This window comes from Agathobaculum sp. Marseille-P7918 (assembly GCF_964248325.1).
Classification (GTDB): Bacteria; Bacillota; Clostridia; order Oscillospirales; family Butyricicoccaceae; genus Agathobaculum.
Map to the genome: position 1 here is coordinate 1 of NZ_CAXTXI010000002.1, position 230,686 is coordinate 230,686.

Consider the following 230,686-nt stretch of genomic DNA (forward strand, 5'->3'; position numbering starts at 1 on the left):
AACAACTTTCCCATGAGGCCTCTGGGTTGGCTTTCTCCTTTTGAGTTCTCTGTCCAATATGTTTGACAAACCTACATCTCCTCGGTCTTTTTCTTTTTGGGCCGTTTCTTATATCGGTCCTCCTCAGAAAAAATGCAGCCACAATATTTTTGCATATATAATCCTAACTCACGAGCCTTATCCTGTCCCTCGCGGAACCGAGGCGAAAAATCACGGTGCAGATATGAAACGCCGTACTTCTCCGCCGCCCGCTCGGCCACTTCACGCATTAACTCATGGTTCTGATACGGACTGACAAACAGCGTCGAAGTAAACTGATCATAGCCGTGCTCCGCCGCATACCGCGCGGTTTCCTCAAAGCGCAGCGTATAGCAGAACGCGCAGCGGTTGTCGAAATTGGGATACACACCTTCAATAAACCGGCGCAAGCCATATTCGTTTTCAATCTCCAGCTTTAGGTCAATGCTTTTTGCGTATTCAACCAGCGTATTCTTGCGCATCTTATATTCGGTAAACGGGTGGATGTTTGGATTGTACCAGAATCCCACCGGCTCAATGCCCTCCTGCCGCAATGTATCAATGCAGACAATGGAGCACGGCGCGCAGCAAATATGCAGCAGCGTTTTCATCAAAAATCACTCTCCTGTTTTGTCTATTCTATCACATTTTCCCACTCTTGCAAAGCACCTGTAAAGCCGCTATACTGAAAGCAGACTATATGACAGGGAGGTATCCGCCTGATGAGGGATATTGCATATTATAACGGTACGATTGGCCCGATCGACGAGGTCAAAGCCCCGATCACCGACCGCGGTTTCTACTTCGGCGACGGTGTATACGACGCGGCCATGGTGCGCAACAAGAAAATCTTTGCACTGGACGACCATCTTGATCGATTTTATAACAGCTTGCGGCTTCTGCGCATTACCCCGCCGATGCCGCGCGACGAACTGGCTGCGGTACTGAACGATTTGATCTGCCGTCTGGATTCGGATGAGCCGCATATGCTCTACTGGCAGTCAACGCGCGCAGTTGCGCATCGCATGCATGCTTTCCCGCCGAATGCCAAGGCCAGCCTGATGGCGTTTTCGGAGCCGTGTGCACTCGACCGCCACGATAAACCGTACAAGCTCATCACCGTTGAGGACACACGCTTTTTCCACTGCAATATCAAAACGCTTAACCTCATCCCCAACTGCATGGCTATGCAGCGTGCGGTCGAAGCAGGTTGCGACGAAGTCGTATTCCACCGTGGCGACCGAGTGACCGAAGGCGCGCACTCCGGACTTGCAATTCTCAAGGATGGTGTGTTCTGCACGCCCCCGGCAGACGAACTCATTCTGCCCAGCATCACGCGCATGCACTTTTTGCAGCTGTGTGAAAAGCTGGGTATCCCTTCGCGCATTGCACCGTTCACGGTGGATGAGCTAATGAACGCAGACGAAATCATGATTCTTTCCACCGGCTCACACTGTATCTCGGTCAGTCATGTGGATGAAAAGCCGGTCGGGGGCAAGGATACCGCTTTGCTGGATAAACTGCAAAAAGCATATCAAGACTGGTTTATGCAGGAAACCGATAAGTGACGAAAGGAAGTACACTATGCCATCTGTTCTCATCATCGGCGGCGGCCCCGCCGGACTGAGCGCTGCCATTTATACGGCGCGTGCAGGAATTCAAGCCACTGTCACCTATAAAGACGGCGGCGCGCTGGAGAAAACCGATAAAATTGAAAACTACTTCGGCTTTGCCGATGTGATTTCCGGCCCTGAGCTGCTTGCGCGCGGACGCGCACAGGCAGAACGCTTGGGCGCACAACTGGTACAGACCGAGGTTACCGGCGTAGAGTACGCCGAAAAAGGATTTACGGTTAAAACAACCGCAGGTACATTCTCTGCGGACGCAGTCATCCTCGCCACCGGCGCTCCACGTGCCACGCCGCCAATTCCGGGTGTGCGTGAACTGGAAGGGCGCGGCGTCAGCTACTGCGCAATATGTGACGCCTTTTTCTATCGCGGCAAAGCGGTCGCTGTATTGGGCGAGGGCGAATATGCGCTGGAAGAAGCGCGCACTCTGCTGCCGGTTGCGGCTTCTGTGACACTGTTGACAAGTGGCGCACCCGCACCAACCGACCTGCCCGAAGGGCTGCATGTGGATGAACGTCCGGTCGCAGCAGTTGAAGACGAAGACAAGGTTGCGCGCGTAACGTTTCAGACCGGCGACCCGCTCGCAGTCGATGGCGTGTTCATCGCTTACGGCACGGCGGGCAGCGGCGATTTTGCCCGCAAGCTGGGGGCGCAACTGGATGGAAACAAAGTTCAGGTCAGCCAAGATGGGGCAACTGCGGTTCCCGGTCTGTTTGCTGCGGGCGACTGCACCGGCGGACTGCTGCAGGTCGCCAAAGCAGTATCCGATGGTGCGCAGGCAGCCATGAGCGCCATCAAATTTGTGCGCAAAGCGTAAAAAAACGGAAGCGGTTTTCCGCTTCCGTTTTTTTATTTTCCTTACAGCAACGCGAGAATATTCTCCTTAGGCATCGCACCGACTGCCTTGTTTGCAATCTGCCCGTTTTTCATCACAACCAGTGTCGGAATACTCATAACACCGAACTGCTGCGCCAACTCACCCTGCTCATCGACGTTAATCTTACCAACCTTGATGTCGGTACGCTCTTCCGCTATCTCGTCCACAATAGGTGATACCATACGGCAGGGGCCGCACCAGCTTGCCCAAAAGTCAAGCAGCACCGGCTTTTCAGACGCCATAACTTCACTCGCAAAATTTTCCTTGGTAATCGTTAAAACTGCCATATTTCAACACTCCTTTTCTCTATTTCATCCGTGCATTCCCGTTAACAGACATCTGTCAGGAATGCACACACTAGCATCCGGTCCCGGCACTGGCCAAACATACACCGGATAACTCCTATTATAACAGCTTTCTGCAAAAAGAAAACATTTATTTTCCGCCTTGCATCGCTTTATGCTCCTCGGAAAGCTCATCATACAGCTGATGGAACAGCCATCCCAGATTGGTTTCGGTCACAATCGCCTTATATGGTACGGAAATACCGCTTTTCTTCATCTCCCGCAGCAGGATTTCCAACCGCTTATCGGTAAATCCATCCATGACCAGCACCGGCTCGTCCAGCGCAGGTGCTTCCGGATTTTCGCGTGCATCGAAGCCCTTGCGGCCCAACAGATAGCCAATCGTCTGCCCCACTGCTTCCGACGAGACGTTTTTAATGCGCACACCCATGCGCACCAGAATGGATTTGAGCAGCGCGCCCTGCGCCCCGCCCTCCGGTTCATAAAACAGCACGGTTTCACGGGATACTGCCATAATATGTGTCTCCTTTTCTCGTTTGTTGATATTTTAAGCTCATATTCTCTCATTAAAACCCATCGGTATGACCCCAAGCATACTCTCACTGATAGTGCCGCAGTGTCTCACGGTAGGATTTGACGATGTCGTGCAGCACATCCATCTGCGTAAAGTCGCTTTGATAAGCGATGTTGATTTCGCGCACCATGCTGAGGTTTTCGACAGGCAATACAACTATCTTCTTCTTTTTCAGTTCGTCCAGACACACGCTCTTGGGCAAAATGGACACGCCCAAATCACGCCGAATCAGATCCTTAATCGTAGCGATGTTATCCAGTTCGAGGATGACATTGAACTCGCTCAAGCTCATGTTGTTGCTCTCCAGATGCGCGGTAAACAGATTGCGCGTGCCGGAATTGGGCAGGCGCAGAATCATGCGCTCTTTTTTCAGTTCGGAAAGCGTAATCATGCCCCGCTTTGCATAGGGGTGGTTAACTGAGACTGCAAGCACCAGATAATCCGTATCCATCAGCAGATAGCGGATACCCGGATCGGCAATTCGCCCCTCCACAATGGCCAGATCAATTTCGTATGTCTTGAGTTTGCTATAAAGATTTTTTATAGTACCTGTAATCATTTTAATAATTATATGATCATTTTGCGCGCAGTAGCTTGCCAAAGCCTCTGCAATTGGATTGCTCTCCGCGGTATGCGTTACACCAATTGTCAGGTGGGAAACTAGTTTTTTGCTGTCTTTCAGATCCTGCCGCAGATTTTGATACAATCCTTGCATTTTCTTCGCACATTTGATGACTTCTTCCCCTTCACGTGTCAAAATCACCTTCCCATTGCGTCGTTCGAAGATAGTAACATGCAATTCCTGCTCTAACGCCTTAATATGATGGCTGACTGCCGGCTGAGTAATCGACAGCTTTTTAGCCGCTGCCATGAAACTTCCACACTCATAAACTTGCAAAAGAGAGTAAATCTTGGGATCAAGCATAGCGGCCTCCTATAACAAAATTTTATATATATGCAAGAGAATTCTAATTTTACTTTATATCCCTTCTTGCGTATAATTAACTATACAAAATCCGGCACAAAAAATCAAGGGGAGATGAGGCTATGTATTGGAAACACGATACACACGATATTTACGGCACGTTGCCGATGCAGGCGGCACTGCATCTATACCTGCCCCATGTCGTGCAAGCCTGCGAACTGCCGCATCGGGAGTTTTCCTTCCATCGTCCGGATGAATCCCATCCGCTTCCCGCTATACGCAAGCGCAAGCACACACAAAATCTTTGGTAAGGAGCTATATACATATGACACTGACCGCGTATCTCAACAGTCAATTTTCCGCCCTGCAGGAGCTGGACTTTTTCATCCGCATTCTGGTTGCCTGCCTGTGTGGCGCCTGCATCGGCTTCGAGCGAAGCCGCCGTCTCAAAGAAGCGGGCATCCGCACACACGTAATTGTCTGCTGCGCTGCCGCACTGCTGATGATCGTCTCCAAATACGGCTTTGCTGATCTGACCAGCGCCGCCGGCGAAGTATTCAACGGCACACGCGGCGCCGACCCTGCACGTGTTGCGGCACAGGTTGTCAGTGGTATCAGCTTTCTGGGCGCGGGTGTCATCTTCAAGCATGGCAACACCATCAAGGGCTTGACGACCGCTGCCGGCATTTGGGCCACCGCAGGTATCGGTCTGGCGATTGGGTCCGGTATGTTTGTCGTCGGTATCTTTACCACTATTGTTGTGGCGGTACTGCAAGTCTGCATGCATCATATCGTAGTGAACGCCGAGCCCAGCCAAACCAGTCATCTGCAATTTACTGTCAAAGGCAGCGGCGAATTCCCGTCACGCTTTTCTGATTTCATCACAGAACACAAAATTCAACTTGTTCAGAGCACGGTCACACGCGGACAAGACGGCATTGCCAGCTATGATGTTGTCCTGCGTGCATCGCACGATACCATTATGCGCAGCATGAAATATCTGCTTGAAGACCAGGAGGTATGCAGCGTCAGCTGTCTGCCGACAACCTGATTAGTTGTCTCTTTATGTATCCGCAACCGGCCGACAGCCTTTACTGTCGACCGGTTGTTGTTTTGTATTCATCTTTAATTCACACAAAACGGATTTTATCCAACACAAATCTGTTCATTCGCAGCGAACCCTGCACATGGCGCGATTTCCGTCAGCCTTCCCTTTGCAGAAGCGCTACCGTCTCAACATGTCCGGTCCGCGGGAACAAATCAAACGCCTGCGCGCAGTCCAGCCGATAGCCTGCACCGGTCAGTTCACGCACATCACGCCCAAGTGTTGCCGGGTCACACGACACGTAGACAACGCGCGGCGGCATCATTTTCAAAATCGCGTCGCGCGTCTGCTCGTCCAGCCCCTTACGCGGCGGATCGACCACCAGCACATCCGGCCGCACGCCGCGTACAGCAAGCTGCCGCGCAGCCTGTCCGGCATCCGCACACAGAAATTCTACATTGTCCATTTCATTGCGAACCGCGTTCTGCCGCGCATTTTCCACTGCCTCCGGCACAATTTCCACGCCGATAACCGTCTTTGCTCGCTCTGCGAGTGTCAGCGTGATTGTTCCCGCACCGCAGTACAGATCAATAACGGTTTCTTCCCCCGTAAGTCCTGCAAAATCCACTGCACAAGCATATAACCGTTCGGCCTGCGCGTGATTAACCTGATAAAATGCCTCCGGTGAAAGCAGGAACGAGTGTCCGCACAGCCGATCCTCGAGCATCGGTTCACCCCACAGCACATCCGTGCGGTCGCCCAAAATAACATTATCACCGCGCTGATTATGATTGAGCAAAATACCAGTCAACGACGGCTCAGCCTCCCGCAAGCGGTGTACCAACTCATCCAGGGCGGGCATTTTGCGCGTTGCTGCAATCAGCGTCAGCTGACTTTCGCCGCTTTTTTCGCCCACACGAACATAAATGTGTCGTACAGTGCCGCGTTTAGCAACATAATCATATGGCAGCACATCAAACTCCTGCATCCATTTCCGCACAATTGCCGCAATGTGGTCGGCCGTTTCAGACTGAATCAAGCACCGCTCCACCGGTACGATATCATGGCTGCGCGGCCGGTAAAAGCCGGTCACAATGTTTCCGTCCGCATCCCGCCCGACCGGATATTGCGCCTTGTTGCGATAATGCTCGGTCGTGGGCGCACCCGTGATGCCCTGGAGGGCTGCACCGTCCTGCCCACCGATACGGGTGAGCGCGTCGCGCACCTTTTTCTCTTTGGCTCGCAGCTCCTCCTCATATGTGATATGCTGATAACAGCAGCCGCCGCACTTGTCCGCAACCGGGCACGCCGGACGAATGCGCGCGCCCGACGGCACAATCAGCTTTTCCAGCCGCGCATATGCCACATTTTTTGTGAGTTTTACAATGCGCACATCGCACTGATCTCCTACTGCCGTACGCGGCACGAACACCGCGCGGCCGTCAATTTTACCGATTCCGATTCCGTCCGCAGTATAATCAACAATCTGGCAGCGATAAATTTTATTTTTGACAAGCTCCATTTTGTGGCGCTCCTTTTCCCATGTTACCCGTATTATATCACGCTCGCGGCACATACTGCAATCGGAAAGGAGCGAACACCCATGAAACACGATAAACGAAAATATGTATCAGCCGACGTACCCTTTTCCTTTCTCAGCGCCATGGGACATGATACACGCGCGATGGAGCGGTTCTTTGAGCTGCCTCACACGTCACGCGAAACGCTGACCGATGCCGTCTGCGTATCCGACGATCCGGATACACGCGCTGAACAAGCGCTCAAGTCGCTGGCCAATGGCGGCGAGGGCTACTGCGAGCGGTACTGAGAAAGCATAAAAGCGTCCAAGCGGACGCTTTTCTGCTTTTTGTTTTATTTTCATTTCATATTCGGCTTTTTTCACACTTTAAGACTCGATTATATCCTGTGCCATCTGGAACAATTCGTCGGCTGTCATGTCGAGATCAAAGCCGCTGAGTGTGTAATATACGCCGTTTTGCTCCCAGCGAAGGAACTGGTACTGCTGCACGGTTACTTCACTTGCGCCGTAACCAATCTGCAAATCCCCTGCTTCAACCGCTGCCTGCTCCTCGGCAGTCGGCTCGTAGTCCGCAGGTACTGCCTTGTAGTCGTCTGCACTGTACTGTACGGTTACGTCGCCGATTACGCGCGTATCATCAAAGCGGCTGGTGTCCACGGTCGTATCATCATACGCTTCGCCTGTACCCAAATGCAACGTAGCACCATCACGCTCATATTCGACGTCGATCTTCGTCCACTCACGCAGCACATTGCCGTCCTCGTCCTTTTCGCCGCCATACTCATGCACAGCATTTTCAAACACAAAACCGTTTGCAAACGACTCCGGCAACTTGGCACCGTCGGTCAGTTCAGCCTGTGCCTCCTCATAGTTCATATGCTCATTCGACCATGAACTGCCGAACGTATAGGCAACAATACCGTTGCCTGCCACCGCACCGGTAACAGCCACCACCGCCACGAGCGCAACCGCTGCCAACCGCTTGCCGAACGGGCGGCGCACCTTGCGCGGCATTTCTCCGCTCTTGATTGCAAAATCAATGCGGGTTTTGAGTTTTTCCGGGGCTTTCATCCCCTCTGCACACCGGTACAGCATATCCTGCATCTCACGTTCCATCTTCATCTCATCCATGTGTCACAGCCTCCTCTGGCTTTCCCTCTTTTTCGGTCAGCGCCTGCCGCAGATGACGGCGGGCGGAAAACAGGCGGGATTTGACCGTGCCCTCAGTCACACCGAGCGTGCGCGCAATCTCCTTGACTGGCCGGTTGTCGAAATAATACAGCACCAGCACGGTGCGGCGCTTTTCGTCGAGCGCGTACATTGCTTCATACAGCCGCCGCTGTTCATCGGTCCGCAGCACGGCAGACAGCGCGCTTTCACCCTCACCGGTTTCGAAAAACTCCGATACCGGCGTTTCACGTTTGGCTTTCCGGCAGTATTTCCATGCCGCGCGTGACAGCGTTCTGAGCAGCCAAGGACGGAATTTCGTCCCATCCTTGAGTGACCCAATCGACCGCACGCAGGTTACAAACGCCTCTTGTGTCAAATCCTCACCGTCCGCACGGTTGCCGGTAATCAGGCAGGCAATCCGATAGGCATCGTTTTTATAACGCTCATACAATTCATCGAACGCCTGCATGTCACCCTGCTGCATCCGCCGGACAAGTTGTTCATCGGTCATAACTTTGCTCCTTTGCGTTTTGGTGCACCTGTCAATAAGAGCCTCGCGGCAGCGGTTTGGTTCAAAAATTTTTTACCGCCTGTTTGGAAGGCTTCCGTTTATAAGAGCCTGTTCCGGGTCATTTGGTTCAAAAAAATATTGAACAAATCTCCCCTGCTTTGGCGGTTGTGTTTTGCAGACTCGTCCCCTATACTGTTACTATACTCCAAACGGTACTGGGAGGGAAGCCTTCATGGACAAGCAGGAATTTTTTGACGGAAAAGTATTTGATGCATGGCACTGGTTTGGCGCTCACATTAAAGACCAATCAGTCATTTTTAGAGTTTTTGCACCAAATGCCGCCAAAATCACCCTTACAGGCGCATTTAACGACTGGAAAGAGGACGAGCTGATGCAAGACGGTCGCAGCGGCTTCTGGGAGGTTTCCATGCCGAACGCGCATGCCGGACAGTTCTACAAATACCGCGTTTACACCCGCGGAGGGGCAATCGTCGAGCATTGTGACCCCTACGGTTTCGCTATGGAGCTGCGCCCAGGCTGCTGCTCGGTCATCACCGACCCCGACGAATATCAATTTACCGACGCGGACTGGATTTCTGCGCGCACAGCCGCACTCGATGCGCCACTGAACATCTACGAACTGCACCTCGGCTCTTGGAGACGCAATCCCGCCAACGAAAACGGCTGGTATCGCTACGACGAAATCGCGGACCTGCTCATCCCTTATCTGCATGAAAATGGCTTCACACATGTTGAGTTCCTCCCTCTGTCTGAGCATCCGTTTGACGGCTCATGGGGCTATCAAAATACCGGTTTTTTCGCACCGACCTCACGCTATGGCACACCCACACAGCTCAAAATGCTGATTGACCGGCTGCATCACGCAGGCATCGGTGCCATCATGGATTTTGTCCCTGTTCACTTTGCGGTGGACAGCTACGGCCTAGCATTGTTTGACGGCACACCGCTATATGAATACCCTCACCCTGATGTAGGCGAAAGCGAGTGGGGCAGTTGCAATTTCATTCACTCGCGCCGAGAAGTGCGCTGCTTTTTGCAGTCTGCGGCCAACTTTTGGCTGGAAGAGTTTCATTTTGACGGCTTACGCATGGATGCCGTCAGCCGCCTTATCTATTGGCATGGTGACCCGGCCCGTGGTGTGAATGGCGACACGCTGGATTTCCTGAAAAATATGAATGCAGGTCTGAAAGCACGGCATCCCTCCGCCTTGCTGATTGCCGAGGACTCGACCGCGTTTCCGGACGTGACCCGTCCGGTCTCTGAAGGAGGACTTGGCTTCGACTATAAGTGGGACCTTGGCTGGATGCACGACACGCTGACATATATGCAAACCCCACCGGACGAGCGCGCGGATCGGCGCGGCCAGCTGCTGTTTTCCATGGCGTATTTCCCGAATGAACACTATCTTCTGCCGCTCTCGCACGACGAAGTCGTGCACGGCAAGGCTGCGATTGTGCAGAAGATGTGGGGTGCCGACCTAACCGACAAGTACGCGCAGGCGCGTGCGTTCTATCTTTACATGTTTGCGCACCCGGGCAAAAAGCTGAACTTCATGGGCAACGAGCTTGGTCTGCGCGTTGAGTGGAGCGAAAACGCTGAGCCGGACTGGACTTATGCAGACGGTCCGTTCCATGCATTTTTCTGCGCGCTGGGCAAAGTCTACTGCGCGCATTCCGCGCTGCATGCGGACTATGCATCAAATTCCTTCCGCTGGCTGCCCACTGATGAGGATGCTCCCTGCGTGTTTGCCTGGGAGCGTTGCAGCGCGAATGAGCATCTGGTCGCGGTCTGCAACTTCTCGGACAAGCCATATGTGTTTTCCTCCCCCAACGCCAACGCAGACATCCTGCTGCATACTGACTGGGAGCGTTTCGGCGGGCAATCAAAAGAGAACCAAAAGTCATTTATTGAGAATGGCGACAATTTTTCTTTAATTCTTGCAAAATTCAACGCTGTATTACTTGATTTTGGCGAAAATGAAGTCGCACAATAAATCTCCCTTAAAACAAAAACAGGCCGCAAAAGCGGCCTGTTTTTCTCTCTCGATTGCAAGGCATGCCTTACAATCCAATTTTTAACCTATCTTCGGGAACAGTTCCTGATCGATGACTGCGTCGAGAGTCATGCCTGCATAAGCGATCTGCGCCAGACCGTCGATAAACCGGCCGACTGCTGCCAGCAACACAGAAATATTGTCTGCCACAAAGGGAATGATCTTTTCCAGCTCCAGCGATCCGTCAAGCAAGGTATTATGCTTGAGATAAATCTGGCCTGCCTGCTCATAAAAGCCAAACGCACCCAGCGCACAAAAATCATTGCAGTATGCGCATGCACGACGCAGTTGGCTTGCATTGGTATCCGGCGCGCCTTGAAACAGGGTAACGAAAAATTGCAGCAAGCCGCTGTCTTCGCTCGGCAGCTGGAGCGGGATAAAGCATACCTCTATCACTACATCCTTGGCAACCTTTCCCTGCCGCATCGCTTCGCAGCGCAGCAGCGTGGGCGCACCCTCCTTACGCATCACCTCAGCGCGAAAGCCATTCTGATTCAAAACCTCAGCCATACAGGCGAGAATCTGATCCTGCTGTTCTGTCTTCATCCCTTTTTCACTCCAATATCCGTACGGTAATGTGCTTTTTCAAAATGAATCTTTTTAACGTCCGCATATGCTTTGACGATTGCCTCATCCAGCGTGGGCGCCGTCGCAGTCACGCCGAGCACACGGCCGCCGCTTGTGACGAACGCACCGTCCTTGACCGCTGTGCCCGCATGAAACACAAACGAGTCGGTCACATCATCCAAACCGGTGATGACCTTCCCCTTCTCGTAAGCCTTTGGATAGCCGCCCGATGCCATACACACGCAGCAAGCGGCATTGTCCGCCCACTGAATATTGATTTCGTCCAGCTTTTCGTCGATGACAGCGTTGAAGATATCAAACAAATCGGTTTCCAGGCGAGAAAGCACGGCCTGCGTCTCAGGATCGCCAAAGCGCGCGTTGTACTCAATCACCTTGGATCCCTTGGGCGTCAGCATCAGGCCGAAGTACAGCACGCCTTTGAAGGGGCGGCCTTCCTTAGCCATCGCTGCGACCGTGGGCTTGAAAATCGTCTCCATACAGGTGTCAGCCACGTCCTCGGTATAGAACCGTGAGGGCGAAAATGCACCCATGCCGCCCGTATTCGGTCCCTCATCGTTATCGTAAGCACGCTTATGATCCTGCGCCGACGGCATGGTCTTGAGATGCTTACCGTCCACAAATGCCAGCACGGAAACCTCCGGGCCGGTCAGGAACTCTTCAATCACGACGCGCGCACCCGCACCGCCGAAGGCGTGTCCGTCAATCGCATCCTTGACCGCTGCAACAGCCTCGTCCTCGGTCATAGCGACCGTGACGCCCTTGCCGAGTGCAAGGCCGTCCGCCTTAACAACAATGGGCGCACCCTGCTCCTTAATATACGCAATCGCCGCCGCTGAATCCTCAAACACCGCATAGCCTGCGGTTGGGATGCCATACTTTTTCATCAGTTCCTTGGCAAAAGACTTGGAGCCCTCAATCACGGCAGCATTCTTGCGCGGGCCAAAGGCACGGATACCCGCTTCCTCCAGCGCGTCCACCATACCGAGTGCCAGCGGATCGTCCGGCGCGACCATTACGAGGTCCGGCTTATGCTCCTTTGCAAAGGCCACTACACCATCAATATCCGTCGCCTTGATATCAACGCACTCGGCTTCCTGTGCGATGCCGCCATTGCCCGGCGCGCACCAGATATGGTCGACCTTGGGACTTTTCTTTAATGTATGAACGATGGCGTGCTCTCGCCCGCCGCCGCCAATAACCAGTACTTTCATGGTTTTTCTCCCTCCGTACGGATGAATTCTTTCTGCGCGCGGAACGTATCCGCCAACAGCGCGATGTATCCGAGCACCGTCAGGGTGTTGACCGCGGTCACGGCCCAAGACAGCGCCATATCGTTCAGCCAACCGGGCGCCATGAGCAGCGTCAGGATAAAGCCCGCGCTCCATACAACAAAAATCGCCCATTCGACAAGCGTTCCGCGCCCCGCGTTCCGCATCTGCGTAATATATGCCATTAGCAGCATACAGCCGGTCAGCAGCAGCGGCACAAGTGAAGCGTACTCCAATACCATGCGCAGCAGTCCCGGCGGCAGCACAGCCGGCCCGCAGACCACTTCAAAGACGATGCATACGTCAGCCGCGATACTCGCACGCAAAAACCAACGCGACACCTGCTGTAAAGACAGTGCGCCCGCAGAAATAAGCGCATAGGCCACGATTTGCAGCATCCAGTTGCTTTGCAAAACCAAACCGAGCAGCAGCCCGCCCGCGATCGCCATATAGGCATAATAGCCGCGAATCAGCTTCATTTTTCCACCTGCTCTTTCAGCAGTGTTCTGGCGCGCCACAAATAGCGCACCATCCAGATATAGGACACGATTGCCGCAAGAAGCGCAATCATTTCAAACACAACCTGCAAGGTAAACAGTGTAGTATATGTTCCCTGCGCGGCCGACAGCTCAGCCTGTCCGACAAACAGCGGCAAAAAGCCCATCATGGACGCGCCACGCTGGATGAGCGTGGTCAGCGACCATGTCCGCCCCAGACGGAGCGTTTGCTCGGATGCATCCAAAGCACGAAATTTTCGGTCAAAACTACGCTGCAAAGGCAGATACATCAGCAAAAACAGCAGGTTGACCAGCATGTTGCCAATCCAGTCGGGATTGGTGCCGTTGGGCAGCAGCAGCGTCAGCACGCAGCCGATGAGCGCTGCGCTCAGCGCCACAGGGCAGCGCAGCCGCCAAGCGGCCCAGGCATTCATCAGATAGCACACCGCCATGAGTGCCGCCCCGGCGAGTGTGCCCACCATGCCGATGCAGACCGCAGCTGCTACCTGCACAACAAGCGCTGCCAGTGTCCAATTTGCCGCCGATGCGGCATTTTCTCGACTCAATGGTGGAACAGACGCATGCCGGTGAACGCCATGACAATGCCATACTTGTTTGCAGTCTCAATGACGTTGTCATCACGAATCGAACCGCCCGGCTGCACGATATAGGCAACCCCCGACTTGCGCGCGCGCTCGACATTATCGCCGAACGGGAAAAACGCATCCGAACCGACGGTCACGCCCGTGTTCTTCGCAATCCACGCCTTCTTTTCCTCAGCCGTCAGCACCTCGGGCTTGACCTTGAAGGTGTTCTGCCAGACACCGTCCGCCAACACATCCTCGTACTCATCCGAAATATATACATCGATCGCATTGTCACGGTCAGGACGGCGGATGCCATCTACAAACTGCAGGCCAAGCACCTTGGGATGCTGCCGCAGGAACCAGTTGTCCGCCTTGCTGCCTGCCAGTCGCGTGCAGTGAATGCGGCTTTGCTGACCGGCGCCAACACCGATGGTCATGCCGTCCTTGACATAGCAAACCGAGTTGGATTGCGTGTACTTGAGCGTAATGAGCGCCAAAATCATATCGTGCTTTGCGCTCTCGGGCAGTTCCTTATTGTCGGTGACGATGTTGTTCAGCAACGCTTCACTGATCTCATAATCGTTGTAGCCTTGCTCGAAGCGGATACCGAAAATATCGCGCTGCTCGATCGGCTTCGGCACATAGTCCGGGTCAATTTTGACAACATTATAGCTACCCTTGCGCTTGGTTTTGAGGATGGCAAGCGCCTCATCCGTATAACCGGGCGCAATGATGCCGTCGGACACCTCATGCGCGAGGTAGGATGCGGTATCCGCATCGCACACGTCAGAGAGCGCCGCCCAGTCGCCGTAGGAGCACAGGCGGTCCGCGCCGCGCGCGCGGATATAGGCGCACGCAATGGGCGACAGCTCATGGTCGGACTCGACGAAGTACATCTGCTTCTCTACCTCGGTCAGCGGCTTACCAAGTGCTGCGCCTGCAGGCGACACATGCTTGAAGGATGCCGCCGCCGGTATACCGGTCGCTTTTTTAAGTGCTTTCACCAGCTGCCACGAGTTGAACGCGTCACAGAAGTTGATATAGCCCGGCTTGCCGTTTAATACTTCGATGGGCAGCTCACCTTCGGTCATGAAAATACGCGCAGGCTTCTGATTGGGGTTGCAGCCGTATTTAAGTGCCAGCTCCTTCATGCGTCCTTGCCCTCCTCATGCTTGTTGCGAATCTCCTGCCAATATGCGCCGGTTTCCAGATCAATATAGCGCACAAACAGGGCGACCTTGTTCTGCTCATTCATACTCGACCAGAGCAATTCAGTGAACTGCTTGATTGGCTTTTCAATGCGGATGCACTTGGGCTCACCGCGGAACGGCGGCAGCGGGTCGCCGTCACACTGATAGGTGTGGATGAAGTGACCCAGCCCCGGCACCGGCTTATCATATTCATAGAAAAAGCGCTTGTTGGAGGTACGGTCAGACGTGAAATTCTTAAGAATGGACAGACTGTAGGAACCGTCCTCGTTGATGACGCCCGAGATACGCGAGGTATAGTTGGGGGCGTCCGGCTCAAACTGGCGGGTACGCAGCGCGTCGATATAGCTCTTGCCTTCCTTGAGGTACTCGCAAATTGTATCGGTCTGATCGCCGTTGGTGACAACCAGCTTGCCGCCGCACTGACGCACCGGATGATAAATGATGAGCGAGGGATCGGTCATCTTGGACGGGTCATAAGCCTCGGTCTGGATGCCGTCGTCGGTCTCCACAAATACACGGTTGCGGCTGTTCTCCGAACGGCCCATGATGAAATACGCCACCACGTTCTGCTTGTTATCCGGCGTGCGGCCGAAGATGATGCCGCGTCCCGGATACGCATTGCTCATCAGCTCATTGCTGATATCGAACACATTCTTGCTCATAACGCTTTCCTTCCTTCTTACTTTCTGGCGACCCATGCGCCGTGAACGACGAGTCTTCCCGCGCAGAAGTCGCTGACAGCCTGCGGCAGAAGAATCCACTCAGCCTGCTGCATCACACGCTTCTGCAGCGTCTCAGGTGTGTCGCCTTCCTCCACCTCAACCGCTTTTTGCGCAATGATTGCGCCGCCGTCCACCACTTCCGAGACAAAATGAACGGTTGCGCCGGTCACCTTCACCCCTTTGGCAAGGGCGGCCTCATGCACGCGCAGGCCGTAGAAGCCCGCTCCGCAAAAAGACGGAATAAGCGACGGATGCACGTTGATGATGCGGTTTTCGTAGCGGCTGCAGAAGCTGTCCGGCAGCACGGTCATAAAGCCTGCGAGCACAATCAGCCCAATCTCGTATTCCTCCAGCAGCGCAGTCAGCGCCGCACCGTAATCCTCTGCGCTGTCAAAGTCGCGGCGGCGCAGCACGGCGGACGGAATGAACGCCTTCGCCGCACGCTCCAGCGCAAACGCACCCGGATTGGAGGAAATCACCAGCCGGATGCAGCCGTTTTCTATCTTGTCCGCGGCCTGTGCGTCAATCAGTGCCTGGAGATTCGTTCCGCCGCCCGAAACCAAAACTGCGATGTTTATCATAACTGATTCTCCACTCTTTTACTCGAGCACGACGCCCTTTTCGCCAGCCACACACTCGCCGATGACATATGCCTCTTCGCCTGCGGCCGAAATCGCAGCCACCGCACGGGAGGCATCCTCTGCCGCGACAGCAAGCACCAGACCCGCGCCCATATTGAAGGTGTTATACATGTCGCGCTCCGGAATCTTGCCGGTCTTTGCAATCAGGTTGAACACCGGCGGCACCGGCATCGCGCTCTTTTCAATCTTGGCGCAGATGCCGTCCGGCAGCATGCGCGGCACATTCTCATAGAAACCGCCGCCGGTGATGTGGCTGATACCCTTGACCTCGACCTTACCCATCAGGCCCTGAATGGCCTTGACGTAAATTTTGGTCGGGGTCAGCAGCTCTTCACCGAGCGTCTTGCCAAACTCGTCAATATAACGGCGTACGGACTTTTCGTTGATGCCCAGCGTCTTGCGTACCAGAGAATAGCCGTTGGAATGCACGCCCGAGGAAGCAACGCCGATCAGCGCGTCGCCCGGGCGAATACCCGTGCCGTCGATCATCTTCTCCTTATCGACCATACCGACCGAGAAGCCCGCCATATCATACTCATCTTCGAGATAGAAACCAGGCATTTCGGCGGTCTCGCCGCCGATCAATGCACAGCCTGCCTGACGGCAGCCTTCCGCGATACCGGAAACCATCTGCGCAATTTTGGCTGGGTGGTTCTTGCCGACCGCAATGTAGTCGAGGAAAAACAGCGGCTGTGCACCGCAGCAGGCAATGTCGTTAACGCACATCGCCACGCAGTCGATGCCGACCGTGTCGTGCTTATCCATCAAAAAGGCCAGCTTGAGCTTTGTGCCCACGCCGTCCGTACCGGAAACCAGAATGGGATCAGCCATGCCCTTAAAGTCCGGACGGAACAGACCGCCGAAGCCGCCCAGCGTGCCCATCACGCCTTTCGTAAAGGTCGATTCGACCATCGGCTTCATCAGCTTGACCGCCTCGTAGCCGGCGGTAACGTCCACACCGGCTGCCTTGTAGCTTTCAGAACGGCTCTCACTCATAGTAATACTCCTTCGTCTTTTTTTCAGCGGAACGGCTTATTCCTTGCCGTTCCAGCAATAGGTACAAACCTTGTCGCGGTCCAGCCCGATGGCCTCCAAAAGGCCGTCAAGTGACTGATAGCCCAGCGAACTGAAACCAAACTTCTCACAAATGGTTTTCAGCATGCACTGGCCACGCTCGGTGTTGGCGTCCGCGTATTCCTCCAGATGCTTCTGGCCCTCGTCGCCCTCCAGCTCCTGCACGATACGGCGGGCAAGCAGCTCCATCTCGGAATTGGAGGAGGAGAAGTTCAGGTACTTGCAGCCGTACATAATCGGCGGACAGGCGGAACGCATATGCACTTCCTTCGCGCCCGACTCATACAGGAATTCGACCGTCTCGCGCAGCTGCGTGCCGCGCACGATGGAATCGTCCACAAACAGCAGCTTTTTGCCCTCTATCAGCTCGGGTACCGGAATCTGCTTCATCTTGGCGACCTGATTACGGACCTTCTGGTTGGCCGGCATGAACGAGCGCGGCCACGTGGGGGTATACTTCACAAACGGGCGGGCAAACGGCTTGCCGCATTCGTTGGCATACCCGATTGCATGCGGCACACCGGAATCCGGCACACCTGCGATATAATCCACATCTCCGGCAAGACCGCGTTTTTTATCGTCCTGCGCCATAATAGCGCCGTTACGGTAACGCATTACCTCAACATTGACGCCCTCATAGTTGGAATTGGGATAGCCATAATACGTCCACAGGAAAGAACAGATTTTCATCTCCTTGCCCGCAGGTGAGAGCGTTTCAAAGCCCTCCTCGGTAACCTTGACAATTTCACGCGGACCAAGCTCATAAGCGTCCTCATAACCCAGCTTATGATAGGCAAAAGACTCGAACGAAACGCAGCAGCCATCTTCATTCTGACCAATCAATACCGGCAGTCGGCCCAGGCGGTCGCGCGCGGCAATGATACCGTCCGGTGTGAGCACCAGAACGGTCAGCGAGCCGTCAATTAACTCCTGCGCATGCAGAATACCCGAAACAAGGTCGTCCTTCTGGTTGATGAGCGCCGCCGCCAGCTCGGTGGAATTGACCTTGCCAGAGCTCATTGCCATAAACTGATGGCCGTGGTCGGAAAAATAGCGGGAAACCAGTTCCTCCGCGTTGTTGATGATGCCGACCGTCGTCAACGCATACAGACCGAGGTGCGAGCGCACGAGCAGCGGCTGCGGGTCGGTATCACTGATGCAGCCAATGCCGCTGCAGCCGGAAAAATCCGGCAGATCTTTTTCAAATTTCGTACGGAACGGGGTGTTTTCGATGCTGTGAATCTGGCGCTGAAAACCGCGCTCTTTATCATACAGGATCATGCCGCCGCGGCGCGTACCCAGATGCGAATGATAGTCCACGCCGAAGAAAATATCCAGCACGCAGTCCTGCTTGGAGACTACGCCGAAAAATCCTCCCATTTGTTACTCCTTGTCTTTGCTCCCGTCGAGCGGGATTTCATTTTCAAACATATTCTTTTCCGCCTGCTCCGGCACCGGAATCGGATACTCGCCCGAGAAGCAGGCGTCACAAAATCCGAGTTTGCAGCCGACTGCAATCTTGCGCGCCGCCTCCAGCGACAGGAACCCTAAGCTGTCCACACCGATGATCTCACGCATTTCCTCAACCGTGCGGCCGTGCGCCAAAAGCTGGCTGCGCTCCGGAATGTCCGTGCCGAAAAAGCAGGGGTGACGGAACGGCGGCGCGGAGATGCGCATATGCACCTCGGCCGCGCCCGCGTCACGCAGCAGCTTTACCAGCCGCGCGCAGGTCGTGCCGCGCACAATGGAATCGTCGACCATGATGACGCGCTTGCCTTCCACTGCCGTGCGCAGGGCGTTGAGCTTGAGACGCACCGAGCGCTCACGCTTATCCTGCCCAGGCTGAATGAACGTGCGGGCAATATAACGGTTTTTGATGAGGCCGACGCCGTAGGGAATGCCGGAAAACTTAGCGTAGCCAATGGCAGCAGGAATACCGGAATCCGGCACGCCGATGACCACATCCGCGCCGACCGGATGCTCGATGGACAGGTATTTACCGGCCTCCTGCCGTGCAAGCTCAACGCTTGCGCCGTCGATAATCGAGTCCGGACGGGCAAAGTAGATATACTCAAACACACAAGCGGTGCTTTTGCACTGCACACCGCAGTGCATCGAGCGCAGCTCGCCGTTTTCCACCACACAGACTTCGCCCGGCTCTACGTCACGGACAAACTGTGCCCCCAGCGCGTCGAGTGCGCAGGTTTCGGAGGCGAAAATATACGCCCCATCCAACAGACCGATGCACAGCGGCCGGAACCCATGCGGGTCGCGCGCGGCAATCAGCTTGCGCGGGCTCATCACAACCAGCGAATACGCGCCCTCGATGATGCCCATGGTGTTTTTGACCGCCTCTTCGATGCTGCCGCATTTGAGGCGCTCATTTACGATGGTATACACCAGTACTTCCGTGTCGTTCGAGGAGCGGAAGATGCCGCCGTTTAACTCAATGCGACGGCGCAGCTCACCTGCGTTAACCAGATTTCCATTGTGCGCCACGGCAAGATTGCCCTTGACATGCGTAATCGCAATCGGCTGCGCGTTTTCGCGCGATTGCTTGCCGGTCGTCGAGTAACGGACGTGACCGACGGCCATCGAACCGGGCATACCGTCCAGAATATCCTGACCAAACACCTGGCTGACCAGACCGACATCCTTATGGCAGTGAATGACGCCGCGGTTATTGACCGCGATGCCCGCTGCCTCCTGTCCGCGGTGCTGCAGGGCGAACAGCGCGACATACGCCTCATGCGCGGCCGCAATTTCTTTGCCCGGAGGGGCGGCGATGCCGAACACGCCGCACTCCTCGTGTACTTTATCAAATGGGGTTTTGCTCTGCTTTAAAATACGATATTTCATGGATTTGCCTTTTTCAATCGGGGGTTACTTGCTCATTACGCGCTTCATGATTTCCTGATAGGCCTCTTCTACGCCGCCCATATCACGGCGGAAGCGATCCTTATCCAGCTTTTCGCCAGTGGTCTTGTCCCACAGGCGGCAGGTGTCCGGGCTGATTTCGTCAGCCAGCACGATGGTGCCGTCCGCGGTCTTGCCGAATTCGAGTTTGAAGTCGACAAGGGTTACGTTCAGCGTATCAAAATACTGCTTCATGACTTCGTTGACCTTGAATGCCATGGTCTTGATGCGCTCAATCTCCTCACGGGTCGCGAGTTTCAGCGCGATTGCATGATATGCGTTCATGAGCGGGTCGCCCAGATCGTCGTTTTTGTAGGAGAATTCGATGGTCGGTTCGTCAAACACGATACCTTCGTTTACGCCATAACGCTTGGCAAACGAACCGGCCGAGATATTGCGGATGATAACTTCAAGCGGTACGATGGACACCTTCTTCACCACGGTCTCGCGGTCGGAAAGCTGCTCGACGAAATGCGTCGGCACGCCCTGCTGCTCGAGCAGCTGGAACATATGGTTGCTCATCACATTGTTGATGGCACCCTTGCCAGCAATCGTGCCCTTCTTTTCGCCGTTGAAGGCAGTCGCATCATCCTTATAGTCCACAATGACCAGATTCGCATCGTCGGTTGCGAAAACCTTCTTAGCCTTGCCTTCGTAGAGCTGTTCTTTCTTTTCCATGTCCATATTCCTCCATTTATGTGTGTAATTTAAAACAAACCTTTTGTTTTGGGTTTTACCCGGCCGACGCAATGGTCACGCCTGCCGCGCCTTTACCCTTTTATGCAAACTGCGCCTTGATTTTTTCATCCTTGGCCATGACCTCGCTTGCCATGTCCGCCTTGAACTGTGCGAGCTTGTCTGCGAGCGTGTCATCCGACAGCGCAATCATCTGCGCGGCAAGGATGGCGGCGTTGTCCGCGCCGTCGATGGCAACCGTCGCCACCGGAATGCCCTTGGGCATCTGTACGATAGACAGCAGGCTGTCCATACCACCCATCACGCTCGTACCCATCGGCACGCCGATGACCGGCAGAGTCGTGTTGGCCGCCAGCACGCCGCCCAGATGGGCCGCCTTGCCCGCTGCCGCAATGATAACGCCGAAGCCGTCGTCCTTAGCGTTTTTGGCCAGCTGCTCGGCCACCGCCGGCGTGCGGTGCGCAGAGCAAATGCGCACTTCGGTCGGGATGTCAAACGACTTTAAGCGGTCGATGCACTTTTCCATCACCTTCAGGTCGCTATCCGAGCCCATGATGACCAGAACTTTTTTCATCTGCAATTCCTCCTCAAAAACAAATGAGGACACGGATATACCCGTGTCCTGTATGTGCTCAATGTGCTGCACCAATGCCCGAAATTATGCACGAATGCCCGGACGTTTCCGCTGTTTGCATCAAGAAAACACTGCCGGTCATATGCGCACCTCTTTCTCTCAGGCGGTCGGTGAAGATACACTATTATTTTATCGAATATGCTTGTGCATTGCAAGCATTTTACATGGTTTTTTCGTCTTTCGTGCAAATGCCCAAAGATATTCGTCCCGCGCGTCAGCTTTCGTGCAGAACGCCCCCTGCGTACAGCACAGCCTCCATCTGATGCACGCGCTCGGTCCACGAACACTGCGCGCCGTATTCCAAACGCTTGCGCACCTTTTCCGGGTCGTTTTCCGCTGCCGCCGCGTCACACAGCGCGAGGAATTCATCCGCGCTATGCGTGATATAGACCACGTCCTTGAAATCCTCGACCTGCAGCGGCTCTCGCGTCGAAACGACCGGCTTGCCGGTGGCGAGGTACTCATAAAACTTCAGGGGCGACACATCCTTGCTCAAAGCACCTGCGCGGAACACGTTCAGGCATACATCCATCTGCGCAAGGTATGCGGGCAGCTCAGGCTGCGGAACAAGGCCGTGAAACACGATATTGGGATATTTCTGCAAATGCGTCAGATCTACACCCGGCAGCGTGCGGCCGATGAGGAAAATCGTCGCGTCCGGCCGCTCCTTTGCCAGCTTCTCAATCAGTGCATAGTCGATGCATTCCTGCAGCATACCGACAAAGCCGAACACCGGATGCTTCAAATCTTTCATATCCGCCGGACACGGCAGACTATCCTTTTCCTTCTGCACACGCGAGAAAATCTCATATGCCGCGCCGTTTGGAATCATCTTAGTAGTCGGATTGATTTTTTCGAGCGTTTCGGCAAGGCCGACCGCCGTCGCAAACACCTGATCGGCGGGTTTTGCCAAATCGCGCTCCATCTGATCGACCACCGCCGGGTTGATGTGGCCCTTGTAGGCCGAATGGCGGTCGACGCAGTCGTACACCAGCGCGCGGTGCGGCACATGCTCGACAATGTCGCATGAGGACGGCGAATAACACCATAACACGGTTTCGTCCCCGAAGCCATGCTCACGCATTTTTTTGCGTACAAAAGCTGCCTGCCTCTTCTGGTTGATTTTGTTTACCCAGCGGAACTTATTGAAGAACGGCAGCACGGGCGGCAGTGCATACACCGTGATATTTTCATGCCCTTCGACTTTTTCACCCGGCTGCTTATACTTATTGATATAAGCTGACGCTTTTTTGTCCTTGAGGGGTGCAATCAGCGACACCGGTGGATCGAAATACAACACCTCGCTGTTTCGCAGACGGCTCATCACGTTCTGCTTGCGCGTAGGCAACGGGTGATAGTTGGTGGTTGAAAGGCAAACGACATGATTTTTCATTCTGCTGCCTCCTCCTTTTCATTTTCAATGCCAAGCAGAACCGCCGCGCCGCGGACATTTTCATGCTCACGCTCACGCAGCAGCTTGGCGTTGCGGCGCACTTCCTCATCCAGCGCACCGGACAGGCATTTGTCAATCAGGCCGCACAGCTCGTCCGCGTGCACCTCGCGCAGCTGCAAACAGGTGCTGCTGCCGATGTATTTGAGAAAGCTGTCCACCTTGATATCATAGCTCATGCCGACAACCGGCACCCCCTGCCCCGCCGAGAACATCAGTGAGTGCAGTCGGATACCCACCACGGTTTTCATGCGTGCAAGAATACCGATGGTCACCTCAATCGGCTGACGAGTGCGCACGGCATACCACGGACAGTGCAGCAGCGCGCCCACCCGCTCGGCGGGCGTCAAATCGCTGGGGAACTCAATCGGCACAAATACCGGCGTCAGGCCGTGCTTTTCATAAGCGTAATCTGCCGCTGCCGCAATCGCGGGCAGCGCAGCGTCCAGCCCCTTCCAGTTACGCAGACCGAAGCCAATATAGCGCCCGTTCGGATCGATGCCGCTCTGCTCCATAGCCAGCGACACTACCTCATATGGTGCTGCGTCCAGAATGATGGTCGGGTCTGCGGATACGCGAATATCCGGCCGGGTAACGCCCATACGCGCCAGTTCCTGACGGGAGTTCTCGTCGCGCAGTGTGATGCGGTCAACCGACCCTTGTATCGTCTTGGCTGCCATCTTGCGATTGCCCGCGCGGTTGATTGGGCCGATGCCGCAGCCATACATCATCACCTTGCAGCCGCGCTTTTTCGCCGCGCGCAGCGTGTAGCAGTAATACCAGATGGATCGAGTCGATGTCACATCCTGCATGAGCGTACCGCCGCCATTGATATAAAGCGCCGCGCGACGAAATCGCCGCAGGATCGAAAAGATATTAAAGGTATATACCGCACCCGTGCGATACGTCAGGCGGGTCTCCTGCGGACGGCGGGACATAACGCAGATGGTGCGCTCCGGGTCGAGCGCGCGCATCTCCTGCACGATCGCCTCCAGAATCGCATCGTCACCTGCATTGCCGCGTCCGTATGCACCACAGATAACAATGCTCTCGCGCTCATCCTTCGGGCGATGGAAACGCGCCAGCACATGGTGGTAGTTAGCTTCCTGCCGCTCGCACATCTTGTCTTTGGAGAAATCGCGCGATGCCTTTTCGTACAGCGCCTGTACAAAGGTTTGGCGCAGCTCGGCGTCGTTCGCCAGCCGCACCATGTATTCGCTGAGCTTTTTGTAATCCCCAATCGGGAAGATATAGCCGTTTTCGCCTGTATCGATCAGCTCCGGCATGCCGCCCACATCCGAACAGATGGTCGCGCAGCCCGCGCAGACACCTTCCAGAATGGAATACGGAAAGGTCTCGGATACCGAGGACAGCAGATTGATATCCATCGCGCGGAAGAACGGCTCAACCGGCGATACCCAGCCGCAAAACGTTACGCGGTCGGTAACATTCAGCTGTGCGCACAGCTTTTTGAGCATGTCCTCATCCTCACCCTCGCCTGCAATGAACAGGCGCAGCTGCGGCGCATCCTGCAGCGCCGCGGCAAAAGCACGCACGGTGGTCGCAATGTCCTTGACGGCCGTCAAACGCGCGGCGATACCGCACAGCACGTCGCCGTCCGCAATCTCTGCGCCATAGTTCTCTTTCAGATACTGTGCACGGTCAAACTCGCCCTCCGGACGGTGAAAATCCATGCCATTATAAATCTTGACAATGCGCTCAGGATCGAAGCCGCGCTCAATGAGCGTGCGCGCCATACGATCGGCCACAGGCTGGTAGAAATCCAGAAAACGCAGCGCCACTGCATTGGCTGCGCCAAAGGTATGCTGCTTAAACGGATTTCCCAGATAATCCAGCTTATAATCCGAATGCACGGTCGTCAGCACCGGCACGCGGCGCGTGCGGCGTACCATCGCCCCCATCAGGTTGGCGCGACCACCATGGCAGTGAATGATATCCGGCTGGAACTGATCCACCAGATCGCGCATCGCCCGTGCCGCGCGGAACGGGTTGTGCCGCTCAATCACGCGCACATCGATACCGCGCTCGCGTGCCTCATCCGCGAACGGGCCTGCGCGGAAGGAAATCAGCATCACTTCATTGCGCCTGGCAAGCCCGGTGACGGTATTCATAATTTGGGTTTTGGCGCCGCCGACATCGCCGCCGCCCATCACATGCATCACTCGCAAAACAGATTCCTCCAAAGGACGTTTTCTCACAGATATAAACAGTATACCATGGATAGCGTGCAATTGCAAAACGCAAGTACCACTGTTTACAAACCGTTATTTGTTTTTCCCGAAAAACCATGCTATACTATATCCATCTGACCGAAAGCGAGGGTTTTTCCTTTGTCCTCCAAAAATACCATGACGCGCGACGCGATGCTGTTCCTACCAGCCAAGGTCATCGAAGGCCTGCTGGTCATTGCATGCACCTCTCTGTATACCCATCTGTTTTATGAATCCACCGTCGGCACGTTCAACTTTATCAATTTCAACGTGCAGATTGCCTACCTGATTCTGGCCGGCTGGATGGCAAACGCCGCTACCCGCTATGTAGGGGAAGAATTCGGCAAAGATCAGGGCCGCGGCCTGTTTTCCACGGTCTCGACTGTGTATCTCATCATCTGCGCGGCGGTTGCGGTATTCTGCTGCGGTGCTGCCGCGATTCTGCATGACCCGCTGTATCTGGGCTTCATGACCATGTTTTTCAGCTACACGGTCTTTCAGATTCTCAATTCCGCGCTCATTCAGCTCGGCCGCATGCGGGCCTCCATCACACTCAGTCTCACTTCCGCTGTGCTCAAGCTGCTCATCGCCTACGGACTGGTGTTCGGCATGCGCAACCCTGCCTCCCCCTTCCCTGCCATCTGCGCCAACACGGTGGCGGACGGCGTGGCTGGCATTGGCGCAGTGATTGCGCTCGGTCTGCCGTCGATTGCGCGGCTGCGCTGGTTCTCACGCGAACTGTTCGGCAAATTCCTGCGCTTCGGCGTGCCGCTGATGGGCGTTTCCATCTCGGTGACACTGCTCAACCAGATTGACAAGTATCTTGTCGTCGGCTTTTTCAATATGGATGCGTATGGCATCTATTCATCCAACAACTCTATCGCATCCGGTCTGTTTACCATGATTTCGGTCGGCATCATGCGCGGTGTATACCCCGCTGTGCTGCGCGCGTGGCGCGAAGGCGGTCGGGATGCGGCCAAGCCCCTGCTCGATCAGGGTGTGCGGCTGTATCTGCTGATTGCAGTACCGGCAGTCGCCGGACTGACGGCAGTTGCGCTGCCGATGTCGCGCGTGCTGTTTGCCAAAGGATATGACGCAGGTGCGCCGGTCATTGCGTACACAGCGCTTGCCATGCTGTTCATGGGGCTGACGGAATACGCCAACAAGGCGTATGAGCTGGAGCAGGCTACCGTGCACGTGCTGCAAAACAGCGCGGTGGCCGCAGTCATCAAGGTGGTTTCCAGCGTCATTCTGCTGCGCGCATTCGGATTTACCGGCGGCGCCATGGGCTCCATCGTCGCTTTTGCGTCCTACTTTATCATTACCTGTGTGCGGGTGCGGCGGCGTTTTCTGTTCCATGTACCTGCCAAAAACCTGTCTCGCATCATCATCAGCGCCGCGCTGTGCGGTGCGGCAGCCTTTGGCTGCACCCTTTTGCCGGTCGGCAACCTCTTGCGTCTGGTCTGTGCCGTACCTGCGGGCGCAATTGTCTATGCTGTGTGCATTGTTGCCAGCGGCGAAGGACGCGCGGAAATGCAGGCTGTACTGCGCAAGCTCAAACGGTAAAACCTTTTATCCGTTGGGTTTTTCACCTTTTTCTCGCAAAAAACTTGTCTATCCTGCAAATCAATGGTATAATATGACCCTGTATGAAAATGCTGAAATAGAGAGGCGTTAATAATTATGGAAATGATTCACGAAGCGGGCCAGTACGTCGATACCGTAAAGCGCGTGTGCGATGCGGTCGGCGGCGAAGTCACCTTCCGCGGCACGGTACACCGTGTGCGCGACATGTCGGATTTTGCGTTTGTCATCATGCGCGTTGAGCGCGGCCTTATCCAGTGCACCTTCCAGGGGGACGAAATCAGCGGCATCAAGCGCGCCGAAATCAAGGATGCCTTGGTACTCGAGGTCACCGGCATGGTACACGAGGAGCCGCGCGCGGAGCACGGCATTGAGGTTGTGCTGAGCGCTGTCAAGATAATTGGCCGTCCGTACGACCAGCTGCCGGTACCGCTCGGCAAAAAGTATATGGGTCTGTCGCTTGACGTGGACCTGCCGCTGCGTCCTATCACGCTGCGTCATCCCATCAAGCAGGCGGTATTCCGCGTGCAGGGCGCCATCGCGGACGGCTTTGCACAGTATATGCAGTCGCAGGGCTTTACCCACATCCACACGCCCAAGATTGTGGTTGCGGGTGCAGAAGGCGGCGCGAACCTGTTCAAGCTCGACTACTTCGGCCAGCCGGCCTATCTTGCGCAGTCCCCGCAGTTCCACAAGCAGTACCTCGCCGGCGCGTTCGGCCGCGTGTTTGAAATCGGCAGCGTATATCGCGCCGAGCGTCACAACACCTCGCGTCATCTGAACGAATATATCGGTCTGGACTTTGAAATGGCGTACATTGACTCGATGTATGACGTCATGGCAATGGAGACCGGCATGCTCAAATCGGTTATGTCCTATGTCAAGGAGCACTGCCCGGAAGAGCTTGCGCTCCTCAAGGCGGACATCCCGGAAATCACCGAGATTCCGACCATCCGTTTCCATGAGGCCAAGCAGATCATGGAGGAGAAGTACGGCCACAAGTCCAAGAACCGCTACGACCTCAACCCGGACGAAGAAGTGCTGCTCTGCCAGTGGGCCAAGGAAGAGTACGGCAGCGAATTCGTATTCGTCACTCACTTCCCATCTGCCAAGCGCCCGTTCTACGCGATGGATGACCCCGAGGATCCCAAGCTCGCCCTGTCGTTTGACCTGCTGTTCCGCGGTTTGGAAATCACGACCGGCGGCCAGCGTATCCACGACTATCAGGAGCAGATTGCCAAGCTGGAAGCACGTAAGATGAACGCTGAGCTGTTCGAATCGTTCACCATGCTGCACAAGTACGGCATGCCGCCGCACGGCGGTCTTGGTATTGGTCTGGAACGCCTGACCATGCAGCTTTTGAAGCTCGCCAATGTGCGCGATGCATCCATGTTCCCGCGCGACATGAATCGCCTCGAACCGTAAAATACAACCGTATACACCGTCGGAATGCACAATTCCGACGGTGTTTTTTTGTTGGTTTGTTTTCAATTTTTTCTCAAGTCTGCCTATTTCATAGAATTTTGGTAACAAAACGGAAAAATTCCAGAAACACTGTCACAAAATGCGCCTGACGTCCGTTATAAAGGGTGAACATGTTCCTACGAAAGGGGGCGCAGTCATGGACGCCCGCCCACTCGACGAGCGCTTTGCCGAAGGCAATGAGGCAGCGCTCGCAGATGCAATTGCGCTGTACGGCCAGCCGCTTCTGCGATATTGTCATCATATTCTATGCGACTATCACGAAGCGCAGGATGCCGTGCAGACCACCTTTATCAAAGCCTATGACAATCATCATCGATTCCGTCCGGGCACCAGCCTGAGTGCATGGCTGTACCGTCTTGCCTATACGACCTGCGTCGACCTGCTGCGCCACCGCAAGCGCCAGCTGATCACGCCGCCTCCTGTGGCTGCCGACCCGGATTACATCGGTGAGGACCTGCGCCGCGCACTCGAAACCCTGTCGCCTGAGCAACGCGCACTGGTATACAGTCGGGTCATCGAACAGCGCAGCTTTGACGCCCTCGCCGTGATTTACGGCAAGCCCGCCGCGACCCTCCGCAAGCGGTATGAGCGCGCACGCAAAAAGCTGGCCCAGGCGTTGCAGGGTACACCGGCAGAAAGGAGGAGCAAGGAATATGAAACTCACACCGGATGATCTGCGTATCCGACAGGCACTGGAACAGATCGAAACGCCGATGTATGATATTGCCGGCGCGGTGCGTGAGCAGCGCGCCCACCGCAGCCGCCGTATGCCGCTGCGCAGCCCGCAGCGTCTTCTGGCCGCTATCCTTGCCGCAGTTCTGCTGACCGCAACTGCCGCCGCAGCTATGGTGCAGTTTTCCGGCGGCTGGAACGCACTTTTCGGACAGAACGTCATGATACCGGACGGCCTTGCCACTCCCGTACGGCAAACACAGACCATCGACGGCTGCACCATCACGCTGGAAGACGCGATTGTCAGTGAAGATGACGTCGCGGTTCTCTATTCCTTCCGCTACGCGGATAACTCCACTGTCAACACCGATTCGCGCATAACCCTTTTGGGTAATTCCAATTTGCTGATGGATGGTTCGGACGAATACTGCATGTCGTCCAGCGGAATGGGTTCAATGGACAGTCAAGACCCTTCGGTAGAGTATTACTATGAGGCATTCTCGCTGACCGAAGATCCCGGCGACCGACAGTTGACACTGACTATTGATCCGGCCTCCTGCATGGAGCAGAGTGATACTCTATCTGCCCCGATGGATCTTGCCGCAATCTACCAATCGCATCCGGTCACCTATCAGGAGGAGGATAACGGAGCACAGCGGCTCACTGCTCTACAGCAGCAAGACTGTGCGGATGTCATGCTGCCGCAATCCTACCAATTCCCAGAAATTCAATTTGCAGGCGTCGCCTTTCAAGGCGACATTTTGTGCGTTTCGCTCTGTATGCCCGAATACGATTCCTATGACAGCGTAGCGGCACAAATTGAATCTTTACGTGATATCCGTACTGACCGCTTATACTTTGGCTCACTGCATAGCTATGGAGACACGAACTGCGCCACTGAGCTTTGTGAAACCCAGTTTGAAGGGTTGACGGAAGATGATCTGCCCTATCTGGAGCCGCAAATCACTTACCAACGTTATACTCCGCTGACGGAAGAAGGCTGGTCGTTTTCTTTCTGTGCTCCAAGTGCAAAAACACTAACGCGCGAGCTGAATCTGGAAATGGCAGACGGTATTCGGCTCACTCAGCTCAACATTACCCCTCTGGGCGTAGAGCTTTTCGGCACCATGCCGGTTGATCCCATATCCAGTGATCCGTTGTATTTCGATGATCGGCAAAAGCCGGATGTGACGCTTGTTCTGCAGGACGGCACCACCGTGCGCACAGTTTCACATGGCAGCTCACTCAGTTCGGACAGTTCCGATACAACCACAGCGCAGTTCGGCATAGAATACCAATACCAGACCGGTTCGGAAAGCCGCCGTTTTCTGCAAACCGAAACAATTGCAGCCATCCGAATCAATCATATTACCATTTCGATAGAAGAGTAGAAAGCCCTGTGGGGGTAAATGAGGCCGGACGGTGTGGGGCCGTTCCGGCTCGGCATATAACAGCCTGCTGATGCGCAGGCTGTTCTTTTTTGGTTATATCCTTATGAAATTCGCACATTGCACAGTTTTATTGTGTACTATTTGTGCATAAAACACAAGATTTATAAAACGCGCACCTCTTCCGGCTTCAAAATGATGAAAAACACCGAATAACGTAAAAAAACTCTTTCCTTTCTATATTTTTATGCTATAATGATAGCAGAAAAAGAACTCAGCGCTTTTGAAATGGAGGTAATCATTATGACCAGAGGTATCCGCGTAAAGAATACGGATGATATCCAGAAGATTAACAAGATTGTCACCAAGTACGGCTTTGATATCTGGATTCACGGCAAGAGCGGTATGGTAGACGCTAAGAGCCTGCTCGGCATGTTCCTGCTGTCGCTCAACGAGCCGCTGCAGATCGTCTTGGAGGACGATGTCGACCCGACCGCCCTGTTCAAGGATCTGGCTGACTATCTGGAAATCGAGGACGAGGAGTAATCCTTTCCCGCATCCGAAGATACTTAATAGTAAAGCACCGGAAACACTTGGGTTTCCGGTGCTTTTTTCCGTCATGCGGTTTCTTTTTTTACAGAATGCGCAGCGTCTTGAGCGCTTCAGTCAGATTGATGCATCCGTCCTCGATGACATACAGCATATCCTCGGTGCGCACGCCAAATTTCCCGGGTAAATAAATGCCCGGTTCCGCCGTCAAGATGCTGCCCGCAGGCAGCAGTGCTTCTGAACGCGAGGATGCCGTCGGCGCTTCGTGAATTTCCAGACCCACACCATGGCCAAAGCCGTGACCAAAGGCATCACCGTAGCCCGCCGCCTCAATCACGCGACGCGCTGCGCCGTCCACCTCCCGACCGGATACCCCCGCCTTACAGCATGCGATGCCTGCCAGCTGCGCATCCAGCACGATGTCGTATACGCGCTGCATCTCCTCGGTCACATGCCCGACTGCAACTGTGCGCGTCATATCCGAGCAGTAACCGTCCACAATACAGCCAAAGTCCATCGTCACAAAATCCCCCGCCGCAATCGGTTTATCAGTGGGTACTCCGTGGGGCTTGGAGCTGTTCGCGCCCGACACCACAATCGGGTCGAACGACATATTCTCCGCCCCATAGTGCAGCATCAGATAGGTCAGGCGCGCGGCAATCTCCTTTTCGGTCACGCCAACGCGGATGTCGTTCATGACCTCCTCAAACGCCTGCTCAGCGATGCGCTGCGCCGCAACGATCTTTTCAACCTCGTCATCCTCTTTGGTTACGCGCAAACGGGCAATGCTGTCCTCCAGACGCATGGCGGTGGCATGCAGTGCCGTCGCCCACCGGGTATACTCAGCATATGTCAGCGTCTCGTCCTCCAGCGCTACCGTGCGTACGCCGTCCTGCTCAATCAGCTCATTGACAGCTGCGGTATAGCTGCGGCCAGCGCCAATCTCGCGCACCTCAAAATCCGTAACCGCGGCGCGCGCCGCCTCAACATAGCGGAAATCCGTATAGAACACCGCCTGCTTAGCGGACAGATATACCGCGCCTGCCGACGAATGGAAACCGGTCGCATAGCGGCGGTTAACCTCGCTTGTCAATACCAATGCGTCATACGGCGCTTCCAGCAGCAGCTCCTGCAATTGTTTTCGTTTCATTCTTATCGCCTCACCCGATGATCGCCTTGACCGCATCCACGGCCAGCAGATAGCTATGCTTTCCGAATCCCGCAATCACGCCCGCGCACACCGGACCAATGACCGACTTGTGACGGAATTCTTCGCGCGCATGTACATTGGACATGTGCACCTCCACAGCAGGCAGCCGCACCGCGGCGATCGCATCGCGCAGCGCATAGCTATAATGCGTATATGCACCCGCGTTGATGATGATGGCATCGCAGTCCTCACGCGCGGCATGAATGCGGTCGATAAGCGCGCCCTCCGAGTTGGACTGGAACACGGTGCACTCCATCCCCAGACGCTGGCATTTGTTGACCACTTCCGCGTTGATAGCGGCAAGCGTCTCCGAGCCATAAATGCCCGGCTCGCGCTGGCCGGTCAGATTGAGATTGGGTCCATGAATCAGCAGCACTTTTTTCATTTTTCTATCTCCTTGTGAAAAATTTGCATCATCGTCACAGCATCCTCGGCCTGCGTTCCGGCCGATTCACAAATGAAGGTCGGGGTATAGCCGCGCGCCGCAGCCTCCTGCGCCACCGGCGTAAAGTCCGGCCCGTATTCCGTATCGGCAAAGGTCAGATGCCTCACCTCGCCCTTTGCATTGTATTCAATATGCGAAAAATGCGCATGCAGCACGCGCGTGCGTTCCACGCCGATGGTGTTCTCCATCAGGTCAAACAATCGCCGCACATCCTCGCGAGTGGACATGCCGCCGTCCGTGCGGCAGTTGAGATGACCGAAGTCGATGCAAGGCAGCAAACGCTCGTCCGCCGCGACCAGCTCGCAGACCTCCTCCGCCGAGCCGAGCACGCTTTTCTTGCCCATGGTTTCCAGACAAACCGTGCAGCCAGTCAAGTGCTCCTGTTCCAAGGCGCGCAGAATATTTTTGACGTTCTCATGCGTATTGCGCATCGCACGCTCGCGCGTCAGCTTACCCTGCCCGCCGCAATGCACCACCATGCGCGTCGCACCCAGCGGCACCGCCAACCGCGCTGTTTCCAGCACATAGCCAATGTTTTTCTCCATCCGTTCGGTTTCCGCGGAGGACAGATTGATAAAATACGGCGCGTGGATGCTCATGCGGATATCATGCAGCGCCGCCGCCGCGCCGATTTTGCGCGCGGTCTCCTCTCCGCAGCGCACGCCGCGGCCGCACTGGTATTCAAACGCGGTCAGGCCTTTGGCGGCCAGCCACGCTGGTGCGTCTTCGCTTTTTTTGAAGCCCTCGGCGGCAAAGGACTCGGAATTGCCCGCCGGGCCGAATCTTGCCTTACTCATGCCGCCCTCTTGCCTCCATTCTGCGCTTACCGCGTTCAATAAAGCCGCGCTCAATCTGATAGCGCACGTTCACCCAGAAATAATGCCGGTCCAGCGTCTGCACATAACAGGTCAGTGCACCGACGCAATTCCCGCCAAGCACATCGGTGAAAATCTGGTCGCCCACCACGGCAATCTGACTGAGCGGCAGACCAAGCAGCTTTGCCGCGCGGCGAAAGCCAAACGACAGCGGTTTTGTCGCCCGGCAGATATATTCTGCACCCAGCGCCTCACAAAACTTTCCCACACGCCTTTCCCGGTTGTTGGAAAACACCAGCACCTGCACGCCGGCTTCGCGCAGCGTACGCACAAAAGGCGCAAGCGTATCCGGCGGCAGCGCCGCCTTGTGTGAGGCCATTGTGCCGTCCAGATCAATCAGCACGCCGCGAATCCCATGCTGCTCAAGCAGTGCGGGCGTAATATCATAAATAGAATCAAACACATAATCCGGAATCAGTTTGCTCATTCGTTCACTCCTGCGTTCTCACTTTGGCGAATGCCACATATAGTGTAATAGAATTTGTCCAAAAAGTCCAGTGCAGCGCCGCATTCTCCGTCAGGCGCGCTGCCCCGAACACAAAGGGAGTCGATCATGATGGTATATACGAAAAATCTGGTACTGGTATGCACCGGTCGGGATACGGCGCGCGCAGCCGGGCAAGGCATGCCCGTACTGCATCTCTGTCTGGGTATTACGCCTAAAGGCGCTTTGCAGCGTTTACAGCTTCCTACCGCGCAGGCGAACTGTCTGCTCGGCCTATGCGATCCGCCGCTCGATTTGGCCCTCTGCAACCCGGACCGACTGGCGTCCGATCTGGTTTTTGAGGCCAAGCGCACGGGCGCCCCCGGCGTATTCGCGGATTTTGAGCACGACACACCACGTGGCCGCGCACTGCTGGCCGCTTTTGATACTGCGCTGCATGAGGCGGATATCCCGTTTTTCGTCCCGCTTGCCTGCGGCCGCCAGCTGACACACGCGATTTTGACCACACCGACCGCACTCTCGGGCGGCAGTCTGACCGCCTATATCTCATCCTTACAAGGCATCTACGGTGCAGCGCGCATCGCGGCGTTTTTGCAGCCGATCTCACAGGATTTCACCCTGCCCTCTACCACACCGAACGGTAAGACCCTGACCAAAGTTGAGCGCGAAGCGCTGCTCACGCACACCGGCGCGCAGGCATTCTTCTCCCGCGAGCTGTGCGCTAAATACTTCACCTACACCGACACAGATGGCCGCGCGCACTTCGTTTTGTTTGACGACGCCTCCACATTAGAGGCCAAGCTCGCTCAGCTGACCGGCTGCGGCGTGCAGACCGTGTTCGCGCTGTTTCCGGATGCCGAGGAGCTGCTCAATCCGTCGTAATAGGTGCAGTTTTTGCCCGCGTCAGCGCAATCAGTTCAGCAGGAGCGCATTCAATTTGGTATCCGATTTTACCCGCTGATACGATTACGGTCGGAATAGTGTTCACACTTTCATCAAACACGGTTGCAAACGCTTTTTTCATGCCGACCGGCGAACATCCGCCGCGCACATAGCCGGTCAGTCCCAGCAGTTCCTTGACATGAACCATTTCAACCGATTTCTCCCCCGCAGCTTTGGCAGCTTTTTTCAGGTCAAGCTCCTTTGCCACCGGGATGACAAACACATGATAGCTGCCCGATCGACCGCGCGCGACCAGCGTTTTAAACACCTGTTCCACGTTCTGACCAAGTAATTCGGCCACTGTCACGCCGTCTACCGCTTCCTTGCCGTGCGGATATTCATGTGCGGTATACGCGATTTTATGCTGTTCCAGCACGCGCATCACATTGGTTTTGTCCGAAGCCATTTTTCTCGCTCCAATCTGCGTTTTATACAGATATTATAGCTTCCATTTGTGCAAAGCGCAAGAAATATCAAAAGGGTTTCTCCGATGGAGAAACCCTTTTAATGAATATTCGTTATTTGGGACGCGCTATAACAACGCGGATGCGTCCCCCTTCATCCGTATCCTTATCATAATAGCAGTTAATGTAATATGCGTCAAAATTGCTTCGCAGCTCGTTTAGCGACAGCAGGCTGTAATTCGAGTTATCATACAGATATACCGCGCAGTTATCCCAGAACAGCCAGCTTTCATCACCCTTCGTCACGCCAAGCTGAGTGATGCTGTCCGGATCTTTAATCTGGTTAAGCGAACGCACAGACGTAAGCTGACCGTTTTCCATCGTCAGACGCGCCGGTCCAGCTGATGCGCCGAGCGAACTGCCACTGGTGGTCAGCGTTTTTTCCTCACCATTTACCAAATAAGTATATTCCCCAGATGCGTTCATGCCATCTGAATCATTTTTGGCCGAAGTGATAATACCATATTCATACAAGTCACCCGTAAAGTCCCGCAGAATCAAATCCGTAATCTCACCCGCGTCGTTTACCGCATAATAACGCACATCGCCGTTTTCCAGCACCGCGCCGTTTAACCGCGAATAATAAACGCGCACCGCAGTGCTATCGTTGACATCTAAAATCCTGATATCATCCGCCATGGTGCGGCTGCCAATGGTGCGGCCCGATACCGTGCCGGTCAGTGAAGAGGACTTCAGGATAGAAACATCGGTTTCGGACGAGCCGAAACCGATTGCAACAAAATCGCCCTCTTCTATCGTAGTTTTGGAGCAAGGATACACATAGCTGACACCATCGGTCGCCGTGACGGTGATGGTGCGGACAGTGTACGCATTGCCAACCGCGTTATAGTATGTACCGGTGCCAACCGCAGTCACCACACCGGCAACCGATGCGGCATAGTCCTCTGCGGGCAGCGCATAGGCGACCTTGCCGTCTCGGCCGAGCAGCAGCGTAACCACATCACCGATATTGAGTCCGCCGAGTGCCGACAGCGCATAGGCCGCTTCGCTGGTCTCAATCTCATAGGTATTGCCTGCAACCGTCACCGAGGTCGGTGAGGAGGTGGAAGGAGAAGCGGACTGATAGGTACCGCTGACCGCGTTGGCATAAGCCCATATGGTCGAGTCATTATAGTAAATGACATCATATTTCTGCACCGCGTCAGCCGTGGATGCATAGCCATTGCGGTAAACCGTCTTGTTCTCGCTCGCAACCAAATCAGACAGACTGCCCTCTACCACAAACGGCCCTTCCATGGTGTCCGACACCATGCTCAGATAGTCGATTTCCCCATTGCTGTTCAGGGTATAGCCCAACGTCTGCGCATAGACCTGCCCATCCTTGGTGTCAGCGTTGAGCAGATTATAGAACAGGTACATCATGTTGCGGCGGGTCATAGTCGTGCCCTGTGAAGCAGTTACGCCCGCGTCCAGCCCGAGCGATTGATAAAGCGCAAGCTGTCCGTACGGATAAGAGCCGGAAAAATCCTCGGTGGTGTATCCGAGCAGCTTGAGGCAGCCGGTTGCCGCTTCCTCCAGGGTCACTGTCTGATTCGGCTTGTAGCTGCCGTCCAGATAACCGGTCAGCCAGCCCTGCTGCACTGCGGTTTTGATGTAGCCCGCCGCCCAGTGCGTGTATGGCACATCTTTGAACGGCGAAACATTGGATGTGCCCGCCACTTTGTCTTTGTAGCTGGATGCCGCAACCAGCATCTTGGCATATTCCGCACGGGTGACTGTTTTGTCCAGATTCATATTGCCGCTTGTATCGCCCACCATGATGCCGGTCGATCGAATGACCTGTTCCACCACGCTTTCCGATACCGCTGATGCAGCAAACGCCGCCGGCAGACAGCTGAGAAGCATTGCCGCCGTCAGCAGCAGCGAAAGTATCTTTTTCATGCTTTTCCTCCTTTTAATCATAGCGCAGCGCATCAATTGGGTTGAGCTTTGCTGCCTTATTGGCCGGCATAAAGCCGAAAAACACGCCGATGAACACCGAAACGCCAAAGCTTACGCCAACCGCACTGACCGACGGCGCAGCATTGATGCCGATCGCCTGCCCAAGCGCAAGCGCCACCGCCGCACCAAACGCAATGCCAATCACACCGCCCAGCGCCGAGGTCGTTCCGGCCTCGATGACAAACTGGCGCATGATATCGCGTTTTTTCGCGCCAAGTGATTTGCGAATGCCGATTTCGCGCGTGCGCTCCGTAACCGACACCAGCATGATATTCATGATGCCGATGCCGCCTACGAGCAGCGAAATGCCCGCAATCCCGACCAGCACCATGGTCATCATGCCGGTCATCTCCTCCATGGAGTCAATCATTTCCTGCATATCGGAAATGGTGTAAAAATCGTCGTTTTCAAACACCGCATACAAGGCGTTATCCAGAATGGTCGTACCCTGCGCATTGAGCGAAGAATCCCAAGTGGCAAAGGTATACGTAGAAATCTGTCCGAAAGTCAGCTTAGAGGCGGTGGTATACGGCAGATAAATACAGTCATCCTGCGATCCTTCGGTCGAGTCATCCTGCTGCTCGATTACACCCACCACAGTCAGCGCGTTTCCGTTGACCTTAACCGTCTGTCCGACCGCATTGCCGCCCAGCATGTTTGCTACATAGGTGCCGACAACGGCAACCTTGCTGCGCGCTTCCAAATCCGCATAACTAATAAACCGGCCGCTTTGCAGCCCAAGGCCGTTGATTTCCGCATATTGTTCAGAAACACCGCTGACCGAGGTTGACGAAAAGCTGTCCGAATCGGTTGCAGTTTTGACCGAGCCCATAATGGATACTGTCGGACTCATGCCCATAAACACATCCGTGTTTTCTTCATAAAGGTCATACATATCGTCCACATCCACCGTACGGGACGAGCCACGCCCGGTAACGTTCACGGTCAGCATATTGGTGCCCATATCCTCAAACATCGAGGTTACCTCACCCGTCATGCCTTGCATGAGCGAAACGAGAATGATTACCGAACCGACGCCAATGATAATACCCAGCATGGTCAGAAAGGCGCGCAGCTTGCTGCCAGCCAGACTTTTGAGCGCCAGTTTGAACGCCTGTGTAAATCCCATCCGTCAGTCTCCTCTCGGGAAGGCCTCGCGCGCCGGGCCGTCAAAGATGATTTTTCCGTCCGCCACGCGGATGACGCGCTTTGCCTCCTGCGCAATGCCGTTATCATGCGTAATCAGAACGATGGTATTTCCTTCGTCGTTGAGCTTTTGCAGAAAATCCAGCACTTCGCGGCTGGTGCGCGAATCAAGCGCGCCGGTCGGCTCGTCTGCAAGGATAACCGAAGGGTTCCCGGCGAGCGCGCGGGCGATGGAAACGCGCTGCTGCTGACCGCCGGAGAGCTGACTCGGCAGATTTTTCTCCTTGCCTGCAAGGCCGACGCGCGCAATCTGATACCGCGCCCGCTCGGCGCGCTCGTCTGCGGGCATGCCTGCGTACAACAGCGATAGCTCCACGTTTTCCTGCACGTTCAGCTTGGGAATCAGATTATACTGCTGAAAGATAAAACCCAGCGTTTTGCCTCGAATCTCGGCCTGCTCATCGTCTGTCAGTTCGGAAACATCCTCCCCATTTAGAAAATACTGCCCGCTCGTCGGCACGTCCAGACAGCCGATGATATTCATAAGCGTACTTTTTCCCGAACCGGACTGACCGACAATCGCCACAAATTCACCCTTATAAATTTTCATTGAAACACCGTCCGAGGCATGCACATCCGTATCGCCCATATGATAAATCTTATAAACGTCGCGCAGCTCAATCAGCGGTGTTTCGTTTACAGCCTGTTGCGTATTCATCACGGCATACCGCCTCCGCCACCACCGGAGGGCATACTGCCACCACCGCCGGAGGGCATACCGCCGCCTCCGCCACCGGCAGGCATAGCGCCCATATCACCGCCGGCCATGCCGCCCATACCGCCTCCGGGCATCATACCCATCTCGCTCTCCTCACTGGACGACTCATGCATTACCTGCGGCACATAAACGATATCTCCTTCCGCAATGCCGGAGACAATCTCGATATAATTGTCGTCCGACAGGCCGGTTTCCACCTCGACCGCCTTCCAGCCGTCGGGCAGCAGCGTACCGTTCACCATAGTCCCGTCCGTATTCTTTGCGCTGTCATCCTTGACATAAACGATATTTCCGCGCTGCACTGCGGAAATCGGCACAGCAACCGCATCCGGCGCTTCATCTACCACAATGGTCGCGTCCACATTCATTCCAGGCAGCAAATCCTCCGGCGGGTTGTCAATCTGCACGGTCACCGGATAGCTGGTCACACCGTTTTCGGTTGTACCTGCAACCGAAACCTTGGTCACCACGCCTTCGATGGTACCGGCATCCTCGAGCGAGTCACAGGTAATATTGACCGTCTGCCCTACCGTCACCTGATTGATGTCCAGCTCGTCAAGCGAAATATCAAAGGTCAGATAGGACAAATCATAAATGACCGCCAGCGTCGTCTGACCATTGGTCGCGTCGAGCGTGTCGCCCACCTTGGTGTTTTTGGTAATCACCGTGCCGTCGATAGGCGCGGTGATGGTATAATCGTCCAGCTTATCAACCGTATTCTGATAGGAAAGCTGCTGCTGCGCCAGCGACAGCTTGCTGTTTTCCACCTGATTTTCCACCGAAGTGGAGGACAGCGTCGCCACCGTCTGCCCCGCCGACACGGATGATCCCTCCCGGATAGACAGGCTCGCTACTTTCCCGGCGGTGTCCGCCGTGATGGTAAATTCGGACAGATAGGTAAAGTTTGCACCCTGATTACAGGCCACGCCGTTTATCGTTGCGCTTGCCGCCGAGGAGGTGGACAAACCGCCCGGATTGCTCACTCGAATGGTCACATAACGGACAATCTGATAGCCGTCCAGCACGGTATCCGCCGCATCAATCGCTGTAACAGTGCCGGTCAGTGTTTCAAACGAACTGTCCATCGTGACTGTTGCCGCACTGCCCACGCTGAATGTGGCCGCATCCGAAGCATTAAACGGCACGGTCAGCTCCATGGATGAGGAATCACGCACATCTGCAATTGTCGCACCCGCCTGCACCTGATCGCCCTCGTCCACATACAGCTTGGTCACCACGCCGGCTTTTTCCGACTTGATATTAAGGTCATCCAGACTCTCAACCGTCTGGTTGTAGCTGTTCTGGCTCTGCTGCAGAGACAGCTGCGCCTGTTCAATCGAATTCTGCGCATCCGTGCTGTCGATTTCATACAGGGTATCGCCTTTTTTCACCTCGTCGCCCTCTTCGAATGTGCACGAGAGCACCTCACCCTGCACCGAACTGGTGACATCGTACTGATTGGCCGGTTCGATGGTGCCGGTTGCAGACAGGGTCAGCTGGATGTCCTGCCTTGAGGCTTCACTCTCGGTAAACGTCTGCGTCACCTCTCCCTTTCCGGACAGGAAAAAGTGCCGCACGCCGAATATGCCGGCAAGCACAACCAACAGCGCGACCGGAATCACTATCTTCTTTTTCAGCTTCCGGCGTTTTTTCTTTTTACTGTGCACGCCGGGCGGCGCGCTTTCCGTGGAAGGCTCCACTTTGTCCTCGTTGCCCGAAAAAAACATCTTTTTTCCCTTTTGGGGCTTTTTATCGCGCAGTTTATCAAACGGCAGTTTCAATCTTTGCTCCCTCCTGCTCAGGTTTTATTACCGCGTACCATCATAAGCGTAACTGTTTGAAGAAAGATTGAAGAAACCGTAAATTAACAGTTTTTCCATCACTCCTACACAAAAACTCCACATACATCGCGCACAATAAAAGGCACCCTTGAAAGAAAGGAGATTCTTCATGCGCGTTCTTTTGATTGGGGCAACCGAAAATGAAAAGATTCCGCAAGCACTACGACACGACCATATTTTATTCGACCATATCCCATTGCCCGGCACGGATCCGCTTCTCTGCCCGGAGGGACTGTATGACGTCGCAGTCCTGTTGACCGACAGTGCAGGTAAAGCTGCAGCGCAGCAATTGACCGCGCTCCTTCCTGCACTGCGGGAGGACGGTATGTCCGTGCCGCTTCTGATTGTGGCGGCACATCTGTCCGCGCGCGACCGCATTCTGGTGCTGGACGCCGGTGCGGACGATGTGCTGACCCAGCCCTTCCTTATTGGCGAGCTGCTGGCACGCATCCGCGCGCTCAGTCGAAGGAGTCCGGTATTGCAGCCCCGCCTACTTCAGGCAGGCGATTTGTCGCTCGACCGCGGACACTGCATGCTGCAAGGACCGAAGGGCGAGGTGCGCTTATCCTGCAAGGAAATGCAGCTCATCGAACTGTTCCTGCTGCACACCGGTCAGGTTCTGCCGCGTGAAACCTTGCGTCAAAAGGTCTGGGGTATCGACAGTGAATCCGCTTACAACGCCATCGAGGTCTACTTATCCTTGGTGCGACGCAAGCTGCGCACCATCGGATCGGATGCACATATCCACGCCGAGCGCGGCGTAGGCTACTATATCGAGGCATAATAAAGCGTCCCCGCAGCCACATGCATCTGCATGGCCGCAGGGACGTTTTTCTGCATTACCAGCCGCGGTACTTGCCGCGCTCAATCGGGCCGAACAGGACATCTGTCCAGTGCCGGAACCAATTCCACAGTCCATTCGTTTTTTCATTGTCCTGATTCATACCACGATCCTCCTTTATGTTTCTGATTTTATTTTATCCGGTTTTGTGCTGCCTGTCCTTCACAAAACTGTGAAATTTTTCTTAAGAATTTATGAAGGGGCTGTCCCTCCACAGGACAGCCCCTTTGTTTCACTCCTCGTCATCCGGCACATCTGCGCCGTCCGTCAATCCGAGTACCGACTGGCTTTCCGCTTCACTCAGTTCGGTTACGCCCTTGAGTTTGCGGCGAATCGCCCGTGTGCGCGTACCGACCAGCTTGTCCAGCTCGCGGCTGGCCTGATCCAGTCGGGTTTGCGTCTGCGTCAGGCAAGCCTCGAACTTATCAAATTCGGTCTTGACCGCGCCCAGCACACTCCATACCTCACCCGAACGCTTCTGGATTGCAATTGTACGGAACGACATCTGCAAGCTGTTGAGCAGTGCCGCCATCGTGCTGGGTCCGGCGATATTGACATGGTAATCACGCTGCAGCACCTCCACCATGCCGCGGCTGACTGCCTCGGCGTACAGACCCTCAAACGGCAGAAACAGGATGCCGAAATCCGTCGTATACGGCGGCTCCAAATATTTGTCGCGGATATCCTTAGCCTCCGACTTGAGCGTGGCGATCAGCGCTTTTGCGCAGGCGTCAATCTGCTCGCGCGAGCCTTCCTCGTAGGCATCGCGCAGAGCACCATAGGTATCGCCCGGAAATTTGGAGTCAATCGGCAGCCAGACATGGCCGCCGTCCTCGACCGGCAGCTTAACCGCATACTCTACCACATTACGGCTGTTCGGCCGCGTGGCAACGTTGACGGCATACTGCTCAGGCGCAAGAATGTCCTCCAAAATCGCGCCGAGCTGGATTTCACCTACAATACCGCGCGTTTTGACGTTGGTCAGTACCTTTTTCAAATCGCCTACACCCTGCGCGAGCGTCTGCATTTCGCCCAGCCCCTTATAAACCTGCTCCAACCGCTCATTGACCAGCCGAAAAGACTCGTTCATTCGCTCGGACAGCGTTTTTTGCAGCTTCTCGTCCACAATCTGCCGCATATCGTCCAGCTTTTTATTGTTATCCGCCTGCATCGCGCGCAGATTCTGATCCACCGTGACGCGGATATTCTCCAGATTCTGCGTAGTTTCCGCGGTAAAGCCGTGCAGCCGCCGCTCAAACTGACCAAGCTGATCGGTCACCGCGCCCATTTTCCCTGCGAGGCTTTGGTCCATTGCAGAAAGCTGGCTCATCTGTGCCTCGCGCCCCTCGCGCAGATTCTGATTGACCAGCGTGCCCAGCGCCGTAATAGAGCTGTTCGCGTCGCTGCCACCGGACGGCTGCGGCCGCCGGGTTAGCAGCACGATGACAAGCACCAGCAGCACAACGACCAGCGCCAGCGTGATAACGGGTATGTATTGCATAGAGAGTAATTCCTTTCGGTTCAGAGTACATGTAATTCCTTGGCGATGCGCTGCATCTCCTCATCCGTTGCGGCAATGACATCGGCGCAGGCCTTAAGGTCATCCGAGATATGCGCCGGCACCTTGACATCGGACTTGTAACGCAGCTGATGCTCCAGACTGGCCCAGAAATCCATCGCAATTGTGCGCAGCTGCAGTTCGATATGCACGGGCTGTGTGCGGTCAGACAGGAAAATCGGCACCTCCAAAATCAGATGCAGGCTGCGGTAGCCGTTGGGTTTGGGATTTTCGATATAATCCTTGCGATCAACCAGCGTCAAATCGTCCTGCCGCATCAGCATATCGGCCACGGTGTAAATATCTTCAATGAACGGGCAGATCACGCGGATGCCGCCGATATCGTTGAGATTTTCCATCATGGACTGCAGCGAGATGGGATACCCGCGCCGTTTTAGCTTGCCGATGATGCTGCGCGGGGTTTTGATGCGGCTTTTGATCGAGTCGATTGGACTGGGCTTGCCCGAAATACGCGATTCATCGTTTAAAATATCCAGCTTGGTTTTGATTTCACGGATGCCCGCCTCGTAGAGCATCATCATCTGCTGCAACTGCATCGCGGATTCAAGCAGCTGTTCCTCGTCATGCTGCGACAATTTATCCATCGCAAAAAAATCTGCAAGATCCATCCTATTCCCTCCGCTTGCAACGACATAATTTTTCTTATTATACCACAGTTCCGCTGCGCACACAATCGGCAGCGCCCGCAGTGCCGCCTCGTCTGATCTGCCGAAGCACGTTCCGCCGCGAGTTTAACTCCATTTAAAGTTGCATTGGTATAGTATAATAAAATAAAAGACGCCAAGCAGCTGCAGCACGCTCTGATAAGGAGAAGATCATATGAGATTATTACTGGCTGAGGATGAAAAGGCTCTGTCCAAAGCACTGGTCACCATTCTGGAGCGAAACAACTATTCCGTGGACGCCGTGAACGACGGACAGGCCGCGCTCGATTATCTGGAAGCGGACAATTACGACGGCGTCATTCTGGACATCATGATGCCCAAGGTCGACGGCATCACCGTACTCAAAACCATCCGCAGCAAGGGCAGCCGAATTCCGATATTGATGCTGACTGCAAAAGCCGAGGTTGACGACAAGGTGCTCGGGCTGGATGCCGGGGCAAACGATTACCTGACCAAGCCGTTTCACTCGCAGGAGCTGCTGGCACGCATCCGGGCAATGACCCGTACTCAGACTGCCCAAACCGATTCGCGCCTGCAAATGGGAAACGTGACGCTGGATTGCGCCACCTTTGAGCTGTCCACTCCAGCAGGCAGCTTTCGGCTGGCCAACAAGGAGTTTCAGGTACTCGAACTGCTCATGCGCAATCCACATAGCCTCATTGCATCCGAACGCCTGCTGGAAAGGATTTGGGGCTATGACAGCGAGGCGGAAATCAATGTGGTATGGGTCTATATCTCCTATTTACGCAAAAAGCTGTCCGCTCTGCAAGCCAACATTCAAATCAAGGCCACCCGAAACGCGGGCTATTCACTGGAGGAACTGCCATGATCCGAAAACTGCGTATCAAGCTGATTATTGCCTCCATGGTTTCGCTGCTGGCGGTGCTGCTGGTCATCATGAGCGCGGTGAATATTGTTTACTACTCTCAGGTCATGCGGGATGCAGACAGCACGCTCTCGCTTCTGGCTGCCAACAATGGGTTCTTTCCAAAATCCAATCATGAGGCGCCGCCGGACGAACCCTTCCCTAAAAAGGAACCGCATCTATCGCCTGAACTGCCCTATGAAACGCGCTATTTCTTTGTCACGCTCTCGCAGGACGGCAGCGTGCGCTCGGTCAACACCGGAAAAATTGCCGCAGTAGATACTGCGGACGCCATTTCCTATGCGCAAACCGTCTGGGCGCAGGGTAAAACGCAGGGCTTTGCCGACCAATATCGCTTTCTGGTAGATACTTCCTCATCAGAGCCGCTCATCCTGTTCCTCGATTGCAGCCGCGGACTGGCCAACTTTAAAACACTGTTTTTCAGCTGCATCGGGGTGTCTCTGGTCGGATCGCTGCTGGTTTTGCTGCTGCTGATTTTTTTGTCCGAGCGCATCGTGCGGCCATTTCTGGAAAACTATGAAAAACAGAAACAGTTTATCACCGATGCCGGGCACGAACTGAAAACGCCGCTGACTATCCTCAATGCAGACGCAGAAATTCTTGCCATGGACTATGGGGAAAACGAATGGGTGAGCGATATCCAGACGCAGACCAAACGACTGGCCGACCTGACAAACGATCTGATTCTTCTCTCCCGCATGGAGGAAGAGCAAACCCAGCTGCAAATGCTCGAACTGCCGCTGTCCGACATTGCGGAAGAAACTATCGCACCGTTTCAGGCGGTGGCACGAACACAGGACAAGACGTTGGAGCTGCGCATCCAGCCGATGCTCTCGATGTGCGGAGACGAGAAATCCCTTCGAAAGCTGTTCTCCATTCTGCTGGATAATGCGGTCAAATATTCAGCCCCGCAAAGCACCATTTCCTGCACGCTGGAAAAACAGAAGAACCTCATCCGCCTGTCAGTCTGGAATGCAGTTGAGCACATCACCAAAGCCCAGACCGAGCACCTGTTCGACCGGTTTTACCGCACCGACCAGTCCCGCAACTCGCAGACCGGCGGCTACGGTCTCGGCCTTTCCATCGCACTGGCAATCGTCACCGCGCATAGAGGCAAAATCACCGCTTCTACCGCAGATGAAGCCTCTCTGCTTATCACCGTTACTTTTCCTGCATAATAAACCATACCATAACACCCGCCTTTCTCGAGGCGGGTGTTGTTATTTGCACAAGTCGGTAATTTTAAGTTCGGTTAAGGTTTGGGTTAAAGTTTGGTTAAGGCGACAGCGGTATACTGAAACACGATCAATAAACAGGATGGCTTGCGGCGCTGTGCGCGGCAGGTCTGCAGCAAGGAGGACACATTCATGGCGTATCAGACAACCTTTGAACGATACGAGATCAAATACTTACTAACCGCGCAGCAAAAAGAACATCTGCTGCGCGCCATGCGGGGACAGATGCAGCTGGATCAGTTCGGCCGCAGCACTATCCGCAACATTTACTATGATACCGACACCTTCCGGCTGATTCGCCGGTCGCTGGAAAAGCCCGCCTATAAAGAAAAGCTGCGCATCCGCAGTTACCGGCAGGTGCGGCCAGACGAACCGGTATTCGTAGAGCTGAAAAAGAAGTTTCAGTCAGTGGTCTATAAGCGGCGTCTGGTGCTGCCAGAGGAACAGGCCATGACCAGTTTCCGCACCGGCGATGCACTGCCCGTGCAGTCCCAAATTGCCGACGAAATCGAGTATTTCCGGGCATATTACCGAACGCTGCGTCCCACGGTCTTTCTCTCGTATGAGCGCGAGGCCTTCTGTGCGCTGGACGGCAGTGACTTCCGCATCACCTTTGACGAGAATATCCGGTACCGCTGCCGCGACTTTTCGCTCGGCAGTCCGATTTACGGCACGCCTTTGCTGGCAGCCGGTCAGACACTCATGGAAATCAAAACCGGCGGCGGTATGCCGCTCTGGATCACACATGCGCTGACCGCGCACGATATTTTCCCCACCTCGTTTTCCAAATTCGGCGCAGCATACCAAAACATGCTGGACACTGACCTTTCCGGAGGACTGCTTTATGCTTAACAACCTGTTTCGCGGCCTGTTTGACACGGAGATGACCACTGTCATCCCGGTGGCCGACTTTTTACTCTGCGTGGCAAGTGCGCTGTTCGCCGGACTGCTGCTCGCGGCCTGCTACATGTATCGTACGCGCTACACCCGCAGCTTTGTCGCCACGCTGGCGCTGCTGCCCGCCATTGTCTGCGTGGTCATCATGATGGTCAACGGCAATGTCGGCGCGGGTGTCGCCGTAGCCGGTGCGTTCAGTCTGGTCCGTTTTCGCTCCGTACCCGGCACCGCCAAAGAAATAGGCGCCATCTTTCTGGCCATGGGCACCGGCTTAATCATCGGCATGGGCTATATCGCGTATGCCTTCCTGTTTGCCATCGTACTGGGCGCGGCTACCATGCTGTATAACCACATCGACTTCGGCGCAGAAAAAAAGGCTGCGCTGTACCGCACCCTGCACATCACCATTCCAGAGGATTTAGACTACACCGGCGTCTTTGACGAACTGCTGCGGGAATACACCTCGACTTGTGAACTGACACAGGTGAAAACCACCAATATGGGCAGTCTGTTCCGGCTGACCTACAACATCACGCTGCGCAGCACAAATCTGGAAAAAGAGCTGATTGACAAACTCCGCTGCCGCAACGGAAATCTGGAAATTACGGTTTCCAAGCAGGAAACCATCACCGCCGAATTATGAGAAGGAGCCATCTGTTTATGAAAAAGCATTGCCTGCTGCCACTGCTCCTGGCGGCTGCCGTGGCGGTATCCGGCTGTCAAGCCGCCGATGCAGCGGATGCGACCATTCCAACCACACCAGTCACGTTATCCGATATGTTCACCGACCGCGATCTGGAGGTCGGCTATGACGAAACGACCGCCGCCTCAATCACGCTTTCCGGCAGCACCGCCTCCTGCGACAGCGACGCAGTCACCGTGGATGGCGGCACCATCACCATTACCGACGAGGGCACCTATATTCTGTCCGGCACACTGGACGACGGTATGGTGATCGTCGATGCTGACGACACGGACAAAGTCCAGCTTGTGCTGAACGATGCCAGCATTCACTGTGAGGACTGCGCTGCTCTCTATGTCCGACAGGCCGACAAGGTCTTTGTGACTACGGCGGACGACACGCAGAACACGCTGTCAGGAGGCGAGACCTTCACCCAGCTCGACGACAATAACATCGACGGCGTCATCTTCTCCAAGTCCGATTTGACACTCAACGGTCTTGGCACGCTCACCGTGGATTCCCCCGCCGGACACGGCGTAGTTACCAAGGACGACCTTGCGGTCACTGGCGGCACCTATGTGGTCACTGCCGCCGGTCAGGGCCTGTCCGGCAAGGACAGCGTGCGCATCGCGGACGGTGCCTTCACTCTGACGACCGGTAAGGATGCTATACAGAGCGACAATACCGAGGATTCCGACAAAGGCTTTGTCTATCTTGCCGGCGGCACCTTCACCATCACAGCGGAAGGCGACGGGCTGAGCGCGAGCAGCTGGATGCAGGTGGATGACGCCGCCTGCACTATCACCACCGGCGGCGGCAGTGTAAACGGCGAGACGCATACCAGTGACGCTGCGCCCGGCGGTATGGGCGGCGGCAAGGGTGGCCGCATGTCCCTGACGGACGACGGCACGCAGCCGCCGGAACGTCCGACGGGTGAAACACCTCCGGATGGCATGGAGCCTCCTGCCGATATGCCGCAGGATGCAGCTCCGTCCGAAAACACCGCAGCTTCGGACACTGCCGTCACGGATGCTGCTCAAACAACGGACAGCACTGCTTCCTCTGAAGCAGACACAACCGACACGGTCAGCACCAAGGGGCTGAAAGCCGGTACGGCGCTGACCATTCTGGGCGGCAGCTTCACACTGGACTGCGCCGACGACGCGTTCCACTCGAACGGCGACCTGACGGTCCACGGCGGCGCAGTCAGCATCCAGACCGGTGACGACGCATTCCACGCAGACAATGCGCTGACCATCTCGGACGGTGAAATTGATATCTCCACCTGCTACGAAGGGCTGGAGGGTCTGACCGTCACAGTCAGCGGCGGAGAAATCAACGTCGTTGCCAGCGATGACGGAGTCAACGCCGCAGGCGGTGTCGACCAGAGCGGCTTTGGCGGCAACGGTCAGGACCAGTTTGCCGCACAAAGCGGTGTATATATCACCATCTCTGGCGGTAATCTGAGCATCAATGCGGGCGGCGACGGGCTGGACTCCAACGGTGATCTGACGGTCAGCGGCGGCACGGTCTACGTTTCCACCAAGGACGGCAGTGCGGATTCGGCGCTCGACTACAACGGCAATGCATCCATCACCGGCGGCACAGTAATTGGCATCGGCTCGTCCGGTATGGCACAGAATTTCGGTGAAAATTCCACGCAGGGTGCAATTCTGCTGACCGTAGACACGCAAGCGGCGGGCAGCACGGTTTCGGTGAGCGACAGCACCGGCAATATGCTGGCCTCCTGGGAAGCGCCGCAGGCCTTCAGTTCTGTTGTTATCAGCTGCCCCGGTCTGGAGAGCGACGGTACTTACACTGTCACGGCCGGCACCTCCTCCACGGAAGTCACGTTGGACGGCTTGCTGTACGGCAGCGGCGGCGGTATGGGACATGGCGGTATGGGCGGCGGCAATCGCGGCAGCCGCAGTGAAACAGCACAGGATACCGCTGCTGCTTCGACCTGAATTACCGCAATACATCTATTACAACCCATACCGAAGGGCCGGACGGAGCAAATCTCTGTCCGGCCCTTTCCATGTATTCCGAGGAAACACTCTTCCATTTTTGACAGAAAATATATATGCCGCTTATACTGGCTTTTTACAGGCGAATGCGGTATACTATGGATAATGTTTTGTTAAGGTTGTGCCGCATATATTGCGGCATTGCCAAAAAGCTGTCTGCGGAAGGTGAACTGTTATGCCGTCTTTTGCCACCCATCATATTTTTGCCACAACCGTACAGCGTGTCACAGGGGATTCCGTGGCGCACATTGCGGATGCCTGTCCCGCAGCTTACCGCTGGGGCGCACAGGGTCCAGACCCGCTTTCCTTTTATCACGCGCCATTTCCCGGTCCGGTACGCCGTCTGGCTCATCGCATCTGCACCGAACCGCCCGCACCGCTGTTTGAAGCGCTTTGCGCGGCTGCCGTGCAGGAGCATAACACCGCGGCGCTTGCCTATGTGTTCGGTTTTTGCACAAATTATGCGCTCAGCCGCGTCACACACGCTTTCATCGAGGCACAGGCCGACCGCCTAACGCTCTACATGCCCGGCTACTCCACCGAAGCCCGTCGAAAGCTGGTCGAAAGCGATATCGACGGCATCATGATTGCCAGCTACATCGCTGCCGAACCTGCAGGCTATGAAGCGTTCCGTCTGCTCGATCCTAACGCCGCGGAATGCACTGTACTGGCCCGCGTGCTGGCGCACGCAGCGCGTGATGCCTACGGCGTGCGCATTTCTCCCGCTGCGGTGTACCGCTCGCTGCACGACATGCGCCGCATCCTGCATCTGACCCACAGCGGCAGCCATATCCGCAGCCGCCTGCTGCACTTGGAACGCCTGATGGGCAAGACCGGTCTGGCCTCCGCGCTCATCCGTCCGGATGAGCCGCTGCCCGCCGACTGCGCCAATCAGGAGCACCGTGTCTGGACCGCAAACGACGAGGATCGCACGGATTCCTTCTTCGATTTGTTCGATGCTGCCGTGCCGCTGGCCGTTTCGCTGCAGCGAGCCGTACTGGACCGATATTATCAGCAAAAACCGCTCGATCCGCGCTTTTTCCCCACTGATTTCACCGGCAACGTTCCAAAAAAATAAAATATTTAAATCATCCGACAGGTTTCGTATGACTTCGCCCTCCTGTTTGCGTAAGCTATCCATTGTTACCAAAATGTAACCTTTGGATTACGAAAGGAGGGAATATGGGGAGCGCTTTTTCTCCATACTACCATCATGCGAAACCTGTTATCTTTTATTTTCGGCTTGTTTTCCGGCCTGCTGTACGGGCTGGTCCGTGCCGTTCTGCTGCTGGACCGACTGATCTGCCTACTGTATGATCTGCCGTTGTGGTCCGGCATTGGCCGTGTCGTTCGCTCTGTCGGACGGCAACGCGCAGCCTGCGCGCTTGCCGTATTCGTGCCGTTATTTTTTGTACCCGGCACGCTGCTCACGCAAAACGGCACGATGATCTATGCCAACGATCGCCCGCTCGGTCTGGTAGAAAATTCGGACACGCTGACCGCAGCAGTGGCGGAAATCGAGCAAAGCGCCTCCACGCTGTCGGACGGTGCATATACCCTGCCGGTCTCGATTGAAACCTGTACCCTGCGCGCACCCGCATCCCAATTTCTAACCGAAGAGGAGTTGAAAAGCGACCTCATCGATGCCAGCGGAGAACTGGACACGCTGGCCGTCATCTCGGTCGATGGTGAGCGTGCCGGCGTATGCCGCTCCGCTGAGGATGCGCAGGCGTTGCTCGACCGGGTGAAAGCCCAATATACCACCGCAGCGGATGAAAACACGGATTTTCTGCAAACCGTGCGGGTAGATGAAGTGGTTGCGGAGACCGACCGGGTTTCCGACCTGTCCACACTTTATGAGCAGCTGTCCCCGCGGCTGGATGTGACCTCCACCCGCGCAGTGACCTATACCGAGTCCATCCCCTATGAAACCATCACCCGCGAAAATGACGAACTGGACCAAACCTATTGCGCCACCATTCAGGAAGGCAGCGAAGGCGAAGCAGTGGTCACAGCCGAAATCCAGACCGTAGACGGACAGGAACACGGACGCACCATTCTGGAACGCACGGTACTCAGCAATGCAACCGACGAGATTATTGAAGTCGGCACACGCAATATCGGAATTGGCACAGGCGAATTTATGGTACCCATCAGCAACTACACCTTCACCTCGGGCTTTAAATGGCGTTGGGGCAAACTGCACAGCGGCGTCGATCTGGCGGCCGATGAAGGCACACCGGTCTATGCCGCGGACAACGGCAAGGTGATCGTAGCGGAGAATTCCGGCAACGGTTATGGCAACTATATCATTCTGGACCATCAGAACGGGTATAAAACGCTCTACGGACACAACTCCCAGCTGCTGGTTTCAGTCGGCGACATTGTTGCTAAGGGCGATAAAATCGCGCTTTCCGGCAATACGGGTAACTCCACCGGACCACACCTGCATTTTGAAGTTCATGTCGGTGATGAAAAGGTCGATCCCCAGCAATATATCAGCATTGCCTGACATACAAAAAAACGAGCCGTCAAAACGGCTCGTTTTTTCTATCTCCTGCAAGTATTTCATGTGCGGATACGCGCACCCATTTCCGCACTGGCATGGCTCAGCACCGGCAGCAGCACCGCGCATACAATCACGCCCGCAAGCCCCTGCACCGCATTGAACGGCACGCCTGCCAACACAGCAGTCGCCGCTGCCTCAGCCGTGCTGCCCATCAGCAGCTCCATGCCGGTTTCGTAGACATAATATCCCGCAACCATCACGAGTTCCGCCGGGATGCCGCAGAGCGCCACACGCACCAGCGTGGACATGTGTTCCCGCTTCACCATATGATGGTACAGCCAACCGCCAACCAGCGCGGTCAGCGCCTTGATGGCAAACGTTCCCGGCACCCATGCCATATAACCGCCAAACAGATCGGCCATCATAGAACCAATGCCAGCGGCCACCGCTCCTATGCCCGGTCCAAGCAGAATGCCGCAAATCAGCACCATGCCGTCGCCGAGATGAATATAACCTTGTGTGGGAGTCGGAATTTTAATGATCATTGTGGCGACAGTGGTCAACGCCGCGAGTAATGCGGCTATAATAATGGTTTTGGTTTTATGATTTGTCATGTTATCAGCGCCTTCTTTCTGTTTTCGCTTTCGATGGTACCATTATAGTCCGATTGTGGCATGTAAGAAAGCGTCAGTTTTTGCATTTTATACAATGCCAGATAGAGACACGCAAAAAAACAGCCGCCCATAGGACGGCTGCTCATTTGCATATATAATTTTGCTTTAACGCTTGTTGGAACGCTTCCAGATATGCATTTTCTCCGCGTCTGCAATCAGCTGCTCACGGAAATCAGGATGCGCTATCGAAATCAGCGCCTCGGCACGCTGCCATGCAGCCTTGCCCTTGAGGCTAACCATACCATACTCGGTTACAATGTAGTGCGTGGCCGAACGCGGATCGGTTACGATCGATCCGTTCGCCAGTGTCGGGCGGATACGGGATGCCACCGTACCATCCTTCTGCTTGAAGGTCGACGACAGGCAGATAAAGCTCTTGCCGCCCTTAGACAGATATGCGCCCATGACAAAGTCCAGCTGACCGCCCGTACCGGAAATCTGCTTGGTGCCGGCAGACTCCGCATTGACCTGACCGCACAGGTCGATATCGACCGCATTGTTGATGGAAATAAAGTTGTCAATCCCCGCGATGACATGCACATCATTGGTATAATCGACCGGCATGGAAGCGCACTCCGGATTGTTGTCCAGATAGTCATACAGCTTCTTGGTACCGGCAGCGAATGCATAGGCCTGACGGCCGCGGTCGATGTTCTTGTTCCGTCCGGTGATCTTGCCTGCCTTGGCAATATCAACAAACGCATCGACATACATTTCCGTGTGTACGCCCAGATCCTTCAAATCGGATTCCGCAATCATGGCACCGATGGTATTCGGCATGCCGCCGATACCCAGCTGCAGGCAGGCGCCGTTCGGAATCTCAGGCACAATCAGCTCCGCAACCTTTCTGTCCACCTCGGTTGCCGCAGCCGCACCCATCTCCGGCATGGGCGCATTATTTCCCTGAACAATCATGTCCACCTCGGAAACATGGATGCAATCCTCCATGCCGCCCAAGCAGCGCGGCATATTTTCATTCACTTCTACAATGATCTTATCCGCCACATCGCACACGGCACGCAAATGCGATGCCTGCGGACCAAAGCTGAAAAAGCCGTGGCTGTCCATCGGCGCAACCTGCAGCATGGCCACATCGACGTGACCGATACTCTCCCGATAAAAGCGCGGCAGTTCGGAATAGCGCATCGACGAATAGAAGCCTGCGCCGGTAGCGATGAACTTGCGCTCAATACCGGACATGTGCCACGAGTTCCATGTCATATGTGCCGCAGGATCTTCGATCTTATAGATTTCCGGCACACGCATCAAAACACCGCCGCGGAAATTGACATCCGTCAGCTCCGGCAGACGCTTGGCCAGCGCCTGATCCAGCACGTCCGGTGTGCCGACACACCAGCCGTAATCCACCCAGTCACCCGACTTGACTACCTGAACGGCTTCTTCTGCTGTTGTCAGTTTACTTTGATAAAGTGCTGTGTAATCCATTTTGCCACAACCTCCATATTGTCTATTCTTTAACAATCTCTATTCATTATACTATAATCGCATATACAGGTCAAGCAAAGGTTTGTATTATGTCAAAACATTCCCATGATTATCCCAAAACTTTTCCTTGATTTTCTGAAATAAAGTGGTACAATGGTAAATGACTTTCACGGCACAGTACGATAAAGTGAATTTAGGAGGGTCCCTTATGAAAACCAAAAAGCTGCTGGCGCTGATGCTCGCCGGTGCGATGAGTCTTTCCATGCTGGCCGGCTGCGGCGGCGGAAAAAACGAAGATGCGGCCACGGACACCAACGGCGACGCAAATACGGAAACCGCCAGCGATCTGGCTTATGTGCAGGACAAAGGCAAAATGGTAATCGGCTACACCGTATATGAGCCGATGAACTACACCGATGAAAACGGCGAATTTACCGGCTTTGATACCGAATTTGCCAAGGCGGTCTGTGAAAAGCTGGGTGTCGAGCCTGAGTTTGTTGAAATCAACTGGGATACCAAGGTAGTCGAGCTGGACGCCAAGAGCATCGACTGCATCTGGAACGGCATGACCATCACGGATGATCTGAAGGAAAACATTGCGGTTTCCGATCCGTATGTCAAGAACATGCAGGTCATTGTTATCAAGGATTCCAATAAGGACACCTTTACAGATACCGCTTCCCTGTCCGGTGCCAATCTGGTTGCCGAGGCCGGTTCTGCCGGTCAGTCGGCAATCGAAGCGGACGAGAATCTGTCGCAGGCCAATCTGACCACCGTCACCAAGCAGACCGACGCTCTGCTGGAAATCGAGTCCGGCGCCTCCGACGCAGCGGTGCTCGACTGGACACTCGCCAAGAGCATGATCGGAGAAGGCACAGACTTTGCCGATCTGATGATGATCGATGGCGTCGAGCTGTCGGTTGAGGAATACGGCATCGGCTTCCGCAAGGGCAGCGACCTTTGCACTGAAGTCAACAAGATTATGGCGGAGCTGGTCGAGGACGGTACGCTTCCCGCGCTGGCTGAGAAATACGGTCTGAGTCTTGCCGAGTAATCTATTACAATAAGAAAGATATGGCCGACGGGACAGCATTTTTATGCTGCCCCGCCTGCCTTTGTTTGGGGAAAGGGTATTTTTCATGTCTGCGTCTGTTATCTTTTCCAGCCTGACAAAAACCTTCGGCATCAACTGCCAGATCTTTTTTGTCACGCTGCTGTTTGCGCTGCCGCTGGGGCTCATCATCTCCTTTGGCTCGATGAGTAAGTTTAAACCGCTGGCCTATCTGGTCAAATTATTTGTCTGGATCATCCGCGGCACACCACTGATGCTTCAGATCATCATCATTTTCTACGGTCCCGGCCTGCTGTGGGACGGCACATTGTTGCCCCGCATCACCGCCACCTGCGTGGCCTTCGTCATCAACTATGCCTGCTACTTCTCGGAAATCTACCGCGGCGGTATCCAATCTATCCCGCGCGGTCAGTATGAAGCCGGACAGGTGCTCGGCATGACCAAAAGCCAGATTTTCTTCAAGGTGACGCTTTTGCAGGTCATTAAACGCGTGATCCCGCCTATGGGCAATGAGTTCATGACGCTTATCAAGGATACTGCGCTGGCCAACGTCATCGCTACCAAGGAAATCATCATGATGAGCAAGGAATATGCCACCAAGGGCCTGATTTGGCCGCTGTTTTCCACTGCTTTGTTCTTTCTGGTGTTCTGCGGCGTACTTACGCTGCTGTTCAACTGGCTGGAAAAGAAAATGGATTATTTCCGCGTGTAAGGAGGTGCCGAAATGCCTATTCTGGAAGTACAAAACATCAATAAGAGCTTCGGCGCCACCAAGGTGCTCGACGATATCAGCTTTTCGCTCGAACGCGGCAAGGCACTGGCCATTATTGGCTCAAGCGGCTCGGGCAAAACCACCTTGCTGCGCTGCCTGAACTTTCTGGAAACACCGAATGCAGGCCGCATCATTGTCAACGGCGAAACGCTGTTTAATGCTGCGGACCACTCCTCCAAAAGCGATGAAGAAATCCGCAAGCGCCGTCTGCACTTCGGCATGGTGTTCCAGTCGTTCAACCTGTTCCCGCAATACACCGCGCTGGAAAACGTTATGCTGGCCAGCCTGCTGCTTGCCAAGGAACGACCGGACTACAAGCAGAACAAACGCGCTATTCAGGAGGAAATTGAGCACCACGCCATCGAATTGCTCAGCCAGATGAGTCTGGAGGGCCGCATGAACCATTATCCTCATCAGCTTTCCGGCGGTCAGCAGCAGCGCGTGGCGATTGCGCGCGCACTCGCTCTGCATCCTGATATCCTTTGCTTCGACGAGCCGACCTCCGCGCTCGACCCCGAGCTGACCGGAGAAGTGCTCAAGGTTATCCGCTCACTGGCGGACCAGCACACCACCATGATTATTGTCACACACGAGATGGCCTTTGCCCGTGATGTTGCCGACCACATTTTGTTCATGGACGGCGGCGTGATCGTTGAAGAAGGCACCCCGACTGAGTTGTTTGAAAATACCCAAAATGAGCGAACCAAAGCATTTTTGAGCCGTTTTTCACAAAACAACTAAAGAGCAGCAGGCGCAGAAAAAACTTTTCAGCACTTTCCACCAACTTCCCATTTACAAACCCTTTTAAATACGATAAAATAATCCCGTATTGAAAAATGCGGGATTTTTTATTGTCTTTTTGTACAGGAACACTTGGTTATTTTTTGATGATTTTTTTGTTTGTTTGTGTTGAAGTTGTGGCATGAATTTGCTACAATAAAAGCACAGGACATTTCTGTCCTGCCAAAGATGTAAAAGCCCGCACGGCCTTTTATAAAATTTTAGAATGGAGATGTATCAATTATGGCTATGGATGCTTTCAGCGCCTCTCTGATGCAGGACAAGAGAGAGATCATCATCGCCCCGACTATTTACAAGTTTGCTAACTTCGGTGACTTCGCCGCAGAGTTCAATCTTGGTGAGCGCGATGTCGTTCTGACCAACGAATTCATCTACAAGCCCTTCATGGAGGAGCTTGGCCTGAAGAGCAAGTTTGTTTTCCAGGAGAAGTTCGGCGCAGGCGAGCCTTCTGAGGCGATGATCGAAACCATGTATGAGGCCATTCCGTATGATTCCTATGACCGCGTCATCGCTGTCGGCGGCGGCGCCATCATGGACCTGTGCAAGCTGCTCGGCTGCAAGCGCCCGACCTCCGTACATGAGCTGTACTTCAAGCGCGAGCCCGTTGTACATGAGAAGGAAGTTATCGCCATCCCGACCACCTGCGGCACCGGCTCCGAGGTTACCAACATCTCGGTTGCTATCGTCAAGGACGAGAAGGACGGCAAGCTGACCGGCGGCGAAACCAAGCTCGGTCTGGTTTCCGACGACATCATCCCGAACAAGGTTTGCCTGGTTCCGGATCTGCTCAAGACGCTGCCCTACAAGCCGTTTGCTGCTTCCGCAATTGACGCGCTCATTCACGCAACCGAATCCTTCCTGTCCCCGCATCGCAAGACCGTTACCTCCGAGATGTACTCGGTCAAGGCGGCTGAAATGATTCTGGAAGGCTTCCGCCGCATTGCGCTGGAAGGCCCGGACGCTCGCATGGATTATCTGGGCGAGTTCGTTACCGCTTCCCTGTTTGCCGGCATCGCATTCCTGAAGGCTGGCTGCGCAACCGTACACGGCATGTCCTTCCCGCTCGGCGGCACCTACCATGTTCCGCACGGCGAATCCAACTACGCTCTGTTCGGCAAGATCCTTGAGCTGTACGATGAGTACGAGCCGAACGGCGAGCTGGGCAAGTTCAAGGAACTCGTTGCGCGCTGCCTGGGCTGCACCAAGGATGACGCGCTGCGCACCCTGAATGTCACCCTCGAGAAGGTTCTCCCGCTCAAGCCGCTGCATGAGTACGGCTTCAAGGAAGAGGACATCAAGAGCTTCCCCGTATCGGTAGAGGCAAACCAGCAGCGTCTGATTACCAACTCCTACCGTCCGTGGAGCATCGAACTGAGCGAACGCGTATACCGCGAGTGCTTCTGATTTTTGTAAGCGTTTCGCCTGAACAGGGCGGGGAACCCCGCGTTCCCCGCCCTGTTTTTTCTTAGAAGGTATGCTTGCCGCCCGTCGGCAAACCCCTCAGAAAGTTTGAAAAGAGAAAGGATACTTGATCGCTATGATGACCAAAGACCAGTACATTGAGTCCCTGCGAAAGCTGAAGCTCAATCTGTATATGTTCGGTGAAAAGGTGGAGAATCCGGTAGACAACCCGATCATCCGCCCTTCGCTCAACTCCTTTGCCGCTACCTATGAGCTGGCGGAGGATCCCCAGTACGAAGACCTGATGACCGCAACCAGCCACATCTCGGGCAAGAAGATCAACCGCTTTACCCACATGCATCAGTCGACCGACGACCTGATTAAAAAGGTTAAGATGCAGCGTCTGCTCGGCCAGAAAACCGCAGCCTGCTTCCAGCGCTGCGTTGGTATGGACGCTATGAACGCCGTATTCTCCTCCACCTACGAGATCGACGAGGCCTGCGGCACCAAGTATCATGAGAACTTCATCAAGTTCCTCACCCGCGTACAGGACGAGGATCTCGCGGTTGACGGCGCAATGACCGACGTCAAGGGCGACCGTTCTCTGGCTCCCTCCAAGCAGGCCGACCCCGACCTGTTCCTGCATGTTGTCGAACGCACTGCAGACGGCGTATACGTCACCGGTGCAAAGGCTCACCAGACCGGCTTTGTGAACAGCCATGAGGTGCTGGTTATGCCGACCATCTCCATGCGTGAAGGCGACGAGGATTACGCGATCTCCTTCGCTGTTCCGACCGATTCCGAAGGCATCACGCTGATCTACGGCCGTCAGTCCTGCGACACCCGCAAGACCGAGGAGTACAACGACATCGACGTAGGCAACAAGGTTTACGGCGGCCACGAAGTTCTGGTCATCTTCGACCATGTGTTCGTTCCGAATGACCGCATCTTCCTCAACGGTGAAGTCAAGTTTGCCGGCATGATCGTTGAGCGTTTCGCAGGCTATCACCGTCAGTCCTACGGCGGCTGCAAGGTCGGCGTAGGCGATGTGCTGATCGGCGCGACCGCACTGGCGGGCGAAATGGCCGGCTCTGCTAAGGCATCCCATGTCAAGGATAAGCTGATTGAAATGACCCACCTGAACGAGACTCTGTACTGCTGCGGCATCGCCTGCTCCAGCCAGGGCACCAAGACCAAGGCGGGCAACTACCTCATCGACCTGCTGCTGGCTAACGTCTGCAAGCAGAACGTCACCCGTTTCCCGTACGAGATCGCGCGTCTGGCACAGGATCTGGCCGGCGGCCTGATGGTCACTCAGCCCTCCGAGGCCGACTACCGCAATCCGGTTCTCAAGCCCTACATCGAGAAGTACCTCAAGGGTGTCGCTTCTGTTCCGACCGAGGACCGCATGCGCGTACTGCGTTTGATTGAAAATATGACGATGGGCACTGCTGCTGTCGGCTATCTGCCGGAGTCCATGCATGGCGCAGGTTCGCCCCAGGCTCAGCGCATCATGATCGCCCGTCAGTCCAACCTGGAAATGAAGAAGGAACTGGCGAAGAAGATTGCTCGTATCCAGTAATCTCTGAGCATCCCATAGGCACTCATGGAGCACCCGTGAGTGCCTATGTTTGCAATTTCATTCGGCCAAAGGAGGCTCAACGCACCATGCTGCGCTGCACTGTCAAATTCTGCGGCGGCTGCAATCCGCGCTATGACCGCGGAGAAGCCTATCAAACCGTGCGCACCTCCCTTGCGGACGTCGCCGACTTTTCCTATCCGGAGGACGGCGTCCATTACGACGTACTGCTGATTATCCGCGGCTGCACCGGCTGCCCCTATCTGTATGAGGAAATTGATGCCGACCATCGTGTCATCATGGACTCTGCGGACAGCATCCCGGAAGCCATCCGGACGATCCGGCAACTCGCGTAGATTGAACGGCCGCATCAAGCGTCCGTTACTCAAAGGAGGATGATAGAACATGAAGAAAGTAAGTATTATCTCGGCAGAAGAAGCCGCACTCAAAGTTCAGGATGGCGACACCATCGCCACCGGCGGTTTTGTAAGCTGCGCCTGCCCGGAGACCCTGTCCAAGGCGCTGGAAAAGCGTTTTCTTGAGACCGGTCACCCGAATAACCTGACCCTGTTCTTTGCAGCCGGTCAGGGCCACCGCGATGGTACCGGCGGCGACCACTACGGCCATGAAGGCATGGTCAAGCGCGTTATCGGCGGCCACTGGGACCGCGCACCCCGTTTGGGCGAGCTGGCGCTCTCCAATAAAATCGAAGCCTACAACCTGCCGCAGGGCGTTATCTCGCACATGTACCGTGATATCGCCGCGCACAACATCGGCACGATTACCCACGTCGGCCTCAAGACCTTTGTTGACCCGCGCAACGGCGGCGGTAAGCTCAACGAAAAGACCAAGGAAGATCTGGTCACGATCGTTAACATTGAAGGGAAGGAACGCCTGCTGTACAAGGGCTTCCCGATCAATGTCGTATTCCTGCGCGCATCCTACTGCGATGAATACGGCAACTGCACCGTACATAGAGAAATCGGCCCGCTGGACGTTACCGCAATGGCGCAGGCGTGCAAAAACTCGGGCGGTAAGGTCATCGTACAGGTCGAGAAGATTGTACAGGGCGGATCGCTCGATCCGAAGCTGGTTGCCATCCCGGGCATCTATGTTGACTCGGTTGTCATCGGCTCGGAGGAAGAGAACATGCAGTGCCTCGGCATGCCGTATGACGGCGCACTGACCGGCGAATTCCGCATCCCGGTGGACGCTATTCCGCCCATCCCGATGGACGCCAAGAAGATCATCGCCCGCCGCGCAGCGATGGAGCTGCCGCAGGACGCGATTGTCAACCTCGGCACCGGCGCACCGGAGAAAATTGCTAACGTTGCGGCGGAAGAGGGTATCTCGGACAAGATGACCCTGACCGTCGAGGCTGGTTCGATTGCAGGCGTGCCCTACGGCGGCACTCAGTTCGGCGCAGCGGCAAACGCGATGTGCATCATCCCGCACAACGTACAGTTTGACTTCTATCAGGGCGGCGGTCTGGACGTTGCTTTCCTCGGTCTGGCTGAAACTGCACCCAACGGCGACCTGAACGTTTCCAAGTTCGGTACCCGTCTGGCCGGCGCGGGCGGATTCATCGATATCACCCAGAACGCCAAGAAGGTTGTCTACTGCGGCACCTTCACCGCCAAGGGCCTCAAGACCGCCTGCGAGGACGGCAAGCTCGTCATCACGCAGGAAGGCGCCAAGAAGAAGTTTGTCAACCAGGTGGAGCACATCACCTTCTCCGGCGACTACGCCAACGAAGTACACCAGCCGGTTCTGTACATCACCGAGCGCGCTGTGTTCGAGCTGCGTCCGGAAGGCGTCACCCTCATTGAGATCGCACCGGGCATCGACCTGCAAACCCAGATCCTTGATCAGATGGAATTTGAGCCGAAGATCGCTTACCAGCCGGACGGCTCGATCAAGCTGATGGATGCTCGCATCTTCCGTGAAGAGCTGATGGGCCTGGCGAACGATTAAATTTCGATTTTTTCTGTGTGTGTGTTGTACAGATGTTGGGTATATTGTTAATCATTTAACAAACTTTCGTAAAACCCCTTGCAATTCTCCGCACATTTGATAAAATATTAACGAACTCGAAAGAGACATTAAACTGCACCGGTGCATCCGGTGCCAGAGAAGAAAAGGAGTAACAGCCAAATGAACGTTTACATCTGTTCCGCTGCCCGTACCGCTATCGGCACTTATGGCGGCACCCTTCGCGACGTACCTGCCGCTCAGCTCGGCATCGCTGCTGCCAACGCTGCCATTGAACGCGCCGGCGTTGACAAAGCCGCTATCGACGAATGCCTGTTTGGTCAGGTATTGCAGGGCGGCGTTGGCCAGAACGTAGCTCGTCAGGTATCTCTCGGCGTCGGTATGCCGCTTGAGACCCCCGCTATGACCCTCAACAAGGTTTGCGCATCCTCCATGCGCGCCATCTCTCTGGGCTCCCAGATCATCCGCTCCGGCGAGGATCAGATGATGCTGGTCGGCGGCTGTGAGTCCATGTCCGGCGCACCGTATATTTCCCGCAACATGCGCTGGGGCGCTCGCATGAACGACGTAAAGTTTGTTGATATGATGGTTTATGACGGCGTATTCGACGTATTCAATCAGTACCACATGGGCGTCACCGCGGAAAATGTTGCTGAGAAGTACGGCATCACCCGTGAGATGCAGGACCAGATCGGTTATGAGTCCCAGATGAAGGCTGCCAAGGCAATTTCCTCCGGCCGCTTCAAGGACGAAATCGTTCCGATCGAGGTTAAGAAGAAGAAGGAAACCGTTATTTTTGATACCGACGAGCACTGCCGTCCCCAGACTACCATCGAGGGTCTGGCAAAGCTGCGCCCGGCCTTCAAGAAGGACGGCACGGTTACCGCAGGCAACGCTTCCGGCATCAACGATGCAGGCGCAGCCATGATCATTGCATCTGAGGATTTTGTTAAGGCGCACGGCCTCAAGCCGCTGGCCAAGATTCGTTCGTTCGGCTCGGTTGGCTGCGATCCGGCTATCATGGGCATTGGCCCGATCGAATCCACCCGTCAGGCTCTCAAGCGTGCCGGTCTGACTGTTGCAGACCTTGATCTGATCGAGTCCAACGAGGCATTTGCGGCACAGGCTGCTGCTGTTAACCGTGAACTGGGCTTTGATATGGAGAAGGTAAACGTCAACGGCGGCGCTATCGCACTCGGCCATCCGATCGGTGCAGCAGGCTGCCGTATCACCACCACCCTGCTTCACGAAATGATCAAGCGCGACCTGACCATCGGCCTTGCCACTATGTGCATCGGCGGCGGCATGGGCGAAGCCCTGATCGTGGAGCGCGACGAGCTCTGCAAGTAAAAACCGGCAGACAGCTTTTCGCGTCCTCTCCGCATTGATTCCTGTAATTTGAATGGGTATCCGTCAGTTTTTTCACTCTGACGGATACCGGTTCGTCAGAATGTTTGAAAGGAAGTCTTTAGCAATGACTGATGTAGTAGTTGAGAAAAAAGGCCATGTAGCGGTCGTTAAGATCGAGCATATGAAGGCCATGAACGCGCTTTCCACTGATATGTATGCTCAGTTGGAAGAAGCGTTTGACGAAGTCGGCAAGATGGACGACGTATACTGCGTTATCCTGACCGGCTCCTCGACGGTCAACAAGAAGGGCAAGACGGTCAACTCCTTTGTTGCCGGTGCCGACATCGCACAGATGTCCACCATGACGGTTGCGGAAGGCAAATTCTTCGGCAACGACTCCAACCGTGTCTGCTGGAAGATCGAAAACTTCAAGCGCCCGGTTATCGCGGCAATCAACGGCTTCTGCCTCGGCGGCGGCTGCGAGCTGGCCATGAGCTGTGACATTCGTCTGGCATCCGACAATGCAATGTTTGGTCAGCCGGAAGTCGGTCTGGGCATTACTCCGGGCTGCGGCGGCACCCAGCGTTTGGCCCGTATCGTTGGTCTGGGCAAGGCTAAGGAAATGATCTACACGGCCCGCGGCAACTATACCGCACAGCAGGCGCTTGAAATGGGCCTGGTCAACTACGTATATCCGCTGGAAAATCTGATGGACGAAGCCATGAAGCTCGCAGAAGAGATTGCGGCGCAGGCTCCGATCGCGGTTGCTCTGTGCAAGGAAGCCATCAATGTCGGCATGCAGACTGACCTGAATTCCGCCCTGAAGTTTGAGGGCAACGTATTCGGTCAGTGCTTTGCTACCGAGGATCAGAAGTACGGCATGGCTTACTTCCTTGACAAGAACAAGGAAAAGCCTGCTAAGGAATTTAAGAATAAGTAAGCCGTTTTTTGTGGATTGTTAAGAGTGAGAGAGAGGTTATATTATCATGAAAGTTTGTGTATTCGGCGCTGGCAACATGGGTGCACGCATCGCAGAAGTATTTTTGACCAACGGCCATGACGTAACCATGATCGACATCAAGCAGGAGTTCCTCGATCGCGGTGTTAAGACCATCACCAATGATCTGTCCTTCATGGTGAAGAAGGAAAAGATCACTGAGGAGCACAAGAACGAGCTGCTGGCCGGTCTGAAGACCTCCATCGATCGCAATTCTGCTGCAGATGCAGACTTCGTGATGGAAGTTATCCTTGAGCGCATGGATCTGAAGAAAGAGCTGCTCAAGGAGCTGGACGATATCTGCCCGGCACACACGATCTTTGCAACCAATACCTCTGCCCTGTCCCCCACCGAGCTGGCGGCCTCCGTCAAGCGTTCGGATAAGGTCATTGGCTGCCACTTCTTCAACCCGGCTCAGATCATGAAGCTGGTTGAGGTAACCCGTGCGATCCAGACCTCGGATGAAACCTTTAAGACTGCGTTTGACCTGATGGCTTCTCTGGGTAAGACCCCGGTTGCTGTGCATGAGGGTCCGGGCTTTGTGGTAAACCGCATCCTGATTCCGATGATGAATGAAGCGATGGGCATTGTTGCCGATGGTATCGCTTCCCCGGCGGACATCGATATTGCAATGCAGCTGGGCGCCGGCATGAAGTCCGGCCCGCTCCACACCGCTGATCTGGTTGGTCACGATGTCAACCTGGCAATCATGGAAACCCTGTACCGTGAGACCGGCGATCCGAAGTACCGTCCGCATCCGCTGATGCGTAAGATGGTTCGTGCAGGCTGGCTGGGCGTAAAAACCGGCAAGGGCTTCTTTGAGTACGACGAATACGGCAAGGAAATTGTGAAGTAACCTGTCCATACCAAAGGAGGCTACTGTGCAAAACGCACAGCAGCCTCCTTTTTATTTTCCACTTTTTTGTTGCTTTAGTCACATTATTCGTTTTTTTCTAACATTTGTTTGGCAAAATCAACAAATTTTACGCCAATCTATGGCATTTCTCGAACAAACAGGATATAATATTAAATATGTGGGAAATAAAGTCTTACCAGTGCGGCAGAAGCGGCAAATGCAGCCAAATCGGCACATAATGCGGCCGGTATGGCATAGCGCATTTGCTTCAATCCCAAGTGCCCACCATAAATGCTGATGGTATATAGGCTCGTTTCCGAGGCCCCCAGCATCACTGCTGTGACCCGGCCAATATAGCTGTCCGGTCCATATCGTCCAATCAGCTCACTGCCCAATGCAAGGCCCCCGCCTCCGCTAATCGGCTTGAGCAGTGCAAGCGCTACGCAGTCTTTGGGAATGCCAAACAAACCAAACAATGGCGCCAGCCAGTCCGCTGCCAAATCAATTGCACCGGAAGCCCGCAGCATATAGACTACGGTCAGCATCCCCACCAACGTGGGTAAAATGCTCACCGCTGTCTGCAGCCCTTTTTGTGCCCCGCGCAAGAACACCGGAAACACATCCACATGTTTATACAATGCGTATAAGCCGATTGCTGCCAACAGCAGTGGGATTAGTGTTGCCTGCACAACCTTTCTATGCGCTCCTTTCCATTATTTTTGACGTTAATTTCAAATTTTGGAAAATAATTTTGGAAATAACAGGTAATTCGACATCTTTTGTGTCTGCTTTATGTAATAATACAAATTGTAATCCAACCAAACATTTCCTTCTATTTCTCTTCGGGAAATAATGGCCGCATCAGCCTTCCGCTGAGCAGTACCACCGCCACGGAGAAGATGGACGCGCCCCAAACCGGCAGCATGATGTCAAACGGCGATGAAGCACCGCACGCGGCACGAACCGCCGCAACGGTAGAAGGAATCAACTGGATGGATGCTGTGTTTAAGGTAATCAATGTCAAGACGGTATTCGGGGAGCCACGACGCCCTTCCAGCGTATACAATCGGTCTGCTGCACGCAGACCCAGCGGTGTGGCCGCATTGGATAACCCGAGCAGATTTGCCGCGACATTGGCGCTGACTGCCTCCATGGCTTCACGGTCTGCCGCTGCTTTTCCAAACAGCGGACGCAGCAACGGCATCAGTATGCGGGATAGCTTTTCCGCCAGTCCGGACGCCTGTACCAGCTCTATAATGCCGCTCCAAAAGCACATGAGACCGGCGATACTGATAATGAGCGTAACCGCTTCTCCGGCTCCGGTGCCGACCGCTGTCGTCACTGCATCTAGCCGTCCGGTGAATGCGCCGCAAATCAGCGCCAAAACCAGAAATACAACCCAAATGACGGATAGCATCCGCGCAACCCCCTTTCTGTCCAAGCTCCCCCTGCGGGGTTTTGGTGATACAAGATTCGACTGAAAAGAAATGAAGGAGTGTTTCACACATGAAGTCTACCGGTATTGTCCGAAAAGTGGATGAACTTGGCCGTATCGTACTGCCTATTGAATTGCGCCGTACGATGAACATAGACGTCAAGGATGCCCTGGAAATCTACGTAGACGGCGATCAGATTGTTCTGAAAAAATATGAGCCGTCCTGTATCTTCTGCGGTAACGCAAAGGATATCATCCATTACAAGGGCAAAAACATCTGTGCGTCCTGCGCACAAGAGCTCAAGCTGCTCTAATATCAGCTTTTCACAGCCATCCCACCATTCAGGGATGGCTGTTTTTTGACACCACCCGCTTCGCCCGTTCACCTGCAGCCTGTGCCCGGTACTTTTCCCGTGTCGCCATGCCGCCGCGTATATGACGTTCCTCCTTATTGGTCTGTAAAACGGCCTGTACTTGCTCGTACAGCACCGCGTTGAGCTTCTTCAGCCGCGTGGTAATATCCTTATGTACCGTTGACTTGGATACGCCAAATTGCGCTGCAGTCTGTCGCACCGTCGCTCCTTCCTGAATCATATATTGTGCCAGCCGGATTGTGCGCTCCTCTGGTAAGCCTTTCACCGTCGTCCCCCCTGACCTGTTGACGCTTTCGTTACTCCCAATCTATGCGTCATCCACGCCGTATAGAACGCGGCTTATGCTGTTTGTGCCCCCCTCCTATGAGAATACAGACTCTATCATGCAAAAACAATGCGCTGCTCTTACTTGAGCAGCGCATTGATGCCATTGGTATGATATTCCACCAGTCGATTGAGGTTCGTACGCACCTCACGCGGCCGAACACGGTTTTTAAGGATTTGCACCGTACCATCCAGCAAGTTTCGGGCCATGATTTGCGCCAGCAGCATGCTGTTATCCTCATCCGCGAGCAACGGGGCGGTTTTGGCCGCCAGCATATCAATCATGCTCTTGCGCAGGTCCTCATACCGCGTGCCGTGAGACTGCTCCATAATAAGCAGCAAGCCGTACTTTTCCGCCAAAAGCAGCGATATGACCTCCTCGGTCAGCAGCACCTGATATTCACGCTGACCGGTACGCGGATCGAAGCGCTTATCCTTAAAGCGCAAAATCAGTTTTTTCAGTCCTTCCGCCGCACCGTCGGTCAATTCATAAAACAATTCCTCTTTGTTCTTAAAATAATGATACAAGTTGCTCTTGCTGATGTTGACCTTATCCGCAATCATTTGCAGGGACGTGCGGTCGTATCCCCGCTGCAAGAACAAATGCTCCGCTTCCAGCAAAATTTTATGCCGGAGTTCATCCTTTAACACCTGCATAATAAAGACCACCTGTTCATTTCTTATTTTATTATAGCATTTCTGGATTCTTTGTCAACAATCGTTCGATTTCCTTCCCGTTTATCGCCGGACACCCATAAGCGCAAAAACAAAGGACGCCGGAGAATACCGGCGTCCTTTGACGCATAGATTGACTTTTCTTATACACCGAAAACCTTGAGCATGAAGCCCGCAGCCACCGCAGAACCAATAACGCCTGCGACATTCGGCCCCATGGCATGCATCAGCAGGAAGTTGGCCGGATTGGCCCTCTGTCCTTCCACCTGCGATACGCGCGCTGCCATCGGCACCGCGGAAACACCCGCCGAACCGATCAGCGGATTGACCTTGCCCCCGGTCAGCTTGCACATGATCTTGCCGAAAATTAGGCCGCCGATAGTGGAGAACATAAACGCAATCAGACCGAGAATGATGATTTTGATGGTATCCCATGTCAGGAACGTGCTGGCAACTGCCTTGCAGCCAACTGACAGGCCGAGGAAGATAGTCACGATGTTGCACAGCGCATTCTGCGCGGTGTCGGACAAGCGCTCGGTTACGCCGCATTCACGCAGCAGATTGCCCAGCATCAGCATACCGATCAGCGGCGCAGTGTCCGGAATCAGCAGAATGACCACAGTCGCTACCGCGATCGGGAACACAATCTTCTCGGTCTTGGAAACCGGACGAAGCTGTTCCATCTTGATCTCGCGCTCCTCCTTGGTGGTCAGCAACCGCATGAGCGGCGGCTGGATCATCGGAATGAGCGCCATATACGAATATGCCGCGATGGCGATTGCGGGCAGATAATCACGCGCCAAACGCGATGCCACCAGAATCGCAGTCGGGCCATCCGCGCCGCCGATGATACCGATAGCGGCGGCAACCGCACCCGGGAAGCCGAGCGCCAACGCCAGCAGGAACGCAGCGAAAATGCCGAGCTGTGCTGCCGCGCCCAGCAGCAGCGAGGACGGACGCGCAATCAGCGGACCGAAGTCGGTCATTGCGCCGATGCCGAGGAAAATAATCGACGGATAAATTGCATGCTCAACACCCTGATAAAACACCCACAGCATGCCCGGGCTGGAGGTCGCCGCCGGCGCATTGAGCAGGCCCGTAATCGGGAAGTTTGCCAGCAGCATGCCGAACGCAATCGGAATCAGCAGCAGCGGCTCAAATTTTTTGCCAATACCCAAATAAAGCAGCACAAAGGAGATCAGAATCATGATCAGGCTGCGCGGATCATCCGCCAGCGCGGCGAAACCCGAACCTGCCAGAATCTCCCCCAGCGCACCGATAAACGAAAATTGCATATCCTTGCGCCTCCCGTTACATCGTGCAAAGCGCCGCGCCGGTTTCTACCGTCGCGCCCTTCTGTACGTTGACCGAACCTACTGTGCCGTCATGCGGCGCGCAGATTTCGTTTTCCATTTTCATCGCTTCCAAAATAAACAGCACATCGCCCGCCTTGACAGCCTGTCCCGCTGTGCAGCGTACATCCAGAATTGTGCCAGGCATGGGCGCGGATACAACCTCACCGCCTGCCGGTGCGGCAGGCGCCGAAGCGGCGGCCGGAGCCGGAGCCGGAGTCGGGGCTGCGGCCGCAGCCGCAGGTGCAGCAGTCGATGCTTTACCAACGGCTACCGCGCTGACCGAACCTTTTTCTACTTCTACTTCATACTGTTTCCCGTTCAGCGTAACCATATATTTCATCGTTTATTTCCCCCTTAAACCGCCTTGATGGATTTAAACACGAGCTGATCGAGCGGAATGCCCGTCTCATGGCTGACAATCGCCATGACGCAGGCCGCTTGTGTCTCGTCAATACCTTCCAGCACAACCTGCTGCGCCGCTGCCGGTGCAGACGCCCGTGCCGGTGCAGACGCAGGCATGGGTGCGGCCATAGCAGGGAGCGAATGGTGCTCCATGCCGGATACCGCGCGGGAAATCACCAGAATAATTCCCCACAGCAATGCAAGCATGAGGAATACGATGACAAAACCGGATAACGCCACAACCAGCGCATCCAACTGACTTAGCGGATCTCGAACCATAATCAGCCGACCTCCTTAAACGAATAGCTTGCCGTGAAGGTTTTTTCACGACGGTCGAAGTACTGCTCGGCCTGCTGCGGGAACGCGATAAAAGAAAGCACATCTTCGTCACACCGTGCACGACTGCCCAGATATGACTTGGCCACCTCAAACTCCGGCTCCAGTGTCTCTGCGTAGCGGCCGGTCATGGGCTGTTCATCACCCAACACCTTTTGCGCCAGCTCCGGGTTGATTTTGCCGGGGGCTTTTCCGTATTCGCCTCGAATATAGTTCTTTATTTCCTTGCCGATGGACTTATACCGCTCACCCAGCAAAACGTTCACTGTCGCCTGCACGCCAACCATCTGGCTCAGCGGCGTTACCAGCGGCGGATAGCCCAAATCAGCGCGCACACGAGGCGTTTCATCCAGCACTGCATCCAGCTTGTCGATTGCATTCTGTGCCTTGAGCTGCGCCACCAGATTGGACAGCATACCGCCCGGAATCTGATAGATCAGCGCATCGGTCTTGGTGGACAGAACATACGGATCAAACATGCCGTTTGCGGCAAACTTATCCTTAACCGGCAAGAAGAAATTATTGATGCGATTGAGTTCCTGCGCATTGACCCCGCAATTGTAGCCCATCTGCGTAAGTGCATAAACAACCGACTCGGTTGCCGGCTGGCTGGTACCGCCTGAGAAGCAGGAGGTTGCACAATCGATGCCGGCTGCGCCCGCTTCGGCAGCCTTGAGATAGGTCATATAACCCAATCCTGTCGTAGCATGCGTGTGCACATAAATCGGCAGCTTAATGTTCTGCCGCAGCGCTGTGACTAAGTCATAGCACTCCTGCGGCGACATGATGCCCGCCATATCCTTGATACACAGCGAATTGCAGCCCATCCGCTCGATTTGCTTGCCGAGCGAGACAAACATCTCCAGATTGTGAATCGGACTGAGCGTATAGCAGATGCAGCCCTGCGCATGTCCGCCCGCCTTCAAGCACTCGTCCACTGCGGTTTCAATGTTGCGCATGTCGTTGAGCGCGTCGAAAATACGGATGATATCCATTCCGTTTTCCACACTTTTTCTCACAAACCGGCGCACTGTATCATCCGAATAATGATGATATCCCAACAAATTCTGTCCACGCAGCAGCATTTGCAGCTTAGTGTTTTTCATATGCGACTTGATTTTTCGCAAGCGCTCCCAGGGGTCCTCGTTCAGATAACGCAGGCAGCTGTCGAAGGTCGCACCGCCCCAGCATTCGATCGAATGATAGCCGGCCTTATCCATTTCATCCAGCACGGCTTCAAAGTCATCAAACGGCATACGGGTTGCGATCAACGACTGCTGTGCATCACGAAGCACAGTTTCGGTGATATGCATTTGTTTCACAAATATACCCTCCTTATAGCCGAAAAACAGAGGATTCAGTCAAACTATACCTACTCCCCCATTTTACATAACTGTATCATAGCATGTTCTCATTCGACACGCAATGTTTTTCTTTTCACAAAGTTTTTAGCGCCTTTTTTGTTTCTATTTTCTCTCCCCGCTCGATTGACATTTCATTTCAAATGCAGTAAGATAAATAAATAGTCTGCGCTGCGTATCTGGTTGCAGATGCATTGAAATTTTGCACATTCTCGCAACATGGGATAAACATGGGATATTCTTATATGTCCTTGCAGCTCAGTCCGATAAAACGACCGCCTCCTAACATCTGGCAGGTCCTCGCCCGCTGACGCCGCAAAACTTTATATTTTTTCATATGCCCCTGTAGCTCAGTTGTATAGAGCGACCGCCTCCTAAGCGGTAGGCCACCAGTTAGAGTCTGGTCAGGGGTGCCAAAATCAGCCGCTATAAGCTATTTTTGATGGTTTATAGCGGTTTTTTGTTGCATTTTTTTATTTTCGCTTTTGCCACTGTATTGCGTCTATTTTATGCAATCACCGCTGCATATCTGCTAACTGTCTCCGAACTTTTTTCACCACGTTGCTAATCAAATTGAAGGGGGTTGCTAACCCAACTTTTCCGCCCTATTTTCCGGACGGAACTACCGACAACAGCGCGGTCAGCGTATTGACCAGCTCCGGCGATTTTTGCAGCTGCTCGAGCAGCCCCAACAGATCAAGAGAAGCGCTTGCCGGTTGCTCTGGCTCCCGCGGTTTTTCCGGTTCCTTCGGCTTCTCCGGTGGCCGCACCGAGCGCAGGTCGGGATTAGCGCAGGCGTAGAAAGCGTCCTCGAACTTCTGGGCGTTGACCTTGCGATCCTCGTCCAGAATGTGCGCGTAGACCTGTGTGATCATATCGACCTGTGCATGACCCGTGTCGCCCTGCGTGGCCTTCAGATCGCCGTGATTGAGCTTCAGTTTGTAGGTCGTGCTGGAATGGCGCAGAGAGTGAAAAACTACCTTTGGCAGGCCAGCGGTCTGCCGCAGCTTGTCAAACTCCTTCGTGATTACGCGCTCCTCGCACGGCCGCCCGTTAGTCAATGCCACTACCAGATTGTAGTCCTGATAGTCGTCACCCAGCATGTCCCGCAACTCCTCCTGCGACGATTTCCATTCCCGCAGGATATAGGCAACTGTCTTGGGCAGCCACACCTTGCGGATACTGGAATCCGTCTTGGGCTTTTTCAAAATCAGGCGGGTGCTGGTATTGGGCAATAAGGGTGCGAAGATGTGATAAACATCCTTCTTCCCCAGCATCTCGATCGCCCGCTTGGATGCCCGCGCCAGTTCCTTGTCAATATAGACGTAGGCGTTATCTGCCGCGATATCTTCATCCTCAATATGGACATTGTTCCACGTCAATCCCAAAATCTCGCCCATGCGCATCGAGCAGGCAAAGGCCAGATTCATGGCCACATAGAGCTTGCTGTCCTTGCAGTGGTCGAGTGCAGTACGAATCATTTCGGCCGTCCAGATGTCCCGCTTCTTATGCTCCGTTTTCGGCAGGAGCACATTGTCAAATGGATTCTTGACAATCAGCTCCCACCGCACCGCCTGTTTGAAAGCGCAGCGCAGCAGTTTAATGATCTTTTCGATCGTTGCATTGGTCACCAATTCGGTCTTAGCATGACGGGTGCGTGTGCTGACCGCAGGCGTTTTCTGCAAAGTTTGGATATACTTATCCACCACACGCGGCGTGATGTCCTGCACCTTCATATCCCCGATGATCGGGTTGATGTAGTTGCCAATCAACGCGGTCTGGCTGTCGTACATGGACACGCCCCACCGCTTTTCGCCGTAGAGCGAAACGAAGTCGGACAAGAACTCCGCAATATTCTGATTGGTGGGCGGAAGGAAGGAGTTGGAGCTTTTCTGGCTCTCAATCTCCGCCTTGCGCTTCAATGCCTCTTGATAGAAAGTGCGGGTTTCCCACTTCTGCTTGGTTTCGCCGTTCTCATCCACATAGGTATAAACAATAGAATAGTTTTTCTTTCTTTTGATGATGGATGCCATAACGAACCTTCCTTTCTGATGTCACAGATCAAGTGGCTCCAGCCACTTGTCAAACGACCGCTTGGGAATTCGTATGGCGTTACCAATTCGTACGCTTTTGAAAAGGCCCTCCTGCACAAGACGGTATGCCTGTGTCCGGCTGACACCCAATATACAGGCAACCTCGTTGACCGTATAGGTGCGGCACTCCAAAGGCCTTCTCTCCGTACCGTTCTGAATTTCTGACACAGCAGCCTCCTTTCCAGTCAGAAACGGCACGCAAAAGGGTGTTCATTCATAACTTCCATCCTCATTGTAACGCGCTATTTTTAGTTTTTCTGCTGCTAATCAAACGTTTACGAAGTATCCGTAAACGAACAACACAAGATGATATGTCAAAAACAATGGCAATACAACGGACGGCTGCCGGCAAGCAGCTCCACGGGAATCTCACCCCGGCCCATGCTGATGGGTGCGCCGCGCAATGCTTTGAGGGCGTTCAACGCGGGAGTCTCATTATCCTGTCTGTGCATCCTCGCTCACAGGCTGCCACACCTGTTTCGCGGCCTGGTTTTGTCGCTCACCTGTTTGGTAGGGGTCCCGTCCTGCGGACTTGCAACAGGGTCATGGCGCACCGGCCGACCGGCTCCACACAGACAGATCGTATCCGTCTGCCTTATGCTGCCCAAAGGCTTTCTTTGTCAAGGTGGGGTGACAAGCTGTATGGAAAGGGACACACAGCTTTCCAAAATCAGTTCAGGTCAAATTCCAGAATAGCAACGATGAGCTTTGTTTCCAGTCTGCGGCATGGTTCTTCATCCACTTGGAAGCAAGGAAAGCCATTTGCATCATAGCTTGTCCTCATAGACAATGCGGCTATGTAACTGGAATAGTGCCGGACTACCCTTGCTATTGCGTCGGGATTTCCTCCCACCGCAGCGGCAATGACAGAGTAAGGGAGCAGCGCCACCCGCTTATTTGCAGATTTCGTCATCCGCTTCACCCCCCATCAACTCCTTTAACAGCCGATAGGCGCTTTGCCTGCGGGCATTGACCGTCCGGCGAACCATGTGCAGATGTTCGGCGATTTCATGGTCTGCCATTCCCAAGAACCAATACATCAGGAAGATGTCCCGATTATCCGGAGGCAGCGCGTTCAGCGCCTCGGCCAGCCGGTCATCCTTGATTAGAATGACATCGGCTCCCACGGGGAAAGTGGTGTATTCCCAGGGATAGCGGTCATAGACCGCAAGCTGGGCCAATTCTTCCTCCGACAACTCGCTGAACGGCGTTTCACGCTTCTTTATAGCCGCAGCATCCCGACGATAAAGGAAATCTTTTTTTGATCTTGCCCAAATGCTGCTCTCATGGCGGCTCCCTTTCTGGGCCGCCGATTCTGGTATCACTCTCTTTCTAGAAAATAAGAGCGGCGGCCTTGATTGCTCAAAGCCGCCGCTGGGTATATGGGAGTGTCAAAGGGCTGCTGTACGACGGCTTTTTCTTTTGCCGTCGCACGGCAGTAGTTAAGGCTTTTGGGGTTCAGTATAAGTTTAATGACTTATTAAATCCCCAAACTATGGCAGACACTCTTTCTGGTAAAGCGATATACACCATAGAGTAGCAGCGACAATGCTACCACAACAGTAGCACAGGCTCCCATTCCAGCCAACTCACCAGGGGTGAAACGATTGTCGTTAAAGTACATAATCATGGTGTAGAAGGCCGCGATAATCAGTGTGCCGACAATGGCAGGCACCAGAAACACTTTGGACACCTGTCCTTTAACGGAACGGAAGAGATAAGATCTTGGTGCTCCAAGATGACGCAGATCATCGTAAACACGCGCATTGGTAAGGGCAATGGTCATGCACCGGGTGAAGGCAATGACTATCACCGCAGCAAAGCAAATCAGGGCGATGAAGATGAACAGCATCAGAAATACAGCCATAGTCGTAACAAAGTCATTCTGGTCCAGTACACGGAACTGGGGCATATAGAGCCAGTAGTTTCGGAACTCCGTGCTATCCCTATCTTCTCGCTGAATAACCGGGAAGCCATAGTCAGCTACGTTCTCGCGATCAAAGTCATAGGTTTTGCCTGCTTCACCCGACAACATCTTGGCCACCAGATCATAGGCATCCAACTGCATCACTTCGTCCCCGGAACGATCTACAATCTCGTTGAACAAGGCTTTTGCAAAGGGGTAACTGGCGTCCACATCTGCTACATTGAAAAATACCCAGGTTTCCTGCCAGAGATCGGTGAGTCCTGCGGTAATGGCATTGTAGTCGGCGTCATCCAGCACATAGTAGCCCAGCAACATGGTATACCGCAAGGGCTCCGCAGGGGTGACAGCCAGGCTTTCTCCGGTGACCATGTTGGTAACCAGGGTTACATCGCCGCCGGAGAGATAACTGCTGCCACCTTCGTCATCCAGGACATTGGCGCAGGTGCCGGGTACAATATCCACACTCTGGCCGGTAAGAGTGTTCCATGCGGATTCGGAGAAGAAGGTGGCCCCGGAAGCGACCTCCCTGTACTCTGTGGTGTAGGTGGTACCCATGGCTCCGTTGTCTTGCTCTATGGAGACGGTACCGTCGCCACCCAAGGTGGCTGCACCTACTTCCGCCCAAGAGGTAAGATCTACGCCGTATTCCGATGCCAGGGACTCCACCTCGCTTTGCATCGGCAGGTCTTGATCGTTGCGGCAGTGGTACTCAAAATCCACCGGGCGGCTCACAAAGCTATAGGCAGAATTGGTAGAAAGCATAGGGGCATAAAAAGCAGCGAAATAAGCACCGGCGATGAGAAGCGTCATGACCAACATATTCCGCACGGTCTGTCGCCCTTGGAATTTCATCATGGAGGTAGCGATGATGTCCCGGTATTTGTGACGCTTCCGCCAGCCGTTTACCACCGTATGGAGCAACATCATATACATGCCGATAAGAGCGGGCAGATAAAAGACGGCGTCCACCACAGAGGGCGGATACCAACAGAGTATCCGAATGAAGAAGGAGGGCATCAGATACCCCGCCAGAGCGCCAACGGCCACCATGATGATACCGACGGGACCGTACCATCGTTTGACTTCCCGGATGGGCTCAGAGGTGTGGGACTCTTGGACAATATCGATGATGTTAGTGCGGCGGACGGAGCGGCTTCCCAACAGGAACAGCATTACCACCACATACGCAGAGAAGGCGATTGACAGCAGATAGGCTTCCGGGCCAAAGCTCAAAATCATCTCTTGGGAATCCACCAGGAAGCGCCGAAACAGTTGCCATACACACCAGGCAAGCGGCCCACCTAAAATGGCCCCGGCGGCGCAGGAACTCAGGGAAATCAGGGCCAGTTCTTTTCCCAGTTCGCTTTGTAACTGGCGGCGAGTAGCGCCCAAGGCCAGAAACGCACCGGTCTCCCGGGACTTCTGCCGGAAAAACAGCCCGGTGGCATAGGTGGTGAACACGGCGCAACCGATGACTGCCAATATAAAGATCATTGTGACTTGCTTGCGGGAATCGCCCCCTTCGGGCAGAACGGAGAGAATGGTGGGGGCGCGCATCATACAGGCATAGGCGGTGATCATCAGCACAGAGAAGAAACTGCAGCCTGCCAACAGCGCATAACGTCCCCGGTTCTTCCGCCGCAGGGCGGCATAAACCTGAGAAAACGTGGTCATACGGCTCACTCCTTCCCCATATCCCGGATGGCATCCAGCAGTCGGTCCTGAAATGCGGTTCGGTCTGTACTGCCCCGCTCCAAAGTCTGCCACACCACGCCATCCCGGAGAATTATCACACGGTCACAGAAGGAAGCAGCAAAAGAATCATGGGTCACCATGAAGATAGTGGCTTCCAAAGATGTCTTGGCCTGCTCAAAAGAACGGATCACCGCCCAGCTGGACTTGGAATCCAAGTTTCCAGTGGGTTCGTCGGCCAGAATCAGCAAGGGACGGTTGATGAGTGCTCGGGCCACGGCGGTTCGCTGTTTCTCGCCACCAGAAATCTCAGCCGGGTATTTGTCCCGGATATGACCAATGCCGAACACATCGCACAGTTGGTTGGCCCGCTCTTCCACTTGGGAATTGATGCTTCCGCCGATAATGGCTGGCAGCAAAATGTTCTCTCGAACCGTGAGGCCGTCCAGCAATAAGAAATCCTGAAACACGAACCCCAGTTGTTGGTTTCGGATCTGAGCCAGGGCATCTTCCCCCAGTCTGGCCAGTTCCGTATCTCCCAGCAAAATGCTGCCGGAGTCCGATGGAATGTAACAGGAGATACAATTTAGGAGGGTGGTCTTGCCGGAACCGGAGGGGCCCATGACGGCTACAAACTCTCCCTTTTCCACTTGGAGAGATACGCCTTTCAGAACCTCATAAGTGGTCTTTCCCACCTGATAAGATTTGTGAATATCTTTGACACTCAGCATGATGAAACTCCTTTCACTCAAAAAGCTTTGGAACAGGACAATGTCTTGTTGTATTCAGTATCGTGCAAATGGAGTTTTATCGCAAACGGCCATGTCATCTGCGGAGCGTTTCGTGTCAAGTTTGACGGAGATATGGACGGTCATGTAAAGAATGGTCCGTTCTCTGTCAAGTTTGGTTTTACGCAAAGAACGCCTTGTGATACAATAAATAGGAATTCTCTCATAGCAATTTTTGTTTCCGTCAGAGGAAATGGTTATGATAACAAGGGGTGATGACTGTGCTGCGAATCGGGATATGTGACGATTTGGCTAACGCGCGCCTCGTGCTTCGATCTATGCTGGAACGCATCTTGGAAGGCCAAAAGGTGCAGGCACAGTTCTTTGAATTTTCTGCCGGAGAAACTTTGCTTCGCTGGTATGAAAATCATGCTGGCGAGTTGGATGTTCTATTTTTGGACATGGAGCTGCACGAGATGGACGGTATGGAAACGGCCCGGCGACTCCGAGAAGCGGACTCTGGTCTCCAACTTGTGTTCGTCACCGGATATTCTGATTATGTTTTTGATGGTTACAGCGTGGGTGCCTTGGGATACCTGCTGAAGCCGCCCAAGCAGGAACAGTTGGAAGCAGTATTGGATCGGGCTCAGGCGGCATTATATCGGGATTTGGAACGGGCTTATATCTGTCGAAACGGGGAAACTTACTACCGGATTCCTGTGTCTAATATTCTCTATTTTGCATCTGATCGTCGCCAAGTCCAGTGCGTTACACAGGGACGGATTTATACTTTCTATGCCAAATTGGATGCGGTGGCGGCGGAAGTTGGGAAAAAGTTCGTCCGTGTTCATCAGCGGTACTTGGTTCGAACTGGTGCAGTGGACCGCATTGAAAGCGGTGAGGTGGTTCTTCGAAATGGGGAACGGCTCCCTGTGAGTCGCTCGTGTCAGCAGTCGGCGATTCTGGCTCTGGCTCGGGCGGAACTGGAGGGATAATCAGTGGGCGCATTTCTTTGGGAATTCTGCTTTTATGGGCTTTGGTGGATTTGTGTTCTGGCTAATGGATTTTTCTTATATCGATTATGCCGACCTTTTGTGGAATTTCGGAAGGGGCGGCTTTGGCAAGCACTACTGCTTTTGACCTTGGCCGGTAGCAGCGGTATGGTCATCTGGGTGGGAGACCCCAACCTGCTCTACACTCTGCCGGTGTACATTCTCCTGTTTCTTCTATCAACAAAGGGAGATTGGACGGGCCGACTGGCGGTTTGTATCATCTTCTTCTGCCTGGAAATGTCCGTATGTGCTCTGCTGGACACCTATGTAGTGGTGCCGGACTCCTATCGGCTCTATGACTTGCTGGTACGACTGTTGCGGACAGCGATTTTTGGGATTCTCTGGTTGGTGTTGCGACGTCGGTTTCCAGAGGAACAGGTGCACCTCTCCCGGCGGCTATGGCAGGTAGTGCTGGGCCTGGCGGCTATGCCGCTATGCGCACTCGTGGCCGTGGTACTGCTGACTTTCCAAAAATATGAATCTGCCGCCGTCAACACGCTGGCTATAAACCAGGGTTTGGTGGTGCTGCCCTTTGTATTGCTGACATCCATCGTGCTGCTGTCCGCTGTCTTGATTCTGGCAAATCATGAGCGGTTGGAGCGGGCCAGCCAATTAGCAGGGCTGCGGGAGGTCTACTACCAGGGCCTGCAGCAACAGGAGCGTCAGGTGCGGACATTGCGCCACGACCTCCGGAACCACCTGACAGTTATTTTAGGTCTGCTGAAAGGAAGAGATACCCAAGGGGCAATTAGCTACCTGGAGCAGATGGCCGATTCCCCAGCCTTACAAGGGAGCAAGCGATTTTGTGACAATGAGGCTGCCAATGTGGTACTCTCGGCCAAGGCGGAAGTTATGGAACAGGAGGGAATCACAGCAGACTTTGCTGTGTCCCTTCCCAAAGAACTGTCGGTAACAGATACAGATTTAGCTGCTCTGTTGGGAAATGCCTTGGATAACGCCATCGAAGGCGTACAAAACGCAGCGACAAAGAAGATTATCCTCCGTTGCAGGGTGGATAAGGGCCTGCTTATGCTGCGTCTGGAGAACCCCGTGGGTGGAGAAGTCAACCCGGATCTCTCCACCACTAAGAAGGATAGGGCTTCCCACGGTTTCGGCCTCCCTAGTATGCGAGAGATTGCCCGGCGGTATCATGGGACCTTGGAAGCGGGCGTGGAGGATGGCCAATTCATTCTTATTGTGTGTTTGATGGTATAGCCGAGCACAACCGAATAAACAATAAAACAGGGCGAACTGCATGGATTCTTGCAGTTCGCCCTGTTACTATATCTTAAAACCGATCTACTACAGCGGCCTGTCATTCCAAGGTGTTGATCGCAAATAAAGAATTATTTAAGTTAACTATTGTAGTATTAGTAGAGGGAGAAACGGTTGGAGAGAAACGATAGCAAGCACAGTCTGCTCAACACAGAAATCTACGCAATGAATAAAGCATGCGCTTAATCCGTTTGGTTGTTTGTAATTTTTTCACAGTTGCATGCAGCTAACTCGGTATGTTATAATAACCTCACGATGCGCAGTGTTCGGTGCATGGCAAACCCAATCGACACTGCGCATTATTTTGTGCTCGCAAGTTAGCCTAAACTAACTTATTGCAAGAAGGGAGATGCTTATCATCAGACTGTTTCGTTCCACCATCGTTCTGTCTGTCCTGCTGCTTGTGTTGTCCGTTTGTTCCTTGTTTGTAGGGGTCATTGAAATATCCCCGCAGCAGCTTTTATCCGGAGACCTGCATCTATGGGAGATCTTTTTGGTTTCGCGTCTGCCGCGCCTGCTGGCGATTCTGTGTACCGGCATCGGCATGAGTGTGGCGGGACTCATCATGCAGCAGCTATGCAGCAACAAATTCGTGTCGCCCACCACGGGCGCCACCATTTCTTCAGCGCAGTTCGGCATCCTGCTGGCGCTGCTGTTTATGCCGTCCTCCACCCTGTGGAGCCGGGCCATCTTCGCGTTTGCCGCGGCGATTCTGGGCACTTGGATCTTCGTCTGGTTCATTCAGCGCATGTCGTTTCAGGATGTGGTGATGGTTCCGCTGGTCGGCATCATGTTTGGCAATGTCATCGGCGGCATCACCAATTATCTCGCCTTTCAGTACGAGATGACGCAGGCACTCTCCTCCTGGCTGGTGGGTCATTTCTCCCTAGTGCTCAAAGGGCGGTATGAAATCGTCTGGCTGACGGTGCCGCTGGTGATACTGGCGTTTCTCTTCGCCAACCATTTCAACATCGTGGGACTGGGCAAAGACTTCTCCAAAAATCTGGGCGTCCCCTACAATCTGGTCCTGATTGCCGGACTGACCATTGCTGCCATGATCACCGCCAGCATCGTAGTGGTAGTGGGTTCGATTTCCTACATCGGACTGATCGTACCCAACGTGGTGGCCATGTACAAGGGCGACAAGATCCGGGGCACACTGGTGGACACCGCGCTGTTCGGCGCCATCTTTGTGCTGGTGTGCGACATGATCGGCCGAGTGATTATCGTTCCGTATGAGCTGCCCATTGAGCTGATTGTCGGCATTCTTGGCAGTCTGCTCTTTATCGCTCTGCTGTTTTACCGGCTCAAGCATGGCCGGAAAGCGATCCGTCTCGGCAGCACCGGAACCGGCTGCTGCTCCGCCATGCCCAACCTGAAAGGAGGTACAGAGCCTTCATGAACACTGCAGCCATGCGCGTAAACCGGCGCAAACTCCTGATTCTGGCGGCGCTTGTTCTGTTCTGTGCGGCCGGATACATGCTGGTGGAAGTAAACTTTTCCAACCCCAAGCTCTTGGCCTACGCCATGAAGATCCGCGCCCCAAAGCTCATTGTCATGCTGATCACAGCCTTTTCCATCGGCGGCGCCTCGCTGGTGTTTCAGTCCATCATCAACAACACCATTGTAACGCCCTGCCTGCTTGGCATGAACTCGCTCTATACCCTCATCCACACGGCGGTGGTGTTCTTTCTGGGTTCGGCCAGCGTGGTTGCCACCAACGCCAATCTGTCCTTTGCGGTGGATGTGGTGCTCATGGGGATTACCGCCACGATCATTTACAGCTGGATCTTCAAAAAGACCAAGCACAATGTGCTGTATGTGCTTTTGGTGGGCACCGTGCTGACCTCCCTTTTCGGCAGCATCCAGACCACCCTCACCCGGGTAATGGATCCCAATGAGTATGACACGCTGCTCAATACGCTGGTTGCGAGCTTCAGCAACGTCAATTCCGAAATCATTGTGTTTTCCCTGATCATGCTGGCCGGCATCATCATCGCGCTGCGCAAGGAGCTGTCCCTGCTGGATGTTCTGACGCTGGGCAAGGCGCAGGCGATCAATCTGGGCGTGGACTATGACCGCTGCGTCCGCCGCCTGCTGCTGGGCGTGACGCTCTGCATCGCCATTGCCACCGCCATGGTGGGCCCCATCTCCTTTTTGGGACTCATCATCGCCAACCTGTCCCGCCAGCTGCTCAAAACCTTCCGCCATTCCCAGCTGGTGCTGGGCTCTGCCCTGTTCGGCATGATCGTGCTGGTGGGCGGCCAGCTCATCGTGGAGCATGTGTATGCCTACTCCGTGCCGGTGAGCGTATTCATTACCGTGGGCGGTGGCCTTTATTTCCTCTATCTCCTCCTGACCAGAAAGAAGGTATGACCATGCGTGTGCAACAACTGACAAAGCAATATGACGGAAAAACCGTAGTAGACGGGGTAACGTTTACCATTCCCAAGGGAAAGGTGATCTCGCTGATCGGCCCCAACGGCGCGGGCAAATCCACAGTCATGGGGATGATATCCCGGCTCATCGCCCACGACAACGGACTTGTGGATTTCGAAGGCAAAGACATCGGCAAATGGAAAAGCAAAGAACTTTCCAAACGGCTGGCGATCCTTACCCAGAGCAACAACATCCAGATGAAGCTGACCGTGCGGGAACTGGTGAGCTTCGGGCGGTTTCCCTATTCGGGCAACCGGCTCACCCCGGAGGATCAGGAGATCATAAACCGGGCGATCCGCTATATGGAACTGCAAGAATTGCAGGATCGCTTTATTGACGAGCTCTCCGGCGGCCAGCGCCAGCGGGCGATGATCGCCATGGTCATTGCGCAGGACACCGAATATGTATTGCTGGACGAGCCAACCAACAATCTGGACATCTATCACGCCACCAATATGATGAAAATTGTCCGCCGCCTGTGCGACGAGCTGGGGAAAACGGTGATTTTGGTGCTGCATGAAATCAATTATGCGGCATTCTATTCCGACTATATCTGTGCCTTCAAAAATGGAAAAATTGCAAAATTCGGCACGGTGGAAGAGGTAATGACCAAGGAAAACCTGTCGCAGATCTATCAGGTGGACTTCGAGATCCTGACCATTGCGGGAAAACCGCTGTCCATCTACTATTGACCCCCTATTTTCAGTACTTTTTAGAAAAGGAGTAATCAAAAATGAACATGAAAAAAATGCTTTCTCTTGCTCTTGCCAGCGGGATGGCCCTGAGCCTTATGGCCTGCGCTGCGCAGACCGGCAATGAAGCGCAGAACAATGAGGCCGGTGCATCTGTAACCATTACCAGCCTGAACGCTAAGCAGGAGGCCGCCAAGCTGGAAGTCCCCTACAATCCGCAGCGCATCGCCATTCTAGACATGGCTTCTATGGACATTCTGGATGCTCTGGGCGTGGGCGATCGGGTGGTTGGCACCGCGGATACCAGTCTGGAGTACCTTCAGGATTACATCAATGATGACATTGCCAATCTGGGCACCATCAAGGAGGCAGATCTGGAGGCCGTCATGGCCTGCGAACCCGACGTGATCTTCATCGGCGGCCGTCTGGCCTCCAGTTACGACGCCCTCAGTGAGATCGCCCCCGTGGTCTATCTGGCCACCGATACCGAACTGGGCGTGGTGGAGAGTGTCCGTCAGAATGCCACCACCATTGCCTCCATGTTCGGTCGGGAGGACAAGGTGGACGAATTGATGGCGGATTTTGACACCCGCATCACCGCCCTGCAAACTGCCGCGGCGGGCAAAACCGCCATCATCGGCATGTGTACCAGCGGCGGCTTCAATGTGCTTGGCAACGACGGCCGCTGCTCCATGATTGGTCGGGAGATCGGCTTTGAAAACATCGGCGTCAACGCGGACATTGACACCTCCACCCATGGCAACGAAGCATCCTTTGAGTTCATTGTGGAAAAAGCGCCCGACTATATTTTTGTTCTCGACCGTGACGCCGCCATCGGCACGGACGGAGCAAAGCTGGCGCAGGAGATCATGGAAAACGAGTTAGTCATGGGCACCGATGCCTACAAAAACGGTAATGTCGTCTATCTGGCGCATCCCGCTGTGTGGTACACCGCGGAAGGTGGCGTCACCGCGCTGGACATCATGCTGCAAGATCTGGAGAGCAAGCTGCTGGTCTGAAATCATTCCAAAGTAAATTTATAGCTCCTATTCAAACCATTCCTACATCGCTTGATTGTTGACGATCCAGGGATTGGAGTGGAACAGCAAAAAGCATATCCGTATGCCTTTCCCTTTGAAATGATTAAAAAAGAAGCGAGAGCGTCGCCCTCGGCTCAAGCCGAAGGCGGCGCTCCCGTTCTGTTATGGGAAAGCGTTCAAAATGGACGCTCCGCCCTCCTAAAATTAGAGGGACTGTCCAGCACGAGAAATCATAAGGCGAAGCCCAGAAGGGCCGCCGCGGACGGTTTTTCCCACCCATTTTGAACCCTAATCCCTTCACTTTTTGGAACGAAGGGATAGATAGTGTGGGCAGGACACCACCACCGCCCGGAAGCTCTGCTTGCAGGGATGGACGCAGCCCTTGCAGAGCTTGTTGTACTGGTGCCTGCCGTTCTCGCCCAGGAACAACGCCCATTCCAGACGCCATTTCTTGCTCCGGCTCATAATGAACTGCCCCAGATTGTGCAGACAATACAAAAAGGAGCCCTTGGTAGGAAATCTTAAGATTTAAGTGGAGAGACGTCGCGCCAGCGGCGCATTTCCAGTCTTTAGCTGGATACGCTCGTGGTTGTAAAAGTAGATGTAGCGGTCAATCATCTCATTGACTTCGAAAAAGGTAGCGGGCTTGGGCCAGTAAATGCACTCTGTTTTGAGGATGGAAAAGAAATTTTCTGCCATTGCATTGTCATACGGGTTCCCACGTCTTGACATCGAAGGTGTAATGCCGTATTGTTTAGTCAGCTCAAAATATGCTTGCGAGGCGTATTGAGCACCTTGGTCGCTGTGGAGTTGTAACTCCTCAGCGACCCTCTTTTTCTCCCGCTTCATGGATAGACGAATGGTGTCCAAAACCAGATTTACAGTTTGTTGCGTCCCGGTCTTGTAGGCCACAATGCTGTTGTCGTACAGATCTCGGATCATAGACAGGTACAGCACACCTTGCTTGGTCTGGATATAGGAGATGTCTGTCACCCATTTGCGGTTCGGCGCTTCGGCGTGAAAATTCCGGTTCAAAAGATTCTTGTATTTATGTATCTGCTGTTCTATCTGCTTCCACTTCCTCCGGCGACGAATTTCTGCCAATAAACCGTATTTCTTCATAACACGCAAAATGGTTTTGGGATTGTGGTAAATTCCTTCGCTTCTTTTCAGCCATTGCCACATTCGCCGATAGCCATAGGTAGGAAAACATCTGTCCTGCTGCTGCCGGATTTTCTCTGCCAGAGATGCATCTTTCTCTGGTTGGCTCATCCGCTTTATAAAACGGTAGTAGCCACTTCTGGATACCGAAAAGAATCCCAGCATCCATTCTTTTTTGTTTGCTGCGCTCCCGCTTCAGCAGCTGCTTCACTGCGTCTTTGCTTTTGAATCCAAAGTGTTCCTCTATTTCTCGCTATGTTTTTCCCTCTTGGATCATTGTCTCAATTTCGGGCAACAGTTCCTGCACATGTGTGTATCTTTGTGTACTCATTGCAATACCCCCTGATGTAGTTTTATTTTCCTACATCAGGGGGGTATCTTGTTCTATTGTCCGTTTTTACTGGTTCAGTTCAATGTTCTCAAATTCAAGCTGGAAAATTTTTGTTCCTTCTGCTAAGAACAACTGCCGATTTGCCAAAACAACTTTTCAGAAGAATTTTTCGGACGGAACTGCCGACAACAGCACGATCAGCGTACTGACCATCTCGGGCGTTTTTTGCAGATGCTCTACCAGCCCCAAGAATCAATAACGGGACTTGCCGATCGCTCCGGCTCTCGCAGCTTTCCGACGGCTATGCGATGTATACACCCATGTGCGTCAGCTTATGCTGTGACACATTTGGCAATCCAGTTTTGCATTATGGTTGTAAGCCAGAGATTATTCTACATTCCAACCACAGCAGGAATTACCAGATGAGAATACAGAGCGTTAAACTCGCACTATGATTCCACTCAGCAAAGCATGAAGCATACTATTATTGCTTCTATCATGCAATGAGCGCGGCCACCTTCTGAGCGTCGCCGATTCCACCCGTGAAGCCAAAGTAAACACGCATCAAATATGACACAGTTTCTCTATTCTCACTTCACAGCGGCAAAGCCGTTTTCCAAGTCGGCGATGATATCGTCGATATGCTCGGTTCCAATGGAAAGGCGAATGGTATTGGGCTTAATACCCTGATCCGCCAGTTCCTCGGGCGAAAGCTGAGAATGCGTCGTCGTCGCCGGATGGATAACCAGACTCTTCACATCCGCAACATTTGCCAGCAGAGAGAAAATTTGCAGGTTATCGATGAACTTGTGCGCCTCTGCCGTGCCGCCCTTGATTTCAAAGGTGAAGATTGAACCGCCGCCGTTCGGAAAATACTTCTCGTACAGGTCGTGCTGCGGATGTTCGGGCAGAGACGGATGATTAACATGCTCGACCAGCGGATGCTTGGCCAGATACTTGACAACCTTCTTGGTATTCTCCACATGTCGCTCGATGCGGAGCGACAGGGTTTCGACGCCCTGAAGCAGCAGAAACGCATTGAAGGGCGAGATAGCCGCGCCGGTATCACGCAGCAGGATTGCGCGGATATAAGTGACAAACGCCGCTGGGCCAGCTGCCTGAGTGAAGGAAACGCCGTGATAGCTCGGATTAGGCTCGCTGATCGAGGCATACTTGCCGGATGCCGCCCAATCGAATTTGCCAGAGTCCACGATAATGCCGCCCAAGGTGGTGCCATGGCCGCCGATGAATTTGGTGGCCGAATGCACGACGATGTCCGCGCCGTGCTCAATCGGACGAATCAGGTAAGGTGTGCCGAAGGTGTTGTCGATAACGAGCGGCAAGCCGTGCTGATGCGCCAGCTTTGCCAGCGCATCAATGTCCGGGATATCACAGTTGGGATTGCCCAGAGTTTCGAGATAAATCGCCTTGGTATTGGGTCGAATAGCGGCTTCAACCTCGGTCAGGCTGTGCGCATCGACAAAGGTGGTCGTAATGCCGTACTGAGGCAGCGTATTCGCCAGCAGGTTGTAAGTGCCTCCGTAGATAGTCTTTTGCGCGACAATGTGCTCGCCCGCCTGCGCCAGCGCCTGAATGGTATAAGCAATTGCAGCGGCGCCCGACGCGGTTGCCAATGCTGCAACGCCGCCCTCCAGCGCCGCAATGCGCTTCTCAAAAACATCCTGTGTAGAATTGGTCAGACGACCGTAGATGTTGCCGGCATCCGCCAGACTAAAGCGATCGGCTGCGTGCTGACTGTTGCGGAATACATAGGATGTGGTCTGATAAATCGGCACCGCACGTGCATCGGTTGCGGGATCGGGCTGCTCCTGACCAACATGAAGCTGAAGGGTCTCAAATTTATAGTTACTCATGGTATGTACCTCATTTCACTGTTTATTTATTCGGATTTGGGCAAATAAAAAGCCCGGAAGCTTGCAATAGCTCCCGGACTGCAATATGGCAATACCCCTGAGTTAATAACAATAGAGGTCAATTGTGGGCGTAACGAAGCGCCCGGCCATCTTGTCAGTCCGGGAGTACAGCATTCGTCCACAGCGGAAGTTGCTTCGCAGAAGATAAAAGAAAATGCTCTGCATACCGAATCACCCCTTTTACGATTACCTACTTTTTCTATAGGCTTTCCGATATTATAACGTGCTGCATTTCAAATGTCAACCCTTTTCAAAAAATAAATACCAAGTGTTCTTATAGGTTTATGATTTTACAAAAAATTGCATTATGCTATGCGCACTAACAATTTTATTAACGCAAGCTAAAGAACAGGAAAATGTATTGATATTCTAAAATATTTATGATATTCAGACTCTACCTCCAGTTTCAATTTCAGATCATCAGCCATTTTTTTAGTCAGATACAGTCCCATTCCCGTGGCTTTTTTCCCGTTGTCCGCAGAATCACCAGTAAAGCCTTTTTGGAAAATATAAGGCAGATCATAGCTTTTTACACCACTACCGTTGTCGGTGATAGAAAGTATCCTTTCATTCGCCGCGCGATTCATCGATATCATCAGTATTGGATCGTCGTTGCTGTATTTAATAGCATTGCTGATAATTTGCCCTAACATAAATTGGAATCCTCTGCGATCTGTAAAAACGGTTTCTGTCCCGATTTTGTTCTGAATGGTAAATTGTTTTTCTTCCAGAAGCGGCGCATAGTCTGCCAGCACTTCACCCAATGCATTTTGAAGGCTCAATTCTTCCAACTGATAATCTTTGGTGCTGCTCTTTAATCTGGCATAATAGAGTATCTGCGAAATATCTTCTTGAAGCTGACTGCGCACATAGTCTAACTTCGTATGGATATCCGGCGGAATTTCGTCCTCCCGATTATCTAAAATCATAGTCAGCAAAGCCAGTGGCGTTTTGGCCTCATGGGCCCAGCCTTCAACATATTCCTCATAATCCTTGAGGTCTTCTGCAAGATTGCATTGGCTCAGCTGGCTTGTTCTCAGGACGGATGCGAATAGCCGCAACTGTTCTCCTTCCTGTTGGCTGACTGCTCGAAGCAGTTTTTCTTCATTTACTGCGTCCGGATTGGTAATAAAACTTTGAAATAATTTTTGTTTCTTCTCCTCTTTCAGATGGATACGAATCAGCACTGATGCAAATAAGATAATGCTCCATAATAAAATGATACTGACCAGCGCCCTGAATGCCTGCGCATCAGAGAGCCAGAGGAGCAATGAGGCAAATACGTCTGTGAGCAACACCACAATCAGCCATGGAGCGTATCTTTTTACAGTCGCCCAAAATTGCTTCATGATTCTACCGGCCTTTCCAGCCGATAGCCCAATCCCCGGACAGCTACGACTTTCTGTTTCATCCCCAATGCTGCCATGGTTTTTTTCAGTCGTGATAAGTTTACTTGCAGCGCATTTTCGTCAATGAATTCCGTCGTTCCCCAAAGCGTTTTACATAGTTCCTCTGCCGTTAACAGGTCACTAGAGAGAAGCGCCTCCAGTAGCTTTCCTTGATTTTTGGGAAGCACCACCGATGTATTATGAATGTAAAGAGTATAAGTTCCCCGATCCAGCAGAAAATCTTGTCCTTCCAAAAGATTTGATCGGCCTTCATATCTTTTGAGAATATTACTGATTCTTGCAAGAAGCCTTTCTTTTCGGCAAGGCTTTGTGAGATACTCATCTGCTCCCAACCGAAGCGCTTGCAGTTCATCCTGCATCTGGTCTCTGGAGGTCAACACTAGAACCGGAATCGACGTTTTCTGCTTCAAATCCCGACAAATCTGAAAACCGCTGATTCCAGGAAGATTAAGATCCAAAAGCACCAAGTCAGGACCGACGGCTGTCAACTGTTCTACCGCGTTTTCAAACGAAGTAATTTCCAGCGCCCTATATCCGGCCTTTTCCAGCATATCGCAAAGCTCTTGCCGCATATAAATTTCATCCTCCACAACCGCAAGTCTTTTCATGACAGCCCCCTTTTATTCTTCTCTTTGTGGCTGCATCAGCGTCAACAAATACCGATCACTGGAACGCTTGATAGCCGTCATATAAACAAATTCCACTACGCAAAGCAGCAAAATGATAATAGCAGCAGTAACAAGCATTTCCCCTTGTGCATTCTGTACCTCTAAAGAAAGAATACCGGCAAACAATGCTTTCACGCCAAACAAACTGCTCATAGCGGCAATCAAAACAGGAAGTCCCATAAACCAGCTGATTTGCTTTCTTGCAGAATGACACAGTGTTTGATAGGTAGCGCCCAGCCGCACCAGCGTTTGGTATCTACGGCCTGTCCTCTGTTGGTTCATCAAGAATTGCACACCCATTATCGTATTCGATACAACCAAAAAGATAATGGCAAGATAACTGGTGATATAGCTGGCCGCAACCATGTAAAAAAGTTGCCTTCCCATGTTTTGGAGATAGCTTTCATACTCAAAGCCCATTTCTTCCAAATCAATGGCATCTAATTTTTCATTGATTGCAAAGCAAGCATTCATCAATCCAATCCCGTCAGTTGCATCTTCACTCAGAACGCCATTAACAAACACATCATAATTTCCTTGTGTGTAGTAAAAAAATTGTTCATCCGGCAAAATCAGCGCAAAATCAAGCGTAATAGAACGATCTGTCGCCAGAGAGAGGGATTGCACTTCGCCAGTCAGGGACACCGGATTCCCATCCAATTCAGCTTGTGGATGCGCAGCAAGAATTTCGTTTAACATAGCGTTTCTTGTATCATTTGTAAGATCGGAATCACAGTAGATAGCTGCTTGGTCGGAAGCAAGTTCCCAAATCGGCTTACCCGCTAACTGCAACAGCTTATTATAATCTGACAGACAAATCACATGCGGATAATCCGCATCCTCAAGGTTATTCAAAAGAATATCTCTGTCTTCTGATTCCGGTAATTTACGCAGTGAATCCATCACGGTATTCATTACCAAAACGTTCTCGGTTTCCTCCGTTGTATTAATCCGTCCCTCCCTTATTTGGAACAACTCTGAAAACTGATTCTCCAGTCCATTGTCTTTCAGCATTTCTTGTATATTTGAAAAAATTTGAGCAGGTTCCGGCTTCCTATCCAGCGCAATATTACTGCTCAACCCAAAAGTATAGTCCAGCACATGCGTATTCAACCGACTGCCTGTGTTGGCAATTCCAATTCCTGCGCCAAAGCAGCATAAAGCTGCAAAGATTAGCAAAGAACTAATCGCCAAAGAAGTGGACTGGCGGATAACATTTTCCTGAATCTGACGAAAATTGAAAATGTAAAGTTTTCCACCGGCTTTTCCGTTCCGAATCAGCAGAGCAATGAATGACCGCATTCCATAAAACAGAAAAAGGGTTCCCGTCATACCAAGCAGCAAAGTAAGCAGCATCATTGTTGATTTCTGCCATGCAATCCCTTGAATCGCCAGTGTATAGGCAGCTGCCAGCATAACAATGCCGCACAATGCAGAAAGTCCGTAGATCCCGGCAGGCTTCTGCTTTTTATCATTACAGGATGTGTCCGCCAAAAGAGATCCGATTTCTTGGCGGCTGATGTTTCCGCTCAAAATTAAAAATGCAATCAACTTGATAACCAGGAAACCAACGACAGTCAAACCCACAGCCGGAAGGGACAGCGTAAAACGATGCCCGATAATACCCATTCCAACCAGTTTAGCTGTGATAAGGCTTATCATTTCAGAAAGCAGCATCGCCATAGGCAACCCAATCACCAGAGCCAGGATGCTGCTGACAAAATCTTCTGCCATGAGCATAAAAAAGAGCTTCCTTCTGCGCATTCCCATCATTAAGTAAACGCCAAACTCGTGTCTGCGACGCTGCAACTGATATTTACAGGCAAAGTAAATCAGGAAAAACAGGATTCCCAAAGTCATTATATAAAACACTGGGATCATGAGCAACAGTTTCTCTACCGCTTCGCTCTCCATTTTTTGCAAAAAGCGCATTATATCCTGATTGGAAATGGAAAGAATAATATAAAAAGCTATAACAGAAATCACAAGAGAGCTGAAAAACAAGCCATTTTCCTTTCGGCTGCGTTTGCTGTTTCTCAAAATCAGGTTAGAGAACATTGCAGCTGCCACCTCCCAGTTGCGCCATAACCTTCAGGATACGCTCATAAAAATCCCTCCGACTTTCCTCTCCACGGCGGAGTTCATGAAAAAGCACTCCATCCTGAATGAACAGTATTCGTTTACAAAAGCTGGCGGCATTGGAGTCATGGGTCACCATTAGTATCGTTGCCTGTTCCTGCTGATTCAGACCGGAAAGCTTCTCCATAACCTTCTTTGCATTCTTGGAATCCAAAGCTCCTGTGGGTTCGTCCGCAAGAATTATTTTAGGATGGAGAATCATTGCTCTGGCCGCTGCCACACGCTGCCGCTGACCACCGGACATCTGCATTGGAAATCTATCCAGCACATCCGTAATTTCAAGGTATTCAGCAAGTTGTTTCAAACGCAGGCTGCTATCTTTTTCAGGCATATTATGAAGCGAAGTAGGCAGCAAAATATTTTCACGACCCGTGAGGTTGTCCAGCAATTCAAAATTCTGAAACAAATATCCGATATTTTTTCCTCTGTACTCTGCCAAAGCCTTTCCACTGAGAGAAGTGAGGCTTCTCCCCTCCATTACAATACTGCCGCCTGTCGGTTGGATAACGGTTGCAATACAGTTAAGAAGTGTGGATTTTCCTGAGCCGCTGCTCCCCATAATGCCAAGAAACTCTCCCGGCATGACTTGAAAAGTAATACCGTTCAGAGCCTTTGTTTGATTTGGAACATTTCCGTAAGTTTTCGTGACATTCTCTATATTTAGAATGGGATCCATTTCATTCCCTCCCTATACTTTCTATTCAAATAATAGCATAGGTCGTACACGAATCATACTTACAGTTGTTGTAAGGTTTTATCCGTATAGCCGGCAACTTAATGCAAATATGAACCGCCTATTATTCATTTCCATGGTATAATAAATCAAAACCCATCCATTCGTGAGGTGTGATTATGAGTATTCGGAGCCTTGGATATGACAGCGAAGATTTGGATCAAATCGTTTGCTATTTTATGAGGACGATTCTGCAGCTTCAAAAATTCGGGATAGAAAACCTGCCATTGAAAAACACGCTTGTTGAACCTTATAAAACATTTTTGGATACCGCAATGCGAGTATTTTTGGATTCTCCTTGTCCCGAACTTGCCCGTCTGATTTTAGAAGCTGAGTACGACGCGGTTATAAGCTCTGGCCAGCTTTCTACAGAAACGGCACTGGGCTTGCAGCTGATTAAGGAGTTTACCTGGCATATTCATTATGATGCAGATTATTACAGTTATCTTCTCTCAACCGAAAACATTTGGGGCAATACTGCCCTTGAATACGCTAACCTTACTTTTTATCCCAACCTGCCCGAAGAGATACAACGCAAACACCGTATACATGATTTAATTGCAAGCATTCCGGAAAAGATGTTTCGATTAGATGATTACTGATTCTGCATACCATCCCCGCTTGCATCCTGCGGCTGCGCTCTTCTCTGTAGCAGCTGTTCCTCGTCCGGTTTCACGGTCACAGCAGCGATTGCTCTCACATTGCAGCCATAACCTAATTCACTTGATGTTTTTTGAAGCTGCAACCTGCCATATAGAAAAAGAAAACTATCAGCAGCGCGCTAACAGCCCAGATAAACTTGTACGACGCAAATAATTTTCCAAATACATCAACAAAACACATGTCAAAACCAAATGTAACGGAATTAACAGGGAATAACTTCAGCGCATTGTATACCAACCTTGATGCTTTCAGCGGCACCCAAACAAACATCGGTATAATTGTAACCAGTGTTCCTATCACCACGACAGACGTTGTCCTTTTTCTTACCTTTGCTGATAGGAAAGTGATGAATGCACCAAAAAGGACAGATGCTATCATGACAGATATAAAGTGGATTTTGCAAGCCTCCAGTAATGTAATGGGATAAGTACAACCGGGATTGACAACCTGTATATTCACATTCGCGCCTTCAAATCCATATACCGCGAGGAAGGACAACCATCCAATTCCCATAATCAACAGACTGCTCAGCAGAGAAATGATTAAGGACACAAACAGCTTTGCTTTGCATAAGCTGCTTTTTCCGTTTCTTGTGCATAGAATAATTTGTTCTGTTTTTTCCTCATATTCATTCGAAAACAGGGGTGCAAGCAGCATCAGCATCAAAAACAAAGCGGTAAGCGCTAACCCTTTGGAGTTATTGATATATGCCTGATATCCACCAAAATAATCATTGTACAAAGGGGTTTTTATCTGGTCAATCAAATCCATGTTTTTTGCGATTTCTGCTGCCGACAATCCTTCTTTCCGTAAAACCATGGATTTCGCAAATTCTTTTAGATCTGCATCAAAATCCTTTACCGAATCAGGCGTTAAGGTATCAATAACATTGTCGGATTCTACCGATGATAAACTGAATGCATCCATGGAAAGCCAGTCTAAATCCTCTGTATATACGACATTTATTAAATTCACAATAGCCTCGTAGGGTAAAATGTATTGAATATATGCATCTTCTTTTAAATGCTTGCCGAATTCGTTGATGAGATAATTATCATCATTGGCTATCATTTCCCTGTTGGAACGGATGGCTTTGGCAACAAGCTCAGAGGTAATATATCCCCGGTTAGAAAGAATAGTGGATTTATCCTGTTTCATCGCTTCAAATTGTGAGAAATCATTGCCGGCCTTATGCCAGAAAGATCCTCCGCTGACACTTGCAAAAACGGTTATGGCGACAATTCCAAAGCAGATAATAACAGAAGCCCAAAAAACTTTTCTCTGAAATATTTTTTTAAATTCAAAACGCACTAAATTCCAAAAATTATTCATGTTCATTCACATCCGAAAAGTAGTAAAGGTACAAGTCCTCCAGTGTAGCCGTGACATTTACGGCCGTGGCGCATGGCTTTTCATTGCATACAAGTCTTAAAAAGACATTCTTGTCCTCTGCGCGAAGATTGATGACAGGATAGTGCCGCACTAATGTTTCCGCTGTCTTATTGTCTACGGAACATTCAAACACCTTACCGTCAATGGCTTTGATGATCGTCTCCAAACTTCCGCAATGAAGCATTTGACCGTTTTTCATCACTAAAATAGTATTGGCAATATGCTCCACATCGGATACGATGTGAGTCGACAGCAGCACAATTCTGTCCTTACCAAGTTGGGAAATCAGGTTCCGAAAGCGCACACGCTCTTTGGGGTCCAGTCCTGCCGTCGGTTCATCGAGGACTAAGAGTTTCGGATTATTCAGCAGGCTTTGTGCAATACCCAAACGCTGTTTCATGCCGCCGGAAAAGGTTTTTATCTTCTTTTTTGCCACATCGGTCAGCGAAACCATTTCGAGCAGCTCTTTTGTTCTCGCTTTTGCCTGCGCTTTTGTCAGCCCCTTTAAACTTGCCATATAGTACATGAAATCCATTGCAGAAAATTCTGGATAATAACCAAAATCCTGCGGTAAATAACCGAGCGCATCTCGGTAGCTTTCTTCGCCTGCATCAACACCATCAAATGTAATCGTGCCGCTGCTGGGTTTCAGAACACCGCAAATCATCCGCATGAGCGTCGTCTTTCCTGCACCATTGGCGCCAAGCAGACCATAAACCCCTTTTGTGAGCTTTAATGAGATACGGTCAACCGCAATTTTATTGTGATACTGTTTAGACAGTCGATCTATCATAAGTTCCACGCCAATTCCTCCGTTTGTTTTATTGTTTTAAGGCACTGATTCGCTGTTCCGGCCGCCAGCAGCACAAATGCTGCCACCCACCAGACAAAGTTGTGTCTTGCATAAAACGTCCAAAATGAATGATAGAACGTAATATTCCCAAAGCTAACCGCCAGCGCAATACCCGCACACAAATAGGCCGCTCCCCGCCCGCGTACTTTACGGGTTGCCCATAGTCCCAGAAAAACGGTAAGCAGGTAAGGACATAGCATATAGATACTTGTTTGCAAAATCGAGGTACTGCTATTTTGATAAGCAACTGGCACAAGCACACAAATCAGCACGAGATTTGCAAAACCCAGTATTCCCAACCGGGCAAGTACAACATTTTTTAGAGAAAAGCGAGTCGTAAGTTCAAACTCTGCCATACCATAACATTCCGAACGTCCGCTCTCTGTAATAATGGATAGCGCCAGCAACGGCATAAATGCAGAGATACACCAAAGCATATCTTTTTCCAGATATTCTGCTCCAATCAAAGCAATGCCAAAGACCAGAGCAGAAAAAACCCAAATCCATTTGCGGATATATGCGATTTGGACGCACACAAACTCCAAGCAGGAGGCAGGCGGAGTTTGCATACGGTTTAAAAAGTCTTTCTTCTTTTGCGGCGTCGGCGCTTCAAAGCACGTTTGCAGAACCTTTTTTATACGCTTATTCACATAAAATCCTCCCTTCCGAGTCTATTCTTCAGCTCTTTCGTGGCCTGTAAAAGCTTACGATAAACAGCAAAGCGGGAAATGCCGTATAATTTGCTGATAACATTCACAGACACTTCGTTTACATATCGAAGCAGCAGCAGTTCCCGTTCTGTTTCATCCAGCTCTGACAATGTCGCTTTAACAGAAATTTGTGTTACCATATTATCATCAGAATAATTGCCGGCTGTTTCGTCCTCTAACGGCCTTGTTTTATGTTTTCTGTACTCATCTACGCAAAGATGGCGTGCAATGGTATATAAATATTGCAGAGATTGCCCTTTGCTTCTATACCCGCTGCTCTCAAAAAATCGAAGAAAGGTTTCCTGCGTTATGTCTTCTGCTGTTTCACGCTGGTGGACTTTGAAATAGCAGTAGCGATATATTTTGTCATATTGTTCTTCTAAGTCCATGGATACCCACAAAACCTCCTTTCATTATGCATAACGGTTAAGGGATATCGAATGTGCGGCTTTATCCAAAAAATTATAGCATATTTTTTTACTTTATCTGAAGCCGTACAGAATCGCGGCAAAACCGGCGTCTATCCTCTTTGTGACTCAATTACAGAATCAGGCATATCAGATGACTATACTATAATCATCAACAAGATACAAAGGAGCGCTTGAAAATGTCTGTTTTAAACATTACCAATACAAATTTCAACTCTGAGGTTCTGGCTTCGGAGCAGCCGGTTCTCATTGATTTTTGGGCAAGCTGGTGCGGCCCCTGCCGAATGCTCTCTCCTGTCATTGACAAAATTGCAGATGAGGTTTCCGATGTAAAGTTCGGAAAAGTCAATGTGGATGAGCAGCCGGAGCTGGCCCGTCAATTTGGTGTGATGAGCATTCCGATGCTGGTTGTCATGAAAAACGGTAAGATTGTACAGCAGTCTGTCGGAGTTCAACCCAAAGAAGCGATTATGAGCATGATAAGATAAGCACTTGTTTCAACCAACGGAAAGCAGCCCCTTTCCGTTGGTTAAATTCGGCAGCTGAGCATGACGACTGAGAACAGGATAAGGAGAGCATCATATGAAAAAAACTGTAATTATTGGCGGCGTGGCTGGTGGCGCCAGCTGTGCCGCCAGACTGAGAAGATTAGATGAAACCGCTCAAGTCATCATAATCGAGCGGGGCGACTATATCTCCTATGCCAACTGTGGTTTGCCGTATCATGTAGGCGGTGTGATTCCGTCGAGAGATGCCCTTTTGGTGCAAACTCCGGAAGCGATGAAAAAGAAATTCAACATTGATGTCCGCGTCAGAAACGAAGTCGTGTCAATTGATCGGGAGAAAAAGCTCGTTTCGGTCAAGAGACTGGAAAGCGGAGAAATCTATGAGGAGTCTTATGATACATTGGTGATTGCTACCGGTTCTTCTCCCTTGCGTCCTCCTATTCCCGGCATTCAATCCGATCGCATCCAGACACTGTGGACAGTAAACGATACCGATCGGATTCGTTTGGCCGTTATGCAGCAGCATGCAAAAACGGCAGCCGTCATCGGCGGCGGTTTCATCGGTCTGGAGATGGCCGAAAACCTTCGCCACGCCGGTCTTGCAGTCTCTTTGATCGAGGCGGCCGATCAGGTCATGGCGTCGCTTGATCCCGAAATGGCCGCAATGCTCCATGCAAACATCCGTGAGAATGGCGTCGGTCTTTATCTGGGCGACGGCGTAGCTGCTTTTGAAGAAAACGAGCATTCAGTCACCATTGCTTTAAGCAGCGGCAAAAAGGTGGAGGCCGAAATCGTCATTTTGGCAATCGGCGTTCGTCCCAACAGCCAGTTGGCCAAAGAAGCCGGTCTTTCGCTCAATGAACGCGGCGGCATTTGTGTAAACGAGTCTCTCCGCACCTCGGATGCTTCCATCTATGCGGTTGGCGATGTCATTGAGGTGGAGGACTTCACCTTCCAGAATCACACGATGGTTCCTTTGGCGGGACCGGCCAACAAACAAGGCCGTATTGCCGCAGACAACATCGCCGGCGGACGGGAAATCTATGAGGGCACGCAGGGCACAAGCATTGCGAAAGTCTTCGATCTTGCCGCGGCCTCTACCGGCGCGAATGAAAAAACGCTGAAAAAGCTGAATCTGAAGAAAGGAATAGACTACGAAAGCATCATCATAACGCAGAATTCTCATGCCGGCTATTACCCCGGCGCGGTTCCGCTGACGTTAAAAATGCTCTTTTCTTTGGATGGGTCCAAAATTTTCGGCGCACAAATCGTCGGCCGTGACGGAGTGGATAAACGCATTGACACCTTAGCTGTGGCCATGCGTCTGGGCGCAGGAATCCGGGACCTGAAAAATCTGGAGCTTGCTTATGCACCACCGTTCTCCTCTGCGAAGGACCCGGTGAATATGGCGGGATTTGTCGCTGAAAATGTCCTGCGTCATCTGGTCACATTTTCCGATTGGGATCTTTCCAAGGAAGATAACGACGCCATCCTTCTTGATGTGCGTGAAAATGCGGAAGTAGCGGCGTTTTCGCTGCCTAACGCCGTTCATATTCCATTGGGCGAACTGCGTGGACGCTTGCAGGAACTGAATCCCGAAAAGGAAATCATCACCTTCTGCGCCATTGGCGTGCGTTCCTATAACGCTGCTCGAATTTTGATGCAGCATGGTTTCAAGAAGGTTAAGCTATATCCCGGCGGAACACGGTTCTATCAGTCCCTCTATCCGCAACCCGACGCCGCTCCTCTTGCAGCGGCAGAAAAGGTTTCCGACACAGGAGATGTGAAAAGCAGTGACGCACCCTAAACCTTCATAATGCGCTGCAATCTTCGTGTATTCCCTTTAACACCATATCACCACCCTATTATATAATTTGACCGCCCCGATTTGCGCTGTCCGCGCAAATCGGGGCGGTTCATTTTGCTGTATCAGGGCGATATCGCCTGTTTTATGTCTCATAAATCAACTTTTGCAGTTTTTCTTTGTCAACGATTCGGATTTCTCCTCTGGAAAGCGCTACAATTCCTTCCCCGGCAAAGTATTTGAGCATCCGGGAGACTACTTCCCGCGCACTTCCCATATAACGCGCAATTTGTTCGTGGGTCATTTTAATGCTGTCGCTTCCTGTCTTTGCAATTTCATCCCACAGAAAGATAGCAAGCCGTTTATCCGCACCCATAAAGAGAATTTGCTGCATCGCCCACATCACATCAGAAAAGCGCGTAGTCGCCAATTCATAGCCAAAGCATTTCACGTAGATGTTTTCTTCAGCGATTTGATGGAAAACCGAGGAATTTATCAAGAGAACATCCGTATCCTCCTCGGCATCTATGAATACATCAAAAGTGATGGCATCCAGCACACAGGAAGCAGACAAAATGCATGTGTCGCCCGGGAATAACCGATACAGTGTCACATCCCGTCCTTCTTCCGACAGCATGTAGGTGCGCAGCTGCCCCTGTTTCACGAGTAAAACGCCGATGCAGTCTGCATTCCCACCGTGAACTGTGGTCCCCTTGGGATAGTGAGCAGGAAACGTATTCTCACATAACTGCTGCTTTTGCTTTTCATCCAAATGCTCCCAGAACGCACACTGTTTGAGATAAGTCTCGCAGGACTCGTTTTGCAGCATCACTCCATCTCCTTTATGTTCCGTCAAATATTCATATGTCCGATAACGATAAAGTACCACATTTCACGACGCAGGTCAATCAATGCGACACTTCACTACTTGCGTTGTTCTGTGATTGACACACAGAAACGGCGGCTTTTTTCCGATATACTATTTTTCATTGAGGAAACGCAAAAACGGTCAAGAAGGATATCGTGCCGCATACGTTGCAGCGTAGCCCACTCTTGATGCAGACAGTATCGGAAATATATTCATAACTTGGAGGTTCCATCATGGCAAATGCAAAAAGAACGCCCCGTAAAGCTGCCGTTTTGCAGGAACAGTGTGTCGCATGCGGTTGTTGTGTAAAGGTATGCCCACTGCACGCTATCGCCATCTACAAGGGGATACACGCAGCAGTGGATTACACCAAATGCGTTGGCTGCGGAAAATGTGCCAAAGAGTGCCCGGCATCGGTTATTACCATTCAGGAGGTAACGGTATGAAAAAGAAATGGTATGATTATCTCTGGATATTCACCTTGGTGTACTTAGCGCTCGGCTTTTTTAACATCCTGTTCGCATGGCTGGGGCTTTTGTGCTTTTTCATTCCGCTCATGATCTCGGTTGCCACGGGTACAAAGAGCTATTGCAATCGATATTGCGGCAGAGGACAGCTTTTAAGCTTGCTGGGCGGACGCTTTGGTCTGTCCCGCAAGCGGGATATCCCAAAATGGATGAAAAGCAAATGGTTTCGCTATGGCTTTCTCATTTTCTTCTTTGCCATGTTCTTTCAAATGCTGTGGAATACCTATCTGGTGTTTGCAGGAGCGTCCGACCTCAAGCAGGTTGTAACTCTTCTGTGGACATTCAAGGTTCCGTGGCAGTGGGCATATCACGGCGACATGCTGTCCCCCGGTGTTTCGCAATTTGCTTTTGGCTTTTATAGTGTGATGCTGACCTCCACCATCCTTGGCCTTATCACGATGCTTTTGTTCAAACCTCGCAGTTGGTGTGTGTACTGCCCCATGGGCACCACCACACAGCTGATTTGCAAAGCGAAACAGCTCGGAAAGAATCATCCGTCCTGACAAAAAGTAAATCCGTCCTCTTCTATGCATCCTTCGGGACGCGGTCTGCCGCCCTTTGGCGGTAGCAACCGCGTCCCGTTTATGCTACAATAGGGCGAGAGGTGATATCCCCGTGAACCAGATTTTGATTGTCGAGGACGACGCGGCGCTCGGCCGCGGGTTGACGCTCGCGCTGTCGGACGGAACGCGCGTCTGCACACTTGCGAGAAACTGTGCAGAAGCCCGGCAGGCGCTGCAGCATACCTCCTTTTCGCTCGCGCTGTTCGACGTCAACCTGCCGGACGGTTCGGGCCTGACCCTGCTGGAGGAAACGCGCGCTGCGGGCGGACCGCCGGTCATTCTGCTGACCGCGAACGATCTGGAAACCGACATCGTGACCGGCCTGACCTTGGGCGCAGACGACTACATTACCAAACCCTTTTCACTAGCGGTTCTGCGCGCCCGAGTCGAAGCCGCACTGCGCCGCACCACGCCTGCCAAATCCCCTGCTGTGTTCCGGCAAAACGGATTTGTGTTTGATTTTGACGCGCTTTGCTTTTCCGTAAACGGCCGCGCGCTTCAGTTATCCCAAACCGAGCAGCGGCTGCTGCGCCTGCTGGTGGACAACTGCGGGCATACCGTGCCGCGCGATACACTGATCGACCGCATTTGGACAGACGGCGCAGAATATGTGGATGAAAATGCACTGTCGGTCACGGTTGGACGGCTGCGCCGCAAGCTGGGCACGGACGCCCCCATCCAAACCGTGTACGGCGTGGGCTATGGCTGGGCGGTGGACAGATGATACCGTGGGTCGTGGCGCTTTGCGCCGTACTGGCGGCCGCAGCCGTCATTGGGTATGATCGGTATCGTGTCCGCCGCACAATGGACACGCTGGATCACATGCTGGACGAGGCAATCGACGGCGCATTCACCGCCACACACTTTGACGAGAGCCGTTTATCTGCGGTCGAGGCCAAAATGCAGCGCTATCTTGAGGCGAGCGGCACCACAAAGGCGCAGCTGGCAGAGCAAAAAGCGCACATACAGGAGCTGATTGCGGACGTATCCCATCAAACCAAAACGCCCATCGCCAACATTCTGCTGTATGCCGAACTGCTGGACGACAAGCCCCTGCCCGAGGACTGCCGCGACTGCGTGCAGGCACTGTCCGCGCAGGCGGAAAAACTGCGTTTTCTGATTGCGTCTCTGGTCAAGGCCGGACGGCTGGAAACCGGCGTCATAGCCGTCCACCCCAAGCAGGACAGCGTTGCAGCGCTGGTGCAGGATGCGCTGCGCGAAGTCGCCCCCAAGGCGGCGGCAAAAGGCATCACATTATCCGGCATGCCTGCGGATGAAACCGCATGCTTTGACCGAAAGTGGACGCTGGAAGCGCTGGGCAATCTGCTGGACAACGCGGTCAAGTACACACCTGCAGGCGGCAGCGTAACCGTTTCGGTCGTGCCGTACGAGTTGTTCTGCCGCATTGATGTGACCGACACCGGCATCGGCCTGACCGAAGAGGAATCCAGCCGCGTATTTGCCCGCTTTTACCGTGCGCCCACCGCGCAAAACGCGCCCGGCGTGGGACTTGGACTGTATCTCGCGCGCGAAATCGCCGCGGCAAACGGCGGCTACATCAAAGTCTCCTCACATTCGGGCGCGGGCAGTACATTTTCGCTGTTCCTGCCGCGCGGAGAACGGCAAATGTGACAAAACTGTTATATTTCGGAAAGGCTCTGGACAGATTGTTGTGCTATCGTCTGTATTGTACCGGAATACCGGCGCAATACAGACTTTTTTTCAGGAAGGAACATGGTTATGACGGTTTTACAAACGCAGAACCTGCGCAAGACCTACGGCGCCGGCGATACTGCGGTGCACGCACTCGACGGCGTGAATCTAACGGTGGAAAGCGGCGAGTTTGTCGCGGTGGTCGGCACATCCGGCTCGGGCAAATCAACGCTGCTGCATATGCTCGGCGGGCTGGATCGTCCGACAGACGGCAAGGTATTCGTCGACGGCAGCGATATTTTTACCTTAAAAGATGACGAACTGACTATTTTCCGCCGCCGCAAAATCGGCTTTGTATTTCAGGCATACAACCTTGTGCCGGTGCTCAGCGTATATGAGAACATTGTGCTGCCAATCGAGCTGGACGGCAGTGCAGTTGATGGCACCTATGTTGATGACATCATCCGCACGCTGGGACTGGAAAGCAAGCTCAATAACCTGCCCAGCCAGCTTTCCGGCGGACAGCAGCAGCGCGTCGCCATCGCCCGCGCGCTCGCCACCAAACCCGCGATTGTTCTGGCCGACGAACCGACCGGCAACCTCGACAGCCGCACCAGTCAGGACGTACTCGCGCTCCTGAAGGTGACGGGAGAGAAATTCGGCCAGACCATCGTCATGATCACCCACAATGAGGAAATAGCCCAGCTCGCGCACCGCATCGTCCGCATTGAGGACGGCAGGATCGTCCATTCGTAAGGAGGTGCGCAATATGCTGAGTGTACCCAACCGCAAATGTATCCGCCGTCTGTCCGACCGGAGTCTGAAGGCTGCCAGAACCCGCAACATCATCGCAGTCATCGCCATTGCGCTGACGACCATATTATTTACCTCACTGTTTACCATTGGAGCATCCATCAACTACTCTTTTCAGCAGCAGAACTTCCGACAGGCAGGCGGTGATATGCACGCTACCTTCAAGAATCTGACCGAAGCGCAGCTGCTGGAGCTTAAGAACGACCCGCTGATCAAGGAATACGGCACGCGCCTGTTCATCGGCATGACTGACAGTGAGCCGCCGTTCAACAAATCCCATATTGAAATCAGCTACATGGATGCAAACGAAGCCAAACACTATTTCATCGAGCCGGTGGAAGGCAGTCTGCCCCGAGAAGGCACGGATGAGGCGGCAACCGACACCCGTGTGCTTGCCCTGCTCGGCATCGAGCCAAAGGTTGGCGCGAAATTTACGATTCCGGTCGGCATCGACGAAAACACACAGGATGCGCAATATGTCGAGCGTACCTTCACCCTTTCCGGCTGGTGGGAATATGACAGTGCCATGGTCGCATCCAATGTCATTCTCCCCCGCTCGGCGGCGGAAGCGTTGTGTACGCTTTCTGCCGGCGCGCCCCAGAGCCAGACCGGAAAATGGCATCTGGACGTGATGTTTGACAGCGCGTTTCACATTCGTGAAAACGCCGAACAGGTGCTGGCAAACCACGGCTATCAATGCGAGGAGCCGACGGCGGACAATTATATTGCCATTGGCGTTAACTGGGGCTATACCGCCGCACAAATCGACGCGACAATCGATCCCATGTCCGTCCTTGCGATCCTCGCCATGCTGCTGCTCATCATGTTCACCGGCTACCTCATCATCTATAACGTGTTCCAGATTTCGGTCACCAACGACATTCGGTTCTACGGCCTTCTCAAAACCATCGGCACAACCGGCAAACAAATCCGCCGCATGATACGGCGGCAAGCCTATATTCTTTCGCTTTTCGGTATTCCGCTTGGGTGGATCATCGGTTTTCTGGTCGGCATCAAGCTGACACCGATTATCATGGAGCAAACGTCATACACCACAACCTTTGTATCGTTCAACCCGCTGATCTTTGTCGGTGCGGCGGTGTTTTCACTGATTACCGTACGCATTTCCTGCCGCAAACCCGGCAAAATGGCTTCACGCGTTTCGCCCATTGAAGCCGTGCGCTATACCGACGCCAGCGTACGCCTGTCCAAAACGCGCCACGGCAAGCATGCCGCCCGCAAGTCGTCCGGCGCGCGCCTGCCGCGTATGGCGTGGGCAAACCTCGGCCGAAGCCGCGGCAAAACCGTCATTACGGTTGTTTCGCTTTCACTCGCGGTCGTGCTCATGCAGATAACCTACACCTTTGCTATCGGCTTTGATATGGATAAATATTTAGCGGACAAATCCGCCGTAGATTTTGTCGTGGGTGACGCGGCCTATTTCCAGACCGGTTCCGGCTTTTCCTCGACCGACGAAGCCGTGCCTGAAAACGTCATTGCGGACATTGACGCACAGGGCGGTATCACAGAGTCCGGCCGCATCTATGGGCAGGTATCCAACGTGCAGGAATTTGTCACCGAGGACTGGTACCGCCAAAGTCAGGCGCGGTGGAACACGGAAGCCGCGCTCGACCAGATAATCGAGGGCATGGAGCATACGCCAGATGGCCTGCTGGCCGACCGCGCTCAGCTTTATGGCATGGAGGATTTTCCGCTGTCCAAGCTGACTGTGCTGGACGGCGACCTGTCCGCCCTGTCCGACCCGACCCAAAACGCTGTCGCGGCGGTCTATACCTCCGACGATTACGGCGAGCCAGAGGAGCAATCCCACTGGGCGAAGGTGGGCGACACCGTGCACCTGCGATACGTGGAGGAGTTCGAATATTATTACGAAGATACGGGTGAAGTAATCCCAGCAGACGAATTGGACGCGGTCTATATGGGCGACCGTGCCATCGCTTCGCGCGCCAAAACCTACCGCGACAAAGAATACACGGTTGCAGCGGCGGTGATAATTCCAGGCTCGCTCGATTACCGTTTTTATGGCGCCGACCAATTCGTCATGGGCGCGGCACAGTTTACACAGGACACGCAGACAAATTCGGTCATGACCTATGTGTTCGACACCGAGGACGCGGCGACCGACCGCATGGAAGCCTTTCTCGCTGACTATACGGAAAATGTGCAGCCGCTTTTTGATTATGAAAGCAAAGCGACCTATCAGGCTGAATTTGAAGGTTTCCGTTCTATGTTTCTGACGCTCGGCAGCGTACTGAGTCTGATTATCGGGCTGGTGGGCGTGCTCAACTTCTTAAACGCGGTGTTGACTGGCATCATCACGCGACGGCACGAATTTGCGGTGCTGCAAGCCATCGGCATGACGGGCAAACAGCTCAAGCATATGCTGATGCTCGAAGGGCTGTACTACGCCATGCTTGCGCTTATACTCAGTTTTGTGTTGAGCGTGACCCTCGGCCCGGTCATCGGCATGGGCTGCTCATCCATGTTCTGGTTTTTCTCCTATCGCTTTACACTGCTGCCAATCCTCCTGCTTCTGCCGGTGTTCGCACTGCTGGGACTTGCCATCCCGCGTATCACCTGCCGCAGCGCGATGCATCGCACCGTCGTCGAGCGCCTGCGGACAGAGGAATAACCGGTGTCTCCAAATGCCTCTTCCTCTCCCCTCTCTGCTTTACAAAATACGGACCGGTTCACACCGGCCCGTATTTTTACATATGTGACAAAATTTTCTCACAAACCCTCCCTACCTTTTGCCATCGTGCATAGCTTCGGCCGCATTTCTGCTGGATATACGTACAGTGGAGGGCCACAGCACTACATAATGTGCAATCTGTGCTCGAAATGCACTTTTACTTTTGGTTACTTTCTGGTATAATAGATAAAAATAATGCATCGGTATCCACCGTTTTTTGCTCCATGGACAGTATAAAACTGCCATGAAAAAACGCATGGAAGTCTTATATCAAATGGGGAAATACTATGAAAGAGAAGAAACTGGTCATCACAGGCATGGGCGCGGTCACACCCATCGGCATCGGGGTTTCCGCCTACTGGGAGGCGCTGGTTTCCGGCCATTGCGGCATTGGTCGGATTACACGCTTTGACGCATCCGACCTTCCGGTACAAATCGCGGCTGAGCTGAAGGGCTTTGACCCCGTCGATCACATGCCGAAAACTCTCGCGCGCACGATGGACCCGTTTATGCAGTTTGCATTCGTGGCTGCACAGGAAGCGCTGGAGGACAGCGGCCTTACCATCGAACCGGAAGCGGAGCGCATCGGCATTGTTATGGGTACCGCCATGGACGGCGTGACCACCGTCGCGCAGACGCAGGCTGCTTACGACGCCGGCCACCGTGTCGGTCCGCGCTTCGTGCCTATGACCATCGGCAACATCGCCGCCGCGCAGATAGCCATTGCGCGCGGCATCCTGGGTCCCAGCCTGACGCTTAACACCGCATGCTCGGCAGGCGGCGACGCGATCATGACCGCCGCGATGCTGCTGCGTTCGGGCGAAGCGGACGCCGTGCTGGCGGTCGGCGGCGAAAGTATCCTGTGCCCGATTGTTGTGTCCGGCCTGTCACAGGCCAAGGCCCTCTCCCGCCGCAACGACGACCCCGAAACCGCCTGCCGTCCGTTCGACGCAGAGCGGGACGGTTTTGTTATCGGCGAAGGCGGAGGCGCGCTGCTGATCGAAACCGAGGAGCATGCACTGGCACGCGGCGCGAAAATTCATGCCGTACTGGCGGGCTATGCCAACACCTCGGACGCGCACCACATCACCGCGCCCTGTCCGGACGGGGCAGGCGCAGCCCGCTGCATGCGGCTGGCGCTCAAAAAAGCCGATATGCAGCCGTCTGACATCGGCTATATCAACGCACACGGCACTTCGACCATGCTCGGCGATAAAGCCGAGACGCTCGCGGTCAAGTCCGTGTTCGGCGGACGGGAAAGCGCGCCCCCGATGTCCTCGACCAAATCCGCAACCGGTCATCTGATGGGCGCAGGCGGACTGACCGAGGCAATTGCCTGCATCAAGGCAATCCAGACCGGCATACTGCCGCCGACGCTGCATCTGACCACGCCCGACCCGGACTGTGACCTTGACTATGTGCCGAACACGGCCCGTCCGGCCAAAATTTCCGCTGCGATGTCCAATTCGCTGGGCTTCGGCGGACAAAACTCCAGCATTATCGTTTGTAACTACCAGAAATGAGGCGAACCCAATTTTGCAAAACCAGTACACCTATGATGTAACCATGTTCCGCGAGACGTTCGAAACGCGCTTTACCTATCTGAACGGTTTTCTGCGCAACGTCTCCCGCTTCGGCAGCCGCTCCGCGCTGCATGACCCGCTTTCCGGCCGCCGCTGGACCTATGCCCAGCTCAACGCGGAAACCAACCGTCTGGCACATGCGCTGCGCGCGGACGGCGTAGGTAAAAATGATGTGGTCATGTTTACGCTGCTCAACTCGCCCGAATTTGTGTTCTGCTATCTGGCGGCGCACAAGGTCGGCGCCATCGCCTGCCCGGTCAACTACCGGCAAGGCGCAGGCGAAATCGCGCTTGTAATCGATGACAGCCGCCCCAAGGCATTTATCTATGACGCGGAATTCGGAGAGCTTTCCGGTGGCGCGCTCGAGCTGTGCGAGCATAAACCCGCCCGCGTCGTCATGGTCGATTACAAGGGCGGTGCTACAGCGCCCGCAAATCATACCCGCTATACGGATTATGTCGCCGGACAGCCCGAAACCGATCCCCCGATCGACTTTGCGCCTCATATCTATGATGAGACTACACGGCTTTACACCTCGGGCACAACCAATCGTCCCAAGGGCGTTCCTATTAACAATATCAACGAAGTGCTGTCTGCACATGACGTAATGATGCACTTCCCGCTCGGTCCGACCGACCGCACGATGAATATGACCCCGTGGTTTCATCGCGGCGGTATCCATTCGGGCGGTCCGTGCCCCACGCTGTACGCGGGCGGTGAGGTCGTGATTCTGCGCGACTTTGCACCCAAGCGCTGCCTGGAATATGCGGAAAAATATCAGATTTCCTTTCTTATCGGCGTGCCGACCATCATTGCGATGCTCGCCCGCACGCAGGAGCGCACCCCTGCCGACCTGTCCGCACTGCGTGGCATTGTGACAATGGGCGCGCCATTTGAAAAAGCCGCATGTGAAAAATACATGCAGCTTCTGACCCCCAACATCTTCAACGGCTACGGCACAACCGAAACCTTCTGGAATACCTTCCTGCGCCCATTCGACCTGCCGGATATGGCCGGCTCTGCCGGACGTTCGTGCACGGATGATGAGGTGCGGCTGGTCGCCATCCGCGAGGATGGCAGCCACGCAGAACCGGAGGAGCTCGTACCGCACGACGGCAAAACACCGGGCGAGATCATCATTTCCTCGCCCGCCAAAAGCGCGTTCTGCTACTTCAACAACCCGGAGATGACCGCCCAGAAATTCTACAAGGGCTGGCTGTACACGGGCGACGTGGGCGTATGGGACGAAAATGAGTTTGTCACCGTATCCGGCCGCAAGGACGACATGATTGTGTCCGCGGGCGAAAACATTTACCCCACCCAGATTGAAGCGGTACTCAACGAACACCCCAAGGTCGCGGAAAGCGCAGTTATCGGCGTACCGGACAAACTGCGCGGCGAAGTTGTCGCGGCCTATGTTGTTCCGTCGGATGACAGCCTGACCGTGGAAGAGCTTAAGGACTACTGTGTACACAGTCCGATGCTGTCCTCTTATAAGTGGCCCCGTGTTTACCACATTGTTAAGGAACTGCCTCATACGGCAACTGGCAAGCTGATGCACTATAAGCTGCGCCAGCAGATGCAAGAATCATAAAAAAAGACGGCTTGAGAGCACCTCAAGCCGTCTTTTTCTATTCAGGCCGCAGTTTCCTGCGGTTTTTCTGCCTGTCCGAGCAACCGGCGATAGGTCAGGTCAATCGAAAAGGCGCCGAGCGGGGCGGTAATCAGGATGGCGAGCACCGCCACGGTCAGCACAATCTGGCCGCAGCCCAATCCCATGGTCAGCGGCACCGAACCGATTGCCGCCTGTACCGTCGCCTTGGGCGTGTATGCAATCATACAGAACAGACGCTCTTTGGCGGAAAGAGGCGTGCGCAGCAGGCAAACAAATACGCCCACCATGCGGAATACCAGCGCCCCCAATACAACCAACACAGCCGCCGCGCCGGCTGCCGCCGCATATCCAATATCCACTGTTGCGCCGACCAATACGAACAGCAGCACCTCTGCCGCAACCCACAGGCGGTTATACTTGCCCGACAGCCGCGCCGCAAGCTCGGGACGGCGGCGGTTGATTGCAATGCCGCAGCTCATCACTGCGAGCAGACCGGAAAACGGCACAATGCCCTTAACTGCGTTTTCCAGCGCGACGAACAGGAACGACAGGCTAAGCAGCACCACCACCTTGACCGAATCGCGCACATGGATACGACGGTACACTGCACCAAACGCCACACCGACGGCCAGTCCAACCGCGATGCCGGTCACAATCGACACCGGAATCTGGATAAATGTCGCAGGCGAAAACGTGCCGCCCTGCGCAAGACCGGTAAACGCTGTGAACATAACGATGACGAACACATCATCCACCGATGCACCCGCCAGAATCATCTGCGGGATGCTGCGGCGCGTACCGAAGCCCAGTTCCATCAGGCGCAGCATCTTGGGTACGATTACGGCAGGCGACACCGCCGCCACCACCGCGCCCATAATCGCGGCATCCAGCAGCGAAATACCGAGCAGCCGCGGCGCAAGCGTCACCATACCCACGATTTCAAAGCACGCGGGGACAAAGCACAGCAGCACTGCCGGACGGCCCACCTTTTTCAAATCCTCCAGATTGAGCGACAGGCCCGCGCGCGTCAGGATGATGATAAGCGCCAGCTGCCGCAGGTCGGCCGATATCCCCAGAATAGACACATCGAGCAGGTCAAGCACATACGGCCCGAGCAGAATACCGGTCAGGAGCATGCCCAGCAGACTGGGCAGCCGCAGCCGTGTCACAATCCATCCCAAACTCATCCCCACCAGAAAAATCAGCGCAAGACTTGTAAGCATCGTATTTTCCTCCTTATTTCCCCTTTTGCAGGCACAAAAAAAGCTGATAACCCTGCAAAAAAACTTGCAGAAGTCATCAGCTAATCAGCGGTTTTGGCCTTGGCCACGGGAGAACTTCATTCCCTCGGATGGTATTATACCGCGCCGCCCAGCTGCTGTCAAGCTGGATTCTGTTTCATCTGCACAATTTGTGAACAAAAAGAAAATTTGTGTTTTTATACTTGACTTTATCAAGTAATAGGCTTATACTTGACAAAGTCAAGAAAGGAGTACATACAACATGGTCAATACCCTGGCATACTATTCCACAGTGTTATCCCGCAGCTTTTCGGCCTATACCGCGCATGTGCTCGAACAAATCGGGCTGAGTCAAGGGCTGCTGTACCCGCTGCTCTATGTTGGACGGCATCCGGGCTGCACACAGTCCGAACTGACCGGTGCACTCGGTCTGGACTGGGGCTACTGTCAGCGCAGCACACTGCGGCTGGTGGAGGATGGATTTTTCCTACGGGAAAAGCAGGGCCGGGCCTATCGCCTGACCCTCAGTGAAAAAGGCATGCAGGCGTTTGAAATCAGTCATCAGGTTTTTTTCGACTGGGACAATGATATGCTGCAGTCACTCAGTGAAGAAGAACGCGCGCAGCTGCTGACGCTGCTCGCCAAAGTCAAAGAAAAGGAAGCGAATATCAAGCTATGTACGAGACGATAAACAGCCCGGTAAACTACGGCGGGCTGACTCTAAAAAACCGCATTATTTTCGCCCCCACCTCAATGGGACTGCCCGAAGACGAACTAATCGCTCGCTATCGTGCCATCGCCGCGGGCGGCTGCGCAATGATCATTATCGGCGATGTGCCGGTGCTGGGGCACGGCTTCGGCCCGTCGCTCTACACCAAAAAGGGCTTTGCTCTCTATCAGCGCATTGCAGAAACCGTCCACGCCGAGGGCTGCCTGCTGTGCGCCCAGCTGCACCAGTCGGATTCCAACGTCAAAGCGATGCTCAAATACGTCCCGGGCGTGCTGACCAAGCGTATCAGCATGGCCGACCTGCGTCCGCTGCTGAACGAGCAGGTCGGGCCGTATATCACCAATCTGTCAACTCGTAAGATTCACGAAATCACTGAGGGCTTTGGCGAAGCCGCCGTGCTCGCACGCAAGGCGGGCTTCGACATGGTGCAGATTCACGGTGACCGCATGTGCGGTAGCTTCAGCTCGACCGTATACAACCACCGTACAGACGAATATGGCGGCAGTCCGGAAAATCGCGCGCGTTTCGCCATTGAGGCCGTCAAGGCGGTGCGTCGCCGCCTGCCCGATCTGCCGATCGACTACAAGCTGGCCGTGCGGCAGGAAAATCCGCACTATGGCAACGCTGGCGTATTGCAGGAGGAACTGCCTGTATTCGTCCCGCTGCTCGAGCAGGCAGGCGTGACCAGTTTTCATGTCACACTGGCAAACCACGGCGAACTGACCGACACCATTCCGCCCGCAAAGCATCCGTATTTCCACGAGGAAGGCTGCTTTCTGCCGTTCTGCGACGCAGTGCGCAAGCTGACAAAGCTCCCCATCTGCGGCGTCGGCGGATTGACACAGCCCGACTTCGTCGAGCAGCAGCTTGCCTCCGGCCGTATCGACTGTGCCGCAATGAGCCGCCAGCTGATTGCAGACCCGGACTGGCCGCGCAAGGTTTGCTCCGGCCACGCAAACGAAATTCGGCGCTGCGTGCGCTGCAATAAAAAGTGCCTCGGCGGTATGATGGCCCACCAAGGCGTACATTGCATCTATGAAAGGAAGGACAACGCATGACTTACGCAATTGTTTACAGCAGCAAGACCGGCAACACCCGACTGCTGGCCGAAACCCTGCGCGATACCCTGCCCGCCGGCGACTGCCTGTACTTCGGTACGCCGAGCGACGAAGCGCTGCACGCCGAACGCATCTATGTGGGCTTCTGGACGGACAAGGGCACCTGCGACGCGGATACCGCAGCATTTCTCTCGCGTGTGACTACGCAGCAGATTTTCCTGTTTGGTACGGCGGGCTTCGGCGGCGCACCGGCTTATTTTGACAAAATTTTGTCCGCTGCGCGGCAGAACCTGCCGGACAGTGTGACTGTGTGCGGCAGCTACATGTGTCAGGGCAAAATGCCCGCAGCCGTGCGCGCCCGCTATGAGACGATGGAGGACAGTCCCCGCCGTCAGATGATGCTGGATAACTTTGACGCTGCGTTGTCCCATCCGGACGAAGCTGACCTGTCCCATCTGCGGGACGCAGTGCTCGTCTGATACGCCCGGTACATTATCCCCATAAGAAAAAAGCCGATATGCAGATAATCTGCGCATCGGCTTTTCTTTTTATATGCTATTATGCCAGCCATTGCAGGTTTTTGTCCCCTGCCAGACTGCTCAGGCCGTAGACGAACAGAATTTCATCGGCCGGATGCTCCTTCAGCCAGTCCGAAATTGTCTGTCGTTTGAAATACCGCAGATCGATTAGATCGATTGTCCTGTATTCCTCTGCAAGAAAGGGGGCCAGCGCGTGGGCATAGGAATCCTTTACAACCAGCAGCCGCTTATCCGTATCCGCGTTGGTCTCGATGTGGATGCGTGCATGGTTGCCGCTCAGAAACACCGGATACTTGTCCGCCTCACTGAGATACTCCCGGAACAGCATCCCCTCCTGCACAACCGGTTCCTGACTGTTGCCGTCATACACTCTGGTTATTGCCCGCAGATCGGGATTTGTCCACAACTCAATCTCATCCGGCGGGGTCAGCCATAAACCGCTTTTAGAATAGGAGGTGCCGTAAAAATCCGGCACCCGTTCTACGGAAAAGGCATCGCGCATCACGGATGACTCTCTTTTTTCCCGCATCAATAACCGATAGGCACGATAGGCCCCCTCGGTCGTCCAATGATGATCGGTACGGTAATAGAGTGTTTGCGCATCCTCGGCGCCGCAAAAATCCCCCATCACATCCAGCCAGTGCAGGCTGTCGCCCGCAATCCGCCGCGCTTGCTCCAGCATGTCCGCATCTGGGTACGCCAGATGCAATGCGGGCAGTTTATCCTCCACCACCGCGCCCGATGTGGGAACGGCCATCAGGTAAACCGGTACGGACTGCGCTTGTGCAAATGCGGTAATCGCCTGCATATTATCCTGCAATATCTGCCTGTCATCTGGAAGTGGGGCAGGAAACAACCAGCCGTCCGCTCCGCTGACGATGCTGCGCACTGCGCCCCGTCCTTCCGCCTGCTCCAGATAAGCATTTGCACCGACCCATTCATCCCGTCCCGGGAAATGATCGGACAGATATTTTTCTACGTCCTGAAACACGCTGCCGTCCGCAATGCCCTCTGCACTGACAGTGGGCGGCTGCGCCAGCACACGTTTTTCATTTTCCGAAAAAGACTGGTGCGGCAGCAGCCAGAATGCTGCCTGCGTACCAATCAAAACCCCGGCAAACAGCAGCGCCACTGCACGGGGATGCCGAAATTGCATGCGTTTTGTCTCCTTTTAGAATCGAAAATACAAAAACGGATTATAGCTCTGCGCCACTAGGGCCGCACAGCTTGCGGCAAGCAGTAACAAACACCAAACCGGTGCACCCCAGCGGGCCCAACGTTCCTCTTCATGGCGCTGTACCACTCGAGCGGCCAGCGGCAGCGAGGCCAGCACCGCCACTGCAAACAGCGGCAAATAGGACAGCACCCATACCGCCGCCTGCGCGCTGATGAGACCGCCGGACAGGGAGAACATGGCGTGCAGGTAACCCGCCAGCGCCCCGAAATCCTCAATGGCAAACAGCACCCATCCCAGTACAATCAACACCATGGTCAGCACATGCCGCAGCGCGCGCGGAATGCACGCCAGCCGTGCCTCCCCTATCAGACGCTCTGCGGAAAGCAGTGCAAAATAATAAAGCCCCCACAGCACATAATTCCACGCCGCTCCATGCCACAAGCCGGTCAGCGACCAAACAATAAACAGATTGACAAATGTTCGTGCCGTCCCGCGGCGGCTGCCGCCCAGCGGGATATACACATAATCCCGGAACCAACGGCTGAGTGTGATATGCCAGCGCCGCCAAAACTCCTTGATGCTCTGTGCTGCATAGGGATAACGAAAGTTGACCGGAATATCGAACCCGAACATACCGCCAAGTCCGCGCGCCATATCCGAATAACCGGAAAAATCAAAGTAAATCTGCATGGTGAATGCAGCCGCCCCCATCCATGCTCCCAGTATGCCGATGCCGTCCGGCAGCGCACGCAGACCGTCCCATAGCTGTCCCATGGGATTGGCCAGCAGCATCTTTTTGCCAAGGCCGATCATCAGCAGACAGGAGCCGTTGGCAATTTTATTCCAGGTTTCCTCACGCCCTGCGAGCTGTCCGCACAGCTCCTCATAACGCACAATCGGCCCTGCAATCAGCTGCGGAAAGAAGGTCATATAGGTGGCAAAACAAACCGCGCTTTTCTCCGCAGGCGCGGTTTTGCGATATACGTCGATGACATAGGATACCACTTGAAAAGTGTAAAACGAGATGCCCAGCGGCAGCGGGATCGCGCCGGAAAGCAGATATCCCAGTCCGATAGTATTTAGCAGAAAGCCCGCATACTTGAACACGATTAGAAGGCCCAAATCGAGCACCAGCGCCATTATCAACCAAAGCCGCCGGAGACCAGTTTCGGCGCAGGCGGCAATGCGCCGCCCGATCAGCCAATTGACAGCTGCCGTCAACAGAATGACCGGCAGGAACCACGGCTCTCCCCAACCGTAAAACACCAGATTTGCCGCCAGCAAAAAACCATTGCGCCACCGGCGCGGAAAACAATAATATCCCACCAAAACAACGGGCAGGAAAAAAAACAAAAAAACCAAACCGGCGAAGCTCAATTCCGCACCGCCTTTACGGATTCAGCAAATCCTGCACGGCCGTTTTAGCCGCAGCATTGTCCGCTGTCACGCAAAACACAACGTAAACGCCATCCTGTTCGAGCACCGCACTTTCCAACTTGGGCACTTCCTCCGGCTTATAATCCGAGTAGCCCTTGATCCAGCTGTCTGTAAAAGTCTGCAACGCATCGGCAATGTGTTGCGCTGCATCCGTATCCGCCGCCTCGAATACCGCCAGACTCTCTGCGGTCGCACCGCTGCCGACACAGGCTGCGCTGTCCTGCACCAAATCTGTACCGACATCGTAAAACCGACAGGTGCCCGCGCTGTCCATGTCGGTCATCTGGTCGGTAAAGGTCACGCTTTCCTTCAGCTGCTGCACGGCATCTGCCGGTTTAATCTCCACCTGCTGCTTGCCGCATCCTGTCGCTGCCACACAAAGGGCGGCAGCGAGCGCTGCCGCACACCGTTTCATCTGCTGTTTCATTTTTGTTCCGCCTCCGCAATGCTCTCTTTCAAAAGTTCCGCCCATTTTTCCGTATAGTCCTTGGCAGGATGAATGCCGTCCGCCGCTGCGTCCGAGGGCAGGCAGCCGTTTGCATCCTCCAGCGCAGAAAAAGCATCCACATATACCGCGCCATTCTCCTGTGCAATTTGCTTGATCTCCGCATTGCAGGTCTGAATGGAGGCGTTATTGGTGTTGTTCTCATTTTTCTCGGACACCTCCGCCGACACCGGCGGAATTGCCGAGAGATAGATAACAGCATCCGGACAATAAGAGCGTGCCGTGTCAATCACTTTGCCGTATTCCTCAATAAAGGCATCGCGGTTGCTCCAGCCAAGCTCGTTCTCTCCAAAGAAAAAGACGATATTTGCAAAATCCTTGCCCTCAAGCAGATCGATAATCGGGGTCTCAGTATCCTCCCCCTGCAGCATCGGCTGGTCAAAAACACTGTTCACATTGAGGCCCACGCGGTAATAATATGCCGCTTTAGGCATCGCATCGTAAATATAAAAACTATCAATATATGAATTTCCAACCAGCGCGGTATCCTCATAGGCAGCCTGCTGCCCGCCCGGCGCATCGGTCAATTCCGTTCCCTCTGAAGCCTGTATCCGGCCGGAACAACCAGTCAGGCAAAGCACTGCCAAAACACCAGCCAACATGGACTGTGCCCTCATTTTCATCCGTTCCCTTCATTGCTCATTTCTTGTCGAATCTTCTGGCAAAGGATTTTATACCACAAACGTAGAACCAAAACAACAAAGGTAACAACATTGTTGTCATACTGATACCGGAATGAAACTTCCGTTTTTTCTTTCCCCACTTGGACCGCTGCACAGCCATTTTATGCGTATGATTCTTCCATTCCCAACGCATTGCATTTTACGGCTCTGCCCGCTGCTTACACGCAAAAAAGCGGCAGCCGGTTACTCGGCTGCCGCCCTCGATTCACATATCCCTTCCACACTCGCCGGCTGTCATTTCAGGATGCCCAACGCCATGTCCCGAAAGATACCCGGTCTGCCTTCCAATTCGCGGAAGGTGCCTCTTTCTACGATTTCCCCCTTATCCATCACGATAATTTCATCACAGTTTTGCAGAGTGGACAGGCGGTGGGCAATTGACAAAATCGTTGTGCCGCACTCCTCTTTCAGCTTTTCAATCTCCTGCTGAATCCATTTTTCCGATGTATTGTCCAACGCAGAGGTCGCTTCATCCAAAATCAGAATTTTGGGCTTACGTAAGAAAATACGCGCCAAAGCGATTCTCTGCCGCTGTCCGCCTGACAGATTTCGGCCACCCTCAGACAGCATAAACTGATACCCGTCCGGCATCTTCTCGATGTCGGATGCGATATTCGCTCTCCTTGCAGCCTCTTTCACCTCGTCCAGACTGACCTCCCGCTCCATACCATAACAAATATTATGATACACCGTATCCGCAATCAGGAACGGAGTCTGCGGAACGACAGCAACATGCTCCGCGATGTTCCTTCGGGAAAGCTGTGATAACGCGACGCCGCCCAAGCAGACCTCTCCGTCCGCTTGCTCCAACTTATCAATGATTTTGATGAGCGTGGATTTGCCGCAGCCGCTCGGTCCGGCGATGCCGATAAATTTCCCCGCCGGAATAGACAGGCTGATATCGTGCAAAATCGCCTGATCGTTTTTTTCGGGATAGGCAAAGTGCACATGTCGGATTTCAATTTCATTGGATGGCAAAGCAACATCCTGTGCGACCGTTTGCCCTTGATAGGAAAAGTCCAGTGGGATATCGACCATCTGAAAATAGTCCGCCGCCAGCACGGTGCACTCGGAAAATTCGTCCAAAATCCGGTGCAGCTCGCGCAGAGGCCCGGTTAGCTGGGTAAAGCACAGATATGCCGTGAGCACAGTGCCGATGGTGATAATCTGCTGCGACGCCAGCAGAACCGAGGTGCCAATTACAATCACGCTGAACACGGCCTCATTGATAAACTTCAGGCAGTCATAAAAGGCCATCGCCTTATGATGCCGCATTTCCTTTTTCCGGAGCTGCTCGGAGCAGGACTGGATGCGAGCGCTCTCGGCCTGTGCACTGTCCAGTGCACGGATGGTTTCAATGCCGCCCAGCAGCTCCACCATGGTTCCGTCCAAATCCGCCTTAGTTTCCATCAACTCAACACGAATGCCTTTTTGCGTGCTGATTTGCCGCAGCACAATAAACGTACCGATGGGAATGACCAGGACGACCAGACAGGCAACCAGAACGGGAAGCTGTAAAAAAATCGTGACAATAGCGGCTATACCGGTGGTCACAGCGGGCGCAAAGTCCATAAAAAGCAGCTTAATCAGCTTAACTGTCCCCTCCAGACTCCGGTTCAGCCTGCCGTGGATATTGCCCGTCATATGGCTGCGGAAGTAGGAAAGCGGCGCCAGCAACAGCGATGTGGCGGCTTTTTGCCGTGCATTTTTTTCCGCTTGTGTTGCCGTATCCTCCACAATTAGGCGGCGAATCACTTTAATGACCTCATTCACGACATTGACCAGCAAAATCGCAATCAGAATCGGGACAACCGACCAGAACGCAACATGCTCACCCGCCAAAACGCTGTCGGTCAGATAACCGATGGCGAGGGGCGTAAACTGACTTAAAACAGCCGAAACGCCCAATATCAGCAAAATGAAAAAGAATCCCAGTTTCTGCCGCGATGGGAGCAAATCAAAAATCTTTCTCCACATTTTTTCTGATTTCCTGCTCATAATATGCGATTCCTCTCTTATGGTGTGGATAATCGTCATTTACATAATAGCGCAATTGCGAAAGATTGAAAATACTTATTGTGGAAAATTTCGCCTGCAATGAGAGAGGACCTCCCATACTTCCGGATATGCATTCCGGCGACTGGAATGAAACCGTGCAAAAAAGCTGCTCTCGTTGTTCGAAAGCAGCTTTTATATGGGTACTTTTCGCTTACAGCATCAGCAGTGTCCCGACTACCACGCACAGCAGGCCGATACCGGCTCTTTTAGACAGCGTTTCTTTAAATACCACATAAGAAAACGCAATGGTCACCAGAATGCTGAGCTTATCTATCGGCACCACCACGCTGGCAAGACCGTCCTGCAAGGCTTTATAGTAACACAGCCAGGACGCGCCGGTCGCGATTCCCGAAAGGACAATAAAAATCAACTCTTTGCCCGGAACCTGCCTGACGGCCGTTTGTTTTCCCTTCACGAAAACCACCAACCACGCCATCAGCAGCACCACGCCGGTCCGCAGCGCCGTTCCAAGATTGGACTCCACGCCCGTGATACCGATTTTACCAAAAATCGCAGTGAGACTGGCAAAAACCGCAGACAAAACCGCGTAAATCAGCCACGAAACGCCGGTGCTCTCCGTTGTCTTTTCTTTTTTCTGAATCATGAGCAGCGTACCACCGGTAATTGCCAGCAGCCCGATCAGCTTCCATAAGCTGATCGGCTCCCGCAGCAGGATAAATGCGAGCAGCACGGTCAAAACAATGCTGCATTTATCAATGGGCACGACCTTATTGATATCCCCCAGCTGCAGCGCACGAAAATAGCACAGCCAGGATGCACCAGTCGCAAGACCGGACAAAACCAAAAAGGTCCATGTATACGCAGAAATGGCAGCAATCTGTGATGCGGAGCCCACCAAAAGCACCATCAGCCACGAGAACACAAGCACTACGATAGTGCGAATGGCCGTTGCCACATCAGAGTCGGTCTTTTGAATGCCGCATTTTGCCAAGACAGCGGTAATACCGGCAAAAAACGCAGAACCCACCGCAAAGAGAATCCACATATGTCATTCCTCCCCAGACACCATGTATATTATAGTTCTCTCTGTCCTCCAAATACAATAGCAAACCGCCTTTGTTTGCGTTCTCGCCGAAAGCCAAATCAGCCCGATGCCGTCCAGCTGCCTCTTCTACCTTCGCATGCACCGATGTGATACGTCCCATTATCCCGCCGCGCTGTGCCGTATTAAAAAACGAACGCCCGCGCATTACACCAAGGCAATGCGCAGACGCACGAAACAAATATCGCACCTGAGAGCCGGATACACAGCCTATTACGACATACGATCTTCAACGTTTTTCCCGGGAATTTTGCATTCACTCTCGATGCTGCTCCATACGGATAAGCCCCGGAATCGCCGCGACCTGCTGCTGAAAGGCGTTCATCTCCTTTTCGTGGCTGCTTGCAGGCAGCCTGACGTGAAAGCTGATAACATAGGTGTTATGCTTGGTGCGGTCAAACGCCAGATCGGTCATCGAAACAAGATGCACCTCGGATAAGTGGGTCAACTCAACCATCAGATCTCCGATATGCTCGCATTCAATCTGGAAATCCAGCTCAGTGCTGCGATTTTTGCGAATACGGTCCTGAATGCCGTCGAATGCGATCAGCGTAATAAACGACACTACCGTTCCCAGTGCAGTGAGCAGGTAATACCCCATCCCGACTGCTAGGCCCAAGCAGGCCACCACCCATACGCTGGCCGCCGTTGTCAGCCCACGAACCGTGAACCCTTCACGCAAGATTGCGCCCGCACCCAGAAAACCGATGCCGTTGATGACCTGTGCGCCCAATCGCGCCGGATCGGACGGCGAGGTGCCAAACAGCTCTATCGTCTGCACATACATGATACAGCTTGTGATCATCACCACACACGATCCGAGCGCCACCAGAATATGTGTGCGGATGCCTGCCGGATGCGAGGTGCGCGCACGCTGCGCCCCGACAAAAAAGCCCACCGCAACTGCACCCAGCAGGCGCAGCACGATATCCGCAATAGTAATCTGTCCCACAGACTGGAACACCTCCCTGTGCTGCTAGTCTCTCCCGTCCTGCCGAGGAAGTATCTGGCCGCGTCCCGAACAAATCGGAACACGGCCAGAGAAGAAGAGAGAAGATTATCAACGGTTCAAACGCCGGTGTGCGGACGCTGTGCGTTGTGGTTCAGCCCATCCAGATAGTCGACCACATCACCGATATTCTCCACAACATGGTCAGGCTGCCACACATCAGCCACCGCCGCATCCTTCTGCGCAGAGAGGAAGGAATGTATCTGAATCGCTGCACCGAAATGCAGGCGCTTCGCGCCGATTACATCACGTGAAAGCGTATCTCCTACATAGGCGCATTCCTCGGGACGCGCCTGCATCTGCCGCAGCGCGATACGAAAAATAGACGGATGCGGCTTGCGGTAACCGGTTACGCTCGAGAGCGTCACGTCGCTGAAATAATCACGGATGCCGTAACCCTCCAGCACATCAAACACCGAATACAGCGACGCGGTATTCGAAATCACGCCCAGCTTATAGCCGCGCTCCCGCAGTGTTTCCAGCATATGTTTGACGCCCGGGCGCAGCTCACGGTGATAGTACGTGACCTCCCATATACCGGCAAGCTTCTCGGCAATTTCCGCAACCTTGTGCTTGTCTATGTCGAAATCCGCCAAATAGAACTCCGGCCAAATCTCCTCAGGCTTTTTTTCCAGCTCATGGACTTCACTCCACTTTTTGTAGCGCAGAATACCGCTGTTGAGCCGATTCCAAAAGGCTACCTCTGTACAGCCCGCGTTCAAGCCGTGTTCCCGCAGCATATCCAGCAGGGTTCCTGTCACGGTCTGCACGGTCTGATCGTTGTACCAAATATCCTCGAGTGTGCCTCCCATATCAAATAAAACAGTATTGATCAAGGCTGCATCCTCCTTTTTATTGTAATGATACAGACGGGGCGCTGCCGCACCTTGGCACGGCTGTTTCGCTTGCCCCGGTCTGGAATGCGGTCAAAATGAACGCATCCGGCGCTTGCCTCGCCAGAACCTGTAATACAGCGTCCACGAGACCAGATTTCCCACCAGCACCGGCAGCAGCGTGTAAAGCAGCGTGAGATAGATCATCAGACTGCGCTGCTCAGGTGCGAGTTGGGTCGCAGCGGCCACGCACATCAACGTCACCACCGGCAGCCCGGCAAAGCCATAGGGTACGATGCGTTTATCCGGCAACAGGAACAGCAGACAGCACACCGCCGTTCCGGCCAGTGAGATCAGTGTGCCGTGCAGCATATTTTCCAGCATGCTGCTCTCAAAAGGCAGCAGTCGGTGCAGCGGATCAGTCAGCAGCACATAGGCCGCCGTAAAAACCAAACAGTCCAACAGCGCCGCAAAGAAAACCGTCAAAACCATTGGGCTTTTTCTTTTGCCGTCCTTGGTCACAAACAACGCCATAGCAAACTCTCCTTTCCTGTCGCCGGAGCACCATGCAGTAATCAACCCATCATGGTCCAGAAATCACGTACCGGGTTGATGTTTTCATAAATTGCGGTGGGATCAAACGCCGATACATTCAGCTCATCAAACGGGGTCGAGCCTTCCGCCGGCTCGATATCGTCGCGTACCGGCCAGCCGCCCAGCGTATTGAACTCGTCATAACCCGAGGTATCGCCATCTACGCCGCCCATCATAAAGCGGATTAACAGTTTGGCTGCGTTCGGATGTTCACACTCGCCGACAACATACAGCGTATTGATCGCCGGGATACCGGTGGTCGGATACAGATTAATCGGCGCCAGACACCAATCGTTATCCACATTCTTGCGCAGCTTGCCGGACGAGCAGAAGCCTATCGGCGGATTATCCTGTCCCTTTGTGCCAATCGATTCGGCGATTTCATCAGAAGAGGAAGCAAAGATAGGCTCATTGTCGTGCAGACGCTTGAGGAACTCATAGCCCGCGTTCTCGCAGCCCTCGGAAAGCTCCAGCTCCTCGCCGGTCAGCTCCTTGTAGGCTTCGGCAAGCATATCCGGGGTATCTCCCACGCAGAAGCCGGTGATCCACGAGCCCCATGACAGGTTATCCAGCGGATTCTGCATCATCACGCGGCCCTTCCACTCAGGCAGGGTGACTTCCCATATGTTGCTGATCGGCGCGCTGTCCGGATAGGCTTCCGCATTATAGAACAGCTGGATGAGCTCGATGTACATCGGGGTTTGCACCTCGCTGTAAGTCTCGTCGATATGGCTGAGAATGTCGGCAGGCTTATAATTGTAGAACTTGCGCGCCTTGACATATTCGTTGTACAGCGTGCCGTCCTCATCCTTGAGGTGAATGACATCCGCGACATGCTGACCCGCATCATACTCACGGCTGACTTTCTCAAGCAGCTCATTGTTCGAAATATCGAAGGACTCCACCTCTATTTCCGGATACTTTTTCATGAAGGCATCCGCAACCTTGGAGATACGGGAGGAAATCGAGTAAATCGTCACCTTGCCCTCCTGCTTGGCCAGTTCGTAAAGCTCTTCATCGGTATCGTCGGTGTTAAAGATGCCAGAGGACTGTTCCCATTCGGTCAGCTCCATTGTGCCGTCGGCTGCCGCCTGATTGGGGTTGTCGATCAACTCGACCGAGGTATCGCCACCGCCGCAGGCGGTCATGGATGCCATCATTGCCGCGGCCATCAGGCCGGCCAGAACTCGTTTATGCTGCAACATGGTTATTTCCTCCTTTTCTTTTATACCGAATACTTAATCAGGCTCTCCGTCTTTTTGTCAAAGACATTGATTTTTTTGGTGTCAATGGACAGATAAACCTCCTGATCGGGGTTGAAATGCGTGATACCGAGCGCCTTCACAACCATACTCGCGTCACCGCACTTGACCGTGACCAGCGTTTCCGAACCGGCGGGCATCGAGGTGTAGATGCGCGCTTCGATATCCGAGGGAGCGCGGCGCGCAGCCTGGATGGTGACCTGTTCGGGACGGATACCCAGCACCACGTCGAACCGCTCAGCGCCCGGCATCTCAGGCGTCAGATCGGACCTGGGGAACTGCATATCGCCCAGCGCACTATGCACACAGAAGCCGTCCGAAGTACGCTCGGCCGTACCGCTGACAAAGTTGATGCGCGGGTTGCCGATAAAATCGGCCACATACAGGTTAACGGGGTTGTTGTACAAATCCAGCGGCGGTGCGACCTGCACAATCACGCCCTCGCGGAAGATCGCAATCTTAGTGGACATGGTCAGCGCTTCGACCTGATCGTGTGTGACATAGATCATCGTCGTGCCGGTTTCGGTGTGCAGACGCTTGAGCTCACTGCGCATATCGACGCGCAGCTTGGCGTCCAGATTGGACAGCGGCTCATCAAGCAGCAGCAGATGCGGCTCGGAGGCGATAGCACGCGCAATCGCGACACGCTGCTGCTGTCCACCGGACAACTCAGATGGATAACGGTCGATGTACTGATCAATCTGCATACGGCGCAGCGAATCCTGCACCCGATTTTCCACCTCTGCCTTGGGCAGCTTCTGGATGTTCAATCCGAAGGCAATATTCTCACGCACGGTCATGTGCGGCCAAAGCGCATAAGACTGAAACACCAGGTTGAGCCCGCGCTCGCTGGGCGGCGCAAAGTATGCCTCCGCCGCGTTGACGACTTCCTTGTCATCCATGTGAATCGTGCCGCCCTGCGGCTTTTCCAGACCGGATACCACACGCAGCGTTGTGGTCTTGCCGCAGCCGGACGGTCCGAGCAGTGTCATAAAGTCGCCGTCTGCAATTGTCAGATTCACGTCCTTCAATACATGGTTTTTGCCGTAGTATTTATCGATATGCTTGAGTTCAATTTTGCTCATGGCCCATACTCCTTTACAGCTTTCTCTTCACATCCCTTTTCGGGCTTCTCTCTGCGCGGTTCCATCAGCCGCCCATGCTCTTTGCGAGATCTGCATCACCAAAGATATTGGCGATGGCGTATACCAGAAATACGATAGAGAACATCACGATCGCAACACAATCCGAAGCCTGCGCGGCATTGCCATTCTGATACTGGAATGCCAAATACGGCAGCGTCGAGGTCGTCGGCGTCATCAGCAGGATAATCAGGTCGAGTTCCTTCATAATGGAAACAAAAATCAGCATGAAGCCTGAGATAAAGCCGCCCTTGGACAGCGGGAATACGATGCGCACGAAACGCTTAAAGAATCCGGCGCCTGCGATCTCGGCAGCCTCTTCCAGCTCACCGCCGATTTGCAGCATATTGGATGTGCCGGCGCGGGAGGCAAAGGGCAGATGCTTGACAACCGAAACCAGTGTCAGCAATGCAAACGTGCCATACAGCGAGGGAATCAGCGTCACGCCGAACAGCGTCTGCGGCTTGGAGAACATCGAAAGGAAAATGCCGCCGAACGCGATGGACGGAATCAGATACGGGATGAACACCAGTTGTTCAACCACACGGCCATACAACTTGCCGCGGCCCTTGGCGCAGATGTAGCCGATGATCTGGCCGAAGATTGTGCCGAAGATGCCGTTGACAAAGGTCAGTTTCAGCGAGTTGATGAGCGAATTGATAAAGTCGTCATTCTTAAAGATACCGGGCAGACCCTCCATGATGTTCGGCACCGGATCGCCGATCCAGTAATGCAGCGTGAAGTTAGACAGAGAGTAATTGCCTTCCTTGAGCATAAACGACTCGAGCACAAGCAGTGCGATCGGCATGATAATGCCCACGATAAAGAACACAAACAGTATCACTGTAATCAGAGGCTTATGGTGTCCCAGTCGAATCGGGGTGCTGCGTCCACCCTTGCCTCCGATGGTAGCATAAGACTTGCGCGAACCTATCAGCTTCTGGTTAACAAACACTGAAATCGAAGCAATAAAGATGAGCAACAGCGCCATAGCGAATGCGGTTTGTGTATTCTGAGACTTGCTGTTCATATACAGCTGACTGGACAGGGTCACAAAATTGACCTTGGAGCCTAAGTAATTGATGACACCGAAGGTACCGATCGCCTTGGAGAAGGTCAGAATAACGGCGGACAGCATGGCCGGCAGTACCAGCGGAAAGGTGATCTTACGCAGAATGGTCGCTTTCCCTGCGCCCTGAATCTCGCCCATCTCCTCCAGTTCGGAGTTGATAGAGTTGAGCGCTGCGGACACCAGCAGGTAGGCATAAGCGTAATAGTGCAGCGACAGCACCGTGATGATCGCAACCGGACCATAGGCCAGCCAGTCAGGAACATTGATGCCCATACTCATCAGAAAGCCGGGTGCGCCGCCGATACGTTCGGTCTTGAACATGGTCAGCCATGCCTGCGATTTGCACCAGCTGGGAATCATGTATGGAATGATAACGGCAAGCGAAAAGAATTTCTTAAACGGCAGGTCGGTACGGACCATCAGCCACGCCAGCACCGAACCGATCAGGATGGCGAAAAACGAAACGCACACGCCGATCATCAGCGAGTTGAACAGCGGCTCAAGCAGCATCTGCCCGGTCAATTCGCTGGCCACCAAACGCTTCCAATAATACAGCGTAAAATCGCCCGCCGCTCCGCCAGCCAGTCTTGCATCCTTCTGCGCCAGCGTAAACGAGGTGGAAATCATATCCAACAGCGGCAATACAATCAGGTAAGTGAGCAGCACAATTGCAATCAGCACGATCACATTGTAAGGGTTGGTCACCACTGCTTTGATCTGGTTTTTCAGCCGTCTGGATCTGGAATAATTCTGTTCCTTCGGTTTCATCGTTGTTATGCCCCCTCCGTCAGTTTTTTATTGAAACACTCGATCGCATCGATAAGTTCGGGCAGCGACTGAATTCTTGCATCGGCCTCCAGCCCGCATTCTTGATACGCCGCATCTTTATGGTAGGTCAGCGGGTTATCGATTTGAATCATCAGCGGCCACCTTAGCATAAATGCCTGCCAAATCTGGTCGGGCGGCAGTTCAATGAGATTTTTCTCACAAAATCGCTTATATGCCTTTGCTCCGGCATCCACATGGGACAGCAGCAGCGCGGGCGATTCTTCGGTTGGCATGTCGTGCCGATTCAAGAACTCCCACAGTCTCTGCGCGTAATTGCGATCACATGCGGACGATGCATACTGTACATGTACCGTACCGCCGATATCAAAGAAAACCGCCCGGATCATGGCATCACCTCGCTTTCTCTTTTTCATCGCTTTCCGTGTCTATATATTGCAACTTTCGCAAACGTTTCCGTTAACTGATTCAATCCTACCACTGTCCCTGTTTCCTGTCAACATGTTCTCATAATTTTTACTGTTTTCACGAATGTATCCCCTATATTTTTATCCAATTTGCATAGTTGTTTTTCCTTTCATCTTCGCCTATACTGTATTTACGCAAACGTTACCGAAATATTCGGAAAGATGTGATGCAAATGAAATATGATCTCATGATAATTGGCCCAGCTACACGTGATATCAATATCGATTATACCGGAAATACTGTGCATGAAATCGGAGGAGCCGTCTTTTTTTGCTCTTTTTCTGCAAAAATAACTAACGCAAAGGTATGCGCTTCTGTTAAGATTCATCCTTCAGACACAGACATCCTGGATGCATTCTCACTCGACCATTCAGATCTGTTCCTGCTGCCTGCCAAGGACACAACATTGATGCGCAATACCTATTTTACCGCCGACCGAGAACGCCGCAAAGCAGAATGCCTAAAGCAGTCCGATCCAATCACACCCGATCAGATTCCTGCTGTCGATTGCAGCCTGTATCATCTGGCCGGGCTGCTGTACGGCGATTTCCCAAATGATCTGATCGTAGAATTGTCACACCGCGGCAAGGTTTCCGCTGATATTCAGGGTTTTTTGCGTCATAACGAACTCGGCACAATGAACTTTCATGACTGGAAAGACAAGCTGGAATATCTGCGTTACTTCGACTTCCTCAAGACCGACGCAGCCGAGGCCGAAATTCTGACCGGCACGGACGATCGCCGTGCGGCAGCCAAAATGCTGTACGATTGGGGTGCAAAGGAAATTCTCATCTCGCACAACAGCGAGATGCTGGTCTACGACGGAAAGGATTACTACACCTGTCCGGTCAAGGCGCGCAATCTGTCCGGCCGTACAGGCCGCGGCGATACAACCTTCGGCGCATACATTGCCAAACGTATTACCGGCACACCGGTTGATGAGGCACTTTTGTTCGCTACCGCCGCTGTATCACTCAAAATGGAATCCCCCGGCCCGCTGCGCGGCACCGAAGCAGACGTGATGCGTTATATTGAGGACTTTTATCGGTAAAACAATCGTTTCCATCCTTGTTTTTCCGCATAAAATGCGCTATGATAATGCTGTAATGAAACTTTAGAAAACAAGGAAGGAGGCCGCAACTCCATGCGTCATGTAACAATCAAGGATATTGCACGAATTGCCGGCGTATCCTGTTCGACAGTGTCACGCGCACTGAGCGGTTCCTCCGAGCTGAGCGAGAAAACACGCGAGAGGATTTTGGAAATCTGTCGGCAGGAGGGCTATCGCGTCAATGCACTCGCGCGCAGCCTGATTTGCAGCAAGACCAATGTTATCGGTCTGATCGTGCCCGAAGTGACCAATCCCTTTTACGCCGAAATTTCGCTCGGTATCGAGACCCGAGCGCGCAGTCTGGGATATAATGTCATGCTGTGCAACAGCATGCACGACCCCGCCACCACTGAATCGCTGTTCGAGTTTCTCATCAGCCATCAGGTGGACGGCATTATTCTGGCCAGTTCGCACAACGATTCCGCACATTGGGTGCGGCAGTTTGCGCCGTCGGTGCCGACTGTACTGCTCGGTACAGCCTCAACCGAAGGCGGCGAAGAGATAAACTCAGTCAGCGTCGACAATCTGGTCGGCGGGCGGATCGCCGCCGAGTATCTGCTCTCCCAGGGCCATCGGGACATCGTATATCTGGGCTATCGCCCGTCCAGCATCACCCATCAACTGCGCTTCCGTGGCTTTTCCGAAGCGTTGGAAAAGGCCGGACTGCGCCCAACCGTGCTGGAAAACCCGGCCGACTCTTCCTCTATCGCAAGCGGCCACGCACTCAGCCAGCAGTTGTTTGCTCAGCCACTGCACAGCACCGCCATTTTTGCCGCCGCCGATGCAATCGCGCTCGGTGTGCTGCAAGCGGCGGACGAGGCGGGCATTTCCATCCCAGAGGATCTGTCCCTGCTGGGTTTTGACAACATCATTTATTCTTCCCTGCCGAAAATCATGCTTTCTACCGTCGACCAGCGGAAGCAGCTGCTGGCAGAGGCTGCTGTCAATCTGCTGGCTGAAATCATCGACTCGCCTTCGCGTGAGGAATATACCCACCGTCTGATCTTGCCGGCGCTCGTCGTGCGCAGCTCGTGTCGGCAAGCCGGTCCGGTATCCAAAGTGCCGTAATGCATTCCGCCGTTTTTTATCACACATTCTCTCAATACACACTTCATACACGCCGGCGGAATCTTTACTGTGCTTTTCAGCAAATGCCGCCTGTTGGCGGCATTTTTACTTTTACCCCTTCCACTCTATAATAGGAGGTTTTTCCATGTACCGAATCGAAACCCATCTGCACACCGCCTATATCTCGCGCTGTGGCTGGATGAGCGCACAGGCTCTCATCAAATCCTACGCTGCTGCAGGCTATGATGCAATTTGCGTCACTGACCACTACAACCGCGAATGCTTCGACTACGCAGACATCGATCTCACCCAGCCTGGCAGCAAAACAGATGCATTTCTGCTCGGTTTCCGCCGCTTGCAGCGTGAAGCCGCCGGCTACGGCATCCGCATCTATGAAGGTGCCGAACTGCGCTTCGATGGTTCGGAAAACGACTATCTGCTGTACGGTTTTTCGCACGATCTGCTTGCCGATCCGGATGCCGTCATGCGTGATGGGCTGGCATCATTTTACGCGCGTGCGCACGCAGAGGGCGCGCTGATCGTGCAGGCACATCCCTTCCGTCCCAAATGTACGCCTGCTCCGGCGGAATACCTGGACGGGGTTGAGGTACTCAACTGCAACCCGCGGCACGACAGCCACAACGACCTTGTATACGCCTATGCGCAGCAGCATGGACTGCTGATGACCGCGGGATCAGACTGTCACCGTCCGGAAGATGTGGGACAGTCCGGCATCCTGACCGATACCCTGCCGGAAGATGGCTACGGCCTTGCGCAACTGCTCCGTTCAGGTAATTATCAGCTGATCAAGCCAAATTAAACTGACGATGCAGCTATTCACACGCTAAAACTAATCGAGTTTTCATAAGTTCTTAAAAGAGACATCAAATATATGATTCACTGTGCGGCATGATATGGATGGATTGGAATGGCTTTGCATAATATGTAATCCATCCATCGGCACAGGAGGAAGTATTGCAAGCAAAAATGGTACTCCGAGGCATCCTGCAGTGAGGCCACAAACGTAACAGCAGAAAAGCTGCGAAAAAGCATACTGGGCAATATACACGGAGGACTACTGAAGAATTTGTCATAAGATACAAAAAACCATATTCAATATCAAAAATATCAAGGCAAAAGATTGGCTAATATGGAGAAAGTGTTGATTTTGTGAAAAGAAAGTTGACTTTGGAAAAACATAGGGTGTAAGATTAAACCAACAAAACAAGAACACAAAATTTACGGCCGCCTAGAGCAGGCATTTTTTTAACCGAGTTTATGAGAACGTTTACATCGAGGTGAGAGACATGGCAGCGACAATTATTGATGTGGCAAATTTATGCGGATATTCCAAGGCCACCATATCGCGTGCATATGCTTCACCCGAGCGTGTCAGCCCCAAGACAAGGGAAAAAATCTATGCAGCGGCCAAGGCACTGAACTATACGCCCAACGCCATTGCCCGGGCAATGGTCACCAAGCAAACCGAAAATATTGCTTTTATCATTCACGAAAAACAATATCCGGTTATCTTGAACCCGTTCTATTCTCCCATTCTGGAGGCAATTCTGCAGGAGGGCATCAAACGCGGTTACAGCTTGTTTATTTCCACCGATCATGATGTACGATTGCCAAACGGCGAGATTTATCTGAAAAAACACATGGATGGCGTCATTCTGGCGGGACAGACAGACAGCCAGACCATTATGAGCTACCGCAAACAGAATATCCCAATGGTGCTGCTGAATAATCGCATCGACTTGGATGACCTGCTCTGCATCACAGCAGATAACTTTGGCGGCGCGGTGCAGGCGGTTGAGCATTTATACCAGCGCGGACATCGCCGGATCGGTTTACTGGCCGGCCGGTTTTCTCCCCAGATCTATACCGCTCGTTACAATGGCTATATCAGTGTACTGAAAAAACACGGATTGGCAGAAGATCTTCGTTTTGTACAAGATATCGAACCAACGGTGGAAGCCGCAGAACAGTATATCTCCTCCATTCTGCACCTGGAGGATCGTCCGACCGCCGTTTTCTGCACCAATGATACGATAGCAATTGGCGCAATCAAAGCTGTAATCCGCGCAGGGTTGCGGGTGCCGCAGGATCTGGCTGTGGTAGGCTTTGATGACAGTGAAATCAGCCGCGTAATTGAACCGGAACTGACAACCGTGCAAATTGATAAACAGCTGATGGGAAAACTGGCTGCTTGCAAATTATTTGACAGTATTAACGGAAAGAATTTGGAGGAAACATGGATAGAGACACCGACAAGTTTGATTGTACGCGGTTCAGCTTGAGAGGATGCCCCGAAAGACCGCTGCGGTCGCAAAAAGAACAAATAAAAAAATGAGGAGGGATGCTATGCGCATAACATTTATCAACGTCGGATACGGAGATGCCATTCTTTTTCAAGGAGAAAACGGTTATACCGCGCTGCTGGATGGCGGTGGAAACCTAGAGGAGGAATTTGCAGGCGATTGTTTTCGGATTCGTGCAGTAGATTACTTGCAAAAACAGGGAATTACACATCTCAATGATGTAATCATCTCACATATTCACGAAGATCATGTTTGCGGTTTAGAAGAGATTCTCCGTCGTATCCCGACAGATCGTCTCCATGTGTCCTATTTTTTGGAACCGTTTTCATCCGCGCGTCCATTGACGCCAGGACCACAAGCTCCCCGCAGTGTCGTATTGTACACCAAAGCGTTGAATGCATATTGCCGCATATTGCAGCAGCGTATACAAAGTGGTCAAGCAATTCACGTACTCAAGTCCGGAGAGCAGCTCTCCTTGACAGAAGGACTCACCGCAACCATTTTAGGGCCAAAACCGGCCTCAATTCAGAGTTATTTGAGACGAATCGAGCAAGTATTCGAGAGTGAAAGCGAAGAGGAGGTGACAAGACTGTTGGGTGAGCTCGACGCGACATCCAACCACACAAGTCTGCTGATAAAATTCGAAACAGCCGGTCTGTCGCTGCTGGCGGCAGCAGACAATTGTCCACGGGAATGGGGAGACGTTCCTATTGATTTATTCAAAAATGTAAACGTTCTCAAATTGCCGCATCACGGACAAAAGGATGCTGTTTCGGAACAATATATGCAGCTAATGCCACTCGAAATCGTCGTAACAACTTCTGCTTCCGACCGGCGGTACAACAGTGCCAATCCCGAGGTATATGAACGCCTAATAGCCATGCATCAGGGAAGAGCGCCGTTGCGTTTCCTGTTCTCAGACGAACGGGAATATCCGCCCTATTTTTCACAGCCTGATGGGTTTCAGGCAATCACACTTGTTGTAGATTCCGACAAGATAGTACCGGAATTTATAAAGATTTGACACAGAATTTATTTTTTAGAATGGAGGAACAAGGATGAAGAGGAAACGGTTATTAGCAACAATTATGGCAGGATTATTTGCACTGAATCTGGCGGCATGCAGCGGTCCGTTAGGTGGCAGCGCTGGAGGCGGCGACAAGGACGAGAATTTCCCCTCCAAGCAGGTCACGATCATCATGCCGTGGAGCCTTGGCGGTGGCCCTGATACGATTGCACGTCAGGTAGCTGCATACGGCGAAAAGTATTTGGGTGTTCCGGTCATTGTAGAAAACAAGACGGGCGGCGCAGGCACGATCGCGATGAACACAGCCTTGCAGGCAGCCGATGACGGCTACTCAATGGTAGTCGCAAACGGCCCGCTTTTCTCTCTGACCCCCAGTTTCCAGAATGTTTCCTACACGCTCGATGATATTACCCCGCTCATCGGCATGCGCATTACGGAATTTGTTGTACTGACCAATGCAAAGAGCGGCATTACCACGATTGATCAGCTCAAGGAATACGCTGCATCGGGCAAGACCATCAAGTACGCCACCACCGGCGGCCCGGGCAATGACAGCTATACCATGATTTCCGTACTGTTTAAGATGCTCGATATCCCGGCCGAGGCCATTCCCTACGATGGCGGTCAGGACGCCATCAACGCACTGGTCGGCGAGCACGTAGACGTTGCTATCGGTTCTCCCCCGGTATACCGCGATTATGTTGCCAGCGGCGAGCTTAACTGCCTGGGCACTTTCATCCCCGAGGGCATCGACGTTGAGGGCATCGGTCATATCCCGTCCTTTAAGGAGCAGGGCATTGACGTAGAATTTACCGGCATGGATTACTTTGCTGTTCGCTCGTCGGTAGATGACAGCAAAAAGGCTGTTCTGACCAAGTTCATTCAGGATGTCTATGCAGATCCTGATTTCCAGAAGTTTATGAGCGAAATGGGCATGGAAGCCTGGGGCGCGACCGAGGACGAGATCCTCACTATGATCGAGGACCAGACCAATGCCATGAAGGAATATATCCCGCTCATCCAGTAAGCCACAACCGCGCCTGGTGACCGGTCCATCCGGTCATCAGGAACTCCCTGTTGAGGTGACCGACTATGAAAATCAAATACAATACTGAAATCATCTCCGGTCTGGTCTTTGTTATTGTTGCCGCCATACTCTGGCTGCTTATCCCTTCCCAGATTCAGACTCTCGAGAAATCCGCGATCAACGCGCAGACTATCCCCCGCATTGCCATTGGCGGCCTGCTTTTATGCTCGGCTGGTCTGCTTATTCAGGGACTGCTGTCCCATGACAAAAAAGAAATCGTCATCACGCGCGAAACGTTTCACTCTGAAGGCTTCCGCCGGGAAATGCGCTCGGTTATTTTTGCCCTCATGTTAATCGCCTACTGCTTTCTTATCACCCTGCTCGGCTTCATCATTTCGACCATTCTGTTGGTTATTTCCATTTTGCTGTTTTATGGTGCACGCAAGTGGTATTACTATGCGATCCCACTCGTCATGGTAGGCGTCGTCTACTACGTATTTGGCGTCCTGCTGCGCATCTCGCTGCCGTGATTGTGAGAAGGGAGGATTTTTGTGGATTTATTTTTTCAAGGCCTACAAATTCTGCTGCAATGGCAGAACTTTCTGATTATACCGATCGGCTTAGCGCTTGGTATTGTTGTTGGCGCTATTCCCGGTCTGACTTCTGACCTCGGTATTATTCTGTGTATCCCGCTGACCTACGGCATGGACCCGACCATGGCCATCCTGATGCTGCTGGCTATCTACTGCGGCGGTACATACGGCGGATCCATCACCGCTATTCTGATCAACACCCCCGGTACCTCGGCCAATGCTGCGACCCTGTTTGATGGTTACCCGATGGCTAAAAAGGGACATGCGTACAAGGCGCTGTCCATGGCGCTGTTCGCCTCAACCATCGGCGGTCTGCTCAGCGCCTTTGCCCTGCTCTTCCTCGCTCCTCAGATCGCCAAGATCACCCTGCTGTTCGGTCCTGCCGAATATCTCGCACTCGCGGTTTTCGGCCTGTCGGTCATCGCAGGTGTATCCAACAAGAGCGTCTTAAAAGGACTTATCGGTGCATGCATCGGTATCTTCATGTCTACTATCGGCATGGATAATATCAGCGGCACCACCCGCTTTACCTTTGGCAATATCAACCTTATGAGCGGCATTGATCTAATCATCGCCCTGATTGGTCTGTTTGCAATCTCGGAAATCATGATGAAATCGCAGTACAACCCCAGACTCGATCGGCAGAATATCAATGCAGCTTCCCTCACCAAGGACAAGGTAACCCGCGACGAATATCGCCGCTGCCGCAAGCCCATCGCGCTTGGTTCACTCATCGGCATTATCATCGGTGCTACTCCGGGCACGGGCGGCGGTCTGGCTGCGTTCATCTCCTATAATCAGACCAAGCAGTCCTCCAAGCATCCTGAAACCTTTGGTCAGGGCGAGATTGAAGGCATCGCAGCTTCTGAATCAGCTAACAACGGCGCATGCGGCGCTACCATGATCCCCATGCTTACGCTGGGCGTCCCCGGGGACGGCGCGACCGCCATTCTGATGGGTGCGTTCATGATTCACGGTATGGTGCCCGGCCCGATGCTGTTCAAAGATCAGGGCAACATCCTGTACGCAATTATGCTGGGCCTGATTGTAGTCAATGTTTTCATGTATGTGATCGGCAGCGTATTCACCCGATTCTACGCGCATATCACCCGTATTCCGTATGAGATTCTGGCCTGCATCGTTCTCACCTTCTGCATTGCAGGCTCGTACTCTACCAACAACCGTCTGTATGATATCTATATCATCCTGATTTTCGGTATCATCTCTTACTTCCTGCGCCGCATGGATTTCCAACTGGTTCCGATTCTGCTCGGCATCGTGTTGGGGCCGCTGGCAGAGGACAATTTCCGCCGCGCTATCGTCCTGTCGGATGGCAGCCTGAGCATTTTTGTCACTCGGCCGATCAGCTTGTTATTCCTTGTGATTGCAGTCGGCTCGATTGTACTGTTCGCATGCCGTAACCACAAGGCAAAGGTACAGAGCGCGCAGGCAGAGGTGCAGAGCGCACAGGCAAACGGTTAAGCACATTCCCAAATATCACTAAAAAATGTTCAATATAAAAAAACGGCGGAGTTCTGTAATAATACAGCCGCCGCTTTTTTATTAAGAAGGGAGAAAAACCGTATATGAGAAACTCCATCAAAAAAGCAATATCGGTATGCCTGTTTACAGGTATGATGGCAAGCACGGCTCTTGCTGCACAGGATGCACCGCAAGCAGATAATGCGGCATGGTCTGGAGTAACCTATCGGGATAACAGCGTGCTGGTGGAAAGTGCGAAAGATATTGAAATTCTGAACGGCAGTTTTCGTGTCAAGGATCTGAAAATTACGGAAGGACAGGATCCCGAAGGCAAAAATCATGTGGGCCAAGTTCATGAACTGACGGAAAATGCCTTTACCTTTACCTGTGGCCGTCAGGGTTCGCAGGAAGTGGCGCAATGGTTTAACCAAAAATTCTCAGGATATAACGATCCGGCAGTGACCGGCGATCGAACAACCTTTGATCAAACAGCGGATGAACTGAATTTTGCCTTTGTGGGCGATTTGCAGCTCACGGTCAAAGCACCGGCTTTCCCAGAAGGACGTTCTGTCACCTTTGAGGATGTGGCTTTTGCACAGGGAAGCACCGTCTTTCGCAACAACTGGTGGTTTGGGCAGCTGAAAGGACAGCATACAAGAGATGCAGACGGTCCGGAGCGGATGCTGGCAATCGGCGCGGACGAAGCCGGAAATACGATATTCGGCTCCTTCCTGCGCGGCGGAAACGAAGTCAATGCCGTTTCTCTGGAAGCCATCTCTCCGGCCAGTCCGGCAAATGATCGTGCGGTAACGCTGCCGCATGTGCAGCAGGCTTTTCACGCACTGCCGGGCACAGGCATCCGCAGCGAATTGAAAGGATTTGGCGGAAATTATGACCCATCAGTCAATCACATACAGGGTTATGCGCAATATCCGGCCGCGGACGGAAAAAATTACGCACTTCTGACACACAGCGTTTCAACAGCACCGTATGCACACATTCTTGTCGGTCCGAAAAACGGCGAAGAAATGTGGGGATTCAAAACATATTTGCAGAACTGGCAGCATCCGGGCGGCGTACAGAGCATCGGCGATTATCTGCTTGTGCCCAGCGAGCACGACAATCAGGCGCATATCGCACTGTACGATATGCGGACGCTTTCGGTACAGGAATTGCGCAGAGTAGAAACGTTTGACTTGACAGTCAATCATAAAGCAGGCGCACTGGGCATTACTTCTTATAAAGACGCAGCTGGCACAGAATATTATCTGCTGCTTGTAGCCCATCTGGATGGAGATAAGAGCGTGTACCATGCGTACCGCGCACCGGCGGCAAACGGTCTGGAGCAAGCCGCCTTTGAGAAGGTAGGCAGCTTCCCGCTGGACAAAGATTTTCAGGGATTTGGTCTGGTTACCGAAGCAGAAACCGGAAAGGTTTATATGATCGGTCTCTGGTCGCCAAGTGAAGGCGCAACCTTTGCCGACTATGCGTATCTTTATGAATTAAATACACAGAATTGGACCGTCGGCGAAGCACTGGAAGAGAAGCATCTGACTAGTCAGGGTGGTTTTCCTGGGATCATGGGTGTGCATTTCCGCTATGGCGCGGGCGTGCTTGTAACGCCTGATCAGAATCTTATGCTGTATGCTTCCGAACGGAATACCGTCTTGGGCAGTGTGCTGGCAATCAACGATTGGGTGAGCGGACAATGATAACCGCCTCAACCTTTTGGATGTACGCATCCGAACCATTTATATCCTCTTTTTCTCTCACATGACAGACTGCACTTTGCGGTCATCTCCCCTTCTTCATTATTCTCCTAATTCTCCTATATCAATCCATAGAAAAAGCGCTGATTCAAAAGAATCGGCGCTTTTTTACGCTTTTCCCGCTGCGGCTATCTGTGCGAGCAAAGGATATCCTATTCGGCACTCACAACGCTATACGCAGTGTCCGTGCGCATCTGCATTCATCGCTCTCCCCTTCGCTTTGCCGCCGATCACGCCATCCAGTCCAATTTGCGATCGGAAAGGATGGACCTCTGCGCGGCTGCAGCCGGTGCAGATATACACGCGGTGTCCATTTGCGCGCCTTCCGCACCGCGCGAGCGGCAGAATCCGGCAGACGGCCCTCATAATCCACCAACGTGCCGTCCACATCCAAGAAAATAATTCTATGTCCCATTTTTCCTCCTCAGACATCGCAAAGGTCGAAGAAACACTCGCCTCAGCCGCCCTTCCTGCGGATACCGCTGATCTACCTCGTAAATCAGAAGTATCCAAACATAACTATGCTGTTTGGTACGCTGAACACAAAACCATGTGTTTAAAGTTTGCCTTTCCGCCGCAAAACATTGACACTGCACCATCTACATTATAAAATGGAGCAAAAGGGGCCAGCGTACAGGCCAAAGAGAGCAGGGAGTCGCCGGATACGGAATATCCGGCACCCGGCCGAACGCACCAAGGGCAAATCCACGGAACAGATCCTGTGGAAGTCATTATTGCCTGATGAAATTGTAATAACTTTGACAGTAATCAGGTTCTCTCCCCCGCTGAGCAGAGCCTGTTAGGTAACTAAATATGAAAAAGAACATCATATATAAATTCGCCATGATTTCAGCCGTCATTGGCCTCATCATGATTTTCATCGTTATTTTGTCGGGAACAGCGTATCCCCATATGCTTTTCCGTATCGGTACTCCTTTAGGACTTGCTTTTATTTTTGCAAGTGTAATTCTGCTGTTCATCAGTTGGCTGTGGGAAATACGCAATGGAATAAAAAGGAAGCAATATGTTCAGGCCATAGTAATCGCGATTCTTGGGCTAGTCGTTATTATCCAAACGATTATCAAAATCCGATAAATGGTACAGCTGTACATCGAAGCGCCTTCAAAATGTTGCCGCAATATCGAAAGAAACAACAAATCGCGTTTTTATCGGTCGTTTCCTCCCAGCGTCCAACCAAAATCATTGTGATAGATCATCAGACGGGTCATGCCGCCGTCGATGCAGATGTTCTCACCCGTGATAAAACCCGCTTTGTCCGAACAGAGATAAAGCACCATGTTCGCAATATCCATAGGATTGCCCACGCGACCAGCGGGCTGTTGATAGGCGTCCGGACCCTCATAAACAGTATAATCTGTGTCGATCCAACCGGGAGAGATAGAATTTACCCGCACCCTGCCCGCCAGACTTACCGCCAAGGCATGGGTCAACGCCGAGATACCGCCTTTGGCTGCTGTATAGCTTTCGGTCTGAGGCTGGCTCATCCGGTCACGGGAAGAAGAGATATTTACAATAGCCGCGCCAGGCGCAAAATGGGGTGCAAGCAGCTTCGTAAGATAAAAGGGTGCAGTGATGCCCACCCGTAGGGCATAGTTAAATTCCTCATAGGTACATTCATCAATGCCCTTCATCTGAGGCAATGCATTATTGACAAGGTAATCCACATGACCACAGTCCGCAATGACCTTGCGAGCGAAGTCCTCCAGAACCGTTTGGTCAGCCAAATCGCCTACATAGTAGTCATTGGGCAGAATATCAATGACACATACTTTAGCGCCCGCTTTGCGAAACTCCTCTGCGATGGTCTTGCCAATGCCCCTAGCACCTCCGGTAACGACCGCAACTTTATTTTCGAACATGGTTTCTTCCCCCTATGTTTGTGTCTTTGCCAAAGTTCCATATCAGATGATGATGCCCTCACAGTGGTCGATCTCATGCTGGATGATCTGTGCCGTCCAACCGGTAAATGTTTTCACGCGCTCCTGAAACCTTTCGTTCTGCCAACGCACCTTGATGGACCGCCAGCGCTTGGCCGGGCGTGTGCCGGTAAGGGAAAGGCAGCCCTCCTCTGCGTCGTAAGGCTCGGACTTTTTGATAATCTCCGGATTGAACATGAACATATAGCTGCCCTCGTTATCAAAGGCAATGATGCGCTTGCTCACGCCTATCATGTTGGCCGCCATGCCGACACAGCCCGCCTTATGGTGCTCCAGCGTTTCCAAAAGGTCAGCCGCAATTTGCAGATCTGCCGATGTAGCAGCCTCCGCTTTCTGTGCCAAAAAGGTTTCGTCTTTGCAGATTTCTCGAATCATCATTGGTTCTCCTTATGTTGTTGCAGCACTGTCGCTCTTTTCCTGTATTATAGCATATCAGCACAACATCTGTCTGTTATATTTGATATGGTATTTCCGGAAACCCTCGGGGTTTCGGTGGAGGACTGTCTGTGGGTATCCCGGCTGAATGCAAAGTTACTCGGCTGACAGAAAAGCTAAGCAGTACTCTTGCGTATGTATACAGGAGGCGGAAATGCAAAAAGTCTGGCTCTCTGACCAGACCTTTGCAGAAAAATATACCACCAAGCATAGTAATCAAGAGCCGGACCAAGGTCCGGCTCTTATGCGTCACATTTTTACCAATTAGCCACCATTTTTCGCAATGAACGCTGGAAAGAAACCTCTTTTACAGCAGTTCACGCTTGATGCGTTCGAGTGCTTCGGGGGCCTGTGTATCCATCTTTTCGGGGAAGCCGAAGTAGGATACGCAGATGATGTTGTCGCCGCCGACCTTAGGCGCGTCAGGCTTCAGCTGCTTGTTGGCGAAATCCATGTCGCGCAGGGTTTCAAAGATGCCGTCAAAATCGACCTCGCCCTCGCCCATGGCGGTATGCTGATGAATGGTGACGTCTGCGCGGCCGCGGCTGTTGAGCCAAGGCGGATTGAGGATGTAGCGGCAGTCCTTGGTCTGGTTCCAAGTGTCCGCGAGCAGTACGTGAGTTAACTCGTCGCCTGCGTACTTGAGCATGTGGCGCACATCGCCTTTGCCCTGATCATAGAAGAAACCATGGGATGCCGAATAGACATAGCCGAGGTTCTTAGAGCGGAAGGACTTGACAATATCGCAGGTCTCGTCATTCAGCTCGCAAAAGTCGTACGGATGAGACTGGATTTCAACACGCAGGCCTTCACGCTCGATGATGGGCAGCAGTTCCTCCATTGATTTATAGAACATGCCGTTACAGATTTCCTGCTGGTTGGGGTCTCCCGAGAACTCAGTGTTGATGACCGGAACACCCATATTGACGGCAATCTCGATCATGCGCTTCCAGTTGGCAACCGCGTGCTGACGTTGCTCCTCGGTCGGGCCGGACCAACGGTAGACCACAATAAAGGACGAAATCTCGACACCTGTCTCGCGCAGCGCGCGGCGGTATTCCTCCTCGCACTCTCTGGAGAACAGCGGGTGCTTATAAAACGGGTTGATGCGCGGATGCGGCGACTGCTCAATATATTTGTAGCCCCAGTCGGCTACCTTATGTACATAATCATTGATGGACATCTGTTTGGCCAAAACGTCCACGTCAAATGCAATTTTCATATAGGATGCCCTCCTTGCTGGATGATGTTTGTTTTCTGATCGGGCCCTTTTGATGGTCTTATTATACGGCGATACCTTCCGGTTTCCAATGATACAATTTGCCAAAAACCTGCGAAATCCTGCTGTTTTATCTTGCAGGTCTGGTGCGTGTCTGATACGATAATCAAAAGGAGCGTGAGGACTATGCTCATTCCGGAAGCGGGTGTCCACCAAACATCAGAACGGTACTTTTTCACACCATCTGCGCTAGCACGTGAACTTTTTTACTATCCGACGCGCTGCGGGCATTATTTTTGCGATAGCCGGTATTCGTTCAGCCATCGTTCGGAAATTGCGATGGAGGGCGATCACAACCGAAATATCATGCTGTTCCTTATCCAGAGCGGTGCAATGGAGCTGACGCTTTCCGGTGTGCCGGTGCTGGCCGCGGCGGGGCAGGTCGTGCTGTTCGACTGCCGCGAGCCGTACCAGTATGCCGCATCGAACGGACTGGAATTTACCTGGCTGCTGTTCAACGGTCTGAATGTACGCGCATTTTACTGGCGCATTCTGCAAGCGCATGGCGGGCGGCAGTGCTTTACGCCGGATGCGGTCGCACCGGTAGCACAAGCGTTCGGCACGCTGCTCGAGGGCTGCGCCGCGGATGAACGTCCGAGTGAGGCGGCCTGCTCGCAGCTGATTCATCGGCTGTTATGTCTCCTGCTGCTGGGCGAAGGAGAACGCACCTCGGACGGCAGCGACCGCATCGCGCAGGCCATTCGCTTTATGAACCGGCATCTGTTTGAGCCGATCGGTGTGCAGGATGTGGCAGCAGCAGTAAACCTGAGTCCGTCGCATTTTTCACGACAGTTCAAAGCGCGCACTGGGTATTCGCCCTATGAATATATTGTGCTGCGCCGCATCGATAAGGCCAAATATCTGCTGACATCGACCGAGCAGACGGTGGGAGAAATCGCCTATGCCACCGGCTACAACAGCGAGGAGAATTTTATCCACAGCTTTCAGAAGCATGTGGGTATCTCCCCCGGCCTGTTCCGCAAATATCCAGTATAGTTAGTTTGTCATCCGCCGTCCCCTTTTCCCTCATTTTCTGCTTCATTTCCAAACAAGATGATCCTGCGCACGCAACATGCCAAGCAGCTTAAAGATCGTATGGCAGCAGATCCGCTCAATCGCCGCACAGTCTATTGATATCGCCGCCGTGCAGAATAACGTCGACGGTTTTCAGGCGCTCCACCGCCTCCGTCCGCGGCAGGTGCCCCGCTATCCATGCAGTGCAGAAGCGTTGGCCTTGGGTTCACGCTGATTACCAGATTGCGATGTGACAGAATTCAACTGCTTAATATGATTTTTACTAGTGGTCATTGTATACAAATAACTTTTTGAAGAAATATACAAAAGAGAGAAAATACGGCTTACCGATATAAATATACTTGTCAAATATTACTCTGTTTGTTACACTAAAAACAATTAAAAACAGCATTGGGCTTGTTACTGTTGAATCAGGCAATACCAAACAATAATGGACTCTAAAAGGTACTTTGTGTCCAGACATCGTACCTATCGGGGAGAACCATTTATTGTTTGGTATTTTTTTGTCACAAAAAGCGGTTATATGGGGTGGGGAAATGGTTGTCAAAAAGATTCTGAACAATAATGTCATAACATCCAATGATGAAGACGGTCAGGAAATCATTATTGTGGGAAATGGAATAGGATGGAAGCAAAAGGTTGGACAGCCTGTAGAGACAGAGAAGATTGAAAAAATCTTCCGGATGGATACGGCCAGTTCAACTGCACGGCTGAGACAGTTATTTGTCGAAGTACAAATGGATTCCATTCGCGTCAGTACCAAGATTGTGGATTATGCGCGAACGCATCTGGATCATGATCTGAAAAAGAATATTTACATTACACTAACCGACCATATTGATTTTGCAATTGACCGCTTTCGGCGCGGGCTGAAATTTCGCAGCGTATTATATTGGGAATTGCGCACTGTTTACCCAAAAGAGTTTGAAGTGGGCGTATATGCCTTAAAAATTATAGAGGAGTGTATGGGGATTCAACTGCCAGAGCATGAAGCAACCTCTATTGCGCTGCATTTGATTAACGCAGAGTATGACGGAGATATGTCCCATACTGAGGCGACTGTGGATATCGTCCATTTTGCATTGGACGTGGTACGCTTGCTGTTAGGAAAAGAGTTTGATGAGGATTCTCTTGCCTATCAGCGCTTTGTTACGCACCTGTTATTTTTTGCCCAGCGGGTGATGAAACGCAAACCGTTAGACCAGCAGGGCGGATTGTTATATGAAACAATGTGCCAGACTTATCCAAGGGAGGTGAAATGTGCAGAAAAAATTGCAAGATATGTAGAAAGTAACTATCAGCTTGATATTGGTACGGAAGAAGTTACTTTTTTAACTGTGCACATTGTTCGGCTAGCAGGAACCGACGACCACAAGCTGCCGTAAGGCAGTTTGACAAGCTGCGTCATTTCGGTGGAGGAATAAGAGGAGGTTTTTTATGGCACCGGTCAGAGATTATGCAAAACTTGCCCGTGATATCAAGGATATCTTAGGAGAAAAAAATATCATTAGTGCGGCACACTGTGCCACCAGATTGCGTCTGGTATTGCGGCAAAGTCCCAGCAAAGAGGTCACAAAACAGATTTCCGCTATGCCTGCTGTCATTCAGGTTATGGAAAAAGGGGGACAATACCAGATTGTCATTGGCACACATGCCAAAGATGTCTATCAAGAACTGATCCAGATACTAAACATCGACCAAAGCCAGCAGGCAGAAGTAAAGCAGAGCATTGGAAACCGAATTGTTGCAACCATGTCCGCTGTTTTTGCACCGTTTGTATATATTTTGGCTGCCGCAGGTCTGATTCAGGGATGTCTGATCATTATAAACCAATTTGCACCAGAATTTGCGCAAACCGGTACATATTCGGTTTTAAGTTTCTTGTCATGGACACCGTTCACATTCTTACCCATTTTTATCGGAATCACTGCGGCAAAGCATTTTAAATGCAATACCTATATTGCGGTTGCGTGCTGTTGTGCCCTTGTAAACCCAGATTGGACTGCCATTGCAAGCCGCATCTCTGAAGGGGAGACCATTCAGTTTTTAATATTTAATCTGTCCCCCACCACGTATACTTCCACTGTATTGCCGCCTCTGTTTTTGGTGCTGGTTCTGTCGTATCTGGAGCGTTTTCTGGAAAAGCACCTGCCCGACGTGATCAAAGCACTGGCAACGCCGTTTTTGTGCATGTTAATTATGGTGCCGGCTACCATTCTGGTTATCGGACCGATTTCAGACAGCCTTGCCAATGCCATTGCAGTAGGATATAATTTCCTCGTAAACAATGTACCGGTTGTTGCAGCGGCAATTGTCGGCGGTATTTGGCAGATTATCGTTATTTTTGGCGTACACTGGGGTGTTACTCCAATGGTTTTGGCCAATTTTGCAAATAACGGATGCGATTCTTTCCAGGCGTTCCAGACCTGCGCGGTGATTGCACAGGCAGCAGCCTGCTTTGGCGTATTCTTTAAGACCAAAAAGAGCGATATTAAAAATGTGTCTCTATCCGCTGGTCTGACCGGCATCTTTGGTATCACAGAACCCGCTATCTATGGTGTTACCCTGCGCTTGAAAAAACCTTTTATCTGCGGCTGCATTGGCGGTGCCATTGGTGCAATCATCATCAGCTTTTTCCATTCGATGTATTATGTTTATGCAGGCCTTCCCGGTTTGCTCACCACAGTAAATGCCATCAGCAATGAAAACCCTAACTCGTTTATCGGCATGCTGATTGGTGTGGCCGCAACCATCGTGATTACCATTGTTTTAATTCAGGTGGTTGGCTGTGACGAAAAAACCGAGCCGGCAGACGAAGAAGCACAATCTGTAAACAAAATGCCTGCGCTCACCGAAACTGCAACTTGTGAAATCTACGCACCGCTTAACGGAGAGATCAAACCGCTGTCCGAAGTCAGCGACCCGACTTTTTCAGGCGGCATCTTGGGCCAAGGAATCGCGATTGTACCCACGGATGGCAAGCTGTATGCACCGTTTGATGGCAAGATTACTTCTATTTTTGAAACAAAACATGCAATCGGTCTGGAGAATGCAGATGGCGTAGAGTTATTGATTCATATTGGACTGGAAACCGTAAACTTAGGCGGAAAACATTTTACTGCCAAAGTGAAAGCTGGCGATGCAGTAAAAACCGGCGATTTATTAATTGAGTTTGACAATGATGAAATTTCCCAGCAATTTGATATTGTTACGCCGATTTTGATCACAAATGCAGACGATATGTCTGAGATCGAAATACAGCAGCAGTCAGGCACGATTCATGCCGGTGCACCATTGATGAAGGTACACAAGTAAAACCATACAGGATATTGGCAAGGAGGAACATAGAATATGAGCTTACCTGAGAATTTTTTATGGGGTGGTGCCGTTGCTGCACACCAGTTAGAAGGCGGTTGGCAGGAAGGCGGACGCGGCCCCAGTGTCAGTGATGTGATGACGGCAGGGACGCGTGATGTACCGCGCCGGATTACCGATGGTGTTATTGCGGGCGAACGATATCCCAATCATAACGGAATTGATTTTTACCATACCTATAAGCAGGATATCGCGCTTTTTGCCGAACTTGGTTTCAAGTGCTTCCGTACGTCGATTTCCTGGAGCCGCATCTTTCCGAACGGAGATGAAACCGAGCCCAATGAAGCTGGCTTACAGTTCTATGATGATATGTTTGATGAGCTGTTGAAATATGGCATTGAGCCCGTTGTCACACTCAGTCATTTTGAAATGCCGTATTATTTGGCAAAAGAATACGGCGGATGGGTCAATCGTAAGCTGATTGATTTCTTTGTGCGATATGCTGTGGCCGTAATGGAGCGGTATAAACATAAGGTTAAGTATTGGATGACCTTCAACGAAATCAACAATCAACACAATACAACCAATGATATTTTTGGTTGGACAAACTCTGGTATTCGATTTTCTCAATTTGAAAACCCCAAAAAAGCGTTGTATCAGGCAGTGCACCATGAACTGGTTGCCTCAGCGCTGACCGTGCAGAAGGGACATGAGATTAACCCACAATTCCAAATCGGCTGCATGTGTTCGTTTGTACCTTTCTATCCGTATTCCTGCAATCCGGACGATGTGATGATAGCCGTGGAATCCATGCACGAACGTTTCTATTATGCAGATGTGCATTGTCGCGGACATTATTCTGCCTTTGCAAAAAAAGAATGGGAGCGTGAGGGAACCGCTCCGGTGATGGAACCGCAAGATGAAGAAATACTTGCCAAAGGCAAAGTGGACTATTTGGGCTTCAGTTATTATATGTCCAATGCGGTAAAAGCCGATGTCGATCAGAAAAACGCAGGACTGAGCGGCGGCAATGCCCATTCGGTCCCTAACCCCTATGTCAAAGCTTCCGATTGGGGTTGGCAAATTGACCCTGTAGGTCTGCGTTATTCCTTGACAACGCTGTATGAACGCTATGAATTACCACTGTTTATTGTAGAAAATGGATTTGGTGCGATTGACGAGTTGCAGCCCGACCATACCTGTGACGACAGCTACCGCATTGACTATTTGAAAGCACATATTCAAGAGATGAAAAAAGCGGTTGAACTGGATGGCGTAGACCTGATGGGATATACCCCTTGGGGTTGTATTGACGTGGTATCTTTTACAACAGGAGAACTGCGCAAACGATATGGATTTATTTATGTAGATTTGAACGATGATGGCACCGGAACGGGTGCGCGTTATCGCAAAAAATCTTTTGCATGGTACAAGCATGTGATTGAGACAAACGGGGAACAGCTGTAAGTTATTGCAACAGCGGAACCGTCAAACCTAACAGCATATAAACATCCCGGCTCTGAAATGATTTTCGGAGCCGGGATGTTTTGGTTATTTTTACTTTGCACGCATCCGGTGCCTCCCGAGACAGGAGACTCTGGCGTGTTTTAGGATAGGTCAGCTCAATACCGTTGGCTGTTTTCAGCAGTCAGGTTAGATAGCGGTACGGATCCAGTTGGTTTTCCAGCGCTGTCTGGATCATAGAAAAGAGCATTGCGCTGCCGGCAGCTGTTAGCGCCGGGAGTACCCCGCCATATTCCGTCGGGAGTATCGAAGCAATCCATCTTGCATCTTCGGCTGCTAATCCAACGCTTTTTAAAGGGTACGTATTGCCAGATCACTGGTCATATTGCGTTCTGTTATGCTTACGGTTATGCTTCGAACATACGGCGCCAGAGCTGCATCTCCACCCATCAGGCCGCCCTCCCGGCTGGTCACCGTCATTTCCTCCTGCTGCTGTCCGCTCAACTCCCCCTAACGCGTTCTGATAACTGCGCCGCGATAGGTGAACAGGTCGACCGGAAAATTCCAGGATATGTTGGCAGACCAGCTCGTCCTTGCCGTCACCGATCATATCGGCAGTCTGCCACGCCACCTATGCCAACTCTATTATGAGCAAAATAGTCGCGGCAACGTCTCCGGCAGTGTAGGCTGACCGCATGCATCATTCAATCTTCAGACAGTTTTTCTCGATAAATACCTGCCAGTGCAACTGCCGCTTGCGCACGAGTAGCATTCTGCTGTGGCGCAAAAACCGAGTCTCGTATTTCAGGAATGAGATCATATGCGATCGCCCATGAAACGCCTTCTATTGCGTATGTGCTAACCTGATTTGCATCAGACATACGAAGGAGACTGTCGTATCCAATGTCCGCACGGAGATACTCTTTATCAATGCAATATCGCTGCAAAATAGCTGCTAACTGTTCACGAGTAATCGGATCATTTGGACCAAATGCTCCATTCCCATATCCTGATACATACCGATGCTGCTCTGCCCAAACTACGGCATTTGCAAAATATGCTTCCTCTGGCACATCTGAAAAATCAGATGTGGCTATGTTCACCGCCGGTTTCCCTTCTAATCGATAAAGAAGCGTTACAATCATTCCGCGCGTGATAGATTGATTAGGACTAAAAGTTGTTTCGCTTGTACCAGAAATGATATTGTCTTGATATAAGAGTTCAATATCAGAGTAATAGGGTGCGCTTGTCGCCACATCTGTAAAAGGCAACTCAAAGTACCTTGTCAAATCCGAAAATTCAAGATTTCCAGAAACATCATCATAATATTCGTTATATTCAGACTCTGTTATATCAATTTCCTGTTTGGCAATAATTTTGTAGTATTCGCTCCCTGTCCGCCCATCAGACCAACCAACCTGTACCATTTCATCTAATTTATGACTGGCAAGCGTATAAAACGTGCCAAAATTATAAAATTGATTTGGTCTTGGGTATATACATACGAGTGCACGATGCTGTTCTGAATACCGAGGAAAACCATATAGGTATAGTTCTCCTGCAAACGTCGGGTCATTTCGGCTTTCATCATATGAGAACACAAGAATGCGTGAAAACGGACTATCCTCATCGCTTCTTAAGAGCAGTTCAGGAATTCCGTTTTGGTCTATATCAATGAGACAATATGAACTAGGAGCCTCTCGCCATGATCCCAAACCATCACTATTCATATATTGTCGATATGTTTTATTTTGTATCATTCCATCATACCATGATCCTGACGCACCTGCTGCACACGCCATTGGAACCATGGTCAGCACTATATAAAGAGATAACAAAGCAGCTGATATCATTTTTTTCATTATGTTTCCTCCTAATTTTGTGCCTTTCGAACTGCTGTTTCATAACAATCGCTTGCAGCCGTGACCTTTGCGCCCGAACCGCCGACTGATCTTCCAAAGAAATGTCAGCTGAAACAGATGCTGTAAGCGCAGATTCTTCCACCGTTACTTCTGGTTCGGTTTCTGCAGGAGGCGCGTCAGATGAATATTCCTGTTTTTTCGTTACTTCAAAATTAGCAGTTTTGCCGCCGCGATAAAAGCATTGCCGTTTGCATCGTGCAGTTGCAGGTAATACTGTCTCTTTTCAAATCCTGTTCCGAGCGTAACACCATAAATCGGTCCATCACCTAAAAGTTCTTCAATATTTTCACATAATTTTCCTCCTTCTTTATCAAATATACTGCTTTTCAGCAGATTGCAAACCTATTGACGCGCCTACTGCTTGCTGTCGTTTTCCCGCAGCGTACGTCTGAGCCTACTGAGCGTCACCGGCGTCATACCAAGGAACGACGCAATATATCTGTTGTTCACCTGTTCGATCAAGCCCGGATACGCTCGCAGAAACCACTGATAGCGTTCCATCGCCGTATACTGACATACCATGGTTTTAATCTGCCAATGTGTTTGCAGCGCCTGCTGCAAATACGCATTATAAATCCAAACCAGTTCTATATGCTGCTGCAACAGCGTTTGCAATGCCTGTGCCTCTATCATCAGCAACTCACACGGGGTAACCGCTTCCACGCTGATGACAGAAGGTTCATTTAATATCACAGTGGACATAGCCGGTGTGCCGCATTGAAACGCAATACAATCTGTTATCTCTCTCCCGTTGATATCCAAGAAAAAGCCTCGCAGCACCCCCTCTAAAAGAAACACGAAATGTTCTTGCCGCTCCCCTTCGCGAATCAACAACTCCTTCTTTGCAAGGTGTATTTGCTGGGTTAAATCCGCCATCTGCTGTGCTAATGCGGAATCAGTGATCTTCATCACCTCTGTATAAAACGATTCTTTTGTCAATGTTTCCCCCTCCTCCCCATTTTATGGGTATATTATATAATAGTTTTAGAAGCATTACATTTACATTTGTTAATATTGTCCAAGTTTTTATAAAATTCTTTTTTACTTCCTAACTTTCACCCTTCTATTACACCCGATTTGTCAGGTATATTCAATACGCATTCACACCTGCACAGTATTTTTTGTTTTCATGCAATCCTATAGAAGCAAAGGAGGATTTGTCATGTATTCGCCCCCCACAAGATTTCCGATCCCCAGCAGGCCTTTTATGAGAAGAATATTTATCGCAATTATATGTACTCCTTGCCCCCCACAAAAAAGCAGGCTGCGCTTCTCCGCAAACGCATGCGTCAGCAAAATGATTTCTTTGATGAATGCACAAAGGTCGCGATCCGCGAAGCGCTTTTGGGCCGATCGCTGTACGAAATTGAAAAGCAAATCAAAGACCTTCTCTGCAATCATGCTGTTTTGTCCGATTCGTATTTTCACCGCGCTTTAAATGCTGTTCGTACCAATGCGATTGAACTGCTGCACAAACTACAAGCAGGATGAATGCCGCTATCAATATCCTCAAAGAAGGTTTTGATTGCTATCAAAAGCGTACTCTTCAGCACAGCAATTGCGCCAATGAAACTATTTTATTTGGCTTTTTGTTAATCATTCAGAAGCGCTGATCGAAAATGGTGTGGGCGAATATACCCCCACTCTCTGCGCCACTCGTTCGCTACGATCTCGCTGGAAAACGGGCCGGTGCAGGCACATCTGGGACACTACGATCCTGCCTTTACGCTTCGCACCTATGTTCACACGAGTAAAGCCATGCAGAAAGCCAGCGCAGAACGCATGGAAAAAGTGGCTACAAACACGAATTTTCTGCCACAAATCAGCATTTTATTTTTCAAGTTTTTAAGAAGTTGTTTATTTTTCTGCAAATAAAAAAATTCGCACTTTTTCGAATGAAAAAGTACGAATTTCTGGTGGAGAGTCAGGGATTTGAAGAGCCAAATTCGGGAACTTATGTACTTTTTTTATGTTATCTTATCCCATTTCGTTTAAAATGATATGATATCCGAAACATTTAGACACAGCCCGTTTTTATGCTTTCAGGCTGTAAAGGGTACTCTCAAGGGTACAGGACAGCCCTACTCTCCATCGCAGTTTGATCTCAAAACAACCCATCCACTGTTGATTTTCTTTTCATTATTCAGATAGCAAGGCGTCCTGAACTATCGCCTTCAAATGCATCATCTTGTATTCTACCACTGTCCGTATAACTTTTATCCTTGGAACAGGGCTTAGTCCTTCCACCTTTCGGCGCAATCCTCCTTTGCGCTTCATGCCGAATCCATGCAAATAGATTTCGGGCATTCTGACTGGGCAGTTTTTTTCGCTGCATATGTACCATCTAATGATTAGATAATGCTTTGTTGAGTTTTGCCTGCTCGTGCTGAAGTTGGTTCAGCTGTGCATTTAAGGACTGATATTCCTGATCATATTCTTCCTTCATCTGCCTATATTCCTCTGGTGAAGGAATACCATCTGTGAAATCTTCATATAATCGTTCTCGTTTGGACTGACGTCCCCCGATTTTTACCAGAACACTCTGAATCTCATTTTTCAGATCAGACTGCCTATTCGTAATAACATCATCCTGATTTAGCTTTTGAAGCAATTGCTCAAAGTAGCAGAAGTATCTCACCTAATCTTGCAATACATTCCAAGCCACCTCCATCAACTTTGTTTGTGAGATAGTGTGCAAAGACTGACAAATTCCATAGCTTTTACGGAGACAATAATAAGAACCAGATGGCTTTGCGGAGTTTTTGTGTCGTTGGTATCTCATGGGAGAACCGCAGTCACCACAGTAAACAATCCCTCAAATAAGCGGTGGATTAGCTGCCGTTTCCGATTTCTTATACCAACGCGGAATGATGCTTGGTATGTGCTGACCTGCCAGCTGTCTGGTATGCACCGCAGTAAATACTTCTTGGACATATCCTTGGAGTAAAAACTATTGATGAGATTTTTCAGCGGAATCAACAGGCTCTCTGCGGAGCCATCTGTTTCAAAGCTGTCATAGCTATCTGCCACAGAGATAAATCTCACCCCATGGAATGGGAACACATTCTCCAGCAAGTTTCCGGCTTCGATATAGTCACGGGAGAAACGGGAAAAATCCTTGATGACCAGTGCCCGAATCTTGCCAGCATGAATATCAGCCAACATACGCTGAAATTCTTGTCGGTTGGTGTTGGTGCCTGTTCAGCCGTTATCAACGTATGTATCAGCCAAATGTAGATAGGGATGTTCCTCCACATACTCACGGCAAATCTCAATCGTCTATGATTGCTTTCCACTGCCTGCTCCCGTTCTTCCTGGAGCCTGCGTATGGAACACTGGCGAGCTTGAATTTTACGGTCATAGCCGGAATGAAACGCCAGATATTCCTCTTTACTGATAATGCCATCTGATATATCACCGTAAAGGTTGAGCTTCAAATTCTGGAACCGTTTGATTTCCTCCTCCAGCTTGGTCAACTGGGCATCAAAGCTGAAAATCATGCGTTGCTGCTCCGGCAAAGATGCAATATAATCCAGAACCCGCTCCACCTCAAAAATCTGGCGGATATGGTCTTGTACCAGAGCAAATACGATTTTGTTCAGCTTGGCTTCACTGAACGAATGAGAGGAACATCCCTCTCCGACTTTGTGGATAGAACATACACAGTAGTAATATTTCTTTCCGTGGGATGGCATTATCTTACGAACCATAGTGTGCAGGCAGTCACCACAATGGACATACCCTGCAAGCGAAGCCGGAAAATCAGCTCCACAATCTGTGTGCCGGTTCATCCACCACCAGCTTGTTTTTGTTTTCTGAGCTTTTGCGATACCCAAACGCAGCAAATGCTCCCATGCAATCTCCCATTTTCCGCTTGATGTCCAGCTGACTGCAAATCTTCATGGAAATATCCTTGCAGTAAGCATCGTTAGTCAGGTTTTTGAACGGGGCAATCAGAGAATCTGTTTGGGAACGCTCACCATTGCTGTCATAGTTGTCATTGATTGCAATGAAGCGAACTCCCATAAAAGGAAAAATCTTCTCGATATACCGACCAGAGTCGATATAGTCTCTGGCAAATCGGGACAAGTCTTTGCAGATAATGCATTTGACCTTTTTTGCCTTGATGTCCTCCATCATTCACATACTCATGGACGATAACCATATCTGCACGATCTCGCAGATACTCACGAATCATATCCTTCTGACTGCTGATGGAATCACTCTCTGATTTGTCTCCATCATCCCGTGACGGACGGGTATAGGCAGCCACATTCCAAATTTTATCTGTCATGTGATTCACACTCCTTCCATCAGCAGACTACAATATTTTTTATGTAAAGGCGAGGATGTCAGGCGGGTGCCTGACATCCTTGACAGCCTACATACTTCGGATATATGCCTCCAGACAATGTACAGCAATCATACTTGCGCCTGCCCGTTCGCATATCTGCGCAAACGCCACACAGTTGACGCTGAACGCATCCCAGCCCATACGAAACTTGACCGTGACGGGCACAGGGACTGCCCGCCGCACTGCTTCGACAATACGCGCGGCAAGGTCAGGGCTTTTCATCAGTGCTGAACCATCCCTATTGCCGACAATCTTGGGTGCAGGACAACCCATATTGATATCAATGATATCACGACCCAATACTTCCAGCGCGCGCACTGCGCCACACGCCATGCAATCGGAGTCGGAACCGAAAATCTGTGCAGCGGCTGGATGCTCGCCGGAATGCTAAGTCGGTCACGCCCGCCATGGGCGCAAGAATCAAACGATTGGGTATGGCTGCGCTGCCGATTTGCAACACGGCTATCTCTCCTTGTTGTGCATAATTCCGTTCTATTGTGGCAAATCTCGTTTCATATTGCAAACTTCTCCACGGTTACAATCAAAAAATACTGCAACAATACACAATTTCCTACACATTTTCTGCTTTTTACACTTTTTTCCGGAAGTCTCATCAGCAAAAAAGCCGCTTCCAAAGAGCGGCTTTTTATACTCAATTTCTTTCTTCTTGTATCGACAAATCATCCACTGATATCAACCCACACCTCACAAACGCTTTGGCTAATCCATCTTCTACCACCGTATCGGTAACAAAATCGGCAGCTGACCGAAGTGCTTCGACTGCATTCCCCATTGCAATTCCAACTTGGCAAAACGCAATCATGCCGATATCATTCATACCATCCCCAATAGCGATGGTATCTTCACGCCTTACCCCAAGATAATTCAAGATTCGTTTTATAGCATACGTTTTGCTCACACCACGCACTGCTAATTCACCGCTGTCTGCGCCAAAAGAGGGTACCGTACATCGAATTACCTCAAAAGTATCTGCAAATTCTTGGGCAATTCGTTCAAATGATACATCAGACTGCAAAAAGCAAATTTTATTGACATCCTCTCGATATAAGTTCTGTCTTTCCCGCATGGCAGCCGTAAACGGATTTTCACTCTGATTATGTAATCCTAACGCCTGCATTATATGCGAAACGCAATTTGAACTGGCATATAACCCTCCATTGCTCTCTAAATAAAAATCAATCTCGTTTGCGTTACAAAAGTCCACTACATGCTGTACATCTTTCAGACTGACTTTATGGTGAAACAAAACCTGCCCATCTGCAACCGCATAGCCACCTCCTGCACAAATATATCCATCAAATCCAATCTCCACGATATTATCAAACAATTCTGCACGGCTGCGTCCGGTACACAAAAATAGCTTATGCCCATTTTCCCGCGCTTTCCGGCAAGCCTGCACGGTTGCGGGCGAGATTGTCTGGTCATCGCGCACCAATGTGCCATCTACATCAAGAAATACGATTCGCCGCATCTTCTCATCGTTTCCTCTCAACTCATAAATTTATCATAATTTATTCCAAATAAGAAAAAAGGAGATTATTACCGCTGCAACAATCTCCCTTTCGCTTTTTGCTGTACAGAAATTTATTTCTTCCCTGCCAACTTTCGATTTAAATCAATGAACTTTTCGGCTAAAATTCTGAAATTCTCTGCGCTCATCAGTTGATCTTCCGCATGAACGAGCAACAGTATCACTTCTGTTTTTTCGCCTGATGCCTCCTGTTGAATTAACTGCGCATGTGCGCCATGGCCTTCAACGAAGAACTCATTTCCTTCTTTTAGCTTCTGCTCTGCTTCCTCAAATCTTTCTTCGCAAGCTAGGTCGATTGCTTCGACAAAGCTGCCTCTTGCGGCTCCGACTGCTGAGATGATTTGAAAACAAATCATTTCCATTTCTTCCATTTCGTTATCACCTCTTGTGTCTCAGCCTTCGCCGTTAAGCACAGATAATGCTTTATCCAAAACTGCCGCGCCGTTCATCATGCCATATGCCTTCATGTCAATTACGACAACCGGCTTATCGCCTGCAATTCCTTTCATTTTCTTTTCCTGAAAACGTATCTGCGGTCCCAACATCATAATGTCCGCTTCTCCAATCTCGCCAGCTGCTTCTGCGTCTGCAACTGCCCAAATTTTAGCTTCAATCCCTTTTTGTTCGGCTGCGGCCTTCATTTTGTTGACCATCAGACTTGTAGACATCCCTGCAGAGCAAACCAACAAAATTCTTACCATGAGAATACTCCTTTCTTGCGAACCAATGGCATACATCTGAGTGATTTATGCATGTTCCTCAATAAACTGCTTGTACCAACCAAAACTATCCTTTTTATATCGCTTATAGGTTCCATTTCCATTATTATCTGCATCGACATAAACAACGCCATATCGCTTTTCCATTTCACAGCTTCCTGCAGATACAATATCAATGACACCCCACATGATATATCCCAATACATCTACACCATCGTCGATTGCCTGTTCAATCTGTTCAAAATGTTGTTTCAGATATTCGATGCGATATGGGTCATGAATGGAGCCATCGACCTCCAGAACGTCTCGTGCACCAAATCCATTTTCTGAGATGAACACAGGCTTCTGGGTTCGGTCATACATTTTGTTAAGCATGATGCGCAATCCAATTGGGTCAATCTGCCAACCCCATTCACTCGCGTTGAGATACGGATTTTTGGTAGAAACCACCAGATTGCCGGCAGTCTGCTCTCCGGTCTCCTGCGTGGTTGCAATGGAGCTGGAATAATAAGAGAAGCTGACAAAATCGCTCGTATAGTCACGCAAAAGCTGTTCATCTTCTGGTTCCATTTGAATATGAATATCATTTTCACGGAAAAATCGATCCATATAGCTCGGATAATGTCCATTCGCCAGAATATCCACCGCAAACCACTGATGAATCTGCTCATCACGCACCGCTTTGAGATTATCCTCCGGGCGTGCAGTCAGAGGATAATAACAAAAACATGCTACCATGCAACCAAACTGGCTGCCGGGACACATCTCATGTCCCAATTTAATGACCTGTGCACTCGCAACAAACTGATGATGCAGCGACTGAAATACCAAGCTCTGGTCATAGGGTCCATTTTCCGGCTTAACCAACGCCACGCCATTATATGGACTAAAATAGCCCGCGTTGATTTCATTAAACGGCAGATAATAATCGACATATTTGCCCCAATGCTCAAAAACTGTCTTGGCAAAGCGCAGATAAAAGGTTATCAGCTTACGATTTGTCCAGCCGCCATAATGTTCCACCAAATAGAGCGGAACAGCATAATGCGTCATGGTCAAAAAAATCTTCATGCCCGCCTGATGCACCTTTTCAAAAATAGCATCATAAAAGCGAATTCCTTCTTCATTGGGCTGTTCCTCGTCTCCCCTCGGATACAATCTAGCCCAACTGATGGAAAACCGATAAATTTCAATCCCTAATTCTTTGAGCAGCGCAATATCTTCCTCAATGTGATCGACACCATCTGAACCCATTCGGAATGGATAGTTTCCAATCCCCTCTACTTGCTTGGCTTGGTCAATCACCGATTGTGTGAGCAGTCGGGTCGAGGTCGTTGCATCAGAAGTGCGCTTGAGATACGGGCGGCAATCTTGTGTGTCCAGCCCTTTTCCTCCCAGCTGATAGCCACCTTCATACTGGCTGCTCGCAGTGGCACCACCCCACAAAATTTTCTTTGTTTTTTTCTGATAATTCATCATCTTTCCTCTTTCCCTCACAAGCCCTGCGTTTTTCCTAGCAAATATGCACCATATTCTGGCGTATGCGCTGGCGACACAAGCGTACAGGGTAAAGCCGACAAGTTCTTTTCCAGCGGCTCAAGCATAAATGATGCTGCATGCTCAAATACGCCTCCAATATACGAAACAGGAAACGGCTTTTGGAAATCAGATGACAATGTAACAATCAATCGACTTAATTCAGCTGCGGCTTCCTGATAAATTTCCAGCGCATATTCATCTCCAGCCTGTGCTGCTTGTCCATTGAGCCGTGCCAATGCTGCCACTTCGGTGCGATGACTGTGCATTTGCGCGACATAGCTTATTATATCATGTTCATTTTCCAATGCACATGCTTTTTGAACTAAATCGTACAAGCAGCTTTTTTCTAGCCGTCCATCTACCTGCTGGCAATATACTGCTAACATCTTTTTGGCAATCCAGTATGCACTACCTTCGTCACCAAGCTGATAACCCCAGCCGCCGCACCGTTTATATACGCCATTTTGCTGTGCAAACGCAATCGAACCGGTTCCAGCAATCACAACAATACCGTCCTGCCCATCCAAAGCGCCGGATAGCGCAATCTGTACATCGCTGAATATTAGATGTGGACGCTCTGTAAACGCACACGCACAGATATCTTGAACGGTCTTTCGAACGCTCTCTTGCTGTCCATACCCAGCAAGCCCGGCCACAACACGCGCCTGACCTTCTGGGTCCAGCATCTGAACGCCCTCAGCCAAAATCCGTATGCAGTCCTCTCTTGACTGCGTCAAGACATGCACCGTTGGCTTCACACATTCATCTTGCACATGCCCTTGTGCGTCAAATAACGTGAACTTTGTCTTTGTTCCGCCACCATCTATTCCGATATACATGCCGTTTTCCTTTCCGCCTTGTTTACTGTTCTTTGGTATTATCCATTTCTTCCTTCAACAACTCATTATCATACATCTTGAAGAACGGATAATAAATGAGCATGGACAACAGAATCAACAGCACATTGAGCACTGCCGCTCTCCAATCTGCACCACATGCCAGATACGCACCAATCGGCCCTGGCAGTGTCCAAGGTGCAATCGTTGACGCACAGTTTACCAGATGCATCGATGTGGCAATCCAAGCAATTGTGGTACACAGCAGCGGTGTTACAATGAACGGAATCAACAACATGGGGTTGAGCACAATCGGTGCACCAAAAATCATGGGTTCATTGATGTTGAAAACAGATGGAACAATGGTTGTACGACCTAAAGTCTTGCCGTATTTAGATTTTGCAAATACACAGAATAGAATTGCCAAACCAAGCGTTGCACCCGAACCGCCGATATGCACAAACCACTGCAAGAACGGCTCTACGCCAATATGTGTGGGCTGCTGACCTGCAGCAACAGCTGCCGTATTCTGGTCGAGCAAAATCAGCCAGAGTGGACGTGCCAAAGAGCTTACAATCGAATCGCCGTGAATACCAAAAGACCAGAAAAACATGATGAGAAAAACAATCAACAAGGTAGACGGCAAGGTGTCTGTGGCGTTGACCAGGGGCTTAATCACGATACCAATCAGTGTATGTACGTTAATGCCCATCCACATGGTAATTGCAGACAAACCCAGCATGATAATTGCAATTGGTGTCAGTGTTTCAAACGAGCGTGCAACCGCTGGCGGAACCGCAGCAGGCATGGTAATTTTAAATCCCTTGGTCTGGGTAAAACGATAAATCTCAACACCCAAGAATGCAGATAAGATACCGATAAACATGCCAGCTGAACCAAGATTCTCTGCCGGGATGACATATCCTGAAGGAAGCGCCTGTAAAAATGTATTCAGCTCTTCGTTTTTTTCTGCCAAGGCAGAGATGGCTTCGGTCACGTCCGGAATGGAGACCGGCACAATGGTCAACAAGAAGGTCAGCTCAGCCAAAATAGCGCCGCTCAGTCCATCTAAATTATATGACCTTGCCAATGAATATCCAATGCCAAATACCGCATACAAAGTCATAATATACATGGACATACGGTACGGCAGTAAGATGGCAACCGCATGTTCTTTTAAAAACTGCGTCAACGCCCAGTCTTGCGGCAACTGATTATAAGAAAATGCAACGACCATCAACAAGGAACTAACGATAATCAGCGGCAATGTCGCAATAATACCATCACGAATTGCTCTTAGATGCCTTTGGTTGGACAGTTTTTCCAGAGGACCCGCCAGTTTTCCTTCAATCAATTCTGAAATCTTTTTAAACATCTCCATCACCCTTCCAAATTTTATTATTTATAATTGGAAAACCAAAATCACAAAAAATGCCGCTATGCCGAAAAATGCAGCCACCAGCCAGAAGTTTCTGCAAAATCCCTTTTTTCGCTCAATAAAAAACTGAGAATATGCTACACTCCAGCCGCATACCAAACCGGTAATCAACGCATTCGGCAATCTAAAATCCATGCCGATGAACGGAAACAACTGTGTACATACTAGCAAAGAAACCAAGGTCGCCCCAAATATCAACAGGGCACTGCGAAAACCAAATACAGGGATATTATAATCGGTCTCTCCAAACAGGCTCTTATATTCCTTTGTCTCGTCATTCTTTACAACATATTTCTTCATCGACCGTTTCCTCACTCAAGAAAATGATTTCATTGTTTGGCTGATATTTCCATTATGCTGTTTGAGTGCAGCCAAACATTCCTGTTCACTTTTCCCTGTTAATCCCTTTAAAATTGCAATCTTAACGTCATAATGACTATCTTCTAAAAGGCTTTGTGCGGTGTGTGTATCGACATTAATTGCCTTTGTCACAATATTGACCGCTCTTGCTTTCAGTTTTTGGTTTGTCGGCTGCACATCTACCATTAAGTTTCCATAGACCTTACCAATCTTTATCATGGTTGCTGTTGAAAGCATATTCAATATCATTTTTTGAGCCGTACCCGCTTTCATACGTGTAGAACCTGTAATCACTTCTGGCCCCACAATCGCTTCAATCGGGATATCGGCATGTTTAGATATTTCTCCATTTGTCACACAGCAGATAGATACTGTCTGACAACCGACTGTATGTGCATAATCCAAACCGCCAATCACATATGGGGTTCGACCAGAAGCTGCCAAACCACAAACCACATCGTCTTTTGTCAATCCGATATCTTTCAAATCTTTTGCTGCCAGTTCTTTGGAATCCTCTGCGCCCTCAACTGCAAATGTCAGTGCATCCCGTCCCCCTGCAATCAATCCTTGTACCAAAGTCGGTTCCACTCCATAGGTTGGTGGACACTCCGATGCATCCAAAACCCCCAACCGTCCTGAAGTTCCTGCACCAATGTAAATCAAGCGTCCACTGTGCATTATCTGAGAATAAATGCAGTCTACCGCTTGTGCGATTTGAGGAATAATTCTTTCAATCGCAATAGCAACCTTTTGGTCCTCGCGATTGATGGTGCGCAGCATATCCTCAGTTTTCATCTGGTCAATGTGTAGTGATTCCGCGTTTATTTGTTCGGTGTCAAGTTGTGTTAAATTCAAACCGTTTTCCTCCTTTCGTTTTTGGTCTGTTGCATTGCTAGCAATCTAATAACCACCTTTCCCTCTGTTCGCGCTTTTCGTCAGAAAAATCTGTCTGGCTCATGTTGAGCTGACACACACCCTCTAAATCAATCACTGCAAGAAAGGGGAATGCAGTGTAATGGTGTGCTGAGAAGATATTCCTCTGTTTTTCTACCATTCGCTTTCCAAATTTATGCTCTAATCATAGATGAGTTCCACTTTTGCGTCAATATATCCGCCTTCTTCTGAAACAAAGTTTCAGAAGTTGATTCATTTTCTTCATTTAAAGACAAAACGATGAAATTTTTCAAAGACTCACGCTTTTTCATGTACTTTTCACATCCCGCTACGCAAAGGGCTTGAACTTTTGTCTCACACTCGTATAATTGAATTATAAGAACCTATTTCGACATGAAGTGTGGTATTCAAACTATATATCACAACGTTAGGAAGGAGGCTGACTCTTAGATTTTATGAAAAGTGCCCTGATTAAATTGCGTGACAGCGCGGTTGCTTTCAGCGAAGCAGAATGCTCTGTCGCTCGTTATGTCACCGACCATCCAGAAGAAGTTGTCGAAATGAGTGTGCAGCAACTGGCAACTCGCACATTTTCTTCTCCTGCAACTGTAATCAGAATGTGTCGACGCTCTGGATTTGAAGGATATAAAGAACTAAGACGTGATATCCGCATGGAATTAGAACTGCGGCGCCAACGCAAGGAAGATACTCACCACGCCATTGACCAATACAAGGATTTAGAAGAAATTGTGCGCACGGTTACTGACCGCAGCATTTGTGCGCTGGAAGCCTCTAGCGCATTAATTCAGATTGATACTCTACAAAAATGCGTAGACCTGATGACCACCTGCCGCCGTATTCTATTATTCGGCATGGGTGCTTCGCTGTGTGTCGCCAAAGATGCGTATTTAAAATTCTTACGTATTGACAAAATGTGTGTCATCAATGATGATTTCCACTCCCAGCTCTTACAGGCACGCAACGCCGGAAAAAATGACCTAGGCATTGTCCTGTCCTATTCAGGTGAGACTGTTGAAGTTATCGAATGTCTGCGCGTTCTGCATGATAAAGGGGTGCCCAGCATCGCAATCACACGAAACGCTCCGTCCACCGTTGCGCAGCTGGCCACACATATCCTATATGTTTCCGCCAATGAATCCACTTTTCGAGACGGCGCCATGTCCTCGCGTATTTCACAGAGCAACGCCATTGATATTTTATACACGGCCTTTGCCAATAGCGCATTTGAACATTGGGTTGACCAGATTGATAAAACACACATTGACAAACCCCATTTGCAACGTCCAGATTTACACCACACATTACCCACAGAAAAATAACCATAGTTTTTTACAAAATCAAAACCACTAGTAAACTAGTGGTTTGCTCAGACCCCAGAGGGGTCAGTACTTGCTGACCCCTGAAAGGGGTACTGAAAGTTTATCATCGCATCACTACTACAGGTAGCCACTAAAAGCGGCTGTTTTCTTTTGCCTGCTTCCTCTTACTACCCGTAAACAGTTCCATATACTTCCTTGAGCGAGATTTGGTCATTTACCAAATCTTCTTCCAACTGGTTCTGGATATACGCCTGGATCATCTTCACATGCTTTCCTACCGTATCCACAAAGTATCCTATACACCAGAAATGTGACGGGGGTGCGGATATCTCGACAAAACACGGAATCGTTCACTGCCGCATGCCTGCAGGATCCGCAAAATCTGTTCTACCGGTCAAATCCTGTATTTTGAGCGCTATCTTCCACTTCTTGAAGTGGATTTTGTCCGTGCAAACAGTTGGACCGTGATTCCATTCCCATTTAAATACCTGCGTGAGTGGATGGCGCAGCAGAACTAAAGCCAGTTAACACAATGTTCTTCTCTGTTCGCATGATATCTGGCACGCAAACAAACAACTTGGCAAGGCGCATCCTTTTCAAATACACATGTTGCACAAAAGCTTAAATCGGCTTTTATGTCGAACCAGCAAGCATAAGTAAACACAGCAAAGAGGCACGGATTTCCCCGTGCCTCTTTTTTTATCTATAGTGCTTTTTGCGTCAGCTTTTTTAATGTCGTTTTAGCCAGCTGGGAAGATAAAATCCTGACACCAGCCGCAGCATCGGATACGCCAAACATAACGCCGCAGTACAGAATCAGTTGTCCACGCACAATCTCATCATCGATTTGTCCATCTTTCCACAGATCCTGCGCACCATACAAATACGCAACCTACATCATTTAGAAACCACAAAGCTTCGACTGTATCGCAAGACTACTGCGTTTTCCGCGATGCAACTCACATCACACTGCATTTCACTATAACACATTTTTCTATTTCAGGAAATATTTTATTGTTCCGGTTTATCCCTCATAATCCGCTGCATTCCATACGAACCAAAACACCTGACAGACCGTCGGGTGTTTTTGATTTGCACCATTTTTATGCCGACATCGCCACGCGAAATTTGTAAGCCCTGTCATGGGGTTGTGATTTTGCAGCAAAAGTTCTTGACTGCACGCAACATGCAGTTTTACGGTGAGGAGGTAATGAAAGCGGAAAAGACATTGCGTGAAGTTTGCGCGGCACTCGGCATCTCCCGAAGGACGATACAGGGCTATGAAAAAACCGGTCTTGTTGCACCTTCCAGCAAAAACAAATACGGCTATTTACTCTATGACCAAACAGCTCAAAAGCGGATACAAACCATTCACTTCTATCAGCAGCTGGGATTCTCTATTAAGGAGATCCAAATAATCGCAGACGCTTCGAGCGAGATCCAAAAAACGGCGCTTGTCAATCGGATTGCCGCGCTCGAAGCGGAACAAATACAACTGCGGCACCTAATCCAACAAGCCAAGCAGTACATCGCTGCTCTTTAAGTAAATCCATTCTCTAGGCCAAATCACACCCCACCCATTTCATTCAAGGAGGAAACAAAATGAAAAAAACTCTTGTACTTACGTTGACCTTATGCCTTGCCTGTATGCTTGCCGCCTGTGGAGCGACTTCCAGCCAGCCTGCAGCAACCGTTTCCAACGGTGACACAGACGGTCAGCAAACGGAACAACCCAGCATCGGCGACAGCGCTTTCTCCGCCTGCGAAGACCTGACAAGCATCACCTTGCAGGACTGCAATATCCAGCTTGGTGAGTATGCGTTTTTCGGCTGCGGCAAAGATGCCGAAGTGGTTTTCACAAACTGCACCGGAACCGTGGACAAGTATGCGTTTCAGTACAGCGATCTTGTCAGCCTGTCCATCGACCAATGCGACTTGACAATTGGGGAAAGCGCATTTTCCTCCTGCGAAGCGCTGACCGCCATCATCTTCCAAAACAGCACACTCACAGCCGGTGAGTACGCGTTTTTCGGTGTGGGGGACAAGGCCATGGTACAGGCGGATAACTGCGCGCTGACACTCGACAACTGGGCATTCCAGTATTCTTCCCTCAGCGAACTGATGATCACCGGCGACAAAGCAGAATTGGGCGATGCCGCATTCGGCAGCTGCGAAGATCTAACAACCGTCTCTATAGACTGCCCTGTCGTTACCTTGGGCGAATACGCATTTTCCGGCTGCGACGCTCTGACCACCGTTTCGATCTGCGACAATGACAAGAAAGATAACACCATCACCATCGACGATTATGCGTTCCAGTATAACGACAAACTCACCTCAGTCACGGTGGGCAGCGGCACGGTGGAAACCGGCGAATACCTTTTTTCTGGCTGTCCAGACGGCCTGAGCGTTTCCATCGCGGGAAAAGACTATATGACCTTGGCATAAGATAACCCCGAAATTAATGTCTTCCAGAATACTGTGCCATTACTTCGTTTCGTGTGGGATCGTGATTTTATCCACTGTGATCCTGCCGTCCGCGACTTCTGCCAGCATCATGGTAATCTCCTGATGAAAGCGCCGCGGACCGCACGAACCGGGATTCAGCCACAGTATGCCATCTTGTTCCTGCTGCACATACTTATGCGAGTGGCCGAATACCACCACATCCACACCAGAAAGGTCTTTCAGCACTTCCTTTTTGTTGTGCACCATAAAAAAGGTCACACCGCCCAGCGTGACGGTCAGATCATGTGGGATGTCCTCTGCCCACTCCTTATCGTTGTTGCCGCGGACAATGTACAGCGGCGCGTACTGCTGCAGTTCCTCCACAATACTCTGCTTGTTAATGTCACCGCCGTGCAGAATGGCATCGACGGTTTTCAGATGCTCTGCCACTTCTGGCCGCAACAGGCCGTGCGTGTCAGATAGAATAGCGATTTTCATATTGCTTGCTCCTCACAGCGCGTTATATGCGCTTCAAAATCCTCGCCGCCGATGTCCGCATCATCGTAATAGAGGTGGCACCCACCTCAATTGCGGGACGTTTGTATTCCCCGGTAGAACGCATGGGCTTTGTCCAGATCACACGCATTGGGATGCCCCTTGGCGATACCACCCACCAGTTTCCACGGCCCAAAGGTATCATAGCCTCTACAGCCGAATGTGCCGAGCACCGGGCAGCCCTTCTCCCCCGCGATCGCCGTCAGCGTCCTAAAGCCGTTTCCCTTGGCCGCGCCATAGGTGCAAACGAAAAACACCGGTTTACCCTGCGGCAGGTATTGCCACGCGAATTCAATCACGCCCTCATGAAACTTGCCAAAATACACGCCGGAGGCAAAGCCAACGCAGTCGTACTCCGCAAGTTGCACAGTTTCGCAATCCGTCACGTCGATCAGATCGATATCTCCCTCTTCCGCCATGGCCTGCAATACCTTTAACGTATTGCCATGATGACGGGAGTAGTAACAGATCGCAGTTTTCATCGTGTGCCCTCTCTCAACCGTTGCTTTTCCTCCTGCTTCTGTATCACCGCCGCAATGATCTCCGCCGCAAGGCGTGAGCCTTCTTCGTTTGGATGGACACCGTCGGCTGCATAAAGATTCTGCGCATCGGTCAGTTCGCAAAACCGCCGTCCGACCTCCGCGAGCAACGCATGATTGTTCTCTGCCGCTTTGCGGTAGGCATCGGCAAGCCTGCGTGCCATTACGTCATAGTCCCAGCCCTTGGCGGCAAGAGCGGTGCTGCCTTGCTGGTAACCCCAAGTGGCATAGAGCACAGGCATCGCTCCATTTGCCCGAATCAGCACACACAGCCGCTCCACGCTGGACAAAACCGTTCCGGCGAGGAAACCGGCCCGTGGCTCATCTCCTGCAGCACGACATAGTCCCAATGCTCCCGCGCGAGCACCGTCTGCGTCTGCGCGCCCAACTTGGTTTTGGGATTAAGCTGCTTAGCCAACCGCGCGCCGCCGCGCGTGTGGTGGACGACCTCCGCGCCGGTCAACCCAGCCAGCATTTGTGGCATATCAATTGCAAAGGTCAGGCTGTTGCCCAGCATCAGTATACGCATCGTGATACCCTCCGTAACGCAGAAAACACTTATTTCAACATATCATAATACCGGCACTTCTCCAAAAAATCTTCAAACTGGACATAATCCATACCAAAAATCTCGGACGGAACACAATTGGAGTTCATGTTTTTTCAACTTTTCCAAGAGGGCAATACCGCCATATACCGCATCGCCACCAGCGGCAGTATGCCATGTAAAATTTGTTCAGGATATGTGCTGCGAAATCCAGTCAACATATTTGTTGCGCTTCATAATACCGAGCTTATATTTACCGCTGTCTTTCATTGTGATTAAAATGCCAAAGGGAAAGCATGGCGGCGTCATACAGGTTTCAACCGACTGAATGTCTTTCATCTCAATCTCCCAGCTGACACTGGCCGTCCCGATCAGACCGGAAGCCAGAAAAACAATGCGTTGATCGGTAAAGTATGCTTTTCCGGATACTTGGCGTCCGGTCACTTGCCGTGGGGTTTTCCAGCTATCCGCCGTTACCTTTTCGGCAAACACTGTTTCGTTTACACGTGTTTCAAATACTGCCTTTGCCATGATTGTTGCCTCCGTAATCTTATGAATTTATTTTTTGAACCACTTGACCTATGGCCCGAAAACTTGTCTCAAGGCAGCAGACCAATCCCAAACAATACCTGCGGCTATATCGCACCTGCACATTTGGCTCACTTGTCGCCGGTGTTAAAGTCGGCTTCTGAAATGACCTTGCACCACTCGGCGGGTAAAGGAAACCATTCCCCCAGCGCAGATGTTCGACAACAAGCTGTTCCTTGTTCTGGAGAATAATAGCACTCAATTTCGTATTGGAGGAACGGATACTCTTTGTGGTGCATAATTAAGGAGCAGCCCCTCCAGTTTCCACCATTTTCGATATCAACCGCCTGTTGGGTAGCGCTGTGATAGATCTCCATAAAGGCAGCAATCATCTCAGGGTCATCCACTTGGAAAAGGGGTTCCTCATCATACACAAACGAAATGGAAGATACTATTTCCGCACTCGGTGCATCTAATATCACGCCTTCCTGCCTCCAAAGGCGGTAGTCTGTGCCGCCGAAATAAAAGTGGGCAGGATATGTATAGAGAAAGATACGCTCCTTGTCGCCCACTACCTCATAGATATTTAATTCGGGCTTTTTATCGGCATCCTCACCGCAGACCCCAATCTGTTGTCCATTTTCTTCCGATACGGTTGTCCAACAATATCGACTACCGCTGTAGTGTTTATATGCCTCCTCATCCTCACGAGGATAGCTTCGCTCGTATTGAATGCCATCCATGTAGAGAACTTGGGAATTATACTCACCCTCCATTAGATAAAACGGAACATCCTCCCCAGACTGGCATCCGGTCAGCGAAACAACTGCCAGCACCAACAGGGGCACCAGAAAAGCCCGGTAGATTTTTTCCCTGCTCATGTTACCAGCCTCTTTTCCCTCAATCCCAAAATCACACAACACACCGGGTAGCTGCTCGCTCTGCTGCTCCATCAACAGCCCTCAGAGCCTGTGGCATGAAACATCTGTTTGGAGTTACTTTAAGGAATAAAAATCCAATTCAAGTATAGCAAAATCTGTTATTAAAAACAAGAAAGCATTGCATCTGCTCGGCGGTATCAACGAATATTGCTTCCTTGACATAGAAAAAACGCCCGGACAGCACAAATCTATTCGGGCGCAAGAAATACGATATTTAACTACATTATGATATTTTTTGCACTAGCTGCAGACGAGGCTGTTCGGCTGTCAGGCTTTTTGATGGCGGCTCAAACATCTGAATTTGTCGGCGGCTAGGAAAGTGCATAGCGGCTCCCTCAGGGGCCGCCAATCATAGCATTACTTCTTGAAAGACAAAACAAATGGCGGCCTTGAAATGGTACTTTCAAAACCGCCGTTCATTTTGTAATGGCTTGATTAAAGTGCAACAGACTTCGACTGCCGAACCAACGTTTTTTATTTACCGTCTCGCTGGCAGCTTGGCACTCTCTACGCATAGACATCTATGTATTTTCCGGCATCTATTGCCTTGGAGGAAGATTCCTGCGCTTTTTGCGCATCATTGGATTCTGTTTTTTGTACTTTCTCATTTTCTTGTTTTCTGAGCTGTTGAATTTGCTTTTCAATTTCTTCAATTTGTTTTTTTAGCTTTTCTTTTTGCTCTTCATCTTTACGCTGAATGGCTTTCTGCTTTTCGGTTTCCAGCTTTTGCAGTTTCTGCTCCAAGGACTGAATTTTAGAATCGACACCAGAACCTTGCTGTGGCGCTGAATTACTGGATGAATAATTGGGGTAAACCGAAGAAATATTCATAAAATCGCCTCCCAGCTTGAGCATAACGATTCTTGATATAGGAATCAATAGCTTTGTCTTGAACTGTTATCTACTGGTAATGAAATGTTCAGTAATACATTCAGAGAAAATTTCTTGTCATGCGTCTCTATTAGCATTGCACCGTGATATTTTTCTGCCACTGACTTAATATTAGAAAGTCCGATTCCCATGTGGGGCAAACTATTTTCAGAGCAGGTATTGTAAAATTCCAGCAGATAAAAATCTCCCTGCTGTTTCCCGGTAATGCGGGTGGATTTTGTTCCCGCAATGGACCGACAGGCTTTTAACGCGTTATCTAAAGCATTCGCAAATATGATACACAAATCCAAATCATCAATCCTACATACTTTTGGAAGAAGCAGGGACACCTCTGCTTTGATTCCGTTTGCTTTCGCCAATTCCAGTTTTTCGCTCAGCAAAATATCCACTACAGGGTTTCCCGTCTGGTAAGAAAACGATAAAGATGTTGATATTACTTCGAGTTTTTTTTAATAGTCTCGGCTTTCTGAAATCTGCCCGTTGCGTAGCAGCCCATCGAGCAGCAACAAATGGTTTTTAATATCATGGCGAAATGCCTTCGTCTGCTCATAACGCATCTGAGCTTCCGAGATATATACCTTTTGTGCCTGGGCTGCTTGTGTCAGGGAAGCCAGCGCAGACTGCGCTTGAAATCCAGAACAGATCCGCTGGTATGCATACAAAGTGCAAAGCAGTGCTGCCAGCCCCAACCCTTGTATGAATAATAGCCCAACATGTTTTCCCGCCTCAGTCAGAGAAAGTGTAGAAGATACCTGACTGTATGACATGTGGAGAAGGTATACCTCTGCCAGAAAGAAAAACAGCCCTGGAAGCAGTAAGAGACCAATGTATGGTGTTTGGTCGTTTTCTTTCAACGGCAGTAAACTTAACACGGCAGCATAACAACAGATGCAGATCACAAAAGCAGCTACCGTTGCAAAAGCAAGGAGCAGATACAACAGAGGCATCCCAACAAAATGTGGAAATATGATGCTCTCTATGGAGTTTATCAGCCCAAATGACAACTGGGAGATATAAATTGCAATCGTTGCCGACAGAAAAGATACGGAGTATTTGCTTCTCAATGCAACATGACTTATGCCAGATAACACAAGCAACTGCATACCAATTGCTACCGTGTTAATGATTGTGCTTTGGGCAGCAGCAAATCCCAAAACAAAAAGAACACCAGAATATAACACAAAGCACCATATTCTATATTTCTTCCCCAAAAGTCGACTCATAAAAATAAGCTGTATCGCACTTTGCGCAATCAGGCAAAGGCTTTCAAACAGCACACTAAAATAATCCATATCAATATCCTTTTTCTTTCATATATCGCAGAAGTGCTTTCGTCAATTCGCGTTCCCGTAATCTTGAAACTGGAATGACGCTGCCATCTGATAAAGAAACTTGCCCGGAATGACTGCCTCTAACTTGGTCAAGATTGACTAGGTAACTCCTGTGACATCTGAAAAACCGTCCGTCAACCTGTCGCTCAAAATCATTCAGTTTCTCATAATAGTCAACGATTTTTCCATCCTCCTGATGAATATACACTTTTCTCCCCTGCACTTCACAATATAAAATCTGAGAGAGCGGAATCACCTCACAGGAAGTTCCCTTTAAGATGATGATCCGCTTTGAGGTATGTTGTTCCAATGTTCTCATGGCTCGATCCATCATTTTTTTGAAATGCAAATCGTCTATCGGTTTGACCAAATAATCGTATGCTTGCACTTCAAAAGCGTCAAATACATATTCTTTTAGAACCGTTATAAAAACCACAAGACAGTGTACGTTTCGTTGTCTCAACAGTTTCGCCGTTTCCATCCCATTGGGCTGTTCCATCTGAATGTCAAGAAATATCACATCAAAATCACATGAACTTTCCAACAAGGAACGACCATTTGAAAAATTGCTGATATGGTAAGCTGCATCCTGTTTCTCTTGCATGTATGTTGAAATAAATTCGCAAATTTTTTGGGCCATGGACGGCTCATCATCACAAACTGCAAATTTTATCATTTATTATCACCACACTTATCTTATTAGCATATCAAATGTAGAGTAAAACAACAATGCTGTAGTCATTAAATGCTATAAATTCGTAATGAAATGTTTTCTAAGCAGGATTTTCGTTTGGGTTCAGTTATAAAACAATTCTGTGCGGCTTCTGCTTTGAAAACTGGCTGACGGTAGTAAAAATGCTTTTTTCATGTCCTCGGCCCGGATAGCGGCTTTTTCGGCCTCCATTTCACCTTGTGCTTGGCGTTGTACCGTTCTTCCCATTTCTTCTGTTTGCCTTGCGGCGCAAGTAGTTCTGATGAAGCCTGTCCTTTCGTTCCTCCTTCTTCCGAAGTTCTTCCTGTTCCTCCAGAGTTAAGGGAACCGGCTGCAAAGCTGGCGGGATATAGCGGCCCATAAAATGGCACTCCCATTGATACGGTGTTGTGTGGGGCAGAGCATCCCACACGGGACTTTTGAATAGTTGGAACAGGTATATTGAGAAATGCGCTTGCCGTTGTTGGTACGGTGGACGTACATCTTGCCCCCCGCAGTTTGCACAGTAGCGCAAGCCGGTCAGGGGAGCTGCTTCGCCCCAGACATTCGGATAACGCCGCATGAGGATTCCTGATACTCCGTCATCAGTGAAATGCCGAGGATTGGGCAGGTTATTCCGACGAAGAAACTCCTCTAACATCTGCTTTTGATGGCTTACGGAGTTGCATCCATCTGTAACTCATCACCGCGGTTCAGGCACTTGTACAGGGGGGTGATTTTCTCGTTTCTCATGGCTGTACCTCCGAAATGAAAATGCTCTAAGTGACTGCTTCATTAACCATTACAAAAGCCATGATTAAGGAGTCACTTAGAGCATACATCTCCGGCGGCGATTCATCCTTTTTCGTCCTCAGTGCGATCCAGCAACGAGATCACCCGCAGTTCTGTCTCCGGCTCACTGATATACATTTCCTCGCACTCCTGCTGCGCTTCGATCAGCGTGTTGATTGCCTGTTCAGTCGCGCGTAACAGCGTCAGATACATCTTTTTTTATAATCCGGCATAAAATCACCTCAAAGCTCATAATAGCCTAAAACAGGTTAAAAGCAAATAACCTGTTTTAGGTTATGGCATACTCACCTTGAGGTGAATGCCATGAACAGATTGCGAGACTTGCGAGAAGATGCAGACTTGAATCAGACACAGGTTGCCAAATTTCTGGGAATGTCACAAACCGGATATTCCAAATATGAGACCGGAGAAAATGATATTCCTACACAGGTTTTGATTAAGCTGGCTGGGTTTTATAAAACCACTACGGATTACATTCTGGGGATCAGCGATCGTCGAGACCCAATTTAACAGGAAAGCGGCATGGAAAATCCATGCCGCTTTCCCGTTACTCCGCCCTTAACCGACACACCCCAACCCGTGCTTTTGTCGGCAGCATGCCCCGTACTCGCAGCACCGGCTGTTGAAAATCCCACGCTATGATACGCACCAGCGCTTTCGGGTCAGGCTCCCCCGCCAGATACTCCAGCAGCTCCATCCATTGCCCATGGAGCAAAGATTGCGTGATGCCTGTCAGGCTGGCGAAATCTCGCTGGAGCGCTTTGAGAAATGGCTGAAACAATGAAGGAAACAGAAACCCGTTTTCTGTTTTCAAATACAAGGAGAGGAGCGTGCAACATATGGGTACGCGGAATTCCCACGGTACCTCTGGCGGCGGCAATATTCGACAGCGACCTGACGAGCGCTGGGAAGGCCACTACACAGCAGGTATCAATCCGGGTACCGGAAAGCAAATCCCAAAATCCATCTATGGCAAAACACAAAAGGAGGCGCGAGAGCGTTTACGCAAAATCACATCTGAGATCGACGAGGGCAGCTATCTGGAGCCGTCCAAACGCCGTGTGGGCAAGTGGCTGGATATCTGGCTGAACGAGTACACTAAGAACGTCAAGCCGTACACCAAGTATTCCTATCGGGTGACCATCAAGAACCACTTAAAGCCTGCTTTCGGCTATGTCCGTCTGGCCGAACTGAACACCGTTATGGTACAGGCGTTTCTTAACAATCTGGTGCGCAGCAAGGCGGAGGACGGCAAGGGGCTGTCCCCAAAAACCGCGATCAACATTCACGGTGTATTTCACCGCGCGCTCAAGCAGGCCGTCAACAACGGCCTAATCCGCAGCAACCCCACCGATGCCTGTATCCGTCCACGCGGTGAACGAAAGCCGATCCGTCCGCTGGAGGACGAGGAGGTCAGCGCATTTCTACGCGCGATTGAAGGACATCGCTTTGCGTCACTCTATCTGGTCGACCTATTCACCGGAATGCGGCAGGGCGAAATTCTGGGGCTGACTTGAGACTGCGTGGACTTCCGGCGCGGCACGATTTTTCTATACCGCCAGCTGCAGCAGCGGCAGACCAAGGGCGACTTTGGATATTACTTGACATCCCTCAAAAACGGTAAGTCGCGTACCATCACGCCTTCTTCTACCGTTATGCGAGTATTGCAGGCACAGCGAAAAGCGCAGAACGATATGCGCTTGCGTGCCGGTGCCGCTTGGCACAACGACGAAGAACTGGTATTTACCGACGAACTCGGTCGCCCGCTCAGTCGGCGCACCGTATACAAAAACTTCAAGCAGATCGCAAACCAGCTTGATCTTCCTAATCTTCGCTTTCACGATTTACGGCATACATTTGCCACCATCTCTTTTCAGTCCGGCGATGATCCCAAGACCGTACAGGAGAATCTCGGGCATCATTCGGCTGCCTTTACACTGAATGTTTACGGTCATGTGACCGACCGCATGAAGCGCGAAAGCGCCGAGCGCATGGAACGCTTCATCCACTCCACCATCGCCCGATAAGGGTAAAAGTAAGGGTCAAACCACGATACCGAAAATGCCAATTCGAAAATACGTTCTGAAAATGACTTAAGATATAAAAAATACGGTATTAAACCAAAGTTTAATACCGTATTTCTGGCGGAGAGTCAGGGATTTGAAGACGATAAACCGCTTTATATTGCGTCTTTTGTCTTCAAAACATCCCATTATTTCTTTTTTATCCGTTTTAACATCTCATTTTGTACATACTGTTCCAATCGTTCTTTTATGTATTTTTGTAATTGCAGTACAATTGCAGCACGGACAGATAAAATTATCTTTCTAAAAAATGCTATTTACTGATCGACATCAATAAACTTTCCAACTTCCCCATCAAATAATCAGCTGGTTCTTCGCCGTTTTCTTTTTTGTCCAACATTTTAACCAGATCATCATCCGTAATATCAAGAATCAATTTCCCTGACTCTTTCAAATAACCTTCAGCTGCCATTTTAGCGTTTTTTGAAAATCCTTTTCTGGAAATAATAATAGCCACATTTCGTAACGCAGCATTAAACAAATACTTTTCTGTAACAAAAATCAAATTTTGCTGTAACAAAGTCGAGTAATTTTTAAACTCAAATACTACAAAACGAGTATTATAATGCTGTATAAGTAGCTTCCAAAAGGCACTTGTTCCTTTTAAAGAACATATGGCATCCATTCGAAACAAATTATCTTTTGTTTTGTGTTGTGGGAGACAAAGTGAAAATTCCTCACCAAACAAATAACGAATTATTTTCTCACAAATGCTCTCATAAACTTGCGCACTGTTCTTTCCTTCCTTACATCTCATCAATTGACTTTTGAAATCAGGCAAAATAGATTCATCTATATCATTATTTATATTGTTATTATCAAGCTTCCATCCATAAGGTGGAACCGCAACAATATCACTAATCGCAAAATAAGCTAAACCTGCCAACTCATCATAAAGATCCCGAGATTTTTTTACATAGTAAAGAATATTAGAAATATCCCAAATAACAACAGATTCATTGTCAAATATTTCTTTTTTATATTCTTCTGAAACCTCACCAAATACAAGAATTAAACTAACTGCATGATGATCGTCGATATGCTTTTGCATATTCTTTACAGCTTTATCTAACACTTGCCGAGGAATCCAACGATTTCGGTAGATTTTATATTCAACAAATAGTCTTGTCTGACCAACCTTACCTATAAAATTCACATCATCAGATTGTCCATTATTCAATTCTACATTGCTGAACTGCTGTAAAAAACGCATGCAAAAGCCTTCTACAGCTTTTGCATACTGCTTTTCATTTTCTGGCTTTCGCTCTCCATCTTCAATCGCTTGACCTATAGTATAACTAAATACGCAATGAGCATCTTTAAACCATCCTTGTTTGATCTCAGATGCAGAAGTAAACCCAATCAAAATTGAATCTGAGAACAGTTTTCCTAAAGAAATATTAGTAGCCTCTTGTGCCTCAAAACAGATTACATATTTATAGTATTCTGCAAATTTTACGTGAGACTGCTTTACAAAAGATGCGTAGGTAGCTACTATAATAGAAGCATTATCATTATGCAAAAATGGTAACAAATCATTATTCTCATGAAGCATAAATTCAACTTGAGCTTTATTTTGCTGATTGGTTACCAAAACCAATACCTTGTCGGAATTCATACTCTGAAAAACTCTTTGTGCAATTCCTATTAAAACAGCAGTTTTTCCTGTTCCTATAGCCATTCTTATCAAAATAGGGTTTTGCGCTCTTTTGATACCATCCATTGCTGCATCGATGGCTTCTTGCAGATAATTTTTAGATTTTTTACTCATCTCAACACCTCCGATGGTTCAACAAATTTCTCAAAATATCCCGCCTACCAAACCTTTAATTTATCTCTCGTTACTATCGTTTCCAGACAGAAAAGGAGCAGACTTTTCATCTTAAACAAAAAACATTATAAATACTATAACGCCCATCTACCAAACTGGTAGATGGGCGTTTCTTATGCCTCACTACTGTCCAGTCCCTCAAAAAACGAGTCATAGCTGCAATGATAGATCTTTCGCAGCTCGATTAGCACGCTGGCACGGATATTCAATTCACCAGCCTCATATTTCGCATAAGTGGTTCTGCCAATGTCACAGCCACGGCGTTGCAGTTCTGCGCAAAGTTTTTCTTGCGACAAACCACTGTCATTTCTCAAGCGACGCAGGTTGTCACCCATATTTCGGTCACGCCGAATCTTCTGTTCCACTCGCCTCACCTCGCACACGATTGACCAGTATTGGTTGCAAGCACCATTATCGTATGCTATACTAAAGTCAAATATTGACCGTGATACTGGTCAACTTGTGTTTCCTAAAGCAAAAATTTTTAGGGAACAAAGATAACGCCTTAATATAAAAAACCTTTTGTTTCGAGAGGAAGCAAAAATGATTGTCGCCATCATAGGTTCAAGAGGATTGCAGATTACCAATTTAGAAAAATATCTGCCAAGTGGAGTGACTGAAATCGTTTCCGGTGGTGCCAAAGGAATCGATCAATGTGCCCGAGAATACGCACTGTCGCATGGAATTAAGCTGACGGAATTTTTGCCTAAATATGAAAAGTACGGCAGAGCAGCTCCACTAAAACGTAATATCACAATTATTGAATACGCAGATCTGGTTCTTGCATTTTGGGATGGTGCTTCCCATGGTACCAAATTTGTCATTGATCGCTGCAAACGCTTTAATGTTCCAATACGAGTATTCATTTCCACTAAACACATTTAATTTTGTTTTGTCGTAATGTTGGTATATCAGTTCGTCTTGGAAAGGAGAATTCGTATGAGTAATGCGGACAACTTTGAAAAGCACAAAGAAGAGGGCGTACCAATGAAGATAATACGATTTAATGAAAAAATGGAGGTTATAGAGGAAATCAGTTACCATATGGGAAAATTTCAAGTGACAGAAGCCCAGTTAGATGAGTTAGCAAGCGCTTTATGGCCTTCGTTGAAAAAGTTTTACGAAGATCCGGAAAACTGCCGCCAATTCGAGGAATATATGAAACAAAAGGAATCCAGTCAAAACACACGTTAACAACAAAAATAGCCCAAACAATGGGGACATAAGATGTTCCCATTGTTTGGGCTAAACCACTATTTACACTTTACAAAAAAGACATAAAATACAATTTTTTCGTCTTTTTGTATTGCGAACATTTGTTCTATCTGGTATAATAGAAATATAAGAAAATACGGCAGCACAAGGGAGTTGGCGCTCCCCTGTGCCTGCATAGGTGGTAGCAGCACCTACACAACGGATTTCATCCGCACCGTATCCCAAGTATACCCTTTTTCGCTGGATCGCGCAAGAGGGTCATTTGGCATTGCTTCTCTAATGGGATACATTCTTTTACATTCTCCGTACTGTGTAGGCTTACACCTACACAGTATTTTTTGTTTTTCATGCAATTCAATGAAAACAAAGGAGGATTTTCTATGTATTCCACTCCCGCAATCGTATCTGATCCTCAGCGAGCTAATCCAGCTCCTATGGAATATCGCAAGAACATTTTTAGAAATTATAGTTATCCCCTCCACCCTACCAAAAAGCAAGCCGCGCTTCTTCGGGAACGCATGCGTCAGAGAGACGATTTCTTTAACAAATGTGCCAAGGTTGCAACCAGTGGTGCGCTTTTAGGCAGGCCAATTAGCGAAATTGAAAATCAAATCAACACACTCCCCTGTCATTATGCCGCCCTATCCAACCCGGCCTTTTGTCGTGCATTAAAAGGCGTTCGTACAAATATGATTAAACTGCTGCACAAACTACAGACCGGAACAATTAACTGGATTTCCCCTCGAAGCAACACCCATCTTCGAAAGAGTCTGACTTTTCTCTCTGCGAAAACCAGTGAGCAGTATACCGATCTGCCAACGATTGGAGCAATTCATACAACATTTTATCGTCCTCTGCCCGCTAATTATCGGCTCTGTTATGTAACTGTGGTTGAGGATTGTTATGGTGCATCTTTTCATATCACATTTACGATCTTATACCCCTGTTTTTTTCCAGCCGCTCAACCTGTTTTATTTAAAAACGCTATTGGTCTTGACTATAAACAGGATGGCGGATATATCACCAGCACAGGCGAAAGTGGAAATTTTGTTCACTTTCGTGAAAAAGCTGAACCGAAACTGCGTCGTCACTATCAAGCGGCGTCTCGGCACCATCGTGGCAGTAGACGTTGGAAAAAGCACATGCAACGTGCAGCAAAATGCGAAAAGCATATTGTCAACCAGCGCAAACATATGCACAATATTTTAGCAAACCGATTAGCTCGCCAATATGACGCCATTTTCGTCGAAAACCTTGATTTGGCATCGATGAAGCGCGACTATCCACAACTTGCAAAGAAGATTAACGAAAATGCATATTCGTCGTTTTTGCGCAAACTCGAACATACTTGCTGCGTTCGCGGAAAGTCATTTATCAAAGTAGATCACTGGTATCCATCCTCGCAAACTTGTGCCTGTTGTGGTAAGCATATCGGTAAATTGCCACTTGAAAAGCGAACTGTTATATGTCCGTTTTGCGGCACACAGATTGATCGTGATCACAATGCGGCTATCAACATTCTCAAAGAAGGGTTTGATTATTACCAAAAGCGTACTCTTCAGCAAAGTAATTACGCCAGCTAATCTATTGCATTCCGTTTCATCCACTATCCGGAAACTTATTTCGCTATACTATTTTTTCAGATATCACTTGTTGCAGTAATTCTATATAAAAAGCACTAATGCAAGCAGAAACCGTCTCCGTTCGCCAAGACGGCTCAACAGTCCGTGGTATGAGCAACACGTTGACATGGCGATAACGAATGAATCTCATTGCTCATTGCAGGATTTCACTGTTCCCGGCGCCCCCGTATGAACAGGTCTTGCTTAAAATTCAGAGCCCCCACATCGATATGTGGGGGCTTTTTGCATCAAAACTACAATAATAACCGTATTAAAGCGTCTCATCGTAAAACCCGTAGTAAGCGCCTCATCTTTCTCTATGGTTTTTCTATCTAACATTATCTCTCCATTGATGATCACTTACATTTCGTGGTAAAATAATAACATAAATTCAAATAAGCATTAGTTCTTCATTCTTCAGGGCAAGGCACACTATTCCGGTTAACGAGAAGGAGCCGATCACATGGCTAACTTTACATTTTTAGAAAGAGATTTTCCTGTTCTGGCAAACTTTGGCCACTTAGCAGAAAAATACTGTTACAACGACTCCAACTCATGCTTGATGAAATTAGGAATGATCGGTGAAACTATCGTCAACCTCATGTTTACATACGATCGAATTCCACTTCCAGCAGATAATACAGCAGTCAAGCGGATTGATACCCTCTATCGCGAAGGCTTGCTGACGCAGGATTTGGTAGATATTCTGCATACTCTTCGAAAAATACGCAACAAGGCGGTTCATGAAAACTACTCTTCTGTATCAGATAGCATGGCGCTATTGCCTATGGCATATAGCCTGTGCGAATGGTTCATGCAGACTTATGGAGACTGGAACTATCAGCATCACGAATTTGTAATGCCCACTCCTGTACAAGACGTACAAGAAGAGAAAAATATAAATAAAGCAGCTGAAGCGCAAATCGAAACCCGCTTGATGCAAGAAGCAGAAGAAAAAGCCGCACAGGCAGAAACTGTCTCCAGAGATAGCCGCCGCCAGAGAGCCAGCCAAACAGCGAGCCAGCGCCCAAAAACTGAAGCAGAAACACGCTACCTTATCGATCAACAGCTTCGTCAAGTTGGCTGGGAAGCGGATACCGAAAATCTGCGTTACTCCAAAGGCACTCGTCCCGTCAAAGGGCGCAATCTTGCGATTGCCGAATGGCCTACCGATTCCACAGTAGGGAATCATGGGCGTGCCGACTACGCACTATTTATTGGTCTGCAACTTGTTGGTATCATCGAAGCGAAAGCAAAGCATATAGATATTCCTTCCGTAATTGATTACCAAGGGAAAGACTATCCCCGCAACATTCGGGCAGAAGATAAACAATATCAAATTGGAACTTGGGGTACTTATAAAGTTCCATTCACCTTTGCCACTAATGGACGGCCTTATTTGGAGCAGTTCAAAACCAAGTCCGGTATTTGGTTTTTGGATCTTCGCAATCCATCTAACATATCCAGACCCCTCCGCGGATGGATGAGCCCTGAAAACCTGTTGGACCTGCTCAGCAAAGATATCGATGCAGGCAATCAGGCATTACAACAGATGTCTTTTGATTTACTGCGCGACAAAGGCGGATTAAACCTCCGAGATTATCAGTTGCGTGCCATCCAGGCAGCGGAACAGGCCATTATGGACGGAAAAAATACAGCTCTGTTGGCCATGGCCACCGGTACCGGCAAGACCCGGACGGTGCTGGGCATGATCTATCGTTTTTTGAAGACTGGTAGATTTAAGCGCATCCTTTTCTTAGTCGATCGCACCGCACTGGGCGAGCAGGCGTTGGATGTATTCAAAGAAGTAAAGTTAGAAGAACTGATGCCTTTGGCAGATATTTATAACATTAAAGGTCTGGACGATAAAGAAATCGATCGAGAAACCCGTATTCAGGTTGCAACCGTACAGGGAATGGTGAAACGCATTCTCTACAATGACGGGGACACTATGCCCGCGGTCAGCGATTATGACCTGATCATTGTGGATGAAGCCCACCGGGGCTACCTTCTGGACAAGGAAATGGGAGACACCGAACTGCTATATCGGGATCAAAGAGACTATCAGAGCAAATATCGCAGCGTAATCGAGTATTTTGATGCAGCGAAAATTGCTTTGACCGCTACCCCGGCCCTCCAAACTACCGAAATTTTTGGTCAACCGGTCTTCAAATATACCTACCGGGAAGCGGTTATTGAGGGCTATCTGGTAGATCACGATGCGCCCCACCATATTGAAACAGAACTGAGCCGGAACGGAATTCATTATAAATCAGGCGATACGGTTGCAATTTACGATCCAGTAACCGGTGAGATCACCAATAGCGAGCTGCTGAACGATGAACTGGACTTCGATGTAGAGCAGTTTAACAAGAAAGTCATCACTCGCCCATTTAACGAGGCGGTTCTGGCCGAAATTGCGAAGGACATTGATCCCGAGAATCCGGAGGAACAGGGTAAAACGCTTATCTATGCTGTGGATGATCAACATGCTGACATGATTGTGGATATTCTGAAGAATATCTATGCCGAATATGGTGTTGACAACGATGCAATTAAGAAAATTACCGGCAGTGTCGGCGGCGGCAACCCTAAAAAAGTACAGGAAGCCATTAAGCGGTTCAAAAACGAACGGTACCCCAGTATTGCAGTTACTGTGGATTTGCTGACAACAGGTATCGATGTGCCGGAGATTACTAATCTGGTTTTTCTCCGCCGAGTGAAATCCCGTATTCTGTTCGAGCAGATGCTGGGCCGCGCCACTCGCTTGTGTCCTAAGATTCATAAGACACATTTTGAGATTTACGATCCTGTTGGCGTTTATGAATCACTGGAAAAGGTTAATACCATGAAGCCAGTGGTTGCAAATCCATCTGCATCCTTTGGGCAACTTCTGGACGGTCTTGATGTGCTGGAGGATGAAAAGCAGATAGAATACCAGATTGACCAGATCATCGCCAAGCTCCAGCGCAAAAAACGAAATCTGGATAGCACAACTATGGAGCATTTCATCAGCATGACCAACGGTATGGATCCTACGCAGTTTATCCAGCAATTACAAACGGAAACGTCCCAGCAAGCTCGCGATCGCATTTTAAGTCAGCGCGCCCTCTTTGAACTGCTTGGGGAAACACGAGCCAATGGTGGCCGTCCGATAGTCATTTCAGACACGCCGGATGAACTGGTTAGTCATACCCGTGGTTATGGTTCCGGCAGCCGCCCGGAAGATTATCTGGATGCCTTTGCGGATTATGTAAAGACGCATATTAACGAAATTGCTGCACTGAATATTGTTTGCACCCGGCCCAAAGAACTGACCAGAGAGGGCCTGAAGGATTTAAGGCTAACGCTGGACCGGGAAGGCTTTACCACACAACAGCTTAACACTGCTATATCCGAACTTACCAATGAAGAGATGGCGGCAGATATCATCAGCCTCATCCGTCGATATGCGATTGGATCCACGCTTATCAGTCACGAAGCACGTATCCGTCGGGCGGTGGACAAGCTGAAAAAGGCCCACAAATTCACTGCCATTGAACAAAAGTGGATTGGCCGCATGGAAAAATACCTCATGGAGGAATCGGTGCTCAATGTGGGCGTTTTTGACGAGGATTCTCGATTCAAAAATGAGGGCGGATTCAAAAAGATTGATCGTATTTTCCAAAACAAACTGGAAAGCATCGTGCTGGAACTAAACGAGTATCTATATGATGATGGAGGAAGAAGCGCTTGACAGAGCATGGAATATTAAAAACCGAAGAGCAACGCATTGGTGAATTAGCATTGCGCACCGCACAGTGGTGGAATGCAAGTCTGTGGCAATTTAAGCGCTTCTTGAACGCAGTTGAGATGCCAAATGAGGGAAATGAACCGTGGGATCAAAATGAAACCAGCAGTTTACTGCGAGCGGAAAGCATGTTCCTAATCACGGCGATATATCAAGCGATCAACTATTTGGATCTGCTACAAGATAAGATGCAACAGCACAACGATGCTTCACTAACAGATATTTTGAGTGCTGTCGTCACAAAAGCTGAGCAAGAGCAGATACGGTACTGGCGTAATATCAACGAGCACGAGCGAAATTATATTCAGGGAAAGGGCACAGCCCAAAAAAAAGCTAAAAACCCATACGCCTTTCTTTCCGACTTTTTCATAGGTGTTACAGATCACATTATCTATATTAACGGGCATACGAAGAAGTTTTATCTTGGTCGTATCCAGATTGATCAGTTGATTGCTCGAATGATGGAAAATCACTCTGTCATTTTACAAAAAACAAAAGAAATTTTTTATAATTATTATTATGGGTTTTCTCCACAAGACGAGAGCTCATATCAACCACAGGAGGACAACCCATGACCACCCAAGAAATTGTGTCCAAGCTCTGGAATCTCTGCAACGTGCTACGGGATGATGGCATTACTTATCATCAGTATGTCACCGAGCTTACCTATATTCTGTTTTTGAAGATGGCGAAGGAGACCGGCGCGGAAAGCCAAATCCCCGCCGCCTATCGCTGGGACCAACTCACCTCCAAAAGCGGCATTGAGTTGAAGAAGTTCTATAAAGAACTGCTTACCCATTTGGGAGAAGATTGCACCGGACGAGTTCGGGAGATCTATCAAGGCTCTGCCACCAACATTGACGAGCCAAAAAATCTGGAAAAGATCATCACCACCATCGACGGTTTGGACTGGTACTCCGCCCGAGAGGAAGGGTTAGGCAATCTGTATGAAGGACTGCTCGAAAAAAACGCGAACGAGAAGAAATCGGGTGCAGGTCAATATTTTACGCCCCGCGTGTTGATTGACGTAATGACTCGGCTCATGAAACCCCAGCCGGGCGAGCGATGCAACGACCCTGCTTGTGGTACTTTTGGTTTTATGATTGCTGCTTATCAGTACGTCAAGGATCATACCGATGAATTCTATGATCTGAGCGCCGATCAAGCGAAATTTGAACGGGAAGAAGCGTTCACTGGCTGTGAGCTGGTACACGACACCCATCGGCTTGCGCTGATGAATGCCATGCTGCACGGTATCGACGGACAGATTTTGCTTGCCGACACACTATCCAACCAAGGCAAGCAACTGCATGACTTCGATCTGGTGCTGACAAATCCGCCCTTTGGCACGAAAAAAGGCGGTGAGCGTGCCACGCGTGATGATTTCACCTTTTCCACCAGCAATAAACAACTCAACTTTCTCCAGCATATTTATCGCAGTTTGAAGGCCAATGGCAAAGCCAGAGCCGCTGTTGTGTTGCCTGATAATGTACTTTTTGCTGACGGTGACGGCGAGAAAATTCGTTGCGACTTAATGGACAAGTGCAATCTGCATACCATTTTGCGTCTGCCAACTGGTATTTTTTATGCGCAAGGCGTCAAAACCAACGTGCTGTTTTTCACCCGGGGCAGGAGCGACAAGGGCAACACCAAAGAGGTCTGGTTCTATGACCTGCGCACCAATATGCCCAGTTTCGGCAAGACCACTCCGCTGAAAACCGAGCATTTTGCAGACTTTGAGAAAGCCTATGAAGCAGAAGATCGCCGCGCGGTAGAGGACGAGCGGTGGAGCGTATTCACGCGGGAACAGATTGCCGAAAAGGGCAACAGTCTGGATTTGGGCCTGATTCGTGATGACTCAGTGCTGGACTACAGCGATCTGCCCGATCCGGCAGAGAGTGCCGAAGAGGCCGCCGCCAATCTGGAAGAAGCCGTTGATCTGCTGATGAGCGTAGTAAAGGAGCTGCGGGCGCTGGAGGTACAGAACTGATGGCGCGAGCAAAGAAAAAAGAGAATCTGACACCAGAAGAGCGCTTACAGGCGGCATTGGTGCCGGAGAGCGAGCAGCCGTACAAGGTGCCAACAAATTGGTGTTGGGTTCGTTTGCTTGACTCTTTCTATAACTGCACTGACAGTAAAAAGAAAATCCCCCAAAAAGAGTATATACAAGATGGAGATATTGCTATTATTGACCAAGGACAAGACTTAGTAGGAGGTTATACCAATGATAGCGAAATGGCTTTTAGTGGCCAGTTACCCGTTATTATCTTTGGTGACCATACAAGATGCATAAAATACATTGATTTTCCTTTTGTCCAAGGTGCTGATGGTGTTAAAGTATTAAAACCAAAGCAGTTTTTTAATACAAAAGCGTTCTATTATGCATTTCAAAATGTTAATATCCCCAATATGGGTTATCGCCGACATTTCCCACTGTTTGACCAGTATGCGATTCCTCTTCCCCCTCTTGCAGAGCAACAACGCATTGTTGACCGCATTGAAAGCCTGTTTGCCAAGCTGGACGAGGCAAAACAAAAGGTGCAGGAGGCACTGGACAGCTTCGAAACCCGCAAAGCCGCCATTCTCCACAAAGCCTTTATCGGCGAACTCACCGCCCGGTGGAGAAAAGAGAACGGTGTGGGGATGGAGAGTTGGAGAACAGTCACTTTCAAAGATGCGTGCCTAAAAATTACAGATGGAACACATCACAGCCCGGTAAATACGCCAACTGGCGAGTACATGTATGTAACGGCAAAAAACATTAAGGAAATCGGAATTGATTTAACCAATATTACATTTGTCTCCAAAGAGGTACATGATGAAATATATAGTCGTTGTGATGTGCAATATGGAGATGTGCTTTACATAAAAGATGGAGCGACTACTGGAATAGCGACAGTAAATACCATTGAAGAGCCGTTCTCTTTACTTTCTTCTGTTGCTGTATTGCGGCCTGACAAAAAACAAATTATGGCTAAGTATATGGTATATAATCTCAACTCATCCAAAACAAAAGCAATGATGATCAATAATATGTCAGGAAACGCCATAACAAGATTAACACTAAGCAAAATAAAAACGGCTCCAATTACGGTTTGTTCGTTAGATGAACAAGCCGAAATAGTTCGTATCCTCGACCATCTCCTCGCTAAAGAGCAGCAGGCCAAAGAATCTACCGAAAGAGTGCTGGAGCAGATCGACCTCATCAAAAAATCCATCCTCGCCCGCGCCTTCCGCGGCGAGCTGGGCACCAATGACCCCAGTGAAGAGAGCGCAGTGGAATTAGTGCGACAAGTGTTGCAAGAAAACTGAAATGGAGGTGTAATCCATGTTTATAAATCCGAAAACGAATTCCTACTCTGAAACAGATTTGGATGTTATTGACTTTGTATGCGCTATGTTAGGTTATGCAAAAGAATCATTTCTTTCCAAACAGGGCGTTTCTAACGCAGAAATGTGCTTTATATTGACCAGACTTTTTGTATCTATACCCGCAGAAACTGAAAAGAACGTATTCTATAAGGATCACTGGGCCGCTCGTTATATTGCATGGGTAGAACATCAACTTTCAAAGAGTAAGAACTCGTTATGGTTTAATGAGAAGGACCTGAATTCTTCTGTTTCTTGCGAAAAGGTTGATGAAATCTTTCAATTTTTCTTTAAACCGCTAATCCAACCCGATTGCTGGCCAAATGAAGTAGTATTAAATGCTACAGGAAATGCTACACGATTAAAAGTTGCATATAAAATATTTTATTTCTGTTTGTATTTCTTTTATCAGATAGAGACCCACAATGTTATGGAGTTGTTAGAATTTTGGAAATCTTCTTTTGTAAACCCCTACCGATTGCTCCTAAATATCTCAGCCACAGAAATGGTTAAAACTCCAAAGTTAAAAGATGCTTCCGACAAAAAAGCCTTTTATAAACTTACTTTGCTAAAAGATGTTGAACCAAGGCAGGCTCCTGACATCTATCAAGAATTCAATACTATCGACAACATAGAGGCTCAATGCAGAGAAGCTTTCACACCATATCCCGGAAATGCATACCACTATACTTCCTTGGATGCCTTGTACCAAATGCTAACCAAGTCAAAAGAAAGCTTTGAAGATGGAAATATCGGAATAAAAATGTTCATGGGAAATGCAGAATATTTAAATGACCCTAAAGAAGGCCAGTATTTTGACGAAACGACAAGCTCAGATTCGGAAAAAATAGATAATATTCTACACCCCAAAGATACATATGTTTTATCTTTGACAAAGGACGAAGAAGAGCGTCTTCCGTTGTGGGTACAGTACGGAGCAAATGGAACAGGTTGCCGCATTGAGTTTGAAATAGCAGAATCTGATGATTTCCACGATGTTTTGTATATCAGTTCGGATGCCAATCTGAACGCACAAGCAGGCAATGCAATTCAAACATTAAAAGAGTATATTAGAACCCATCAAAAACCGGTTATCATCAATTACGCAAAAGAGGTGATAGCGCAAATAAAATACTATATTAAGCCTATATTCTATGAATACGAGGCTGAGATCCGACATTTCAGCAGTAGTCTACCTCAGTTTGCAAATGTATATCCTTCGCCACGTCCGGGTGAAGTTGTTCCAAGACTGTATTGCGAACTAAATAAAGCATTAAAAGTGAAGTCCATTATGCTGGGTCCAAAATGTCCAAACCCAAACCACATTGCACTATTTTTATATCGATGTGGGGTTCCTGAAGTACGGATGTCAAGAATCGAATTCAAATAATACATATTTGTTGAAACTATGTGTTGAAACTTATATCATTATACTTTTTTAAATAAATTTCTATGTAATCGATCAAAATTCGAACATTTTTTCGAATTTATGATAGAAATATTACAGAAATATTACAGGGCTAATGATTGGGTTGACAATCTCTCTATTGCATTTTATACTTTAGGTAAGCTATAAGTAATCGTTAAGGCCACGAAGCCTTACTATCATTTAATACCATTAACACACCTATCTTATTATCTAAGGATAGGTGTGTTTTTTTATATAGATAGCAATATTACATTTGAGAAAAAGGAGAAAAACTATGTGCCCACTTGGGTGAATACTATCACACATGAGACGCTTGAAGCATAGCAGATATGCTATAGCTGAGCCACATAGGGAAACGGTATCGTCCGCGCGGAACGAAACCGTTTGAAAGAAAGCGAAAATGCCACAGGCATCTTCGCTTTTTTTATTTCCCTTTGCAAGGAGACCTCCCTGTACGCTGCTGTTTTAATGCAAGCAGCGTAAAAAAAGAACAGGTTATTTCGTGCGACCATCGGAAGCAAAGAAATAACCTGTTCGGACGTTGTTTTCGGGCATCGTTTTGCTGACGCACATAAGCCTTTCGATAATCGATCGGTAGCTTCAGCAGAAGGTGCTACCCACTCACCATAATTCCCAGTACTTCGAGCATGACAGAAATGACCCGATACCGAATGGATTCCTTCATTTGAAAGAGGTCTGGATGGATGCTCTCCGCGCTTTTCCCTCTCAATCGGCATTGCTGAATCATCAGCATACATGCCGGTGGTTGTTTTAACGGCACGGCATCGGCAGCTTTACCGCATGGAACCTATTCATGTGAATGCTGTTTGCAGGCGTCGCAAGACGAGATGCCACCCCATACGAAAACTCTGAGTAGCGCTCCTCATTGTTTTCGTTTTCCCGCAGAGCGTTCGAAAGCACGTCCACTTAACCCAGTGCCATTATGACACGCCGGAAACAGGAGGTTTCCATGAATATAGTAGATTCTGTCGGTACTCCGTTTGCACGCGCCTGTCAGGATCGGTTGATGTCCTGCATTGGCAAAGGCATTAGCAAGCATGAACTGCGTCAAGAAGCGATTGCTTCTGGCAGCACTCGCAAATCCAGCGGATTGCTGCATGCGGATACAACTATCGACAATTATGCACGCATTGCCACACGGTACGCAAAATGGATGAAGGAAACGCATCCAGACTGCACCCGCCTGAAGCCCGCACATAAACGCAAGTACGACCATGATTGCATTCAGTCTCTGATTGACCGGAAATTGTCTCCGTCCACGATCAAGACCTATACCGCTGCTTTGGCCTTTCTGCACAACTGTACAATGAATGACATTCACAGCGAACGCCCGATCGTACAGCCTAAAGATGCGACACGTTGCCGCTACTACTCTGAACAGGTATATCAGGAGCAGATTTCCAAATGCGAAGAGAACCGGAATGAGAATCTGGCCGCCATTTTGCGCTTGTGCCGCATCACCGGTCTGCGTAAAGACGAAGCGCGGCAGATAAGGCCGGAAAATTTCATTTGGACCAAGAATGGTGTGGTCTGCCATTTGACCGGAGCGAACAAAGCTCATCATATGCATCCGGATGAAAGCAATGTTCACACAAAAGGTGGCCGCGAACGCACAATCGAGATCCTACCCCGGTATGAGGCCGAACTGATGGATATTCTGTCTCACACAGAAGCGCATACGCCGATCTGCTCCCACATTCCGAACGACATCAACATTCACGGGATTCGCGCACTGTATGCTGCTGAAATGTATCAGGCATTTGCCCGTCCTATTGCAGATATTCCGGTTCACGAACGGACGATGGAAAACGGAAAAAACCTTCCTTCCCGCTATATTGACAAAGCTGGCCATACATGGGATCGGCGCGCTTTGCTTCGTGTATCTGCCTCGCTTGGTCATAGCCGGTCCAATGTCGTCGTTCACAATTATCTGTGGATGCTCAACTAAACCACCCTGAGCATCCTTCACCAGCACCATCACAGAGGCGCGAGAATGGCCATAATCGCATCTCTTGTCACAGAAAGGAGTTACCCCTCATGTCTGATAAAATTACGTTTAACGCCAGCGATATCGCTCAGTTGCTCGGTATCAGCCGCAGTGCTGCATATGAGCTTATGCACCGCGAAGATTTTCCCACAATCACCATCGGAAAGCGCATGGTGGTTTTGCAGAACCAGTTTTACGAATGGATCAATCAACAGTCTAAGAACACCCCTGTGAAATAACCTCTTCCGTTCGCTTTTACATCCCTCACCCTCACTTTGCACAACTGCCTCCTTCCATTGTTGAAAGATTGCGCGAAAAAACACATCACATCAGCAACGAGAAAAAATGCAGCGGCGAGCATACGAACATCCGTTTTCTTTTTGCTCGCCGTTGTGTTATAATATAGATATGATTGGAGCAGTATGTGCCGGAAAGGAGCATCGAACCACTATGGCACGCAAAAGTAAAAAACGCGAATCCGGTAGCGGCACGATTTACAAAAAGAAAGACGGCCTTTGGGCTGCACAATATACATCTGGCCGCGATCCCAAAACCGGAAAGCTGCGTCGGCATACGATTTACGGCAAGACGCAAAAGGAGGTTGCCGAGAAGCTTCGTCAGGCAACCACAAGTATTGACAACCAGACTTTTCAGGAACCCAGCAAGATTACATTTGCGGAGTATGCAGCTGAGTTTATGATGATGCGCTCTCCTATGATTTCCCCGAATACAGTGTATGGCTATCAAAAAATACTGGATGCACATCTTCTTCCTGCTTTCGGTAGAAGGAAATTAACCGAACTGACGCATCGCGAAGTACAAGCCTTTATATCATCTTTAGTTGCGAAAACGACTCTGAAGCCAAAGACGATTCATAATATTCACGGTTTGCTGCATCGTATTCTGGAAGCCGCAATCCACGACGAGATTCTTGTTCGCAATGTTTCCTCTCACTGTGACCTGCCGAAAGCCGTTAAAAAGGAGCTCAAGGTTTTTGCTTCGGAAGACTTGGATCACTTTATGCAGATTATCGATCCTCTTCCCCGCCGTCTGTTGTATCTCTTCGATATTTTTTCTGGTTTACGCGCATCTGAAATGTTGGGTCTGACTTGGGAAAATATTGATTTTAACAACAACAGCATCTTTGTTGGCGCACAGCTGATGAAAAAGCCTGGTCGTGATAAGGATGGCTATTATCTCAAAATTCCCAAAGAAGAGAAGCAGCGCCGCATCATCCTTGCACCTAAAGTAATGGCGATTCTGCGTGCGCAACATAGTAAGCAGTTGAAAGATCGTATGGCCGTTGGCCCACTTTGGGAAAACCGTCTTAATCTTGTATTCACTAACGAACTCGGTGGCCCGCTCAATCGCCGCACAGTTTATAAACATCTGAAAAAAGCGCTGATCGAAAACGGTCTGCCTGATTACAAGCTTCATACCCTGCGTCACTCATTCGCGACGATCTCGCTGGAAAATGGTGACGATATCAAGACAGTGCAGACAAACCTTGGCCACTATGATGCATCCTTTACGCTTCGTACTTATATTCACACGAGTACGGCCATGCAGAAGGCCAGCGCAGATCGCATGGAGAAGTTGGCTGCAAACATGAATTTTCTGCCGTAAATCAGTATTTCATTTTAATATAAAAACAGCTAATTGCAGCACGATTGCAGCACTTTATTTTTTATTTTCCCAAAATGTTTTATATTCTCTCTGAAAATAAAAAAATTCGTACTTTTTCTTTCAAAAAAGTACGAATTTCTGGCGGAGAGTCAGGGATTTGAATTGCCAAAATCCCGTATTTTATGATGTTTTTTATCCATATAGACCTATTTCATCCGCCTTCATCAAATATTTTTGACAATATGGCCAAGTGGATTCCGCTGCTTATTTCCTGTTTGTCGTCACAATTGTCGTCAAATCATCTCATTACATAATGAACATTACCGCAGCACCTCTTTCTTCGTATAAAGAGAGTCATCGGCTATTCATTTTTAACTTCCGATTATGGGCATTGCGCCAACGAAGCGACTACTCCCCAGTTGTTCCACCATAAAAGCTCCAATATCCGCACGGGAAACGCCAAAATTCAATTTTGTATCCCCAAACCCTACTTTGACTTTACCGGTATAGTGAATATTTTTCGGAGCCATAAAGCGAATAATCGTCCAATCCAGATCAGATGCCTCAATTAGTTTCCCAATCGCGACCATCTCCCTCTTTGCTTGTGGGAAGATAAGTCCCGCAAGAATACCTGGCGCTACAGTCACAAACGATTTTTTATCCCGCGCAGAGCGAATACTGGGCGTCCCCCAGTCAATCAGCCTTTTCACCCCACGCTTCTGCATCGCTTGTATTAAAATCCTATGCCCCTCCAACGACTGCATTGCAGGATATTTCCACTTCATAGGAATCCCTACGCACCAAATGACCGCGTCCTGACCGGCAAGAGCATCCGTGATCTTTCCTTGATCCGTAATTTCTCCTTGCACTACCGTCAGGTTTTCATTGTGTTGCCGCATTTTTTCAGGATGCCTGACATATGCCGTAACGCGATGTCCGTTTTGCAACGCATAATGAACCACCCACGTTCCAATCCCACCAGATGCACCGAAAACTAAAACATTCATAGTACCACTCCATCCATTTTCGGGTTTACATGAATGAGTATAGGATGTACAATAATTTTTATCAAGTACCATATTTAAAAGTAGGTACTATTAAAAACGGTAGTATGAGAGGTAAGTATGAAAGAGTTTCAGGGACTTGATATTTTAAATTGCCCGGTGGCAAATGTACAGAAAATCATTCGCGGTAAATGGAGCATGGTTATCATCTATTTTCTTTGTGACAACACACTTCGCTTCAGTCAGCTCAAACGTCAAATGCCGCAAGTTACGGAGGCGAACTTGACAAAAGAACTGCGTATGCTGGAACAATACGGTTTAATACATCGTGAAGTATATCGCGAGGTGCCGCCCCGCGTAGAATACTCTCTAACAGAAATCGGGCGCAAATTCATCCCTGTTCTGGAAGCACTGGAAAAATGGGCAAGAGAATATGAACAAGAGCAAAACGTGATGTGAACACTCTTCCTTTCAGAAAGACAGGGTAAAAACCACTGTACAATTCTCTTTGGACATCTAAGCCTAGCCTTTGTCAAGCTGGCACAGGATATTTCCAATATCACCATCCATGCAAATAGACTGGCGCACAATCTCCTTTGGAGCGTATGCTTCAGACAAATTGATGCAGAGATAGGTTGCATTGGGATTCCGTGCGGCCATTTTCCAGAACGGGTACTTGATGATGCCTGGTGTATTGGCGCCCACACCCAATTCCAGAAGCACCACGCGACGCCCCTGATATCGCCGCAGGAAATCCTCATAGCGGGAACATGCCGCATACCAGCCCTCGTCCTGCACAAAGGTGTCATCACTGCGCAAATTCATCGTCATTGGACTGCCGCAATTGGGACAGTGGGGGATCAACTCGCTGGGGATGCGCATCTCTTTTTGCTCGGCCACCATACGCCGCACCATGTCTTCATTTTCCCATGTTTTTTGGCAGCAAGGCTTGCTGCACTGCCACAGTCCATAATCGCCCTGTGTGTAAAACAATCGCTTTTTATCAAAGCCTGCCAACTGGAACTGATGATCTACATTGGTGGTCAGCACAAAGTATTCTTTGCCGCGCAGCAGCTTAAGCAGTTCTTCATAAACCGGTTTGGGTGCCTTTTCGTACCGATTGATCCAAATATGGCGGCTCCACCAGGCCCAATATTCCTCTAACGTTTCAAATGGGTAAAACCCGCCGGAATACAGGTCATGGATACCGTACTTACGGATAAAGTCCTCAAAATGCTCCTGGAAACGCGTCCCGGAATACGTCAGTCCCGCCGAGGTGGACAGGCCTGAACCGGCTCCAATGAGAACTGCATCGGCTTGCTCCAGCGCCCGCTTTGCCCGCACAAGCGTGTCAGAGCAAGTCGGCATAAATGTTTGCGTCACAATCCTTGAAAACATTCAGAATCACCTTTCGGATGGAAGTAGGGGTTTGCAGGAAGTGTTCAACCGTCTGCACTGCAATTTCGGCCGCTTCCTGATTGGGGAAGTGGAACTCCCCTGTAGAAATACAGCAGAATGCCACGCTGGCAAGCCCCTGCGCCGCGGCCAGCCCCAGACAGGAGCGGTAGCAAGCGGCGAGCAGTTCCCTGTCCCGCTGCGTTACATGCCCCTGCACGATCGGCCCCACTGTGTGCAGCACATATCTGGCAGGCAGGTTGTAGCCCTTGGTTACTTTAGCCTGCCCGGTAGGCTCGGGATACCCCTGCTGCTGCATCAAACGGCTGCACGCTTCCCTCAGCTGCAGCCCCGCGGCTGAATGGATGGCATTATCAATACATCCATGGCACGGGACAAAGCAGCCCAGCAGCGCACTGTTGGCCGCGTTGACAATCGCATCCACCTTGAGCCGGGTGATGTCCCCCTGCCAGAGGGAAATGCCCGGATGGCCGAGACGTTCCGGCAGCGCAGCCGCATCTACGATGCCCTTTTCCTCCCGCTCCGCCGCGAGCAGCGCATCCTGCACGGAGAGGAAGGCTTCAGCAAGCGGCTTGGGCGGGCGGACATTCATCAGGCTGCGCAGCAGCCGCCGCTGCGATTGCTCGTCTGCCGGGAAGCTCCCAGCCTGTTCCCGATACACAGGCATCTCGCCCAGCAGATATTCATTCAAAAATCGGATCTGTTCCAAACGGTTCATAAAGCCATTCCCCTATCAGCAGTATAGTCAATCCCCTACTTTGTACACCGCTCCAACCGGACAGGTGCGCAGGCAGTTTCCACAATGGATGCAATGCGCCGGATCAATCCGCCGTGGGACAGTATTGGAAATACATCCCACAGGACAGACATGGCGGCAGCCTTGGCACCCGATACACTTGTCTTCGCGGATGCGGTAGCCGCTTTCCTGCACGGCTTCCCCGCCAAAGGAAAAGCCCTGCCGGTACGGTGGAAGCTGGCTCAGGTCAAAATACTCCCCAACCCCTTTATAAATCTGGAATACCTCCAGCACCTCCCGGCTTTGCCGCGTGGGATAGATCTTTTCCATATAAGGGTTTTGCGCAAAAATCTCCTCCAAGCGCCCTTTCCCGATGTTCCGGACCGCACCCCGCACCGAAACCGCCACCGTCGTCAGAGTGTCCCCACCCTTCATACCGGAAAGCGCCACAAAGGGGTGCTCCATCAGCCGCGTATAAAACGCCTTGCCGCGGGCGGTCAAAAAGTATAGCCCCTCTTCATCGCAGAGCATCAGGTCGATGACACAGGTCTGGGGCAAGCCATTTCCGTCGAGCGTGGCAAATACCGTAGAGTGGATATCCTTTTGCAGGGTTGTCAAAATTTCTTGTGTTGTCACGGCAAACGCACCTCATTGCAATTCAAATAGGTGAAAGCTGCCCCGCAAAGCGCCGGGCAGCTTTCTTCGTTTTTTCACCAACAGCGCCGCTACAGGCCAGTACAGCCGCAGCTTCCTGAAAGGCGCACGCTTTTATACTTACAGATTGTACTCTTTCGGCGGGTTGCCGGAGAAATCCGCAATAACCGCGTGCGCCTCTGCCAAATAGAACACCTCAAAAATGGGATTGTCCGCAGTCTGATACTGGCTCTTGACGATGGGGTTCTGGAGACACATCTCCTTAGCTGCCATATCGTTCTCGAACACCGCCTTGCCGTGCAGACGAATCCAAGCGTAGGTAGGGCTGGCGACAGAAAGCTCTACATATGGATTTGCCTGCATATCCTTATAAACATCCTTCTGATTATTGGTGCAGAACCAGATCTTCCCATCCTTTTCGCCGGCGAACATGAAGGGGCGGCATTTCGCCTTCCCATCCCTACCGACGGTTGCCAGATACTGAACCGGATTCTCCTGCAAAAATGCAACTACTTCTTTCATTGTAAAGCCTCCTGTCAAAATAGATATGAGATCTTGCAATCTCCTGCTTACAGGATTATAATAGGTCCGTAGAGAAGAATTGTAAAGTAAGCACTTTATTGTGCCATAGTTACCTAAAATATACTATTGGAGGAGACCGCTTTGATACAAGCTGCGAAGGAACTACCTGCCTGCCCGGTGGAAACAACGCTTATGCTAATCGGGGACAAATGGAAAGTGCTGATTTTGCGCGACCTGATGCCGGGAACGCGTCGGTTTGGGGAACTGAAAAAATCCATTGGCAGCGTTTCACAAAAAGTCCTGACTGCCCAGCTGCGTGATATGGAAGCAAAGGGACTAGTTAGCCGAAAGGTATATGCAGAAGTACCCCCTCGGGTCGAATACAGCCTGACGGATTTGGGTAGGAGTCTAAACCCTATTCTGGACGCCATGCGGCGTTGGGGCGAAGGATATCAAGCACAATACGGTTAAAAAAGATCGGGACAGATTTCAAGTAAACCTGTCCCGATCTTTTTGCATGCAAACGGGCAATGCGCCTGCCATATCGCTACTTCTTCAACTCGATAAAAGTCTTTAACAACTCTGCAGTCCTTGGGCCAAGCATTCCCGTATCCACACAGAGATGGTAGTTCGCAGGCTGTCCCCATTCCTGACCTGTATAATATTTATAATATGCTGCCCGCCGTTTGTCCATACGAATTGCCTGTTGCATCGGGTCGCTCGCCTTATACAAGCCGGGCTTTCGCTTCATATGTTCCACGCGCTGTTTCATGCCGGAATAGAGGAAGAAGCTAAACCGCTTTGGATGATTACGCAAAACGAAGTCTGCACAACGTCCAACAATCACACAGCTCGACTGCGCCAGCTCTAAAATCGTCTGTGATTGGAGAATAAATAGTTGCTCATCCGATTCGGAAAGTGGTCCAAATGCCTGAATTAAGCTGAAAGGCAGTTTCGAGTCCTCTTCCATTTCGCTCAATCTCTGCGCATCAATTGGATGCTTACGCGCTGTCAGCTCAACGATTTCCTTGTCATAAAACGGGATCTGCAGCAATTCCGCCAGTTGTTTTCCAATGTCATGTCCGCCAGAACCATATTCGCGGCTGATCGTAACAACAAAGTTATCCATTTTAACACGCCTTTCTGTTTGCTAATCTTATGTAAGTAGATATGGAATATGGGCGAAGCATCACAACTCCGCCCACGCCCCATTATATGAAGGAGATTGCAGCATTTTCTGAGCCCAGCTTATACATCCACCTCAGAGATCTTGACCGGGCGGCCTTCTTTCAGCGACTTGTTTGCTGCAGCTGCCATCAACACCGGATACAGGCCATCCAGATCGGTAATCGGCGGCACCTTGTCATTCATCACCGCATCCGCAAACGCCTTCATCTCATCAATAAACGCCTGCGTATAGCGATCCCACATGACCTGATATGCGGTACCATAAGAAGTGCCGTCCGCGCGGGAAACCACAACCGTATTGGGGATATCGTTCTCATCCTGTACCGCGCCCTCGGAGCCGAACACCTCCAAACGCTGATCATAGCCGTATACAGCCTGGCGGCTGTTGTCAATCACGCCGATCGCGCCGTTTTCAAAGGTCAGCGTAACGATCGTGGTATCCACGTCGCCTTCCGCACCGATCGCCGGATCCACCAGCACCGTGCCCTTGGCATAAACCTCGGTTGCTTCACAGCCCGCCAGGAAACGGATCATGTCAAAGTCGTGGATCATCATGTCATAGTAGATGCCACCCGAGCGGCGCACATATTCGATCGTAGGCGGCTGCGGGTCGCGGGAGCTGATGCGCAAGATGTGCGGGGTGCCGATTTTACCGGCGCGAACCGCATCATATACAGCACGATGATTGTGGTCAAAACGTCGGACAAAGCCAATCTGCATCTTTACGCCCGCTTTCTTGACCGCTTCGAGCGCCATACGAACCCGCGCTACGTCATGATCGACCGGTTTTTCGCAGAAAATATGCTTACCGGCTGCCGCCGCCTTCAGGATCAGGTCGGCATGCGTGTCGGTAGAGGAGCAAATGAGAACCGCTTCGATCTCCGGGTCAGTGAAGATGGAATCAACGTCCTTGGTCACATTCGGAATGCCAAAGCCCTTGACGAACGCCTCCCCCTCCGCATTAAAGTACGGATCGGCAACCGTCTTAATCTCCATTTCGCGCACTGCCATGCAAATGTTCTCAACATGGACACGTCCAATACGTCCCGCACCGATTACTGCTACTTTCATGTTGTTTCTCCTTTCAATTGATACACTTTTGTCATAGATTTATTTTAGCTAATTGCTTTCTTCAAGATCCGTATATCCTCCCGCAGCAGATCATACGGGTTTTCTGCCTGCGTACGCAGCGGCAGCTGATCGTAGTAATTCTCCAGCAGGATGTATCCGGTAAAGCTGTGGCGGTCCAACCATGCCACGGTTTCGAAAAATCCACTTTCGCCCGTACCAAGCAAGCTGCCGCTCAGCGCACCTTTGGCGCCATCCTTGACATGCAGCTGATTGCACATCAGCGGGAACAAGCCCTCCAAGATATCGGTTTCCCGATAGCCGCGGTTGAGATAATAATTTTGGCTATCGAAATACAGATAGAAATTTTTACGGTCCACCATGCTGTGCAGCTTGTGGAATTCTTCCGGATTCATCACGTTTTCACCAGCAACCGAAATGCCATACTCGCCTGCCGTATCGCACAGGTACTGCAGCGCGCGGGCCGAATGCTCCATGTCCTCTTCCGTTTTCACCTCGCTTGCGGCAAAACCGGGCACCTGAATGATCGGGACACCGAGCACCCGCGCCGTCTGCACGGCGCGTCCCAGCAGATTCCAGACAATGTCGTATTCTTTCGTCCCCTTGCGGGCGTGCATGGGAATGTTGTCGAAATCATTGAGCGCGATCGCGCAGTACTCAATGCCATATTTCTGCTGCTCACTTAGGTAAATTTTCTGCATTTCCGGCTGCGTCAGCGGATAATCGGATTCGTACAGACCGATCTTCAATGACAGCGCGTCCAGCCCTACCTCTGCCGCAATCTGCGTGGCATACAATCCGTTCCCCGGCAGTCCCCAGTCGCAGGCGCCGATTTTGATATCTTTCATATCAAACACTCCTTCTGTCCGTCGGTTACATTTCTCCTCTTGCTTCCCGCTCCGCCAGATCCGCCATTACCTTAGGATAGATCTTATCCAACTTGTATAGGATCAGAACGACAACGGCAATGCCCCAAATGATGGCTGGGCCGAATTTGTAAATCGCAATAATCATTTGCTTGGCGCTTTCGGGCTGTACTGCACCGCCGGTTGTCGAGCTGAGATAACCCGCACTGGTGAGCAGCACACTAATCAACGCGCTGGTTAAGCCCGTGCCGATCTTAAAGCCCAGCGAGCCACCGCCAAACACCAAAGATTCCTGACGGATGTGGAACTTCCACTGGCCATACTCGATCACATCGCCCATCATGCCGAATACCAGTGCAGTCAGCGGTGCTTGTCCGATACCGCGAATGATGGTTACCGCCATTGCCCATTCATAGCTCATTGGGTTGAACAAGAACAACAGATGGCCTACAACCGCCAGAATCGCACCGGCCAGTGACAAATCCCGCTTGTTGAATTTTCCCAACAGCAGCGGGCAAACCATTGCGCCGACAATCAAAGTAATGTTTTCTGCAAGGTACAGCGAGCTATACATCCATGTGTCATTACCGAATATGTATTTACAATAGTATGGCAGATCAGTGCCAACCAGTGTGGAATGCACACAGGTGATTGTCCAAAGGATCAGCGTTGCCCAAAAATACGGATTTTTGACTAGTGCAAGGAAATTTCGTTTGAAGCCGCCAGATGCCTTCTGCACGGTTGCGTCAGGCACCTGTACATGCTCTTTGCAGGTGACAAAGCTGAAGATCAGCAACACAAATGCAATCGCGCACCACATCGACATTGCTTTTACCCATGCCGCCTGATCGTTGCCAAAAAGCCGCACCACCGGCATCGTAAAAGTAACCGAAATCAAACGTCCGACCGGTGCCAGCGCCATGCGTACCGTCGAAAGCAGATCACGCTCATGGGAGTCACGGGTCATCATGGTTGACAAAGAGCCAAGCGGCACATTGATCGCCGTGTAACAAACTGTGGTGCACAGATTATAAGTCACGAAGATGTACCAGAATTGCAGGCTTTCCGCAGTCTGCGGTACAGTAAACAATGCTACAGATGTAATGACATATGGTAGTGCCGTCCATAGCAGCCACGGACGCGATCGCCCCCAGCGGGAACGGGTCTTACTTACCAGCACACCCATAATAACGTCCGAACTTCCGTCAAAAAAACGGGAGATCAGCATCACCAAACCAACGGTTACAAACGAAATACCAACGTAATCCGTGTAAAACAACGTCAGCAGGGTATTGATCATGCCGTATACAATATTACAAGAGCTGTCTGCCAAGCCATAGCCAATACGGGATATCCAAGGGATCTTGACAAATCCGCTTCTCTCCGAAGTGCTTGCGCTGTCAATTGTAAGATTTGCAGCGTTGCTTTCCATGCCTTTCGCTTCCTTTCTTTTCTGCGTTCTGTTACCCTCTCTCATTCATGAATGGTTCATGATCCTAATTATATTGAATGCCGTCTCAACTGCGTTAGCATATTCTTGCTTGTTTTCTCCGGTCTGATCACAGCTTTTTTGCTTTGCATGTTTAGATTCTTGCTTTGGATGATAAAAACACCTCATTAGGTTTAGCCAAAATAGACAAAGCAATCATCTTTCTCACTGTAGTCGATGATCGGAAGCAATTAAGTAGCTCATGGCTCATAATAAAAAGAAGGTCCCCCCTTTAGAGAACCTTCTTTGCATCTATAAGTTTCAGCTGGACGAGTTTCGGAAGTGTTGTCGATATTGTGTCGGCGTAATGCCAATATATTTTTTAAACGTCGTGCTGAAATGGCAATGGTCGTTGAATCCCAGTTTCTCGCTGATGACACCAATCGGAAGGGATGTATTCATCAAAAGATTTTGCGATTCGCCGATTTTGCGGCACATGATATACTTCATCATGGAGATACCTGTTCCCGCTTTGAATATATGCGCAAGGTAAAACGGACTGATATGAAACCGCGTTCCCAACTCCTGCAATTGCAGCGGTTCTACAAAGTGGGTATCCAGATACTGCATGATATTCTGAATGAATTCCTCTGCATTCTTGTCTGCGATCATATTGGGTTGCTGTCTCCGATGCAATTTTTCATAAACAATGCTCAGCAAAGCGTTTGCCAGTTGCCCCGACGCCACTTTATGAGCCGCATCCTGACGATCCAATATATAAAGCGCAAGCAGGATATGCTCCACTGCGGCCCGGTCATTCGAAAAATGTAAAACCGGATTTTGCTCCGGTCTGCTCAGCGTATTGGGAGCCATCCCTTGCAGCGAAACCCCTTTCAAAACACAGCAATAGCTTTCCATATTGTGTCGGTGAAACGGTTCTTCCCCATGCATGATTCCCGCATTACAAATCACCAAATTACCAGAACGAACGAAAATTTTTTTACCTGCGACAATATATTGCCCTTCCCCTTTCATCACATAAAACAATTCCAGTGAGTCATCATGCTTATGTAAAAGCTGCGAATGCTGCTCGTGATATTTTTCATCAACAAAATGCAAGTGAACGAATTGCGCTGTTGGAACAGCACCGGTATACATGTTACTCCCTCCTTTGTCGCTATATAATTTATCATAGCCAAATCATGCGCCCATCGCAAGAACATCCAAATATTTTCGCAAGATATTGAAAGATATAGTTCACAAAATCCTTATAATGAGAAAATAGAAGCCATATCTTCACCATTGGGAAAGGAACGACTCATGCTTCAGCACTTTATGAAAAAGCAGGTATCTCCCATTTTCTATTCTGAGCATCTTCCGCAACTCTACTATATGGGAAAGGTACTGCCTGAGATCAGCAGTTATCCTCGCATCTTACATTCCCATGCAGAGCATGTGGAAATCAGTATCATTTACAGCGGGACCAGCGAATACCTCATCGGTGACAAGCGCCAGCTGATCCGACCGGGTGATATCATTATCTATAATGCTGGTGTTGTGCACGATGAGCTTTCCAGTGCCAACGCACAGATCGGAAACTACTTTTTTGCCGTTGGCAATCTGCAAATACCGCATTTGTGCGCCAATGCGCTGATTCCAGCCAATATCAATCCCGTGTTTCATATACCACAGGGTTTTGATGATGTAATCTGCCTGTGTGAAATCATGCTTTCTCATTTTGAGCACCCATCTGCCTGGTCACAATACATGATCCATTACGAAACACAGGCGCTTCTTGAAATCATCTGGCGTGTCATTCACACGGAACAACGGCCGCAGGAACCACACCCCAATTACTATTTGGGTTATAAAATTCAAAACTATATTGATACGCATTATCTCGAACCCCTTACCATGAAGCAAATTAGCACAGCATTAGGCATGAGCGAATCCTATATTTCGCATGTGTTCAAGGACATGCTCGGCTACCCTCCCATGCAATATGCACTGCGCAAAAAGATAGGAGAAGCGCAAACTCTCCTGATTTCCACCGACTATTCTATTTCACAAATTGCGCAAATGGTTGGTTTCGATGCGCAAAGCCACTTCAATAAACTGTTCAGCAAATATGTAGGCATCTCTCCTGGACAGTTTCGCAAAAATTATCGCAAAACACAACAAGCAGACTCAACTAACCAGCCGGGGTGTTGTCAATAGGCAACACCCCGGTTTTTTTCACTCAAAGCAGAAATATACAACTTCCTGCTGTAAAATCGCACAATCAGGCGCTGCATCCCATCTAAAGACTATTTTGAACCAATGCAGCCAACAGCAGCCAATCCTAATCAGAAGTATATCGTTTTCCCAATTTGTCGCACTTTCTCTCCGCTGAAATATTTGTGAACTTTTATAAAGAATCCCGCTGTTTTGTAGAAGCAAAAAACGGACGGATGCGCAATAATGAATACACCAAGGAGGCTCATCAACCAACATGAACACAAACTGATAAAGGAGCAATACATATGGGCATTCACATTTGCGGCGCGCCCTGCTGCTGGGGCGTCGACGACATCAACAACCCGCACCTGCCGACCTGGCAGCGCGTGCTGCGCGAGGCGCACGAGGCTGGTTACAGCGCGATCGAATTGGGGCCGAACGGCTGGATCCCGACCGACGACATCGAACGTGTGACCGAAGAACTGAACAAGAACCAGCTGTCGATTGTCGCAGGTACGATCTTCGACGATGTGCTCAGCGATGACAATTACGAAAAGCTGCTGCATCAAGTAGACGGCATCTGCCAGTTAATCACCAAGCTGCCGCCCCTACCCCGGGAAGAAGGTCAGCGCTGGCCGACCCCTTACATGACCGTGATGGACTGGGGACATGATGAACGCGACTACGCAGCAGGCCATTCTGACCGCGCCCCCCGCTTGGATGAAACCGGTTGGGCCAAACTGGTCAGCCACTTCAAGGGGCTGTGTGAGCGCGCCAACAGCTACGGTGTGCGTCCGGTCCTGCATCCACACTGCGGCGGCTACATTGAGTTCGGCGACGAGATCGACCGTCTGGCGGAAGAGATCCCGAAAGAACTGGCTGGCTTTGTGCTGGACACCGGTCATCTGCAATATGCAGGCATGGATCCGGTCGCATGGCTGCGCAAGTACAAGGACCGTCTGGACTATGTGCACTTCAAGGACATCGACCCCAAGGTATATGACGAAGTTATGCACGAGCATATTCGTTTCTTTGAGGGCTGCGCCAAGGGCTCGATGTGCCCGATTGGTCAGGGTATGATCGACTACAAGGCGGTCGCCGATGTACTCGACGAGATCGGCTACAACGGCTACATCACCATCGAGCAGGAATGTGATCCGCGCAACGTCGAGAACAGCCTTGCAAACGTCAAGGCTAGCGTAGACTTCCTCAAAGGGATTGGATATAAGATTTAACTCTTAACTCTCGCAATTCCGATATGATCTTATTCTGCAAAGCACAAACCACCAAGTGCCCCACCATACGGAAAAGGAGAAAAAGGAATGAAGAAGATATTATTGGCCGCACTGATGGCAAGCGCACTGATGATGAGCATCACTGCATGTGGCAGTAACACCACCAACACCGATGACACCACATCTGGCACTACCGCGGATACCACTTGCTCGGTTAGTGTCATCCTCAAAACGACCGCTTCGGAATACTGGCAGTATGTCGTTGCCGGTGCCGAGGCATATGAGACCGACCACCCCGAGGTTAATGTGGATGTAAAGGGACCCAGCTCCGAAACCGCATATGATGAACAGCAGAATATGATCGAAACCGATCTGCACTCCGGCACTTATAACGCAATGGTTATCGCGCCGCTACAGGCAGACCTGGTCAAAACACTGATTTCCGGCCAGGATATCCCCATTATCAACCTGGATACCCGGATTGACGCCCCTGAGATTGTCTCCTTTGTCGGAATCGATCAGGAAGCCGCAGCGAAGCTCGGCGCAGAAGTTGCCGTAATCGCTGCTGAGCAGGCCGGTTGGGAGAACATCACCGCGATCGCCATCTCCGGCGTACAGGGTGACAATACCGCAACCGCACGCCTGACCGGCTATCAGGAAGGCATTGAAGACGCTGGCGGCGACTTCCTCGAAACCGAAATCCAATATGCTGATGCAGTCGCAGACAAGGCGGCAAACTCGATGGAAGCGATTATACAGAACCATCCTGAAGGCGTTGCGATTATTGCCTGCAATAACGACGATATGGCAATGGCTGCTGCCCGCACCGCCAGCGGACATGCCGCATATGCAAACACGATTTTTCTTGGGTTTGACGGCATCAGCTCTGCGTGTGAGTCCATTCTGGCAGGCGAAGAGACCCTTTCTGTTGCTTACGACTGCTATGATCTGGGCTACAAATCGGTAGAAGCTGCGGTTCAGGCAATCAACAACGAGGACGTGGAAGAGAACATCTCCGTTGACGCAACCGTAATCGATAAGGACACCGCGCAGGAGCGTCTGGATTATCTGAACGCTCTGCTGGGCTAATATTCCAGCACCCCTACCATTAAAATTGATTTTGAAAGGATAAAAACATATGAAGCAGGTAAAAGTCGGTCTAATTGGTGCGAACTGGATGGGCAGCTTCCATTCCATTGGCTTAAACAACGTTCGTCAGGCCTATCATGATGTGGAACCGGTATTTGAGCATGTCGCAGATGTCAACGAAGCGGCAGCCAAGCTGGCCGCGGAGCGCTTCGGCTATAAGAAAGTCTCTATCGACTGGCATGACGTCATCAGCGATCCGGAAGTAGAACTGGTCATCATCGCAACGCCCAATTTCACCCATGCGGAAATCGCGATCGCTGCTGCTGAGGCAGGCAAGCATATCCTGTGCGAAAAGCCGATGGCCAACACGCTGGCCGAGGGCAAGGCAATGGTGGACGCGATCGAAAAAGCAGGCGTAAAGAGTCTGGTTGACTTCATCTACACTAAATGCCCGGCCAATGTGCTTGCAAAAGAACTGATGGATTCCGGTAAGCTGGGCGACTTCGTCACCTTCCGCGGCGAATTCGACTGCTCCTACTGCGCAGACCCGAACACCCCGGCAACCTGGCGCCAGCTTGCCGCCACTGCTGGTACAGGCGCGCTGGGCGATCTGACCGCGCATGTGGTCAGCCTGTCCGACATGATCGTCGGCAAGAAGATCGTCGAGGTGTTTGCATCTTGGGACACACCGTATAAGCAGCGTCCGGACGCGCGCGATCCTTCCAAGACGCTAGATATTGATACGGATGACCAGATCTATGTAATCGTTAAGTATGAGGACGGTCGCATCGGCTCGATGTCCTCCAGCCGTGTCTCGGTTGCGCGTCCGGTCAGCCTTGCTTACGAAATTCAGGGCAGCAAGGGCTCGGTCAAGTTCGAGATGACTCGCATCAACGAACTGCTGTATTACTCCAATGACTGCGATCCCAAGGAGCGCGGCTACAAGATCATCAAGGGCAACACACGCAACGGTGATTACGCCAACTTCTGCGGCACGGATGAGCAAGGCATTGCGTACAACGAAATCATGTCCATTCAAGCGCATGATATCCTGACCGCCATCACGGAAGACCGCAAGGTGAAAATTGACATCGCTTATGGTCACTATGTCGATACGATTCTCGAAGCGATGGCGACCTCCGCGCGCGAGGGCCGCTGGGTTAAGGTTTCCGAAATGCAATAATAGCGATAAACGCGGTACAGTCCTGTCCGGCTGCACCGCGTTTGCGTACCCATAAGGCACACAACAGATTCCAGAATTGACATTCCAACCGGACGTGCTACAATCCAATTATCCACAAATAATTTTATGCTATGAAAAGGAGCTGCATTTATATGAAAAAAATCCGCATCGGCGTCATCGGCATCGGTGACATCAGCGATGTCTATCTGAATAACTTAAAGAACTACGACGCGGTCGAGGTCGTTGCGTGCGCCTCGCGCGGGCTGGAAAAAGCGCAGCGCAAGGCCGCGCAGCACGGCATCCCCAAGGCATATGCCTCGGGCGCAGAGGTCATCGCCGACCCCGAGGTCGATCTGATCCTCAACCTGACCACGCCGCAGGCGCACTATGAATACAATCTGGCGGCGCTCCAAGCCGGCAAGCATGTCTATACCGAAAAGCCGCTCGCCATGACCTATGCAGAAGGCAAGGAGCTGGTCACGCTGGCAAAGGAAAAGGGGCTGCTGCTCGGCTGCGCACCGGATACCTTTTTAGGCGGCCGCCTGCAAACCATCCGCGAGCTGATCGACAGCGGCAAGCTCGGCCGCATCACGGGTGGCGGCGCCTACTTCATTGGACACGGGCACGAATTTCATCACCCTGCACCCGCCTTTTTCTATCAGCCCGGCGCAGGCCCGCTGTATGACATGGGACCGTACTACATGACCGCGCTGCTCAGCCTGCTCGGTCCGGTGCGGCGCGTCTGTGCGATGGCTACCAAGGCCGCCGACACCCGCACAGTCCCGTCCGGTCCCAGCAAGGGACAGGTGCTGCCCGTCGATGTGGACACCCACATCAACGCCATTCTGGAATTCGACTGCGGTTCGGTCGTCACGCTGACGTGCAGCTTTGACGTTTGGGATTCCGAGCTGCCGCGCATGGAGCTGTACGGCACGGAAGGCACCGTGCTGATCGACGAAAAGGACCCGATCTCCGGCCCCAATCTGTTCGGCGGCGACACGCTGCTGCGCACGCCCGCGGAATACCGCTGGGCCGACCCGGAACGCCGTCCCGAACATGTGAACACGCCATGGTCGATCGTGCCCAACCACCACCCGTTCAATTCGGTCAGCCATGCGGAAAACCCGCGCGGCATCGGTCTGGTGGACATGGTCTACGCACTGGCGCAGCACCGCGCGCCGCGCGCGTCGGGCGAGATGGCGCTGCATTCTCTGGAAGTGATGGAATGTATCCTCAAGTCTGCGCATGAACACATCTTCTGCGAACCGGAAACCACCTTTGAGCGTCCCGCTCCCCTGCCGCTCGATTTTCCTGCAAGCGAACAAACCAACTGAACACGGTTTTCCGAAAAGAAAAAGGCTGCCCAAAGGCAGCCTTTGTTTGTTGGGTTACCGTTTTCTTGCTATCGCCTGGCAAGCCGCAGCCACAATATCCGTAGCCGTCATATTATACTGCTCCATCAGGAAATCCTGCGGCCCAACCTGTCCGAAGCGGTTCTGAATACCAACACGCTCGAGCGGTATTGGGCACTTAGCAGCGAGCAAATTTGCCACAGCCGATCCCAAGCCGCACGAAACCTGATGGTTTTCCGCGGTCACAATGCAGCCTGTTTCGGCAGCTGCTTTCAGAACCAGTTCGTCATCCAGCGGTTTCCATGTGTGCATATCGATTACACGCGCGGAGATATCTTGCTGTGCCAGCTGCTCCTGTGCCTTGAGCGCCTCGTCCAGCAGAATGCCGGAGGCGATGATCGTCACGTCACTGCCGTCGCGCAGGGTAACACCCTTACCGATTTCAAATTCCGAACCATCTGCATATACCGTAGTGAACGTCTTACGGATCAGGCGCATATAGGACGGGCGGTTATCCGCCGCCAGCTTCTTGGTCAGCGATTTGGTCTGCGCAATGTCGCACGAATCAATGACGACCGCGTTCGGGATGGTCATATACAGGGCGCAGTCCTCAAACGGCATGTGGGTTGCGCCATTGAATGCCGCCGTTACGCCGGGGTCGGAGCCGATGACATGCACTGGCAGTTCGGAATAGCCCGCCGCCAAAAATGCCTGATCGAACATGCGGCGGGAGGCAAAGCAGCCGAACGAATGTACAAAGGCCGTTAGACCGGTCGCTGCCATGCCCGCAGCAACGCCCATCGCGTTCTGCTCCGCAATGCCTGCGTTAAAAGTCCGCTTGGGGAATGCCTTTAGCAGCTTTCCGGTGTTGATGCAGCCCATCAGATCGCAGTCGATATGCACCAGCTTTTTGTTTTCCGCCATCATCTCCAGCATGGCTTCCACATAGCCGTCGCGGTTCGCGCGGCTGTCCTTCTCATGCTTGCCAATCAATGTTACACTCATCGTTTTCCCCTCCCTTACTGCTCATTTTTGACAGCTTCCAGCGCAGCCTCCGCCGCGGCAATTGCTTCATCCCACTGCTCCTGCGTCGGCTGCGAGGAATGTGCACCCGACGGCTCGGCAAAAGTTGCGCCCTTGCCCTTGACCGTATTCAGGATCAGGCAGCTCGGCTTGCCCTTGCAGGCGCAGGCCTGCTGCAGCGCATCATAAATCTGCTCAATGTCATTGCCATCCTCAACATTGATGACATTCCAACCAAACGCATCAAACTTGGCGCCAATGCCCTTTCCGTGGCTCATCACATCAACAACCGCGCCGTCGAGCTGCCGCTTGTTGTCATCCACCAGACAGATCAGGTTGTCCAGCTGGTAATGCGCGGCAAACTGCGCGCCTTCCCAGATCTGACCCTCATCCGCTTCGCCGTCGCCAATTGCCACAAACACATGATTGTCACGGCCCTGCACGCGGCTGCCCAGCGCCGCGCCAACCGCCTCACTCATACCCTGACCAAGCGATCCGGTCGTCAAATCAACGCCGACTGTCTTATTGCGGTCGGTATGGGACGGGAAGTCCGTGCCCGGCTGATTGAGCGTATAAGCAGTCTCGATTGGATAATAGCCCTTCAGGCCCAATGTTGCGTACATGACCGGTCCGCCGTGGCCTTTGGAGAGCACAAACCAATCTCGACCCTCCCAGCGCGGGTTTTTCGGGTCAATATTCATCACCGCGCCGTACAGAACCGCCATTGCGTCGGCCATGGACATCGAGCCGCCGACATGGCCAAAACCACGCGAGCCGATAATTTTCAATGTTTCCAGACGGATTTCCGCCGCAAATACGCGAAGCTCATGCAATTTCTGCTGATCCATAATTTCCTCCTTTAGTGATGCTAACAAGCGCCCGCCCGATGCCTTCGGACGGGCGCTTGTCCTTTGGTTTATTGAATGCGCGCGATCTCTTTGGCAAGCTTTTTCTTCTGCTCCAGATTGGACTGCCGGGCGATCATGATGCGCTGTGCCTGCGGCGAGCCTGCGCCGTGCATGGACTCGGGCAGATAGCCCACCGCTGCGGTGCCCATCGTCATGTTCTCGATCAGGCGCAGCACGCGCATGCGGTCCTCGGTCGGAACGCTTGCTACGCCCTTGAGATACTTCTCGATATAGTCATGCGTTGCCGGGTTGCGGTAATCAGCCTCGGACGGCTGCGTCACCATCAGGCCGCCGGCCAGATCCTGCGCGAGCCGCGCAATCTCATACGGGAAGCGCGTGACATTCTGCTTGCAGACATTTGCCAGCAGCAGGTCGATCAGGTAGTTGCCGCTCTTGGTCTTGGTGCCCTGCGACGAGCACGCGATGCCGCAGCAGTACAACGTTTCGTTCAGATGGGTCATTTCGATAATCTTGTCCTTGACGTGGCTCGCCTTCGCGCAGCCCGCCATCTCGGTCGCGAGCGCGGTCGCGCCGATCAGCACATCACCCACGCCAACCTTGCAGCCGCCGTAGCTCTGGCGATGATAGCCTGCGAAGCGCTCCACCATCATGCCGGCAAATTCCACCTCGCCGTTGAGGAAGATCATCTCGTTCGGGATGAACACGCGGTCGAAAATGACCAGCACTTCATGGCCGCCGTATACCTTATTGCCGACGTCGATATCGTTGTATTCCTCGGTCTTGCGGGTGTCGCAAGACTGACGGCCGAGAATGAGCGTGATGCCCTCCGCATCCGTCGGGCAGGCAAACGAAATCGCATAGTCCTCGTCACCCTTGCGCATCGAGATGGTCGGCATCACGAGCACATAGTGGCTGTTTAAGTAACCGGTCTGGTGCGCCTTTGCGCCCGTGACATACACGCCGTCCGCGGTGCGCTCCACGACATGCAGGAACAGATCCGGATCGGCCTGCTGTGACGGGGACAGCCCGCGGTCGCCCTTGACGTCGGTCATCGCACCATCGACCGCCCAGTCATTATTCTGCACATCAGACCAGAATTTGACGAAATTCTTGTAATATTTTGTGTTACAGGCCTCATCGGTTTCATACGTTGTGGAGTAAACCGCATTTGCCGCATCCAGTCCAACGCAGCGCTGGAAGCACGCCGCTGTCTTTTGGCCCAGCAAGCGCTGCATTTTAACCTTGCGGATCAGGTCGTCGGTCGACTGGTGCAGATGCGTGAAGCGGTTGATCTTTTTGCCCGTCAAATTGGAGGTCGCCGTCATCAGGTCATCATACTGGGGATCCTCGGCCAGCTCATAGGTCGCGGCAAACGAATTAAGCGACGGGCGCACGATCGGATCGTCCACCACGTTTTCCACCTTTTCCCCGAAGCGGTACAGGTTGAGATGCAGCGTCCGCAGCGACGCGATGTATTGTTCTTTTGTCATCATAATTGCATATCCTTCTTTCCTATCCATATTGAAAGAAACCATCTCGCACAGGTAGGAATCCGTAGAAGGCAACTTCACATCCCCCTGTGTCCGACGCTGTTCCATCACTGAAATACGTTTTAGCCCATTAATAGATATGTATAATATACACAATACCCGGAAAAAGCAATCAGCGCCATTAATATCAGATAAATCAGTATAATCTGACCCCGTGTAAACGGTTTTTTCTCTGCCGCCATAAGATCACTCCTCTTGCGATCCGACACGCGGTTTAAACCGTCAGTTTTTCCCCAAAGCGCTTCTCATACTCCTCCGCCAGCTCCGCGCGGAACTTGGGATGCGCAATCGCAATCAGACGCTTGGCGCGCTCGCGCAGCGTCTGCCCGCGCAGCTGTGCCACGCCGTACTCGGTCACGATGTAGTTGACGTCGCAGCGGCTGGTCGTGACCGGGCCGCCGGTCGTGATCGTGGTGACGATCTTGGACGACGACTCGTTCTTGGTGGTCGAGTGCAGCGCAATGATCGAGCGTCCGCCCTTGGACAGGTTCGCGCCGCGCACGAAATCCATCTGTCCGCCGATGCCCGAGATCTGCCTCAGGCCGATCGCTTCCGCACACACCTGTCCCTGCAAGTCCACCTCAACGCACGAGTTGATGGACACAACGTTGTCATTCTGCGAGATGATGGCTGGATTGTTGCACACATCCACCGGCAGCATCCGGATCATCGGATTGTTATCCACATAATCATACAACCGGCGTGTGCCCATCAAAAAGGTGACACACACCTTTTCTACATCGCGCTGCTTGCGCTTGCCGTTGATCACACCGCTTTCCAGCAGCGGCAGTACACCGTCGGAGATCATCTCGGTGTGCAATCCGAGGTCTTTTTTCTCCCCGAGAAACGAGCACACCGCATCGGGCAGCGCACCGATACCTAGCTGCAAGCAGTCACCGTCCCGCACCAGATCCGCGATATACTTGCCGATCTGGCGATCCTCCTCGGAGATTTTGGCGGGAGCAGATTCGGGCAGCGGCTCCCACGAGCACAGGAAACCGTCGATTTCAGACACATGCACAAAGCTCTCGCCATAGGTACGCGGCATATTCGGATTGACCTCCGCAATGACCGTTTTGGCAGACTTGACCGCCTGTGCGCCGTAGTCGCAGGACAAGCCGAGCGACACATATCCGCGCTCATCCGGCGGCGAGCAGGTGAACGCAAACACATCCACCGGCAGCGTCCCGTCCCGAAACATGCGCGGCACATCCGAGAAGAATACCGGCGTATAGTCCGCGCGGTGCTCCGCGATCGGCTTGCGCGCCGCGCCGCCCACAAACAGGGCGTTATGACGAAAATGACTCTCCATGCCGGGCTGCAAATACTCGCCCGAGCCGAGATACACCATGTGCGCGACTTCCACGTTATGGAACTGCTCCGCCATGTGCGCCATCGTACGCTGGAAGATGATTGGCTCGCCCACCGCGTGGCCGAACACCACGCGGTCGCCGTCATGGATGACACCGACCGCCTGCTCGGGCGTCATGGTGTGCTCCTTATAATAGCTTCTCCAGTCCATTCCTGTCCCTCCCCGCTTAAAACGCCGCGCGGTAGATCGAAAGGATATCGTCCTCGGTCAGTTCCACATAATTGTTGCCCAGCAGGCGCTGCTGCGTCTCAATGACATTGCGCGCAAAGTCCGGCAACTCCTCCGCAGTCACGCCGTGCTCGCGCAGCGGATCCTTTTTCAACACCTCATCCATCAGCGCATATAACTTTTCCAGCGCAAATACCGGCTCGACCTGCAATTCCTTGGACAGGATCTCCTCAAGCTGATTGAGCTTGCCGATCGGCTTCTTCTCCTGATATTTGCGCATGACATCGGCAAACATCAGCTGGTTTGCTTGCCCGTGCGGGATATGGTGCACGCCGCCGAGCGGATAGGCCATCGCATGCACCGCTGCACAACCTGCATGACCAAACGCGATGCCCGCAAAGTTAGATGCGCGCAAAAATTCCAGCGCATTCTGCTTCCAGCCATCCTTACTGCCGGACGCGACCGCCTGCTTCCAGCCGCGCAGGATCAGCTGCAGCGCCTTTTCCGAAAACAGCTCGCTGAGCGCGCAAGCGTTCGGGCTGAGATAGCTTTCCACTGCATGCACCATCGCATCAATCGACGAGGTGGCAAACACGGGATACGGCAGGCTTTGCAGCATGGCGGGCACCAAAGCCGCCTCGTCCGCAAACATCGCCGGGGAAACCAGCCCGACCTTCACGCCCTTAGAGGTACGGTTAATGATCGAGATGTTGGTCACCTCGCTGCCCGTACCGCAGGTCGTGGGCACGATAATGAGAGGATGCTCCTTTTGCAGGTCTGCCATGCGGTCATACAGGTCGTCTACACGGTCCTCCGGGCGCGCCACGGTCAGCACCTTAGCAATATCGATCACCGTGCCGCCGCCGACCGCAATGATACAGTCATACTCTTTACCGCGCAGGTCGTCCAGAATGGCGTCCACCATCACGTCTGTCGGCTCGCCCGCACCGTACTTCTCCTGAAAACAGGTCTGGCAGCCGAGGTTCAGCGTCGCGATCGTCGGGTTATAGATGTACTCGTTGGTCAGGATGAGATCGCGTGCGCCAAGGTTCAATTCCTGCGCCATCGCACAAAAATCCGCGTATTCTGCAACAGCAGGCATGATTCGAAAGGCTTTCATTTGATTTGCCCCCTTTTTCTCAGATATCCGGAAAATACTTTGCGTCCGGCGCCGTTACCCACTCGTATTCCTTCACCGTGGTGGTAACGATATTCTTGTCATCCTGTAAGCGGATGCACCACAGATAATACTCCGCATAGCCGGGCGCGGCTGCCTGGGAATGGGTCACATTGCACGGCATACCGGTCAGGTCGTTGTTTTTTACCTTATATGCGTTATCGCCGTACTCCGCAAGGCCATAGCCGTTTTCCGGCAGGAACTTATAATAATACATTTCCGGCTCGACGTGCTGGTGCGGCGGATAAGAGGACCACTTTCCCGGGAAATGTACAACTTCTCCGATAAAGAAATTGGTCTCAGGACAGTTGGAACGGTCAAAGAAGGTGCGTACCAAACGGGTGGAGCACTCGTTCATCTGACCTGCGCCGCGTTCCTCATTGGCGCACAGGCAATCCTCCGGACGCATCAGGCGGGCTGCAAAGCTGCGCTTGTTCTCGGTGCGCACGACAGCGATCTCGGCATCCTGCTCAGCAGAAATAATCACATTGGTGTTCTGCGGCACATGCAACAGGATTGCGCCTTCGTGGAAGCAGTCCTTGCGTTCCACTGTTTCACTTTTACCGTCCCACTCAAAGATGACTTTACCGGAAAGAAGATCATACACGACCTCCTGCGCGTAGTCAAAATGCTGCACGTCACCCGCCGCCATTTTAACCACGCCAAATTCCATCCCCATCATCTCCGGATTTTCCACAGCGGAAATCATCTTGTTGTAGCCTTTTTCAAACGGCCCTTTGCTTGTGTATTTCATTTTTTGCTCCTTTCCCCTGTTTTTGAGCAGCAAACAGCCGCCCGCTCATAACGGGCGGCTATGTTATACCAAAATTTATATTCAGTACCGAATCGTTCCTGTTCTATTTCCATGCTCTGACCGTCCCTTCGGGCAGCGCACACTGCAGCACGCGCTGCCTTTCAGGCGGTAATGAAAGAGAAATGTTTGGGAGAATGCACTATCAATTCGTGAGAGACATGGAAGAAAATAGGAGAACGGGATATCAGTACATTCTCGCTTCTGCCAGATGGTCGTCAATCCGCTTACGGGCCTCCTGCACCGCCGCAGACTTCGAGGTGGAAGCTACGCCGATGTGCCACCAGGATTCATAGCCCTCTGCCATGGTCTTGGGCAGCACCTTGGCATCAATGATGCACGAGCCTTTTTCCTGTTTAGCCGCGCGTACTGCCTGACGGAACTCCTCCGGCGTCTTGGCGGTAAAGCCCTTCATGCCGTAGCCTTCGCCTACCTTGGCAAAATCGGTGTAGCAGTACTTGCCGTCGAGTTTGCCGGTTTCCTCATTGCGGTGACGCATTTCGGTTGCCAGTGTGCCAACGCCATTGCCCATCTGCAGGTTGTTGATGCAGCCAAACGCCGCGTTATCAAATACCACAACCGTGATCTTGGCGTTTTCCTGAATCGCGGTCGGGATCTCAGAGTTGAGCATCATAAAGGAGCCGTCGCCCACCAGCGCATACACTTCCTTGTCCGGTTGAGCCAGCTTGGAGCCCAGCGCACCGGCAATCTCATAGCCCATGCAGGATGCGCCGTATTCCATATTGTAGGAATCCTTTGCATCGGTGACCCACAAACGCTCGAGGTCTGCCGGCAGCGAACCTGCCGCTGCAACGACGATCGCATCGTCGTCGATTTCCTCGCGCAGAATACCGACTGCGTTGGACTCGGTGATCGTACCGCCGATGTCGTTGATGAAATCGTTCATAATCTTCTCAGTCCAGCTCGGTACGCACGGTACAAACTTGCCCTCGCCAAAGCCTTCGCCATGGTACTGCACGCCCAGCACGCGCAGGCGCTCCTCTTCCCATACCTTGCGGATCTTGTCGATCTCGTCGGTATAAGCGGTCTTGTAATTTGCTTCCTTCAGCTTCTCCATGATCGCTTCGAGCGTTACCTTGGCATCGCCGACGCAGCGCGTCGCGTCCAGCTTTTCTGCGTGGAACTCGGAAGTGTTGATCGCCAGCACCTTGATATCCGGGTTGCGGAACAGCACCCACTTGGAACCGGTGACAAAATCGTTGAAACGGGTGCCGACGCCGATCACCAGATCGCAGTCCTTGCAGAGCGCATTGGCTGCCAGACCGCCGGTAACGCCGATGCCGCCAACCGACAGTTCAAAGGAATCCGGCAGCGCGGAGTGGCCGGCCTGCGTCTGGGATACCGGAATGTTAAACGCCTTGCAAAACTCCATCACGGTTTCTCCGGCCTCGGAGTAACGCACGCCGCCGCCCGAAATGAACATCGGCTTCTTGGAAGCTTTGATCAGCTCCACCGCCTGATTGATCTCATATTCGTCGGCAACGCGGCGAGCAACATGATGTACGCGCTTCTGGAAGAAGTAATCCGGAAAATCAAAGCTCTCACCCTGTACGTCCTGGGGCATAGAGATGACAGCAGTACCGCAGTTTGCCGTATCGGTCAACACACGGAATGCATTGATCATCGCGCTCATCAGCTGCTCGGGACGAGTCACACGATCCCAGTACTTAGCGACCGGCTTAAAGCAATCAGAAGCGGTCATGGACAGATCACTCGGTACCTCAAGCTGCTGAAGTACTGGGTCCGGCTGGCGGGTTGCGAAGGAATCGGACGGGAACAGCAAAAGCGGGATGTTGTTGATGGTCGCAGTCAGCGCCGCGGTCACCATATTAGCCGCACCCACGCCGATCGAGGACGAGCAGGCGATGATCTTGCGGCGGTTGTGCTGCTTGGCGTAAGAGATCGCAGCGTGCGCCATGCCCTGCTCGTTGCGGCCCTGATAGACCCGGAGATGGCCCGGGTCCTCCTCGAGTGCCTGCCCGAGGCCGACTACCATGCCGTGGCCGAAGATAGTGAAAATACCGTCTACAAACGGTTCTACCTTGCCGTCCATTTCGATGTACTGCTGATTGAGAAACTTGACGATTGCCTGACCAACGGTCATTCTGGTTTTGCTCATGATGCTTCCTCCTCAAATCAATTTGTCTCACATGGTCGTTTTAGCGACCCTCGTTTTTGATGGTTTCAGTTTAGCATTTTGGCCGTCATATTTCTTTTAACATCTTGGTTTGATGCTTATTTTTATAATTTTGATCTTTTTGGCACATTTCCCTCCACACAGGCAAGTATTTTTTCTCCTTTTTCACCTGCAAGTGCCCATTTACTAACGTTCCAAGACAGCACAGCTTCCACCGCTGACAAGACTGTTTTTTTGAATATCTCGCTTTTGTAGGAAATTCCCCGATATTCGCCTGCCATTTTTCGACCTGCATACGCTTGTTTTGCTAAAAAAATAGAGGCAACCTCAATATTTTGATAAAATTATGTTTTTCCCTGTGCCGCTGCACTCCATGACATGCGCAGCGCACGCAGGCATTTTTACAGAATGTTGCTGCTATTTTTCTCGGTGTTTTCCCACATCCATCCCAGTCTTTTGAAATACTTGCCATGCCGTCGGAAAACACATGAATCTGAAAGAAGCCTATCGTCAAAAATGCTATGCTATATACAACAAAAAAAACCTGACTTAGACAGGCAGCAACATATTATCAAGCTATTCTGGATCCACTTCAAAAGGAGGAAATATCATGTTATTTGCTGTTCTTGCTCTGGTAATTATTTTTGCTAATATGTATCTAACCCGCAGCATCACATATACCATGTTTTCGGATTCGTCCGATTACGATTACCGCTAACTACCTCTTACTCTTTTTTCTCTCTTGTGCAGCGCCCCAGCACCATAGCGTGCCGGGGCGCTTCTCATTGCATGAAAATGCGCTGTACACAATTCGCGTACAGCGCATTTTCTTTATTTCTTTTTGCGTTTCTTGTTTGTGCTCCCACTTTGTTCCTTTTGCGTAACTATATAGTTCTGTCGATATTTATTGGGCGGCATGCCAACGTTTTTGGTAAATTGCAGGTTGAAATAACTCTGTGTATCATAACCCACCATTTCAGCAATCCGTGTAATAGACAAATCGGTCGTAATAAGCAACGTTTGTGCCTCACCGATCCGGCGGCGCAATAGATACTGCACCGGTGAGTAGCCGCTCATCTGTTTGAAGACGTGCGACAGATAATATGGGCTGATGTGCAATGCTTCTCCCATGCTTTGCAACGTAATCGGCTCCATATAGTGCCGATCAATGTACTCTTTGATGCGCCGTCCCAAAACGTGAGGTTCCTCCACCGGTTTTTCCACTATGGCATCCACTCCATCCGTTACCGTCAGCACCTTAACCAGCAGTGCGTGCATCAGACTATGGCAAAATGATTCTGCACGCGGCTCACCCGATGCCAGATTGCGGAACATCATTTCAAACAGGATACGCAGGTCGCCAAAACTCTGCCCTGTCGGGAAAACATAGCCCGCGTCATCGGGCAGTAGTGCATTAGCACGCAAGCCTGGCATATGCAGCCCGCCGATCGCCACACAATAGCTGCCGATCTCCATATCCGGCCCAGATATTTCATCGTGAACCACGCCTGCATTATAGACCAGCAAATCTCCCGGCTGGATATAATATTTTTTATCGTGAATCAGATATTCGCTGGAACCGCTGCAAATCAAAATAATTTCGACGAAATCCTCATGCGCGTGCATCACACGCGGGTGCGCGCTGGCATCCGGCCGGATCTCGCTGACATAGAGCAGACGAGGATCATTCTCCCCGACGAACATGGATTGAAATTCTTTTTTTACAAAGCACTGCACATTAAGAGAATGTTGTTGTGCCATGCTGTCCCTCCTTTGCCTATTCGTCTGGATGTCTGCACATCCTTTCCACTACCACTATCGATATTTAGTCCCTGCTAATCCCCGCTCAGCCCCGCTTACCATCCTGACACGGTTTTTCACCATCCTTACGGAACGAACGACGATATTGTCCCGGCGACATCCCCACATATTTTTTAAACATCGTATTAAAATGACAGACGCTGGTATATCCCAGACGGTCTGACACTTCGGCAATCGGCAGCGTTTCATGAATCAACAGATCCTGTGCTTCTCCGATACGCCGTTTGATGACATACTGCATGGGAGGCGTGCCAAACTCCTCGCTGAAAATGTGCGCCAGATAATACTCATTCATGTGCAGTCGGTCCGCCACAACGCGCAGCGTCAGGTTTTCAGAATAATGCTCATCCAGATATTGACGCACCCGATGCGCCAAAACGGACGGTGTTTCCACCTTCGATGCGGTCTGCTGTCTGGCGCGGCTGCCGACCAACGCCTGTGTGAGCAGCACCATAGAATACGCCAGACTGCTGCACACTGCTCCCAGATGCGCGGTATCGGCCGACAGCAGATATAGTAGCCGCATCATGTGCTTCACCTGTTCGGCCAATTGTCCGCAAGAGACCACCGGGCAGGTATACGGATCAATCAAGCAGTTCAGCGGCAACCCTTCCAGCTGCACCCCGGTCAGCGCCACGCTATATGAATAGATCTGCCGTACCAACGCCGGCTCCTCTCCATGCAGCACTCCTGCGTTACAGATTACCATGTCCCCTTTGCAGATCGGATACAGCCGGTTATCAACCATATACTGTCCCTCGCCGCTGCATACATAAAACAACTCCAGCATGTTGTCATGGACATGTGGCAGATGAGACTGTTTGTCATTACTGGTTCGGTCGATCAGCACACAATTTACAAATCCCGGAAGCTCTATCATCGGATCACACCATCCTCCCCGCTTGAGAACAATCACAAGATTTCACAATTTTGTTTTCCCGTTTCGGCTTTTTTCATGCCCTGCCGCGCGCTTTTCCCACAAGAACCCGCTAACACCTTAATCACATTTTCTTCTATAATAAGTCACAAGAACAGCAGAGAAAACGCAGAAAGCAAGACAAATGTTGAGAAATCATTGTTTGCTGCATCGTCATCGCTTTATTTTATTATAGCACAGCTCATGGCGATACGCTTTGAAAATCCTGCTTTTTTGATGCATCTATGAGGAACACCCGCTGATATGAAGAAGGAGAGTGCATGAAAATGAAAAAGGTACGTATTGGTCTGTTAGGCGCTGGACGCATCGGCAAGCTGCACGGGGAAAATCTGGCGCATGCTGTACCGGAGGCTGAACTGTACGCCGTTGCCGATCCGTTTATGAACGACGCGACCCGCGCATGGGCTGCCGACATGGGCATTGCCCACTGCTATGACGATCCGGAACAAATTTTCAGCGACGCATCAATCGAAGCGGTCTTTATCTGCTCCTCCACCAACACACACGCTGACTTTATTATGCGCGCAGCCAAAGCCGGCAAGCATATTTTCTGTGAAAAGCCGATCGACACCAATCTGGCCAAAATCCAAGAGGCACTCGACGCAGTCAAGAACGCAGGTGTCAAGCTGCAGGTTGGCTTTGTGCGCCGCTTCGACCACAACCACAAAATGGTGCGCGACACCGTCGCCTCCGGCCGTCTTGGCAAGCCCAACATCGTCAAAGTCACCTCGCGCGACCCCGACCATCAATCCATGGACTACATCAAGGTTTCGGGCGGCATCTTCATGGACATGACCATCCATGATTTCGATATGGTCCGCTATCTGGCCGGCAGCGAAGTGACCGAAGTCACCGCATACGGCGCAGCACTGTCCGGCGCGGGCTACGACCAGTACGGCGATGTAGACACCGCCATTGTGATGATGAAGTTTGAAAACGGCGCGCTCGGCGTGATCGACAACAGCCGCGCCGCACATTACGGCTACGATCAGCGCACCGAGGTGCACTGCGACAAGGGCTGCGTACAGGTTGCCAACGACCTGAATGATCAGGCAATGATCTCGAGCGCCGACGGTGTGGAGATCGCAAAGCCCACTTGGTTCTTCCTCGAGCGATACAACAATGCGTTTATTGCGGAGGCAAAGGCATTCACACAGGCCGTCCTGAACGATACTGACACGCCGGTCACCGGCTTTGACGGCCTTCAGCCGGTCAAGATCGCCATGGCAGCCGCCAAATCCCTACAGGAGCATCGTCCCGTCAGCCTCAGCGAAATCCAATAATCCGGGAGGTGCGAGAACATGCAAGCTGTAACCCCGGTGCAAACCGCATCTCCTGCTGCTCCGCTCTCTTGGTGGACGCGCATCTCCTATGGTTTGGGCGACACCGCATGCAATGTTGTCATGGGTATCACCACCGCGGTGCTGACATTGTTCTATACCGATTATGCTGGCGTATCCGTCGCTGTTGTCGGCCTTGCGATGCTGATTTCCCGCGTATTCGACGGCACTTCCGATGTAATTATGGGTGTGATCGTCAACAAGACTAAATCCAAATGGGGCAAAGCCCGTCCTTGGGTATTGTGGATGGCCGTGCCGTATGCACTATGCACCATTTCGATGTTCTGTATTCCACAATCTACCGAAACCGTGCAGTTCTGGTACATATTTGTTACCTACAACCTGTGTACGACCGTTTGTTATACCGCCATCAATGTGCCATACGGTACGCTTTCCACGCTGATGACCCGCTCCTCCCATGAACGGGATATGCTGTCTGTCATCCGCATGGCGTTATCCCCCTTTGGCAAGATCATCGCCGTCACCTTCACCTTGCCGATCGTCAAGCTGTTCGGCGACGATCAAGCGGCGTGGATCAAGGTCATGAGCATCTGGTGCGTCATTGCGGTCGGTCTGCTGATTATCTGCTTTGCCAACTGCAAAGAAACCGTGCGTTTCGAGGTACAGCAACAGGCACAGCCCAAAGTGACTGCGGGACGCAGCCTGAAAGCCCTGCTGTCCAACCCCTATTTCTGGGCGACCCTGATTCTGTGGGCAGTCACCTGTATCCATACCACCATCATCGGCACCGATCTGCCATACTACTGCAAATATGTATTGGGCAACGACGAGCTGTACAGCTTCATTTACACGGCTGAAATCGTTTCGCTCATTGTCGGCGCGCTAGCCTGCCCCCTTTTGCTGCGCCGGTTCAACAAACGAGACCTTTCGCTGCTGGGTTGTGTGATCGTGGTCGCGGCACAGGCACTCATTATGCTCCACCCCAACAGCTTCAGCTGGATCATGACCATGACCATCATCCGCTCTCTGGGACAAGCACCGCTAACCTCGGTTGTGTTCGGCATGATGGGCGACGTAGTAGAGTATGGCCAATGGAAATCCCATATCCGGCAGGAAAGCCTGATTTTCGGCGCCGGTTCGCTCGGATTCAAGGTCGGCACCGGCGTGACCAGTGCCATCATGACCATGCTGCTCGAAGGAGCAGGCTTCCTCAGCTCGACCACGGGCGGTGCGGTGCAGCCGGAATCCGCCAAGGAAATGATTGCTACGATCTTCTACTGGGGTCCCATTCTGGTCTGGGCCATCGCCATTGTGGTATTACTGCTGTATCGACTGGACAAGATTTATCCCACCATCATGAAAGAACTGGCCGAGCGCGAAGCGCGTGGCGAAATGTAAAGGAGTATGCGATATGTTGAAACTCGGCTATAACGAGGCCACCTGCAAGGAAAATTCCACGGTGGAAAAAGACCTCGAGCTGTGTGAAAAATACGGCTACGACTATATTGAACTGCGTCTTGATATGCTGAAAGAATACCTCAAGACGCATACCGTAGACGATCTGAAGGCATTTTTCGCCAAGAGTCATCTCAAGCCCTATGCCTTCAACTCCATCGAAAACATCAATTTCTGCACCCCGGAGGAGTGGAAGGCGCTCGTCGAACTGTTCACCTTCGGCTGCGAAGTCGCCCAGCAGATCGGCAACCCGTATATCATTGTCGTACCGACCGTTACGGCAGAAATCTGCACCAAAAACGAGCAGGAAGTGTTCGAGGACTCGGTCAAGGTGCTCAACCAGCTTGCCGATATTGCGGAGCCTTATGGAGTCAAGCTGTCTTTTGAGCCAATCGGCGACCGTAAATGGTGCTGTAACAGCGTGCGGCAGGCGCTTGAGATCGTGCAGGCGGTCAACCGCGACAGCGTCGGCCTGACGATCGACTGCATCAACGTCTATCTGCACGACAAATGCGCGGACGTGGGCTTCATCCGCAAGGTGCCCAAGAATAAACTGTTTGTATTCCATATCAACGACTGCGAGGATTTGCCGCTCGGCATCCTCGACCATTGCCACCGCCTAATGCCCGGTCTGGGCGCGATCCCGGTCAAGGAAGTTGCGGAAGCAGTGCAGGCGGTCGGCTACGATGGTCCTGCCTGTCTCGAACTGTTCCGCCCGGAATACTGGGCCATGGATGCAGAAGATGTCATCCGCATGGGAGCGGAAACCACCCGTCCGTTCCTGTAACAGCAGGATTTTCAAAAAAACACCGTTTCCACCGTGCGCCGCCTCCGTGCGGCGCACCGCTTCCAGGGCGCTGTTTGGTATCGATTCTGCGCATTTATCTGGCGTTTTTCTTCATTTTGTCTCTTACGCACACTTTTTGAACAAACCCAAGAAGTTGAAAGAAAAAGCGCATGCAGACTGTTACACTGTAACCAGTAAGTAAGACCGCCACATATCAAACGAAAGGAAGGAATCCCATGTTAGACCCGAATAAAGTAAAAATCGGTATCGCTCCGATTGCATGGACCGAGGACGATATGCCCGAAATGGGCGCGGAGAACAGCTTTCTCCAGACCATCAGCGAAATCGCGCTGACCGGCTATGTCGGCACTGAGATCGGCTGCCAGTACCCGCGCGATCCCGCCATCCTGAACAAGGAATTTGGCCGCCGCGGTATTTCGGCCATCACCGCGTGGATCAGCACGTACTTAAACGAGCAGCCGCTTTGGTGGAACGAGCGCGCCTTTGTCGACCACATGAATTTCCTCAAGTCCATCGGCGCGACCGTCATCAACACCTCGGACCAGTCCTTCTCCATCCAACACCAGTGGAACACCCCACTTGCCAACAAGAAAGTGCTCAACGACGATGAGTGGGAAGTGCTCACCAAGGGCCTCAACCACCTCGGCAAAATCGCCTATGACAACGGCATGAAGATCGTCTACCACCACCACATGACGACCACCGTACAGACCACTGCGGAGATCGACCGCATGCTCGCCATGACCGATCCGAAGTATGTCAGCATGATCTACGACACCGGCCACCTGACCTTCTCCGGCGAGGATCCGATCGAAATCCTCAAGAAGCACCACGACCGCATCGGCCATGTCCACCTCAAAAATGTGCGCAAGCCCGCCATGGACAAGTGCTACGCGGAAAACAAGAGCTTCCTGCGTTCGATCCCGGAAGGCGTGTTCACCGTACCGGGCGACCCGGAGGGCTGCGTGGACTTCCCGACCGTGTTCAAACTGCTCGACGAATACAACTACGAGGGCTGGCTGGTCGTCGAAGCGGAGCAGGATCCAGCCAAGGCCAACCCGCTGGAATACGCGCGCATGGCACGCGCATATGTCAAGGAGCACACCGGTCTTTGATGCGGTTGCCCTACGCAAACAGATCATTCAAATTTTGAAATAAAGGAGCGAATCCCTATGAAAAAGCTGAAAATCGGTATCATCGGCGTTGGCCGTCTGGGTTATGAGCATGCCTGCAACATTGCAAACCGCGTACCCGGCTCCGAACTGGTCGCGATCGCGGATGCAAACTTCGACCGCGCCAAGCAGGTCGCTGCAGAGCTGGGCGTTACTGCAGTATATAACGATCCCAAGGCGCTGTGCGAGGACCCGAATGTCGAAGCAGTCGCAATCATCACCAACACCGCATCCCATGTGGAGATGATCAAGCTTGCGATGGACGCTGGCAAGCATGTATTCTGCGAAAAGCCGCTGGCTGACACGGTTGAGAAGTGCAAGGAAGCGGAAAAGATTATCGCCGCGCACCCGGATCTTATCTTTATGCTGGGCTTCATGCGTCGCTACGACCACTCCTATCAGGTGGCCAAGAAGAAGATGGAAAATGGCGACATCGGCGACGTAATTCTGGTACGTTGCTACTCGCAGGACCCGATCTCCATCATTGAAGGCACGCTGGAATACGCTCCCCGCTCCGGCGGCCAGTTCATCGACATGTCCATCCATGATTTTGACCTGATTCGCTGGCTGACCGGCTCCGAGCCGAAGAAGCTGTGGGCGATCGGCGGCTGCTATGAGTTCAAGCAGTACAAGGATTGGGACGACGGCGACAACGTCTCCGGCCTGATGCAGATGGAGAACGACGCGATGGCGTTCTTCTTTGCCGGCCGCGCGGCAGCGCATGGTTCGCACGTGGAGACCGAAATCGTCGGCACCCGCGGTACGCTGCGCATTGCCTCTGTACCGACCGATTCTCTGGTTGAGGTCATGAGCGAGCACGGCGTATGCCGCGAATGCTATCAGGACTTCATCACCCGCTGGCATGACGCTTACATCACCGAAATCGAAGAGTTCTGCGATTGCGTAGCGACCGGCCGCAAGGCGACCCCGGGCGTTATCGACGGCACCCAGTCCACCAAGATCGCGTTCCGTTGCAAGGAATCCTTCCTCAAGAATGAACTGCTCCCACTGGAGTAATCTCCCCACATTCAATAAATCATCCCTATCCTCTTATCATACTTTGATATGCTGAAAAGGCAGAAGGACGAAGCAAATGTGCTTCGTCCTTCTGTCGTCATTAAGTCATAACGAGGACGCTACACACAAAGCATTGATGACTGCTATGCACATACGTCCATACTTTCTTCTCTAAAAAGCTGTACTGGAATGCATCCTAACATCTGTCTTAGCAGCATAAGGGTTCACCGCAAAGGTATTGTAGGGTGGCCATCAGAACACGCAAGACTTCGTTATATCTACACTGGAAATAATGAAATAGCGTCATACGCTTTGCGATCATAAGTCCGTTTCCAGATGAAATGATCCTTGATCTATTTTTTGCATCTTGCTGTGTGTCTTTCATTATCGTCATTTTCGTAAATGACAAGTTTCCGGTTCCTGTCACAGACCGCCAAGAGAACATCCTGAGCAGAATGGATCCCGTGCTGCTTAAGCTGCTTGTCCAGCCAGGTCAAATCCAACCCCATGCGTTGGAGGTTGCTTCCCAAAATCCGACCGTCCATGATCAACTCAGTAAACAGCAGCTCCTGCTCCGGACACAGATTCATGTCGCCGGGCGTTGCAGGACGCTGGGTGCTCACCGGAAGAATCGTCAGCCTTCCGTTGAATTCGAAAATTGCGGTCTGGATGCTGGTCAGGTCAAAGTATCCCTGCTGCCTGCACATAGTGAGGAATTCCTCTAAATCAAGCTTGGCTTTTTTCAGATTTGCCCGATAGAGCTTCCCGCGATCCATGAGGATCGTGGATGAGCCATAGAGATATCTGCGCGTTCTGGGAAATTTGTTGGTCACAACGCTGAGCAGAAGCGTAACCCCTGCATAGATGAGGATTGCAGCAAAGGGTTTCCATGGCTCCTCGAGTTCTGTGGCCATTTCCGCCGCAATAGATCCGATCGTAATTCCCGTGATATAATCAAAAAAATCCAGTTGTGCAATCTGTTTGTGCCCGATAAGCTTAGCCGCGATAAAAAGCGTGGCAAAGGAGCCCAGAACCGTCAAGCAAAGAGCAAAAACTTGAATATGGCACACCCCCCTTTCTCCATAGTCTGACCGGAATCTCGGCAAACCATACACAGCGGCATCTCCATGTTTTCCGCGCGATTCACCGGGTGAGCATGGAACTCATAGAATGGGGTATCCACAATATAAGGAGCAAATTATATGAAGTTTCATCCTTCTAAGAGGAACGGCTGTGATGGTTTCGTGACCGACCATGGGCCGGCGCCATTTACTGCCGATATCACATGTGCGGCACAGAAAAATCAAAATTTCCGCACCGCTTTTTGGACAGGGAACCACTTGCAAATGACACTGATGAGCATTCCCACTTGCGGAGAAATCGGCTTGGAGATGCATCCTGATACCGACCAGTTTATCCGGGTAGAAAGCGGGCGGGCACTTGTCCGTATGGGGTCTTGTAAAGAAAAGCTGGATTCCCAGTTTTGTCTCAAGGCCGGAGATGGCATTTTTGTGCCGGCAGAAACATGGCATAATATTAGCAACATCGGAGATTGTCCGCTGAAACTCTCCTCCATCTATGCGCCACCCCAGCATCCCAGAGGAACGATCCACCGTACGAAGGCGGATGCCGCGTCATAAGACTCTATCGGCATTTGCCACAGAGAATCCAATTTGCGAAGCTACATGGTGTAAAAATACCGGCAGGTTCCCGCTGGAACCATGCCGGTATTTCTGATGGTTTTATACTTAGATTGTTTGCAGAAAAATCCCGTCCTGAGACAGCCAACGGAAAAACTTACGACAATGCAATGACAAAAATTTTCTGTATTGGCAAAACAGAATGTATCTATCGAAACAAATCAAATACTTCTTCTAAGATCAATGCAATAATTGAGCGCTACATATTGTTCCGAAGTAGCGTCAGCATTTATCAGAGAATGACCGTCCATATTCTGTACATGCTTTTCCACTTTGTGACTGCAATACGATATGCCTCTGTCCGGTTTGTTTTGATGGCGATTTAATATATGCTGCTGTATAGCATGAGAGCCTATATGGCATTTGGGTATCGCCGCAGAAAAAGGACCTGCGTATGAGCTCCGGTGTTATCACCGGACAGCAGACATACTTTTTATACTGAATATCCCGAAGGGTGATATGATTGTCCTCATGGTACAGACCAACTCCGGTTTCAATTATCCGAGATATTTGATTTATCTGTATGCATTTTATATCACCTAGATTTTTTCAGAATAATACATCGTGTTACCCCTGCTATGGATTCCCCCTCGCATTTTCCATTTCCTTTTCTCACGATGCATAACCCATTACACGCAGATAATCATTGACCATTATTACTATAAACCCTGCATTTCTTTCTCTCTTTGTTGCGGTGACAGGCTTTGCCGCAAGGCGATTCTGATCACATATGCCATCCAGATACCAACACCTTTCCCTCATTCTTGTTATGAACACACCATCTTTAGAACCATTTAATCTTTCAGCCATTCCTCAAAGCGTTCCAGCGAGATCTCGCCAGCTTGACAGGCATCACGGTGCTTTTTTGCCTCTTCCGTCCATGCATGGAATTCCTCGCGCGTCATCGTGCCGTAGCGGATGCGGGCATTGTGGGTCTTGTAGGCGCGGTTATAGGCGCGTGTGATCGGGTTGCCGAGCAGTTTCTTCTGATAGACACGCGAAGCACCAACCTCCCGACAGGTTTTTCCTTTTTCATATTCACGGGAGCAGTATTCTGTCCGGTCGCCGTCTGTTGCTGCAAACAGCTTGCCACACAGGCGGCATTCTTTGAAACGTACCGCACGGCGCAGATAGGTGGATTTGAGGAAAACGTATAGTTCCTGCACAGAACGGGGATAGCAGACTTCTGCCATGACCATCTCCTGCTGTGTGCTGTAAAGGTATTCCGGATCCGTGTTTTCGGCCGGCGAGATCCAGCCGTTATAGGCCGCGCGTGTGCGGGCAGGAAGCAATTCCGTGCGGATAGCAGGCAAGCGCATGGGTGTACGCCCCCAGATCTCCCAATACCGGCGGCAGATATCCGCTGTTTCTGGGTTCAGGCAATCGAACAGCAGCGTGTGCGCATCTGCCCTGACCTTGTCCAGTTCCTCACGGAAATCGGTGACAATGGAAGGATCGATATCGTAGAAGCATTTGAGCAGGAGCGGCGCAAGCTGCATTACCAGCAGATAGAGGAACGGATTATCCACATGCTGAAAACGGAACAGTATTTCATTCCATTCCCCCATATTTTCCTCTCCGACCTGCGCTCGCTTTATCAGATATTCATAGGCTTCCTGTAAAAGGGGTTCATCAGTTTCCTTCCAGTTCTCCAGCAGTTGGATGATGCCTTCTCCGTAAGAAAAGGTGTGCCGGTGCAGCATGTGCTCTGCATTGTCGTAAAATTCAAAAACCTCCTGCTTTGCCGTAACAAATACGCGAAGATGGCACTCGGACGGAATGATTAGGTGCATAGGAAATCCTCCACCTCAATATAGAAATATTTATTTATAAAATAATTATACGCCTATTGACAAATGATTTCAAGATGTTATTATGTTTTCATAGAATTATAGTTCTACAATAGACAGAACAATCTAATTTGTCAACTGGGAGGAGGGATGAAGATGAAACGGATCGCATATGAGGACTACCCCGATGTGCTGAATGCTGAACAGATCGCGATGCTGCTCGGCATTTCACGGTCGGGTGCGTACCAGCTTTTGAACCGCGCCGACTTTCCGACATTACAGATCGGAAAACGAAAATTGGCGCCTAAGGACAAAGTTCTTGCATGGATTGATCGGCAGACAGGAGAGTAGGCTAAGTTGGAAACGCGAAAAAAACAGAACTTTTTTGCCCGTAAAACCGTGCGGTAAATCGCAAAACAGTGGGCGGTAATTTCGCCCGAAAGTGCACCTTTTCTTCCCGAAATCGAAAGCGCCGAAAAGGTGCACTTTTGAAAAAACACAGCATTGGGCGGTAATTGCAAAAAACGCTGCTTTCATAAGGAAACGCCCGTCAAGCACAAATTAACGTCGCGAAAATCGCGATTGTTTGCATTAACGCCGTTCCTCTTTACGAAGTTGTTTGCCGCATGGGTATGGGCGGTAATGATTTTCGCGTTTTCAAACCCAAAGAGCAGAGAGGAGGAGGTATCCATGCTCGATCGAACCGGAGCGGCATTCCTCGCCGCCCTGCAAAATCTGAATGAATTGTCCGAACGGCTTGCAGTAGGCCGTGACGATGATGACTACCTGCGTCGCCTGGCAAACGCCGCGCAGGACACCGCCATCGCCGCCCGCGAGGCATATGCAGAGACCCGCAAAAAATATTTCCTGTGCAGCAGGAAATATTTTTCGCGGGCAGATGTGGGAGCAGCTATGACCGCCGATCAACCAGAGCAGACTGATGACGATTTACCAGACGGCTACGAACTGGCCGTACAGAAAGACGGCTCGGTGATGATCCGGCTGCCGATGCACCTGTCCAAACGAAGCAGCTGCACCGAGTTTGTGTGCGAGCCGCTGAACCGGCTGCTGGCGCGCCGGGCATCTGCCCTGCCGCGGTTCCGGGCGTGTACGGTTGTGTTTTACCATTGCTATGCGGCGTCGCATCAGCCCGCCGATGTGCGGGATCATGATAATCTGGAAACGCGCGCGGTGCTAAACGTCATTGAGCGGTATCTGCTGACCAGTGACAGCGGCATCTACTGCTCTAACGTCCAGACGAGCTGCTGGGGCGACAGAGATCAGACTGTGATCTGTATCCGGCCTGGCAAAATCCCGGTTTTCGATCTGGGAACAGAGTACAATGCGGATATGTAGAAACAGCGCCGCATGGCTCCTGCTGCAAGTCAGTGTTGTCTGCGGGCAGCTGCCGTACCATGCACTCAAATTGCTGGGCAGCAATTATGCGCGCACACAGGATGCGTTTCAGAAGCTGTGCCGCGCGGGATATCTGGAAGTTGTCAAGGCTCCGGGTCACAAGAGCTTTTTTGTTACAGACGCCGGGTTTGAAGCCTATTGCCGGGTACTGCAAAAAGACCGGAGAAAATCGAAAGCGTTCATTGAGAACAAGCCGACAGGCACGCACAACATCGAAAAGGCAGTGCGGCTCAGCCGCATCAACGAGGCGTGGCTGTTCTTTGTCCTGCTTTGCAAGCGCAAGTATCAGACGTCCTTGCGAATCAAACGCGAACAGGAACGGCAAGCTGTCCGCAGTACGGACAGCCTGAAATATTCCCGGTTTGTCGGCTGCATCTATGACGAGGAGCGGTTCATCCATCCGGTATACCACTTCGGGAACGGCAACCAACGGCTCAATCCCAACGGTGAGAAAAACGCGGCCGTGCGGCTGGCTGGAGCGATGATGTCATTTGAAAAGGTGATCCTCGTCGAAACGCCAGAAGCGATCGCAGACATTCTGGAGTACTCGCGCTGGGCGCTGAAAAAGGATCCCCGTGCACTCCGGCATATGAAGCTGAACTTACATATCACATGGGAGGACAATGCGATCCTGCTGCCGTTGGATGGGTCGACACAAGCCTTCGTCCAGCGCTTTGACCGGAAGGACTGGCACGCGGATATTGCACAGATGGAGGAACAGGAGAAGGCAAAGGCGGGCATCACATTATCCCTGCTTCAGGGGCAATGGATGGAGCTGCTGGAGTATCTCGCGCAGGAGCCTGACCCGGAAGCGCCGGTGCGCATAATCGCGTGGGATTTTCAGTATCCGGTGTTGCGCGTGCTGCGAGAGCGTGGCACGTTACCGACCAAAGCACGGATCGGGGTGTGTCGATAAATTGTAATCTCGCCCTGCTCCCTTCAAACATTTTATCCACTTACATCTTCACGGATTACCTTATATTCCTGCATTAGCTCATACGTGTTTACTGTAAATGTGCTATACTAAGGATAACAGCGGAATCCATGTGCCATGGAAAGGAGGCCATCATGGCACAACGTAAAAAACGTGAGTCCGGCAGCGGGACCATCACCAAGCGAAAAGACGGACGCTGGGAAGCACGCTATACTTCCGGCATAAATCCCGCGACCGGCAAACCAATCCGGCACTGTATTTACGGCAAAACACAAAAGGCAGTTGCTGCAAAATTGCGTGAGGTGACGCGGGATATTGACACCGGCTCTTATATTGAACCGGCGCAATATACGGTCGCTGAATGGATGCAAACCTATCTTGCGGAGTATACCATGAATTTGAAGCCCTATGCACTGCACTCCTACGAAGCTGTGATACGAAATCATATCACACCGGCACTGGGCAAGATCAAATTGCAGGCATTGAACACGGTACAAATACAGGCCTTTGTGAATTCGCTTTGCCGACCTGTATGCAATGGAGGCAAAGCACTCTCGCCTAAAACTGCAAAGAATGTTTATGGTGTTCTGCATCGCGGGCTGGATCTGGCGGTTCGTATCGGTCTGTTGCGTTGCAACCCAGCAAGTTCATGTATTCTGCCCAAAGTACCGAAGCCGGAGATCAAGACAATCACAGATGAGCAATTAGATCGTTTTCTTGCGGCCTGCCGTCCTGACCCATTTTACCGACTCTATCTGGTCGATCTGTTCACCGGTATGCGGCAGGGCGAAATTCTTGGTCTATCTTGGCCGGATATCGACTGGGAACACGGCTCTTTGTATCTTCATCAACAGCTCCAGCAATACCTAACGCGCGGTGACTGCAACTGCTATATGAACACCCTGAAAAACGGCAAGTCACGCACTATTACAGTAGCACCTACCGTGTTACATATTCTACAGGAGCAGCGACTGCT

At 51.3% G+C, this 230,686-nt stretch carries 233 protein-coding genes, 1 tRNA gene, 3 pseudogenes and 1 riboswitch (1 of these 238 cut by a window edge); of the genes and pseudogenes, 103 read left to right on the top strand and 134 right to left on the bottom strand.

The window, feature by feature from the left end; all coding sequences use genetic code 11:
- Positions 1–71: 71 nt before the first annotated feature.
- Positions 72–629 (bottom strand): epoxyqueuosine reductase QueH, encoded by a 558-nt coding sequence (locus ACESSO_RS03330; protein WP_373163629.1) that lies wholly within the window; start codon positions 627–629, stop codon positions 72–74.
- Positions 630–740: 111 nt separating this feature from the next.
- Between ACESSO_RS03330 and ACESSO_RS03335 the strand changes: the two genes are divergently transcribed.
- Positions 741–1,586: an aminotransferase class IV gene (locus ACESSO_RS03335; protein ID WP_373163630.1), complete on the top strand. Its 846-nt coding sequence runs from the start codon at positions 741–743 to the stop codon at positions 1,584–1,586.
- A gap of 16 nt (positions 1,587–1,602) precedes the next feature.
- Positions 1,603–2,463, top strand: a complete 861-nt coding sequence (locus tag ACESSO_RS03340; RefSeq protein WP_373163631.1) for an NAD(P)/FAD-dependent oxidoreductase — start codon at positions 1,603–1,605, stop codon at positions 2,461–2,463.
- Positions 2,464–2,504: 41 nt separating this feature from the next.
- Here the strand turns inward: ACESSO_RS03340 and trxA (ACESSO_RS03345) are convergent, their stop codons facing one another.
- The 3 genes from trxA (ACESSO_RS03345) to ACESSO_RS03355 all read right to left on the bottom strand — a co-directional run bounded on the left by trxA (ACESSO_RS03345) (position 2,505) and on the right by ACESSO_RS03355 (position 4,327).
- Positions 2,505–2,810 carry a thioredoxin gene (gene trxA, locus ACESSO_RS03345; RefSeq protein ID WP_373163632.1) on the bottom strand — a complete coding sequence of 102 codons (306 nt, stop codon included), beginning with the start codon at positions 2,808–2,810 and terminating at the stop codon, positions 2,505–2,507.
- A 148-nt stretch (positions 2,811–2,958) separates the two neighbouring features.
- The gene (locus ACESSO_RS03350; RefSeq protein ID WP_373163633.1) at positions 2,959–3,342 is read right to left on the bottom strand and encodes a DUF3783 domain-containing protein; all 384 of its coding nucleotides are present in this window, start codon (positions 3,340–3,342) and stop codon (positions 2,959–2,961) included.
- 85 nt (positions 3,343–3,427) lie between these two features.
- Positions 3,428–4,327, bottom strand: a complete 900-nt coding sequence (locus tag ACESSO_RS03355) for a LysR family transcriptional regulator (protein WP_373163634.1) — start codon at positions 4,325–4,327, stop codon at positions 3,428–3,430.
- 122 nt (positions 4,328–4,449) lie between these two features.
- On the opposite strand from ACESSO_RS03355, the gene ACESSO_RS03360 reads away from it, so the two are divergent.
- Together ACESSO_RS03360 and ACESSO_RS03365 are read left to right on the top strand one after the other, a co-directional pair.
- Positions 4,450–4,638, top strand: coding sequence for a hypothetical protein (locus ACESSO_RS03360; protein ID WP_373163635.1), 189 nt, complete (start codon positions 4,450–4,452; stop codon positions 4,636–4,638).
- 14 nt (positions 4,639–4,652) lie between these two features.
- Positions 4,653–5,378 carry an MgtC/SapB family protein gene (locus tag ACESSO_RS03365; RefSeq protein WP_373163636.1) on the top strand — a complete coding sequence of 242 codons (726 nt, stop codon included), beginning with the start codon at positions 4,653–4,655 and terminating at the stop codon, positions 5,376–5,378.
- A gap of 151 nt (positions 5,379–5,529) precedes the next feature.
- Here ACESSO_RS03365 and rlmD read toward each other — a convergent pair whose 3' ends face one another.
- Positions 5,530–6,894 carry a 23S rRNA (uracil(1939)-C(5))-methyltransferase RlmD gene (gene rlmD / locus ACESSO_RS03370; protein WP_373163637.1) on the bottom strand — a complete coding sequence of 455 codons (1,365 nt, stop codon included), beginning with the start codon at positions 6,892–6,894 and terminating at the stop codon, positions 5,530–5,532.
- Between the two features lie 81 nt (positions 6,895–6,975).
- Here rlmD and ACESSO_RS03375 point away from each other — a divergent pair, with 81 nt between their 5' ends.
- On the top strand, positions 6,976–7,200 hold the full coding sequence (locus ACESSO_RS03375; protein WP_373163638.1) for a hypothetical protein: 225 nt from the start codon (positions 6,976–6,978) through the stop codon (positions 7,198–7,200).
- A gap of 78 nt (positions 7,201–7,278) precedes the next feature.
- Here the strand turns inward: ACESSO_RS03375 and ACESSO_RS03380 are convergent, their stop codons facing one another.
- Positions 7,279–8,043, bottom strand: coding sequence for a hypothetical protein (locus ACESSO_RS03380; protein WP_373163639.1), 765 nt, complete (start codon positions 8,041–8,043; stop codon positions 7,279–7,281).
- The gene (locus ACESSO_RS03385) at positions 8,036–8,593 is read right to left on the bottom strand and encodes an RNA polymerase sigma factor (RefSeq protein WP_373163640.1); all 558 of its coding nucleotides are present in this window, start codon (positions 8,591–8,593) and stop codon (positions 8,036–8,038) included. The genes ACESSO_RS03380 and ACESSO_RS03385 overlap by 8 nt, the downstream gene beginning before the upstream one ends.
- 232 nt (positions 8,594–8,825) lie before the next feature.
- Here ACESSO_RS03385 and glgB point away from each other — a divergent pair, with 232 nt between their 5' ends.
- Positions 8,826–10,607, top strand: a complete 1,782-nt coding sequence (gene glgB, locus ACESSO_RS03390; RefSeq protein WP_373163641.1) for a 1,4-alpha-glucan branching protein GlgB — start codon at positions 8,826–8,828, stop codon at positions 10,605–10,607.
- A gap of 81 nt (positions 10,608–10,688) precedes the next feature.
- Here the strand turns inward: glgB and ACESSO_RS03395 are convergent, their stop codons facing one another.
- The 14 genes from ACESSO_RS03395 to csaB all read right to left on the bottom strand — a co-directional run bounded on the left by ACESSO_RS03395 (position 10,689) and on the right by csaB (position 25,131).
- Entirely contained in the window at positions 10,689–11,213 is a 525-nt protein-coding gene (locus ACESSO_RS03395; RefSeq protein WP_373163642.1) for a hypothetical protein, read from the bottom strand.
- Positions 11,210–12,466 carry a phosphoribosylamine--glycine ligase gene (gene purD / locus ACESSO_RS03400; protein WP_373163643.1) on the bottom strand — a complete coding sequence of 419 codons (1,257 nt, stop codon included), beginning with the start codon at positions 12,464–12,466 and terminating at the stop codon, positions 11,210–11,212. Before purD ends, ACESSO_RS03395 begins: the two co-directional genes overlap by 4 nt.
- Positions 12,463–13,002: a hypothetical protein gene (locus tag ACESSO_RS03405; protein ID WP_373163644.1), complete on the bottom strand. Its 540-nt coding sequence runs from the start codon at positions 13,000–13,002 to the stop codon at positions 12,463–12,465. Before ACESSO_RS03405 ends, purD begins: the two co-directional genes overlap by 4 nt.
- Positions 12,999–13,586, bottom strand: a complete 588-nt coding sequence (locus tag ACESSO_RS03410; RefSeq protein WP_373163645.1) for a hypothetical protein — start codon at positions 13,584–13,586, stop codon at positions 12,999–13,001. Before ACESSO_RS03410 ends, ACESSO_RS03405 begins: the two co-directional genes overlap by 4 nt.
- Positions 13,583–14,758, bottom strand: a complete 1,176-nt coding sequence (locus tag ACESSO_RS03415; RefSeq protein ID WP_373163646.1) for a phosphoribosylaminoimidazolecarboxamide formyltransferase — start codon at positions 14,756–14,758, stop codon at positions 13,583–13,585. The genes ACESSO_RS03410 and ACESSO_RS03415 overlap by 4 nt, the downstream gene beginning before the upstream one ends.
- Complete coding sequence (locus tag ACESSO_RS03420; protein ID WP_373163647.1) at positions 14,755–15,480, bottom strand: IMP cyclohydrolase; 726 nt, start codon at positions 15,478–15,480, stop codon at positions 14,755–14,757. Before ACESSO_RS03420 ends, ACESSO_RS03415 begins: the two co-directional genes overlap by 4 nt.
- 17 nt (positions 15,481–15,497) lie before the next feature.
- Positions 15,498–16,121 (bottom strand): phosphoribosylglycinamide formyltransferase, encoded by a 624-nt coding sequence (gene purN, locus ACESSO_RS03425; protein WP_373163648.1) that lies wholly within the window; start codon positions 16,119–16,121, stop codon positions 15,498–15,500.
- An 18-nt stretch (positions 16,122–16,139) separates the two neighbouring features.
- Positions 16,140–17,177, bottom strand: coding sequence for a phosphoribosylformylglycinamidine cyclo-ligase (purM, locus tag ACESSO_RS03430; RefSeq protein WP_373163649.1), 1,038 nt, complete (start codon positions 17,175–17,177; stop codon positions 16,140–16,142).
- A gap of 36 nt (positions 17,178–17,213) precedes the next feature.
- The gene (locus ACESSO_RS03435; protein ID WP_373163650.1) at positions 17,214–18,635 is read right to left on the bottom strand and encodes an amidophosphoribosyltransferase; all 1,422 of its coding nucleotides are present in this window, start codon (positions 18,633–18,635) and stop codon (positions 17,214–17,216) included.
- A gap of 3 nt (positions 18,636–18,638) precedes the next feature.
- A complete protein-coding gene (purF, locus tag ACESSO_RS03440) occupies positions 18,639–20,114 on the bottom strand; it encodes an amidophosphoribosyltransferase (protein ID WP_373163651.1) in 1,476 nt (491 codons plus the stop codon).
- Between the two features lie 24 nt (positions 20,115–20,138).
- Entirely contained in the window at positions 20,139–20,849 is a 711-nt protein-coding gene (purC, locus tag ACESSO_RS03445) for a phosphoribosylaminoimidazolesuccinocarboxamide synthase (RefSeq protein WP_373163652.1), read from the bottom strand.
- A 100-nt stretch (positions 20,850–20,949) separates the two neighbouring features.
- Positions 20,950–21,441 carry a 5-(carboxyamino)imidazole ribonucleotide mutase gene (gene purE / locus ACESSO_RS03450; RefSeq protein ID WP_373163653.1) on the bottom strand — a complete coding sequence of 164 codons (492 nt, stop codon included), beginning with the start codon at positions 21,439–21,441 and terminating at the stop codon, positions 20,950–20,952.
- A gap of 274 nt (positions 21,442–21,715) precedes the next feature.
- Positions 21,716–22,894, bottom strand: a complete 1,179-nt coding sequence (locus tag ACESSO_RS03455; protein WP_373163654.1) for a glycosyltransferase — start codon at positions 22,892–22,894, stop codon at positions 21,716–21,718.
- Positions 22,891–25,131, bottom strand: coding sequence for a polysaccharide pyruvyl transferase CsaB (csaB, locus tag ACESSO_RS03460; protein WP_373163978.1), 2,241 nt, complete (start codon positions 25,129–25,131; stop codon positions 22,891–22,893). The genes ACESSO_RS03455 and csaB overlap by 4 nt, the downstream gene beginning before the upstream one ends.
- A gap of 171 nt (positions 25,132–25,302) precedes the next feature.
- Here csaB and ACESSO_RS03465 point away from each other — a divergent pair, with 171 nt between their 5' ends.
- The 5 genes from ACESSO_RS03465 to ACESSO_RS03485 all read left to right on the top strand — a co-directional run bounded on the left by ACESSO_RS03465 (position 25,303) and on the right by ACESSO_RS03485 (position 30,857).
- Complete coding sequence (locus tag ACESSO_RS03465) at positions 25,303–26,748, top strand: lipopolysaccharide biosynthesis protein (RefSeq protein WP_373163655.1); 1,446 nt, start codon at positions 25,303–25,305, stop codon at positions 26,746–26,748.
- Positions 26,749–26,865: 117 nt separating this feature from the next.
- The gene (gene aspS, locus ACESSO_RS03470) at positions 26,866–28,191 is read left to right on the top strand and encodes an aspartate--tRNA(Asn) ligase (RefSeq protein WP_373163656.1); all 1,326 of its coding nucleotides are present in this window, start codon (positions 26,866–26,868) and stop codon (positions 28,189–28,191) included.
- Positions 28,192–28,387: 196 nt separating this feature from the next.
- Complete coding sequence (locus tag ACESSO_RS03475) at positions 28,388–28,924, top strand: RNA polymerase sigma factor (RefSeq protein ID WP_373163657.1); 537 nt, start codon at positions 28,388–28,390, stop codon at positions 28,922–28,924.
- A complete protein-coding gene (locus tag ACESSO_RS03480; protein ID WP_373163658.1) occupies positions 28,905–30,314 on the top strand; it encodes a hypothetical protein in 1,410 nt (469 codons plus the stop codon). Before ACESSO_RS03475 ends, ACESSO_RS03480 begins: the two co-directional genes overlap by 20 nt.
- A 300-nt stretch (positions 30,315–30,614) precedes the next feature.
- Positions 30,615–30,857: an HPr family phosphocarrier protein gene (locus ACESSO_RS03485; RefSeq protein WP_297274437.1), complete on the top strand. Its 243-nt coding sequence runs from the start codon at positions 30,615–30,617 to the stop codon at positions 30,855–30,857.
- An 88-nt stretch (positions 30,858–30,945) separates the two neighbouring features.
- Here the strand turns inward: ACESSO_RS03485 and ACESSO_RS03490 are convergent, their stop codons facing one another.
- Genes ACESSO_RS03490 through ACESSO_RS03505 form a run of 4 tightly spaced genes read right to left on the bottom strand, consistent with a single transcriptional unit; the run spans position 30,946 to position 33,817 of the window.
- On the bottom strand, positions 30,946–32,010 hold the full coding sequence (locus tag ACESSO_RS03490; RefSeq protein ID WP_373163660.1) for an aminopeptidase P family protein: 1,065 nt from the start codon (positions 32,008–32,010) through the stop codon (positions 30,946–30,948).
- Positions 32,011–32,020: 10 nt separating this feature from the next.
- Positions 32,021–32,455 (bottom strand): type II 3-dehydroquinate dehydratase, encoded by a 435-nt coding sequence (gene aroQ / locus ACESSO_RS03495; RefSeq protein WP_373163661.1) that lies wholly within the window; start codon positions 32,453–32,455, stop codon positions 32,021–32,023.
- Positions 32,452–33,312 carry a TIM barrel protein gene (locus tag ACESSO_RS03500; RefSeq protein WP_373163662.1) on the bottom strand — a complete coding sequence of 287 codons (861 nt, stop codon included), beginning with the start codon at positions 33,310–33,312 and terminating at the stop codon, positions 32,452–32,454. The genes aroQ and ACESSO_RS03500 overlap by 4 nt, the downstream gene beginning before the upstream one ends.
- Positions 33,305–33,817: a YqeG family HAD IIIA-type phosphatase gene (locus ACESSO_RS03505; RefSeq protein WP_373163663.1), complete on the bottom strand. Its 513-nt coding sequence runs from the start codon at positions 33,815–33,817 to the stop codon at positions 33,305–33,307. The genes ACESSO_RS03500 and ACESSO_RS03505 overlap by 8 nt, the downstream gene beginning before the upstream one ends.
- A gap of 129 nt (positions 33,818–33,946) precedes the next feature.
- Here ACESSO_RS03505 and ACESSO_RS03510 point away from each other — a divergent pair, with 129 nt between their 5' ends.
- Positions 33,947–34,717 carry a hypothetical protein gene (locus ACESSO_RS03510; RefSeq protein ID WP_373163664.1) on the top strand — a complete coding sequence of 257 codons (771 nt, stop codon included), beginning with the start codon at positions 33,947–33,949 and terminating at the stop codon, positions 34,715–34,717.
- Here ACESSO_RS03510 and ybaK read toward each other — a convergent pair.
- The 5 genes from ybaK to ACESSO_RS03535 form a co-directional block, all read right to left on the bottom strand.
- The gene (gene ybaK / locus ACESSO_RS03515) at positions 34,704–35,183 is read right to left on the bottom strand and encodes a Cys-tRNA(Pro) deacylase (RefSeq protein WP_373163665.1); all 480 of its coding nucleotides are present in this window, start codon (positions 35,181–35,183) and stop codon (positions 34,704–34,706) included. The genes ACESSO_RS03510 and ybaK overlap by 14 nt on opposite strands.
- A gap of 112 nt (positions 35,184–35,295) precedes the next feature.
- Positions 35,296–37,143, bottom strand: coding sequence for an S-layer homology domain-containing protein (locus ACESSO_RS03520; protein WP_373163666.1), 1,848 nt, complete (start codon positions 37,141–37,143; stop codon positions 35,296–35,298).
- Positions 37,144–37,156: 13 nt separating this feature from the next.
- A complete protein-coding gene (locus tag ACESSO_RS03525) occupies positions 37,157–38,332 on the bottom strand; it encodes an ABC transporter permease (protein WP_373163667.1) in 1,176 nt (391 codons plus the stop codon).
- A 3-nt stretch (positions 38,333–38,335) separates the two neighbouring features.
- Positions 38,336–39,067, bottom strand: coding sequence for an ABC transporter ATP-binding protein (locus tag ACESSO_RS03530; RefSeq protein ID WP_373163668.1), 732 nt, complete (start codon positions 39,065–39,067; stop codon positions 38,336–38,338).
- The gene (locus ACESSO_RS03535) at positions 39,067–40,908 is read right to left on the bottom strand and encodes an efflux RND transporter periplasmic adaptor subunit (RefSeq protein ID WP_373163669.1); all 1,842 of its coding nucleotides are present in this window, start codon (positions 40,906–40,908) and stop codon (positions 39,067–39,069) included. The genes ACESSO_RS03530 and ACESSO_RS03535 overlap by 1 nt, the downstream gene beginning before the upstream one ends.
- Positions 40,909–41,077: 169 nt before the next feature.
- Here ACESSO_RS03535 and ACESSO_RS03540 point away from each other — a divergent pair, with 169 nt between their 5' ends.
- On the top strand, positions 41,078–41,752 hold the full coding sequence (locus tag ACESSO_RS03540; protein ID WP_373163670.1) for a response regulator transcription factor: 675 nt from the start codon (positions 41,078–41,080) through the stop codon (positions 41,750–41,752).
- A gap of 289 nt (positions 41,753–42,041) precedes the next feature.
- Here the strand turns inward: ACESSO_RS03540 and ACESSO_RS03545 are convergent, their stop codons facing one another.
- The gene (locus ACESSO_RS03545) at positions 42,042–43,310 is read right to left on the bottom strand and encodes a DNA recombination protein RmuC (protein ID WP_373163671.1); all 1,269 of its coding nucleotides are present in this window, start codon (positions 43,308–43,310) and stop codon (positions 42,042–42,044) included.
- 20 nt (positions 43,311–43,330) lie between these two features.
- Positions 43,331–43,996, bottom strand: a complete 666-nt coding sequence (locus ACESSO_RS03550) for a GTP pyrophosphokinase family protein (protein WP_373163672.1) — start codon at positions 43,994–43,996, stop codon at positions 43,331–43,333.
- Positions 43,997–44,207: 211 nt separating this feature from the next.
- On the opposite strand from ACESSO_RS03550, the gene ACESSO_RS03555 reads away from it, so the two are divergent.
- The 7 genes from ACESSO_RS03555 to ACESSO_RS03585 all read left to right on the top strand — a co-directional run bounded on the left by ACESSO_RS03555 (position 44,208) and on the right by ACESSO_RS03585 (position 52,292).
- Positions 44,208–44,882, top strand: a complete 675-nt coding sequence (locus tag ACESSO_RS03555) for a response regulator transcription factor (RefSeq protein ID WP_373163673.1) — start codon at positions 44,208–44,210, stop codon at positions 44,880–44,882.
- Complete coding sequence (locus ACESSO_RS03560; protein ID WP_373163674.1) at positions 44,879–46,117, top strand: sensor histidine kinase; 1,239 nt, start codon at positions 44,879–44,881, stop codon at positions 46,115–46,117. Before ACESSO_RS03555 ends, ACESSO_RS03560 begins: the two co-directional genes overlap by 4 nt.
- Positions 46,118–46,306: 189 nt before the next feature.
- A complete protein-coding gene (locus ACESSO_RS03565) occupies positions 46,307–47,026 on the top strand; it encodes a polyphosphate polymerase domain-containing protein (RefSeq protein WP_373163675.1) in 720 nt (239 codons plus the stop codon).
- Positions 47,019–47,714, top strand: coding sequence for a DUF4956 domain-containing protein (locus tag ACESSO_RS03570; RefSeq protein WP_373163676.1), 696 nt, complete (start codon positions 47,019–47,021; stop codon positions 47,712–47,714). Before ACESSO_RS03565 ends, ACESSO_RS03570 begins: the two co-directional genes overlap by 8 nt.
- Before the next feature lie 17 nt (positions 47,715–47,731).
- Positions 47,732–49,720: a carbohydrate-binding domain-containing protein gene (locus tag ACESSO_RS03575; protein ID WP_373163677.1), complete on the top strand. Its 1,989-nt coding sequence runs from the start codon at positions 47,732–47,734 to the stop codon at positions 49,718–49,720.
- 235 nt (positions 49,721–49,955) lie between these two features.
- A complete protein-coding gene (locus tag ACESSO_RS03580; protein WP_373163678.1) occupies positions 49,956–50,858 on the top strand; it encodes a hypothetical protein in 903 nt (300 codons plus the stop codon).
- Between the two features lie 135 nt (positions 50,859–50,993).
- Complete coding sequence (locus ACESSO_RS03585; protein WP_373163679.1) at positions 50,994–52,292, top strand: peptidoglycan DD-metalloendopeptidase family protein; 1,299 nt, start codon at positions 50,994–50,996, stop codon at positions 52,290–52,292.
- 56 nt (positions 52,293–52,348) lie between these two features.
- On the opposite strand, the gene ACESSO_RS03590 is transcribed toward ACESSO_RS03585, so the two are convergent.
- Both ACESSO_RS03590 and ACESSO_RS03595 read right to left on the bottom strand, forming a co-directional pair.
- Positions 52,349–52,903 carry an ECF transporter S component gene (locus ACESSO_RS03590; protein WP_373163680.1) on the bottom strand — a complete coding sequence of 185 codons (555 nt, stop codon included), beginning with the start codon at positions 52,901–52,903 and terminating at the stop codon, positions 52,349–52,351.
- 165 nt (positions 52,904–53,068) lie between these two features.
- Complete coding sequence (locus tag ACESSO_RS03595) at positions 53,069–54,409, bottom strand: butyryl-CoA:acetate CoA-transferase (RefSeq protein ID WP_373163681.1); 1,341 nt, start codon at positions 54,407–54,409, stop codon at positions 53,069–53,071.
- A gap of 208 nt (positions 54,410–54,617) precedes the next feature.
- On the opposite strand from ACESSO_RS03595, the gene ACESSO_RS03600 reads away from it, so the two are divergent.
- The 10 genes from ACESSO_RS03600 (at position 54,618) to ACESSO_RS03645 (ending at position 65,229) form a co-directional block, all read left to right on the top strand.
- Positions 54,618–55,463, top strand: coding sequence for a transporter substrate-binding domain-containing protein (locus ACESSO_RS03600; protein WP_373163682.1), 846 nt, complete (start codon positions 54,618–54,620; stop codon positions 55,461–55,463).
- An 85-nt stretch (positions 55,464–55,548) separates the two neighbouring features.
- A complete protein-coding gene (locus ACESSO_RS03605; RefSeq protein ID WP_373163683.1) occupies positions 55,549–56,193 on the top strand; it encodes an amino acid ABC transporter permease in 645 nt (214 codons plus the stop codon).
- A gap of 12 nt (positions 56,194–56,205) precedes the next feature.
- Positions 56,206–56,994, top strand: coding sequence for an amino acid ABC transporter ATP-binding protein (locus ACESSO_RS03610; RefSeq protein ID WP_373163684.1), 789 nt, complete (start codon positions 56,206–56,208; stop codon positions 56,992–56,994).
- Positions 56,995–57,276: 282 nt separating this feature from the next.
- Positions 57,277–58,458, top strand: a complete 1,182-nt coding sequence (locus ACESSO_RS03615) for a 4-hydroxybutyrate dehydrogenase (RefSeq protein WP_373163685.1) — start codon at positions 57,277–57,279, stop codon at positions 58,456–58,458.
- Positions 58,459–58,591: 133 nt separating this feature from the next.
- Positions 58,592–60,037, top strand: coding sequence for a 4-hydroxyphenylacetate 3-hydroxylase family protein (locus ACESSO_RS03620; RefSeq protein ID WP_373163686.1), 1,446 nt, complete (start codon positions 58,592–58,594; stop codon positions 60,035–60,037).
- Positions 60,038–60,123: 86 nt separating this feature from the next.
- Positions 60,124–60,390 carry a hypothetical protein gene (locus ACESSO_RS03625; RefSeq protein WP_373163687.1) on the top strand — a complete coding sequence of 89 codons (267 nt, stop codon included), beginning with the start codon at positions 60,124–60,126 and terminating at the stop codon, positions 60,388–60,390.
- A gap of 49 nt (positions 60,391–60,439) precedes the next feature.
- Positions 60,440–62,008: an acyl CoA:acetate/3-ketoacid CoA transferase gene (locus ACESSO_RS03630; protein WP_373163688.1), complete on the top strand. Its 1,569-nt coding sequence runs from the start codon at positions 60,440–60,442 to the stop codon at positions 62,006–62,008.
- Positions 62,009–62,188: 180 nt separating this feature from the next.
- Positions 62,189–63,376, top strand: coding sequence for an acetyl-CoA C-acetyltransferase (locus ACESSO_RS03635; RefSeq protein ID WP_373163689.1), 1,188 nt, complete (start codon positions 62,189–62,191; stop codon positions 63,374–63,376).
- 124 nt (positions 63,377–63,500) lie between these two features.
- Positions 63,501–64,316, top strand: a complete 816-nt coding sequence (locus ACESSO_RS03640) for an enoyl-CoA hydratase-related protein (RefSeq protein ID WP_373163691.1) — start codon at positions 63,501–63,503, stop codon at positions 64,314–64,316.
- A 43-nt stretch (positions 64,317–64,359) separates the two neighbouring features.
- Positions 64,360–65,229: a 3-hydroxyacyl-CoA dehydrogenase NAD-binding domain-containing protein gene (locus tag ACESSO_RS03645; protein WP_373163979.1), complete on the top strand. Its 870-nt coding sequence runs from the start codon at positions 64,360–64,362 to the stop codon at positions 65,227–65,229.
- Positions 65,230–65,399: 170 nt separating this feature from the next.
- Here the strand turns inward: ACESSO_RS03645 and ACESSO_RS03650 are convergent, their stop codons facing one another.
- Together ACESSO_RS03650 and ACESSO_RS03655 are read right to left on the bottom strand one after the other, a co-directional pair.
- Positions 65,400–65,918, bottom strand: a complete 519-nt coding sequence (locus tag ACESSO_RS03650; protein ID WP_373163692.1) for a nucleoside recognition domain-containing protein — start codon at positions 65,916–65,918, stop codon at positions 65,400–65,402.
- 143 nt (positions 65,919–66,061) lie between these two features.
- On the bottom strand, positions 66,062–66,646 hold the full coding sequence (locus ACESSO_RS03655; RefSeq protein ID WP_373163693.1) for a nucleoside recognition domain-containing protein: 585 nt from the start codon (positions 66,644–66,646) through the stop codon (positions 66,062–66,064).
- An 89-nt stretch (positions 66,647–66,735) separates the two neighbouring features.
- Between ACESSO_RS03655 and ACESSO_RS03660 the strand changes: the two genes are divergently transcribed.
- Positions 66,736–66,978, top strand: a complete 243-nt coding sequence (locus ACESSO_RS03660) for an AbrB/MazE/SpoVT family DNA-binding domain-containing protein (protein ID WP_302667009.1) — start codon at positions 66,736–66,738, stop codon at positions 66,976–66,978.
- 28 nt (positions 66,979–67,006) lie between these two features.
- Here ACESSO_RS03660 and ACESSO_RS03665 read toward each other — a convergent pair whose 3' ends face one another.
- The 6 genes from ACESSO_RS03665 to ACESSO_RS03690 form a co-directional block, all read right to left on the bottom strand.
- Positions 67,007–67,303, bottom strand: coding sequence for a sporulation transcriptional regulator SpoIIID (locus tag ACESSO_RS03665; protein ID WP_373163694.1), 297 nt, complete (start codon positions 67,301–67,303; stop codon positions 67,007–67,009).
- Between the two features lie 140 nt (positions 67,304–67,443).
- On the bottom strand, positions 67,444–68,019 hold the full coding sequence (locus ACESSO_RS03670) for a TetR/AcrR family transcriptional regulator (protein WP_373163695.1): 576 nt from the start codon (positions 68,017–68,019) through the stop codon (positions 67,444–67,446).
- A gap of 161 nt (positions 68,020–68,180) precedes the next feature.
- Positions 68,181–69,332 (bottom strand): sodium ion-translocating decarboxylase subunit beta, encoded by a 1,152-nt coding sequence (locus ACESSO_RS03675; protein ID WP_373163696.1) that lies wholly within the window; start codon positions 69,330–69,332, stop codon positions 68,181–68,183.
- Positions 69,333–69,348: 16 nt separating this feature from the next.
- Entirely contained in the window at positions 69,349–69,732 is a 384-nt protein-coding gene (locus tag ACESSO_RS03680) for a biotin/lipoyl-containing protein (protein ID WP_373163697.1), read from the bottom strand.
- A gap of 14 nt (positions 69,733–69,746) precedes the next feature.
- Positions 69,747–70,073 carry an OadG family transporter subunit gene (locus tag ACESSO_RS03685; RefSeq protein WP_373163698.1) on the bottom strand — a complete coding sequence of 109 codons (327 nt, stop codon included), beginning with the start codon at positions 70,071–70,073 and terminating at the stop codon, positions 69,747–69,749.
- Positions 70,074–70,075: 2 nt separating this feature from the next.
- On the bottom strand, positions 70,076–71,443 hold the full coding sequence (locus tag ACESSO_RS03690; protein ID WP_373163980.1) for a pyruvate carboxylase subunit B: 1,368 nt from the start codon (positions 71,441–71,443) through the stop codon (positions 70,076–70,078).
- Positions 71,444–71,830: 387 nt separating this feature from the next.
- On the opposite strand from ACESSO_RS03690, the gene ACESSO_RS03695 reads away from it, so the two are divergent.
- A tRNA-Arg gene (locus ACESSO_RS03695) sits at positions 71,831–71,907 on the top strand.
- Between the two features lie 189 nt (positions 71,908–72,096).
- On the opposite strand, the gene xerC is transcribed toward ACESSO_RS03695, so the two are convergent.
- The 6 genes from xerC to ACESSO_RS03725 all read right to left on the bottom strand — a co-directional run bounded on the left by xerC (position 72,097) and on the right by ACESSO_RS03725 (position 77,934).
- Positions 72,097–73,524, bottom strand: coding sequence for a tyrosine recombinase XerC (gene xerC / locus ACESSO_RS03700; RefSeq protein ID WP_373163699.1), 1,428 nt, complete (start codon positions 73,522–73,524; stop codon positions 72,097–72,099).
- A gap of 21 nt (positions 73,525–73,545) precedes the next feature.
- Positions 73,546–73,752: a helix-turn-helix domain-containing protein gene (locus ACESSO_RS03705; protein WP_373163700.1), complete on the bottom strand. Its 207-nt coding sequence runs from the start codon at positions 73,750–73,752 to the stop codon at positions 73,546–73,548.
- A 502-nt stretch (positions 73,753–74,254) separates the two neighbouring features.
- The gene (locus ACESSO_RS03710; protein ID WP_373163701.1) at positions 74,255–74,497 is read right to left on the bottom strand and encodes a helix-turn-helix domain-containing protein; all 243 of its coding nucleotides are present in this window, start codon (positions 74,495–74,497) and stop codon (positions 74,255–74,257) included.
- On the bottom strand, positions 74,478–74,909 hold the full coding sequence (locus ACESSO_RS03715) for an RNA polymerase sigma factor (RefSeq protein WP_373163702.1): 432 nt from the start codon (positions 74,907–74,909) through the stop codon (positions 74,478–74,480). Before ACESSO_RS03715 ends, ACESSO_RS03710 begins: the two co-directional genes overlap by 20 nt.
- 155 nt (positions 74,910–75,064) lie before the next feature.
- On the bottom strand, positions 75,065–77,185 hold the full coding sequence (locus ACESSO_RS03720; protein ID WP_373163703.1) for an FtsX-like permease family protein: 2,121 nt from the start codon (positions 77,183–77,185) through the stop codon (positions 75,065–75,067).
- Between the two features lie 5 nt (positions 77,186–77,190).
- Complete coding sequence (locus ACESSO_RS03725; protein WP_373163704.1) at positions 77,191–77,934, bottom strand: ABC transporter ATP-binding protein; 744 nt, start codon at positions 77,932–77,934, stop codon at positions 77,191–77,193.
- A gap of 272 nt (positions 77,935–78,206) precedes the next feature.
- On the opposite strand from ACESSO_RS03725, the gene ACESSO_RS03730 reads away from it, so the two are divergent.
- The 6 genes from ACESSO_RS03730 (at position 78,207) to ACESSO_RS03755 (ending at position 84,408) form a co-directional block, all read left to right on the top strand.
- On the top strand, positions 78,207–78,926 hold the full coding sequence (locus ACESSO_RS03730; protein WP_373163705.1) for a LytR/AlgR family response regulator transcription factor: 720 nt from the start codon (positions 78,207–78,209) through the stop codon (positions 78,924–78,926).
- 3 nt (positions 78,927–78,929) lie between these two features.
- Complete coding sequence (locus tag ACESSO_RS03735; protein ID WP_373163706.1) at positions 78,930–80,198, top strand: sensor histidine kinase; 1,269 nt, start codon at positions 78,930–78,932, stop codon at positions 80,196–80,198.
- A gap of 409 nt (positions 80,199–80,607) precedes the next feature.
- On the top strand, positions 80,608–81,660 hold the full coding sequence (locus tag ACESSO_RS03740; RefSeq protein WP_373163707.1) for an ABC transporter permease: 1,053 nt from the start codon (positions 80,608–80,610) through the stop codon (positions 81,658–81,660).
- Positions 81,657–82,634: an iron chelate uptake ABC transporter family permease subunit gene (locus ACESSO_RS03745; RefSeq protein WP_373163708.1), complete on the top strand. Its 978-nt coding sequence runs from the start codon at positions 81,657–81,659 to the stop codon at positions 82,632–82,634. The genes ACESSO_RS03740 and ACESSO_RS03745 overlap by 4 nt, the downstream gene beginning before the upstream one ends.
- 2 nt (positions 82,635–82,636) lie before the next feature.
- The gene (locus tag ACESSO_RS03750) at positions 82,637–83,389 is read left to right on the top strand and encodes an ABC transporter ATP-binding protein (protein ID WP_373163709.1); all 753 of its coding nucleotides are present in this window, start codon (positions 82,637–82,639) and stop codon (positions 83,387–83,389) included.
- Between the two features lie 47 nt (positions 83,390–83,436).
- Positions 83,437–84,408 carry a siderophore ABC transporter substrate-binding protein gene (locus tag ACESSO_RS03755; protein ID WP_373163982.1) on the top strand — a complete coding sequence of 324 codons (972 nt, stop codon included), beginning with the start codon at positions 83,437–83,439 and terminating at the stop codon, positions 84,406–84,408.
- Between the two features lie 318 nt (positions 84,409–84,726).
- Here ACESSO_RS03755 and ACESSO_RS03760 read toward each other — a convergent pair whose 3' ends face one another.
- The 7 genes from ACESSO_RS03760 to ACESSO_RS03790 form a co-directional block, all read right to left on the bottom strand.
- The gene (locus ACESSO_RS03760) at positions 84,727–84,894 is read right to left on the bottom strand and encodes a hypothetical protein (RefSeq protein ID WP_373163710.1); all 168 of its coding nucleotides are present in this window, start codon (positions 84,892–84,894) and stop codon (positions 84,727–84,729) included.
- 63 nt (positions 84,895–84,957) lie between these two features.
- Complete coding sequence (locus tag ACESSO_RS03765) at positions 84,958–85,755, bottom strand: IS3 family transposase (protein WP_373163711.1); 798 nt, start codon at positions 85,753–85,755, stop codon at positions 84,958–84,960.
- 756 nt (positions 85,756–86,511) lie between these two features.
- Positions 86,512–87,795, bottom strand: a complete 1,284-nt coding sequence (locus tag ACESSO_RS03770) for an O-acetylhomoserine aminocarboxypropyltransferase/cysteine synthase family protein (protein WP_373163712.1) — start codon at positions 87,793–87,795, stop codon at positions 86,512–86,514.
- 401 nt (positions 87,796–88,196) lie between these two features.
- Positions 88,197–89,204, bottom strand: coding sequence for a sensor histidine kinase (locus ACESSO_RS03775; protein ID WP_373163713.1), 1,008 nt, complete (start codon positions 89,202–89,204; stop codon positions 88,197–88,199).
- Positions 89,201–89,872, bottom strand: coding sequence for a response regulator transcription factor (locus ACESSO_RS03780; RefSeq protein ID WP_373163714.1), 672 nt, complete (start codon positions 89,870–89,872; stop codon positions 89,201–89,203). The genes ACESSO_RS03775 and ACESSO_RS03780 overlap by 4 nt, the downstream gene beginning before the upstream one ends.
- Positions 89,873–89,884: 12 nt before the next feature.
- Complete coding sequence (locus ACESSO_RS03785; RefSeq protein ID WP_373163715.1) at positions 89,885–91,990, bottom strand: ABC transporter permease; 2,106 nt, start codon at positions 91,988–91,990, stop codon at positions 89,885–89,887.
- Positions 91,980–92,747, bottom strand: coding sequence for an ABC transporter ATP-binding protein (locus tag ACESSO_RS03790; RefSeq protein WP_373163716.1), 768 nt, complete (start codon positions 92,745–92,747; stop codon positions 91,980–91,982). Before ACESSO_RS03790 ends, ACESSO_RS03785 begins: the two co-directional genes overlap by 11 nt.
- Positions 92,748–92,923: 176 nt before the next feature.
- Here ACESSO_RS03790 and ACESSO_RS03795 point away from each other — a divergent pair, with 176 nt between their 5' ends.
- Positions 92,924–93,406 carry a hypothetical protein gene (locus ACESSO_RS03795; RefSeq protein ID WP_373163717.1) on the top strand — a complete coding sequence of 161 codons (483 nt, stop codon included), beginning with the start codon at positions 92,924–92,926 and terminating at the stop codon, positions 93,404–93,406.
- Positions 93,407–93,518: 112 nt separating this feature from the next.
- Here the strand turns inward: ACESSO_RS03795 and ACESSO_RS03800 are convergent, their stop codons facing one another.
- From ACESSO_RS03800 to ACESSO_RS03815, 4 genes are read right to left on the bottom strand one after another with little or no spacing between them, the layout of a single operon-like run.
- Positions 93,519–94,799 carry an ABC transporter permease subunit gene (locus ACESSO_RS03800; protein ID WP_373163718.1) on the bottom strand — a complete coding sequence of 427 codons (1,281 nt, stop codon included), beginning with the start codon at positions 94,797–94,799 and terminating at the stop codon, positions 93,519–93,521.
- A complete protein-coding gene (locus ACESSO_RS03805) occupies positions 94,792–95,661 on the bottom strand; it encodes an ABC transporter ATP-binding protein (protein WP_373163719.1) in 870 nt (289 codons plus the stop codon). The genes ACESSO_RS03800 and ACESSO_RS03805 overlap by 8 nt, the downstream gene beginning before the upstream one ends.
- Positions 95,649–96,362 carry a hypothetical protein gene (locus ACESSO_RS03810; RefSeq protein ID WP_373163720.1) on the bottom strand — a complete coding sequence of 238 codons (714 nt, stop codon included), beginning with the start codon at positions 96,360–96,362 and terminating at the stop codon, positions 95,649–95,651. Before ACESSO_RS03810 ends, ACESSO_RS03805 begins: the two co-directional genes overlap by 13 nt.
- Positions 96,359–96,811: an RNA polymerase sigma factor gene (locus ACESSO_RS03815; RefSeq protein WP_373163721.1), complete on the bottom strand. Its 453-nt coding sequence runs from the start codon at positions 96,809–96,811 to the stop codon at positions 96,359–96,361. Before ACESSO_RS03815 ends, ACESSO_RS03810 begins: the two co-directional genes overlap by 4 nt.
- A 218-nt stretch (positions 96,812–97,029) precedes the next feature.
- Between ACESSO_RS03815 and trxA (ACESSO_RS03820) the strand changes: the two genes are divergently transcribed.
- Positions 97,030–97,338, top strand: a complete 309-nt coding sequence (trxA, locus tag ACESSO_RS03820) for a thioredoxin (protein WP_373163722.1) — start codon at positions 97,030–97,032, stop codon at positions 97,336–97,338.
- A gap of 94 nt (positions 97,339–97,432) precedes the next feature.
- The gene (locus ACESSO_RS03825; protein ID WP_373163723.1) at positions 97,433–99,163 is read left to right on the top strand and encodes an FAD-dependent oxidoreductase; all 1,731 of its coding nucleotides are present in this window, start codon (positions 97,433–97,435) and stop codon (positions 99,161–99,163) included.
- A 142-nt stretch (positions 99,164–99,305) separates the two neighbouring features.
- Here ACESSO_RS03825 and ACESSO_RS03830 read toward each other — a convergent pair whose 3' ends face one another.
- Positions 99,306–99,989, bottom strand: a complete 684-nt coding sequence (locus ACESSO_RS03830) for a Crp/Fnr family transcriptional regulator (protein ID WP_373163724.1) — start codon at positions 99,987–99,989, stop codon at positions 99,306–99,308.
- A gap of 272 nt (positions 99,990–100,261) precedes the next feature.
- Between ACESSO_RS03830 and ACESSO_RS03835 the strand changes: the two genes are divergently transcribed.
- The 8 genes from ACESSO_RS03835 (at position 100,262) to ACESSO_RS03870 (ending at position 109,474) form a co-directional block, all read left to right on the top strand.
- Complete coding sequence (locus ACESSO_RS03835) at positions 100,262–100,474, top strand: 4Fe-4S binding protein (RefSeq protein WP_373163725.1); 213 nt, start codon at positions 100,262–100,264, stop codon at positions 100,472–100,474.
- Complete coding sequence (locus ACESSO_RS03840; protein WP_373163726.1) at positions 100,471–101,058, top strand: 4Fe-4S binding protein; 588 nt, start codon at positions 100,471–100,473, stop codon at positions 101,056–101,058. Before ACESSO_RS03835 ends, ACESSO_RS03840 begins: the two co-directional genes overlap by 4 nt.
- Before the next feature lie 112 nt (positions 101,059–101,170).
- The gene (locus tag ACESSO_RS03845; RefSeq protein WP_373163727.1) at positions 101,171–101,842 is read left to right on the top strand and encodes a response regulator transcription factor; all 672 of its coding nucleotides are present in this window, start codon (positions 101,171–101,173) and stop codon (positions 101,840–101,842) included.
- Positions 101,839–102,750, top strand: a complete 912-nt coding sequence (locus tag ACESSO_RS03850) for a sensor histidine kinase (RefSeq protein ID WP_373163728.1) — start codon at positions 101,839–101,841, stop codon at positions 102,748–102,750. Before ACESSO_RS03845 ends, ACESSO_RS03850 begins: the two co-directional genes overlap by 4 nt.
- Before the next feature lie 108 nt (positions 102,751–102,858).
- Positions 102,859–103,527, top strand: a complete 669-nt coding sequence (locus ACESSO_RS03855; protein ID WP_373163729.1) for an ABC transporter ATP-binding protein — start codon at positions 102,859–102,861, stop codon at positions 103,525–103,527.
- Between the two features lie 13 nt (positions 103,528–103,540).
- The gene (locus ACESSO_RS03860; protein WP_373163730.1) at positions 103,541–106,237 is read left to right on the top strand and encodes an ABC transporter permease; all 2,697 of its coding nucleotides are present in this window, start codon (positions 103,541–103,543) and stop codon (positions 106,235–106,237) included.
- A 347-nt stretch (positions 106,238–106,584) separates the two neighbouring features.
- Positions 106,585–107,820 carry a beta-ketoacyl-ACP synthase II gene (fabF, locus tag ACESSO_RS03865; protein ID WP_373163731.1) on the top strand — a complete coding sequence of 412 codons (1,236 nt, stop codon included), beginning with the start codon at positions 106,585–106,587 and terminating at the stop codon, positions 107,818–107,820.
- A gap of 13 nt (positions 107,821–107,833) precedes the next feature.
- Entirely contained in the window at positions 107,834–109,474 is a 1,641-nt protein-coding gene (locus ACESSO_RS03870; protein WP_373163732.1) for a class I adenylate-forming enzyme family protein, read from the top strand.
- Positions 109,475–109,515: 41 nt separating this feature from the next.
- On the opposite strand, the gene ACESSO_RS03875 is transcribed toward ACESSO_RS03870, so the two are convergent.
- Positions 109,516–110,718: a cation:proton antiporter gene (locus ACESSO_RS03875; protein WP_373163733.1), complete on the bottom strand. Its 1,203-nt coding sequence runs from the start codon at positions 110,716–110,718 to the stop codon at positions 109,516–109,518.
- A gap of 60 nt (positions 110,719–110,778) precedes the next feature.
- Positions 110,779–110,851, bottom strand: a riboswitch (Fluoride riboswitch).
- 147 nt (positions 110,852–110,998) lie between these two features.
- On the opposite strand from ACESSO_RS03875, the gene bilQ reads away from it, so the two are divergent.
- The 3 genes from bilQ to bilS are packed head-to-tail and all read left to right on the top strand — an operon-like array spanning position 110,999 to position 113,003.
- Positions 110,999–111,427 (top strand): bilirubin utilization transcriptional regulator BilQ, encoded by a 429-nt coding sequence (bilQ, locus tag ACESSO_RS03880; protein ID WP_373163734.1) that lies wholly within the window; start codon positions 110,999–111,001, stop codon positions 111,425–111,427.
- Entirely contained in the window at positions 111,412–112,524 is a 1,113-nt protein-coding gene (gene bilR / locus ACESSO_RS03885) for a bilirubin reductase (protein ID WP_373163735.1), read from the top strand. Before bilQ ends, bilR begins: the two co-directional genes overlap by 16 nt.
- Positions 112,521–113,003, top strand: a complete 483-nt coding sequence (gene bilS / locus ACESSO_RS03890) for a flavodoxin family protein BilS (protein ID WP_373163737.1) — start codon at positions 112,521–112,523, stop codon at positions 113,001–113,003. The genes bilR and bilS overlap by 4 nt, the downstream gene beginning before the upstream one ends.
- A gap of 79 nt (positions 113,004–113,082) precedes the next feature.
- Here bilS and ACESSO_RS03895 read toward each other — a convergent pair whose 3' ends face one another.
- The 13 genes from ACESSO_RS03895 to ACESSO_RS03955 all read right to left on the bottom strand — a co-directional run bounded on the left by ACESSO_RS03895 (position 113,083) and on the right by ACESSO_RS03955 (position 127,100).
- Entirely contained in the window at positions 113,083–114,219 is a 1,137-nt protein-coding gene (locus ACESSO_RS03895; RefSeq protein ID WP_373163738.1) for a DHHW family protein, read from the bottom strand.
- 15 nt (positions 114,220–114,234) lie between these two features.
- Positions 114,235–115,524 (bottom strand): MBOAT family protein, encoded by a 1,290-nt coding sequence (locus ACESSO_RS03900; RefSeq protein ID WP_373163739.1) that lies wholly within the window; start codon positions 115,522–115,524, stop codon positions 114,235–114,237.
- Between the two features lie 106 nt (positions 115,525–115,630).
- On the bottom strand, positions 115,631–116,104 hold the full coding sequence (locus tag ACESSO_RS03905; RefSeq protein WP_373163740.1) for a DUF4358 domain-containing protein: 474 nt from the start codon (positions 116,102–116,104) through the stop codon (positions 115,631–115,633).
- Entirely contained in the window at positions 116,101–116,805 is a 705-nt protein-coding gene (locus ACESSO_RS03910; protein ID WP_373163741.1) for a GDSL-type esterase/lipase family protein, read from the bottom strand. The genes ACESSO_RS03905 and ACESSO_RS03910 overlap by 4 nt, the downstream gene beginning before the upstream one ends.
- A 294-nt stretch (positions 116,806–117,099) precedes the next feature.
- Positions 117,100–118,842, bottom strand: coding sequence for an ABC transporter ATP-binding protein (locus tag ACESSO_RS03915; protein WP_373163742.1), 1,743 nt, complete (start codon positions 118,840–118,842; stop codon positions 117,100–117,102).
- A 232-nt stretch (positions 118,843–119,074) separates the two neighbouring features.
- Complete coding sequence (locus ACESSO_RS03920) at positions 119,075–119,929, bottom strand: EamA family transporter (RefSeq protein WP_373163744.1); 855 nt, start codon at positions 119,927–119,929, stop codon at positions 119,075–119,077.
- A gap of 313 nt (positions 119,930–120,242) precedes the next feature.
- A complete protein-coding gene (locus ACESSO_RS03925; protein WP_373163745.1) occupies positions 120,243–120,938 on the bottom strand; it encodes an MgtC/SapB family protein in 696 nt (231 codons plus the stop codon).
- Positions 120,939–121,054: 116 nt separating this feature from the next.
- Complete coding sequence (locus ACESSO_RS03930; RefSeq protein WP_373163746.1) at positions 121,055–121,831, bottom strand: HAD family hydrolase; 777 nt, start codon at positions 121,829–121,831, stop codon at positions 121,055–121,057.
- Positions 121,832–121,921: 90 nt separating this feature from the next.
- Positions 121,922–122,362 (bottom strand): hypothetical protein, encoded by a 441-nt coding sequence (locus tag ACESSO_RS03935; RefSeq protein ID WP_373163747.1) that lies wholly within the window; start codon positions 122,360–122,362, stop codon positions 121,922–121,924.
- 41 nt (positions 122,363–122,403) lie between these two features.
- A complete protein-coding gene (locus ACESSO_RS03940; protein WP_373163748.1) occupies positions 122,404–123,627 on the bottom strand; it encodes an ABC transporter substrate-binding protein in 1,224 nt (407 codons plus the stop codon).
- 20 nt (positions 123,628–123,647) lie between these two features.
- On the bottom strand, positions 123,648–124,769 hold the full coding sequence (locus ACESSO_RS03945) for an ABC transporter ATP-binding protein (protein WP_373163749.1): 1,122 nt from the start codon (positions 124,767–124,769) through the stop codon (positions 123,648–123,650).
- A gap of 64 nt (positions 124,770–124,833) precedes the next feature.
- A complete protein-coding gene (locus ACESSO_RS03950; RefSeq protein ID WP_373163750.1) occupies positions 124,834–126,666 on the bottom strand; it encodes an ABC transporter permease in 1,833 nt (610 codons plus the stop codon).
- 5 nt (positions 126,667–126,671) lie between these two features.
- Positions 126,672–127,100 carry a hypothetical protein gene (locus ACESSO_RS03955; RefSeq protein WP_373163751.1) on the bottom strand — a complete coding sequence of 143 codons (429 nt, stop codon included), beginning with the start codon at positions 127,098–127,100 and terminating at the stop codon, positions 126,672–126,674.
- 224 nt (positions 127,101–127,324) lie between these two features.
- Between ACESSO_RS03955 and ACESSO_RS03960 the strand changes: the two genes are divergently transcribed.
- The 9 genes and pseudogenes from ACESSO_RS03960 to ACESSO_RS04000 all read left to right on the top strand — a co-directional run bounded on the left by ACESSO_RS03960 (position 127,325) and on the right by ACESSO_RS04000 (position 137,496).
- Positions 127,325–128,203: a PfkB family carbohydrate kinase gene (locus ACESSO_RS03960; protein WP_373163752.1), complete on the top strand. Its 879-nt coding sequence runs from the start codon at positions 127,325–127,327 to the stop codon at positions 128,201–128,203.
- 93 nt (positions 128,204–128,296) lie between these two features.
- Positions 128,297–129,331, top strand: a complete 1,035-nt coding sequence (locus ACESSO_RS03965; protein WP_373163753.1) for a LacI family DNA-binding transcriptional regulator — start codon at positions 128,297–128,299, stop codon at positions 129,329–129,331.
- A gap of 145 nt (positions 129,332–129,476) precedes the next feature.
- Positions 129,477–130,151 (top strand): PHP domain-containing protein, encoded by a 675-nt coding sequence (locus tag ACESSO_RS03970; protein WP_373163754.1) that lies wholly within the window; start codon positions 129,477–129,479, stop codon positions 130,149–130,151.
- A 487-nt stretch (positions 130,152–130,638) separates the two neighbouring features.
- Positions 130,639–131,634: a LacI family DNA-binding transcriptional regulator gene (locus tag ACESSO_RS03975; RefSeq protein ID WP_373163755.1), complete on the top strand. Its 996-nt coding sequence runs from the start codon at positions 130,639–130,641 to the stop codon at positions 131,632–131,634.
- 64 nt (positions 131,635–131,698) lie between these two features.
- A pseudogene (locus ACESSO_RS03980) lies at positions 131,699–132,403 on the top strand (ComEC/Rec2 family competence protein); the annotation flags it as partial.
- Positions 132,404–132,743: 340 nt separating this feature from the next.
- Positions 132,744–133,709, top strand: a complete 966-nt coding sequence (locus ACESSO_RS03985) for a tripartite tricarboxylate transporter substrate binding protein (protein WP_373163756.1) — start codon at positions 132,744–132,746, stop codon at positions 133,707–133,709.
- A 65-nt stretch (positions 133,710–133,774) separates the two neighbouring features.
- The gene (locus tag ACESSO_RS03990) at positions 133,775–134,239 is read left to right on the top strand and encodes a tripartite tricarboxylate transporter TctB family protein (RefSeq protein WP_373163757.1); all 465 of its coding nucleotides are present in this window, start codon (positions 133,775–133,777) and stop codon (positions 134,237–134,239) included.
- Between the two features lie 21 nt (positions 134,240–134,260).
- Entirely contained in the window at positions 134,261–135,784 is a 1,524-nt protein-coding gene (locus ACESSO_RS03995; RefSeq protein WP_373163758.1) for a tripartite tricarboxylate transporter permease, read from the top strand.
- A gap of 152 nt (positions 135,785–135,936) precedes the next feature.
- Entirely contained in the window at positions 135,937–137,496 is a 1,560-nt protein-coding gene (locus ACESSO_RS04000; protein ID WP_373163759.1) for a hypothetical protein, read from the top strand.
- A 220-nt stretch (positions 137,497–137,716) separates the two neighbouring features.
- On the opposite strand, the gene ACESSO_RS04005 is transcribed toward ACESSO_RS04000, so the two are convergent.
- Positions 137,717–137,968 carry a hypothetical protein gene (locus tag ACESSO_RS04005; RefSeq protein WP_373163760.1) on the bottom strand — a complete coding sequence of 84 codons (252 nt, stop codon included), beginning with the start codon at positions 137,966–137,968 and terminating at the stop codon, positions 137,717–137,719.
- A gap of 398 nt (positions 137,969–138,366) precedes the next feature.
- On the opposite strand from ACESSO_RS04005, the gene ACESSO_RS04010 reads away from it, so the two are divergent.
- Positions 138,367–138,648 carry a hypothetical protein gene (locus ACESSO_RS04010; protein ID WP_373163761.1) on the top strand — a complete coding sequence of 94 codons (282 nt, stop codon included), beginning with the start codon at positions 138,367–138,369 and terminating at the stop codon, positions 138,646–138,648.
- Positions 138,649–138,719: 71 nt separating this feature from the next.
- Here the strand turns inward: ACESSO_RS04010 and ACESSO_RS04015 are convergent, their stop codons facing one another.
- The 3 genes from ACESSO_RS04015 to ACESSO_RS04025 all read right to left on the bottom strand — a co-directional run bounded on the left by ACESSO_RS04015 (position 138,720) and on the right by ACESSO_RS04025 (position 141,168).
- A complete protein-coding gene (locus ACESSO_RS04015) occupies positions 138,720–139,433 on the bottom strand; it encodes an SDR family oxidoreductase (RefSeq protein ID WP_373163762.1) in 714 nt (237 codons plus the stop codon).
- A gap of 42 nt (positions 139,434–139,475) precedes the next feature.
- Positions 139,476–139,886 (bottom strand): peptide deformylase, encoded by a 411-nt coding sequence (locus ACESSO_RS04020; protein ID WP_373163983.1) that lies wholly within the window; start codon positions 139,884–139,886, stop codon positions 139,476–139,478.
- Positions 139,887–140,253: 367 nt separating this feature from the next.
- Entirely contained in the window at positions 140,254–141,168 is a 915-nt protein-coding gene (locus tag ACESSO_RS04025) for a sugar phosphate isomerase/epimerase family protein (RefSeq protein ID WP_373163763.1), read from the bottom strand.
- 183 nt (positions 141,169–141,351) lie between these two features.
- Here ACESSO_RS04025 and ACESSO_RS04030 point away from each other — a divergent pair, with 183 nt between their 5' ends.
- The 5 genes from ACESSO_RS04030 to ACESSO_RS04050 all read left to right on the top strand — a co-directional run bounded on the left by ACESSO_RS04030 (position 141,352) and on the right by ACESSO_RS04050 (position 147,042).
- Positions 141,352–142,221: a helix-turn-helix domain-containing protein gene (locus ACESSO_RS04030; protein ID WP_373163764.1), complete on the top strand. Its 870-nt coding sequence runs from the start codon at positions 141,352–141,354 to the stop codon at positions 142,219–142,221.
- A gap of 76 nt (positions 142,222–142,297) precedes the next feature.
- Complete coding sequence (locus ACESSO_RS04035; protein ID WP_373163765.1) at positions 142,298–142,474, top strand: hypothetical protein; 177 nt, start codon at positions 142,298–142,300, stop codon at positions 142,472–142,474.
- A gap of 274 nt (positions 142,475–142,748) precedes the next feature.
- Entirely contained in the window at positions 142,749–143,645 is an 897-nt protein-coding gene (gene licT, locus ACESSO_RS04040; RefSeq protein WP_373163766.1) for a BglG family transcription antiterminator LicT, read from the top strand.
- 52 nt (positions 143,646–143,697) lie between these two features.
- Complete coding sequence (locus ACESSO_RS04045) at positions 143,698–145,575, top strand: beta-glucoside-specific PTS transporter subunit IIABC (RefSeq protein ID WP_373163767.1); 1,878 nt, start codon at positions 143,698–143,700, stop codon at positions 145,573–145,575.
- A gap of 36 nt (positions 145,576–145,611) precedes the next feature.
- The gene (locus tag ACESSO_RS04050) at positions 145,612–147,042 is read left to right on the top strand and encodes a 6-phospho-beta-glucosidase (RefSeq protein ID WP_373163768.1); all 1,431 of its coding nucleotides are present in this window, start codon (positions 145,612–145,614) and stop codon (positions 147,040–147,042) included.
- 348 nt (positions 147,043–147,390) lie between these two features.
- On the opposite strand, the gene ACESSO_RS04055 is transcribed toward ACESSO_RS04050, so the two are convergent.
- From ACESSO_RS04055 to ACESSO_RS04065, 3 genes are all read right to left on the bottom strand, one after another.
- On the bottom strand, positions 147,391–147,543 hold the full coding sequence (locus ACESSO_RS04055; protein WP_373163769.1) for a hypothetical protein: 153 nt from the start codon (positions 147,541–147,543) through the stop codon (positions 147,391–147,393).
- A gap of 200 nt (positions 147,544–147,743) precedes the next feature.
- Positions 147,744–148,901, bottom strand: a complete 1,158-nt coding sequence (locus ACESSO_RS04060; RefSeq protein WP_373163770.1) for an S-layer homology domain-containing protein — start codon at positions 148,899–148,901, stop codon at positions 147,744–147,746.
- A gap of 414 nt (positions 148,902–149,315) precedes the next feature.
- Positions 149,316–149,900: a Crp/Fnr family transcriptional regulator gene (locus ACESSO_RS04065; RefSeq protein WP_373163771.1), complete on the bottom strand. Its 585-nt coding sequence runs from the start codon at positions 149,898–149,900 to the stop codon at positions 149,316–149,318.
- Between the two features lie 345 nt (positions 149,901–150,245).
- Here ACESSO_RS04065 and ACESSO_RS04070 point away from each other — a divergent pair, with 345 nt between their 5' ends.
- A complete protein-coding gene (locus tag ACESSO_RS04070; RefSeq protein WP_373163772.1) occupies positions 150,246–150,452 on the top strand; it encodes a hypothetical protein in 207 nt (68 codons plus the stop codon).
- Between the two features lie 141 nt (positions 150,453–150,593).
- Positions 150,594–150,836, top strand: a complete 243-nt coding sequence (locus tag ACESSO_RS04075; RefSeq protein WP_373163984.1) for a hypothetical protein — start codon at positions 150,594–150,596, stop codon at positions 150,834–150,836.
- A gap of 469 nt (positions 150,837–151,305) precedes the next feature.
- Here ACESSO_RS04075 and ACESSO_RS04080 read toward each other — a convergent pair whose 3' ends face one another.
- The 14 genes from ACESSO_RS04080 to murQ form a co-directional block, all read right to left on the bottom strand.
- On the bottom strand, positions 151,306–151,572 hold the full coding sequence (locus tag ACESSO_RS04080) for a hypothetical protein (RefSeq protein WP_373163773.1): 267 nt from the start codon (positions 151,570–151,572) through the stop codon (positions 151,306–151,308).
- A 27-nt stretch (positions 151,573–151,599) separates the two neighbouring features.
- A complete protein-coding gene (locus tag ACESSO_RS04085) occupies positions 151,600–151,773 on the bottom strand; it encodes a zinc ribbon domain-containing protein (RefSeq protein ID WP_373163985.1) in 174 nt (57 codons plus the stop codon).
- Complete coding sequence (locus tag ACESSO_RS04090) at positions 151,740–152,114, bottom strand: recombinase family protein (RefSeq protein WP_373163986.1); 375 nt, start codon at positions 152,112–152,114, stop codon at positions 151,740–151,742. Before ACESSO_RS04090 ends, ACESSO_RS04085 begins: the two co-directional genes overlap by 34 nt.
- A complete protein-coding gene (locus tag ACESSO_RS04095; RefSeq protein WP_373163774.1) occupies positions 152,003–152,797 on the bottom strand; it encodes a zinc ribbon domain-containing protein in 795 nt (264 codons plus the stop codon). Before ACESSO_RS04095 ends, ACESSO_RS04090 begins: the two co-directional genes overlap by 112 nt.
- Positions 152,724–153,101, bottom strand: coding sequence for a recombinase family protein (locus ACESSO_RS04100; RefSeq protein WP_373163775.1), 378 nt, complete (start codon positions 153,099–153,101; stop codon positions 152,724–152,726). The genes ACESSO_RS04095 and ACESSO_RS04100 overlap by 74 nt, the downstream gene beginning before the upstream one ends.
- A 241-nt stretch (positions 153,102–153,342) precedes the next feature.
- Positions 153,343–153,648, bottom strand: a complete 306-nt coding sequence (locus tag ACESSO_RS04105; protein WP_373163776.1) for a tRNA-dihydrouridine synthase — start codon at positions 153,646–153,648, stop codon at positions 153,343–153,345.
- A 319-nt stretch (positions 153,649–153,967) separates the two neighbouring features.
- A complete protein-coding gene (locus ACESSO_RS04110) occupies positions 153,968–154,807 on the bottom strand; it encodes a Cof-type HAD-IIB family hydrolase (RefSeq protein WP_373163777.1) in 840 nt (279 codons plus the stop codon).
- A 113-nt stretch (positions 154,808–154,920) separates the two neighbouring features.
- Positions 154,921–155,238: a PTS lactose/cellobiose transporter subunit IIA gene (locus ACESSO_RS04115; protein ID WP_373163778.1), complete on the bottom strand. Its 318-nt coding sequence runs from the start codon at positions 155,236–155,238 to the stop codon at positions 154,921–154,923.
- A 21-nt stretch (positions 155,239–155,259) separates the two neighbouring features.
- Entirely contained in the window at positions 155,260–155,568 is a 309-nt protein-coding gene (locus tag ACESSO_RS04120) for a PTS sugar transporter subunit IIB (RefSeq protein WP_373163987.1), read from the bottom strand.
- A gap of 45 nt (positions 155,569–155,613) precedes the next feature.
- Entirely contained in the window at positions 155,614–157,062 is a 1,449-nt protein-coding gene (locus ACESSO_RS04125) for a glycoside hydrolase family 1 protein (protein ID WP_373163779.1), read from the bottom strand.
- 17 nt (positions 157,063–157,079) lie between these two features.
- Positions 157,080–157,964: an N-acetylglucosamine kinase gene (locus ACESSO_RS04130; protein WP_373163780.1), complete on the bottom strand. Its 885-nt coding sequence runs from the start codon at positions 157,962–157,964 to the stop codon at positions 157,080–157,082.
- 22 nt (positions 157,965–157,986) lie between these two features.
- Positions 157,987–159,336, bottom strand: coding sequence for a PTS sugar transporter subunit IIC (locus tag ACESSO_RS04135; RefSeq protein ID WP_373163781.1), 1,350 nt, complete (start codon positions 159,334–159,336; stop codon positions 157,987–157,989).
- Positions 159,337–159,363: 27 nt separating this feature from the next.
- The gene (locus tag ACESSO_RS04140) at positions 159,364–159,699 is read right to left on the bottom strand and encodes a hypothetical protein (RefSeq protein WP_373163782.1); all 336 of its coding nucleotides are present in this window, start codon (positions 159,697–159,699) and stop codon (positions 159,364–159,366) included.
- A 15-nt stretch (positions 159,700–159,714) separates the two neighbouring features.
- Positions 159,715–160,614 carry an N-acetylmuramic acid 6-phosphate etherase gene (gene murQ, locus ACESSO_RS04145; RefSeq protein WP_373163783.1) on the bottom strand — a complete coding sequence of 300 codons (900 nt, stop codon included), beginning with the start codon at positions 160,612–160,614 and terminating at the stop codon, positions 159,715–159,717.
- A gap of 494 nt (positions 160,615–161,108) precedes the next feature.
- Here murQ and ACESSO_RS04150 point away from each other — a divergent pair, with 494 nt between their 5' ends.
- On the top strand, positions 161,109–161,993 hold the full coding sequence (locus tag ACESSO_RS04150; RefSeq protein ID WP_373163784.1) for a MurR/RpiR family transcriptional regulator: 885 nt from the start codon (positions 161,109–161,111) through the stop codon (positions 161,991–161,993).
- A 130-nt stretch (positions 161,994–162,123) separates the two neighbouring features.
- Here ACESSO_RS04150 and ACESSO_RS04155 read toward each other — a convergent pair.
- Positions 162,124–162,304 (bottom strand): annotated as a pseudogene (locus ACESSO_RS04155) (IS200/IS605 family transposase); the annotation flags it as partial.
- An 845-nt stretch (positions 162,305–163,149) separates the two neighbouring features.
- On the opposite strand from ACESSO_RS04155, the gene ACESSO_RS04160 reads away from it, so the two are divergent.
- A complete protein-coding gene (locus ACESSO_RS04160; RefSeq protein WP_373163785.1) occupies positions 163,150–163,536 on the top strand; it encodes a MerR family transcriptional regulator in 387 nt (128 codons plus the stop codon).
- A gap of 59 nt (positions 163,537–163,595) precedes the next feature.
- Positions 163,596–164,441: a leucine-rich repeat domain-containing protein gene (locus ACESSO_RS04165; protein ID WP_373163786.1), complete on the top strand. Its 846-nt coding sequence runs from the start codon at positions 163,596–163,598 to the stop codon at positions 164,439–164,441.
- 39 nt (positions 164,442–164,480) lie between these two features.
- Here the strand turns inward: ACESSO_RS04165 and ACESSO_RS04170 are convergent, their stop codons facing one another.
- The 12 genes and pseudogenes from ACESSO_RS04170 to ACESSO_RS04225 all read right to left on the bottom strand — a co-directional run bounded on the left by ACESSO_RS04170 (position 164,481) and on the right by ACESSO_RS04225 (position 171,469).
- Positions 164,481–164,939: a metallophosphoesterase family protein gene (locus ACESSO_RS04170; RefSeq protein WP_373163787.1), complete on the bottom strand. Its 459-nt coding sequence runs from the start codon at positions 164,937–164,939 to the stop codon at positions 164,481–164,483.
- Positions 164,940–165,025: 86 nt separating this feature from the next.
- Entirely contained in the window at positions 165,026–165,478 is a 453-nt protein-coding gene (locus ACESSO_RS04175) for a flavodoxin family protein (protein ID WP_373163788.1), read from the bottom strand.
- On the bottom strand, positions 165,475–165,825 hold the full coding sequence (locus ACESSO_RS04180) for an SGNH/GDSL hydrolase family protein (protein ID WP_373163789.1): 351 nt from the start codon (positions 165,823–165,825) through the stop codon (positions 165,475–165,477). The genes ACESSO_RS04175 and ACESSO_RS04180 overlap by 4 nt, the downstream gene beginning before the upstream one ends.
- The gene (locus tag ACESSO_RS04185) at positions 165,795–166,064 is read right to left on the bottom strand and encodes a hypothetical protein (RefSeq protein ID WP_373163790.1); all 270 of its coding nucleotides are present in this window, start codon (positions 166,062–166,064) and stop codon (positions 165,795–165,797) included. The genes ACESSO_RS04180 and ACESSO_RS04185 overlap by 31 nt, the downstream gene beginning before the upstream one ends.
- A 207-nt stretch (positions 166,065–166,271) precedes the next feature.
- On the bottom strand, positions 166,272–166,613 hold the full coding sequence (locus ACESSO_RS04190; protein WP_373163791.1) for a hypothetical protein: 342 nt from the start codon (positions 166,611–166,613) through the stop codon (positions 166,272–166,274).
- Positions 166,614–166,741: 128 nt separating this feature from the next.
- The gene (locus tag ACESSO_RS04195) at positions 166,742–167,563 is read right to left on the bottom strand and encodes a hypothetical protein (protein ID WP_373163793.1); all 822 of its coding nucleotides are present in this window, start codon (positions 167,561–167,563) and stop codon (positions 166,742–166,744) included.
- Positions 167,564–168,058: 495 nt separating this feature from the next.
- Positions 168,059–168,382, bottom strand: coding sequence for a hypothetical protein (locus ACESSO_RS04200; protein WP_373163794.1), 324 nt, complete (start codon positions 168,380–168,382; stop codon positions 168,059–168,061).
- Between the two features lie 44 nt (positions 168,383–168,426).
- Positions 168,427–168,831 (bottom strand): ATP-binding protein, encoded by a 405-nt coding sequence (locus ACESSO_RS04205; protein WP_373163795.1) that lies wholly within the window; start codon positions 168,829–168,831, stop codon positions 168,427–168,429.
- 60 nt (positions 168,832–168,891) lie between these two features.
- Positions 168,892–169,734, bottom strand: coding sequence for a hypothetical protein (locus ACESSO_RS04210; RefSeq protein ID WP_373163796.1), 843 nt, complete (start codon positions 169,732–169,734; stop codon positions 168,892–168,894).
- Position 169,735: 1 nt separating this feature from the next.
- On the bottom strand, positions 169,736–170,449 hold the full coding sequence (locus ACESSO_RS04215; RefSeq protein WP_373163797.1) for a LytR/AlgR family response regulator transcription factor: 714 nt from the start codon (positions 170,447–170,449) through the stop codon (positions 169,736–169,738).
- A 124-nt stretch (positions 170,450–170,573) separates the two neighbouring features.
- A pseudogene (locus tag ACESSO_RS04220) lies at positions 170,574–171,047 on the bottom strand (zinc ribbon domain-containing protein); the annotation flags it as partial.
- A 272-nt stretch (positions 171,048–171,319) separates the two neighbouring features.
- Complete coding sequence (locus ACESSO_RS04225; RefSeq protein WP_373163798.1) at positions 171,320–171,469, bottom strand: hypothetical protein; 150 nt, start codon at positions 171,467–171,469, stop codon at positions 171,320–171,322.
- Between the two features lie 111 nt (positions 171,470–171,580).
- On the opposite strand from ACESSO_RS04225, the gene ACESSO_RS04230 reads away from it, so the two are divergent.
- The gene (locus tag ACESSO_RS04230; RefSeq protein WP_300186478.1) at positions 171,581–171,787 is read left to right on the top strand and encodes a helix-turn-helix domain-containing protein; all 207 of its coding nucleotides are present in this window, start codon (positions 171,581–171,583) and stop codon (positions 171,785–171,787) included.
- Positions 171,788–171,824: 37 nt separating this feature from the next.
- On the opposite strand, the gene ACESSO_RS04235 is transcribed toward ACESSO_RS04230, so the two are convergent.
- Positions 171,825–172,058 (bottom strand): hypothetical protein, encoded by a 234-nt coding sequence (locus ACESSO_RS04235; protein WP_373163799.1) that lies wholly within the window; start codon positions 172,056–172,058, stop codon positions 171,825–171,827.
- A gap of 58 nt (positions 172,059–172,116) precedes the next feature.
- Here ACESSO_RS04235 and ACESSO_RS04240 point away from each other — a divergent pair, with 58 nt between their 5' ends.
- Positions 172,117–172,794, top strand: a complete 678-nt coding sequence (locus ACESSO_RS04240) for a tyrosine-type recombinase/integrase (protein ID WP_373163800.1) — start codon at positions 172,117–172,119, stop codon at positions 172,792–172,794.
- A gap of 6 nt (positions 172,795–172,800) precedes the next feature.
- On the top strand, positions 172,801–173,304 hold the full coding sequence (locus ACESSO_RS04245) for a tyrosine-type recombinase/integrase (protein ID WP_373163801.1): 504 nt from the start codon (positions 172,801–172,803) through the stop codon (positions 173,302–173,304).
- 310 nt (positions 173,305–173,614) lie between these two features.
- Here the strand turns inward: ACESSO_RS04245 and ACESSO_RS04250 are convergent, their stop codons facing one another.
- Both ACESSO_RS04250 and ACESSO_RS04255 read right to left on the bottom strand, forming a co-directional pair.
- Positions 173,615–175,132, bottom strand: coding sequence for a DEAD/DEAH box helicase family protein (locus tag ACESSO_RS04250; protein ID WP_373163802.1), 1,518 nt, complete (start codon positions 175,130–175,132; stop codon positions 173,615–173,617).
- 173 nt (positions 175,133–175,305) lie between these two features.
- A complete protein-coding gene (locus ACESSO_RS04255) occupies positions 175,306–175,557 on the bottom strand; it encodes a helix-turn-helix domain-containing protein (protein ID WP_373163803.1) in 252 nt (83 codons plus the stop codon).
- 178 nt (positions 175,558–175,735) lie between these two features.
- Here ACESSO_RS04255 and ACESSO_RS04260 point away from each other — a divergent pair, with 178 nt between their 5' ends.
- The 11 genes from ACESSO_RS04260 to ACESSO_RS04310 all read left to right on the top strand — a co-directional run bounded on the left by ACESSO_RS04260 (position 175,736) and on the right by ACESSO_RS04310 (position 190,251).
- Positions 175,736–176,077, top strand: coding sequence for a hypothetical protein (locus tag ACESSO_RS04260; RefSeq protein ID WP_373163804.1), 342 nt, complete (start codon positions 175,736–175,738; stop codon positions 176,075–176,077).
- Positions 176,078–176,131: 54 nt separating this feature from the next.
- Complete coding sequence (locus tag ACESSO_RS04265) at positions 176,132–176,386, top strand: hypothetical protein (protein WP_373163805.1); 255 nt, start codon at positions 176,132–176,134, stop codon at positions 176,384–176,386.
- A 401-nt stretch (positions 176,387–176,787) separates the two neighbouring features.
- A complete protein-coding gene (locus ACESSO_RS04270) occupies positions 176,788–177,990 on the top strand; it encodes an RNA-guided endonuclease InsQ/TnpB family protein (RefSeq protein ID WP_373163806.1) in 1,203 nt (400 codons plus the stop codon).
- 502 nt (positions 177,991–178,492) lie between these two features.
- Complete coding sequence (gene hsdR / locus ACESSO_RS04275; protein WP_373163807.1) at positions 178,493–181,765, top strand: type I restriction-modification system endonuclease; 3,273 nt, start codon at positions 178,493–178,495, stop codon at positions 181,763–181,765.
- A complete protein-coding gene (locus tag ACESSO_RS04280; protein WP_373163808.1) occupies positions 181,762–182,394 on the top strand; it encodes a hypothetical protein in 633 nt (210 codons plus the stop codon). The genes hsdR and ACESSO_RS04280 overlap by 4 nt, the downstream gene beginning before the upstream one ends.
- Positions 182,391–183,809, top strand: coding sequence for an N-6 DNA methylase (locus tag ACESSO_RS04285; RefSeq protein ID WP_373163809.1), 1,419 nt, complete (start codon positions 182,391–182,393; stop codon positions 183,807–183,809). Before ACESSO_RS04280 ends, ACESSO_RS04285 begins: the two co-directional genes overlap by 4 nt.
- Positions 183,809–185,131 (top strand): restriction endonuclease subunit S, encoded by a 1,323-nt coding sequence (locus ACESSO_RS04290; RefSeq protein ID WP_373163810.1) that lies wholly within the window; start codon positions 183,809–183,811, stop codon positions 185,129–185,131. The genes ACESSO_RS04285 and ACESSO_RS04290 overlap by 1 nt, the downstream gene beginning before the upstream one ends.
- A 16-nt stretch (positions 185,132–185,147) precedes the next feature.
- Positions 185,148–186,578: a hypothetical protein gene (locus ACESSO_RS04295; protein ID WP_373163811.1), complete on the top strand. Its 1,431-nt coding sequence runs from the start codon at positions 185,148–185,150 to the stop codon at positions 186,576–186,578.
- 1,009 nt (positions 186,579–187,587) lie between these two features.
- The gene (locus tag ACESSO_RS04300; RefSeq protein WP_373163812.1) at positions 187,588–188,586 is read left to right on the top strand and encodes an integrase domain-containing protein; all 999 of its coding nucleotides are present in this window, start codon (positions 187,588–187,590) and stop codon (positions 188,584–188,586) included.
- An 89-nt stretch (positions 188,587–188,675) separates the two neighbouring features.
- Positions 188,676–188,864, top strand: a complete 189-nt coding sequence (locus tag ACESSO_RS04305; RefSeq protein ID WP_373163813.1) for a helix-turn-helix transcriptional regulator — start codon at positions 188,676–188,678, stop codon at positions 188,862–188,864.
- A 211-nt stretch (positions 188,865–189,075) separates the two neighbouring features.
- Positions 189,076–190,251, top strand: a complete 1,176-nt coding sequence (locus ACESSO_RS04310) for a tyrosine-type recombinase/integrase (RefSeq protein ID WP_373163814.1) — start codon at positions 189,076–189,078, stop codon at positions 190,249–190,251.
- Positions 190,252–190,622: 371 nt separating this feature from the next.
- Here ACESSO_RS04310 and ACESSO_RS04315 read toward each other — a convergent pair whose 3' ends face one another.
- Positions 190,623–191,258, bottom strand: a complete 636-nt coding sequence (locus ACESSO_RS04315) for an NAD(P)-dependent oxidoreductase (RefSeq protein WP_373163815.1) — start codon at positions 191,256–191,258, stop codon at positions 190,623–190,625.
- A gap of 117 nt (positions 191,259–191,375) precedes the next feature.
- Here ACESSO_RS04315 and ACESSO_RS04320 point away from each other — a divergent pair, with 117 nt between their 5' ends.
- Complete coding sequence (locus ACESSO_RS04320; RefSeq protein WP_373163816.1) at positions 191,376–191,714, top strand: winged helix-turn-helix transcriptional regulator; 339 nt, start codon at positions 191,376–191,378, stop codon at positions 191,712–191,714.
- Between the two features lie 63 nt (positions 191,715–191,777).
- Here the strand turns inward: ACESSO_RS04320 and ACESSO_RS04325 are convergent, their stop codons facing one another.
- From ACESSO_RS04325 to ACESSO_RS04340, 4 genes are all read right to left on the bottom strand, one after another.
- Positions 191,778–192,653 carry an NAD-dependent deacetylase gene (locus tag ACESSO_RS04325; protein WP_373163817.1) on the bottom strand — a complete coding sequence of 292 codons (876 nt, stop codon included), beginning with the start codon at positions 192,651–192,653 and terminating at the stop codon, positions 191,778–191,780.
- Positions 192,607–193,389, bottom strand: a complete 783-nt coding sequence (locus ACESSO_RS04330) for a protein-ADP-ribose hydrolase (protein ID WP_373163818.1) — start codon at positions 193,387–193,389, stop codon at positions 192,607–192,609. The genes ACESSO_RS04325 and ACESSO_RS04330 overlap by 47 nt, the downstream gene beginning before the upstream one ends.
- Positions 193,390–193,416: 27 nt before the next feature.
- Positions 193,417–194,043, bottom strand: coding sequence for a 4Fe-4S binding protein (locus ACESSO_RS04335; RefSeq protein ID WP_373163819.1), 627 nt, complete (start codon positions 194,041–194,043; stop codon positions 193,417–193,419).
- 138 nt (positions 194,044–194,181) lie between these two features.
- Positions 194,182–194,583 carry a pyridoxamine 5'-phosphate oxidase family protein gene (locus ACESSO_RS04340; protein ID WP_373163820.1) on the bottom strand — a complete coding sequence of 134 codons (402 nt, stop codon included), beginning with the start codon at positions 194,581–194,583 and terminating at the stop codon, positions 194,182–194,184.
- Positions 194,584–194,775: 192 nt separating this feature from the next.
- On the opposite strand from ACESSO_RS04340, the gene ACESSO_RS04345 reads away from it, so the two are divergent.
- Positions 194,776–195,054, top strand: a complete 279-nt coding sequence (locus ACESSO_RS04345; protein ID WP_373163989.1) for a winged helix-turn-helix transcriptional regulator — start codon at positions 194,776–194,778, stop codon at positions 195,052–195,054.
- Between the two features lie 76 nt (positions 195,055–195,130).
- Here the strand turns inward: ACESSO_RS04345 and ACESSO_RS04350 are convergent, their stop codons facing one another.
- From ACESSO_RS04350 to ACESSO_RS04370, 5 genes are all read right to left on the bottom strand, one after another.
- Positions 195,131–195,712, bottom strand: a complete 582-nt coding sequence (locus tag ACESSO_RS04350; protein WP_373163821.1) for an AAA family ATPase — start codon at positions 195,710–195,712, stop codon at positions 195,131–195,133.
- Positions 195,713–195,831: 119 nt separating this feature from the next.
- On the bottom strand, positions 195,832–196,842 hold the full coding sequence (gene iolG, locus ACESSO_RS04355) for an inositol 2-dehydrogenase (RefSeq protein WP_373163822.1): 1,011 nt from the start codon (positions 196,840–196,842) through the stop codon (positions 195,832–195,834).
- 44 nt (positions 196,843–196,886) lie between these two features.
- Positions 196,887–197,708 (bottom strand): sugar phosphate isomerase/epimerase family protein, encoded by an 822-nt coding sequence (locus tag ACESSO_RS04360; protein WP_373163823.1) that lies wholly within the window; start codon positions 197,706–197,708, stop codon positions 196,887–196,889.
- Between the two features lie 25 nt (positions 197,709–197,733).
- On the bottom strand, positions 197,734–199,158 hold the full coding sequence (locus ACESSO_RS04365) for an MFS transporter (RefSeq protein ID WP_373163824.1): 1,425 nt from the start codon (positions 199,156–199,158) through the stop codon (positions 197,734–197,736).
- Positions 199,159–199,476: 318 nt separating this feature from the next.
- Entirely contained in the window at positions 199,477–200,313 is an 837-nt protein-coding gene (locus ACESSO_RS04370; RefSeq protein ID WP_373163825.1) for a helix-turn-helix domain-containing protein, read from the bottom strand.
- A gap of 177 nt (positions 200,314–200,490) precedes the next feature.
- On the opposite strand from ACESSO_RS04370, the gene ACESSO_RS04375 reads away from it, so the two are divergent.
- From ACESSO_RS04375 to ACESSO_RS04395, 5 genes are all read left to right on the top strand, one after another.
- Positions 200,491–201,372, top strand: coding sequence for a helix-turn-helix domain-containing protein (locus tag ACESSO_RS04375; protein ID WP_373163826.1), 882 nt, complete (start codon positions 200,491–200,493; stop codon positions 201,370–201,372).
- A 305-nt stretch (positions 201,373–201,677) separates the two neighbouring features.
- Entirely contained in the window at positions 201,678–202,607 is a 930-nt protein-coding gene (locus ACESSO_RS04380) for a sugar phosphate isomerase/epimerase family protein (protein WP_373163827.1), read from the top strand.
- Positions 202,608–202,694: 87 nt separating this feature from the next.
- Positions 202,695–203,696 (top strand): sugar ABC transporter substrate-binding protein, encoded by a 1,002-nt coding sequence (locus ACESSO_RS04385; protein ID WP_373163828.1) that lies wholly within the window; start codon positions 202,695–202,697, stop codon positions 203,694–203,696.
- 49 nt (positions 203,697–203,745) lie between these two features.
- The gene (locus tag ACESSO_RS04390; RefSeq protein ID WP_297283640.1) at positions 203,746–204,879 is read left to right on the top strand and encodes a Gfo/Idh/MocA family protein; all 1,134 of its coding nucleotides are present in this window, start codon (positions 203,746–203,748) and stop codon (positions 204,877–204,879) included.
- Positions 204,880–205,031: 152 nt separating this feature from the next.
- Complete coding sequence (locus ACESSO_RS04395; RefSeq protein ID WP_373163829.1) at positions 205,032–206,213, top strand: Gfo/Idh/MocA family protein; 1,182 nt, start codon at positions 205,032–205,034, stop codon at positions 206,211–206,213.
- 54 nt (positions 206,214–206,267) lie between these two features.
- Here the strand turns inward: ACESSO_RS04395 and ACESSO_RS04400 are convergent, their stop codons facing one another.
- The 10 genes from ACESSO_RS04400 to ACESSO_RS04445 all read right to left on the bottom strand — a co-directional run bounded on the left by ACESSO_RS04400 (position 206,268) and on the right by ACESSO_RS04445 (position 218,060).
- Positions 206,268–207,236, bottom strand: coding sequence for a transketolase family protein (locus ACESSO_RS04400; RefSeq protein ID WP_373163830.1), 969 nt, complete (start codon positions 207,234–207,236; stop codon positions 206,268–206,270).
- 14 nt (positions 207,237–207,250) lie between these two features.
- Positions 207,251–208,102, bottom strand: coding sequence for a transketolase (locus ACESSO_RS04405; protein ID WP_373163831.1), 852 nt, complete (start codon positions 208,100–208,102; stop codon positions 207,251–207,253).
- 68 nt (positions 208,103–208,170) lie between these two features.
- Positions 208,171–209,616 carry a 4-hydroxyphenylacetate 3-hydroxylase family protein gene (locus ACESSO_RS04410; RefSeq protein ID WP_373163832.1) on the bottom strand — a complete coding sequence of 482 codons (1,446 nt, stop codon included), beginning with the start codon at positions 209,614–209,616 and terminating at the stop codon, positions 208,171–208,173.
- A gap of 271 nt (positions 209,617–209,887) precedes the next feature.
- On the bottom strand, positions 209,888–211,195 hold the full coding sequence (locus tag ACESSO_RS04415; protein ID WP_373163833.1) for an acetyl-CoA hydrolase/transferase family protein: 1,308 nt from the start codon (positions 211,193–211,195) through the stop codon (positions 209,888–209,890).
- A gap of 16 nt (positions 211,196–211,211) precedes the next feature.
- On the bottom strand, positions 211,212–212,333 hold the full coding sequence (locus ACESSO_RS04420; protein WP_373163834.1) for a 4-hydroxybutyrate dehydrogenase: 1,122 nt from the start codon (positions 212,331–212,333) through the stop codon (positions 211,212–211,214).
- A 19-nt stretch (positions 212,334–212,352) separates the two neighbouring features.
- Positions 212,353–213,144 (bottom strand): 5-deoxy-glucuronate isomerase, encoded by a 792-nt coding sequence (locus ACESSO_RS04425; RefSeq protein WP_373163835.1) that lies wholly within the window; start codon positions 213,142–213,144, stop codon positions 212,353–212,355.
- 244 nt (positions 213,145–213,388) lie between these two features.
- Positions 213,389–215,341, bottom strand: a complete 1,953-nt coding sequence (gene iolD / locus ACESSO_RS04430) for a 3D-(3,5/4)-trihydroxycyclohexane-1,2-dione acylhydrolase (decyclizing) (RefSeq protein WP_373163836.1) — start codon at positions 215,339–215,341, stop codon at positions 213,389–213,391.
- A gap of 122 nt (positions 215,342–215,463) precedes the next feature.
- The gene (locus ACESSO_RS04435; RefSeq protein WP_373163837.1) at positions 215,464–215,640 is read right to left on the bottom strand and encodes a hypothetical protein; all 177 of its coding nucleotides are present in this window, start codon (positions 215,638–215,640) and stop codon (positions 215,464–215,466) included.
- Between the two features lie 550 nt (positions 215,641–216,190).
- Positions 216,191–217,120 carry an AraC family transcriptional regulator gene (locus ACESSO_RS04440; RefSeq protein ID WP_373163838.1) on the bottom strand — a complete coding sequence of 310 codons (930 nt, stop codon included), beginning with the start codon at positions 217,118–217,120 and terminating at the stop codon, positions 216,191–216,193.
- An 85-nt stretch (positions 217,121–217,205) separates the two neighbouring features.
- Positions 217,206–218,060, bottom strand: a complete 855-nt coding sequence (locus ACESSO_RS04445; protein ID WP_373163839.1) for an AraC family transcriptional regulator — start codon at positions 218,058–218,060, stop codon at positions 217,206–217,208.
- 323 nt (positions 218,061–218,383) lie between these two features.
- Here ACESSO_RS04445 and iolG (ACESSO_RS04450) point away from each other — a divergent pair, with 323 nt between their 5' ends.
- From iolG (ACESSO_RS04450) to ACESSO_RS04470, 5 genes are all read left to right on the top strand, one after another.
- Positions 218,384–219,400: an inositol 2-dehydrogenase gene (iolG, locus tag ACESSO_RS04450; RefSeq protein ID WP_346705241.1), complete on the top strand. Its 1,017-nt coding sequence runs from the start codon at positions 218,384–218,386 to the stop codon at positions 219,398–219,400.
- Positions 219,401–219,418: 18 nt separating this feature from the next.
- Entirely contained in the window at positions 219,419–220,816 is a 1,398-nt protein-coding gene (locus tag ACESSO_RS04455; protein WP_373163840.1) for an MFS transporter, read from the top strand.
- Between the two features lie 13 nt (positions 220,817–220,829).
- Positions 220,830–221,660: a sugar phosphate isomerase/epimerase family protein gene (locus ACESSO_RS04460; RefSeq protein ID WP_373163841.1), complete on the top strand. Its 831-nt coding sequence runs from the start codon at positions 220,830–220,832 to the stop codon at positions 221,658–221,660.
- A gap of 236 nt (positions 221,661–221,896) precedes the next feature.
- The gene (iolE, locus tag ACESSO_RS04465; protein WP_373163842.1) at positions 221,897–222,796 is read left to right on the top strand and encodes a myo-inosose-2 dehydratase; all 900 of its coding nucleotides are present in this window, start codon (positions 221,897–221,899) and stop codon (positions 222,794–222,796) included.
- 57 nt (positions 222,797–222,853) lie between these two features.
- Positions 222,854–223,870, top strand: a complete 1,017-nt coding sequence (locus ACESSO_RS04470) for a Gfo/Idh/MocA family oxidoreductase (protein WP_373163843.1) — start codon at positions 222,854–222,856, stop codon at positions 223,868–223,870.
- A gap of 353 nt (positions 223,871–224,223) precedes the next feature.
- On the opposite strand, the gene ACESSO_RS04475 is transcribed toward ACESSO_RS04470, so the two are convergent.
- Positions 224,224–224,940 (bottom strand): DUF421 domain-containing protein, encoded by a 717-nt coding sequence (locus ACESSO_RS04475; protein WP_373163844.1) that lies wholly within the window; start codon positions 224,938–224,940, stop codon positions 224,224–224,226.
- Between the two features lie 132 nt (positions 224,941–225,072).
- Between ACESSO_RS04475 and ACESSO_RS04480 the strand changes: the two genes are divergently transcribed.
- On the top strand, positions 225,073–225,510 hold the full coding sequence (locus ACESSO_RS04480; protein ID WP_373163845.1) for a cupin domain-containing protein: 438 nt from the start codon (positions 225,073–225,075) through the stop codon (positions 225,508–225,510).
- A 672-nt stretch (positions 225,511–226,182) separates the two neighbouring features.
- On the opposite strand, the gene ACESSO_RS04485 is transcribed toward ACESSO_RS04480, so the two are convergent.
- Positions 226,183–226,380, bottom strand: a complete 198-nt coding sequence (locus ACESSO_RS04485) for a hypothetical protein (RefSeq protein WP_373163846.1) — start codon at positions 226,378–226,380, stop codon at positions 226,183–226,185.
- Positions 226,365–227,363 (bottom strand): DUF6076 domain-containing protein, encoded by a 999-nt coding sequence (locus tag ACESSO_RS04490; RefSeq protein ID WP_373163847.1) that lies wholly within the window; start codon positions 227,361–227,363, stop codon positions 226,365–226,367. The genes ACESSO_RS04485 and ACESSO_RS04490 overlap by 16 nt, the downstream gene beginning before the upstream one ends.
- A 153-nt stretch (positions 227,364–227,516) precedes the next feature.
- On the opposite strand from ACESSO_RS04490, the gene ACESSO_RS04495 reads away from it, so the two are divergent.
- The 4 genes from ACESSO_RS04495 to ACESSO_RS04510 all read left to right on the top strand — a co-directional run.
- Positions 227,517–227,711, top strand: coding sequence for a helix-turn-helix transcriptional regulator (locus ACESSO_RS04495; RefSeq protein WP_373163848.1), 195 nt, complete (start codon positions 227,517–227,519; stop codon positions 227,709–227,711).
- A 339-nt stretch (positions 227,712–228,050) separates the two neighbouring features.
- Positions 228,051–228,716, top strand: a complete 666-nt coding sequence (locus ACESSO_RS04500; RefSeq protein ID WP_373163849.1) for a DUF6100 family protein — start codon at positions 228,051–228,053, stop codon at positions 228,714–228,716.
- The gene (locus tag ACESSO_RS04505) at positions 228,703–229,692 is read left to right on the top strand and encodes a hypothetical protein (RefSeq protein ID WP_373163850.1); all 990 of its coding nucleotides are present in this window, start codon (positions 228,703–228,705) and stop codon (positions 229,690–229,692) included. The genes ACESSO_RS04500 and ACESSO_RS04505 overlap by 14 nt, the downstream gene beginning before the upstream one ends.
- Positions 229,693–229,844: 152 nt before the next feature.
- Positions 229,845–230,686 carry the 5' portion of a tyrosine-type recombinase/integrase gene (locus ACESSO_RS04510; RefSeq protein WP_373163851.1) on the top strand. Its footprint extends 352 nt past the window's final position, so only the first 842 of its 1,194 coding nucleotides appear in the window; the start codon lies at positions 229,845–229,847; the stop codon falls past the right edge of the window.

Coding starts and splice junctions, on each gene's coding strand:
- ACESSO_RS03330 (WP_373163629.1), bottom strand. CDS start 629: ATGAAAACGCTGCTGCATATTTGCTGCGCGCCGTGCTCCATTGTCTGC.
- ACESSO_RS03335 (WP_373163630.1), top strand. CDS start 741: ATGAGGGATATTGCATATTATAACGGTACGATTGGCCCGATCGACGAG.
- ACESSO_RS03340 (WP_373163631.1), top strand. CDS start 1,603: ATGCCATCTGTTCTCATCATCGGCGGCGGCCCCGCCGGACTGAGCGCT.
- trxA (WP_373163632.1), bottom strand. CDS start 2,810: ATGGCAGTTTTAACGATTACCAAGGAAAATTTTGCGAGTGAAGTTATG.
- ACESSO_RS03350 (WP_373163633.1), bottom strand. CDS start 3,342: ATGGCAGTATCCCGTGAAACCGTGCTGTTTTATGAACCGGAGGGCGGG.
- ACESSO_RS03355 (WP_373163634.1), bottom strand. CDS start 4,327: ATGCTTGATCCCAAGATTTACTCTCTTTTGCAAGTTTATGAGTGTGGA.
- ACESSO_RS03360 (WP_373163635.1), top strand. CDS start 4,450: ATGTATTGGAAACACGATACACACGATATTTACGGCACGTTGCCGATG.
- ACESSO_RS03365 (WP_373163636.1), top strand. CDS start 4,653: ATGACACTGACCGCGTATCTCAACAGTCAATTTTCCGCCCTGCAGGAG.
- rlmD (WP_373163637.1), bottom strand. CDS start 6,894: ATGGAGCTTGTCAAAAATAAAATTTATCGCTGCCAGATTGTTGATTAT.
- ACESSO_RS03375 (WP_373163638.1), top strand. CDS start 6,976: ATGAAACACGATAAACGAAAATATGTATCAGCCGACGTACCCTTTTCC.
- ACESSO_RS03380 (WP_373163639.1), bottom strand. CDS start 8,043: ATGGATGAGATGAAGATGGAACGTGAGATGCAGGATATGCTGTACCGG.
- ACESSO_RS03385 (WP_373163640.1), bottom strand. CDS start 8,593: ATGACCGATGAACAACTTGTCCGGCGGATGCAGCAGGGTGACATGCAG.
- glgB (WP_373163641.1), top strand. CDS start 8,826: ATGGACAAGCAGGAATTTTTTGACGGAAAAGTATTTGATGCATGGCAC.
- ACESSO_RS03395 (WP_373163642.1), bottom strand. CDS start 11,213: ATGAAGACAGAACAGCAGGATCAGATTCTCGCCTGTATGGCTGAGGTT.
- purD (WP_373163643.1), bottom strand. CDS start 12,466: ATGAAAGTACTGGTTATTGGCGGCGGCGGGCGAGAGCACGCCATCGTT.
- ACESSO_RS03405 (WP_373163644.1), bottom strand. CDS start 13,002: ATGAAGCTGATTCGCGGCTATTATGCCTATATGGCGATCGCGGGCGGG.
- ACESSO_RS03415 (WP_373163646.1), bottom strand. CDS start 14,758: ATGAAGGAGCTGGCACTTAAATACGGCTGCAACCCCAATCAGAAGCCT.
- ACESSO_RS03420 (WP_373163647.1), bottom strand. CDS start 15,480: ATGAGCAAGAATGTGTTCGATATCAGCAATGAGCTGATGAGCAATGCG.
- purN (WP_373163648.1), bottom strand. CDS start 16,121: ATGATAAACATCGCAGTTTTGGTTTCGGGCGGCGGAACGAATCTCCAG.
- purM (WP_373163649.1), bottom strand. CDS start 17,177: ATGAGTGAGAGCCGTTCTGAAAGCTACAAGGCAGCCGGTGTGGACGTT.
- ACESSO_RS03435 (WP_373163650.1), bottom strand. CDS start 18,635: ATGGGAGGATTTTTCGGCGTAGTCTCCAAGCAGGACTGCGTGCTGGAT.
- purF (WP_373163651.1), bottom strand. CDS start 20,114: ATGAAATATCGTATTTTAAAGCAGAGCAAAACCCCATTTGATAAAGTA.
- purC (WP_373163652.1), bottom strand. CDS start 20,849: ATGGAAAAGAAAGAACAGCTCTACGAAGGCAAGGCTAAGAAGGTTTTC.
- purE (WP_373163653.1), bottom strand. CDS start 21,441: ATGAAAAAAGTTCTGGTCATCATGGGCTCGGATAGCGACCTGAAGGTG.
- ACESSO_RS03455 (WP_373163654.1), bottom strand. CDS start 22,894: ATGAAAAATCATGTCGTTTGCCTTTCAACCACCAACTATCACCCGTTG.
- csaB (WP_373163978.1), bottom strand. CDS start 25,131: ATGCATGTGATGGGCGGCGGCGATGTCGGCGGCGCCAAAACCCAAATT.
- aspS (WP_373163656.1), top strand. CDS start 26,866: ATGGAAATGATTCACGAAGCGGGCCAGTACGTCGATACCGTAAAGCGC.
- ACESSO_RS03475 (WP_373163657.1), top strand. CDS start 28,388: ATGGACGCCCGCCCACTCGACGAGCGCTTTGCCGAAGGCAATGAGGCA.
- ACESSO_RS03480 (WP_373163658.1), top strand. CDS start 28,905: ATGAAACTCACACCGGATGATCTGCGTATCCGACAGGCACTGGAACAG.
- ACESSO_RS03485 (WP_297274437.1), top strand. CDS start 30,615: ATGACCAGAGGTATCCGCGTAAAGAATACGGATGATATCCAGAAGATT.
- ACESSO_RS03490 (WP_373163660.1), bottom strand. CDS start 32,010: ATGAAACGAAAACAATTGCAGGAGCTGCTGCTGGAAGCGCCGTATGAC.
- aroQ (WP_373163661.1), bottom strand. CDS start 32,455: ATGAAAAAAGTGCTGCTGATTCATGGACCCAATCTCAATCTGACCGGC.
- ACESSO_RS03500 (WP_373163662.1), bottom strand. CDS start 33,312: ATGAGTAAGGCAAGATTCGGCCCGGCGGGCAATTCCGAGTCCTTTGCC.
- ACESSO_RS03505 (WP_373163663.1), bottom strand. CDS start 33,817: ATGAGCAAACTGATTCCGGATTATGTGTTTGATTCTATTTATGATATT.
- ACESSO_RS03510 (WP_373163664.1), top strand. CDS start 33,947: ATGGTATATACGAAAAATCTGGTACTGGTATGCACCGGTCGGGATACG.
- ybaK (WP_373163665.1), bottom strand. CDS start 35,183: ATGGCTTCGGACAAAACCAATGTGATGCGCGTGCTGGAACAGCATAAA.
- ACESSO_RS03520 (WP_373163666.1), bottom strand. CDS start 37,143: ATGAAAAAGATACTTTCGCTGCTGCTGACGGCGGCAATGCTTCTCAGC.
- ACESSO_RS03525 (WP_373163667.1), bottom strand. CDS start 38,332: ATGGGATTTACACAGGCGTTCAAACTGGCGCTCAAAAGTCTGGCTGGC.
- ACESSO_RS03530 (WP_373163668.1), bottom strand. CDS start 39,067: ATGAATACGCAACAGGCTGTAAACGAAACACCGCTGATTGAGCTGCGC.
- ACESSO_RS03540 (WP_373163670.1), top strand. CDS start 41,078: ATGCGCGTTCTTTTGATTGGGGCAACCGAAAATGAAAAGATTCCGCAA.
- ACESSO_RS03545 (WP_373163671.1), bottom strand. CDS start 43,310: ATGCAATACATACCCGTTATCACGCTGGCGCTGGTCGTTGTGCTGCTG.
- ACESSO_RS03550 (WP_373163672.1), bottom strand. CDS start 43,996: ATGGATCTTGCAGATTTTTTTGCGATGGATAAATTGTCGCAGCATGAC.
- ACESSO_RS03555 (WP_373163673.1), top strand. CDS start 44,208: ATGAGATTATTACTGGCTGAGGATGAAAAGGCTCTGTCCAAAGCACTG.
- ACESSO_RS03560 (WP_373163674.1), top strand. CDS start 44,879: ATGATCCGAAAACTGCGTATCAAGCTGATTATTGCCTCCATGGTTTCG.
- ACESSO_RS03565 (WP_373163675.1), top strand. CDS start 46,307: ATGGCGTATCAGACAACCTTTGAACGATACGAGATCAAATACTTACTA.
- ACESSO_RS03570 (WP_373163676.1), top strand. CDS start 47,019: ATGCTTAACAACCTGTTTCGCGGCCTGTTTGACACGGAGATGACCACT.
- ACESSO_RS03575 (WP_373163677.1), top strand. CDS start 47,732: ATGAAAAAGCATTGCCTGCTGCCACTGCTCCTGGCGGCTGCCGTGGCG.
- ACESSO_RS03580 (WP_373163678.1), top strand. CDS start 49,956: ATGCCGTCTTTTGCCACCCATCATATTTTTGCCACAACCGTACAGCGT.
- ACESSO_RS03585 (WP_373163679.1), top strand. CDS start 50,994: ATGCGAAACCTGTTATCTTTTATTTTCGGCTTGTTTTCCGGCCTGCTG.
- ACESSO_RS03590 (WP_373163680.1), bottom strand. CDS start 52,903: ATGACAAATCATAAAACCAAAACCATTATTATAGCCGCATTACTCGCG.
- ACESSO_RS03595 (WP_373163681.1), bottom strand. CDS start 54,409: ATGGATTACACAGCACTTTATCAAAGTAAACTGACAACAGCAGAAGAA.
- ACESSO_RS03600 (WP_373163682.1), top strand. CDS start 54,618: ATGAAAACCAAAAAGCTGCTGGCGCTGATGCTCGCCGGTGCGATGAGT.
- ACESSO_RS03605 (WP_373163683.1), top strand. CDS start 55,549: ATGTCTGCGTCTGTTATCTTTTCCAGCCTGACAAAAACCTTCGGCATC.
- ACESSO_RS03610 (WP_373163684.1), top strand. CDS start 56,206: ATGCCTATTCTGGAAGTACAAAACATCAATAAGAGCTTCGGCGCCACC.
- ACESSO_RS03615 (WP_373163685.1), top strand. CDS start 57,277: ATGGCTATGGATGCTTTCAGCGCCTCTCTGATGCAGGACAAGAGAGAG.
- ACESSO_RS03620 (WP_373163686.1), top strand. CDS start 58,592: ATGATGACCAAAGACCAGTACATTGAGTCCCTGCGAAAGCTGAAGCTC.
- ACESSO_RS03625 (WP_373163687.1), top strand. CDS start 60,124: ATGCTGCGCTGCACTGTCAAATTCTGCGGCGGCTGCAATCCGCGCTAT.
- ACESSO_RS03630 (WP_373163688.1), top strand. CDS start 60,440: ATGAAGAAAGTAAGTATTATCTCGGCAGAAGAAGCCGCACTCAAAGTT.
- ACESSO_RS03635 (WP_373163689.1), top strand. CDS start 62,189: ATGAACGTTTACATCTGTTCCGCTGCCCGTACCGCTATCGGCACTTAT.
- ACESSO_RS03640 (WP_373163691.1), top strand. CDS start 63,501: ATGACTGATGTAGTAGTTGAGAAAAAAGGCCATGTAGCGGTCGTTAAG.
- ACESSO_RS03655 (WP_373163693.1), bottom strand. CDS start 66,646: ATGCTATCCGTCATTTGGGTTGTATTTCTGGTTTTGGCGCTGATTTGC.
- ACESSO_RS03660 (WP_302667009.1), top strand. CDS start 66,736: ATGAAGTCTACCGGTATTGTCCGAAAAGTGGATGAACTTGGCCGTATC.
- ACESSO_RS03670 (WP_373163695.1), bottom strand. CDS start 68,019: ATGCAGGTGTTAAAGGATGAACTCCGGCATAAAATTTTGCTGGAAGCG.
- ACESSO_RS03675 (WP_373163696.1), bottom strand. CDS start 69,332: ATGCAATTTTCGTTTATCGGTGCGCTGGGGGAGATTCTGGCAGGTTCG.
- ACESSO_RS03680 (WP_373163697.1), bottom strand. CDS start 69,732: ATGAAATATATGGTTACGCTGAACGGGAAACAGTATGAAGTAGAAGTA.
- ACESSO_RS03685 (WP_373163698.1), bottom strand. CDS start 70,073: ATGGTTCGAGATCCGCTAAGTCAGTTGGATGCGCTGGTTGTGGCGTTA.
- ACESSO_RS03690 (WP_373163980.1), bottom strand. CDS start 71,443: ATGCATATCACCGAAACTGTGCTTCGTGATGCACAGCAGTCGTTGATC.
- xerC (WP_373163699.1), bottom strand. CDS start 73,524: ATGGCATCCATCATCAAAAGAAAGAAAAACTATTCTATTGTTTATACC.
- ACESSO_RS03710 (WP_373163701.1), bottom strand. CDS start 74,497: ATGACGAAATCTGCAAATAAGCGGGTGGCGCTGCTCCCTTACTCTGTC.
- ACESSO_RS03720 (WP_373163703.1), bottom strand. CDS start 77,185: ATGACCACGTTTTCTCAGGTTTATGCCGCCCTGCGGCGGAAGAACCGG.
- ACESSO_RS03725 (WP_373163704.1), bottom strand. CDS start 77,934: ATGCTGAGTGTCAAAGATATTCACAAATCTTATCAGGTGGGAAAGACC.
- ACESSO_RS03730 (WP_373163705.1), top strand. CDS start 78,207: ATGACTGTGCTGCGAATCGGGATATGTGACGATTTGGCTAACGCGCGC.
- ACESSO_RS03740 (WP_373163707.1), top strand. CDS start 80,608: ATGCTTATCATCAGACTGTTTCGTTCCACCATCGTTCTGTCTGTCCTG.
- ACESSO_RS03745 (WP_373163708.1), top strand. CDS start 81,657: ATGAACACTGCAGCCATGCGCGTAAACCGGCGCAAACTCCTGATTCTG.
- ACESSO_RS03750 (WP_373163709.1), top strand. CDS start 82,637: ATGCGTGTGCAACAACTGACAAAGCAATATGACGGAAAAACCGTAGTA.
- ACESSO_RS03755 (WP_373163982.1), top strand. CDS start 83,437: ATGAAAAAAATGCTTTCTCTTGCTCTTGCCAGCGGGATGGCCCTGAGC.
- ACESSO_RS03760 (WP_373163710.1), bottom strand. CDS start 84,894: ATGAGCCGGAGCAAGAAATGGCGTCTGGAATGGGCGTTGTTCCTGGGC.
- ACESSO_RS03765 (WP_373163711.1), bottom strand. CDS start 85,755: ATGCTGGGATTCTTTTCGGTATCCAGAAGTGGCTACTACCGTTTTATA.
- ACESSO_RS03770 (WP_373163712.1), bottom strand. CDS start 87,795: ATGAGTAACTATAAATTTGAGACCCTTCAGCTTCATGTTGGTCAGGAG.
- ACESSO_RS03775 (WP_373163713.1), bottom strand. CDS start 89,204: ATGAAGCAATTTTGGGCGACTGTAAAAAGATACGCTCCATGGCTGATT.
- ACESSO_RS03780 (WP_373163714.1), bottom strand. CDS start 89,872: ATGAAAAGACTTGCGGTTGTGGAGGATGAAATTTATATGCGGCAAGAG.
- ACESSO_RS03785 (WP_373163715.1), bottom strand. CDS start 91,990: ATGTTCTCTAACCTGATTTTGAGAAACAGCAAACGCAGCCGAAAGGAA.
- ACESSO_RS03790 (WP_373163716.1), bottom strand. CDS start 92,747: ATGGATCCCATTCTAAATATAGAGAATGTCACGAAAACTTACGGAAAT.
- ACESSO_RS03795 (WP_373163717.1), top strand. CDS start 92,924: ATGAGTATTCGGAGCCTTGGATATGACAGCGAAGATTTGGATCAAATC.
- ACESSO_RS03800 (WP_373163718.1), bottom strand. CDS start 94,799: ATGAATAATTTTTGGAATTTAGTGCGTTTTGAATTTAAAAAAATATTT.
- ACESSO_RS03815 (WP_373163721.1), bottom strand. CDS start 96,811: ATGGACTTAGAAGAACAATATGACAAAATATATCGCTACTGCTATTTC.
- trxA (WP_373163722.1), top strand. CDS start 97,030: ATGTCTGTTTTAAACATTACCAATACAAATTTCAACTCTGAGGTTCTG.
- ACESSO_RS03825 (WP_373163723.1), top strand. CDS start 97,433: ATGAAAAAAACTGTAATTATTGGCGGCGTGGCTGGTGGCGCCAGCTGT.
- ACESSO_RS03830 (WP_373163724.1), bottom strand. CDS start 99,989: ATGCTGCAAAACGAGTCCTGCGAGACTTATCTCAAACAGTGTGCGTTC.
- ACESSO_RS03835 (WP_373163725.1), top strand. CDS start 100,262: ATGGCAAATGCAAAAAGAACGCCCCGTAAAGCTGCCGTTTTGCAGGAA.
- ACESSO_RS03840 (WP_373163726.1), top strand. CDS start 100,471: ATGAAAAAGAAATGGTATGATTATCTCTGGATATTCACCTTGGTGTAC.
- ACESSO_RS03850 (WP_373163728.1), top strand. CDS start 101,839: ATGATACCGTGGGTCGTGGCGCTTTGCGCCGTACTGGCGGCCGCAGCC.
- ACESSO_RS03855 (WP_373163729.1), top strand. CDS start 102,859: ATGACGGTTTTACAAACGCAGAACCTGCGCAAGACCTACGGCGCCGGC.
- ACESSO_RS03860 (WP_373163730.1), top strand. CDS start 103,541: ATGCTGAGTGTACCCAACCGCAAATGTATCCGCCGTCTGTCCGACCGG.
- fabF (WP_373163731.1), top strand. CDS start 106,585: ATGAAAGAGAAGAAACTGGTCATCACAGGCATGGGCGCGGTCACACCC.
- ACESSO_RS03875 (WP_373163733.1), bottom strand. CDS start 110,718: ATGCTTACAAGTCTTGCGCTGATTTTTCTGGTGGGGATGAGTTTGGGA.
- bilQ (WP_373163734.1), top strand. CDS start 110,999: ATGGTCAATACCCTGGCATACTATTCCACAGTGTTATCCCGCAGCTTT.
- bilR (WP_373163735.1), top strand. CDS start 111,412: ATGTACGAGACGATAAACAGCCCGGTAAACTACGGCGGGCTGACTCTA.
- bilS (WP_373163737.1), top strand. CDS start 112,521: ATGACTTACGCAATTGTTTACAGCAGCAAGACCGGCAACACCCGACTG.
- ACESSO_RS03895 (WP_373163738.1), bottom strand. CDS start 114,219: ATGCAATTTCGGCATCCCCGTGCAGTGGCGCTGCTGTTTGCCGGGGTT.
- ACESSO_RS03905 (WP_373163740.1), bottom strand. CDS start 116,104: ATGAAACAGCAGATGAAACGGTGTGCGGCAGCGCTCGCTGCCGCCCTT.
- ACESSO_RS03910 (WP_373163741.1), bottom strand. CDS start 116,805: ATGAAAATGAGGGCACAGTCCATGTTGGCTGGTGTTTTGGCAGTGCTT.
- ACESSO_RS03915 (WP_373163742.1), bottom strand. CDS start 118,842: ATGTGGAGAAAGATTTTTGATTTGCTCCCATCGCGGCAGAAACTGGGA.
- ACESSO_RS03920 (WP_373163744.1), bottom strand. CDS start 119,929: ATGTGGATTCTCTTTGCGGTGGGTTCTGCGTTTTTTGCCGGTATTACC.
- ACESSO_RS03935 (WP_373163747.1), bottom strand. CDS start 122,362: ATGGCGTTGTTTGTGACCAAGGACGGCAAAAGAAAAAGCCCAATGGTT.
- ACESSO_RS03940 (WP_373163748.1), bottom strand. CDS start 123,627: ATGTTGCAGCATAAACGAGTTCTGGCCGGCCTGATGGCCGCGGCAATG.
- ACESSO_RS03945 (WP_373163749.1), bottom strand. CDS start 124,769: ATGAGCAAAATTGAACTCAAGCATATCGATAAATACTACGGCAAAAAC.
- ACESSO_RS03950 (WP_373163750.1), bottom strand. CDS start 126,666: ATGAAACCGAAGGAACAGAATTATTCCAGATCCAGACGGCTGAAAAAC.
- ACESSO_RS03955 (WP_373163751.1), bottom strand. CDS start 127,100: ATGAAAAAGAGAAAGCGAGGTGATGCCATGATCCGGGCGGTTTTCTTT.
- ACESSO_RS03960 (WP_373163752.1), top strand. CDS start 127,325: ATGAAATATGATCTCATGATAATTGGCCCAGCTACACGTGATATCAAT.
- ACESSO_RS03965 (WP_373163753.1), top strand. CDS start 128,297: ATGCGTCATGTAACAATCAAGGATATTGCACGAATTGCCGGCGTATCC.
- ACESSO_RS03970 (WP_373163754.1), top strand. CDS start 129,477: ATGTACCGAATCGAAACCCATCTGCACACCGCCTATATCTCGCGCTGT.
- ACESSO_RS03975 (WP_373163755.1), top strand. CDS start 130,639: ATGGCAGCGACAATTATTGATGTGGCAAATTTATGCGGATATTCCAAG.
- ACESSO_RS03985 (WP_373163756.1), top strand. CDS start 132,744: ATGGCAGGATTATTTGCACTGAATCTGGCGGCATGCAGCGGTCCGTTA.
- ACESSO_RS03990 (WP_373163757.1), top strand. CDS start 133,775: ATGAAAATCAAATACAATACTGAAATCATCTCCGGTCTGGTCTTTGTT.
- ACESSO_RS04000 (WP_373163759.1), top strand. CDS start 135,937: ATGATGGCAAGCACGGCTCTTGCTGCACAGGATGCACCGCAAGCAGAT.
- ACESSO_RS04005 (WP_373163760.1), bottom strand. CDS start 137,968: ATGGGACATAGAATTATTTTCTTGGATGTGGACGGCACGTTGGTGGAT.
- ACESSO_RS04010 (WP_373163761.1), top strand. CDS start 138,367: ATGAAAAAGAACATCATATATAAATTCGCCATGATTTCAGCCGTCATT.
- ACESSO_RS04015 (WP_373163762.1), bottom strand. CDS start 139,433: ATGTTCGAAAATAAAGTTGCGGTCGTTACCGGAGGTGCTAGGGGCATT.
- ACESSO_RS04020 (WP_373163983.1), bottom strand. CDS start 139,886: ATGATTCGAGAAATCTGCAAAGACGAAACCTTTTTGGCACAGAAAGCG.
- ACESSO_RS04025 (WP_373163763.1), bottom strand. CDS start 141,168: ATGAAAATTGCATTTGACGTGGACGTTTTGGCCAAACAGATGTCCATC.
- ACESSO_RS04030 (WP_373163764.1), top strand. CDS start 141,352: ATGCTCATTCCGGAAGCGGGTGTCCACCAAACATCAGAACGGTACTTT.
- ACESSO_RS04035 (WP_373163765.1), top strand. CDS start 142,298: ATGCCAAGCAGCTTAAAGATCGTATGGCAGCAGATCCGCTCAATCGCC.
- ACESSO_RS04045 (WP_373163767.1), top strand. CDS start 143,698: ATGGCACCGGTCAGAGATTATGCAAAACTTGCCCGTGATATCAAGGAT.
- ACESSO_RS04050 (WP_373163768.1), top strand. CDS start 145,612: ATGAGCTTACCTGAGAATTTTTTATGGGGTGGTGCCGTTGCTGCACAC.
- ACESSO_RS04060 (WP_373163770.1), bottom strand. CDS start 148,901: ATGAAAAAAATGATATCAGCTGCTTTGTTATCTCTTTATATAGTGCTG.
- ACESSO_RS04070 (WP_373163772.1), top strand. CDS start 150,246: ATGCGTCAGCAAAATGATTTCTTTGATGAATGCACAAAGGTCGCGATC.
- ACESSO_RS04100 (WP_373163775.1), bottom strand. CDS start 153,101: ATGATGGAGGACATCAAGGCAAAAAAGGTCAAATGCATTATCTGCAAA.
- ACESSO_RS04105 (WP_373163776.1), bottom strand. CDS start 153,648: ATGGCGTGTGGCGCAGTGCGCGCGCTGGAAGTATTGGGTCGTGATATC.
- ACESSO_RS04110 (WP_373163777.1), bottom strand. CDS start 154,807: ATGCGGCGAATCGTATTTCTTGATGTAGATGGCACATTGGTGCGCGAT.
- ACESSO_RS04115 (WP_373163778.1), bottom strand. CDS start 155,238: ATGGAAGAAATGGAAATGATTTGTTTTCAAATCATCTCAGCAGTCGGA.
- ACESSO_RS04120 (WP_373163987.1), bottom strand. CDS start 155,568: ATGGTAAGAATTTTGTTGGTTTGCTCTGCAGGGATGTCTACAAGTCTG.
- ACESSO_RS04125 (WP_373163779.1), bottom strand. CDS start 157,062: ATGAATTATCAGAAAAAAACAAAGAAAATTTTGTGGGGTGGTGCCACT.
- ACESSO_RS04130 (WP_373163780.1), bottom strand. CDS start 157,964: ATGTATATCGGAATAGATGGTGGCGGAACAAAGACAAAGTTCACGTTA.
- ACESSO_RS04135 (WP_373163781.1), bottom strand. CDS start 159,336: ATGTTTAAAAAGATTTCAGAATTGATTGAAGGAAAACTGGCGGGTCCT.
- ACESSO_RS04140 (WP_373163782.1), bottom strand. CDS start 159,699: ATGAAGAAATATGTTGTAAAGAATGACGAGACAAAGGAATATAAGAGC.
- ACESSO_RS04150 (WP_373163784.1), top strand. CDS start 161,109: ATGAAAAGTGCCCTGATTAAATTGCGTGACAGCGCGGTTGCTTTCAGC.
- ACESSO_RS04165 (WP_373163786.1), top strand. CDS start 163,596: ATGAAAAAAACTCTTGTACTTACGTTGACCTTATGCCTTGCCTGTATG.
- ACESSO_RS04170 (WP_373163787.1), bottom strand. CDS start 164,939: ATGAAAATCGCTATTCTATCTGACACGCACGGCCTGTTGCGGCCAGAA.
- ACESSO_RS04175 (WP_373163788.1), bottom strand. CDS start 165,478: ATGAAAACTGCGATCTGTTACTACTCCCGTCATCATGGCAATACGTTA.
- ACESSO_RS04185 (WP_373163790.1), bottom strand. CDS start 166,064: ATGCGTATACTGATGCTGGGCAACAGCCTGACCTTTGCAATTGATATG.
- ACESSO_RS04190 (WP_373163791.1), bottom strand. CDS start 166,613: ATGGCAAAGGCAGTATTTGAAACACGTGTAAACGAAACAGTGTTTGCC.
- ACESSO_RS04195 (WP_373163793.1), bottom strand. CDS start 167,563: ATGGAGCAGCAGAGCGAGCAGCTACCCGGTGTGTTGTGTGATTTTGGG.
- ACESSO_RS04200 (WP_373163794.1), bottom strand. CDS start 168,382: ATGAATATTTCTTCGGTTTACCCCAATTATTCATCCAGTAATTCAGCG.
- ACESSO_RS04210 (WP_373163796.1), bottom strand. CDS start 169,734: ATGGATTATTTTAGTGTGCTGTTTGAAAGCCTTTGCCTGATTGCGCAA.
- ACESSO_RS04215 (WP_373163797.1), bottom strand. CDS start 170,449: ATGATAAAATTTGCAGTTTGTGATGATGAGCCGTCCATGGCCCAAAAA.
- ACESSO_RS04225 (WP_373163798.1), bottom strand. CDS start 171,469: ATGTATCTGACGCTGTTACGCGCGACTGAACAGGCAATCAACACGCTG.
- ACESSO_RS04230 (WP_300186478.1), top strand. CDS start 171,581: ATGAACAGATTGCGAGACTTGCGAGAAGATGCAGACTTGAATCAGACA.
- ACESSO_RS04240 (WP_373163800.1), top strand. CDS start 172,117: ATGGGTACGCGGAATTCCCACGGTACCTCTGGCGGCGGCAATATTCGA.
- ACESSO_RS04250 (WP_373163802.1), bottom strand. CDS start 175,132: ATGAGTAAAAAATCTAAAAATTATCTGCAAGAAGCCATCGATGCAGCA.
- ACESSO_RS04260 (WP_373163804.1), top strand. CDS start 175,736: ATGATTGTCGCCATCATAGGTTCAAGAGGATTGCAGATTACCAATTTA.
- ACESSO_RS04265 (WP_373163805.1), top strand. CDS start 176,132: ATGAGTAATGCGGACAACTTTGAAAAGCACAAAGAAGAGGGCGTACCA.
- ACESSO_RS04270 (WP_373163806.1), top strand. CDS start 176,788: ATGTATTCCACTCCCGCAATCGTATCTGATCCTCAGCGAGCTAATCCA.
- hsdR (WP_373163807.1), top strand. CDS start 178,493: ATGGCTAACTTTACATTTTTAGAAAGAGATTTTCCTGTTCTGGCAAAC.
- ACESSO_RS04285 (WP_373163809.1), top strand. CDS start 182,391: ATGACCACCCAAGAAATTGTGTCCAAGCTCTGGAATCTCTGCAACGTG.
- ACESSO_RS04290 (WP_373163810.1), top strand. CDS start 183,809: ATGGCGCGAGCAAAGAAAAAAGAGAATCTGACACCAGAAGAGCGCTTA.
- ACESSO_RS04295 (WP_373163811.1), top strand. CDS start 185,148: ATGTTTATAAATCCGAAAACGAATTCCTACTCTGAAACAGATTTGGAT.
- ACESSO_RS04300 (WP_373163812.1), top strand. CDS start 187,588: ATGAATATAGTAGATTCTGTCGGTACTCCGTTTGCACGCGCCTGTCAG.
- ACESSO_RS04305 (WP_373163813.1), top strand. CDS start 188,676: ATGTCTGATAAAATTACGTTTAACGCCAGCGATATCGCTCAGTTGCTC.
- ACESSO_RS04310 (WP_373163814.1), top strand. CDS start 189,076: ATGGCACGCAAAAGTAAAAAACGCGAATCCGGTAGCGGCACGATTTAC.
- ACESSO_RS04315 (WP_373163815.1), bottom strand. CDS start 191,258: ATGAATGTTTTAGTTTTCGGTGCATCTGGTGGGATTGGAACGTGGGTG.
- ACESSO_RS04320 (WP_373163816.1), top strand. CDS start 191,376: ATGAAAGAGTTTCAGGGACTTGATATTTTAAATTGCCCGGTGGCAAAT.
- ACESSO_RS04325 (WP_373163817.1), bottom strand. CDS start 192,653: ATGTTTTCAAGGATTGTGACGCAAACATTTATGCCGACTTGCTCTGAC.
- ACESSO_RS04330 (WP_373163818.1), bottom strand. CDS start 193,389: ATGAACCGTTTGGAACAGATCCGATTTTTGAATGAATATCTGCTGGGC.
- ACESSO_RS04340 (WP_373163820.1), bottom strand. CDS start 194,583: ATGAAAGAAGTAGTTGCATTTTTGCAGGAGAATCCGGTTCAGTATCTG.
- ACESSO_RS04345 (WP_373163989.1), top strand. CDS start 194,776: ATGCTAATCGGGGACAAATGGAAAGTGCTGATTTTGCGCGACCTGATG.
- ACESSO_RS04350 (WP_373163821.1), bottom strand. CDS start 195,712: ATGGATAACTTTGTTGTTACGATCAGCCGCGAATATGGTTCTGGCGGA.
- iolG (WP_373163822.1), bottom strand. CDS start 196,842: ATGAAAGTAGCAGTAATCGGTGCGGGACGTATTGGACGTGTCCATGTT.
- ACESSO_RS04360 (WP_373163823.1), bottom strand. CDS start 197,708: ATGAAAGATATCAAAATCGGCGCCTGCGACTGGGGACTGCCGGGGAAC.
- ACESSO_RS04365 (WP_373163824.1), bottom strand. CDS start 199,158: ATGGAAAGCAACGCTGCAAATCTTACAATTGACAGCGCAAGCACTTCG.
- ACESSO_RS04370 (WP_373163825.1), bottom strand. CDS start 200,313: ATGTATACCGGTGCTGTTCCAACAGCGCAATTCGTTCACTTGCATTTT.
- ACESSO_RS04375 (WP_373163826.1), top strand. CDS start 200,491: ATGAAAAAGCAGGTATCTCCCATTTTCTATTCTGAGCATCTTCCGCAA.
- ACESSO_RS04380 (WP_373163827.1), top strand. CDS start 201,678: ATGGGCATTCACATTTGCGGCGCGCCCTGCTGCTGGGGCGTCGACGAC.
- ACESSO_RS04385 (WP_373163828.1), top strand. CDS start 202,695: ATGAAGAAGATATTATTGGCCGCACTGATGGCAAGCGCACTGATGATG.
- ACESSO_RS04390 (WP_297283640.1), top strand. CDS start 203,746: ATGAAGCAGGTAAAAGTCGGTCTAATTGGTGCGAACTGGATGGGCAGC.
- ACESSO_RS04395 (WP_373163829.1), top strand. CDS start 205,032: ATGAAAAAAATCCGCATCGGCGTCATCGGCATCGGTGACATCAGCGAT.
- ACESSO_RS04400 (WP_373163830.1), bottom strand. CDS start 207,236: ATGAGTGTAACATTGATTGGCAAGCATGAGAAGGACAGCCGCGCGAAC.
- ACESSO_RS04405 (WP_373163831.1), bottom strand. CDS start 208,102: ATGGATCAGCAGAAATTGCATGAGCTTCGCGTATTTGCGGCGGAAATC.
- ACESSO_RS04410 (WP_373163832.1), bottom strand. CDS start 209,616: ATGATGACAAAAGAACAATACATCGCGTCGCTGCGGACGCTGCATCTC.
- ACESSO_RS04415 (WP_373163833.1), bottom strand. CDS start 211,195: ATGGACTGGAGAAGCTATTATAAGGAGCACACCATGACGCCCGAGCAG.
- ACESSO_RS04420 (WP_373163834.1), bottom strand. CDS start 212,333: ATGAAAGCCTTTCGAATCATGCCTGCTGTTGCAGAATACGCGGATTTT.
- ACESSO_RS04425 (WP_373163835.1), bottom strand. CDS start 213,144: ATGAAATACACAAGCAAAGGGCCGTTTGAAAAAGGCTACAACAAGATG.
- iolD (WP_373163836.1), bottom strand. CDS start 215,341: ATGAGCAAAACCAGAATGACCGTTGGTCAGGCAATCGTCAAGTTTCTC.
- ACESSO_RS04435 (WP_373163837.1), bottom strand. CDS start 215,640: ATGGCAGGCGAATATCGGGGAATTTCCTACAAAAGCGAGATATTCAAA.
- ACESSO_RS04440 (WP_373163838.1), bottom strand. CDS start 217,120: ATGGCACAACAACATTCTCTTAATGTGCAGTGCTTTGTAAAAAAAGAA.
- ACESSO_RS04445 (WP_373163839.1), bottom strand. CDS start 218,060: ATGATAGAGCTTCCGGGATTTGTAAATTGTGTGCTGATCGACCGAACC.
- iolG (WP_346705241.1), top strand. CDS start 218,384: ATGAAAAAGGTACGTATTGGTCTGTTAGGCGCTGGACGCATCGGCAAG.
- ACESSO_RS04455 (WP_373163840.1), top strand. CDS start 219,419: ATGCAAGCTGTAACCCCGGTGCAAACCGCATCTCCTGCTGCTCCGCTC.
- ACESSO_RS04460 (WP_373163841.1), top strand. CDS start 220,830: ATGTTGAAACTCGGCTATAACGAGGCCACCTGCAAGGAAAATTCCACG.
- iolE (WP_373163842.1), top strand. CDS start 221,897: ATGTTAGACCCGAATAAAGTAAAAATCGGTATCGCTCCGATTGCATGG.
- ACESSO_RS04470 (WP_373163843.1), top strand. CDS start 222,854: ATGAAAAAGCTGAAAATCGGTATCATCGGCGTTGGCCGTCTGGGTTAT.
- ACESSO_RS04480 (WP_373163845.1), top strand. CDS start 225,073: ATGAAGTTTCATCCTTCTAAGAGGAACGGCTGTGATGGTTTCGTGACC.
- ACESSO_RS04485 (WP_373163846.1), bottom strand. CDS start 226,380: ATGGCTGAAAGATTAAATGGTTCTAAAGATGGTGTGTTCATAACAAGA.
- ACESSO_RS04490 (WP_373163847.1), bottom strand. CDS start 227,363: ATGCACCTAATCATTCCGTCCGAGTGCCATCTTCGCGTATTTGTTACG.
- ACESSO_RS04495 (WP_373163848.1), top strand. CDS start 227,517: ATGAAACGGATCGCATATGAGGACTACCCCGATGTGCTGAATGCTGAA.
- ACESSO_RS04500 (WP_373163849.1), top strand. CDS start 228,051: ATGCTCGATCGAACCGGAGCGGCATTCCTCGCCGCCCTGCAAAATCTG.
- ACESSO_RS04505 (WP_373163850.1), top strand. CDS start 228,703: ATGCGGATATGTAGAAACAGCGCCGCATGGCTCCTGCTGCAAGTCAGT.